The organism is Longispora fulva (assembly GCF_015751905.1).
GTDB classification, from domain to species: domain Bacteria; phylum Actinomycetota; class Actinomycetes; order Mycobacteriales; family Micromonosporaceae; genus Longispora; species Longispora fulva.
On record NZ_JADOUF010000001.1, the window covers coordinates 7,456,342 to 7,684,813 of the forward strand.

The window sequence follows — 228,472 nt, forward strand, 5'->3', positions numbered from 1 at the left end:
ACCTGTACGGCTCGGACGCCATGCGGTGGTTCCTGATGTCCTCCCCGGTGCTGCGCGGCGGCGACATGGCCGTCACGGAGTCGGGGATCCGGGACTCCGTGCGGCACGTGCTCCTTCCCCTGTGGAGCGTGTGGTACTTCTTCTCGCTCTACGCCAACGCGTCCACGGTGGAGGCGGTGCCCCGCACCGACTCCGACAACCTTCTCGACCGGTACGTGCTGGCCAAGACCCGCGAGCTCGTGGCGGACACGGGCGCGCAGCTCGACGTCAACGACATCTCCGGCGCGTGCGGCACGGTGCGCACATTCCTCGACGCGCTGACCAACTGGTACGTGCGCCGGTCGCGCAGCCGGTTCTGGGCGGGGGAGCAGGCGGCGTTCGACACGCTGTACACGGTGCTGGAGACCCTGACCCGGGTGATGGCCCCGCTCGCGCCGTACCTGGCGGAGGAGGTCTGGAAGGGCCTGACCGGGGGCCGTTCGGTGCACCTGGCCGACTTCCCGGTCGTGGCCGACTACCCGGCCGACCACGACCTGGTCGCGGCGATGGACGCGGTCCGCGACGTGTGCTCCGCCACGCTGTCGGTGCGCAAGTCCACCGGCCTGCGGGTCCGGCTGCCGCTGGCCCGGCTCACGGTCGCCACGCCGGACGCCGAGGCGCTGCGGCCGTTCGGGGACCTGATCGCCGACGAGGTCAACGTCAAGGATGTCGTCTTCACCACCGACCTCGGCGGCTACTGCGAGCAGGTGCTCACCGTGGTCCCGAAGGCCCTCGGCCCCCGGCTGGGCAAGGACGTCCAGCGGGTGATCAAGGCCGTCAAGGCGGGGGAGTGGTCGGCCTCCGGCGAGACCGTCACGGCCGGTGGCGTCGAACTCCTCTCCGGGGAGTACGAGCTCAAGCTGGTCGCCGCCGACGCCGAGCACTCGGCCCCGGTGGGCGGCGGCGTGGTCCTGCTCGACGTGGCCGTCTCCCCGGAGCTGGCCGCCGAGGGCGTGGCCCGCGACGTGATCCGCGCGGTCCAGCAGGCCCGCCGTGAGGCGGACCTGGCCGTGTCCGACCGGATCACCCTCGTGGTGGACGGCTCCCCGGCCGTGCAGGCCGCCGTGGCCACCCACCGGGACTTCGTCGCGGCCGAGACCCTGGCCCTGGGCGTGACCTTCGGGCCGGCCCCGGACGGCTTCCTCGGCGAGGTTGGCGACGAGCAGGTCCGGGTATCAGTGACCCGCGCGTGACGGGCCCGCGTCGGGGGCGCAATGCCCCCGACGCAGCCCGGAAACACCCGCTCCCTAGAGTGGGGCGGGCACGTGGGTGACCTGGGAGGTTTGTGTGACGGCGCTGTACAGGGTTGCCAAGTGGGTCGTAGGTGCCCCGCTCCGGGGTGTGCTGCGCCCGAAGGCCGAGGGGCTGGAGAACATCCCGCACTCCGGGCCGGCGATCCTCGCGTGCAACCACCTCTCGGTGTCCGACCACCTGTATCTGCCGCTCGTGGTGTCCCGGCCGATCGCATTCATGGCGAAGGCCGAGTACTTCCTGCAACCCGGCCTCAAGGGCTGGGCGCGCGGCGCGATGGTGCGCGGGCTGGGCCAGATCGCCGTGGACCGCTCCGGCGGTCGGGCCGGGGTCGACGCCCTCAAGCGCACCCTGCCCATCCTGCAGAACGGCGGGCTGCACGGCATCTTCCCGGAGGGCACCCGTTCGCCCGACGGCCGGCTGTACAAGGGCCGCACCGGGGTCGCCCGGCTCGCCCTGGAGGCCAAGGTCCCCGTGATCCCGATCGGCCTGATCGGCACCGACCTGGCCCAGCCGATCGGCAGGGCCATGCCGGACCCGCGCGCCGAGGTGCTGATCAGGATCGGCAAGCCGCTGTACTTCGGCCGCTACGAGGGCATGGAGCGTGACAAGCACGTGGTCCGGGCCGTCACGGACGAGGTGATGGACGAGATCCGCCGGCTGACCGGCCAGGAGTACGTCGACCGGTACGCGCCGCGCGCCTCGGCCGCCCAGCCCCCCGCCGCCTGACCATGCAAGAAGGGCCCACCCCGACCGGGGTGGGCCCTTTCCGCGCGTTCTAGGCCTTCAGCGAGGCCATCGTGGCCTTCGTCAGGTCCTTGAGCTTCTGGGTGAGCTGCGCCTCGTCGTACGTGTTGAACGTCCCGTGCATCCGCATCTCGATCACGAGGTTGCTGTCCTGCACGTTCACCTCGTAGGTGACGCTCTTGAACGACGAGTAGTCCTTCTTCGTGACGACCTGGTACGCCTGCTCGCCGAGGTCGGTGACCGCGCTCTGCACCCGGCCGCTCTCGGTCTGCCCGTCGTCGTACTTCTTCGACGAGTCGTAGCTGGACTTCGCCTTGGACGTGTCCTTGGTGACCTTCACCTCGATGCCCAGGCTGGAGCTGTTCGTCCCGCTCTTGAACATCAACTGGCACGACAGCGTCGTGTAGCCGATCGACGAGTAGTCCGACGTCCGGAACGTCGGCGCGCCGTCCGGGGTGCCCAGCACGCTCTGGGCGTCGGTGGTGGAGACCTTGTCGCACAGGTTCGCCACGGCCTTGTACTTGCCGCCGCTGCCCGTCAGGCCGCCCGTGCCGCCGGCGTCGGACTTGTTGACCACCACGTAGGCCCCGATGCCGCACATCAGGAGGACCACGGCGCCGATCACGATGCCGCCGATGATCCAGCCGGTCTTGCTCGACTTGGCCGCGGGCGGGGTCATGGGAGGGCCGTACGCCGAGTACGCCGGGCCGCCCGTCACCGGGGGGCCGGACATCGGCGGGGCCGACATCTGGGGGGCGTAGCCGTAGTTCGGGTCGTACCCGGGCTGGGGCTGCTGCTCGTAGCCGGTCTGGGGCTGGTCGTAGCCCGGCTGCGCGTACTGGTCGTACCCGGGCTGCTGCTGGCCGTAGTTCGGGTCGTACCCGGGTGCGGAATACGGCTGGTCGTACTGCACCGGTGGCTGTCCGTAGTTGGGGTCGTAGCCCGGCTGGGGCGCGCCATCCTGTGGCGGTTGCCACCCGCCAGGGCCGTACTGGGGTGTGGTCACGCTGGGTCCTTCCGGGTCCGATCGTGTCGTGCGGGCCCGATTGTGCCGTATGCTCCCCGACCCCGCATCGACCCGTCGGCTCATTCTGCCGAACCGGCGCAAGTCGTGATCCGCGACGCCCCATACACTGGATCGTTATGAGCACGATCGGGCAGAGCGAGCGAGTAGAGGGTGCGATGAATGAGCAAGGCGCCACGCAGCGTGACCACGTGAGCGTCGAGTCAGTCTTCCCCCGGCTCGAGGCGCTGCTGCCGAAGGTGCAGAAGCCGATCCAGTACGTGGGTGGCGAGCTCAACGCCGTCGTGAAGAACTGGGAAGACACCGTGGTCCGCTGGGCCCTGATGTACCCGGACGCGTACGAGGTGGGCCAGCCCAACCAGGGCGTCCAGATCCTCTACGAGGTGCTCAACGAGCTGCCCGACGTCCTCGCCGAGCGCACGTACTCGGTGTGGCCGGACCTCGAGAAGCTGATGCGCGAGCACAAGGTGCCGCAGTTCACCGTCGACGCGCACCGCCCGCTGGGCGCGTTCGACCTGTTCGGGGTGTCCTTCTCCACCGAACTGGGCTACACGAACCTGCTGACCGCGCTGGACCTGGCCGGCATCCCGATCGAGGCCCGCGACCGCGACGAGACCCACCCGGTGCTGGTCGCCGGCGGGCACGCCGCGTTCAACCCGGAGCCGATCGCCGACTTCATCGACGCCGCCGTGCTCGGCGACGGCGAGGAGGCCGTGCTGGAGATCACGGAGATCGTGCGGGCCTGGAAGCTGGAGGGCTGCCCGGGGGGCCGCGACGAGCTGCTGCTGCGTCTCGCGCGCACCGAGAGCGTCTACGTGCCCAAGTTCTACGACGTCGACTACCTGCCCGACGGCCGGATCCAGCGCGTCGTGCCGAACCGGGCGGACGTGCCGTTCCGGGTGCACAAGCGCACGACGATGGACCTGGACGCGTGGCCGTACCCGAAAAAGCCGTTGGTTCCGCTCGCGGAGACGGTGCACGAGCGCTACGCGGTCGAGATCTTCCGCGGGTGTACCCGTGGCTGCCGGTTCTGCCAGGCCGGCATGATCACCCGCCCGGTGCGCGAGCGCAGCATCACCACGATCGGCGAGATGGTCGACAACGGCCTCAAGGAGTCCGGCTTCTCCGAGGTCGGGATGCTGTCCCTGTCTTCGGCGGACCACTCCGAGATCGCCGAGATCGCCCGGGGCCTCGCTGACCGGTACGAGGGCCAGAACGTCGGGCTGTCGCTGCCGTCGACCCGGGTGGACGCCTTCAACGTCGAGCTGGCCAACGAGCTGACCCGGGGCGGCAAGCGCTCCGGCCTGACGTTCGCGCCCGAGGGCGGCTCGGAGCGGATCCGCAAGCTGATCAACAAGATGGTCACCGAAGAGGACCTGATTCGCACCGTCGTCACCGCGTACAAGGGCGGCTGGCGCAACGTGAAGCTGTACTTCATGGCCGGGCTCCCCACGGAGACCGACGAGGACGTCATGCAGATCGCCCGGCTCGCCAAGGACGTGATCATGGCCGGCCGGGAGGCCACCGGCTCGCGTGACCTGAAGTGCACCATTTCGATCGGCGCGTTCGTGCCGAAGCCGCACACCCCCTTCCAGTGGGCCCCGCAGGCCGATGTCGAGACCGTGAACCGCCGGCTCAAGGCGCTCAAGGCCGCCATCGTCACCGACAAGTCGATCGGTCGCGCCGTGGGTGTCCGCTACCACGACGGGGAGCCGTCGATGGTCGAGGGCCTGCTGTCGCGCGGCGACCGCCGGGTCGGCGCGGTGATCCGCAAGGTGTGGGAGCGGGGTGGCCGGTTCGACGGCTGGTCGGAGCACTTCTCCTACCAGCTGTGGATGGAATGCGCGGCCGAGGTGCTGCCGGAGTTCGGGCTGGACCTTGACTGGTACACGACGCGGGAGCGCGGCGAGACCGAGGTGCTGCCGTGGGACCACCTCGACTCCGGGCTCGACAAGGAATGGCTCTGGCAGGACTGGCAGGACGCCGTCAACGAGGTCGAGGTCGAGGACTGCCGGTGGACGCCGTGCTTCGACTGCGGCGTCTGCCCGACGATGGACACCCAGATCCAGATCGGCCCCACCGGCAAGAAGATGTTGCCGTTGGTCGTCAAGCAAGTAGTCGGATAAGGGTGCATAAATGAGCAAGCGTCGTCAACCGGACAACCCGCAGGCCCCTGTCGTCCAGCGGGTCCGGCTCCGGTACGCCAAGCGCGGGCCGCTGCGCTTCATCTCGCACCGCGACTTCGCCCGCGCCTTCGAGCGGGCGCTCCGCCGGGCCGAGGTGCCCATGGCGTTCTCCCAGGGCTTCAGCCCGCACCCGAAGATCTCCTACGCCTCCGCGGCCCCGACCGGGGTGGCCAGCGAGGCGGAGTACCTGGAGCTCGGGTTGCAGCGCGAGGTCGACCCGGCGGAGCTCGTCCGGGCGTTGGACTCCGTGCTGTCCCCGGGCATCGACGTCCTGGACGGGGTCGTCGCGGCCCCCGGCACCACCCTGGCCGACCGGATCGACGCCTCTCTTTGGCGGATCGAACTACCTGGAGTGACCCACGTCGATGCGACCTCCGCCGTGGCCGCCTTCCTGGCTGCCGAGACCATCGAGGTCGAACGGCTGATGAAGCAGGGAATGCGCAAGCTGGACGCCAGGGAACCGGTGATTTCGATGATCATCTCGCAGGTCAGCGAGGTTGATCCGGCACCGTGTGTGATAATCGAACTCGTCGTACGGCATGTGACACCGTCCGTGCGACCCGACGATGTGTTGAGTGGCCTGCGCGTGCTCGCCGGCCTGGAGCCATCGGAACCGCCCCGCGCGTTCCGGTTGGCACAGGGGGCGCTCACCGAAACGGGCGACATTGTTGATCCGCTCGAGGCGGATCGCACGACCATCGGCGGAGAGCGCGGCGTGGAGACCGTCTCCGCGTAGCGCCGGCCGTCAATCGTGACGGGCCGGGTCAATCGACCCGGTTGGCCAGACTTCGGCGACTCGCCCCTCGAGCCGCCGCGAACAGCGTCCGACCCTGAGTGGCAGCGTTCTCGCGCCCGGGGTACGGCAGAACTGGAGAACACCCGGATGCTCGACAACGAGCCGACGGGCGGTACGGAGACGGGCCACGAGCCCACCACCGAAACCGCCGCAGATACAGAGACCACCACCCGTCGCACCCGTGCGCCCCGCAAGAGGGCGGTGAAGGCCGCCGCTCCCGAGGTGGTGGCCGACGCCGACGGCCAACCAGCTGAGGTGGCGGAGAAGCCAGCCCGGCGTACCCGGAAGAAGGCCGCACCGGCCGCTGTCGCCGCCACGGAGTCCGCGACGGCCGAAAGCACGCAGCCGGCCGTGGCTTCCGCGTCCGGGTCGGATTCCGCCGGGTCGGGGCGGGCGGCGTCGGATGTCGCGGTCGCCGCACCAGTCGTGACGGGAGCGGCCCCGGCTGCCTCCGAGCAGGCCCCGGTCGCCGCTGATCGGGCCGCGTCCGCCGCCGTCGCCCAGCCTGCCGCGTCCGCGAGTCCGGTCCAGCCGGTCGCCGCCGACGAGGAGACCTTCCTGCCCGAACCCGCCCGGGCCGAGTCGACCCAGGTCCGTGAGCGCCGCCGGGCCACCCGCCCGGCCGGCGCGCCCGCGCCCGTCTTCCGCGGCACAGAGCCGGCCCCGGTCGTCGCGGCGTTCCCGCAGCCGGTGGTTCCCGCACCCGTGGCGCAGGAGCCGGCCGCCGAGGCGGCTCCCACGACCCGCGTCCGTCGGGCGACCCGCCCGGCCGGTGCGCCGACCCCGGTCCGGCGCGACCCGGAGCCCACCGGCACCGGTTCCGAGACCCCCGGGGCGACCGTTTCCGGATCCACCGCCACCGGTTCGGCTGCGGGCACCCGGACCGCGCCGGCCGATTCCACCAGCGCCCGGACCGCGCCGGCCGCAGCCGAGGCCACCGACGCCCAGGCCGAGGCCCCGACGCGTACCCGTCGCACCCGGACCCGGGCCGTCAAGCCCGAGCCCGTAGCCGTCGTCGAACCGGACATCGAGGACCTCGACGCCGAAGAGGACGAGGTGCTCGAAGAGGTCGCCGAGGTCATCGAGGCCGTCGTCGAGCCCGAGCCCGAGCCGGAGAAGCCGACCGGCCGTCGCCGCCGGGGTGCCGCGGCCGCCGCCACCGTGCTGTTCATGCCGCCGGAGCCCGTCGTCTCGCCGGCCCCCGTGGCGGCGCCGGCGTCGTTCTCGCCGTTCGAGGTCCCGGCTGTCGCGCCGTTCGCCGTGCCGGAGCCGGTGGCCCGCCCCGTGCGGTCCGCCGACGACGAGGACGAGGACGAGGCCCCCGTGGGCCGTCGCCGCCGGACCCGTCGGGGTGCCGCGGCGGCCGAGGAGGCCCCGCTCGACGAGGCCGACGAGGTCACCGACGCCGAGGAGGCGGAGGAGACCGACGAGGACGACGAGGACCACGAGTCCCCGGAGAGCCGGCGCAACCGCCGCCGCCGTGGCCGGCGTGGCCGGGGCCGGGGCAAGGGTGGCGCCGACGACTACGACGACGAGTCCGAGGACGAGCCGACCGCCGAGTCCGAGACCGAGGCCGAGGAGGCCGACGAGGACGAGGAAGCCGCCGACACCGAGGTCGCCGCCGACGGTTCGCTGCGCCGTCGCCGCCGGTCGCGCCGCCGCCGGGGTTCCGGCGACGCCGAGACCAGCGACGACCCGAACGTCGTAGTCAAGATCCGTGAGCCGCGCAGTGCCGTCGACGAGGTACAGGGCGTCTCCGGCTCCACCCGCCTGGAGGCCAAGCGCCAGCGCCGCCGGGACGGCCGCGAGCAGCGCCGGACCCGCCCGCCGATCCTCACGGAGGCCGAGTTCCTGGCCCGCCGCGAGGCCGTCGACCGGGTGATGGTGGTCCGCCAGCTCGGCGACCGTACCCAGACCGCCGTTCTCGAGGACGGCATCCTGGTCGAGCACTACGTGGCCCGCGCCTCGCAGTCGACCATGGTCGGCAACGTCTACCTCGGCCGGGTGCAGAACGTGCTGCCCAGCATGGAGGCCGCGTTCGTCGACATCGGCCGGGGCCGCAACGCGGTGCTGTACGCGGGCGAGGTCAACTGGGAGGGTGCCGGCCTGTCGGGCCGCGGTCGCTCCATCGAGCAGGCCCTCAAGCCGGGCGACTCGGTGCTCGTCCAGGTCACCAAGGACCCGGTCGGCCACAAGGGCGCCCGCCTGACCAGCCACATCGCGCTTTCGGGCCGCCACCTGGTGTACGTGCCGCACGGCAACGCCAGTGGCATCAGCCGCAAGCTGTCGGACACCGAGCGCAAGCGGCTCCGCGACATCCTCAAGCACCTGGTGCCCGAGGAGGCCGGCGTCATCGTGCGCACCGCCGCCGAGGGTGCCAGCTCCGAGGAGCTGGAGCGCGACGTGACCCGGCTGCAGGCGCAGTGGGAGACGATCGAGAAGAAGTCGAAGTCCGGCAGCGCCCCCGTGGCCCTGTACGAGGAGCCCGACCTGGTCATCCGGGTCGTCCGGGACCTGTTCAACGAGGACTTCCGCGAGCTGGTCATCGAGGGCGAGGACGCCTGGGAGCAGGTGGAGCCGTACCTGGCCCACGTGTCCCCGGACCTGGTCGACCGGCTCCGTCGGCACACCGGCACCGTGGACGTGTTCCAGGCGCTGCGGATCGACGAGCAGATCATGAAGGCGCTCGACCGGAAGGTGTTCCTGCCGTCCGGTGGCTCGCTGGTCATCGACCGCACCGAGGCCATGACGGTCGTGGACGTCAACACCGGGAAGTTCATCGGGCACGGCGGGAACCTCGAGGAGACCGTCACCAAGAACAACCTGGAGGCGGCCGAGGAGATCGTCCGTCAGCTCCGGCTGCGCGATATCGGCGGCATCATCGTCATCGACTTCATCGACATGGTGCTCGAGTCGAACCGCGAGCTGGTGCTGCGCCGCCTGACCGAGTGCCTGGGCCGGGACCGGACCAAGCACCAGGTCACCGAGATCACCTCGCTCGGCCTGGTCCAGATGACCCGCAAGCGGATGGGCCAGGGCCTGCTGGAGGCCTTCAGCGAACAGTGCGACTGCTGCAAGGGCCGGGGCCTGATCATCCACACCGAGCCGATCGTCGACGGCGCGCAGGGCGGCGGCCAGTCGGGCCGGGGCGGCCACAACACGGCCCCCGCAGCGCCGGCCAGCTCGGGCGGTTCCGACGAGCCCCGCGAGGGCAAGAAGAGCCGGCGTCGCCGGGGCAAGGGCGAGTCGACGGAGGCCGAGTCGGCCGCCGACGACGCTCCCGAGTCCGCCGAGGTGCCGGAGCCGGTGCTGGTCGGAGCGGTCTCGGCCGCCGGGTCCACCTCGACGATCACTGTCCGGGCCAGCGACGACGACCCGGACGCCGCTGTCGACGCCGACGAGGCGGGCGAGGGCGAGCACGAGGGTGGTCGTCGTCGCCGGCGCAGCTCGTCGCGGCGGCGCGGAAAGTAACGGAAAGTAACGATGCGTTAACGGTGGCCCTGGCGGAGACGCCGGGGCCACCGGCGTTTCCGGGCCCCGCCGCCCGCCCGGCTGGCTGCGGCGCGCCGGGCTTGCCGCGCTCCGCCAACCACGCTGAGCCTTGCGAGGTGCGCCGAGCCCCGCACCGTGCGTCGTGCGGCGCAAGCCGCGCCCCACCAGGCGCTACCGGTCCGCTCCGGCCCACCTGCTTCGGCCCGCTGCCGCCCGCCAGGCTCCTGCCCCGCCTGCCCCAGCCCGGGGCGGCGCTGTCACCGCCCGTGCCGCGCTACGGTGCGGTAACGAAGCCTTCCGCCGCCTCCGACCCGACCCGTTCGGGTGGGTATGGTCGGCGTCACACCCCCGAACGATGGAGCACGAATCATGCGTCTCATCCGTGTCGCCGCCGTCCTGGCCGTCGCCGCCGCCCTCAGCGCCGGTTGCGGTGCGGCCAAGAAGACCGACTCGGCGGCCAGCCCAGGCGCCACGCCGGGCAGCAGCGTCTCGGGGGCGGCCCCGGGCGGCAGTGCGAGCCCCGGGGGGACCGGGGACGCGACCGCGGGCGCGTCGGACAACACGAAGGCGGCGTGCGCGGCCACCAAGACGGCCGTACAGGGCGCGATGGCGGAGATGAGGACGCCGCTCACCCAGATGATCGAGGCGGGCGTCAAGGGCGACGAGGCGGGTCGGAAGGCCGCAGGGGACAAGCTGAAGAAGCTGTTCCTCGACGCCGCCACGAAGGTGGAGGCCCAGGCCAAGGTCGCCACGGACGCGAAGCTGAAGACGGCGCTGACGGACATGGCCGGGTCCTACCGCACGGCGGGTGAGGCGTTCGCCAGCGGCAAGGAGGACGCCCTGGCCGACCCCAAGTTCGACGCGGCGGCCGATGTCTACGTCGGTGTGTGCGGCGCGTAGACTCATAGCTCGGCTGCGCGGGGGACCGGAGACGGTGCTCGTGGCCTCACCGGGATCGATTGCCTGGTGAGCTGGCGCACAGGGGCCCGATTTGAGGCCCGGCACCCCGGTGAAGTACCCTTGCCTACGGCGCATCTCGGTGCGCCACGTTCTCGCGTGTCCCCGGTGCGGTAGGCAGCCATCGCCCGCGAGAAGCCGCGAGACCTAGCAAGAACGATGTCCGAAACGCCGCAAGCCTATTGAGTAGACAGCGGCTGCCACAGCGAGGAGACCTGCGTCATGTACGCGATCGTCAAGACCGGCGGCAAGCAGTACAAGGTCGCTGAGGGCGACGTGATCGAGGTTGAGAAGCTCGTTGGCGCGCCCGGCGACACCCTTACTCTGCCTGCGGTCCTCCTGGTCGACGGCGCCGAGGTCATGACCGACGCCGCGAAGCTGTCCGGCGTTGCCGTGACCGCCGAGCTCGTCGCTCACACCAAGGGCCCGAAGATCCGGATCCACAAGTTCAAGAACAAGACCGGCTACCACAAGCGGCAGGGTCACCGTCAGCCGCTGACCCAGGTCAAGGTCACCGGCATCCAGAGCGGGAAGTAGGCGCCGACATGGCACATAAAAAGGGTGCGTCAAGCTCGCGGAACGGGCGTGACTCCAACGCCCAGCGGCTCGGCGTCAAGCGGTTCGGTGGCCAGCTGGTCTCCGCCGGCGAGATCCTGATCCGCCAGCGGGGCACCAAGTTCCACCCGGGTGACCTGGTCGGTCGCGGTGGCGACGACACGCTGTTCGCGCTGTCGAGCGGCCACGTGCTGTTCGGCACGAAGCGCGGTCGCAAGACCGTGAACATCGTGCCGCTGGAGACCGCAGCCGCTGCGTAGCTCCGTAAGCGTCGAAGGACGGGCCAGAGTTCTTTCTGGCCCGTCCTTTCATTTTTAGCGTTATTTTCAAGACATAAGGAGGCGCTGTGGCCACGTTCGTAGACCGGGTGGTGCTGCACGTGCAGGCCGGTAACGGCGGCCATGGCTGCGCGTCCATCAAGCGTGAGAAGTTCAAGCCGCTCGGCGGGCCCGACGGGGGCAACGGCGGGCACGGCGGCAACGTGATCCTGAAGGTCGACCCGCAGGTGCACACCCTGCTGGACTTCCACTTCAAGCAGCACGCCAAGGGCGGAAACGGGCAGCCGGGCCAGGGTTCGTACAGGGACGGGGCCAACGGCACAGACCTCGTCCTTCTGGTACCGGACGGCACAGTCGTGCACTCCGCGACCGGCGAGGTCCTGGTCGACCTGGTCGGCAACGGCACGGAGTTCGTGATCGCCGAGGGTGGCCGCGGCGGCCGGGGCAACGAGTCCCTGGCCAACAGCAAGCGCAAGGCCCCGGGCTTCGCGGAGTTGGGCGAGCCGGGCGAGGCGCACGAGGTCGTCCTGGAGCTCAAGAGCGTCGCGGACGTCGGCCTGGTCGGTTACCCGAGCGCCGGCAAGTCCTCGCTGATCGCCGCGTTGTCGGCGGCCCGGCCGAAGATCGCCGACTACCCGTTCACGACCCTGGTGCCGAACCTGGGCGTGATCCGGATCGACGACAAGACGTTCACGATGGCCGACGTGCCGGGGCTGATCCCGGGCGCGGCGCAGGGCAAGGGCCTCGGGCTGGAGTTCCTCCGGCACATCGAGCGCACCGCCGTCCTGGCGCACGTCATCGACTGCGCGACCCTGGAGCCGGGCCGCGACCCGATCTCCGACATCGACGCGCTGGAGCACGAGCTGGCGGAGTACGGCGGGCTGGCCGACAAGCCGCGCCTCGTCGTCCTGAACAAGATCGACGTGCCGGAGGCCCGCGAGCTGGCCGACCTGGTCCGCCCGGAGATCGAGGCCCGTGGCCTGCGGGTCTTCGAGGTCAGCGCCGCGACCCGCGAGGGCACCAAGGAGCTGACGTACGCGCTGGGTTCCATCGTCGCCGAGCACTGGGCCAGCCAGGTCACGCCCGAGCCGACCCGGATCATCCTGCGCCCGAAGGCCGTGGACGACACCGGCTTCAAGGTCGAGGTCGAGGAGGACGGCACCTTCGTGGTCATCGGCCAGCGGGTCCAGCGCTGGGTGCTGCAGACGAACTTCAACAACGACGAGGCGATCGGCTTCCTCGCGGACCGGCTGGCCCGGATCGGCGTCGAGGACGCGCTGGTCAAGGCCGGCGCGAAGCCGGGAGCCCCGGTGCGGATCGGCACCCGCGAGTTCGACTGGGAGCCGACCGTCTACGCGGGCATGGACGTGTCGCCGGTCGGCCACCGGGGCACGGACGCCCGGATGGAGACGACGGACCGCAAGCGCGCCTCGGAGCGCAAGGAAGAGCGCAACCAGCGCCGGGTCCGGTCCGAGGACGACACGGACGGCGACTACATCGTCGAGGAGTACGAGGTCTGACCGCCGTCACCGGGTCGGGCCCGCCGTACCGAATAGTGATCTTAAAATCACTATTCGTTATGGAGGTCCCCGACCCGGTGGGGCCGGTTCAGGCGTGCTCTTCAGTCGAGCAGGCCGATCGCGGCGCGGGCCCGGCTGACCGTCGGGTAGGCGGTGTCGCGGGCCCGCTTCGCGCCGCCCAGCAGCGCCTGGCGCACGTCGGACGGGTCCAGCGCCGCGTAGCGCTCCTGGATCGGGGCCACGGTGGCCACCACCGCGTCGGCCACCGCCGCCTTGAGTTCGCCGTAGCCGGTGAAGGTGCCGGCCAGTTCGCGCGGGTCGCCGGAGGTGCACGCCGCGAGAATCGTGAGCAGGTTGGCCACGCCCGGCTGCTCCTCGGGGGCGAACCGGACGACGCCGAGGGTGTCGGTCACGGCCCGCATGACCTTGCGGCGGATCACGTCCGGCGGGTCGAGGAGCTGGATGCTGCCGTGGTCGGTGGCGCCGGTCTTGCCCATCTTGCGGTTCGGGTCGCCGAGGTCCATGATCCGCGCGCCGACCAGTGGGGCGACGCCGACGGGGACGGTGAAGGTCGTGCCGTACAGGGAGTTGAACCGCTGGGCGACCGTGCGGGTCAGCTCCAGGTGCTGGAGCTGGTCCTCGCCGACCGGCACCTGGTCGGTGTCGTGCAGCAGGATGTCGGCCGCCATCAGCACCGGATAGGTGAGCAGCGAGATCCGGGAACCGGTGCCGCCCTTCTCCTTGAACTGGATCATGCGGTGCGCCTCGCCGTAGTGGGTGACGCATTCCAGCAGGTAGTGCAGTTCGGTGTGTTCGGGCAGGTGGGACTGGGCGTAGAAACACGACGGGTCGACGCCGCTGGCCAGCAGCAGGCCGGCGCACTCCATGGTCAGGGCGCGCAGCGTGGTGGGGTCGTGCTGGACCGTCATGGCGTGCAGGTCCGCGATGAACACCGTGGTGTCGCTGTCCTGCCGGCGGGCGGCGATCGGCCGGACCGCGCCGATCAGGTTGCCGAGGTGCAGGTGTCCGGTGGGCTTGAAGGCGGTGAGCAGGCGGGGCATGGGTTTCTCCTGGTTTAGAAAAGCCCCGAACCCAGGTGCAACGACAACGGCCGCCCCGGATCGGGGCGGCCGCGTCAGAATCTGTGCGCGTAGGTCGAGGACCGCCCGGTCAGGGCAGCCACCAGCTCAGGGTCGTCGACATCCGCATCCGTCGACCGTAGCAGGACCGCCCGGTGGGCCGGAAGTAGAATCCTCCGAATGGCCGCATCTCCGAGGGACAGATTCATCACCGTGTACGGGCGGATGCCCGTCCTGGAGGCGCTACGGGACCCGGCGCTGGAGATCGAGAAGATCGTGATCGCCGAGAACGCCTCGGGCCGGTCCCTCGACGAGATCCGTGACCTGGCCAAGCGCTACCGGGTGCCGGTGGAGTTCTCCACCCCGTCGCGGGTGAAGTTCCTCGCCGGCAACGGCAAGCACGACCAGGGCGTGATCGCCGACATCGTCGCGCCCCGGATGGGCCGGCTGGAGGAGTTCCTGGAGTGGCGGGGCTCCCGGCCGACGAAGCTGTTCGTTCTCGACGGGGTGACCAATCCGAGCAACGTGGGCATGATCCTGCGCTCGGCCACCGGGGCCGGGTTGGACGGGGTGGTCCTGCCCCGGGCCGGTACCCCGCATGTCGGGCCGCTGGTCATCAAGGCGTCGGCCGGGGTGGCGTTCGCCGCGCCGATCCTGAACGCCGACACGGCGCTGCAGGCGGCGGATCTGCTGCGCGCCGCCGGGTACACGCTGTACGGCCTGTCGGCGGACGCGCCGGCCTCGCTGTTCGACGCCCGGTTCGCCGAGTGCGCGGCCTTCGTCCTGGGCGGGGAGACCGACGGGCTGACGGTGCCGACCGACGAGGACGTGGCGATCCCGATGTGGGGCGGGGTGGAGTCGCTGAACGTCGCGGCGGCCGCCTCCGTCGTGGCGTTCGAGATCGCGCGCAGGGAGATAGGGTCGACCGGTGCCTAGTCTGACGCGTACCGAGGCCGCCGAGCGCGCCGCCCTCCTCACCGTTCGTGCCACCGATGTCGCGCTCGATCTGACGACCGGTGACACGGAGTTCCACTCTGTGACCACGATCCGGTTCTCCTCGACCGGCCCGAGCACGTTCGTGGACATCAAGCCAGCGACGCTGCACTCCGCGACCCTCAACGGCGTCGCCCTGGACGTGGCGGCCTTCGAGGACGAGCGGCTGCCGTTGACCGGCCTGGCCGCCGAGAACGAGCTGGTCGTCGTCGCCGACATGCTCTACTCGCACGAGGGCGAGGGCCTGCACCGGTTCGTCGACCCGGCCGACGGGCGGGTGTATCTGTACGCGCACAGTTTCATGGACGCCGCGCCCCGCTGGTTCGCGTGCTTCGACCAGCCGGACCTGAAGTCGCCGTACACGTTCACGGTGAAGGCGCCCGAGGGCTGGACGGTGCTGGGCAACGAGGCCGCGACGCTGGTCGACGGGCTGTGGCGGCTGGAGGAGACGAAGCCGCTGTCGACGTACTTCGTCACGTTGATCGCCGGGCCGTACCACGCGGTGCGCTCCGAGCACGACGGCATCCCCCTGGGGTTGTACTGCCGCCAGTCCCTCGCGGAGTTCCTCGACGCCGACGCGGAGGAGCTGTTCACGGTCACCGGGGAGTGCTTCGACGAGTTCCACCGGCTGTTCGAGGTGCGCTACCCGTTCGGGAAGTACGACCAGGTGTTCTGCCCCGAGTTCAACGCGGGCGCGATGGAGAACCCGGGCTGCGTGACGTTCCGCGACCAGGTGATCTTCCGTGGCGCCGTGACCGACAGCGAGCGCGGGATGCGGGCCATGACCGTGGCGCACGAGATGGCGCACATGTGGTTCGGCGACCTGGTGACGATGCGTTGGTGGGACGACCTGTGGCTCAACGAGTCGTTCGCCGACTACCTCGGGCACCGGGTGACCGCCGACGCGACCCGGTTCACGGAGTCGTGGACGGCGTTCGCGGTCCGGGACAAGACTTTCGGGTACGCGGCCGACCAGCGCCCCTCCACCCACCCCATCTCAGGCAAGGTGCCTGACGCGGCGTCCGGCCTGCTCAACTTCGACGCGATCTCCTACGCCAAGGGCGCGTCGGTGCTCCGCCAGCTCGTGGCCCGGATCGGCGACGACGCCCTGCTCGCGGGGCTGCGGGAACACTTCGCCCGGCACGCGTACGGCAACGCCGAGCTGAAGGACTTCCTGGCCGCGTTGTCGGAGTCCAGCGGCCGGGACCTGTCCGACTGGGCGAAGGTGTGGCTGACTGAGGCCAATGTGAACACCCTGCACCCGGAGATCACGGTCACCGACGGGGTGATCACGGCGGCGGCGATCCGGCAGACGGCCGCCGACACCCACCCGGTGCTGCGCCCGCACACCCTGGGCGTCGGCCTCTATGACGAGGACACGTTCGACGTCGTCCGGGTCGAGGTCGACGGCGCGCTGACCGAGCTGCCGCAGCTCGTCGGCCGGCCCGCCCCGAAGGTGGTGCTGCTCAACGACGGTGACCTGACGTACGCCAAGGTGCGGTTCGACGACCGCTCGCTGGCCGCGCTGCCCGAGGTGCTGCCGAAGCTGTCCAGCCTCAACCGGGCGATGGTGTGGGGGGCGCTGTTCCAGGCGGTGCGCGACGGCGGGCTGTCCGCTGTCGGGTACGCGGATGTGGTCGCCGGTGCCGTAGCCGCCGAGTCCGAGGTCACGACCCTCACGGTGCTGATCCGGGTCGCCCGCACGCACGTCGTGGACGTGTTCTGCACTCCGGACGAGCGGCCCGGCGTGCTGGCCCAACTGGCCGGCGCGTACCGCTCGATGCTCGCCGACGCCGAGCCCGCCAGCGGCCGGGCGCTCGCGGTGTTCCGGGGCCTGATCGACGTGAGCGTCGACGTGCCCCAGCTGCGCGGCTGGCTGGACGGCGACGGCGTGCCGGCCGGGCTGACCGTGGACGTCGAGCGCGCCTGGCAGATCCGGCTCCGGCTCGCCGTGCTCGGCTCGCTGACCGGTGCCGAGCTGGACGTGGCCGCCGCGGCGGACCCGAGCGCGCACGGCCAGGCCAGCGCCGACATGTGCCGGTCGGCCCGGCCCACGCCGGAGGCCAAGGCCGGCGCCTGGGAGGCGCTGATGACCGACGGCGGCTTGTCCAACTACACCGTCTGGTCGCTGGCGGAGGGCTTCTGGCAGCCGGAGCAGCAGGAGCTGACCGCGCCCTATGTGGAGCGGTTCTTCACCGAGCTGCCGGTGGCCGGGAAGCTGCGGTCGTTCCAGGTGCTCGAGCGGCTGGCGAACCTGTTGTACCCGCGCTACGCGGTGGCGGCGGAGACCCTGCGGCTGACGGCGGACCTGCTGGCCGGGGACGACCTGGCGCCGCCGGTCCGCCGTGCTGTGGTGGACCGGTCGGACGACCTGCGGCGGGCGTTGGAGGCGCGCGGCTAGCTGGCCGGGTGCGTGCGGCCCGGCGGCCCGGTGCTCGAGGGCGGGCGGTGCGCTAGGCGGTCATCCGGAAGTCGAACTCCGGCGGGAGCGGCACCTGCGGGTGCGTCTCCCGCCAGAGTTCGTCCAGGGACGTCTCGCCCTCGCGCAGGTTCGGCACGACCAGCCCCCGGGCGAACACCCCCGCTGCGCGGGTCCGGTCGCCGAGCGCGAGGGCCGCGCGGAGTTCGAGCAGGTCGAGACGGCCGTGGAGTCCCGGCACCGCCAGCGCGAGGGCCTCCGCCGCGCGGTCGGCGGACAGCAGCGCGTCCCCGGCCTCGGCGCGCAGTTGCCAGCAGTCGGGGGCCAGTTCGACGGCCGCGAGGTAATCGTCGGGCGAGCTGGTGAGATGGGCCAGCGCGCGCAGGGCCCACGCGGTCGGAGTGGCGGCGACCGACTGCCGCAGCGCCGCCGTCGCGCCGTCCGGGTCGGTCCGCGCCGTGATCAGGCCGATCTGGTACCAGGTGTGCCAGTCCCGGTCACCTGACCGTTCGAGCAGGTCCAGCCAGTACGCGGAATGTTGTGGGACCGCGGGGGACGCGGTGGCTGGCAGGTGGCCGGTGGCGCGCAGGGTCTGCCAGGGGAGCTGGTCGGGGCCGAGGTCGCCGGGGAACGCGCCCTCCAGCACGCCCCAGCCGGAGCCCTCGTGGAGCCGGGCGCCCGGCGCGTCCCACCAGCGGGGCCAGTCGGCGAGCCGGTCGCGGAGTACCCGGAAGTCGAGGGTGTCGGCGACGGCGGCCCGGGCGGCGTCCCAGCCGTGACCCACGTCGGCGCCGACCGGGCCGTAGGCCTCCACCCACGCGAAGGTCTCCCCCGGCGGCAGCGGCACGTGGTCGAGCTGGGTCCTGGCCAGCCCGGCCTGGATCTCCGCGTAGCCGCCGCCGAGCCAGTCCTGCCAGTGCCGGCCGCCGGGGGAGTCGCCCCAGACGAACAGCTTGCGGCCGGTCAGGCGCGCGGTGGACTGCTGCACCAGGCCGTGCCCGTCCGGCCCGACCGCCGCGATCCACGGCTCGTCGGTGTCGAGCTTGAAGAAGTAGTCGGCGGCGTGCGTCGCCTCGGCCGGGTGGCTGTAGTCGTGGCCGTCGTGCACCGGCGCTTCGATCAGGGTCAGCTCGCGGGTGTAGTCGTAGCGGTAGCTGTGGTCGGCGGGGGCCACGACGCGGCAGTCGACGGGGACGGCGATGTTGGACCACCAGTACACGGGAACGGTCCCGTCGGTGGGATTGGTGATCCGGACGTGCACGAACAGCCTGTGCGACCCGGGCGGCAGGCAGAAGTCGATCTGGTACGGCGTGCCGTTCACCCGCTCGAACTCCCACACCCGCAGCACCGGCCCGTCGGTGGTGTCCACCCGGGCGGCGTGCATCGGCGCGCAGGTCAGCGGGGTGTGACCGGTGGTGCCGATGTTCCACTCCACCCCGCCGGCGAACCACGCGTCGCGCAGCGCCAGGTTGCCGGGCTGGAACACCGGGTTGCGGTGCAGCAGCTCGCGGCCCTCGTGCTCCAGCGACCACAGCCGGGCGCCCAGGTCGAGGGCGATCGTCGCCCGCACGTGCTCGTTCTCCAGCACGGCGACCCGCAGCTTCCCCGGGAGCAGCTCCCTGCCGTAGCCGTCCTGGGTCGGGTACGGGAAATGACCGGGCAGGCCGGGCAGCGCCGGCAACGGGGAGTCCGGGCCGAGTCCGGCTGTGGGCAGCGTCATGTCCGCGATAGTGAGCTCGGTCATGCTCCCGGACTCTACGCTGGCGATCATGGAGCCTGTGAAGAGACGGATCGGGATCATGGGTGGCACGTTCGACCCGATCCACCACGGTCACCTCGTGGCCGCCAGCGAGGTCGCCGACCGGTTCGCGCTCGACGAGGTCGTGTTCGTGCCGACCGGGAAACCGTGGCAGAAGTCGGGCGCGCCGGTCAGCGCCGCCGAGGACCGCTATCTGATGACGGTCATCGCCACGGCGTCCAATCCGCGGTTCCAGGTCAGCCGGGTGGACGTGGATCGACAGGGTCCGACGTACACGGTTGACACTCTTCGCGACCTTCGTGCGCATTTCGGGGCCGAAGTTGATCTCTTCTTCATCACCGGGGCCGACGCGTTGGACAAGATCCTGTCGTGGAAGGACACGGCGGAGATGTTCGCGCTGGCCCACTTCATCGGCGTCACCCGCCCCGGCTACGAACTCAGCGACGCCCACCTGCCCGACGACGCGGTGAGCCTCGTGGAGGTGCCGGCGATGGCGATCTCGTCGACGGACTGCCGGGCCAGGGTCGCCGTCGGCAAGCCGGTCTGGTATCTCGTCCCCGACGGTGTGGTGCAGTACATCGCCAAACGCCGTCTTTACGAGTGGGAGTAAGGCGGGGTCGCGTGCGAGACTGGGTTGTTGAGTCGGGCACACGTGCCGGACATGGTGGGATAAAAGGAGCATTGTGACTGCATCTGAGCGCGCCGTGGAGATCGCCCTCGCCGGCGCTCAGGCCGCGGCGGACAAGAAGGCCGAGAACATCTCGATCATCGACGTCAGCGACCACCTGGTGATCACCGATGCCTTCCTGATCGCGTCCGCCCCCAACGAACGCCAGGTCCTCTCCATCGTCGACGCGATCGAGGAGGCCCTGCTCCAGCTGCCGGAGAAGGCCAAGCCGGTCCGGCGCGAGGGCGGCAACCCCTCCGGGCGCTGGGTCCTGCTCGACTTCATCGACGTCGTCGTGCACGTCCAGCACAACGAGGAGCGCGAGTTCTACGGCCTCGACAAGCTGTGGAAGGACTGCCCGATCATCGAGTTCCAGGACCGCGACCTGACCGAGCAGCTGGTCGAGTCCGAGTAGTGAGCCGGCTGATCCTCTGGCGGCACGGCCAGACCGCGTGGAACTCGATCGGCCGCATGCAGGGCCAGACCGACATCGACATGGACGCCACCGGCCACGCCCAGGCGGCGGCCGGCGCCGAACTCCTGGCCGCCATGGGACCAGCCAAGATCGTGTCCAGCGATCTGCGCCGCTGCTATGACACCGCTGTGCACCTCGCCGAGCTGACCGGGCTGCCCGTGACCACCGACAAGCGGCTCCGCGAGCGCTCGTTCGGTGACTGGGAGGGGATGACGGGGACCGAGGTCGCTGAGCGGTACCCCTCCGACTGGGAGCTGTGGAGCACCGGCCAGCCGCTGCACGGCCACGGGATCGAGGACTACGACGCCGTCGCCGTCCGGATGCACGCCGCGATCACCGACGCCGTCGCCGACTGCGACGGTCTCGTCGTCGTCGTCACCCACGGCGGCTCGTCCCGCCGGGCGTTGGCCGCGCTGATCGGCGTGCCCGGGTTCAGCGAGGCGATCGGCGGGCTGTACAACTGCCGGTGGACGGAGCTGCGGCAGCGTAACGGCGTGTGGAAGCTGCACGCGCACAACGTCGGCGAGCCCGTGGGGGCGACGCCGCCGGGGCAGGGCGTCCAGGAAGCCGGGAACCGGGCGCGGGGCGCGCACGTCTGAGGCGTATGAGACGCGTCGGTGTGGTGCTCGGAGTGCTCGTCGTGGTCGCGGGATGCGGGTCACCGGCCCCTTCCGGTCCTGCCGCATCACCACCCGCGGCTCCCACCGCACGGTCCGCGTCGCCCGCCTCGACCCCCGGGGGTTCCACGATGATGCCGTCCAACCCGCCCACCAAGGGCGAGCTGACCCTGACCGGTACCGTCGAGGACGGGGTCGAGAAGGGCTGCACGATCCTGCGCACCCCGGTCGGGGTGTATCTCCTGCTCGGCGGCGACCGGACGCTGATCGGCGAGGGCAACCGGATCACGGTGCGGGGACGGGCGGAACCGGGCCTGCTGACGACGTGCCAGCAGGGGATCCCGCTGCACGTGCTGGAGGTCCGGGCGGCCTGACGGGCCCCGGGCACGTGACGGTGGACTCCCTCCTGCCGCACCGGGCCTCGCCGGCCCCGCTGGGCACTAGCCTGAGGTGATGTCCCGTCGACGCGTCGCGGTGGTCACCGACTCCACCGGCTGCCTGCCCCCGGCCCTGGTGACCCGCCACAAGGTCACGGTCGTTCCTCTGTACGTGCTGCTGTCCGGCACCGAGGGGCGCGAGGGCATCGACGTGACCTCCGCGGACGTGGCGGCGGCGCTGCGGGCCCGGCGGTACACGGCCAGCACCTCGCGGCCGACGCCTGAGGAGTTCGCCGTCGAGTACCGCCGACTGCTCGACGCCGGCGCGCCCGGCGTGGTCTCCGTGCACCTGTCCGCCAAGCTCTCCGGCACCCACGAGTCCGCGCTGCTGGCCGCCCGCGAGTTCGGGGACAAGGTCGTCGTGGTCGACGCGGGCAGCACCGGCATGGGCCTCGGATTCGCCACCCTGGCCGCCGCGCGGGCTGCGGCGTCCGGCGCGGCACTCGACCGGGTCGCAGCCGTCGCCGCGGACACCGCCGCCGCCGCCAGCACATACTTCTACGTGGACACCCTCGAGTTCCTCCGCCGGGGCGGCCGGATCGGGGCGGCGTCCGCGCTGCTCGGCACCGCGCTGGCCGTGAAGCCCATCCTGCACGTCGAGGGCGGCGAGGTCGTCGTCCAGGAACGGGTCCGGACCGCCTCACGCGCCCTCGCCCGGCTCATCGACCTCGCGGTCGCCGTCACCGACGGGCCGGTGGACCTCGCCGTGCACCACCTGGCGGCCCCCGACCGGGCGGCCGACGTCGCCGAGCAGCTCCGGGAGCGGCTGGGGGAGCGGTTGGGGGATCTGTACACGACGGAGGTCGGGGCGGTGGTGGCCGCCCATGTGGGGCCGGGGCTGATCGGCGTCGTGGTCAGCCCCCGCACCTCCTGAAGACCGTTCATTCCGGTACCGCGGCACCCGCCCCGGGTCCGCCGGCGGCCGTGGTGGGCTTCCTCGGACCCTGGCGGCGTTGACGAGGCGCAATCCGGGCCGTGGCGGCGTTGACCAGCGTCGTCTACGGGCCGAGGCGGGACTGACCAGGCGTGGTCCTCGGTCCTTGACGGGGCTGACCGGGGCCGGGTTGTCCACAGGGTCGGTGGTTATCCACAGGGGAGCTGTCGGGGCTCCTGGCGGGATCTAGCTTTCGTCCGTGCCTACCGAAACTCCCGTCTGGGCCGACACGGTCCGTGCCCGTCTGATCCGCCTCACCGGCTCCGAGCCGTCGCTGTCCACGTCCGGCCCCGACGACGAGGACTGGCCTCCACTGCCGGACATTCCCAACGGTCCCTTTCCGGTGCGCGGAGGATCCGACGACGGTGCCGCCGTCCCTCTACGTGGGAGGTCTGGCGACGGCGCCGTCGTGGCAGGGCGTGCCGGCCCGGAGCAGCAGCCGCTCCTCGTGGTCCGGGCCCGTCGTTCGCCCGGAGATCTGGGCGGGCCGGTGGTGACCGTCCATGCCGCCTCGGCCCGGTGGGCTCCGCCGGATCCGGTGGCGGCCCAGGGCGGCTGGGATCAGCTGGCCGGCAGGTCTCTGCCAGTTCCGGTCGGCGGATCTCCGCCGGACGACGCCGTGGACTCCAGCCCCGGGCGGCGACAGGCCCGGGACGACGCCTCGGACTCCAACCTCGGGCGGCGCCAGGTCCGGGACGACGCCGTGGACTCCGGTTTCGACCCGCTCGCCGGCGGCTCCCTCCTGGAGCGGCTGCGGATCGACCCCGGCCGCCGAGGGGTCCGAGCCCTGGCCGCCGTCGTGCTGCTCGTCGCCCTCGGAGCGGCCGGCGTCGCGTACTGGAACCGGCCCGAGCCAACTCCCGTCGCCCCGGTCCGCGCCGCGCATCCGTCCCCGACCACGGCGGCGAGCCTCGTGGTGGCCGTGACGGGGAAGGTGCGCCGGCCCGGTCTCGTCCGGGTGGCCGCGGGCTCCCGGGTCGCCGATGTCGTGGAGGCCGCTGGCGGCGCACTGCCCGACGTGGAGCTCGACGGCCTGAACCTGGCCCGCAAGGTCACCGACGGCGAGCTGATCGTCGTCGGCGGTCCGGCCCCGGGTGCCCCGGGTGTGCCGGGGGTCCCGCCCGGCAAGGTCAACCTCAACACCGCCTCCCCGGCCGAGCTCGACGTGCTGCCCGGGGTCGGGCCGGTCACGGCGCAACGCATCATCGAGTACCGGACGGCACACGGCCCCTTCGCCGACATCTCGGGACTCCGGCACGTCGAGGGCATCGGCGACGCCCGGTTCGAGCAGCTCAAGGACCTGGTGACGGTGTGACGGCCCCCGTGGACGGCTTCCCGGTCGACCGAGGCCGGCGGCACGACCTGCGGCTCGCCGGGGCGGCGCTCGGAACGTGGCTGATGTCCTGGGCGGCGCTGAGCCTGCCATGGTCGACCAGCGCACTCGTCGGGGCCGGCGCGCTCGCCGCGAGCGCCGTCGTGTGCCGCAGCCGCGCGCGGTTCGCCACCGTCCTGGTCGCGGTGCTGCTCGGGGTGGCGTGCGGGGGCCTGGCCACCGCGGGCCGGACGGTGACCCGGGACAGTCCCGCCGTCGAGCGGGTGGTCCACGACCGGGTGAGCGTGCCGGTGACGCTCGTGGTGTCCGACGATCCCCGGCTGATGCGCGGTGGCCGCGGCTACGTGATCGCCGCTGACCTGGTCCGGATCGGCGCGCCCGGGGGCGGGCCCCACCCAGTGGGCCTCGCCGCCCACGAGGGGGAGTCGGTCCTCGCCGAGGGCTCCGAGGTGTCCCTCGACGTGCGGGTGACGGTTCTCGCGACAGGTGACGGCTGGGTCGGGCTGCTCCCGGGCCAACGGGTGCGGACCATCGCCCGGTTCGCGCCGCCCCGGGGTGGTGACCTGCGCGCCGCGACCCTCAGTACCTCGGGTGCGCCGGAGTTGCTGGGCGCGGCCCCGTGGTACCAGCGGGGGGCAGGGAATCTGCGCGCCGGTCTCCAGCGGGCCAGCCGGTCCGTCACCGGTCCCGCCGGAGGCCTGCTTCCCGGGCTGGTCATCGGGGACACCAGCCGACTCGACCCGGCGCTCGCCGAGGATTTCAAAGCCACCGGTTTGACCCACTTGGTCGCTGTTTCCGGTGCCAACTGCGCCATCATGATCGGCTGTGTGCTGTTCGCCGCGGCCTGGTGCCGGGCCGGCCCCCGGACCACCGCCGTCCTCGGCGCGCTCGCACTGGTCGGGTTCGTGCTGCTCGCCCGGCCGTCGCCCAGTGTGCTGCGGGCGGCGGCGATGGGCACCCTCGGGCTGGTCGGCCTGGCGTCCGGCCGGGCCCGGGCCGCGGTGCCGGCCCTCGCCGCCGGGGTGCTGGCCCTCGTCGTCCTCGACCCGGAACTGGCCGGGGACATGGGCTTCGCGCTGTCCGTCGCCGCGACGGGCGGGTTGCTGCTCCTCGCGCCGGGCTGGAGGGACGCGCTCCGTCGCCGCGGCGTGCCGGCCGGGCTCGCCGAGGCGCTCGCCGTGCCCGCCGCGGCCCAGGTCGCCTGTGGCCCGCTGATCGCGGTGCTGTCGTCCTCGGTGAGCCTCGTCGCCGTGCCCGCGAACCTTTTCGCCGAGCAGGCGGTCGCCCCGGCCACGGTTCTCGGCGTCGCCGCCGCGCTGCTGTCCCCGGTCTGGCCGGACGGGGCGTCGTTCGTCGCCTGGCTCGCCGGTTGGGCCGCCCGGTGGCTGGTGCTCGTCGCCCGCACCGGGGCGGGGGTGCCGGCCGGATCGGTGCCCTGGCCGGGCGGTGCGACCGGTGGTCTGCTGCTCGGCGCGCTCACCCTCGCGCTGCTGTGCGCCGGCCGGTACCGCACGGTCCGCCGTCTCGTCGTCGTCACGACGCTCGGTGTGGCGCTCGGGGCTGTACCGGTCCGGTTGATCGCCCCGGGCTGGCCGCCGCCCGGCTGGGTGTTCGTCGCCTGCGACGTGGGGCAGGGTGACGCGCTCGTCCTGCGCGCCGGGGACGGCGAGGCGGTCCTCGTGGACGCCGGACCCGACCCGGACAAGGTCGACGGGTGCCTGCGCCGGCTCGGCGTGCACACCGTGGCACTCCTCGTCGTCAGCCACTTCCACGCCGACCACGTCGACGGGCTCCCCGGGGTCCTGCCCGGCCGCCGGCTCGGGGCTGTCCTGGCGCCCGAGTTCGCCGAGCCCGGGGCGGGGGTCCAGGTGGTGCGGGCCGTCGCGGGGCGGGCCGGCGCGGCGGTCAGTACCCCGCAGACCGGAGCGGACCTCCAGATCGGAGACGTGCGGCTGCACGTGCTCGGGCCGACCCGACGCCTGACCGGCACCCGCAGCGACCCCAACGAGAACTCCCTGGTGGTCCTGGCCACGGTGCGCGGCGTGCGGATCCTGCTCGCCGGGGACGCGGAGACGGAGGAACAGCACGAGCTGGCGGGGCTCGACATGCGCGCGGACGTGCTCAAGGTGGCCCACCACGGCAGCGCGTACCAGGATCCGGCGTTCCTGGCCGCCGTCGGCCCCGCCGTGGCCGTGGTCTCCGTGGGCGTCGGCAACGGGTACGGGCACCCCAACCAGGGCGTTCTCGACACTCTGGGCGGCGGGGGAGCCCAGGTGGCGCGCACCGACCGCGACGGCGACATCGCGGTGTCCGCCGACCGCGACGGCGCCCTCAGCGTGACCCGCCGCACCGGCCACCCGCCGTAGCCATCGCGACGCCCGGGACGGGCGGGAGCACCCGGGTGAGGGGCGGGGCAGTCGGGTATCGGCACGACCCGGGTACTCGGCGGACCCGCCCCGGGCATGGGACGATGGCCGGGTGAGCACTGCGGCTAGCGGCACCCTCAGGCTGATCCTCGGCGACGAAGAGTTCCTGGCGTCCCGGGCGGTCGCCGCCACCGTGCGCGCGGCCCGGGACGCGGAGCCGGACGCGGACATCCGGGAGTACGACGCCGGAGACCTCGCCTCGGGCGCGCTCGCCGAGGCGGTCAGCCCGTCCCTGTTCGGCGGACGGCGGGTGCTCGTCCTCCGCAACGGCCAGGACGCCAAGAAGGACCTGATCGCCACCGTGCTCGCGTACGCCAAGAGCCCGGACCCCGACGTGTGCCTCGTCGTCACCCACCTGGGCGGGGCGAAGGGCAAGGCCCTCGCCGACGGCCTGAAGTCGGCCGGGGCCGAGATCGTGCCCGCCGCGAAGGTCACCAAGCCCCGGGAGCGGCTCGCCTTCGTCCGCGACGAGATCCGCCGGGCCGGCGGTTCCTGCCCGGAGGACGCCGCCGAGGCCCTGCTGTCCGCCGTCGGGAACGACCTGCGCGAACTCGCCTCGGCCTGTTCGCAGCTGGTCGCCGACACCGGCGGCAAGATCACGCTCGACGTCGTGCACCGGTACTACCGCGGCCGGGCCGAGGTCAGCGGCTTCACGGTCGCCGACGCCGCGGTGATCGGCGACGCGCCCGGCGCGCTGGAGGCGTTGCGCTGGGCGCTGGCCGTCGGGGTCGACCCGGTGCCGATCGCCGACGCGCTCGCCGACGGGGTGCGTTCCGTGGCCAGGGTCGCCGGAGCGACCGGTAGCGGCTACCAGCTGGCGAGTTCGCTCGGCATGCCACCCTGGAAGGTCGAGCGCGCCCAGCGCCAGGCGCGGGGCTGGACCCCGGAGGGCCTGGTCACGGCGATGCGGGCCGCCGCGCGGGTCAACGCTGACGTGAAGGGCGGCGCGGACGACCGGGCGTACGCACTGGAGAGAGCCGTCCTCGCCGTCGCCCAGGCCCGCCGTGGAGCCGGCCGATGACCCGCCCCCGTCGTGCCCGCCGCGCCCAGCCCGCCCCCGGAGGCGCCCGGTGATCCGAACGCACCCCGCGCACCGCCCGCTGTACGCCCGCGTCCTGCGCCTGCGTCACCTGCGCCCCGGTGGCCTGATGTGCTTCCTGCTCCTGGAAGGCTCGGTCCTGCTCGCGGTCCTGCTGTCCATGGCCGAGCTGGTCACCTGGTGGTCCCTCGTCGTGCTGCCCGTCGTCGTCGCCGTCATGGTCAAGGTCAACGACGTCATCGCCGGGGCCACCCGGAGCCAGCAACCCCCGCCGGCCGTCGGTCTGGCCCGGGTCGACGGCGACCCGCAGCTCCAGGAAGCGCAGACGGTCCCGGGGCTGTCCGGTTCCGGCGAGGTCCCGGCCCAGTGGTCGAGCGACCGCTCAGTGCCCCGCAGGGGTGGCCCGGCGCGGCAGCGGCCCCACGAGCCGGAGAACGTCCGCGCGGCACGCAAGTCGGACGCCCGCCGCTTCGACTAGCGCCCCTGGCACGATGCTCAGCCGGGCGCCCGAGGGCTGCGGCCGATCTCGCCCGGGGCCATCGGGGCGTCCAGCTGCACCCGCGCGCCCAGGAGTTCGAGATCCGCTCTGACCTGGACACCCGGGGCTCCAGCCGATGCGCGCCGGAGCAGGAACCACCGTAAGCGTCATAGGGGTTACAGGGGTTTTGCGCCCAAGGTGGTGAGAATCTCCCGGAGAGTCACGATCTCCTTCTGCTGGCCGGCCTTCATCGCCGTCGCCAGCCGGGTGACCTCCGGGTCGTCGGTGGCCTTCAGGATCCCGTCGACCATGTGGATGCCGCCGAGATGGTGCCGCAGCATCAGCTGGCAGACCAGGATGTCGAACGCGGGCCCGGTGGCCGCGCGCAGTTCGGTGAGTTCCGCCGGGGTGGCCATGCCGGGCATCAGGCCGTTGACCAGCAGGCCCGAGCCGTCGGGCATCCAGGCCATCCGGGGGCGGCTGCCGGTGGGGAGCAGGTCCCAGTCGATCAGCCAGGCGCTCATGGTGCCGATCTGGGCTTCCTGGGTGAGCGCGATGTCGTAGCCGAGGTTCTTCAGGTCGGGGGTCGTCGCCCGGTCGTAGGCGAGCATGGCGATCTCGACGGCCTGGGCGTGGTGGCTGGACATGTCCCGCGCGAAACCGGCCTCCGGGGAGTCGTCGCCGGGGTGGCTGGGCCAGAACTGGGCGAGCGCGAAGCCGGTGGCCAGGGCGAGGACGGCCGCCAGCAGGACGAGGGGCCAGCGGCGGGCCCGCGGGGGCGTGGTCACGTCACTCATGGTCTCCACCTTAGGTTCCCGTCCCGGGACCGTCGCGTCCGCCGAAGGTGCGTCCTCCGGGGGTCTGTCGCGCGGCGGCCGATGGCCGCGCCGCGCATCGAGCCGGCCCCACCCATCCGGGCGACGGCCACCTCACGCGTGGAACCGGCCGCCACCCCACCAGGGGCGACGGCCGGTCATCTCACACCTACGGGGTCGCGCTCGGAGCCGGAGTGCCCGACGGGGCCGCGCTCGGCACCGGCGTCTGCGGGTCGGCGCCGCCCTGCGGGGTGGTGCCGGTCGCCGTGGTCCCGCCGGAGCACACCGCGCCGGGCTCGACGCTGGCGTTCTTCCGCAGCGCCTTGATGAAGTCGTCGATCCGGCTGTCGGAGGCCGAGTTCACCTTGAGCTGCCAGCCCCAGGCCTGCAGCGAGATGGGGCTGCCCTGGTTCGGGAAGGGGCTGAGCAGGGTGTACTCGTTGCCCTGGACCTTCGACGTCAGCTTCTTGATGTCGTCGGGGGAGACGGAGGCCGGGTCGTAGGTGACCCAGACGGCACCGTGCTCCATGCTGTGGGTGGCGTGCTCGCTGGCGATCTGCTGGGGGTAGACGTCGCCCATGCAGTTCTGCCAGATGCCGTTGTGGTTGCCGCCGACGGACGGGGTGGCGAAGTACTTGACGAGGCCCTGGACGTGGTTGCCGTTGCCGGCAGCCAACTCCTTCTCGTTGGTCTTATGCCAGTCGACGATGCCGTCGATGCCCCGGGCCTTCTCCTCCCAGGTCTTGGAGCCCTGGATGGCCTGCACCGTGCCGTACCCGATGATGCCGACGACGATGAGGCCCACGATGGTGAACATCGCGATGCTGCCCCAGTTCTTCTGCTGGTTGACCTTCACCGGGGCGAACGACTTGCCCTTCGCGCCTTTTGCCCCCTTACCAGCGGGTTTGGCCGGTGGGCGCTGGGCGCCCTTCTTGGGAGCGCCGGCCGACCGCTTGGGTGCCGCCGAGGCCTTGGGGGCGTCGGCGGCGGAGGACGTGCCCGGCTCGCCCGTGGAGGCCTTGGACGGCAGCTTGTCGCCGGGCTTGCGCGGCTCGCCGGACGGGGTGGTGATGCTCATCGAGTTCCTCGTCAGGGTGTCGAAGGGGTGGTCGTCGGCATTCCCAGCAGGTGGTACCGCCGGATAGGTCGCCGTCGAGGGTCGAAGCTTACCCCCCGTATCATGTTCGGGTGACTCCCGCAAAGCTAGCCGAAGCTGTCCTGACCGCCGCCCACGCCGTTTTCGTCGCGCGTGGGCTGGATGCCGCCTTGCTGCCGGCGACGGCGACGGTGGAGCGACCGAGGAGTCCTGAGCACGGCGATTACGCGTCGAATCTGGCCATGCAGGTGGCGAAGAAGGCCGGCGTGAACCCGCGCGATCTGGCGACCGACCTTGTTAACGAATTGGTAAAGGCCGACGGGGTCGCCAGCGCGGAGATCGCCGGTCCCGGCTTCATCAACATCAGGGTGGACGCGGCGGCCGTCGGGGAGCTCGCCCGGACGATCGTGACGGCGGGGGCCGACTACGGCACCGGCGACGTGCTCGCCGGCCAGAACATCAACCTGGAGTTCGTCTCGGCGAACCCGACCGGCCCGGTGCACATCGGCGCGGTCCGGTGGGCGGCCGTCGGCGACGCGCTGTCCCGGCTGCTGCGCGCGTCCGGCGCGAGCGTGACGAACGAGTACTACTTCAACGACGCCGGCTCCCAGATCGACCGGTTCGCCCGGTCCCTGCTGGCCGCGGCGAACGGCGAGGAGATCCCCGAGGACGGGTACGTCGGGGAGTACATCACCGACATCGCCACCACGATCCGCGCGCAGCATCCGGACGCCAACGACGTGGAGACGTTCCGCACCCACGGCGTCGAGCTGATGTTCGCGGAGATCAAGCAGTCCCTGGCCGACTTCGGCGTGCACTTCGACGTGTACTTCAACGAGAAGGACCTGCACAACAAGGGCGAGCTCGACGCGGCGCTGAAGCGGCTGACGGACCAGGGCAACACGTTCGAGCGCGACGGCGCGGTCTGGGTGCGCACGAGCGACTTCGGCGACGACAAGGACCGGGTGATCCGCAAGTCCGACGGCGACTGGACGTACTTCGCCGCCGACTGCGCCTACTACCTCGACAAGCGCGAGCGGGGCTTCACCAAGGTCGTCATCATGCTGGGCGCCGACCACCACGGCTACGTGGGCCGGCTGCGGGCCATGGTGTCCTGCTTCGGCGACAACCCGGACGAGACGCTCGAGGTGCCGATCGGCCAGATGGTGAACCTGGTGCGCGACGGCCAGCCGGTGCGGATGTCGAAGCGGGCTGGCACGATCGTGCTGCTCGCGGACCTGGTGGAGGCGCTGGGCGTGGACGCGTCGCGGTACGCGCTGGCCCGGTACTCCAGCGACTCGAACATCGACCTGGACATCGACCTGTGGACGAGCGCGAGCCGGGAGAACCCGGTGTACCGGGTGCAGTACGTGGCCGCCCGGACCGCCAGCGTCGCCCGCAACGCCGCCGAGCTGGGCCTGGACCGGGGCGAGTTCGACCCGGCCCTGCTCGGGCACGAGAAGGAGCACGAGCTGCTCAAGGCGCTCGGCGACTACCCGGCGACCGTGGCCGCCGCCGCCGACCTGCGCGCCCCGCACCGGCTCGCGCACTACCTGGAGGAGCTGGCCGGCACCTACCACCGGTGGTATGACGTGTGCCGGGTGCTGCCGATGGGCGACGAGCCGGCCACGGACACGAACCGGGCCCGGCTGTGGCTCAACGACGCGACCCGCACCGTCATCGCCAACGGCCTCGGCCTGCTCGGCGTGACCGCCCCTGAGCGGATGTAGTCGTGTCGTCCCACGAGGCGGGTGCCCTGCACGCCGAGGCCGGCCACCACGGCCCCGAATGGCTGCGCCCCCCGACCGACGTCAACGCCCTGATGCCCAAGCTCTGGTCGTCGACGGTCTTCCGCACGGACGAGGGCTCCCTGAGCTTCGGCGGCGTGGACGTCCGCAAGCTGGCCGCCGAGCACGGCACGCCGGCGTACCTCTTCGACGAGGACGACTTCCGGTCCCGCTGCCGGGCCTTCAAAACCGCGTTCGAAGGCGCGGAGGTCTACTACGCCGGCAAGGCGTTCTGCGCGAAGGCCGTGATCCGGATCGTCGCCGAGGAGGGACTGTCCCTGGACACCTGCTCGGGCGGCGAACTGGCCGTGGCGCTGGCGGCCGGCATGCCGCCGGAGCGGATCGCCCTGCACGGCAACAACAAGTCGGTCGCCGAGCTGACCAGGGCCGTCGAGGCCGGGGTCGGCCGGATCGTCGTCGACTCGTTCACGGAGATCGAGCGGCTGACGGCCATCGCCCGGCAGCGCGGCGTCCGGCCGAAGGTCATGATCCGGGTGACCGTGGGTGTCGAGGCGCACACGCATGAGTACATCTCGACGGCGCACGAGGACCAGAAGTTCGGCTTCTCCCTGTCAGGTGGCGCCGCCCGGCAGGCCGTCGACCAGATTCTGGCCGACGACGTCCTCGAACTGCGCGGCCTGCACTCGCACATCGGCTCGCAGATCTTCGACACGTCCGGCTTCGAGGTCTCGGCCCGGCGACTGCTCGGTTTCCAGAGCGAGATCTTCGAGGGGTACGGCCGCCAGCTCCCCGAACTCGACCTCGGCGGCGGCTACGGCATCGCGTACACCTCCCAGGACGACCCGCTGCCCCCGGCCGACCTGGCGCGCAACCTCCGCAAGATCGTGGAGCACGAGTGCGCCGGGTACGGCCTGGCCGTCCCGCACCTGTCCGTCGAGCCCGGCCGCGCCCTGATCGGCTCGGCGATGTGCACCCTCTACGAGGTCGGCACGACGAAGGACGTCGACGGCATCCGCACGTACGTCTCGGTCGACGGCGGGATGAGCGACAACATCCGCCCGGCCCTGTACGACGCCGCCTACAGCGCCACCCTGGCGTCACGTTCGTCACAGTCCCCGGCGATGCTCGCCCGCGTGGTGGGAAAGCACTGCGAGTCGGGGGACATCGTGGTGAAGGATGAATTCCTGCCCAGTGACATCGGCCCCGGAGATCTTCTCGCCGTGCCCGGCACCGGGGCATACTGCCGGAGCATGGCGAGTAACTACAACCACGCGGTCCGCCCGCCCGTGGTCGCCGTACGTGACGGGGCCTCCCGCGTGATCGTGCGCCGGGAGACCGAGGAAGACCTACTGCGGTTGGACGTGGGATGAGCAACGGGAAAAGCAGCGTGGGGTCGGACACCACCACCAGGGCGGGCGCTCCGGCGCACCGGCCACTGCGGGTGGCACTGCTGGGGTGCGGCGTGGTCGGCGGCGAGGTCGTGCGCCTGCTGCACGAGCAGGCCGAGGACCTGACGGCCCGGATCGGCGCGCCGATCGAGATCGCCGGCATCGCGGTCCGCCGGCCGCAGCGGGACCGGGGCGGCCTGCCGGTGCCGGCCGCGATCTTCACGACCGACCCGCTGGGCCTGGTCAAGCGCGACGACGTGGACATCGTCATCGAGGTCGTCGGCGGCATCGAGCCGGCCAGGACCTGGCTGGTCGAGGCGCTGCGCTCCGGCAAGAGCGTCGTCACGGCGAACAAGGCCCTGCTGGCCGAGGACGGCGCGACCCTGCACGCCGCGGCGGCCGAGGGCGGCGCCGACCTGTACTACGAGGCCGCCGTCGCCGGGGCCATCCCCCTGCTCCGGCCGCTCCGCGAGTCCCTGCACGGGGACAGGATCACCCGGGTCACCGGCATCGTGAACGGCACGACCAACTTCATCCTGTCCAAGATGTGTACCACCGGGGCCGGGTTCAGCGAGGCGCTCGACGAGGCGACGGCGCTGGGCTACGCGGAGGCCGACCCGACCGCCGACGTCGAGGGCTTCGACGCCGCAGCGAAGGCCGCGATCCTGGCCAGCCTGGCGTTCCACACCCGGGTGACCGCCGCGGACGTGTACCGCGAGGGCATCACCGAGGTGACGGCCGCCGACGTGGCCAGCGCCGCGGCGATGGGCTGTGTCGTGAAGCTGCTCTGCATCGCCGACCGCACGGCCGACGGCGGCGTGACCGCCCGGGTGCACCCCGCGATGATCCCGACGAGCCACCCCCTCGCGAGCGTCGGCGACGCCTTCAACGCCGTGTTCGTCGAGGCGGAGGCCGCCGGCCAGCTGATGTTCTACGGCCGGGGAGCCGGTGGCGCGCCGACGGCGTCCGCGGTGCTCGGCGACGTCGTGGCCGTCGCGCGCAACCGGATTTCGGGCACTGTTTCCCGGGGCGAATCCAGCTACGCTGACCTGCGGGTACAGCCGATGGGCGAGGTCGTCACCCGGTACCACATCAGTCTCGACGTGGCCGACAAGGCCGGCGTCCTGGCCGCCGTCGCCGGGGTGTTCGCCCAGCACGCGGTGAGCATCTCGACGGTGAAGCAGTCCGGACGCGGCAACGACGCCGTGCTCGTGATCGTGACGCACGCGGCGACCGACGCGGCCCTGGCCGCGACCGTGGCGGAGCTGCGGAGCATGGACATGGTCCGCGAGGTCGCCAGCGTCATGCGGGTCGAGAGTTAGTCCAGGGAACACAGCCGGCCCGCCGGTGACCGCGACGGAGCGGTCACGGCGGCCAGGGCGAGAACGGCAACGACAGAGGAGCACAGCATGGCTGCGTGGCGTGGTCTGATCGAAGAATTCCGGGACCGGCTGCCGGTCACGGCGACGACGCCGGTGATCACGCTGCACGAGGGCGGCACGCCCCTCGTGGCCGCGCCCGGCCTGTCCGAGCGGACGGGCTGCGAGGTGTTCCTGAAGGTCGAGGGCGCGAACCCGACCGGCTCCTTCAAGGACCGCGGCATGACGATGGCCGTGTCCAAGGCCGTGGAGTCCGGGGCGAAGGCGATCATCTGCGCCTCGACCGGCAACACCAGCGCCTCGGCCGCGGCGTACGCGGCCCGGGCCGGCATCACCTGCGCCGTCCTCGTGCCCCAGGGCAAGATCGCGCTCGGCAAGCTGGCCCAGGCCCTGGTGCACGGCGCGCGCCTCCTCCAGGTCGACGGGAACTTCGACGACTGTCTGGCCCTGGCGTCCAAGCTGTCCCAGGACTACCCGGTCGCCCTGGTCAACTCGGTGAACCCGGACCGGCTGCAGGGCCAGAAGACGGCGGCGTTCGAGATCGTCGACGCGCTCGGCGACGCCCCGGACTACCACTGTCTCCCGGTCGGCAACGCCGGCAACATCAGTGCGTACTGGATGGGCTACTGCGAGGACTTCGAGGCCGGCAACAGCACCCGCAAGCCGAAGATGATCGGCATCCAGGCGGCCGGCGCCGACCCGATCGTGCGCGGCGAGGTCGTGCAGCACCCGTCGACCATCGCGACGGCCATCCGGATCGGCAACCCGGCCTCGTGGACGAAGGCCCTCGACGCCCGGGACGCCTCCGGCGGTGCGATCCGCTCGGTGACGGACCGCGACATCCTGGCCGCGTACAAGCTGCTGGCCCGCACCGAGGGCGTGTTCGTCGAGCTGGGCAGCGCGGCGAGCGTCGCCGGCCTGCTGGCGAGCAGCGCCGACGGCCTGATCCCGCGCGGGGTGCGGATCGTGTGCACCGTGACCGGTCACGGGCTCAAGGACCCGGACTGGGCGGTCGCCTCGGCCCCGGCCCCGATCACGATCCCGGTCGACGCACACCGCGCCGCCCACGAATTGGGCCTCGCCTGAGGTTTGGTTCCGCAGCTAGCGCACAAGCCGCGTTCTTGATCTAACGTCTTGGCCCGCTGAGGGCGGGGAGGCGAAGGCGGGAAGGCCCCTGCATACCGGTGTTGTATGCAGGGGCCTTCCCAACGCGCGCATCGTCGCCCTCAGCGGGCCCCCACCACGTTGCGTTAGGGTCGTAATGTGTCTGGCCCCCTCATGCTCCTTACCCGAAACGCCGACTTCCGCAGAATGCTCGGCGCCGAGCTCATCATGTTCGGCGGCGACTGGTTCGTCATGGTCCCGCTGCTGGTCCTGTTGCAGCAGCTCACCGGCAGCGGGGTCTGGGGCGGCCTGATGCTCGCCGTGGACACCGGCTGCATGGCGCTCCTGCTGCCGTACACCGGGACCCTCGCCGACCGGCTCGACCGGAAGAAGATCGTGCTGTGGGCCAACGCCGTCAGCATCCTGGCCGTGCTCCTGCTGCTCCTCGTGCGCAGCCCCGGCATGGCCTGGCTGGCGCTGGTCGCGATGGGCTCGATCGCCGTGGCGAAGGCGTTCTACTCCCCGGCCGCCCAGGCCGCGCTGCCCAACCTGCTCGCTCCGGAGGACCTGCCGGCGGCCAGCGTGCTCACCGGCAGCTCCTGGGGCACGATGGCCGTGCTCGGCGCGTCCCTGGGCGGGATGTCCAGCGCGGCGTTCGGCCCGTACTGGTCCTTCGTCGGCGGCGCTCTGTGCCTGGCCATGGCGATCACGCTCCAGTTGCGGGTCCGCCAGCCGTTCCAGGCGGCCCGATCGACCGTCGCGGTGTCGGCGTGGTCGGCGCTGCGCGAGTCCATGGGGTACCTGAGGGTCAAGCCCAGGGTCCGCGCCCTGATCACGGTCAAGTGCGCCGTGGGCGTCGGCAACGGGGTGCTCGCGGTGTTCCCGGTCCTCGCGGCCACGGTGTTCCATGTCGGACCGCTCGGCGTCGGCGCGCTGTTCGCCGCCCGGGGCCTGGGCGCCCTGTTCGGGCCGCTGCTCCTGCGGGGCGTGGTGCTGCGCCGGCAGAGCTGGCTCCTGCCCGGCCTGGCGGTCTCGATGGCGACCTACGGCGTCGCGTACCTGATGGTGGGTCTGACGCCCTGGTTCTGGCTCGCCCTGGTCCTGGTGGCCGTCGCGCACATGGCCGGCGGCGGGAACTGGGCGATGTCCAGCCTGGCCCTGCAGCTCGAGGTGCCCGACAAGCTGCGTGGCCGGGTGTTCAGCGCGGACGTGATGATCGCGTTCCTCGCGGTGTCGTTGAGCCAGGGCACCGCCGGCGTGCTGTCCGACCACGTGCCGGCGCGGGTGATCGTTGCCGTGGGCGGCGCGCTGACCCTGGCCTACTCGATCTGCTGGTACCTCGCGACGGCCCGCCTCCGCCGCGCCCAACCGGCCACGGCCTGACCGGGAGCGCCCCGGACCGTCCGATCCCTACTGCTGCGGCGGATACGGCTGCTGGTGGGGCGGCCCCGACGGCTGGCCCCCGGGCTGGAACGGCGGCCCCGACTGCGGGGCCACTCCCGGCTGGCCGTAGGGCCCCGGCTGCTGCGGCACGTCCTGCCCGTAGCCGGGCGTCCACCCGGCCTGCCCCTGCGGGTTCCACCCCTGCTCGCCCTGCTGCGCGTACCCCTGCTGCGCATGCCCCGTCTGGGTCGGCGCCTGCTGCCCCCACCCGCCCTGCTCCGGCTGGGGGGTGTTCCACGGCTGCTCCGGCTGGGCGCTCCACCCACCGGGCTGCCCGGCCGGCTGCGCCGCAGCCTTGCGCGGCAGCAACGCGCCGGAGAGCAGCAGCACGATCCCGGCGACGTGCAGCACCGCGGCGAGGATGCTGAGGGTGACGATCGAGCCCTCGGAGTACGAGATCACCCGGTAGCCGATCGTGAAGACCAGCTCGCCGACGAGGAGCACCCCGCACCCGGCCATCGCGAGCCCGGACGCCCGCCCGTTGCGCCGGATGGTCACGGCGGCGACGATCAGCCCGGCGATCAGCACGAGGGCGGTGAGGCTGGCGGACAGGATGCTGGCGAGCTGTATGCCGACCATGTTCATGGGCACCTTTCTGGGTCCGGGGGTCCGGATGGCGGACATACTGCCACACCCGTGCGACATCCCCGTGTCCCCTTTGTAGGCTGCCGGGATGGTCACCATCTCAGCGCCCGCCACCAGCGCGAACCTCGGCCCGGGCTTCGACGCGCTGGGCCTGGCCCTGGACCTGTGCGACGACGTGACCGTCGCGCTGAGAACGGACGGCCTCACGGTCGAGGTCATCGGCGAGGGCGCCGACCAGGTCCCCACCGACGAGACGCACCTGATCGTCCGCGCGATGTACGCGACCTTCGACGACCTCGGCCACCCCCGCCCGTCCGGCCTGGCCCTGACCTGCGTGAACCGGATCCCGCACGCCCGCGGCCTGGGCTCCAGCTCGGCGGCCATCGTCGCCGGGGTGCTCGCGGCCCGCGCGCTGGCCGGCGCGCCCGACGACCGTGCCGAGGCCCTGCGGGTCGCCAATGACCTCGAAGGGCACCCGGACAACGTCGCGCCGTGCCTGCTCGGCGGGTTCACGATCGCCTGGACTCCCGCTGGAGGGGCACGTGCGGTGACCATCGGGCCACATCCGGCCGTACACCCGATGATTTTCGTGCCGCAGGACCGCGGACTGACGAAGGAGGCGCGGGCGGCGCTGCCGGCGAGCGTGCCGCACGGGGACGCCTCGTTCAACGCCGGGCGCTCGGCGCTGCTCGTGCACGCGCTCACCAGCGCGCCGGAGTTGCTGTTCGACGCGACCGAGGACCGCCTCCACCAGGGGTACCGGGCCGCGGGAGCCCCCGCGACGGCGGCACTCGTCGCGGACCTGCGGTCCAGGGGAGTGCCGGCGGTGGTGAGCGGGGCCGGACCGAGCGTGCTAGCGTTTGTCCCCGACAAAGATGTTATACCGGATATAACCGGGCATAACTTCGCTTCCTGGCCTCTCCGAGTTGACACGACCGGGGCTCGGATATCTCATTAGCGACACGCGGGGGGTGACCCTGTTGCCGCAGCTAGGCAACGTTGACTACGCTTAAGCGAGAACAGTCGCCCGAAGCGCGCGATCTAGGCGGGGCTTGTGCCCCGTTCCTCCGTGGATAAAGTCATCTCGATGCTTCATCGCTATGACACCCCCACACACCCCGAACGGATCGCGGGTCCGACGGCAAGCGCCGCCAGTCACCATTCGGCCGCGTCTACTGGCTGTTCTAGACCCGCGAGCATCTTGACGCGGGGTTTCACGGGCCGTTCGGTGTCACCGTCAGATCTTCGTGGCGAACACCCGGGCCAATCGATGGAAGGAAACCATTGAGCGACATCACCGACCAGAAGTCGGATGTCACCGACACCGCAGCGCCGGCCGACAAGCCGGAGACCGCTGGCACCTCTCGGCGTCGGCGTACGGGCACCGGCCTGCAGGCCATGCTCCTGCCGGAGCTGCAGACCATGGCCTCGTCGCTCGGCATTTCGGGGACGGCGCGCATGCGTAAGGGCGAGTTGATCGCAGCCATTCAGACCAACCAGGGTGTGCCGGTCACGGCCGCCGCTGGAACGACCAGCGAAGCGCCTGCGACGACGCGGCGCAGCGCCCCGGAGAAGCCGGCCGCTGCCGCTGCCGAGCAGCCCAGCCTGCCCGGCACCGAACAGGGGGACGACTCCCGCTCCGAGCCGCGCGCCCGTCGGGCCACCCGCCCGGCAGGACCGCCGCAGCCCCGCGTCGGCCGTGCCGCCGCCGAGGCCCCGGCCGACGAGCCGGCCCGTGCCGCCGAGGCACCCGCCCGGGTCAACGCCGAGCCGGTCGCCGCGGAGCGGACGAACGAGCGGACCAACGCCGAGCCCGCCGCCCGGAGCACCCGTGCCGACGAGGCCCGCAACGAGCGCCGTCCGGCCCGCGGTGAGCGCACCCAGGACCAGCAGGGTCGCAACGAGCGCCCCGAGCGCGGCGAGCGTTCCGAGGAGCAGGGTGGCCGCGACCGCGGCGAGCGCCGCGAGCGCGGTGCCGGTCGCGCCGACGAGGCCGACCGTGGCCAGCGGAACAACCAGCGCTCCGAGCGTCCGGCCCGCGACGCGGACCAGGCCGCCAACCGCGGCCAGGCCCGCAACGAGGACCGGGGCCCGGACCGCGACGACGACGGGGACGACGACGGCGACCGTCGGGGTCGGCGCAGCCGGTTCCGCGACCGTCGGGGCCGTCGCAACGACCGCGGCGAGGCCGGCGGCAACGAGCGCGAGCCTCAGCAGCAGTTCAACGACGACGACGTCCTGGTCCCCGTGGCCGGCATCGTCGACGTGCTCGACAGCTACGCGTTCATCCGCACCACCGGCTACCTGTCCGGCCCGAACGACGTCTACGTCTCGATGTCGCAGGTCCGCAAGTACGGCCTGCGGCGCGGCGACGCGGTCACCGGTGCCGTCCGGCAGGCCAAGGACGGCGAGCAGCGGCGGGACAAGTACAACCCGCTGGCCCGGCTCGACACGGTCAACGGCATGGAGCCGGACGCGGCGCGCAACCGCCCCGAGTTCTACAAGCTGACCCCGCTGTACCCGCAGGAGCGTCTGCGGCTCGAGACGGACCAGAACGTCCTCACCACCCGGGTCATCGACCTGGTCATGCCGATCGGCAAGGGTCAGCGCGCGCTGATCGTCTCGCCGCCGAAGGCCGGTAAGACGATGGTCATGCAGGCGATCTCCAACGCCATCACGGCGAACAACCCGGAGTGCCACCTGATGGTCGTCCTCGTGGACGAGCGTCCGGAGGAGGTCACCGACATGCAGCGGTCGGTGAAGGGTGAGGTCATCGCCTCCACCTTCGACCGGCCGCCGTCGGACCACACCACGGTCGCGGAGCTGGCGATCGAGCGGGCCAAGCGCCTGGTCGAGCTGGGCCACGACGTCGTCGTCCTGCTGGACTCGATCACCCGCCTCGGCCGCGCGTACAACAACGCGTCGCCGGCCAGCGGTCGGATCCTGTCCGGTGGTATCGACTCGACGGCGCTGTACCCGCCGAAGCGGTTCCTCGGCGCGGCCCGCAACATCGAGAACGGTGGCTCCCTGACCATCATCGCCACGGCGATGGTCGAGACGGGCTCCACGGGCGACACGGTCATCTTCGAGGAGTTCAAGGGCACGGGTAACGCCGAGCTCAAGCTCGACCGCAAGCTCGCGGAGAAGCGGATCTTCCCGGCCGTGGACGTCATCACCTCGGGCACCCGGCGTGAGGAGATCCTCATGGCGGGCGAGGAGATGGCGATCGTCCACAAGCTGCGCAAGGTGCTGCACGGGCTCGACCCGCAGCAGGCCCTGGAGCTGCTGCTGGACCGGCTCAAGAAGACGAGCACGAACGTCGAGTTCCTGATGCAGATCGCGAAGTCGACGCCCGGGGAGTAGTCCCCGACATGACTGTGGCCCGCCGGGGAACCGGCGGGCCACAGTCGCTTGAAGATCAAAACCATTATTTGTTACGCCGCGTCCCTCACCCGACGCGCGGCGGCCGTTCGGCTAGAAGTTCCCCTCCGCCACCTGCATCACGGTGAGCCCGAGCGACCTCCACATCCGGACAACTTGCATGCGATCGTCAAAAACGCAGGCGACCTGGTACTTGTCCCGGATCTCGCGGTTGAAGATCTCCTTCTTCACGATGGAGTCCTTCCGCTGGTCCCCGGCCGGCCGCATGAACAGCCCCAGGGACGGCAGCCCCACGTACTTGTCCAGCCACGCCTCGGTCTCCGCCCGGCACGCCTCGTCGCGCCCGGAGCAGTAGACGATGCCGTGCCCGGCGGCGTGCATGGCCCGGACGGCGGCGATCACGGGCCGGTTGGGCAGGTCGATGCCGACCCGGGCCCAGTCGTACGGGCTGCGGTCACCCATCAGCGCCACCGTCCCGTCGATGTCGACGAGGATGATGTCGGCCCCGCCGGCCGGCGCGAGGTAGGGCCGCTCGGCGTCCACGGACACCTCCGGCACGGCCAGCGGCAGCTTCTTGCCGGCGAGGTAGCGCTCGTACATGCTCCGGATCACGTACTCGCCGACCTGTTCGGACGTGTCCCGCCCCGCGTCGCGGCGCACGCACTCGGCCACGTCCACGTCGGTGAAGTCGCGCACCACGAACCCGGCCCCGCACGCGGCGGCCAGCTCGGCGAACTCGCGGACCACCCGGGACCGCAGGTTCGTGTCGTCGCAGATCACGCTGGTACCGGCCCGCAGCAGCCCCTCGACGGCAGCCTTCTGCGCGACGGTGACCTGCTTCTCGGCCCAGCCCGTACCGAGGTGCGAGCCGTGCAGCATCCGCCGCAGGTCGTCGCGGTTGACCCGCACCCCGTCCGCGGTGCGGGCCCACGTGGACTTCCCGGAGGCGGGCAGTCCACGCGTCACAGTGAGCGTCACACGCTCGGTCATGCGTTCTCCTCATCGAATACTCGACCCGTGGGGGTCCAGTCTGCCGCCGGCTTGGCCTGCTGCCACAGGAACTGTCGGTAGTCCCGCCCGTCGAGTCGGCTGAACAGGCAGCCCCGGTCGGGGTGGCGCCCCGCGACCAGCGCGAAGTCCTTCCGGGTCCAGCCGTCGGGCAGGCCGGCGACGATGCCGGCGTAGACGGCCTCGACCCGCTCCGCCTCCGCCTCGACCCGCGCCGTCAGTTCCGTCGACACGGCCCGCGCCCAGGCGTGGAACTCGTCGGGCAGCCGCTCGACCAGGGCGCCGAACGCGTCGTCGACCAGCGCCTCCCACACCACCCGGGCGTTGAGGCCGGTGACGACGCGGTGCAGGGCGACGTACTCGTCATATTTGATCTTGATCCGGCGCTCCGACCCCGTGAATCGGACAACTAGGCCCTCGCGGCCCGCCCGGGGCTCGGCGGCCAGCGCCTCGCCCAGCGTCGGGTAGCCGAACGACTCGACCCGGGGCCCCGGCCAGGCCAGGTCGTCGGGGGACAGCGACATGCCCGTCGCGACCGAGACCGCGCCCAGCAGGATCAGGTCGTCGAGGTCGGCGTAGTCGACGACGATCCGGTTCGCCGGGTACACGATCTCGAACAGCAGGGTCAGGCCGGCCGGCGGCGTGTAGGCCGCATAACGCTTCCGCCACAGCGCGGTGGCGTGCAGAGCCTGGTCGCTGGCGAACGAGCCGCGGGTGGCGATCTCGTGGCCGTTTCCGGCCGGGTACAGCACGCCGAGGGACCCGTCGGCCTTGTCGGTGACGGACACCGGCGCGCCCAGGTCGAGCGGGCCGACCTCGACCTGGCCGTAGGTGAAGAACTTCGGGAACGGCCGGGCGAGCACCTCGCCGGTGCCGGTGTGGCTGATCAGGCCCCGGCAGGCGAGGGTCGCGGCGTTCCAGACGCCCTCGTACTGGGCCTTCTCGCTGTAGTTGTGGATGGCCAGGGGGAGGGTCGGGTGCGGCCGGACCCGGACGTAGCCCTCGGCGACCATGGTCGCGAGCAGCGTCGGGTCCACCACCTCGTCGAGGCGGATCATGGGGTTGTCCTTAGGGAGGGGTGATCCTGGTCACCGGAACGCGGTGCCAGGGAAAGTGCCGGAAGGGGGTGAAACGCCTAATGACGTTTCGAACGCCGCCTTGTTTGTCGCGGGGCGACCCCGCACTGCCGGCTACTCATGGTCGCCGAGTCTGCCGGATCACAGCCTCCGGGGCCAGTGCATTAGGCCACCCCTGACGGCCTGGAATAGGTGCCCCATGGCAGACTGTTACATCGGCCAGGTACCGGTTCCCGCCCCGCGAACCCGCGAAGGCGACCCGGCGACCACATCGAGAGGACCCGCGCTATGCGTAAGGACATTCACCCGGAGTACGTCGCGACCGAGGTCGTGTGCTCCTGCGGCAGCACCTTCTCCACCCGCAGCACCGTCAAGGGCGGTTCGCTGCACGTCGAGACGTGCTCGGCCTGCCACCCGTTCTACACCGGCAAGCAGCGGATCCTCGACACCGGTGGTCGGATCGCGAAGTTCCAGAAGAAGTACGCGAAGACCGCCGCCAAGTAGCTTCGCCGACGCCGCCCACCCCTGCTCAGGGGCGGGCGGCGTTCGCTTTTCCCATCGGTGTCCGAAAAGTCACAGGAGTCACGCATGAGCACGGACAGGCTTTCCTCGCTGCTCGCTGAGCACGCCGACCTGGAAAAGCAGCTCTCCGACCCGGCCATCCACGCCGACCAGGGCCTGGCGCGCCGCGTCGGCCGCCGGTACGCGGAACTCAACGGCATCGCCGCCGCCGCCAAGGAGCTCGAGCAGGTCCGTTCCGACCTGGAGGCCGCGAACGAGCTGGCCGGCGAGGACGAGGCTTTCGCGGCGGAGGCCGTCGAGCTGGCGGCGCGGATTCCGGTGATCGAGGAGAAGCTGTCCGAGCTGCTCCTGCCGCGCGACCCGAACGACGCCAAGGACGTGATCATCGAGATCAAGGGCGGCGAGGGTGGCGAGGAGGCCGCCCTGTTCGCCGGGGACCTGCTGCGGATGTACCTGAGGTACGCGGAGAAGCACGGCTGGGTCGCGGAGGTCATCGACTCCGAGAACACCGACCTGGGCGGCTTCAAGGACGTCTCCGTGGCCGTGAAGACCAAGGGCGTGCCCGAGGACGGCCGGGGCGTGTGGTCGCGGCTGAAGTACGAGGGCGGCGTGCACCGGGTCCAGCGGGTGCCGGCGACCGAGTCGCAGGGCCGGATCCACACCAGCGCGGCCGGCGTGTTGGTCCTCCCCGAGGCCGAGGAGGTGGACATCGAGATCAACCAGGGCGACCTGCGGATCGACGTCTACCGGTCCGGCGGCCCGGGCGGTCAGTCCGTCAACACGACCGACTCGGCGGTGCGGATCACGCACATCCCGACCGGCGTCGTGGTGAGCTGCCAGAACGAGAAGTCCCAGCTGCAGAACAAGGAGTCGGCGATGCGGGTGCTGCGCGCCCGGCTGCTGCTGCACGCCCAGGAGCAGGCCAACGCCGAGGCGTCCGACGTGCGCAAGTCGCAGGTCCGGACGATGGACCGTTCCGAGCGGATCCGGACGTACAACTACCCGCAGAACCGGATCTCCGACCACCGGATCGGCTTCACGGCCTACAACCTCGACCTGGTGCTCAACGGGGAGCTCGACGGCGTGCTGGACGCGTTGTCGACGGCCGACCGCGAGGCCCGGATCGCCGGCGAGGAACTGGGCCGCAAGTAGCCCTTGACCTGACGTCTTGGCCCGCTGAGCGCGGGGAGGCGAAGGCGGAGGCGCTCCCGCATACCGGTGTTGTATGCGGGAGCGCCGACAACGCACGCATCGTCGCGCTCAGCGGGCCCCCACCCACTAAGCCGTGTGCTTGAGCCATTCTCGGGCTTGCGTGCCCTCGGCAGGCTTCTCCTTGGCCCGCAGCATCGCCACGTCCGCGCTGGTGAACGCCGAGGCCACCGTGTCCACCCCGTTGGTCTCCGACCAGCCGATGGTCACCCCGACCGGGGTGCCGGGCACCAGCGCGTCCCAGTCCTCGACCGTGATCGCCGTGGCGACCCGGTTGGCGATCTCGTGCGCCTCGGCGATCTGGGTCTCGGGCAGGACGAGGACGAACTCGTCGCCGCCGTACCGGGCCACGAAGTCGCCCCGGCGGATCACCTTCGCGAGGATCCCGGCGATCCGCTGCAGCACGGCGTCCCCGGCGAGGTGCCCGTGGTTGGTGTTGATGGCCTTGAACTTGTCCAGGTCGACCACGCCGAGGATCGCCGGCTGGCCGCGCTGGGCCATGGTCGTGACGTAGTGCTCGAGGTGCCGGCGGTTCGGCAGGCCGGTGAGCGGGTCGGTGAGCGCCTGCCCGTGGTACTGCGCGACGGTCCGGCGCAGGTCGGCGTGGTCGAGCCAGGCGGCGACCCCGTCGACGAACAGGTCGCGGATCTTGTCGTGGTGCGAGGACGCGAGCCGGAACGCGTGCCGGTCCTCCCGGTACGCCGCCGCCGGGTCGTTCGCCCGCAGGTGGGCCAGGGCGCGCAGCCGGCGGGGCTCGGCGGGGCCGAGGGTGTCGGGGGAGACCTCCAGCGTGCCGAGCCGGACCAGGGCCTCGATGGGCCGGCCGGCGGCGATGGTCAGGCACACGTCGCCGAGGTGCCGCAGCTCGCGGGAGCGCACGCTGTCGCCGACGTGCCGCAGCAGCCGGGCGGCGTCGACCTCGATCGGCTCGCCGAGGGCGGCGAGCCGCGCCGCCGCGTACCCGAAGTTGCCCTGGATCGTGGGGCGCAGCCGGGGGACGGCGCCGGACTCGACGTAGCGCCACAGTTCCGCGTACACGTCGCGGAGGACGCGCAGGCAGCCGTCGGTGTCGCCGGTGTGGTCGAGCGCCACGGCGAGCCGCAGCCGGACCCTCGGGGTGGCCAGCTCCTCCTCGGGCACGCCGACCTCGGCCCCGACCTCGCGGGACCGCTCGATCGCGCCGAGCGCGTGGCCGTGGAACCCGATGTACGAGTACGCCATCGCGAGGTTGTGCCAGCCCAGCGCCGTGTCGACGTTGGCGGGGGACACCGACGACAGCGCGCGGGCGCTGCGCACGAGGTGGGTGACGCAGTTGTCGAGGGAGCCCTGCACGTGGGCGACTATCGCGGCGATGGCGTGCGCCCGGCCGTAGAGCGTGGGGTCGTACCAGTCCTTGAGGGCGGTGAACACGGCGTCGACCGCCGAGGCGCACTCGACGGTGCGGCCGAGATTCACCAGAGCTGACAGGCGGAGCACTAGGGCGCTGGCCCGCTCCTCGGGATCGAGGGTGCTGGCGGCGAGGCGTTCTGCGAGGGTCGAGGCCTCGGCGGACCGGTTCGCGCGCAGCAGTCTGCGGATGCGCTCGATGGTGGAGGCCACGCGATACCCCCCTTCCGGTCCGGCTCTTGGGGCTGCAGTGATGATTATGGGGTGTACGGAGCGGGTAAGGACATGCCCAGACGGCTGATCGCGGAAGCGACTTCTCGTCTGAATGCTGCCGGGGTGCCGTCAGCCAGGGTGGATGCGGAACTACTTGCGGCTTTTGTGCTGGATGTCCCACGGGGCAGGCTGGTGCTGGTCGACGAGTTCCCTCCCGAGTTGGTCACGAGATTCGAGGAGTTGGTCGCAAGGCGGGCCGAGCGGATACCGCTCCAGCATCTCACCGGCCGGGCGCACTTCGCCGGGCTGGAGCTCGCGGTCGGGCCCGGCGTGTTCGTGCCGCGCCCCGAGACCGAGCTGCTGGTCGAGTGGGGACTGTCCCAGGTACGGGCGGGGATCGCCGTGGACCTGTGTTCGGGGTCCGGGGCCATCGCGTGCGCCGTTGCACGGACGATCCCTGTCGTCTACGCGGTGGAACGTGACCCCGACGCGTTGCCGTGGCTCCGCCGCAACACCCAAAATACATCGGTCACGGTCGTACCGGGTGACGCGACCGATCCGTCCACCCTGGCCGACCTCGACGGCACAGTGGACCTTCTGCTGACGAATCCGCCGTATGTGCCCACCACAGAGGCGTTGCCGCCCGAGGTGATCGACCACGATCCGGCCGTCGCGCTGTTCGGCGGCGAGGACGGACTGTCGGTCATCCGTCCCCTGCTGGTCCGTGCGGCGGGCCTGTTGCGTACCGGAGGATCGTTCGGCATGGAACACGACGACCAGCACGGCGAGTCCGTGCCGGCCCTGATGGCGGCCTCGGGGGACTGGGAAGCGGTCACGGCGCACCGGGACCTGGCCGGCCGGCCGCGCTTCGTGACGGCGGTGCGGCGATGACCGGCGTGCAGGCCGCCCTCGTCGAGGCCCTCGCGGCCGTCCGCCGGGGCGAGCTGGTGGTCATGCCGACCGACACTGTCTACGGCCTGGCCGCCGACCCCTTCGACAAGGTGTCCGTCGACCGGCTGCTGACCGCGAAGGGCCGGGGCCGGGAGCGGCCCTCCGGGGTGCTGATCGGCACCTGGGACCAGCTCGACCTGGTCACGGCCCCGCTCGCCCCGGTCGCCCGGGCGCTGGCGGAGCGGTTCTGGCCGGGCGCGTTGTCCCTGGTCGTCCCGCAGGCCGAGGATCTCGGCTGGGATCTGGGCGAGACCGGCGGCACGGTCATGGTCCGGATGCCGGCGGACCCCGTGGCCCGGGAACTGCTGACCATGGCTGGCCCGCTGGCCGTGTCCAGCGCCAACCTGCACGGCGAGCCCCCGGCGACCACGGCGGAGGAGGCCGCACGCCAGCTCGGGACCAGGGCTGCGGTCTACGTCGACAGCGGGCCGGCGGCCCTGGGCACGCCCTCGACGATCGTCCGGTGCGTCGGCGCCGGCTGGGAGGTGCTGAGACTCGGGGCCGTGAGCGTGGAGGAGATCGAGGCGGTCGTGCGAGACTTGCGCACGTGATGCTCTACGACTGCGCCAAGCTGGCCGAGCGGGACCGCGGACTGACGGCTGCCGTCGAGGCGGTGAAGCGCGGCGACCTGGTCGTCTTCCCCACCGACACGGTCTACGGGATCGGCTGCGACGCCTTCAAGTCCTGGTCCGTCGGAACCCTGCTGCGCGCCAAGTCCCGGGGCCGCGACGTGCCTCCCCCGGTGATGGTCGGCTCCCGGCAGATGCTCGACGGCCTGGTCTACGGCCTGCCGTCGGCCGCCAGGGACCTGGTCGAGGCGTTCTGGCCGGGCCCGCTGACGATCCTCGTCGAGCACGCGCCCAGCCTGGACTGGGACCTCGGCGACACCGACGGCGTGATCCAGGTCCGGATGCCGCTGCACCCGGTGGCCCTGGAGCTGATCCGCGAGACCGGCCCGATGGCCGTGTCCAGCGCGAACAAGCCGTCGGACCCGGCGGCGCTGACCGCCGACGAGGCACGGACCCAGTTCGGCTACGAGGTCAGCGTGTACCTGGAGGCCGGCGCGGCCCCCGAGCAGCTCACCTCCACGATCGTGGACTGCACGAACGCGACGCCGAAGATCCTCCGGGTAGGGGCGCTGTCCCTCGCCCAACTCCGCGAGGTGGCCCCGGACGTGGCGGAAGAAGACGAATGAGCTGGCCCGTCGAGCGGGGCGGGGCGGCCGCGTGACGCCTTTTTCGGTCCTGCACGTGTGCGTCGGCAACATCTGCCGGTCCCCGATGGCCGAGCGGCTGTTCCTGCTGGCCCTCGGCGGGCACGCCGGCCTGGTGTACAGCCACAGCGCCGGCACCGGCAACTGGCACCGGGGCGAGCCGATGAACCCGCCGGCCGCCCGCCAGGTGCTGGCCAGGGGCGGGGACGTCGACGGCTTCGGCGCCCGTCAGCTCACGGTCGGGCACATCGAGGGCTCTGACCTCATCCTGACGGCGACCCACGAGCAGTACGACCACGTGCTGAACCTGAGCCCGACCGCGCGGGGCAGGACGTTCGTGCTCGGCGAGTTCGGCCGGCTGCTCGCGGCGTACGCCGGGGAGCTGCCGGACTTCACCGGGGACGCGGAGTCGCTGTACGGCCGGGGGGTGGCGCTCGTCACGGCGCTGGACGCGGCCAGGGCCGGCTCCCGTCCGGTACCCGGAGATGATCTCGCCGACCCCTACGGTCTGGACGAGCGCACCTACGCCCGCACCGCCGATGAGATCGAGTCCACCCTGCGCCCGCTGGCCGGGGTGCTCGTCGGGGGCTCCGCGTAGAATCGCCGGCATGATTACCCGTGCCGCGCTGACCAGGCGCCTCCGGCATCTGCCGACCGCCCTCGCAGCCAGCGGCGTGGGGCTCGTCGTCGCGGCCCTCGCCGGTCTGGTCTTCCAAGGTCCCGTCGGCGCGGCCGGCGCGGCCGCCGGTGTCGGGCTGGTCAGCGTCGGCTACGTGCTGTCGCACCTGATCGTGGCCTGGGCCGACGCGGTGAACCGCAAGATGGTCCTGCCGGTCGGGCTCACGGTCTACTCAGTGAAGTTCATCCTGCTGGGCATCTGGCTCGCCGCGCTGAAGGAGACCGGCTGGGCCGGGCTGAACCCCATGGCCTTCAGCATGGTCGGCGCGGTCATCGTGTGGACGACGGCTCAGGCCGTGTGGACGTGGAAGGCCCGGATCCCCTACGTCGAAATCGAACCGAATTAGTCGTCTGTTCGCTCTTACGCAACCCGAATGGGCCGCGATTGTGAGCGGGGTTACGGTGGGAATCTGCGTACCGGCAGTTCGCCGGGGGTCGATGTCACTCATCCGACCCTCGGCTGATATCGTCTGCGCGTCATGACCGACAACAAAGAGTCGCCGAAGCGCCCCAGCTCAGCTGATGGTGCGAACGTGGGCTGGGCCGCCGTCGGGTACCTGATCTCCGGGATCGGAGTCTGGGGCTTCCTCGGCTGGATCGTCGATCGCTGGCTGGATGTGCCCAAGCACTTCGGCATGATGATCGGCATGTTGGTCGGCATGGCCGGGGCGATCTACCTGGTCGTCAAGAAGCTTGGCGCGTAAGCGCTTCCGTCTCCGAGAGCGAAGGATGGTGCGGTGAGCGTCTCGATGGTCGTCCTCGCCAAGGCAGAGATCCCGTGGCCGCCCACGGTCGACGAGGGGTTCTTCTTCGACCCGGTGGTGGGCACCGGCCCGTGGGTCACGAAGTTCACCATCATGCTGTGGATCGCGATCGCGGCGCTGATCGTGCTGTTCGCCGTGGCGCTCCGGAAGCCGAAGATCGTTCCCACCAAGGGCCAGTGGATCGCCGAGTCGGTCATGGACTTCGTGCGCAACGGCATCGGCCGCGAGATCATCGGCCCCAAGGGTGACAAGTTCGTGCCGTATCTGACGGTGCTGTTCTGCTTCATCGCGTTCATGAACGTGTTCGGCATCATCCCGCTGGCGCAGATCTCGCCGATGACGCACATCGCGTTCCCCGTGGTCCTCGCGATCATCTCGTACGTGATGTACATCTTCGTCGGCATCCAGAACTCCGGCCCGGGCAAGTTCTTCAAGAACCACCTGATCCTGCCGGCCCCGTGGTACCTGCAGCCGCTGCTGATCCCGATCGAGTTCTTCCAGAACTTCATCGTCCGGCCGGTCACCCTCTCGGTGCGTCTGTTCGCGAACATGTTCGCCGGCCACCTGATCCTGCTGGTGTTCACCCTCGGCGGGTTCGTCCTGATCAACGCCGGCACCGCCTTCACCTACGGTGTCTCCGTCTTCTCCTTCGCGATGGCCATCGCGATGACGCTGTTCGAGTTCTTCGTCGCGATGCTGCAGGCGTACATCTTCGTCCTGCTGACCGGCACCTGGCTGCAGGGCGCTCTCGCCGACGAGCACTAGGGCTCAGATATACCCCCGTTAGCTGTTTCGCGTGAGAGTCACGCGAGATACTCCAGGAGGAATACCGAAATGACGCTTGCCGAACTCACCGGTGACATCAGCTCGATCGGCTACGGCCTCGCGGCCATCGGCCCCGGTATCGGTGTAGGCATCGTGTTCGCCGCCTACATCCAGGCGACGGCCCGTCAGCCCGAGTCCGCCGGCCTGACCCGCGCCTACCTGTTCATGGGCTTCGCGCTCTCCGAGGCGCTGGCGCTGTTCGGCCTCGCGCTCGCCTTCGTCTTCTCGCACCCCGCCGCCTAACAACCGGTCCGCAAGGGAACGGGAGTTTCTCATGTTTCTCGCGAGTGAGCACAACCCGCTCATCCCGATCTGGCAGGAAGTTGTCGTCGGGACGATCGGTTTCGCCCTGCTGTGCTTCGTGCTGATGAAGTTCGTCTTCCCCAAGATGAACGAGGCGTACGAGGCTCGGGTCGACGCGATCGAGGGCGGCATCAAGCGCGCCGAGGTCGCCCAGGCCGAGGCGAACGCGCTGCTGGAGCAGTACCGCCAGCAGCTCGCGGAGGCCCGGACCGAGGCCGCGAGCATTCGCGACGAGGCCCGCGCCGACGCTGGTTCGATCAAGGACGACATCCTCGCCGCGGCGCAGGAAGAGCGTGACCGGATCATCTCGGTCGGGCGCGAGCAGCTCGCCGCCGACCGTCAGTCGCTCCTGCACGAGCTGCGGGGCGAGCTGGGTTCGCTGTCCGTGGAGCTGGCCAGCCGCATCGTCGGTGAGTCGCTCGCGGACGAGGCTCGGAAGAAGGGCACCGTCGACCGGTTCCTGACCGAGCTGGAGAACAGCGACGCTTCTCCGGCCGGGCGGCGCTGATGCAGGCCGCCAGCCGCGAGTCGTACGCGGCCGCCCGCGCGCAGCTCGACAGCTACGCGTCCTCCGCCCCGGCGGGGGACGTGGCGGCGACCGCCGGCGACGTGCTCGGGGCAGCCGTGCTGCTCGGCCGTGAGCCGAGCCTGCGCCGGGCCCTGGCCGACGCCAACCGGACCGGTGCCGACCGTTCCGCGCTGCTGAACCAGATCCTCGCCGGCAAGATCAGCGAGGGCGCGGCGCAGCTGCTCGGCGCTCTGGTCTCCGGCCACTGGTCGCGGCCGACCGACCTGGTCAACGCCACCGAGCGGCTCGGGGCCGAGGCGCTGCTAGCCAGCGCCGAGTCCTCCGGCCAGCTGGCCGATGTCGAGGACGAGCTGTTCCGGCTCGGCCAGGTCGTCGCTGGTGACTCCCGGCTCGCCTCGGCGGTCGGTGACACCACGGCCGAGCTGACCCGTCGGGTCCAGCTGGTCGGCGACCTGCTCGCCGGCAAGGCGACGCCGGTGACGGCGCGACTCGCCGAGCTGGCCGTGTCCGGGTTCGAGGGGCGCAACTTCGACGGTTCGGTGAGCCGGCTCGTCGAGTTGGCCGCCGAGCGGCGGAACCGGTCCGTGGCTTATGTCACGGTTGCCGTACCGATGACCGACGAGCAGGAACGGCGACTCGTCGCCGAGCTGGCCCGGCGGTACGGTCGGGAGATCACCGCCAAGGTGACCGTCGATCCGGAGATCCTGGGTGGGATCAGCGTGCGGGTCGGCCACGACCTGTACGACGGCACCATCCTCCGGCGGCTCGCCGAGACCCGCAACGCCCTCGCCGGGCGCAACTAAGCGACTTCCGCATAGCGCCTGGGCCGTCACGCCGAGTCGCTAACGACCCGATGAATAGAGGAACCTGAAGATGGCCGAGCTGACCATCTCGTCGGAGGAGATCCGGGGCGCTCTGGAGCGCTACGTCTCCTCCTACAAGCCGGAGATCTCCCGCGAGGAGGTCGGCACCGTCGCCGAGGCTGGTGACGGTATCGCCCGTGTCGCCGGTCTTCCGTCGACCATGGCCAACGAGCTCCTGGAGTTCGCGAACGGGTCCCTGGGCCTGGCGCTGAACCTCGACGTCCGCGAGATCGGTACCGTTATCCTCGGTAACGCCGAGGGCATCGAGGAGGGCCAGCCCGTCAAGCGGACCGGCCGTGTCCTCTCGGTCCCCGTCGGTGACGCGTTCCTCGGCCGGGTCGTCGACCCGCTGGGCAACCCGATCGACGGCCTCGGCGACATCGAGGCCGAGGGCTACCGCGAGCTGGAGCTCCAGGCGCCGACCGTTATGCAGCGGCAGTCCGTCAAGGAGCCGATGCAGACCGGTATCAAGGCCATCGACGCCATGATCCCGATCGGCCGTGGCCAGCGTCAGCTGATCATCGGTGACCGCAAGACCGGTAAGACCACGGTCGCGCTCGACACGATCATGAACCAGCGCGCCAACTGGCTGACCGGGGACCCGAAGCAGCAGGTCCGCTGCGTCTACGTCGCCACCGGCCAGAAGGCCTCCACGATCGCCTCCATCAAGGGCGCGCTCGAGGCGGCCGGGGCCATGGAGTACACGACGATCGTGGCCTCCCCGGCGTCGGACTCCGCTGGCTTCAAGTACCTGTCGCCGTACACCGGCTCGGCCATCGGCCAGCACTGGATGTACGCGGGCAAGCACGTCCTCATCGTGTTCGACGACCTGTCGAAGCAGGCTGAGGCGTACCGCTCGGTGTCCCTGCTGCTGCGTCGTCCGCCGGGCCGTGAGGCGTACCCGGGTGACGTCTTCTACTTGCACTCGCGTCTGCTCGAGCGGTGCGCGAAGCTGTCCGACGAGCTCGGCGGCGGTTCGATGACCGGTCTGCCGATCATCGAGACCAAGGGCAACGACATCTCGGCGTACATCCCGACCAACGTGATCTCGATCACCGACGGTCAGATCTTCCTCGAGCAGGACCTGTTCAACCAGGGTGTCCGCCCCGCCATCAACGTCGGCACCTCGGTGTCCCGCGTCGGTGGTTCGGCCCAGGTGAAGGCCATCCGTGGCGTCTCCGGCCGTCTGCGGGTCGACCTGGCCCAGTTCCGTGAGCTGGAGGCCTTCTCGGCCTTCGCCTCGGACCTGGACCGCGCGTCCCGGATGCTGCTGGACAAGGGCGTCCGCCTGGTCGAGCTGCTCAAGCAGGGCGTCGGCCAGCCGGTCGCCGTCGAGGAGCAGGTCGTCTCGATCTGGGCCGGTACGACGAACAAGCTCGACGACATCTCGGTCTCCGAGGTCCGTCGCTTCGAGACCGAGTTCGTCCAGTACCTGCGGCACTCGCACAAGGGCCTGCTCTCGGGCATCGCGACCACGAAGCTGCTGTCCGACGACGCGGTCGCCGAGCTGGAGACCGCCATCACGCGGTTCAAGCAGATGTTCCTCGCCGCCGACGACTCGATCGTGCCGAACGCGGCCGCCGAGGCGCAGGAGGCGATCGACCACGAGCTCAGCGAGTCCGTCACGCGCTACACGGCCCCGCCGGCCGAGAAGAAGTAGGGCTGCGCGATGGCTGCCAATGTCGGTGCTCTGAATCGCCGGATCCGTTCGGTCAAGGCGACGAAGAAGATCACCAAGGCGCAGGAGCTTGTCGCCACCAGCCGGATCGCCAAGGCTCAGGCGCGGGTGGCGGCTTCGCTGCCGTACGCCCGCTCCATCACCGGGGTGCTCACAGCGCTGGCGACCAACACCAGCAACATCGACAACCCCCTGCTGACCGCGCGTCCGCGCGTCCGGCGGGCCGGGGTGCTCGTCGTCACCAGTGACCGTGGTCTGTGCGGTGGCTACAACGCCAACGCGATCCGGACCGCCGAGCAGCTGATGACGAAGCTCCGGTCGGAGGGCAAGGAGCCGGTGCTGTACGTGTCGGGCCGCAAGGGGCTGGCGTACTACAAGTTCCGCAACCGCACGGTGACCGCCAGCTGGTCGGGCTTCTCCGAGCAGCCGGACTTCGACAACGCCCGCGAGATCGGGGTGACGCTGATCCAGGCGTTCATCAACGGCGCGGACGACGGCGACGACCACGCTGGCGAGGACGGCGTGCTGGGTGTCGACGAGTTGCACATCGTCTACACGCAGTTCAAGTCGCTGATGACCCAGGTTCCGGAGGCCAAGATCATTGGCCCGATGGAGGTCGAGGTCAAGCCGCGCGAGGAGGGGCTGGCCGCTGGGCTGCTCCCGTCGTACGAGTTCGAGCCGGAGGCCGAGGTGCTTCTGGACGCGTTGCTGCCGAAGTACATCAACACCCGGATCTACGCGGCGCTGCTCGACGCGGCGGCGAGCGAGTCGGCGGCACGTCGCAAGGCGTGCAAGGCGGCGACGGACAACGCCGATGACATGGTCCAGAACCTGACGCGGATCCGTAACTCCGCGCGACAGGCTGCGATCACCCAGGAGATCAGTGAGATCGTCGGCGGCGCCAACGCGCTAGCGGCGGCAGGGAGTGAAGTGTGATGACCACTGCTGTAGAGAGCAAGACCGGCCTCGGCCGCGTTGTCCGGGTCATCGGCCCGGTCGTCGACGCCGAGTTCCCGCGCAACGAGATGCCCGACATCTTCAACGCGCTGCACATCGACGTCGAGCTGGCCGGCGGCAAGAAGACCCTGACCCTCGAGGTCGCGCTGCACCTGGGCGACGGCATGGTCCGCGCGATCTCGATGCAGCCGACCGATGGTCTGGTCCGGGGTGCCGAGGTGCGCGACACGGGCTCGATGATCTCGGTGCCCGTCGGTGACGTCACCAAGGGCAAGGTCTTCAACGCCATCGGCGACTGCATGAACCAGCCCGACGCCGAGTTCGGCGAGCGCTGGGGCATCCACCGCAAGGCACCGGCCTTCAAGGACCTCGAGCCGAAGACCGAGATGCTGGAGACCGGCATCAAGGTGCTCGACCTGCTCGCCCCGTACGTCAAGGGTGGCAAGATCGGCCTGTTCGGTGGTGCCGGTGTCGGCAAGACCGTTCTGATCCAGGAGATGATCGTCCGGGTCGCGAACAACTTCGGTGGCACCTCGGTGTTCGCCGGTGTCGGTGAGCGCACCCGTGAGGGCAACGACCTGATCGCCGAGATGACCGAGTCCGAGGTCATCGACAAGACCGCACTGGTCTTCGGCCAGATGGACGAGCCGCCGGGCACCCGTCTGCGGGTCGCGCTGTCGGCTCTGACGATGGCCGAGTACTTCCGGGACGTCGCGAACCAGGAGGTGCTGCTCTTCATCGACAACATCTTCCGGTTCACCCAGGCGGGTTCCGAGGTCTCGACCCTGCTGGGCCGGATGCCGTCGGCCGTGGGTTACCAGCCCACCCTGGCGGACGAGATGGGCGAGCTCCAGGAGCGGATCACCTCCGTCCGGGGCAAGGCCATCACGTCGATGCAGGCCATCTACGTGCCCGCTGACGACTACACCGACCCCGCGCCGGCGACAGCGTTCACCCACCTGGACGCGACCACCAACCTCGAGCGGTCGATCTCCGACAAGGGCATCTACCCGGCCGTGGACCCGCTGGCGTCCTCGTCCCGGATCCTCGCCCCGGAGATCGTCGGCGAGGAGCACTACCGGGTGGCGGCCGAGGTCAAGCAGATCCTCCAGCGTTACAAGGACCTGCAGGACATCATCGCCATCCTCGGTATGGACGAGCTGTCCGAAGAGGACAAGATCGTGGTCGGTCGGGCTCGTCGCATCGAGCGCTTCCTGTCGCAGAACACCTTCGTCGCCAAGCAGTTCACCGGCGTCGAGGGCTCCTACGTCCCGATCAAGGAGACGGTCGACGCGTTCAAGCGGATCTCCGCTGGCGAGTTCGACCACTTCCCGGAGCAGGCGTTCTTCATGTGCGGTGGCCTCGAGGACCTCGAGCGCAACGCCGCGGAGCTGATGAAGTAACTGTTTCACCCGAGAAGGGCCCGGCCGCCGTTGGTGGTCGGGCCCTTTTTCGACGGGTACGAGTGGGGCCTCCCCGCCGCGCGCCGGCCACCCCCCGCTGATCGCGACCCGTGACGCCCACCCGGCGCCGGCGTCCGGCGGCTCCCCGACAGCGCCGGAGGGTGGCTGTGCTCACATCCGGCCTGTGTGCGGGCCGACCCGATTCCGCATTCGGGTCGACCGCCCAGTAGGATCGACCTCGTTCCCCGTCTTCGCGCGTAGGAGTGTCGTTGTGGCGAAGAAGCTGCACGTTGAGCTAGTGGCCGTTGAAGAGAAGGTCTGGTCCGGCGAGGCCGAGATGGTCAGCGCCCGGACGACCGAGGGCGAGCTCGGCGTTCTCCCGGGGCACGCCCCGCTCCTCGGTCAGCTGGCCGAGCCGGGTGAGGTCGTGATCAAGGGCACGGAGACCGGCGACCTGTATTTCACGGTCGAGGGTGGTTTCCTCTCCGTCACCTCCGAGGGGGTCACGGTCCTCGCTGAGGAGTGTGCGCCCTCAACCGCCAAGTCGGCGACGCACTAACCCCGGGCCGGACGCCGATGCACGCAGTCATAGCGATCGGGATCGGCGTCCTTGCCCTGCTCTGCCTGCTCGCCATGCTCTTCGTCCGCCGCCTCATGATCGCCCGGGGCGGCGGAACTGTCGACATGTCCATCCGGCTGACCTCCAGCGTCGCCGGCCGGGGATGGGCGGTCGGCATGGGCCGCTTCGCCGGCCGTGAGCTGCGGTGGTACAGGCTGTTCAGCCTCGCCCCCAACCCGCGTCGGATCCTGCTCCGCCCCGAGCTGTCGGTGGTGTCCAAGCGGTCACCGGACGGCGCTGAGCAGCTCGCGATGCCGGCGGACAGCGTGATCCTGCAGTTGAACAGCGGCCGGGGGCCGGTGGAGATCGCGATCGCCGACGCCGCCCTGACGGGCTTCCTGAGCTGGCTGGAAGCCGCGGGCCCCGGCCGGCACTGATCCGAGGTCCAGGGCGCTACCCGGCACTCATCCGAGGCCCAGGGCGTTACCGCGACGCCGACTGGCGGTATTTGCGGATCGACAGCGGCACGAACACCACCAGGATCAGCAGGATCCAGCCCACGGCGAGCAGCACCGGGTGCTCCCCGGGATAGCCTGGCGGCCGTTTCAGGCCCGTGTTGCCCCACAGCGCCCGCAGCGCGAGCACGATCGAGCTGATCGGGTTCCAGTCGGCGACGTACTGCAACACCTTCGGCAGCGAACCGGTCGGGATGAACGCGTTGGACAGGAACGTCAGCGGGAACATCCAGATGAACCCGGCGCTCTGGGCCACCTCGACGCTCTTCACCGACAGGCCGATCAGCGCGGACACCCAGCTCATGGCGTAGCCGAAGCCGAACAGGATCGCGAAGCCGGCGATAGCGCGCAGGAAACCGTCGTGGATCCGCCAGCCGACGATCAGGCCGCAGAGGCTCATCACCAGTACCACGAACACGTTGTTGAGCAGGTCGGACGTGGTTCGGCCGATCAGCACGGCAGCCCGGGACATCGGCAGGGACCGGAACCGGTCGATGGTGCCCTTCTGCAGGTCCTCCGCCAGCCCGATCGCGGTGATGGCGGCCCCGAAGGCGACGGTCTGGGTGAAGATGCCGGCCATCAGGTACTCCTTGTAGTTCACCCCCTCGATCTTGATCGCGCCGCCGAACACGTACGCGAACAGCAGCACGAACATGATCGGCTGGATCGTGGAGAAGATCACCAGGTCCGGGATCCGGCGGAACTTGATCAGGTTGCGTTTCGCGACGACCCAGCCGTCGGTGAGCGCCATGGCCACGGGGTTCACGCCGTCACCTCCTCTGTCGAGACCCGCTCGCCGGTCAGCTGCATGAACACGTCGTCGAGGGTCGGCCGGTGCACGGCCAGGTCCACGGGCTCGACCCCGGTGGCGTCCAGTTCGCGGACGGCGGCCACCAGGGCCGGGGCGCCCCGGGTGACCGGGATCGTGATCTGGTGGGTCTCGTGGTCGACCTGCGGCTCGCCCGTGCCGACCCCGCGCATGATCGGCAGGGCCAGGTTCAGGTCCTGGGCGTTGCGCAGGGTCAGGGCCAGCCGTTCGCCGCCGACGGTGCGTTTGAGCTCCTCGGGGGTGCCGTGCGCGATGGCCCGGCCGTGGTCGATCACCACGATGTCGTCGCAGAGCTGGTCGGCCTCCTCCAGGTACTGCGTCGTCAGCAGCACCGTCGCCCCCTGCCGGACCCGCTCGCCGATCACGTCCCACATCCCGAGCCGGCTGCGCGGGTCGAGCCCGGTGGTCGGCTCGTCCATGAAGATCACCGGGGGTTTGGCGACGAGCGCGCCGGCCAGGTCGAGCCGGCGGCGCATGCCCCCGGAGTAGGTCTTCACCGGGCGGTTGGCGGCATCCGTGAGCGTGAACCGTTCGAGCAGCTCGTTGGCCCTGGCCCGGGCGGTCTTCTTGCCCAGGTGGTACAGCCGGCCGATCATCTCGAGGTTCTCGTACCCGGTCAGGTACTCGTCCACGGCCGCGTACTGTCCGGACAGTCCCATCACGCGCCGGACCTCCTGCGGGTGGTGGAGCACGTCGATCCCCGCGACGAACGCGCGCCCGGCGTCGGGTCGCAGCAGGGTGGTCAGGATGCGCACGGCCGTCGTCTTGCCCGCGCCGTTGGGGCCGAGCAGTCCGAGCACTGTGCCCTCCGGGACCGCCAGGTCCAGGCCATCGAGTGCCGTGAGCTGCCCGTACCTCTTGACCAGCCCCTCGGCCATGATCGTCGGGGTCATGACGTCCAGCCTAGGCCGGCTAAGGTGACCCGATGACCGAATTTCATATTCTCGCCGATGACTCTGTCTGGCGTGCTGGTTGGGAACAGCGGGTCGAAGCCCGGCACCTCGAGGTGGGCCTGTCGGAGGAGTCCTGGGACTCCCGGCTCCCCCGGTTGCGGGCGTACCGGGACCGGGGCGAGGAGCACGCGGTGGCGGCCGTGCAGGACGGCGGGACGCGCGTCGGCTACGTGGCCGTGGCCCTGGACAACGCGCAGACCCGGATCGACGACATCTGGATCGAGCCGGACCACCGGGAGCACGGCCACGGCCGGGCCGCCCGGGACTGGGCCGAGGCGTGGGGCCGCGAGCGCGGGGCGCACCGGGTGTTCCTCCAGGCACTGGAGCCCACCCCGGTGTTCGACGACTACCCGCTGCGCGCGCAGACCATGGTGAAGGTGCTGGGGGCGGCCCCGGACCTGCCGGCGGGGGTGCTGGGGCGGCCGATGTCGGCGGCGGAGTACCCGACGTGGTTGGAGAACGACATCATCGGCTACATGGCCGACATCGTGGACTCCGGCAGCATGGAGCCCGAGGCGGCCCGGCGCAAGGCCGACGAGGACTTCGCGAACCTGCTCCCGCAGGGTCTGGACTCCCCGGACAACACCCTGTGGACGGTCGAGGCCGGCGGCGAGGGCGTGGCCTTCCTCTGGCTGAAGCACCACACGTCCCCGGGCCAGAGCTTCGTGTACTCGGTGTCCACCTCCCCGGCCCACCGGGGCAAGGGCTACGGCCGGGCGGCGATGATCCTCGGCGAGCGGGCGACCCTCGACGCCGGCGACCAGGCGTTGCTGCTCAACGTGTTCGGCCACAACCGGGTGGCGATCAACCTGTACGACAGCCTCGGCTACGCGGTGCTCGACCAGTCCCGGTCGACGGACGGCACGAGCTCCACCTCGTAGCCCTGGGTGTCGACGAGATAGGCCGCGCCGTTGCCCGGGTACGGGTAGTCGAACAGCTTCCGCCAGCCGTGGCCCGGTGCGGCCTCGACCAGCCGGTCGAGGGATTCCGGGCTGCCGGCATGCAGGGCGAGGTGGTTGAGCCCGGGCGTGGTGCGGTCGTGGGTGGTCCCGGTCAGCGCCGGGGACTGCTCGAACACGATGTACGTGTCGCCGAACTTCCAGGACCGGCCGGCGGGCCAGTCCTGGAAGAGCTCGTAGCCGAGCTGTCCGAGCAGCCAGCCCCAGCTCCGGTTGGCCTCGGCGAGGGAGGGCACCCAGAGCTCGACGTGGTGGATCACGCGGCCCCGCCGCCCGGCACCCACTTCACGTCGCCGTCGGGGTTGGCCACCCGACCGAGGATGAAGAGCAGGTCCGACAGCCGGTTCAGGTACTTCGCCGCCAGCACGTTCGTCCGGTCCGGGTCGGCCTCGATCAGGGCCCACACCCGGCGTTCGGCCCGTCGGGACACGGTGCGCGCCTGGTGCAGCAGCGCGGCGGCCGGCGTGCCCCCGGGCAGGATGAAGGAGTCGAGCTTCGCCAGCCGCCCGTTGAACTCGTCGCACCAGCCCTCGAGCCGGGTCACGTACTCCTCGGTCACCCGCAGCGGGGGATACGCCGGAAGGTCGGTGATCGGGTTGCACAGGTCGGCGCCCACGTCGAACAGGTCGTTGTTGACCTGGGCCAGGACGGCCCGCACGTCGTCGGCGGGGTTGCCGAGGGACAGGACCAGGCCGATCACGGCGTTGGTCTCGTCCGTGTCGGCGTACGCCTCGATCCGGGGGTCGGTCTTGGGCACCCGGGAGAAGTCACCGAGGCCGGTGGTGCCGGCGTCGCCGGTCTTCGTATAGATGCGGGTGAGGTGGACTCCAGACATGCGGCCAGCATACGTAGTCTGGGCGGGTGGATCTGATCAGAGTGCACGGCGGGGTCCGGCTGGCAGGCGACGTGGCGGTGGTCGGCGCGAAGAACTCGGCCCTGAAACTGATGGCCGCGGCCCTGCTCGCCGAGGGTCGTACCGTGTTGCGCAACGTCCCCCGGATCACCGACGTCGCGATCATGGCCGAGGTGCTCCGCCGGCTCGGCTGTGCCGTGGACCTGACGACCGTCGACGACAAGTCCTGCCTCGTCACGATCGACGCTCCGGCCGAGCTGGGCGTCGAGGCCGACTACGACCTGGTCCGCCGGCTACGGGCCTCCATCTGCGTCCTGGGCCCCCTGCTGGCCCGCCGGGGGCACGTCAGGGTGGCGCACCCGGGCGGTGACGAGATCGGCTCGCGCGGGCTCGACATGCACGTGTCCGGGCTGGCCCGGATGGGCGCGACGATCTCCAACGAGCACGGTTACGTGATCGCCCGGGCGGACCGGCTGCGGGGCGCGATGATCTGGCTGGACTTCCCGAGCGTCGGGGCCACGGAGAACCTGCTGACGGCCGCCGTGCTCGCCCGGGGTTCCACCCAGATCGACAACGCCGCGCGCGAGCCGGAGATCGTGGACCTGTGCGCGATGCTCACCGCGATGGGCGCCAAGATCGACGGCGCCGGTACCGCGACGCTGGTCATCGAGGGCGTGGAGGCCCTGTCCCCGGTCACCCACCACACGATCGGGGACCGGATCGTGGCCGGCACCTGGGCGTTCGGGGCGGCGATGACCCAGGGCGACGTCACGGTGCGCGGGATCGACCCGGCGTTCCTGGAGCTGGCACTCGACAAGCTCGGCCAGGCCGGCGCGGAGGTCACCGGGGTCGCCGACGGCTTCCGGGTCGCGATGTCCGGCCGGCCGCGGGCGGTGGACATCCGTACCCTGCCGTTCCCGGGTTTCGCCACCGACCTGCTGCCGATGGCGATGGGTCTGGCGGCGGTCAGCGAAGGGGCGTCCCTGATCACGGAGAACATCTTCGACGGCCGGTTCATGTTCGTGAACGAGATGTCCCGGCTCGGCGCGGACATCCGCACCGACGGCCACCACGCGGTCGTCCGGGGCCGGGAACGGTTGTCGGGCGCGCCGGTGCGGGCCACGGACATCCGGGCCGGTGCCGGTCTGGTCCTGGCCGGGCTGTGCGCCGAGGGGGTCACGGAGGTCGGCCAGTCCCACCACATCGACCGGGGCTACCCGGGCTTCCTCCGCGACCTGCGCGGCCTGGGCGTGACCGTGGAACGCGGTGTCGCCCCGGAGGAGCCGGAGTTCGACATCTGACGGTTACGCCGCATCACCGACCCGGCGGCGTCCTGGTCAGCCCAGGACGCGGCGGGCCTGGTCGAGTTCGTCGTTGAAGACCAGGACGCGCACCCTGCCGTCGGATTCGATGACGACAGTGGTGCGTATGTTGACCAGGGCCAGGGCGTCACGGACCGTGTCCGCCGCGGCCGGCCCGTCGACGATGGCGACGTCGCGCAGCAGCCCGTAGTCCCGCGTTCCGGGCGGCCAGGGCGCGTCGTCCCAGGCGATCCAGTCGACGTCCTCGGCGGCGGTGCGCGCCTCCGCCCGGAACGCCCAGCGCAGTATCAGCGCGAGTCCGCCGAGTACCGAGAAGGCGATCAGCGGGCCCGCGACCAGGGATAGACTCTCCGACCCAGGCACACACTCAGTGTGACATTTCGCGTACTCCGCGCGCAGCTACTCGGCCCACCTGAGTGACCGTTCAGTAGGCACAATAGGCTGCGGGACAAGCTGACGAGAGGGGTACGGACATGGCGGGGCGACTCGCGGTGATCGGTGCGGGCCTGATGGGTTCCGGCATCGCGCAGGTGGCGGCTCAGGCCGGCTGGCAGGTGACCCTCCGCGACCTCACCGACCAGGCGACGGCGCGCGGGCTGGCCGGGATCGAGGCCTCGCTGACGAAGTTCGCGGCCAAGGGCAAGATCTCCGAGTCCGACGCGCACGCCGCGATCGGCCGGATCTCCACGACGACGGAGCTCGGCGACGCCGCCGACGCCGACATCGTGATCGAGGCGGTGTTCGAGCAGCTCGAGGTCAAGCAGGAGATCTTCCGGGCACTGGACAAGATCTGCAAGCCGGGTGCGGTGCTGGCCACCAACACCTCGGCGATCCCGATCACCCAGATCGCCGCGGTCACCGAGCGCCCGGAGTGGGTGGTGGGGACGCACTTCTTCTCCCCGGTACCCATGATGAAGCTCTGCGAGTTGGTCAGGGGTTACAAGACCTCCGACGAGGCGCTGGCCACCGCGCGCGCCTTCGCCGAGGAGATCGGCAAGACCTGCATCGTGGTGAACCGCGACATCGCCGGCTTCGTCACCACCCGGCTGATCACCGCCCTGGTGATGGAGGCCGTGAAGCTGGTGGAGACCGGGGTCGTGTCCGCCGAGGACCTCGACACCGCCTGCAAGCTGGGCTTCGGGCACGCGATGGGCCCGCTGGCCACGACCGACCTGACCGGCGTGGACATCCTGACGAACGCCACGAAGAACATCTACGCCGAGACGAACGACCCGAAGTTCTTCCCGCCGGAGCTGCTGCTGCGCATGATCGCGGCGGGCGACCTGGGTCGCAAGACCGGCAAGGGCTTCTACGAGTACGAGTGAGCCACCGGGCCGCCCCTCACGGGAGGGGCGGCCCGGTCTCACCCCTCCTCGCCGGACATGTGCGGACGTAGACTGGCGCACCAGTTCACGAGCTGTCGATGACGCGGGGAGAACGGCGTGCCGAACGAACAGGACGACTGGTCCCGGCGGGTGGAGGGCTGGGAGCGGGCCGACGACGCCGCGGAGTCCCGGACCGGGGTGGTCAAGGTGGTCGCCTGGACCCTCGGGGTGGCGCTCGTGCTGGTCTGCGGCGTGGTGATGCTGCTCGGCCGGAAGCCTGGCCCGCTGTTCGACCCGGCGGACTATCCGGGTCCGGGGACGGGGGAGGCGGTCGTCAGGGTGCATGACCGGCAGCCCCTCAACGAGATCGCGCAGATCCTCAAGGACGCCGACGTGGTGAAGAGCGCGCGGGCGTTCCTGGAGGTGGCCGGCACCGACATCGCCCCGGGCACGTACACGCTCCGGCGGCAGATGCGGGCCCGGGACGCCTACAACCTGATGCGGGGGCAGACGCCGGCCCGCGACACGCCGAACCCGTCGAGGTCGACGACGGCGTAGCGCCGGCTGGCCCCTCGCCGCCGCGACCCGACGGGTCGGTGCGCCGGCATGTCGGGTCGCCCCGGACCCCGACCGGGCGGGCAGGTCGCCCCGGCCACGCGATCGATCCTGCGGGGAGGGCGGCCTGTGGTCGATCAGGCGGCTTCCGCCGGTTCCCCGACCGGGGCCGGGGACTCGGCGTCGGGCCGCTCCGCCGGTTGCCGCACGTGCCCCCAGAGGATGACGGCGACGAGCACCCCGGCGAGGAACCAGCTGAACGCCTGCACCGTCAGGATGTTCACCACGCCGAGCCGGTCGGTGAACGCCCCGGCCAGGCCGGCCCCGACGAGCGACCCCGCGGCCATCAGCACCCCGATCACCGCGAACACCCGGCCCATGAACGCGTCGGGCGTCTCCTGCTGGATGATCGTCATCAGGGCCGCCATCGCCACGGCCGCCGGCACGCCGACCAGTACCCACAGGCCGATCTGCGGCGCCATCGACGGGGTGAACCGGGGCAGGGTGAAGATCGCCAGGTCGACCAGGCCGAAGACCATCAGGCCGACGATCAGGAGCCGCAGCGGTGTCCAGCGCGCGGCGAACCAGCCGCCGGCCAACCCGCCGAGGATGCCGCCGACCGCCTGAGAGGACATCAGCCAGCCGAACTCCTGGGCCCCGCCGTGCAGGCCCACGTCGACGAAGATGGCGAACGTCGACATCATGATGCCCTCGCCGATCGCGCCGATGGTGAGCACGAGGAGCAGGACGCTGAGTACCCGGCTGCGGCGGATCAGGGCGAGTCCGCCGGTGAACTCCCGGCCGAAGTGCCGTTCCTCGGGCGCGCCGGTCGCGCTGTCGACGACGGCGTCCGCGCGGTGCCGGCCAGGGATGGCGGCGACCAGGGCGGCGGCGACCAGGAACGAGGCTCCGTTGATCAGGGCCGAGCCGCCCAGGCCCAGGTAGGCCGCCGACAGGCCGCCGAGCGCCGGACCGACCAGGCGGGCGAGGTTGTTGTTGAGCGCGTTCATCGCGTTGGCCGCCGTCAGGTCGCCGGAGTCCACGAGGCGGGGGAGCATCGCCCCCTCGGCGGGCTGGGTGAACTGGCCGATGACGCCCTGGAGGAAGACGACGCAGTACACGATCGGCACCGCCCTGGCGTTGTGCACCAGGGTCAGCGGGACCATGGCCGCCGCCTGGAGCAGGTTGCCCACGATCATGACGGTCTTGCGGTCCCAGCGGTCCACGAACACCCCGGCGACCGTGCCGAACAGGAGCCGGGCCGTCACGCTCGCCACCACCGAGCCGGCCATCGCGGCCGGGGAACCGGTCAGCTTGAGCACGTAGATCGGCAGCGCGACCATGAGCAGCCAGTCGCCGGTGAACGAGATCAGCCCGGAGGTCCAGAGCAGGGCGAAGCCGCGCCGCCGGAACAGGGAGAGGGAACCCTTTTGCATGGCGTCATCGTGACACCATCATCTGATGTCATGCAAGCCCCTCTTTGGCGTCAGTCCTTGTCGCTATGACGTCAGGTGTGTCACCCGTCCCGTCGGCTGGTCCAGCGGAAGGTCAACATGCACAGGGCGAGGCCGATCACGACCCACGCGGCCAGGACCAGCGCCACCCGGCCCAGTTCCCAGCTGCCGGCCGGTTCGAACGCCGCCTGGGACTCGGGCAGGAACACCGACCGCATGCCCTGACACATCCACTTCAGCGGGAACAGCGCCGCGACCTGCTGCATCCAGCCGGGCAGGGAGGTGAAGACGAAGTACACCCCGGAGATGAACTGGAACACCAGCGCGATCGGGGTCACCACCGCCGATGCCCCGCGACCCGTGCTGACCAGCGACGACGCGGCGATCCCCAGCAGGGTGCACCCGGTGATGCCGAGGACGAAGACCCAGGCGAAGGTCAGCCACCTCGCGGGGTCGGTCGGCAGGGTGACGCCGATGAACAGCACCGCGTAGGCCAGCAGCAGCGCGGTGCAGATCGCGCCGATCGCGAGGACCATCAGGATCTTGCCTATGAAGTACGAGGCCTTGGGCATCGGCGTGCCGGCCAGCCGCTTCAGGACGCCCCGGTCGCGTTCCATCGGGATCTGCATGCCGAGCCCCTGGAACCCGGTCGCCAGCAGCCCCGCGGCGATCATGCCGGTCACGATGTACTGGCTGTAGCGGACGCCGGAGGCGAGGCTCCCCGGGTAGATCAGGCTGAAGATCGTCACCATGACGATCGGGAACGCGAGGGTGAACACCACGGACTCGCGACTGCGGAGGAACTGCTTGATCTCCAGCCGGCCCCGGCGCACCCCGAGGACTATGACCCTCATGCTTGACCTTCCTGGTCGCTCAGTCTCTCGGCAAAGGGCGCCTCGAGCCTTCGCTCGAAGATCATCTCCAGGTACACGTCTTCCAGCGTCGGCCGGGTCACGGTCAGCCGCGGGATCTCCCCGCCCAGCTCGGCGGCCAGCGCTGTCACGAACGCCGTCGGCTCGGCCGTCTCCGCGCTGCGCGGCCCGTCCGGGGTGCTCCACCGCACGGTCGCCGGCCGGTTGGCGCGGTCGCCGAGGGCCGCCGGGGTGTCCACGGCCACGAGCCGGCCGGCGCTGATCACGCCCACCCGGTCGGCGAGGGCCTCGGCCTCCTCCAGGTAGTGCGTGGTCAGCACGATGGTCGTACCGGTCTCGGCCAGGCCGCGGATCAGGCCCCAGAACTCCTGCCGGGCCTGCGGGTCGAAGCCCGTGGTCGGCTCGTCCAGGAAAAGCAGCTCCGGCCGGCCGATGACGCCGAGGGCCACGTCGAGCCGGCGGCGCTGGCCGCCCGACAGGGTGCGGGCCCGGGCCCGGCGTTTGTCCGCCAGCCCGACGAGTTCGATGAGTTTGTTTGGATCATCCGGGTTCGGGTAGTAACCGGAGAAGTGTCGGACGACCTCCTCGACGGTCAGTTCCTCGAACTCGCCGGTGCTCTGCAACACCACCCCGATCCGGGCCCGCCACGCGGCGGTCGGCCGGGCCGGGTCGACCCCGAGCACGCTGACCTGGCCGGCGTCGCGTTGCCGGAACCCTTCGAGGATTTCGACCGTGGTGGTCTTCCCCGCGCCGTTCGGCCCCAGAAGGGCGAAGATCTCGCCGGTGAGGACCGTCAGGTCGAGGCCGTCGACGGCGGCGAGTCGGGGGCCGAGACCGCGCCGGTTCGACTCACCGGCGGTCGCCGTCGATTTATATGTTTTTCGCAGATCTTGCACATGTATTGCGGCATCAACGAGCACGTCAGACACTATGCCTGAACGTCTTCGTGCTACTTCGGGTGGAGGCGGGAATCGGTTTCCGGGATGACGTGCCTCGGGGATCGCCCTGAGAGAGTTCAAGGGGCAAAGCCGGAGGCGCAACCTTCGGCGGGCGGTTAGCGTCACCTAGGGGAGCAGCGAAGCGACGGAGATCGGGGGGCGATCATGCTGAGACTGGTAGACGGGGGCGAGCGGGTCACGCTCGTCGGGCGGTTGGACGGACAGACTGTCGCGGGCATCCGCGAGCAGCTGCACGCCGCGCTCGCCGAGGGACATGGTCCGCTCGTCGTGGAACTCTCGGCGGTGGACATCATCGACGCGGCGGGGCTGGGCATGCTCGTCGCCGCTCAGCAGAAGGCTGTCCGGGCCGGGCGTCGGATCGTGCTGCGGGGCACCCCGGCCCGGTTCGCCCGGCTGTTGCGGGCCACGCGTCTCGACCGCGTTCTGCCGGATGAGCGCGCGCTGTTGGCTGCGTGACCAGCATCACGGGCGCAGACTTAATTACCGTTCAGTAGAGTTGTGCCATGGCAGACCGTCCCTGGCTGATGCGGACCTACGCGGGGCACTCCTCGCCGGCCCGGAGTAACGAGCTGTTCCGTCGCAACCTGTCGAAGGGGCAGACCGGGCTCTCGGTCGCCTTCGACCTGCCGACCCAGACGGGGTACGACCCCGACCACGAGCTCGCCCGCGGCGAGGTCGGCCGGGTCGGCGTCCCCGTCGCGCACCTCGGCGACATGCGGACCCTGTTCGACGGCATCGACCTGTCGGCGGCGAACACGTCGATGACGATCAACGCGCCGGCCATGTGGCTGTTCGCGCTCTACGTCTCGGCGGCCGGCGGCGACGCCTCGCGCCTGTCGGGCACCACCCAGAACGACATCATCAAGGAATACCTCTCCCGGGGCACGCACATCTTCCCGCCCGGCCCGTCGCTGCGGCTCACCGCCGACCTGGTCGCGTGGTCCGTGCGGCACGCGCCCAAGTGGAACCCGATGAACGTCTGCTCGTACCACCTGCAGGAGGCCGGGGCGACCCCGGTGCAGGAGGTCGCGTTCGCGCTGGCCACCGCGATCGCCATCCTGGACGAGGTGCGGGCCCGCGCCGAGGTGACCGACTTCGCGGCCGTCGTGCAGCGGATCTCCTTCTTCGTCAACGCCGGGGTGCGGTTCGTCGAGGAGATGTGCAAGATGCGGGCTTTCACCCAGCTCTGGGATGAGATCACCCGCGACCGGTACGGCATCGAGGACCCCAAGGCCCGCCGCCTGCGCTACGGCGTCCAGGTCAACTCCCTCGGCCTCACCGAGGCCCAGCCGGAGAACAACGTCGCCCGGATCGTGCTCGAGCTGCTGGGCGTGACCCTGTCCAAGGACGCCCGGGCCCGCGCCGTGCAGCTGCCGGCGTGGAACGAGGCGCTCGGCCTGCCCCGGCCGTGGGACCAGCAGTGGAGCCTGCGCATCCAGCAGATCCTGGCCTTCGAGTCCGACCTGCTGCACTATGGCGACCTGTTCGCCGGCTCGCATGTCGTCGAGGCCAAGACGGCGGAGATCGCCGACGGGGCGCGCGCCGAGCTGGACCGGGTGCTGGAGATGGGCGGCGTGGTCGCCGCCGTGGAGTCCGGGTACCTGAAGAGCGCCCTGGTCTCCTCGCACGCGGAACGCCGCAGGCGGGTCGAGAGCGGCGAGGAGGTCGTCGTCGGCGTCAACAAGTACGCCGAGACCGAGCCCAGTCCGCTGACCGCCGCCGGGGCCGCCCCGATCGAGCAGGTCGACCCGGCGGTGGAGGCCGCGGCGATCGCCTCGCTGAAGGAGTGGCGGCAGGACCGCTCGCAGAGCGCCGTGGACGACGCGCTGGCCGAGCTGCGCCGCGCGTGCCGTACCGACGAGAACCTGGTCGACGTGAGCATCGCCTGCGCGCTGGCCGGGGTGACCACCGGCGAGTGGGCCCAGGCGCTGCGCGAGGAGTTCGGGGAGTACCGGGCGCCGACCGGCATCGCCGGGGTCTCCGCCGACGGCGGCGGTCTCGCCGACGTCCGGGCCAGGGTGGCCGCGACGTCCGCGGAGCTGGGCGGGCGCAAGCTGCGGCTGCTGCTCGGCAAGCCGGGGCTCGACGGGCACTCCAACGGCGTCGAGCAGATCGCCGTCCGGGCCCGCGACTGCGGCTTCGAGGTCATCTACCAGGGCATCCGCCTCACCCCGGGCCAGGTGGCGGCCGCGGCGATCGAGGAGGACGTCGACCTCGTGGGCCTGTCCATCCTGTCCGGTGCGCACCTCCAGGCCGTCGCCGACGTGATGGCGGGGCTCGGCGACGCGGACATCCCGGTCATCGTCGGCGGCATCATCCCGCCCGAGGACGAGAGGACCCTGCTGGCCACCGGGGTCGCGCGGGTGTTCACCCCGAAGGACTACGCGCTGACCGAGATCATCAACGAGCTGGTCACCGTGGTTCGCCAGGCGAACAATTTACAGGATTAATTCACTCATGCCTGTGGATGGAGACAAGGGCGGGGTGGATGCCGGAAACTGCGGAAGTATGGTCCTGCGCTAGCTGCCGTCCTGTTCGACCTCGACGGAACACTCGTCGACAGCGAGTCGGTCTGGGACGAGGTCTTCTGTGAACTCGCCGGTCGGGCACTGCCCGCCGAGCTGCTGAGCCGTACCGACGGGCTCGGGGTGCTGGCCGCCATGCGGCTGATGCACGCCGAGCTGGGTTGGCCGCTGCGCACCGCCCCCGCCAGTGCCGTCTGGGTCGAGCGCCGCGTCGCCGAGCTGTTGTCCACCGGGACCCGCTGGCGGCCCGGCGCCGTGGAACTGTTGGCGGAACTGCGGGCCGCCGGGGTGCCGACCGCGCTGGTCACCGCCACCCGGCGGTGCGTCGTGTCCCGGATCCCGGGGCTGGTCGGCTTCACCGTGGTGGTGTGCGGCGACGACGTCGCGCAGTCCAAGCCGCACCCGGAGCCGTACCGGGCGGCGATCCGGTCGCTCGGGGTGCCCGCCGGCGGCTGCGTGGCCGTGGAGGACACCGTGATCGGGGCGACGAGCGCCGCCGGGGCGGGGTGCGCGGTGCTGTTGGCGGCCGAGGAGCCGGTTCCGGGGTACTCGTGGACGGAGAGTCTGCACGGCGTGGACGCTGAGTACCTGAGGCGACTGCTCCCTCGTCCCGCCTGATGGGATGCCCGTGAGTCCGACATGACCGAAGGGCGGGCAGCATAGGATCATCTCGCCCGACCGGGTGCGGCCGGGCGTTCCCATGCTAGAAGCAGGATGGACCCTGCCCGGTGACGATCGTCCAGGACCCGTGCTCCACGATGGCCTCGTTGGGGGTCGCCCAGATGGGAGACCCACAACTGAGCAGGTTCGCCCGGCGACTCACGTTACCGGCGGAGCGATCCGTGGCGGAACGGGTCGAGGAGGCACTCCTGCTGGCCGCCGAGCGGGTCCAGCACCACCACCCGTTCGCCAACGGGCTCGGGGTCGCGGCCAACCAGCTCGGGTACGCCGAGTCCGTCGCCGTCGTCCGCCCGCGCGATGGAGGCTACCTGACCTTCTTCAACCCCCGGATCATCGAGCGCTCGGTGGAGCACGACGAGCAGTACGAGGGGTGCCTGAGCTTCTTCGACGTCCGGGGTCTCGTGCCGCGCCCGCTGCGGATCGTCGTCGCGCACACCGGCATCGACGGGGTGGAGCGCAAGTCGGAGTTCACGGCCGGCCTGGCCCGGCTCGTCGGGCACGAGCTCGACCACCTGGAGGGCCGGCTGTACACGGCCCACATGCGCACGCCCCTGATGCCCGTGGAGGAGTACCTCCGGATCCGCAAGGACTGGGACTACGGGCAGAGCTAGCGGTGCCGGGGGCGGCCCGGCCCCCGGCACCGCGTCCTCCTCGAGGACGTGAGTTCCGCGGCCGGGGTGGCCGGCCGCGGAACCTCCGTGGTCAGAGCTGCAGTTCCAGGTGGTAGCAGCTGTTCGTCGCGCGCTCGTCGAGCACCCGGGTCACCTGGGCGGTGACGGAGGCCACGAACAGCGGCCCGTTGCTGGCGTTGAACACGCCGGCCCCGACGTCCACGACGTTGAGGACGGCCGGGTCGGCGCAGTGCCGCGACACATTGGACGGTCCCTGCGCCACGATCTCCGCCTGCATCGCGCCCCGGACCGTGGCGGCGTTGGCGTTGATCTGCGCGAGGGTCATGCCGGCGGTGGCGGCCGTGAACCGGTTCACGACAGCCCGGCCGGGCGCCTGGTACAGCGCCAACTGGTTGGCCGTGTTCTGCGCGACGGTGCGCGCCGGGTTCACCAGGTTGTTGAACATCGCCCGCGCCTGGTCGGCCGGGGTCCGCGCCGTGCTGGTGATCGTGGCCGTCGACTGGCCGGCCGACCGGAGTGCGTTCTTGATCGCGGTGATCATCCCGGGGGCGACCGACGCCTGGTTGGCCTGCGCGCCGAACCCGACCGTCACGTCGGCGATCGCGCCCACCTGGTTCGGGCTGCTCGCCGCGATCAGGTGGGTCGCGCCGGCCGGCGGGTTCTGCAGCAGGCTGCCGGCGATCCGGACCGGGCCGTGCGCGCCCTGGGCGTCACCGGCCGGGACCGGGTGGCTGAACAGGGCCGTGCCGATCCGGCTCTCGTAGCCGGCGCCGCTGGCCCAGTACACGTCGATGGTGCCGGCCTGCTCCAGGTCGTGGTCCTTGACCTCGTAGCGCAGGTCGAGGCCGCCCTGGGTGTTGTTCCAGGCGAGCTTCGGTTCGACCTGGTCCTTGATCTCCTCGACGAAGTCCACGACGACCTGGGAGTCCAGCAGGCCGTCCGCGACGTTGGCCACCCCGAGGTCGACCTGGATGGTGTCGCCCTTCTTGTCCACCTTCAGCTTCAGTTCGCGCCACGCGGTCGCGCCGCTGCCGTAGTCGAACGCGCCGAGGCCGAGGCCGTTCATGCTGTTGGTCTCGACAGTGGAGTCGCCGCCCTGCTGGCTGCGGATGGAGACCCGGTAGTAGTCGTTGTACTGGCTGCCGAAGTACCCACCGGGCACCTCGCTCGTGACGAACCGGAACCGGATCTTCACGGCCACCACGTCCGGGTCGGTCTGGAAGGCCCGCGAGATGGACTGCTCGCCCTGGCCGGCCGTGCCGAGTGTCAGGTCCTTGTCGGTGACCGGGGCGTTCAGGCCGGCGGGCGGCTGTCCCGTGCCGCCCTGACTGGCCGGGGTCATGAGCGGGGCCTCGGCGTGCTCGCCGACCGGCGGGGCCGGCGCCACGCCCGCGACGTGCGGGATGCCCTCGACGTGGTCCTTCACCTGCACCGGAGCGCCGCCGGTGTTCCAACCGGCCGTGCCCTGGCTGAAGTCGTTGTTCTTGACCGGGCTCGGGTCCTTGAAGCCGTGCAGCTCGACCATGAAGAACGGCCTGGACGAGAAGTCGCCCAGCACGCCGAGCCGGTTGCCGCTCGCCGTGGCCTTCACCAGGATGGTGCGCGCGGGCACACTCGGGATGGTCAGGGTGCCGGTCGTCGTGGTGGCCTCGGCGTACACCGCCAGGTTGTCCGACAGGCTGACCCGGACGGTCACCAGGTCGGTGATCAGCACGTGGTTCACGTCGTCGACCACCCGGACCGGGACCGAGGTGTTGCCGGCCCAGATGGTGTCGGTGCGGTAGAGGGGGCGTCCGGTGGTGTCGTACCCCTTGAAGGAGATCACGTTCTTGCCGGACACCAGCCGGTTCGTGCCCGCGGAGATCTTGCCGGCCGTGACGGTGGTCGGCACCGGGTTGCCGTTGATCGTGAAGGAGCCGCCGCCCTGGTCGGCGTCGAACGCCGCCCCGGTCAGCGTGTACGCCACCTCGGCGGACGTCGCGTTGAACCCGGTGGCCGACAGTCCGGCGAGCTGGAGCGCGCCGTCGGGCAGCACCTGGTCGAGCGGGTTGTCGCTCGCGAGCCGCAGGCTGGTGGCCGCGCCGAGGTTGCGGTTCGCCCGTGCGGTGTCGTCGGCGTCGATGACGCCGTCGCGGTCGGTGTCCGCCCAGGCCGAGTAGCCCGGGTCGCCGGTGTGCTTGCCCTGCAGGCCGCCGATCACGGCCAGGTCAGCGGCGTCGACCACGAAGTCGGCGTTGGCGTCGCCGACGAGCACCTTGACCAGCTCGTACCCGCCGGTGGTGGCGAAGTTGCCCTTGATCTGGATCTCGTAGGTGGTGCCGGTGCACAGCGTCGCCAGGCCGTAGTCGGAGGCCTCGCCGGGGGAGTTGATGGTGTGCGCGCCGAGGATGTCGGCGGTCTCCGTGGTCTTGCGGACCCGGATGATGCCCGGGTTGAGGCCGCTGCCCGGTGCGGCCTCGACCGAGAATCCGACGAGGACGTCGCCGTGCGCGTTCGCGGTGTAGTCGGTGCCGGGCAGGCTGAAGACCAGGCGGTCCTGGGCCTCAGCCGTGCGCAGCTCGCCAGGGTTGACGGCGAACGCCGGGGTGCCGGTGCGGTCCACGGCGGCGACGGGCGCCGCGGACGCGGCCGTCGGGCCGAGCGGCACGGCGAGAGCTAGGGGGACGAGAACGGCCAGATAACGCTTCTTCACGTTTCCTCCTGACACAACGGGAAGGTGTGTCAGGCGGGAGCTTATCTATGCCTTAACAAACGACGGGTGTCAGATATCCATCTGGGCTGATGACTTGACGAGCGTCTACTCTCGACTGTCCACCTGCCGCGAGGCGTGCCCGGGCTCGGCGAAGGACCACTCCAGCCGGTACCTGGCGTGCAGCGGCGGGGCGTTCGTCTCCCAGCTGTACTCCACCATCCCGTCCTCCGCGACCTGGTGGATCGGGCTCAGCTCGCCCCGGTCCGAGCTGGTCATCAGGATCTCCACACCCCACACCTCGGGGATCAGCTCCGCCGGGAACCGCATCCGCACCGACAACCGGTCCGTGGGGTGCCGGATCGCGCGCTGGAACCAGGATCCCCAGGTCTCCCGCTCGACGCTGTAGGAGTACTCGATCCAGGTCCGCTCGCCCGGATACAGCGGGAACCGGCCGAGGGCGTTCTCGAACAGCAGCCACACCTCCTTCAGGGTCGGCAGGTCCAGGTTCGGCACGCACTCCATCGTCAGGCCGCGACACGTGGCGCGCAGGTCCAGCTCCGGCCAGGTCAGGGGGGTCGTCGCCTCCTGGTCGGCCGCGATCTTGATGAAGTAGCGCGCGACCGGGTCGGCCTGGCCGTTGAAGAGCTGGCGGCGGATCGTCACCCAGTACCGCTCGCCGTCGTAGCGCATCAGGGCTTCCTCGTGCTCCACCGTGAGGTCGGTGGCGGTGCCCCGCTCGACCGGCGGCGGGGCCGGGGTCGCGCGGCGGGGACGGGAGTCGTCGTAGAGCCGCCAGAGGCCGAGGAGCTCGCCCTCGGCGCGTAACACGTCGTCGGCGCGGCGGGCGAAGTCCTCCGTGGGTCGGTGCCGGCCACTCTCGATGTGGCTCACATAGGACGGGTCGAACAACATCAGGGCGCCGAGCTGCTTTTTGGACAGACCTCTGCGCTCCCGCCAGGCTGTTAACTCCCGACGGAAGGTACCCATAGCCTCCTGGGCCGACAACTCCACATACTCCAGCTTGTCTGGCGGGCCGAGATCTGGCTACCCCGCTTCAGCGGATGAGAAAAGTCAGCGAACAACTCACCACCAGACCGCCGAGGACCGTGAGGGCCACGGTGCCGACCCCCGTCCGCTGACCGCGGAACCGTGCCATTCCCCAGACCACCAGCGGAATCCCGGCGAAGGGTGACAGGAACACCGCGAGCTGGGCGAGCAGGTTCGACAGCAGGGTCTCCTCGTCCCCGAACCCCAGCACCAGTCGGGCGAGTCCGAAAATTGACGCAGCAACAATTGCTCCAATAAGGACCGCTACAATCCCGCTGTACTTGATGGGATCGGGCGACCACTCACCCCGCCGGGCGCGGGCCATCAGGTCCTTGGCCGTCGACAGCAGCTCCTCCGGGTCGGTGCCGGCCGGCGCCACGAGCACGTCTGGCATGTCGCCCATCCGCTTCGCCATCCGCCGGCCCACGTACGACCGGACGTCGCGCCACACCCGCTCCGCCGTGTTGTCCGCCCGCTCGACGTCCTCCCGCGCGCGGGCCAGGTCCTCCTGCCGGGCGAGGACGGCCGCACGGGCCGCCTCCAGCCGCTCCTCGATCCGCCGGGCCGCAGCGTCGTGCGCCTGGGCCGCCTGGCGCGCCTCGGCGTTCGCCTGCTCCAGGGCACCGGCGACCTGGCCCACCAGCGCGCGGTACTCCGCCACCGAAGACATCAGTGCACCTCGTACGGGATCATGATCTCGGGCACCCGGTGGTGCGCCCGGTCGAAGAACAGCGCCCGGTTCTCGCGCGGATACCAGGCTGGGCCGCCCTGGCCCGGGTACAGCGACGCCAACTCGTTGCCGTGCACGTCGAGCGCCACCCAGGCCCCGACGACGTCCAGCTTCGCGGCCGTCCCGCCCAGGTCGTCCTTCAGCCGGGACACCGAACGCCACCAGCCGAGCACATGGGTACGCCGCTCCGGGCCGGACTGCATCACCCGGCGGAGGTTGACGTGGCCCTGGCCGGCGAGGCGGGAGGCGGCGGCGTCCACCGCGTACACGATGAGGTAGTGCGGGTCGCCGGAGTCGTCGGCCGCCAGCTCCCGCAGCACCTCGACCACGTCGTCGCGCAGGGCCGCGCCGGTGTGCCCGGCGCTCCACAGGTGCCCGATGACGGTGGACGCGGCGTCCACGGCGTCCGGCTCCAGACAGACCACGGTGAACCGGGCCGTGCCCGGGGCGTGCTGGCGGGCCAGGGACAACACGGCCGCGCCCAGCACGGAGCACGCCTCACCGACCCGGGTGCCCAGCACGGCCAGGTTGCGACCAGGGGTCCGCCCCAGGCGCACGTGCGCCGGCCTGGCCTGCACGTCGATCGTCTGGCCCACCCAGGCGACCGGATCGCGGCCGCCGTCCGGGGTGTGCCGTGGCAGCGGCGGCACGTGGCTGCCGTCGAACAGGATCGGCTCCGGCGCGTCCGGCGATCGCATGCCCCACAGCCGCCGCTGCAGGTCCTCCCAGACCTGCCGGCTGCCCGCGTCGGGCACCCGGACCACCTTGTTGGCCGGCAGCACGCCCGAATCCGGGTTCACCACGGCGTGGTAGCGCGGGATCACGTCGGAGACCACGTTGTTCTCCGCCATCATCCGCCGCGCCTTCGGCAGCGCGATCCGCAGCGTGAACTGCGAGACCAGGGCCGAGCGGCCCCACAGCGCCTCGATGCCACCGATGTCCTGGCTGGCGAGCACCAGGTGGATGCCCTGCGACCTGCCGCGCCGGGCCAGGTCCTCCATCAGGTCCGTCGCCTCGGCCGACACCGGGTCGCGCATCGTCGTCAGCAGCACCTGGAACTCGTCGATCACGGCCACGATCCGGGGCCACCGGCCGCCCGGATCCTCGGTGCGCAGCTCCTCCAGCTTCGTCGCCTCGTGCAGCTTGGCCGCCTCGGCCCGCCGGCGCAGCTCCCCGGCGAGGAACCGCAGCAGGGCCAGCCCGAACTCCCGGTCGGAGTTGACGTTCACCCCGACCAGGCGGACGTGCGGCAGCCAGCTCTCGTCCCGCCGGCCCCGGGCGAAGCGCGCGAAGGACACGCCCTCCTTGAAGTCGAGCAGGTACAGCTCCAGCTCGTCCGGGGAGTAGCGGCTGCACAGGGCGCCCAGCCACGCGTACAGCAGGTTCGTCTTGCCCGAGCCCGACGGGCCGCCGATCAGCGCGTGCGGCGGGGCGTCGCCCAGCGCCAGGTCCACCAGCCGGCCGTCGGCAGCCTCGCCGATCGGGGCGACCAGGCCGGCGGCCGAGGACTCCGTCCACAGCTTCTCCGGCAACAGATCCGCGAACACGCCCGGAGCCGGGCCGGCCGCGACGATCTCGGCGATCCCGCGACAGGTCCGGGTGATCAGCTCGGCCGGCGGCGCGGGGTCCAGCGAGATCCGCATCGGGCCGGTGACGCTCGTGGTCCGGTTGTCCAGGTCCACCGTCTCGGCCGGCGTCGTGGGCACCCCCACAGTGATCAGGTGCACGCCGCACGCCGCGCCGGTACGGGCGATCCGGTCCAGCTGGGCCCGCTGCCGGTCGGACAGGTCGTCGACCGAGTCCCCGATCGACCCGTCGCCGAGCAGCACCGCCACCCGCCACGGCTCCGGCCGCCGGCCGGTGGTCGCGGCCAGCTCCCGCAGCGACGTGTACTCGCCGGCCAGCACCGTCTCGTGGATCCGGCGGATCTCCTCGACCAGCTCGTCCAGCAGGCCGGTCAGCGCGCCCGGGCCGTAGAAGCTGGCCAGGCCCGCCGGGCTGAGCGCGGCGAAACCGGCCAGCGAGCCGCCGAGCTGCTCCGGGTCGTACACGCTCAGGCGCAGGCCGCCCGGGGCCGTGCCGCCCAGCGCCCGCAGCAGCAGCGTCGCCACCACGCCCACAGCTTTCGTGGGGTCGCCCTCGATGGCCAGGTGCGCGTGGTCGAGCAGGGGGAGGAGGGCGGGGATGTCGGGGGAGACCGCGCCGATCCGGTACAGCGCCGGGGCCGTGCCCCGCTCCGGCCGGCTCGGCGTCCACCCGTCCCAGGCGGCGCTCGCCGCGCCCGGGGCCGCCGTGGTCACCAGGGCGCGGATCGTGGCCGTGCGCGCGGCCAGGGTGGTCCCGGCCGCGTCCGTGCTCACCGCGCGGGCCGCCGCCAACCCCACGGCCAACTCGTCGCGCAGCCGCAGCACGTCGTCCTCGGTGTTGCGCAGCCGCAGCTCGCTGTCCGCCAGCGCCTCGGCGGCCCCGGCGGCCGCGGCCCGCGCGGCACCCCTGGCCTGACCGAGCGCGGATGCGACCTCGGTGGCCACCGCCGTCCGTGGACTGCGCATCGTCTACTTTTCCTCGGTCTCGGGCAGGGACAACGACTCCGGCGGCCGGCGCAGCGTGGCCAGCAGCGCGCCCACCAGCACGGCGCTGCCCGTCGCCGAGTCCACCGGATGCTCGGGCACCCCGTGGTTGCCGTGCGTCGGCTCGGCGTGGCAGGCCCGGCCCAGCAGGATGTCGGGCAGCTGCGGCGGCAGGCCGGGCAGCGCCTTCACGGTCAGCTTGTCCAGCCGCTCGCGCAGCTCCGGCACGTCGGCCGGGCCCGGCTTGCGGCCCAGCAGCTCGCCGGACAGCTCCTGGATCAGCGGCGCGCACAAGGCGGTCAGCCGCAGCCCGATCGCCGGCCCGGCCTTCCACAGCTGCACCCGCAGCGGCTTCGGCTCCTCACGGCGGACCAGGGTGGCGACCCGACGGAGCAGCTCGGCGGCCGGCGGCGGCTTCTCGTCCTGCTTCTTGTCCACCGGGTCGTCGAGGCCGGTGACCACGTCGACCCGGGTCTCCCACCAGTCGTCCAGCGCCGGGGCCTGCTTCGGCTCGACCTTCGGCTTCGGCCGGTCCTGCTCCTCGGGCCGGGCGGGCAGTGGTGCGGCGGGAGTCGCGCCGGCGACCCCGAGACCGATCGCCAACTGGTACTCCGCGAGAGTCTCCTGCGCGCGCGCCAGCGTCGCGAACGCCTGCTCCAGATGGGTGGTGGCCGCAGCGAGCTGGCTCAGCCCGATCGAGCGCCCCGACGTGTGCAGGACGTAGCCGAGCAGGCCGGTGGCGGCCTGCACCCGGTCGGCGGCGAGCCGCAGCTCGGACAGGGGGAGCCCGGCGGACACGCCGTTGAGGGTGGCGCCGAGTTCCTGGATGACGGACATCGCGGGCTACAGCGTCGCGACGTACTGCTCGGCCTGCTCGACCGCCGCCGCCGTCGCGGCGAGGCACTCGTCGAGCTCCAGCGCGGCCTGGGCGAGCGCGGCGTGGCAGGCCAGCACCGCGTCGTGGCCGCTGCCGTCGAGGGCCACGGCCAGGGCGCCCTGCGCCTCGGTGAGCTTCTCACCGGCCGCGGCCACGACCTCCTGCCCCTCGAGGACATGCTCCATCGCGGTGTTGATCGCGGCCTTGACCTCGGCAACGCTTGCCAAGCGGCACCTCCTGAGGTGTGAAAGTCAACTGTCCCAAAATGAACGGACCACCGCTAGTAACCGCGCCGGTCAGAAGGCTGAATGAACTGCTAGAACAGGTCGGACAGCACCACGGGCTCCAGCCCCTTCGCGCGCAGTCCCGCGATGATGGCCGGCAGGGCCTTGTCCGTGACCGGTGCGTTCACGTCCGTGCAGTGCATGATCACAATAGAGCCGGCCCGCACCTTGCCGAGGACGGCGTCGGACACCGCCTTCGGGTTGGTGGCGAACGGATCGCCGCTGACCACGTCACCGTCCACGACGGTCACCCCCTGGGCCCCGACGGCGGCGAGCGCCGCAGGGTCGTGGCACAGGCCGGGGAAGCGGAAGAAGCGGGTCTGGCGGCCGCCGTACCCGTCGAGGAGTTGGAAGGTCCTCGCCACCTCGCCGGTCATCTCCCCCGCCGGCACCTGGCCGAGGGTGTAACAGTTCGGGGTGAACCCCCGGTGGCTGAACGAGTGGTTGGCCAGCTCGAACGTCGGGTTCGCGGCGAGCCGGCGGGTGAACTCCGGATACTCCTCCACGAACATGCCCGACATGAAGAACGTGCCCGGCACCTTCTCCCGCTCGAGCACGTCGAGCACCCGGGTGTTCGCGTAGGACTTCACGGAACCGGCCCGCAGCTTGGCCCGCATGTCGGCGGTCAGGTCGGCGTCGAAGGTGAGCGCGACCCGGTTGCCGGTCCGCTTCCCGAAGTTGACCACCGGAGCCGGCCGCCCGGCCGGGGCGGCCCCCGGGCTCGGCGACGGGCTGGGTGACGGGGAGGGCGTGGGCGACGGGGTGGGCGAAGCCGTCGTCAGCGGCACCCTGCTCGGCCCGGCGGCCGGCGCGGCGGCGACACCGCACCCGGCCAGCAAAGCGCAGGACAGCAGGGCCACGACGGTGAGGGGTGCTCGCACCCGTTTACTCTAGCCAGATGTCCGGCGGAGCCTGCGCCGGTTCAGCAGCCACCACGCCGCGACGAACAACCCGGCCAGGCACAGCAGCACCAGGATCGGCACGATGATCGCGACCAGGGACATCACGACGCTGGTGAAGTCCTCAGCCGTGGACACCACGGGCGCGGCCACCCCGATCGACATCGCGTTCAGCAGCGGCCGGGCCAGCGACTTGATGCCGTGCACGACCAGCGCCACGAAGATGCCCAGCACGATCGACACCCACTGGTGGCCGCTGAAGAACGAGCCGGGGTCCTGCACGCTCACGGTCTCCGACGTGGACGCCGCCCCGAACGCCAGCCCGCCGGCCGTCGGCCGGACCACGGTCTGCACCACGTCGTTGACGCTGTCGACCACCGGCACCTTGTCGGCCACGACCTCGATCAGCAGCAGCACCCCGAGGATGACCAGCACCCAGCCGTTGGACAGCCAGCTCCAGCTCTGCGGCAGCGTGATCAGGTCGGTGTACCGCCCGAGCAGGCCCACGAGGAGCAGCGGGATGTACGCGTTCAGCCCGGCCGACGCCGCCAGGCCCGTGCCGGTGAGGGCTTCGAGCATGGCTCGACGGTACCCCCTGCCCCTGGTCCCCGGCGCGAAATCGGCACCGGCGGCCGCCGGCTAGAACAGGGTCAGCTCGTCCTTCTCGATGCCGCGGAGCCGGTCGTAGTCCACGGTCACGCACCGGATGCCCCGGTCGTTGGCGAGCACCCGGGCCTGCGGCTTGATCTCCTGGGCGACGAACAGGCCGGACACTGGCGCGAGTAGCGGGTCGCGGTTGAGGAGCTCGAGGTAGCGGGTCAGCTGCTCGACGCCGTCGATCTCGCCGCGCCGCTTGACCTCGACGGCGACGTGCGCGCCGTTGGCGTCCCGGCACATCAGGTCCACGGGGCCGATCGCCGTCGGGTACTCCCGGCGGACCAGCGTGAAGTCCTTGCCCATCGCGGTCGGGTTGTCGGCGAGCAGGATCTGCAGGTGCGCCTCGACGCCGTCCTTGCGCAGCCCGGGGTCGACGCCGAGCTCGTGGGAGGTGTCGTGCAGGACCTCCTCGATGGTGATCCGCAGCTCCTCGCCGGCCTTGTTGATCACCTTCCACGCGCCGGGGGCCTCCTCGACCCTGCACGGCGGTGACATCCAGTTGAGTGGCTTGTAGGCCCGGTCGTCGGCGTGAATGGACACGGAGCCGTCCGCCTTGATCAGCAGCAGCCGCGTGGCCATCGGGAGATGTGCGGTGAGGCGGCCGACGTAGTCGACCGAGCACCGAGCGATGACAAGACGCACCCGATGAGGGTAACGGAGGCCGGGCGAAACGGGCCGTTCACATCCTTGACATCGATGGGCGTCGAGGAGTGTGATGTGGGGACTGCTGTTTGATCCTGGGGATTCATGTTCGACCATGATGGGATTGATGCTCCATGCTTCGAAAACTGTCGGTACTGGCGCTCCTCGCCGGGCTGATCGCGGTGCCCCTCGCGCCCGCCGGTCCGGCCGCCGCCGTGGGCAACGGGCTGGCCCTCACTCCGCAGATGGGGTTCAACAACTGGAACTCGACCCACTGCCGCGCCGAGTTCAACGAGGCCATGGTCAAGGGGACCGCCGACCTGTTCGTGTCCTCCGGCCTCAAGGCCGCTGGCTACCAGTACGTGAACCTGGACGACTGCTGGGCGCTGCCGAACCGCGACTCCGCCGGCAACCTGGTGCCCGACCCGGTCCGGTTCCCCCACGGCATCAAGGCCGTCGCCGACTACGTGCACTCCAAGGGCCTCAAGTTCGGCGTCTACTCCAGCGCCGGCACGAAGACCTGCGACTCGCTGGGATTCCCCGGCGGGCTCGACCACGAGACGGCCGACGCCAACCTGTGGGCGTCGTGGGGGGTGGACTACCTCAAGTACGACAACTGCAACAACGCCGGGGTCGACGCGCAGGTCCGGTACAAGAAGATGCGCGACGCCCTCGCCGCCACCGGCCGGCCGATCCTGTACAGCATCTGCGAGTGGGGCTCCAACCAGCCGTGGAACTGGGCGGCCGACGTCGGCAACTCGTGGCGCACCACCGGCGACATCTCCGACAACTGGTCGAGCATGGTGTCGATCCTGCACCAGAACGAGGCGCTGGCCCCGTACGCGAAGGTCGGCGCGTGGAACGACCCCGACATGCTCGAGGTGGGCAACGGCGGGATGACCGACACCGAGTACCGCAGCCACTTCAGCCTCTGGTCGATGATGGCCGCCCCGCTGCTGATCGGCTCGGACCTGCGCACCGCGAGCGCCTCGACGATGACCATCCTGACCAACACGGACATCATCGCCCTCGACCAGGACTCCCTCGGCAAGCAGGCGACCGTCGTGGCCACCGGCGTCTACGCCAAGCCGCTCGCCAACGGGGACCGGGGCGTGGCCCTGTTCAACGAGAGCGCCACGGCGAAGACGATGAGCACGACGGCCGCGGCGGTGGGGATCGGCGGGGCGACGTCGTACACGGTGAAGGACCTGTGGTCGAAGGCGACCAGCACCGGCACCGGCACGTTCACCGCCACGGTCCCGGCGCACGGCACGGTCGTCTACCGGGTCACCCCCGGCAGTCCCGTCCCGCCGCCCACCGGGATCTCGCAGCTGTCCGACCTGTCCTGGCGCAGCGCCACCAACGGCTGGGGCCCGGTCGAACGCGACCGCAGCAACGGCGAACAGGCCCCCGGCGACGGGCGCACCCTGACCATCGGCGGCACGACCTACGCCAAGGGCCTCGGCACCCACGCCGCCAGCGAGATCGTCTACCACCTCGGCGGCACGTGCACCACGTTCACCGCCGACGTGGGCGTCGACGACGAGGTCGGCGTCACCGGCTCGGTCACCTTCCAGGTGTACCGCGACACCACCCTGGTCGCCGACAGCGGCCCGGTCACCTACGCCGACGCCGCCAAACGCCTGACCGCCGGCCTCGCCGGTGGCCAGCAACTCCGGCTCGTCGTCACCGACGCCGGCAACGGCATCGGCTACGACCACGCCGACTGGGCCAACCCGAAGATCGCCTGCGGCCCCGGCCCCGGCGCGGGCGCCCACCCGCTGTCCGACCTCACCTGGAGCAGCGCCAGCAACGGCTGGGGCCCGGTGGAGAAGGATCTCAGCAACGGCGAGCGGGCCGCCGGCGACGGGCGCGCCCTGACCGTGGGTGGCGTCGGCTACGCCAAGGGCCTCGGGGTCCACGCCACCAGTGACATCGTGTACTACCTCGCCGGCGGCTGCTCCACCCTCACCGTCGACGTCGGCGTGGACGACGAGTCGGGCAACAACGGCTCGGTCGCCTTCCAGGTGTACCGGGACGGAACGCTCGTCGCCGACAGCGGCGTCGTGCGGGGGACCGGTGACCCGGTGCACCTCACCGCAGACGTCACCGGAGGCCAGGAACTGCGCCTCACGGTCACCAACGGCGGGGACACCGTCGACTACGACCACGCGGACTGGGGCGGCCCGGTTCTTACCTGTTGAGATGTGATTCCTGCTAGTTGGGAATGGGGTTAGCGTGGTGCCCATGTACACCCATGGGCACCACGACTCCGTGCTGCGTTCGCACCGCTGGCGCACCGCCGAGAACTCCGCCGGCTACCTGCTGCGGCACCTCGCCCCCGGACAGTCCCTCCTGGACGTCGGCTGCGGGCCGGGCACCATCACCGTCGACCTGGCCGAGCGGGTCGCGCCGGGGCGGGTGGTCGGGGTGGACGCCTCGGCGGAGGTGCTGGAGGAGGCCCGGGCGCTGTCCGAGCCGGCGGTGGGCCGGGTCGGGGGCGGCGGGGGCGCGCCGGCGTTCGTGGTCGGCGACGTCATGGCCCTGGAGTTCGCCGACGCCTCCTTCGACGTCGTGCACGCCCACCAGGTCCTCCAGCACCTCGCCGACCCGGTCGGCGCGCTCCGTGAACTCCGACGGGTCAGCCGGGGCGTGGTCGCGGCCCGGGACGCGGACTACGCGGCGATGACGTGGTACCCCCGCGTCCCGGCCCTCGACGACTGGCTGGCCCTCTACCAGCGGGTCGCCCGCGACAACGGCGGCGAGCCCGACGCCGGTCGCCGGCTGCTGTCGTGGGCCCGGGCCGCCGGGTTCGCCGAGGTGACCCCCGGGGCGTCGGTGTGGTGCTACGCGACGCCGGAGGACCGGGCCTGGTGGGGCGACCTGTGGGCGGACCGGATGGTGGACTCCGCGTTGGCCCGGCAGGCCGTGGCGCGGGGCTTCGCTGGCGAGGCGGACCTGCGGGCGATCGCTTCCGGCTGGAGGGAGTGGGCCGGATCCCCGGACGGGTGGTTCCTCGTGCCGCACGGGGAGGTGCTGGCCTGGGGCTGAGGGTGCCGCCGGCCGACGGACGCCGCCCCGCCCGGGCCCGAGCCGCCCCACCCCGCGCCACGTCGCCCGGGGCCGTGGCACCCTCGAAGGGTGAGTTCCGAACTGTTCGGCCCGCGCAGCGTCACCTGGCAGCTGCACGCCGACCCCGCCATGTGGGTCGCCGGCGTCAGCGCCCTCTTCCTCCAGGCCCTGCACCCCCTGGCCGTCCGAGGCGTCGTCCGGCTGTCCGACTTCCGGGACGACCCCCTCGGCCGGCTGAAGCGGACCGCCAGCTTCGTCAGCGTCTCCACCTACGGCACCGCTTCCCAGGCCGAGGAGGCCGGCGCCAGGGTCCGCCGGATCCACGCCGCGCTCAAGGTCCCGCTGCCCGATGGCGGGAAGCACCCGGTGGACGACCCGGAGCTGCTGCGCTGGGTGCACTGCGCGGAGGTGGCCTCCTATGTGGACATCGTTCGCCGGGCGGGGTTTCCGGTCACCGACCGGCACGTCGACCTCTACCTCACCGAACAGCGCCGGTCGGCGGCCCTCGTCGGCCTCGACCCCGAGACCGTGCCCGGCACCTGGGCCGACATGACCGCCTACTTCGCGCGGATGCGCCCCGCGCTGGCCCGGACGACGGAGTCCGACGAGATCTACGACTTCCTCACCACCCCACCGGTGAACCCGCCGATGCGGGCGGGCTGGTGGCCGGTGGCCCGGGTGGCGTACGCGCTGCTGCCGCCCTGGGCCATCGCGATCTACGGCCGCCCGGCCTGGAGTCCGGCCCAGGCCGAACGCCGGCTGCGCGCGCTGCGCCGGACGGCGAAGCTGATCCCCGACCGGCTGCGCTGGCGGATCCCGACCGGCAACATCCTGCGCGCCGTCGAGCGCCTGGGCCCGGAAGCGACCCCGTCGCCGAGGAACCTGCCCTAGGATTTGATCTTGCGCGGGCGCCGCGCGGAACGGGAGAGCCATGTCCACGCTGTACCACCGGATCGCCGCCGGCAGTCTGGACAGACTCGCGGCGCTGAGCGACGGGGTGTTCGCGGTGGCGATCACCCTGCTCGTCCTGGACATCAAGGTGCCGGTCTCCGAGGCGGTGCACGAGCAGCGGCCCCTGTGGGAGACCGGTGCGGTGCGTTCGGAGCACGAGCTGTGGGTGGCGCTGGCGCACCTGGCGCCGAGGCTGCTGCCGTACCTGATGAGCTTTGTGACCCTGGGCATGTTCTGGGTCGGCCAGCAGACCCAGCTCAACCACTTCGCCCGCAGCGACCGGCGGCTGACGTGGATCCACCTCGCGTTCCTCAGCGGGGTGACCCTGATGCCGTTCTCCACCGCGCTGCTGGCCGAGTTCATCACGTTCCGGCTGGCCCTGTTCGTGTACTGGCTCAACCTGCTCCTGCTGGGCGCGGTGCTGTTCGCCAGCCTGCGCTACGCCCGGCGCGCCGGCCTCGCGAAGCCGGACGCCGAGCCGCGGGCGTTCGCGGCCCAGGAGCGCAGGATCGTGACGTACCAGGCGCTCTACGCGGCCAGTCTGCTGCTGTGCGTGGTGAACACCTACCTCAGCATCGCGATGATCATGCTGCTCCAGCTCAACTCCGCGATCGCGCCCCGGATCTGGCCACTGAACCGGATCTAGCCGCGGGACTGGCGCCGACCGGTTCCCGGCACCGCCCCCGAGCCGGATCCGGCCCCCCGGTCCAGACCTGGCGAACCGCGCCGCAGCCTCGCGCCTCCGCGCCTACCTGCGCCCGTGCAGGATCCGCAGCGCCAGCCGGGTCAGCTTCGTGTCCCGCGGCCCCTTCTCGAACGTCAACACCTTCACCAGCGACGGCATCCACCGCTTCGCGATCGCCTTCGGCCGGGCGAACTCCCGCAGCCCGTCCGCCCCGTGGATCCGGCCGAACCCGGAGTCCCCGACCCCGCCGAACGGCAGCGACGGAATCCCGGCGAACGACAGCGTCGAGTTGATCGAGGTCATCCCGGACCGCAACCGCCGGGCCGTCGCCATCGCCCGCGCCTTGCCGAACACGGCGCCGGCGAGCCCGTAGTGCGCGGCGTTGGACCGCTCGACGGCCTCGTCCACGTCCCGGACCCGCGCGATGGTCAGGGTCGGGCCGAAGGTCTCCTCGCGGACGGCCTCGGAGGTCTCCGGCACGTTCACCAGGATCGTCGGGTGCACGAACGGCGGCCGGACCGCCTCGGGGCCGCCGAGCACGGCCTCGCCGCCGTCGGCGAGCGCCGCGGCGATGTGGCGGCGGACGACGTCGATCTGGCTGGGCATGGTCATCGGGCCGATGTCGGCGCCCGGCTCGGCCCCGACCGTGAGCTTGCCGGCCTTGGCGACGACCTTGGCGAGGAACGCGTCGTAGACGGCGTCGACGGCGTAGACCCGCTCGATGCCGATGCAGGTCTGGCCGGCGTTGAACAGGCCGCCCCACACGGCGGCCTCCGCGGCGGCGTCCAGGTCGGCGTCGGAGTCCACGATCATGGCGTCCTTGCCGCCGCACTCCAGGAGCACGGGCGTCAGGGTCTCCGCTGCCGCGGCCATGACCTTCTTCCCGGTACGCGTCGAGCCCGTGAACGCGATCTTGTCCACCCCGGACGTGACCAGGGCGGCCCCGGTGTCCCCGAGCCCGTGCACGATCTGGAACACGGGATGCTCGGGCACCACCTCGGCGAAGGTGTCGACGAGGAACTGCCCGACCGCCGGGGTGTACTCACTCGGCTTGAACACCACGGTGTTGCCGGCCGCCAGCGCGTACCCGATGGAGCCGACCGGGGTGAAAACGGGGTAGTTCCACGGCCCGATCACGCCGATCACGCCATAGGGCTGGTACTCGACGTGCGCCGTGTACTCCGACTGCATCAGCGTGCCGCCCACCCGGCGGCTCCTCAGCACCCGCTTGGCGTGTTTCGCCGCCCAGTGGATGTGGTCGATGGCCCCGGCGGACTCGGCCGTGGCGTCCACGATCGGCTTGCCGCCCTCGCGGTGCATGATCCCGGTCAGCTCGTCCAGCCGGGAGGTGATCAGGGCCCGCCAGGCGTACAGCCGCTTGCGGCGGCCATCGAAGCCCAGGTCGCGCCACCAGTCGGCGGCGTCGCGCGCTCTGGCCACGGCGGCGGCGACCGCCGCGGCGTCGGCCACGGGGAATCTGCCGACCTCCTCCCCGGTCGCGGGGCTGGTCGAGACGAGGTGGCCGCCGTCCACGACGGGGCTGCCGGAAACGCTGACGCCAGGGGTCATGATCTATCTCCTCGCCGGTGGTGTCCCCGAGTCTAGCCCTGTTCCTACTCGCAAGTAACCCTGTGACGGACTGCATTCCACCCGCATGTTGCGCACTGCTAAGTTGGCCTGAACGATGGGTCAGCACGAGGGTGCGCGGCGGTCCGCCGGGCGATCTGAGGTCGGCAGCACAGGAGGCACGGCGTGACGGGCATCAACAAGGTCGGCGTGGTCGGGCTCGGCACCATGGGGGCCGGCATCGTCGAGGTCTTCGCCCGCAACGGCGTCGAGGTCCTCGGCGTCGAGATCACGGAGGCGGCGCTCGAACGCGGCCGGCAGACGCTGCGGTCGTCCACCGACCGGGCCGTCGCCAAGGGCAAGCTGTCCGAGGCCGACCGGGACGCGCTGCACGACCGGGTCAGCTTCAAGGTCGGCCTGCCGGCGCTGGACGACGTCGACCTCGTGATCGAGGCCGTGCCGGAGCGCCTCGAGCTCAAGCGGGCGATCTTCGCCGAGCTGGACAAGGTGTGCAAGCCCACCGCGATCCTCGCGACCAACACCTCCTCCCTGTCGGTCACCGAGATCTCCGTGGCCACCCACCGCCCCAACCGGGTGATCGGGATGCACTTCTTCAACCCGGCCCCGATCATGAAGCTCGTCGAGATCGTCCGGACCGTCGTCACCGAGCAGTCGGTGGTCGACGACATCGAGGCGCTGTGCACCCGGCTGGGCAAGGTCGACGTCACGATCTCCGACCGGGCCGGCTTCATCGCCAACGCCCTGCTGTTCGGCTACCTGAACCACGCCGTCTCGCTGTACGAGTCGAAGTACGCCAGCCGCGAGGACATCGACGCCGCGATGCGCCAGGGCTGCGGCCTGCCGATGGGTCCGCTGGCCCTGATGGACCTGATCGGCATCGACACCGCGTACGAGATCCTGGACACCATGTACAAGCGCGGTGGCCGCGACCGCCGGCACGCGCCCGTCCCGCTGATCAAGCAGATGGTCACCGCCGGCCTGCTGGGCCGCAAGTCCGGCCGCGGCTTCTACACCTACGAGAAGCCCAGCTCCCCGGTCGTGGTCAGCGACCCGGAGCCGGCCCCGATCCCGGAGGAGAGCGCCCGCCCGGTGTCCCGGATCGGCGTGGTCGGCTCGGGCACGATGGCCGCCGGCATCGTCGAGGTGCTGGCCAAGTCCGGCTACGAGACCGTGTTCGTGGCCCGGGGCGCCGAGCAGGCCGCCCGGGCGATGGACCGGATCGAACAGTCCCTGAACAAGGCCGTGGTGCGCGGCAAGCTGACCCAGGAGGACCGCGACGCGGCCCGGGCCCGGATCACCAGCGCGCACAAGCTCGACGATCTGGCCGATGTGGACCTCGTGGTCGAGGCGGTGGTCGAGGAGGTCAGCGTCAAGAAGGCCCTCTTCGAGGCGGTGGCCGAGATCTGCAAGCCCGGCACGGTGCTCGCGACCACCACGTCCTCGCTCCCGGTGATCGAGTGCGCGATGGCCTCCGGCCGGCCGGAAGACGTTGTGGGACTGCACTTCTTCAACCCCGCCCCGGTCATGAAGCTGGTCGAGGTGGTCCGCACGATCCGTACCTCACCTGCGGCGCTGGCGACTGCGGTCGCGGTGTGCGAGGCTGTGGGGAAGCGTCCGGTGGTGTGCGCCGACCGGGCCGGTTTCGTGGTGAACGCGCTCCTGTTCCCGTACCTGAACGACGCGGTCAAGATGCTCGAAGCCAGCTACGCGACGGCGGACGACATCGACTACGCGATGAAGCTCGGCTGCGGGTACCCGATGGGCCCGTTCGAGCTTCTCGACGTGGTCGGTCTGGACGTGTCGCTGGCCATCCAGCGGCAGCTGTACCTGGAGTTCCGTGAGCCGGGCTTCGCCCCAGCGCCCCTGCTGGAGCACCTGGTGACCGCCGGTTACCTGGGCCGCAAGGCTGGCCGGGGCTTCCGGGACTACAGCACCCCCTAGCAGCCTCCACCCCCTCGGAGCGCGTTGTGGTCAAGCGGGTCCTGGTCATCGCCGGCGCGGCTCTCGGCGTCGTCCTGGTCGCCGTGCTGCTGTTCGGCAACAGCGGCAAGAGCGATCCGGTGACGTTCACCGAGGGCGGGGTGGACGTCAAGGTCGAGTTCCTCGACACCGGCCTCGTGGGCGACCGGGTGAAGGTGACCCTGAAGCCCGAGGCCATCGACGGGTACATGGCGGCGGCGGTCACCCTGGAGGTCTCCGGCGACCTGGCGCCGATCGCCCCGGTGGACCTGCCGCACGCTCTGACCAAGAAGGACGTGCCGGTGCCGGTGTTCGCCGCCGGTGCCGCCCGGGTCGAGGTCAAGGTGAAGCGTGCCTCGGACAAACCCGGCAAAGCCACTGTCAAGGTTGGATACCAGGCGTGTGACAAGACGGGCTGCAAGCCCGCTGTGGTCGGCAAAACGGTCACTCTCACCCTGAAGTGATCCGTGCCGCAGCACCGGTCCCGCGCCGGGACCGGCCCGTATTCTTGACCCCGTGAGCCCTCGTCATAACCGTCGCCAACACACCGGCCCGAGTGGGCCCGGCGACGAGGACGACGAGGGCGTCATGCGGCGCGCCTCCCAGGCCGTCGAGGGCGACTGGATGGTCCGCACCCTGCCCGGCAACCCCGGCACCGGCAAGACCTACCGCTGCCCGGGCTGCGACCACGAGGTCCCGGCCAGCCAGGGGCACATCGTGGCCTGGCGGCTGGACAGCGACGGCGAGGACCGGCGGCACTGGCACACGGCGTGCTGGCGGTCCCGGGGCCACCGCCTCCCGAACATCCAACGCGGCCGTTCGGCACCGAAGTACTAGCAAGGAGATCCGTCATGCAGCCGATCCGGGCGAACTCGATCCTGCCGGCCCGCCGGGAGGACATCGAGCTGCACACCGCCGACGGGCACACGCTCGTCGGCGAGCTGGCGCTCCCCGCCGACCGGCCGCCGGTCGCCACCCTGATCTGCCTGCACCCGCTGCCCACCCACGGCGGCATGATGGACAGCCACGTGTACCGCAAGGCCGCCTGGCGGCTGCCGGCGCTCGCCGACGTCGCGGTGCTGCGGTACAACTCGCGGGGCACGTCCAGTGTCCGGGGCCGCAGCGGGGGAGAGTTCGACGGCGGCAACGCCGAGCGCTTCGACGTGGCCGCCGCGCTGGAGTTCGCGGAGTTCGCCGAGCTGCCGGACATCTGGCTGATCGGCTGGTCGTTCGGCACGGACCTGGCGCTGAAGTACGGCCTGGATCCCGGGGTGCGCGGCGCGATCCTGTTGTCCCCGCCGCTGCGGTTCTCCGAGCCGGCGGATCTGGCGGCGTGGGCCGCCGACGGCAAGCCGCTGACCGCGCTGGTGCCCGAGTTCGACGACTACCTGCGGCCGGCCGAGGCCGCTGAGCGGTTCGGGGTGATCCCGCAGGCCGAGGTCGTGGGGGTGCCCGGGGCCAAGCACCTGTGGGTGGGCGACGCGGAGACGGTGCTGGACGAGATCGTCCGCCGGGTGGCGCCGGACCGGTATCCGCTGCCCCGGGAGTGGGCCGGCGAGATGGGCCAGGGCGACGCGAGCGCCTACGCGGACCGCACGGTCGCCGCTTTCAAGGACGTCCCCCGCTAGGGACGCTTCTTGGCCGCCCGCTGTTCGGCTTCGGTCACGGGGTCGACCACCTCCGGCCGGCCCGGCTCGTTCCAGTAGTTGCCGCGCCACTCGTTGGACTCCCGGGTCCACGACGTGGCCGGCCCGTAGTGTCCGCACTTCGCGTACGGGGTCCGGGCGAACGCGTTCCCCACGATCCGGACATTGTTCGCCACCGGGAACGGCTTGGTCACGAGGCTGCCCGCGTACAGGCAGTAGCTGCCGCCGGAGAACAGGTTGCCCTCGACGAGCACGTCGTGGATGGGCCCGAAGTTCCCGTACAGGGCCAGGGCCGCCGAGCAGTTCCCGGTCGCCCCGCAGTCGAGCGTGTTGCCACGGATCACGTTCCCGCCGCCCCCGTGGCTGGCCATGGCGCTGTTGTGGCTGGCCCCGGCCTCGTACGGGTCGTGCAGCCACGACTCCGTCACCGTCACGTTGTCGGTGAAGTGCAGCTGCGAGCCGCCGCCGTGCAGGTCACACCGGTGGCAGGTGTAGTTGGAACCGACGACGAGCGGCCAGGTGGGCGCGCGGCGCTGGCCGTCGACCTCCACGTGGTCGAGGACCGTGTCGCGGGTCAGTCCGTCGATGTCGGTGCGGACGGTACCCACGGCGCACGCTCCCCGGATCCGGCTGTTGCGGATCGTCACGTGGTCCGCCTTGATCATCACGCAGCCGGCGATGTCGACCCCGTCGAGCACCGTGCCGGCGACCGTGATCGTGGTGCCGGCCATCGGGCGCAGCACGGTACCCGGCGGCACCCCGGTGGTGTCCGGCCCCGGCCAGCCGGTGATGTCCGTCCGCGGCCCGGTGGTCTGCCGCGAGTCGTCCGGCGCGACCCGCCCGGACCTGGTCGGCACGGGACCGGTCGGCCCGTCCGGGTCGTCGTCCCCGTCGACGGCGGTCGGTCCGGCCGCGCGCCGGGTGGGGTGTTCGCCGGGGGCCAGCGCGAGGAGCCCTATCGCGACCAGGAACGCCACGGTCAGGCCGACGACGAACAGGACCAGGCCGAGCGGCTGGCGGGTTCGCCGGGGCGGGTGGGTCGGCGCGTTGAGCAGATCGGGCGCGTACTCGTCGATCGGCGCGGCCATCGCTGTGACCCTAGGCCGATTCCGGCGCCGGGACCGGGCCGGAAGCCGGAACCGGTCCGGAATCCGGACCAGGCACCGAGGCCGGAGCCATGGCCGGAGTCGAGGCCGGGATCGGAGCCGGAGCCGTGGGTTCCGGCCAGCCGGCCCGCCACTCGGCACGCCGTCCCCACACCTCGGCCCACCCCTTCCCGACCAGCGACCGCACCCACACCCCGAGCCCGATCAGCGCGAGCCCGACCCGGCCCCGGAGCGGCGACCACCGCAGCCGGACGAACGTCACCTTGCCGCGCAGCACCATCACCCGCTTGACGGTCTGGCTCGACGACGCCCCGTTCTCGTGCACGACGGTCGCACCGGCGACCAGCACCGGACCCCGGCCGAGCAGGCCGGCGCGGTAGCTGAGGTCGACGTCCTCGGAGTACATGAAGAACCGGGGGTCGAAGCCGCCGAGCCGCTCGAACAGCGCCCGCTCGAGCAGCATGACGCAGCCGGAGGCAGCCGGGGCCGGCCCGCCGACCGCGCGGTCGGGCCCGGCGCACTCCTCGGGGTTGAACAGCCGGGAGCGCCGGAACACCGAGGACAGGCCGGTGGCGAAGCACAGGTAGCCCCACAGCGTCGGCAGGCCGAAGACGGAGCGGCCGTCGTCGGAGCCGTCCCGGCGCAGCGTGCGGCCGGCGTAGATGCCCGGCTCCGGGTGGGCGATGGCGTGGTGCAGGAGCGCGCCGACCGGGTCGCCGACCGGTTCGGTGTCCGGGTTGAGCAGCATCAGGTAGGGCGTCCGGACCCGTGCGGCCGCGAGGTTCACGGCCCGGGCGAAGCCGAGGTTCTCCTCCGACCGAACAAGATCAATTTTCGGGTACGCCGCCTCGATCGCCTCAGCCGTCCCGTCCCCCGAGGCGTTGTCCACCACGATCACGGGGCACTCGGGCGGCAGCCCGGCGAGGCACGTCAGGATGAGCTCCCGCGTCCGGTACGCCACGAGAACCACGGTCACCGCGTCCACACCCGGCGTGCCGTCCCCGCCCCGGGCCGCCACAGCCTGCGGGCCCTCGGTGGCCGTCACCGGGCCACCTCCCACGTCGTCGGGGTCGTCCGGCGGCGGCGCTCGGCGGCCACGGTGATCGCCACGTAGCACAGCGCGGCAGGCCACAGCCACGGTCGGGGCGCGGCGAGCCTCAGCCACGCCGTCCGGCTGCCGGTCGCGCCCTGCTGGGCGGTGCCGGCCCGGACGCGGGACAGCCGGCCGACCAGCTCGGCCGTGCCGCGCGCGGTGTCCACGACGCTGTCGCCGTCCGCGACGGCCTTCTCGGCGTCGGTGAACAGCCGGTCGAGGAACAGGTCGTCGGCGATGATTTCCTGCGCGCTCGCGTCCGCGGCAAGGCCGGCCTGTGGCGCTCGCGCGGCAAGGCCACCGAACGTGTCGAACCGGGCCCGACCGGCTTCGCTGACCGCGACCACGCCCCGGCCGAACAGCGCCCGCCGGTAGAGGGGGAGCCGGGCCTGGATGGCGAAGTAGCCGCGCAGGGCCAGGGGGCGGCCGGCGACGGCGAGTTTCCGGCGCAGGGTCGCGGCGTACACCCGAGGGTCGTCGAAGGCTCTGATCAGGGCGGCGATGCCCTCGGCGGTGACCTGCACGTCGGCGTCGAGGTAGATCCGGGGGAAACCGGTCGCGGCGGCGTCGCCGGCGTTGAGGGCCGCGGCCTTGGACGCCTCGGCGAGTTCGATCACCCGGACCCCGGCGGCGCGGGCCACCTCGGCGGTGTCGTCGGCGCAGCCGTTGGCGATCACGGTGACGTCCAGGCCGGCGAGCCGCGGCAACAGTCGGGCCAGGCCGGCGGCGTCGTTGTGCGCGGGGATCAGAATCGAGCAGCCGCCCGCGCCGGAACCCGCCACGGTGTTCGACCCGTCCGGCTCCGTCGCCGGGCACCCGTCCTCGGTCGCTACCACGGCGCCTTCCCCGTCAGGGTCCTCCGGATCCTCCGGAACACCGACCTGCGGGTCTTCCGCCAGCCGAAGTAGTCACGCAGGTCCAGCGAGGCGGTCTGGGCGACCACCGCCGAGCGCTTCATCTGCGCCGTCCAGTCCGCGAGGGTGTTCACCCCGGTCGTCTTGGCCGACAGCGGGAGCCGGGCGCGCAGCTCCTCGTCGTTCGTGTACACGGTGTGCGGGCTGCGCGGGTCGTCCATGTGGTCCTCGGGGATGAACGGGAAATACCACCCGTTGACCCAGCCGGCCCGCGCGGCATCCAGACACCAGCTCGTGAACGAGTGCCCGTCGGTCAGCGGCCCCACGCCCTCCAGTACCGCGCGCTTGGCCAGGTAACCGGAGCCCTGCACCCAGTGGTTGCGCAGCAGCTGGTGGCCGCCCGCGTACTCGACGGTCTTTTTCGAGGCCAGCTCGGGGCGGTAGTCCTCCTCGAGGAACCGCCAGCTGCAGATCACGCCGAACTCCGGCACGTCCTCGTGCGCGGTGCGCAATTTCTCGATCCATCCGGGCGATACGAGGCAATCGTCATCCACTTTGGACAGATAAGAGCCGTCGGACTCGGCCCACAGCCAGTTCGTGGGGATCCGCAGTCCGACGTTGTCCGGGCTGTGGTGGAACCGGGCCACTTTCGGGTGCTCGGCGTACTCCCGGGTCACCGCGAGCGTCTCCTCGTGCCCGCCGTTGTGCCAGAGCCACACCCGGTCGTCCGGTCCGCACGTCTCCAGCAGCCTGGGCAGCGAGAGCCGGACGTACTCCGGCCGCTCGTAGGTGATCATCAGGATGTCAGTACCGGTCATGAGCTCTCCCCGACCCGCTGATCCGCCAGAGCGCCCCGACGGCGCCCAGCAGCAGCCCGAGCGTCACCACGAAGGTGGTGAAGAACAGGGCATCGAACGTGAACGCCGAAAACGTGAAGGCGGCCAGACCGCCGACCAGGCAGGCGGACAGGTGCCGGTCGGACTCCCGGGCGGCGCGCCGCCAGACCGCGATCCCCTGGCCCATGCCGGTGAAGAACAGCGCCACCAGGCCGAGCACGCCGATGACGCCCGAGCTGACCAGGGTCAACAGCCACTGGTTGTCCAGCAGGAAGTACTGCTCCGGGATGAACGTGCCCGTGCCCCGGCCCAGCCACGGCCGCTCGAAGATCAGCGGGAACACCCGGGCGTAGTCGTCGGTGCGGCCCGACAGGCTCGGGTCGTTCTCCGAGTGGAAGAACAGGGCGCGCAGGGTGCCCAGCAGGCCCGGTCTGATCACGCTGAACGCGGCGGTGGTGGCCAGGGTCGCCAGCCCGATCGTGATCCGGCGCTTCCACGGCCACGCGATCCCGACGACGAGCATCGAGATGAACAGGGCCAGGATGCCCGTCCGCGACAGGGCCAGCGGGATCGCGCAGGCGCTGATCACCGTGGCGACCGCGATCAGTTGGCGCTCCAGCGACCGGACCGCGTACCGGCTGAAGTGCAGGCCGAGCGGCACCACCACGGCGGCGACGAGCGTACTGAACTCGATGTAGTGGCCAACGGTGCCGGCCACCCGGACCAGCCCGCCGGAACCCCGGTTGGAGAAGCCGACCGGCGGAGCCTGGAACACCAGGCCGGGCGGCTGAATGTAGATCGTGATGTCCTTGCGCAGCGCGAACTGCAGGATGCCGACGATGGACATGAACACCCCGGACCAGAACAGCACCCGCAGCATCAGCCCGAGCTGGCGCCGGCTGCGCAGCCCGTCCGCCGCCATCAGCGCGACCCCGATCAGGGCCCCGGCGGCGAGCATGGTCCGGTCGGCGTTGTTGGACTCCAGCACGCTGAGTCCACGCAGCTCGCCGGAGATGTAGGAGGCCGCCAGGGTGAGGAAGTACGCCAGCAGGCCCCAGCGCATCGGCTGCCGGCCCGCCACCACGTGGTCGGGATGCAGGTGCGCCAGCAGCCACAGCAGCATCAGGCCGAGGGCCAGCAGGGTGCCCGGCCGGCCGATGCTGGTCAGGCCCGGCACGATGACGCGTGCGGGCAGCCAGTAGATGAGGAAGACGACGGCGGACAGCAGACCGACCGGGTTGGCGGCGATCCGGACGAGGGCCTGCCCGGACGACCGCGGAGTCACGCTGAGTGGCTCCGACGATCGCGGGGCCGCACTGAGGGGTACGGACGTCATGTCAGTGCTGCGGCGGGCCATCTGGCGCACTCGGGCCGGCGTTCTGCCCGGCCTGCCGCACGGTCGGCTCGTCCTCCGCTGAGATCACGCTCAGCACCATGGTGTCGGCGCTGGTGATCGACTTGGCCTTGGCGTCCCGCGCGCTGAACAGGCTGGAGTGCACGGTGGTCTGCCCGGCGGGCACCACGGCCCGGACCGCGCCGCGCACCATCTTCTCCCTGCGGCGGCGGATCATCGTGATCAGCGCGTCGACGATGATGGTGAAGACGATGGTGATCAGGAAGCCGACGCCGGCGATGCCGATCTGGGCGCGGCGGACCCCGGTGGTCACGGGCGTGACGGTGCCGGCGCCGTCCAGGGTCTCCGTGTTGATCTTCAACGTGGGCTGTTCGGCGAACGCCTTCTGCTTGTCGTTGATCTCGTTGGTGATCTTCTTGAGCACCCACTGCACGGTGGCCTGCGCCTTGCCGGTGCTCTTCGAGGTCACCGAGGCCTCGATGATCGCGCTCCGGGTGACGATCTTCAGCGTGTACCCGGGCTCCACGCCCTGGGTCGCCGCCTCCTGGCGGACCTTCTGGCTCTCCAGGATGATCGTGACCGCCTGGGCCATCTGCACCGGGCCGAGCTCCGCCCACGGGTTACCGGGCGGGGCCTGCTTGCCGGCGGGCACGGGCGCGGCCTTGCCGTTCGGCGGCACGAGGAGCAGCGAGCCGGTCGCGGTGAACTCCGGCTTCACGTAGTTCGACGTCTGCAGCGTCGCCACGGCCGTGATCAGCAGAAGTGGGATGAACACGAACCAGCGGCGCAGAAGGAGCCGACCGATGTCCCAAAGATCCATAATGGGGCCTCACGAAGTTTCTGCGCGTGCACGCCCAGTGGTGACCTGGTCGTGTGGAGCTGGGCGGGGAGCGGGCACCTTATCGGCACCGTACCGTGCCAGTAACCTATCCCACAGGGCGATGTAGCGGGACGCCTGATGTTCCCAGGCGAGCTCCTCGACAAAGCGGGACCTACCTAAACCGGACATCGTGGCACGCCGTTCCGGGTCGGACAACAGTTCGTCGAGCGCGGCCGCCAGTTCCTTCGGCGCGCCCGTCGGCACGTACACGGCAGCTTCCGCCGCGCTGCGCCGGGTCTCGATCAGGTCCACGGCGACGACCGGCACCCCGCGACCGAGATATTCCACGGTCTTCGCCATCGTGGACCGCTCGGCGTGCGGGGTCGGCGGGTCGGGCTGCAGCGCCACGGTCGCCCGGGAGAGCAGCTCGTCCACCTCCTCCGGGCCCAGCCAGCCGGTGAACTCGACGACGTCGTCGAGGCCCTGGGCGGTGCTGAGCGCCTTCAGGTCGGCCAGGCACTCGCCGTCCCCGGCGATGACCATCCGCCAGTCGGAGCGGACGTGCCGGAGTTCGGCGGCGGCGAGCACCGCGGCGTCGACGCCGTCCTGGGCGCCGAGGACGCCGAGGTACACAATGGTGTGTTTATCTGATTTATGGACAGGTCGGACAGTGATCTCGCCGGCGGCCGGCCCGTTGCGGACCACCGTGATCCGGTCGGGCCGCACGCGCCCCCGGTCGATCGCCATCTGCTTGTACGACTCGTTCGTCGACACCACGGCCGACGCGCACCGCAGCGACAGCCACTCCAGCAGCCGGAGCACCCGGTGCACCGCGCCGGTCGGGTTGCCGCCCCGGCTCTCGTACACCTCGGGGGACAGGTCGTGGTGGTCGAAGACGAAGGGTTTGCCCAGGGCGCGCATCGCCAGGGCCAGCGGCCAGAACACGTCCGGCGGGTTGCACGCCTGCGCCGCCCGGGCCCGCTGGAACAGCACGGCCTGGGCGAGGCGGAGCGCGATCCAGAAGAAGGACCAGGCGAACTCGACTGCGAAGGACAGCAGCCCACCACCGGCGAACGGCTGCGGGTAGGCCAGGATCCGGGTGTCGGCGGTGCCCGGGACGACCCGGAGACCCCTGGTTCCCCGGGGGCAGATCACCGAGACCCGGTAGCCGGCGCCCTCCAGCGCGCGGCACTCCCGGATCACCCGGCGGTCACGCTCGACCGGCAGGTTGGCCACGGCGATCACCACGTGCGGCCTGGACATCAGCGGGCCACCGAGCGGTCGAAGATGACCTGGACGGTCTTGAGCAGGATCTTCAGGTCGAACCACAGCGACTTGTTGCGGACGTAGATGACGTCGAGCTCCAGGGCGGCCTTGTAGTCCACCGTGGACCGCCCGCTCACCTGCCACAAACCGGTCATTCCGGGCCGGGCGGCGAACCGCTGCTCCGCCCCGGGCGGGAACAACGCCGCCTCCCACTCCAGCACCGGCCGCGGGCCCACCAGGGACATCTCGCCCTTGAGGACGTTCCACAGCTGGGGCAGCTCATCCAGGCTGGTCCGCCGCAGGAACGCCCCGATCGGGGTGATCCGGGCGTCCTTGGTGAGCTTGAAGACCCCCTCCTCGCCGCCATGCGCGGCCTTCTCGGAGGTGAGCATGCTCGACACGTACTCCCGGTGCTGCCGGTCGTCGTTGTTGTGGCTCATCGTGCGGAACTTGATGACCGGGAACTCCTCCCGGTGCAGCCCGAGCCGGCTCTGTCGGAACAGCACCGGACCCGGACTCGTCGCCTTCACCGCGATGGCCACGGCGATCAGCAACGGGGACAGCAGAAACAGCAGCACGATCGCCGCCGCGGCCTCGACGAGCTGACGCGCGCTCATCCCCCGCGGTGCGATGCGTAGTACCGCCTGCTCGACGCTCATCCTCGCAGCGCCCCCGTAAGGGCGGCGGACACGTACTCCACCTGGGCCTCCGTCATGGTCGGGAACAACGGCAGGGACAACAGCTCACGAGCGGCCGACTCGGCGACGGGCGCGTGCGCGGCCACGTTGTACGCGGGCTGCTGGTGACACGGGATCGGGTAGTGCACGCCGGTCTGGATCTCCTTGCGGTCCAGTTCGGCGCGGACGGCGTCCCGGTCGGCGACCCGCACGACCAGGAGGTGCCAGGCGGAGGTGACCCCGTCGGGCGGCTCAACGATCATCCCACCGAGCTTGTTGCGGTAGAGGTCGACGATGTCATCCTTCTGGGCGTTCCATCCGTCCAGAAGGGGGAGTTTGAGGGACAGGATCCCGGCCTGCATCGCGTCCAGCCGGCTGTTGATGCCGATCTCCGCGTGCCGGTAGTGGTCCCCGCCGGCCCTGCCGTGGTTGGCCAGGGTGCGGATCCGCTCGGCGAGCGCCGGGTCGTCGGTCACGACCGCGCCGCCGTCGCCCCACGCGCCGAGGTTCTTGCCCGGGTAGAAGCTGAAGCAGGCCGCGACGCCGAACGAGCCGGCCCGCCGGCCCTCCCAGGTCGCGCCATGCGCCTGCGCCGCGTCCTCGACGACGACGAGGCCGTGCGCGTTGGCGAAGGCCAGAATCGGCTCAGGAAGGACAATGTGCCCATAGAGGTGTACGAGCAGGACCGCCTTCGTCCGCTCCGTCCGCCCGGCGTCGAGTGTGTCCGGTGTGACCTGCAGGTGCACCGGGTCGACGTCCACGAACACCGGGGTGGCCCCGGCGGCGGACACGGCGGCGGCGCTGGCGATGAACGTGTTCGCCGGGACCAGCACCTCGTCGCCCGGGCCTACGCCCAGCGCCCGCAGGGTCAGGACGATCGCGTCGGTGCCGTTGGCGACGCCGACGGCGTGCTCGACCCCGCAGTACGCCGCCCAGGCGCTCTCGAACTCCGCGACGTGCCGGCCGCCGATGAACGCCGACGTGCCGGCGAGCTCCCGGACCAGCTCGAGGACCCGGTCCTCGATCGGGGCGTGCATCGCCCGCAGGTCCATGAAGGGAACCTTCATGCCTTCGTAACCTCCAGCAGTTCGACCGTGCGACCGGTCTGGATGGATTCGTTCGCGGCTTCCAGGACCCGGACGACCGCCAGGCCGGCGTAACCGTCCGTCTTCGGGCGGGCCCCGGTCCGGATGCACTCGACGAAGTGCTTGTCCTCGCTCATCAGCGGCTCGGTGAACGCGATGTGCGGGGAGACGATGCCGCCGTACCGGTAGGTCATCGGCACCGCGCCGTCGTTGGTGGGCTGGGCCTGGACGCCCTTGTCGTAGATGCGCAGCCGGCCCTCGTCGAGCATGTCGTCGTACACGGCCATCCGCTGGCTGCCGACCACGGTGGTCTGACGCACCTTGGAGGGGTGCAACCAGCTGACGTGCAGGTTGGCCGTTGCGCCGATGGTGCCGTAGTCCAGCCGCAGATACGCTACGTCCTCAAAAGGTGACCCAGCGTGCTTGGAGCCGAAGGCTGTAACGGAAGTGGGCTCCGCGTCGAGAACAGTGTTGATGATGGAGATGTCGTGCGGGGCCAGATCCCAGACGACGTTGACGTCGGGCTGGTAGAGGCCGAGGTTCAGTCGAGCGGAGTCGAGGTAGTAGATGGAGCCCAGTTCGCCGGAGGCCACCAGGTCCCGCAGCGCGATCACCGCGGCGTTGTAGGCGAAGGTGTGCCCGGTCATGAGCGTCAGGCCGCCGGCCTCGGCGAGCGCGATGAGCTCCAGCGCCTCGGCGGTCGACGCCGTCATCGGCTTCTCGACGAGCACGTGCTTGCCGGCCGCGAGCAGCCGCTTCGCGATCGGGCCGTGGGTGCGGGGCGGGGTCGCGACGATGGCCGCGTCCACCAGGTCCAGCGCCTCGTCGAGTTCCGAGACGCACAGCACGCCGGGGAACTGCTGCTGGAGCTGCTTGAGCTGGTCCTCGCGGCGGTCGATCGCCACGACCAGATCGACGTCCGGAATCTGCGTGAGGACGCGGAGGTGCTTCGCTCCCCAGTACCCGCAACCGATGACACCAACGCGCATTACCAGATCTCCCCAGGCTCGCTACTAAACGTATATGACCGGTCACATAGGTTGTCGGGAAAGCTTCCCGGTTGGGCTGGCACCCGCGCAAGTGGAGTACCGGTCAGAGCTGGTGTCGCCTTCCTTACTTCCGCGTAGCGGAAGAAAATAGTGCTGGGACTAATCCGATAAGCGCGTTTTATTACTTACTCCCTCATCGGATTGAGTCGTCATATGATCCGATGTGGACGGCTTGCGCGGCTTATATGACACTTGCCGGATTCAGCCAATAGTCATGAGTTGATGACACCTGTTCGACATGACCCGAAACTGACCCTCACGCAGCGCAGTGGTGAACTCTGCTGCCGATAGGCTGGCCGGGTGCTGTTCACGCCACTCGCCCCCGCCGGGGCATACCTCATCACGCCCGAGCCCGTCGGTGACCACCGGGGCCTGTTCGCCAGGGTGTTCTGCGCCGACGAGTTCGCCGAACACGGCCTGGCCACGGTGTACGTGCAGGGCAGCGTCGCCACCAATCCCCGCGCCGGCACCCTGCGCGGCATGCACTGGCAGGTCGCGCCGCACGCCGAGGTGAAGCTCGTCCGGGTCACGGCCGGCGCGATCTGGGACGTGGTCGTCGACGTCCGCCCCGACTCGGCGACGTACCTGGAGCACGCGGCCGTCGAGCTGTCCGCCGCCAACCGCGCGACACTCTACGTGCCCGCTGGCTTTGCGCATGGTTACATCACGCTCACCGACGACGTCGAGATCACCTACCAGATGTCCGAGAGGTACGCCCCGGACGCCTACCGGGGCGCGCGGTGGGACGACCCGGCGTTCGGGATCGAGTGGCCGCGCGAGCCGACCGTGATCGCCGACCGGGACGCGACCTACCCGGACTTCGTCCGCTAGCCGGCCCGGCCTGCCGGGAGGCCCGGCCCGGGCAGGTCAGACCCTGGCCGGGGTCAGCCGCAGCTTCCGGCCGAGCCGGCCCAGGATGTCCCGCGCCTTGGAGTCCAGCACGATCAGCAGCCCCCCGGCGACCAGCACGGCCACCGTCCCCTGCAACAGCACCGCCACCGCGGGCGGCAGGTGCCGGTCCACGGCGTCGATGAGCGCGGCCACCCCGAACCCGACCACCCCGGCCAGCGCGGCCGGCAGCGTCGGTCCCAGGGCCGGCCACAGCGGCACCTGGAGCACCCGGTGCAGCGTCCACCACAGCGCGGCGGCCACTACGACCACCTCGGAGACCAGCGTGGTCAGGGCGATCCCGAACACCTGCTCGGCCACCGTCATGCTGTCGGCGAAGTGCCCCACGACCGCGTAGCCGACCAGGGAGAGGCCGGCCTGGCTCCAGACCACCACGGACAGCGTTCCGGGCCTCCCGGCCGCCTGGAGGGCCGGGCCGAGCAGGACGCCGTAGACGTTGACCGCGCCGACCAGGCAGAGCAGTTGCAGTGCGTTGGCCGCGGGCGACCAGGCCGGGCCGAGGAACACCATGAACGGGTGCGCGATCCCGGCCAGGATGCCGAGCGCCGGCAGGCCGAGCAGCGCCCCGAGGTGCTGGAGCGCGCCGAGCCGGGCCGCGAACGCCGGTTTGTCGTCCTGCAACCGCGACAACTCGGGCAGGGACACCTGTTGCAGGGACCGGGCGGCCACGTCCACCAGGGTCTCCGACAGTCGGGAGGCCAGCCGGAGCAGACCGACGGCGACGGCGCCGAAGTAGTACCCGGTGATCAGGACGTAGCCCCGGGTACCGATCAGCAGGCCCACGCTGGCCAGCGCCGACCGGGACGAGAAGCTCCACAGCTCGCGGGCCGGGCCGACCCGGGGCCGGCTCGGCCGCCAGTCGGTCCGCGCCCACAGCACGGCCACCCCGACCGCGGCCGTGATCAGCTGCTGGGCGACGAGGGCCCAGACCCCGTACCCCGCGAACGCCATCCCGACGCCCACGACGCCGCCGAGCATGACCGAGGACAGCGACCGCATCGTCAGGGTCTTGAACTGCAGCTCCCGGCGGAGCAGCGCCTCCGGGATCAGGGACAGCGCGAGCAGCGGTAGCAGCGGAGTGAGCGCCAGGCAGACCCCGGTCAGGGACTTGGAGTGCGCCGCGCTGGCGTAGAGCGGGGTGACCGCCGCCAGGCCGAGGGCGAGCACGACGCTGAGGACCAGGAGCAGCCAGAACGCGGCGTTCAGGTGCTCGTCGCGCAGCTCGGACCGCTGGATGATCGCGGCCATCAGGCCCTGTTGGAGCACGGCCTGCACGAGGTTGACGAGCACCAGGGCCAGGGTGAGCACGCCGAGCGCCGCCGGGCCCAGGAGCCGGGCCAGCAGCAGCATCACGATCATGGTCACGGCGAGGCGTCCGCCGGTGAGGATGTAGGACCAGCCGACGGCGCTCTTCACCGGACGAATCTCCTTTTGAGTCTGCTGAGCCGGTCCTTGGTCTTGCGCGCGTTCCAGTTCAGCGTCCAGGCCACCGCCGAGGCGGGGTCGATCGCGAGCAGCGCCCGCGCCGTCTCCGCCTGCATCCGCAGCCTCGGCGCGCGGGCCCTGGCCGGGCCGTCCGGGTTCCACCACCGGGCCAGGTCCGCCAGTTTGCGCTCTGGGGCCAGGGCCGTGGAGTCCTCGTGCACCCGGCGGAAGAACAGTTCTTCGGGCACCTCGTGGAACTCGCCCAGCGCGGCCAGCTCCGCGAGCATCGTGTAGTCGCTGGAGACGTAGGTGCGGAGGATCCCGGTGCGCCGGAGGGCTGCCGTGCGGATCACGCCGTACATCGGGTTCACCAGGCTGATCTTGCGGGCGTAGCGGGCCACCCGCCGCCACGGCGACGGTGCGCGCAGGTCGAGGAAGTCGCGGTGCGAACGGGTCCGTTCGCCGGCCCCGTCGATCAGGACCGTGCGCGGGTAGGCGAGCACGGCCCCCGGCGCGGCGTCCAGGGCGTCGACGCAGCGGCTGAGCATCGTCGGGGCGCACATGTCGTCGTACCCGGTCCACTTGAACAGCTCGCCCTCGGCGAGCGCCACGACCCGGTTGAAGTTGTGCACGCCGCCGATGTTGCGGTCGGTCCTGGTGTAGCGGATCCGGTCGTCCCCGAACGACCTGACGATCTCCGGTGTGCTGTCGGTGGAGCAGTTGTCGCTGATCAGGAGCTCGAAGTCGTCGTAGTCCTGGGCGAGCAGCGCCGCGATGGTCTCCGCGACGTACTTCTCGCCGTTGTACACGGGCATCCCGACGGTCAACCTCATGCGCCCGCCTCGCTGCGCTCGCCGGCCGCATGAGGCACGTCGCCGCTGTGTCCCTGATTCACTCGCTGGCGCTCGCTCATGCGACCAGCACCTCGCAGGTGACGCCCAGCTCCGCGACGGACCTTTCGATCTCCTTCTGGTACGCCGGGTTCGTGATGATCACGACATCGGTGTCCGGGGGGAGGCTCGACGGCGGGTCGACCCGGTGCCCGGTTGCCAGGAAACGACCGTGTTTGCCCGGGTTCAGGTCGACGACGGTCATGGCGTGCCCGGGGTCCACGGTGGCCAGGAAGGTCAGGCCCCGGGCCCCGGCACCCCACAGCGCCGGCCTGTGGTGGGCCTTGACCACGCCCTGCCACCGGTCGATCAGCGCGCCGAACCGGTCGCCGAAGTTCTGCGCGACCGCACGCTGGTGGTCGTTGTCCAACGGCCCGCAGTCGACGCAGGCCTCGGCCCTCTCCGCCCCGGGATGGGTGCTGACCTCGACATACAGGTACTGGTCGTGGAACGTCAGCCCGTAGTTCGTCACCGTGAACCCGGCCCGCTCGCACATCGCGACCAGGGACCCGGCGTGGAAGTACTGCGCGTGCGGGTAGATCACGTCCCAACCGGCCGCGCCCAGGTCGTAGCCGGCGTCGGGGACCTCGAAGTAGCCCCGGCCGTCGGTGACGCTCCGGAGCTGGCGCAGCAGGCCGAGCGGGTCGGCGACGTGTTCGAGGACGTGCCGGGCGACGACGAGGTCGTAGGCCCCGGCCCCGGGGGTCCAGGAGCCGGCGTTGAGCGTGTAGCCGCCCAGGGTGGTGGGCTCCGGCACGTGCCGGCTCCAACCGGTCCGCTCGCCGGGCAGCAGCTCGAGCAGCTCGCCCTCGCCGCAGCCCAGTTCCAGGGTGCGGGTCGGCAGCGCCCGGCCGAGCACCCGTTCGGCCACCCCCGCCACGTGCGCGCGGTACGACGCGGAGGACAGCATGCCGTTGTCGAACAGCCCGTCGGTGGCCCGGAGGTCCTCGGTGAAGGCCCGGTTGACGACGTGCGCGCAGCTCGGGCAGTACCACAGGTCCATCCGGCCCAGGACGGGGTCGGTCGGGGGCTCGGGCCAGGTCATCCCGCAGGTGGCCGGGAACAGCCCCAGGTCGGCGCACGGTGTGAGGCCGAGGGCCCCACAGGCCTCGCAGGTCAGCTCGGAGGTGTGCTGCCGGGTCACGACGCGGGGCGCAGGTCGGGTCCCAGCAGGCCGCTGTCGAGCAGCTCCCGGATCCGGGCGATCCGCTGGTACTTCACGCCCGCGAACTCCTCGGCCGTCAGCCCGTGCTCCCGGTACGCCGCGACGAGCTGCGCGATGCCGGTCGGCACGGTCCACCGCGGCTGGAACCCGGGAATCTCGTTCTTGATCCGCTCACAGTCGACCCGGTAGTCGCGCTTGTCGGAGGACGCGCCCTCGGCGAAGCTGACCACGCTGCCCTCCACGGCCGCGCCGACCAGCTCGGCGACCTCGCGGATCCGGTAGTTCTCGCTGGTCAGGCCCACGTTGTACGCGCGGTCCCTGATCAGGTCCTCGTCGGCCTCGAGCAGGGCCACGAACGCGCGGGCGATGTCCTCGCAGTGCACCAGGGGTCGCCACGGGGTGCCGTCGGACTGGAGCAGCACCTTGCCGGTGGTCACGGCGTGCGCGACGAGGTTGTTCACCACGATGTCGCCGCGCAGCCGGGGGGAGACCCCGTAGGCGGTGGCGTTGCGCAGGTAGGTGGGCACGAAGTCGGCGTCGGCGAGCTTGGAGATCTCCTGCTCGGCCAGCACCTTGGACTCGCCGTACGGGGTCACCGGGTAGAACCCGGCGTCCTCGGTGACCGGGGCGTCGCCGCCGGCGCCGTACAGGCTGCAGGAGGACGAGAACAGGAAACGGCGGACACCGGCGGCCTTGGCGGCGGCGGCGAGCCGGACCGAGGCGTGCTGGTTGATGTCATATGTGATCTGAGGGGACAGGTTGCCCAGCGGGTCGTTGGACAGCGCCGCCAGGTGCAGGACGGCGTCGAAGCCCTCGCAGTGCGCCGGCGTGACGTCGCGGATGTCCACCTCGACGGAGGGCACCTCGTCGACCTCCGAGCCCAGCAGGCAGGATGCGAAGAAGTCGGTGTCCAGGCCAACCACGTCGTGCCCGGCTTCTTTGAGCAGGGGTGTGAGGACACTTCCGATGTATCCGTGGTGACCGGTGACGAGCACGCGCATGTTCTTTGACCCCCAGGCCCCAGGCAGAGTGATACGCCGCGACTGTAAGCGATAAGTATTGTGTCCCATACCCTCTGACGGGTTTTTTACTGACCCCTGGACCGCACGTGTGGAGAGATCATTGACTAGCCCGGTGATCGTGCCTGAGTGCCGTCTGTGCGGCGCCGATTTGACCGAAACCTTCGTCAATCTGGGGATGTCCCCCCTGTGCGAGTCTTTTCTCGCTGCGGACAAACTTGATGAAAGAGAATCATTCTACCCGCTGCATGTCCGGGTCTGCCCGAGTTGCCTGCTCGTCCAGCTGCCGGCGTATGTGGCCGGCGAGGACATCTTCTCCGACTACGCCTACTTCTCCTCCTACTCGGATTCGTGGGTCGCGCACGCCAAGAACTACGCCGACTCGATGGCCGAGACCCTCGGGCTGGACGAGAACAGCCTGGTCACCGAGGTGGCCAGCAACGACGGCTACCTGCTGCAGCACTTCGTCGCGCGCGGGATCCCGGTCGTCGGGGTCGAGCCGGCGGCCAACGTCGCCGAGGTCGCCCGCGCCAAGGGCATCCGCACCGAGGTCGAGTTCCTCGGCCCGGAGACCGGCGCCGCCGTGGCGGCGAAGCACGGCCGGGCCGACCTGGTCTGCGGCAACAACGTCTATGCGCACATCCCGGACATCACGGGCTTCACGAAGGGGCTCGCCGCCCTGGTGAAGGAGACCGGGCTGGTCACGCTGGAGTTCCCGCACCTGCTGCGGCTGATCGAACGCCGGCAGTACGACACGATCTACCACGAGCACTACCAGTACTACACGCTCCTCACCGCCCAGCGCGCGCTCGCCAGCGGCGGCCTGCACCTGGTCGACGTCGAGGAGCTCGACACGCACGGCGGGTCGCTGAGAGTTCACGCCCGGCTCACCGAACAGCCGCTCTCGCAGCGCGCCCAGGACCTCCTCGCGCGCGAGGCTGAGGCCGGCCTGCACGACGTCGCCGGCCACAAGGGCTTCGCGGCGGAGGTCGACAAGGTGAAGTTCGACCTGCTGGACTTCCTGATCACCGCGCGGCGCGAGGGCAAGACGGTCGTCGGCTACGGGGCTCCGGGCAAGGGCAACACCCTGCTCAACCAGTGCGGCATCCGCGAGGACCTGCTGGCCTACACCGTGGACCGCAGCCCGCACAAACACGGGAAGTTCCTCCCCGGTACCCATATCCCGATCTTCGCTCCGGATCGCATCGAAAAGGACCGACCGGACTATGTCCTCGTCCTGCCCTGGAACCTGAAGATCGAGCTGGACGCCCAGTTGGCATACGTGCGCGACTGGGGCGGCAAGCTCGTTTACCCGATCCCGACCCTGGAAGTGTCGTGAAGGTAGTCCTGTTCTGCGGTGGTTACGGGATGCGGATGCGCGACGGCACGTCCGACGCCCCGAAGCCCATGGTGATGGTGGGCGACCGCCCGCTGCTCTGGCATGTGATGCGCTACTACGCGCATTTCGGGCACACCGACTTCGTCCTCTGCCTCGGCTACGGCGCGTCGGCGGTCAAGGACTTCTTCCTCAACTACGACGAGACCCGGTCGAACGACTTCACCCTGTCCGAGGGCGGCCGGAAGATCGAGTTGGCCTCCAGCGACATCGAGGACTGGACGATCACGTTCGTCGACACCGGGCTGAAGGCCACGATCGGTGAGCGACTGCTCGCGGTGCGCAAGCATGTCGAGGGCGAGGAGATGTTCCTGGCCAACTACGCCGACACCCTCACCGACGCGCCGCTGCCGGAGATCATCGAGCGGGTCCGGGCCACCGGGGCCCAGGCCTCGCTGCTGGCCGTGCCGCCGCAGTCCTCGCACCACATGGTCGAGTTCACCGCCGAGGGGCACGTCGAGCGGCTGCGCCCGATGCGCGAGATGCTCGCCTACGAGAATGGCGGCTACTTCGTCCTGCGGCCCAGCGTCTTCGACGTGCTGCACGAGGGCGAAGAGCTGGTCGTGGAGGCGTTCGCGCGGCTGGCGGAGCGCAAGGAGCTGCTGGCGTACCCGTATCACGGGTTCTGGTGTCCGGCCGACACGCTCAAGGAGCGGGCCGAGCTCGAAGCCCTCTACAACCACGGCACCGCGCCGTGGATGCTGTGGGACGAGCTGCACGGCGCCGACCGGGGGTCTGATGGCTCGGCTTGAGGCCGTCGAGCGGCTGACGCTGCTCGGCGCGCACCCGGACGACATCGAGATCGCGGCCGGCGGACTGCTGCTGTCGCTGAACCCCAAGACCGTCCATTATGTACTACTGACCGGGTCCCCGGCCCGGCTCGCCGAGGCCAGGGCCGCCGCCGCGGCGTTCCTGCCCGGCGCGGAGATCACGTTCGCGTTCTCGGCGCTGCCCGACGGCCGGCTGCCGGCGCACTGGGCGGAGGCCAAGGCCGCCGTGCAGGCCGCGGCCACGGTGCCGGCCGACCTGGTGCTCGCCCCGTCGCTCTACGACGCGCACCAGGACCACCGGCTGCTCGCCGAGCTGGCCCCGACCGCGTTCCGCGACGCCCAGATCCTGCACTACGAGATCCCGAAGTGGGACGGGGACCTGGGCCGGCCCAACGTGTACGTGCCGCTGACCGACGACGTCGCGCGCCGCAAGGTCGAGCTGCTGCACAAGTGCTACCCGTCCCAGCACGCCCGGGACTGGTGGGACGACGAGTTCTTCCTGGCCCTGGCCCGACTGCGCGGGGCGGAGTGCCGCCGCCGGTACGCCGAGGCCTTCACCGTCTCGAAGATGACTCTGGTAGTTGAGTGACACAACGTGGTCGAGTGACCACCGAACGAAGTGAGGCGCGTCTCGTGATTCAGGAATCCGCCGACATCGACGAGGGCGTGACGATCGGTGCCGGCACCCGGGTCTGGCACCTCGCCCAGATCCGGACCGGGGCGGTGGTCGGCGCGGACTGCAACATCGGCCGGGGCGCGTACATCGGGCCGGGCGTGACGATCGGCGACCGGTGCAAGGTGCACAACTACGCCATGGTGTTCGAGCCGGCCTTGGTCGAGGACGGCGTGTTCCTCGGTCCGGGCGTGATCCTGACCAACGACAGGTATCCCCGGTCGATCGACCTCGACGGCGAGCTGAAGAACGCCGACGACTGGCACGCCGACCCTGTGACGGTACGGACCGGGGCCTCGGTCGGGGCCCGCAGCGTGGTGGTCGCCGGTGTGGAGATCGGGAGTTACGCCCTGGTCGGGGCGGGGTCCGTGGTGACGAAGGACGTGCCGGCGTTCGCTCTCGTGGTCGGTAACCCGGCCCGGTGGATCGGGTGGGTCGGCCGGTCCGGAGAGCGGCTCGTCGCCGACGGCGCGCGGTGGAAGTGCCCGGCCACCGGCGAGGTGTTCGTGGCGGTCGACGGCGTGCTCGCGCCAGCGACGCCCGACACCGTCGTCCGGCCGTCCCTCGGCTTCGACGGTGCGACCTCGGCCGCCGGTTCTCCGGTCGGCGACGGTTCGGGCGGTGTCGCGTGAAGGTCGCCCTGTTCGGCTCCAACGGCGAGGCCCGCAACCGCGGCGTCGCCGCCCTGGCCACCGCCACGGCCACCGGCATCCTCAGCAGGGTGCCCGACGCCGAGGTGACCTGGTACGACGACGGCTGGGGCGTGCGCCCCGACCCCAAGCTGCCCGGCGTCACCCGGGTCGGCGCGCGCCTGACCCGGCGCTACCACCGCCCAGAGTCCTACCACCATATGGCCGTGTCCGCCGCGCTCGGCGGCATCGCCAACCCGGGGGCCGCCCGGCTGAACGCCGCAGACGCCGTCCTGGACACCTCGGGTGGGGACAGCTTCACCGACCTGTACAGCCCGGTGCGCTGGCGGCTCGTCAACTGGCCCAAGAAGCTCGCCGTGGCCCGCAGCCGCCCGCTGATCTTCCTGCCCCAGACGTACGGCCCGTTCCACGGCGACGCCACCCGGCGCGAGGCCCGCGATCTGGTCCTCGCCGCCGCCGGGGCCTGGGCCCGCGATCCGGACAGCTTCGCCCGACTCAAGGAACTCGTCGGGGGCGGCTTCGACCCGGCCAAGCACCGCCAGGGCGTGGACGTCGCGTTCGCGCTGCCCACCCGGCCGTTCGAGTCCGAGGAACTGGAGGCCTGGCTGGCGCTCGGCGGCGGCGACGTCGCCGTCCTCAACGTGTCCGGTCTGCTCCTCGACCCGGCCGAGACGCGCTTCGGGCTGTCGGCCGACCTCGTGAAGGTCGTCGAGGTGCTCACCCGCAAACTCCTCGACGACGGCGCGCGGCTGCTGTTCGTGCCGCACGTGTCCACCCCCGGGGCGCGGGACGACGACGACGCGATCACCCAGACCCTGGTGTCGCGGCTGTCGAAGGAGTACGGCCCCGAGCGGGTCACCGCCGCGCCCGCCGGCCTGGACTGTCAGGAGTCCAAGTGGCTGATCGCGCGGGGCGACTGGTTGTGCGGAATGCGGATGCACGCCACGATCGCGGCGCTCTCCTCCGGGGTACCGGCGGCCTGCGTCGCCTATTCGGACAAGGCCCGGGGCGTGTTCGCCACCGCCGGCCAGGGCCACCGGGTGGCCGACGCCCGCACCCTGGACACCGACACCCTGCTGTCGGAGCTGTGGGACTCGTGGACGGCCCGCGCGGCCACCCGCGAGGAACTCGTCACCGGCTCGGCGCGGGCCCGGACCGCCGCCGGGCAGCAGCTCGACGACCTGGTGGAGCTGATCCGTGCGCAGCATTGAGGATGTGGCGGCGCGGAAGATGTGCACGGGGTGCGGGGTGTGCGCGTACATGGCGCCGGAGTCCTACCGGATGGTGGACGTCCTCGCGGAGGGCCGCCGGCCGCTGCCGATCCGGCCGGTCGACCGGGGCCCGGGGCCGGAGGCTCCGGGCCGCGCGCCCCGCGAGGCCGACGCGCTGCGGGCCTGCCCCGGGGTCGGGCTCACCGCCGTCGCCGACGACCGCCCGCAGCTCGACGGCTGGGGACCGGTCCTCGGCATGTGGGAGGGCTACGCGGCTCCCGAGTCGCTGCGGTACGCCGCCTCCTCCGGCGGGGCCGCCACTGCCCTCGCCGGGTTCTGCCTCGAACACCGGGGCTTCGGCGGGGTGCTGCACACCGGCGCCCGCGCCGACATCCCCTACCTCAACGAGGTCAAGTTCAGCCGCACCCAGGCTGAGCTGCTCGAACACGTCGGCTCCCGGTACGCGCCCGCCAGCCCCGCCGAGGGCCTCGGCCTCGTCGAGGACGCCGACGCGCCGAGCGTGTTCATCGGCAAGCCCTGCGACGTGGCCGCCTCGCACAAGGCCCGCGCGCTGCGCCCTGGCCTGGACGCCAAGCTCGGTCTCACCATCGCCATCTTCTGCGCCGGCACGCCCTCAACGCGCGGGACACTGGAGCTGATCAAGGCCCTGGGCTCCGATCCCGAGCAGCTCAAGTCCCTGCACTACCGGGGAGAGGGCTGGCCCGGCGAAGCCCGCGCCGAACCCGGCGAACGCCAGCTCAGCTACGACGCCTCCTGGGGCGGCATCCTGGAGAAGCACCGGCAGTGGCGCTGCTACCTGTGCGCCGACCACACCGGCGAGTTCGCCGACGTGTCCGTGGGCGACCCGTGGCACCGCCCGACGGCCGGGGACCCGGGCCGGTCGCTGATCGTGGCCAGGACCGCGCGGGGCGTGGAGATCGTGCTCGCGGCCATCGCGGCCGGGGTGCTCGTCGCCGAAGCGGTGCCGTATGACCGGTTGCCGGCTTCGCAGGCCGGTTTGTTGAAGGTGCGCGGGGCGGTGTGGGGGCGGACCGTGGCGCTGCGGTTGTCGGGGCTGCCCGCGCCCCGGTATCGCGGTCTGCCGATGTTCGGGATCTGGCTGCGGAAGCTGACCGTCAAGGACAAGCTCAGGTCCACTGTGGGGACTGTGCGGCGGATCGGGCGGCGGGGGCTGCGTCAGCGGTCCGTTGTCGAGGAGTATCGGCCTTAATAGTGGCTGTGCCGTGGCCTTGGCTGTGGCCCGGCAGGGCGTGCGGAGCGCGCCCTGCCGGCGAGCGGACGCCGGGCTGGACCCGGACCCACCCCGTTGCCGGTGCGCGCGGGGAGCCCCGCGAGGCCCCCGCCGATGGACACCGGGTCGGGGACCTCTCGTAACCGTATGAAGCTTTCAGGGTTTCGGGGCCGCGAGCAGGTTGAGCAGGAACGCCACGGTGTGCGGGTCGCCCGGGCGGCGGCCGTCCAGCAGCTCCGCCACGTACGAGGGGCGCACCAGGTCCGGCAGGCCGTCGAGCAGGCCGCGGTTCGCGCGCCAGTGGTCGACGACCAGCCGGGACAGCAGGGGAGCGCCGAGCGGGGACCGGCGGCTGCCGGCGACCCGCTGGGCCACCTTGCCGACGGCCTTGCGGGCCGTGGCCCGCCAGTTGCCCCGGCCCTTGGCGAGCTGATTGGGGCTGCGGCCGCTGTCGAGGCGGATCACGGCCAGTTCGAGGTCGAGCTCGCGCATGATGGCGGCGAGCAGCCGGGAGTCGCGCTTGTCCGCCGGGTCGGCGGCGCGGGCCAGTTCGATGAAGCGGCGGTCGAACATCGGGTTCAGGAACACCCGGTCGACGGCGGCGACCGTGCCGTGCACCCCGCCCCAGCGCTGCATCCGCTGCCACAGGTAGAACTCGTCCAGCGAGCGCAGCCACTGGTCGCCGTAGCTCGTCAGCTGAGCCGTGACCAGGCCGATCGTGTACTTCTCCGCGGCCTCAGTGAATTCCGGCACCAGCGCGTCGCGGTCCACGGCCTCGTTGGTGAACAGCCGCCACCGGGCGAAACGCTCCGCCAGGTGCGCCGTGGTCGCGCCCGAGGGCTGCGCGCCGTAGTAGAAGCCGCGGGCCACCTCGCCGCCGAGGCCGGACAGCCGGCGGCCCTGCGGGAGCTGGCTCTCCGCCGCCGACAGCGGGGCGAGCGCGAGCGGGTTGGCCGAGCAGTCCAGGCGCAGGGCGGCGGCCGTGGCCAGCGCGTGGCCTTCGGCGGCGGACAGGCCGGTCAGCGAGCTGGTGTCGAAAACCTGGTGCACCATCTTGTACCGGGCCGACAGCGCCCCGGCGATCGGCGCGTCCCGCCCACCCTGCGAGTCCAGGGTCAGGGTGTGCAGCCCGCGCCGCCGGTTGCTTGGGATCGCGCCGAGCAGGATCCGCGAGTCGTGCCCACCGGTCAGCTGCAGCACCGGATCCTCGTGCTCGTCCAGGTACCGCACCAGCCACTCCCGCAGCAGCCCCGCGGCCTCCACGGCGGTCGCCTGCCGGCCCCGGGGCTCCTCGGTACGGTCGATGTCGTAGCGGACCAGCTCCACCGTGCCCCGGTGCAGCCGCGCGTAGTGCCCGGCGGGCACCTTCGACACCCCGGCGAACGGGGTCGCGTCGCCGAGCTGCCAGCCGAGGAGGCTCTGCACGCCCAGCGCGTCGTGGTCGAGGCCGGCGCCGGCCACCCCGGCCAGGGCGGGGGCGCTCGTGCTGATGCCGGCGACGCCGGAGCCCTGCCACCAATACACCTGGCGGAAGCCCAGGTAGTCGGTCACCGCGACGACCGGCTCGGTCTCCGCCGCACGGTGCGCCGCGGCGAACGGGGGCGTGACCAGGCCGAACGCCTCCGGGCCCGTCACGAGCCAGCCGGCAACGTCGGCCGGGGTGACGTCGCCGTGCGCGGCGCGGGGCTCGCGGTTCAGCAGGACGGTGAAGCCGCCCTGGGCGAGGCTGCCGTCGGGCAGCTCGACGCGGTCGGGGACGGACGGATCGGCATGACTGACCGCGAGAAGGTGCACGCGCTCATCCTGCCCGGTGCGTTCCCCGCCTGTCAGTCGGGTAACGGTCAGGCTTTCCCGGGCCGTTCGGGTCACACCTTCGCGAGCTGCTCTGCGACTTTCGGGGCGAGCTGGGCGACGGTGGCCTTGGCGATCGCCTCGTTCTCGACGGAGTAGTGGAACGACGCGACCATGTCCATGCCGGCCGCCTTCCGACCCACGAAGACGGCGCATTCGCTCTTCTGGTGGCCGGACGGGATGAAGGAGACGGTCAGGCAGTAGCCGTAGCTCGCGGTGGTGCCGGGCAGCTCAGGGAGCACCACGTCCGACGAGTAGTCGACACTGCGGTCCACGATCGGTGTGGTGGCTTTCCAGCCGTGACACTTCTCCGGAATGGTCTTTCGGATCTCGTCGATGACCTGCACGGCGGTCGTGTCCTGGAACCCGGCGGTCGCGCTGAGAGCCCACGGGCCCTCCCCGGAGGTCCAGACCCGCACGTTTCGGCCGGTGATCGACGAATCAGTGCTCAGCCCCGGGTGACACTCGACGAGTAGTCCCTGGTAGACCCGCTCGGTTTCCGGCTCGCTCTTTCCTGGGAACGAGATCGCGGTGAGGGCGTCCTCCGGGAGCAGGGCCTTCTTCGTCATCGCGTACATCTCGGGGTCGGTCAGCTTCGTGGCGCTCGGGCTGGGAGCACTGGTGCTCGGCGCGGCGGCCGGCTTCTTCTCCGGGGCGGACCCGCACGCTGTCGCGGCGGTGGCGAGGAGCAGGGCGGTCAGGGTGAGGGCTACCCGACGGGGCATGCGGAATTCCGTTTCACAGGGGAGCGTGTGCCGGAGCAACCTAACCCATGCGCTGCGAGGATGGGAACGTGATTCCCACTGTGCTGCTGCACGCGTTCCCGCTGTCCTCGGCCATGTTCGCCGCCGTCGACCTGCCCGGCCTGATCGCCCCCGACCTGGCCGGCTTCGGCACCTCGGCCGTCCCCGACGCGCCCCCGGGCATGTCGGCCCTGGCCGCCGACGTCGTCGCCGAACTCGACCGGCGCGGGCTCGACCGGGTGGTCCTCGGTGGCGTGTCCATGGGAGGTTACGTCGCGATGGCGGTGGTTCGGGAGTACCCGGAAAGGGTCGGCGCTCTGATTCTCGCCGACACCAAGGCCGGCGCCGACGCTCCCGACGCCGCGGCGAACCGGCTGCGGATGGCCGAGTCGGTGCTGGCCGGGGGCGACGACACCGACGTGCTCGCTGCCCGGATGCTGGCCCCCGGGTCCCCGGTCCTCGCCGAGGTCCAGGCGGGGGTACGCGCCGCGCGCCCCGAAGCCGTCGCCTGGGCCCAGCGCGCGATGGCGGCCCGACCCGACTCCTTCGACACGTTGCGGCAGGTCACCGTGCCGACCCTGGTGATCGTGGGGGAGTTGGACTCCACGACCCCGCCGGCGGAGGCGCGCCTGATCGCCGAAGCGGTACCGGGCGCCCGGCTCGTCACCATCCCTGGCTCCGGGCACCTGCCGCCCTGGGAACGTCCCGCCGAGTTCACCGCCGCCGTCCGGGAGTTCATGGGGGGCTTGCCGGCGGGCGCTAGGCTCGGCGCATGACGGGCGAGGAACCGACGCACCCCACCGCACCGGGCGAGCCTGCCGAGGCTCTCGAAGAGCTGGCCGAGGCCGCCGAGCACGCCGCCGAGGAGGTCTCCCGGTTCGGTACGCCGGGCAAGCCCTTCTCCCGCTCGCCCTTCCTCACCGGGCTGGTCGGCGGCGCCGGCCTGATCACGGCGTACGTGGCCTACCAGGCCGTCGTCAACGTCTGGTCCATGCTCCTGTTGATCTTCGTGGCGGCGTTCCTGGCCGTCGGGCTCAACCCGGCCGTCGTCAAGCTCCGCGCCTGGGGCCTCAACCGGGGCCTGGCTGTCGCGATCGTCGGGCTGGCCATGGTGCTCGTCTTCTGCGGCGGCATCGCGGCCCTGATCCCGCCCCTCGTGCAGCAGGGCGACCAGGTGATCGGCAAGTTCCCCGACTACCTGCAACAGCTCACCCACAACCAGTGGCTGCACGACCTCGACAAGAAGTACGACATCATCACCAAGGTCAAGGAAGCCGCGACCGCCACGAATATCAGCAACCTGTTCGGCGGGGTGCTCGGCGGGGTCAGCACCCTGTTCGGCACCATGTTCAACGCCCTGATGACCGTGGTGCTGACGTTCTACTTCCTCGCGGCGTTCGACCGGCTCAAGTCCGGCGCGTACAAGCTGGTGCCCGCCTCGCGCCGGGTGCGCGCCGAGCGGCTGGGCGACGAGATCCTCGCCAAGGTCGGCGGGTACATGATCGGGGCGATCGGGATCGCGGCCGTCGCCGGGGTCGCGTCCTACATCTTCATGCTGATCGTCGGCATCCCCTACGCGTACGCCCTCGCGCTCCTCGTCGCCATCCTCGACCTCATCCCGCAGGTCGGCGCCACCCTCGGCGCGGTCATCGTGTGCATCGTCGGCTTCGCGGCCGGCTCCGTGGGCGTCGGCATCGCCTGTGTGGTGTTCTTCGTGGTCTATCAGCAACTGGAGAACTGGATCATCTACCCCAAGGTGATGAACCGGGCCGTGGCGGTGACCGACCTCGCCGCGATCATCGGGGTACTGGTCGGCGTCGCCCTGTTGGGGGTTGTCGGCGCGCTGATCGCGGTACCGGCGGTGGCGGCGATGCAGCTGATCATCCGTGAGGTGGCCATGCCCCGCCAGGACCAGTGCTGACCCCCTGAGCCCCCGCGCCCCGGGCTGACGCCTCCGGCTGCGGTCATGGTCGTGGCGATGGCATGCGGGCGGCGGTCGTGGAGATGGCCGGGATATTTTGACGGCGGAGGCGTCCGCCCGCCTTGGCCTGGGACGCAGCGTCTGCGGGCCGGTCAGAGGACGACCGTTGTCCGTGCCCGCACTGGCACCGTGTCCTCACCGGAACGGTGCTTGACCAGGACGGGAACAGCGTCGCCCCGGTCGTGTGCCGACCGGGGCGACGCTGACTGATCTGGTGGCTACTTCGCCGCGGCGGTCGACTTCGGGCTGGCCGGCTGGTCGGACTTCGCCGGCCCCACCGTCGCCTTGGGGCCCTCGGCCTTGTCCGCTCCGGCTGACGACGCCTTCGTGCCCGTGGCCTGCGCGGACTCGCGATCCGTGGACTTCGCGGACGCATCGGTCGACTTCTGGGACGTGTCGGTTCCCTCCGGGGCGGCGCTCTCGGCCTTCGCGGCGGGGTCGGTAGCCGAGGCATCCGCCTTGGCCGTCGATCCGTTCCCGCTTCCGGACTTCGCGGCGGCGATCCGCACGGTCTCGGTGCCCGGGGTCCCGCCGGCCGCCTTCTGCGCGGCCCCGCCCGACGATCCGGCAGAGGTGCCAGCCTCAGACTTCGCTGCCGACTCGGCCGGAGCGGGAGCCCCGGCACTGGCCTTGGCCGCGGACGGTGCCGGAACCCCGGCCCCCGACGAGGCACCCGACCCGGCTGGACGAGCAGCCGCACCGACGTCAGTCCCCGCTGTGACAGGGGCCCCGGCAGCGGCGGGCACAGCCGACGCACCGAGCTCGGCGGCTGCGGAAGGCTCGGAAGCGGTGCCAGTCGCGACAGCGGCAGCAGCGGGAGACGCGGCAGGGGCCGGAGTGGAAGCGGCGGAAGCGGCAGCTGCCGGAGTGGCAGCGGCAGGAGCGGCAGCGGCGGCAGGCATGACCGGGGCGGCGATCGCGGCCGGCCGGCGGAGCGGCTCGTCGTCCTCCACGGTCGCGAACAACGCCGCCGAGTTCCCCGTCAGCTTCGCCAGGGTCTCCCGGAGCCGGGCCACGTCCTCGCGGATCTCCTGTCGGCGGTCCGCCAGATCCGCGATCTTGCGGTGGGCGTCGCCGACGACCGACTGCGCCTCGGCGTGTGCCGCGGACAGGGTGGCGGCGGCCGTCTGCTGGGCGGCACCCACCGCCTTGCTGGTGTGCTCGTCCGCGGTCGCCCGGGCGGCGGTTAAGGCCTGCTCCGCGTGGGCCTTGGCCTCGGCGATGATCCGCTGGGCCTCGGTGCGGGCCTGCTCGGCGGCGGTCTGGGCCGCCTTCTGCAGGGACTCGGCCTTCGAGTTCGCCTCATTGACCGTGCGCTCGGCCTTCGAATTCGCTTCACTGATCGTGCGCTCGGCCTTCGAGTGCGCCTCGCCGACCGTGCGCTCGGTCTCGGACTTCGCCTCGGCGCGCAGGGCCGTGGTCTCGCGCTGGGCCACGGAGCGCAGGGTGTCGGCGTCGGACCGCGCCTTGGTGAGGGTGGCCTCGGCCTCGGCCCGGTGTTCGGCGGCCTTGCGCTGGGCTTCGGCCCGCAGCTCCTCGATCTCGCGTTGCGCCGTCGCGCGCCGCTCGGCGACCTCGCGCTGCAGCTGCTGGTGCAGGTCGGTGATCTGCTGCTTCGTGGTGGCCCGCAACTGCTGGGTCTCGGCGTGGGTCTGTTCGGCCTGGGTGCGGGCCGCGGTGAGCATCTGCTCGGACTGGACCTGGCTCTCCGTCTTGAGCGCCTCGACGGACCGCTGGGTCTCCGCGGTCAGCTGGTCGGCCTGGCTGCGGGCGGCGGACACGAGGCGCTCGGCCTCGGCGCGGGCCTCGGCGAGGGTGCGCTGGGCGTTGGCGGTGGCCTCGTTGACCTGTTTCTCCAGCGCGGCCCGGCGGGCGGCCTCCTCCTGCTCGGCGGTGACCCGGCGGGCGTTGAGGGCGGTCTGGAAGTCCTTGGTCGCCTGCTCGGCCTGCGCGCGGGCCTGCCCGACGGTCTGCTCGGCCTGGTTGCGGGCCTCGACGAGGGTGCGCTCCGCGGCGGCGCGGTGCTCGGTGATCGCCTGGTTGGCCCGGGTGGTGATCAGACGGGCCTCCTCCTCGGCGAGGGCGAGGATCTGCTCCACCCGGGGACCGAGGTGCTTGTACTGCGCCTTGTCGCCGACCACGGACCGGCGGCGCAACTCCGCGATCTCCGCCTGCAGCTGGGCGACCTGGCCCGCGTACGCCTGGGCCTGGGCGAATGCCTCTTCCCGCTCGGCGGCCAGCCCGGCCACGAAACCCTCGATCTGCGTCACATAGCGGTCGACCTGCTTGCGGTCGTACCCCCGCAGTGTGGTTTCGAAGGTTGTCTCGGTGGAGGTATTGCCCAATGTGAACACATCACCCTGCTGACCCATGCACCTAATACTAGCCAGAAGGTGTGTGAGCACGGTGTGAGGAGCACGTGCCACGAGAAAATACGGCGGTGCCCGGCGCAAGGAACGCGCCGGGCACCGTGGGTGAGGCTGGGGTTACTTGTCGTCCTTCTTGTCTTCGGCCTTCTCCTCGGCCTTGGCCGGGGTGCCGCCGAGCACCGCGCCCAGCGCGCCGCCGCCGATGTTGGCGAGGCCACCGAGCATTTCGCGGAGCTGGCCGAGTTGGGCGGTGACGGAGTCCCGCTGGCGGGTGAGCTCCTCCACCTCCCGGCGGGCGGCCGTGGTGGTCAGCTCGGCCTCGCTGCGGGCGTCGGCCGTGGCCCGCGCCGCCTCGCTCCGGGCCTCGCTCGTGGTCTTCTCCGCGAGCGCCTTGGCCTTCTCGATCGTGTCGTTCGCCGTGCGGTCGGCCTCGATCCGCCGGGACTCGGCGCGCTGCTCGGTCTCCTTGGCCCGCTCGTCGGCGGTGCGGGCACGCTGCTCCGCCTCGGTGACGAGCTTCTGGGTCGCGGCGACCGCGGAGTTGTGCCGCTCGGACTCCTCGCGCTCGGAGGTCTCGCGACGTTCCGCGAGCTCGAGGGCCAGGGACTGCAGGTCCTTGTCCCGCTTCTCCTTGGCCTCCGCGTAGAGCTTGGTGGCCTCGGCGCGCTTCTCCTCCGCCTCGCGGGCGGCCTTGGCGCGCAGCTGGGTGATCTCCCGCTCGGCCGTGGCCCGCAGGGTGGCGACCTCGCGCTCGACCGTCGCGCGCAGCTCGGCCACCTCGTGGGCGGCGGAGGTACGCAGCTGCTTGGTCTCGCGGTCGGCGTCCGCCCGCAGCGTGTCGGCTTCCCGACGCGCCTGCACCCGCAGCTCGGCTGCCTCGCGCTCGGCGGCCGTCTTCAGGCCGCTCGCCTCGCGCTCGGTGGTCGCCTTCATGGCGGCCGCCTCCGCGCGGGACTTGTCCGTGATCTCGCGTGCCTCCAGCCGGGCGGTGGACAAGATGCCCTCCGCCTCCCGCTTCGCCTCGGCGCGGTGCTCGTTGGCCTGCTCCTCGGCGAGGCGGAGGATCTGCTCCACCCGGGTGCCGAGCCCCGAGAGCGTGGGCCGTGAGTTCTCCTCGATGGCCTTGGTCTGCTCGGTGACCTTCTGTTCCAGCGAGCCCATCCGCTGTTCGGACTGGCGGAGGCGACGCTGGGCGTCGGTCATCCGCTGCTCGGCCTCGGAACGGGCACCTTCGGACTGGGCCAGCGCAGCATTGAGCCGCTGGACGAAGTCGTCGACCTGCGCGCGGTCATAACCACGCAGAACGACCGTGAAATCGGGTTGACTGTTCGCTTGCTCGAAGAATGTCATGGAGGGCTGCTGGGGCATTGGCACATACTCGCAGACCGGCAGGGGTCTCGCCAAGGGTGGAAGCCCTTTACGTAGACCGATAAATACGTATACGAACGGTTTCTAACCGTAGGCTCGAGAACACGCTCTGTCAAAAACTACTGTCCTCGGAACCGGTTGATTTCCGTCAGGTGCTTGGCCCGCATCTCCGGGTTCCGCACGCCCTGACCTTCCTCAGTGGCGAGACAGAGCACGCCGACCTTGCCCTGGTGCTGGTTGCGGTGCACCTCGTAGGCGGCCTGACCTGCCTGCTCAAGGGGGTAAACGCTGGACAGCGTCGGGTGGATACGGCCCAGTGCCACGAGCCGGTTGGCCTCCCACGCCTCGCGGTAGTTCGCGAAGTGGCTGCCGACGATCCGCTTGAGACTCATCCAGAGGTACCGGTTGTCGTAGGTGTGCCAATATCCGGAGGTCGACGCGCAGGTGACGATCGTGCCGCCCCGCTTGGCGACGTAGACGGAGGCGCCGAAGGTCTCGCGGCCCGGGTGCTCGAAGACGATGTCGGGGTCCTCGCCGCCGGTCAGCTCGCGGATCTTCGCCCCGAAACGGCGCCACTCGCGCTCGTCCTGGGTGTTCTCGTCCTTCCAGAACTGGAAGTCGCGGCGGTCGATGATGTGCTCGGCGCCCATCTTCCGGCAGATGTCCGCCTTGTCCTCGCTGGAGACGACGCAGATCGGGATCGCGCCGCCGTTGAGCGCCATCTGGGTGGCGTAGGAGCCGAGGCCGCCGGACGCGCCCCAGATCAGGACGACGTCGCCCTGCTTCATGTCGGCGCCGTTCTTGGAGACCAGCTGCCGGTACGCGGTGGAGTTGACCAGCCCGGGGCTGGCCGCCTCCTCCCAGGTCAGGTGGTCGGGCTTCGGCATCAGCTGGTTGGCCTTGACGAGGGCCAGCTCGGCGAGCCCGCCGAAGTTGGTCTCGAAGCCCCAGATCCGCTGCTGCGGGTCGAGCATCGTGTCGTCGTGGCCCTGGGGCTCCTCCAACTCGACGTTGAGGCAGTGCGCGACGACCTCGTCGCCGACCTTCCACTTGGTGACGCCCGCGCCGACGGCGAGGACGACACCGGCGGCGTCGGAGCCGATCACGTGGTACGGCAGGTCGTGCCGCTTGGTCAGCTCCGACAGCTTCCCGTACTTCTCCAGGAACCGGAACGTGGACACCGGCTCGAAGATCGAGGTCCACACGGTGTTGTAGTTGACCGCGCTGGCCATGACGGCGATCAGCGCCTCGCCGGGGCCGACCTCGGGGGTGGGCACCTCCTGGACGTGCATGGACTGCCGGGGGTCCTTGTCGCGGTGCGCGACGCCGTCGAACATCCCCTCGTCCTCACGGCGGACGACGACCCCTCGGTAGCTCGCCGGGATCTTGATCGCGGCGAGTGCCTCGCGGTCGCCCGCGTTGATGGCGGTGCGGATGTCGTCCATGGGTGCCTCCTGTGACCGGCGTCTCTGCCCGCATGTTACTCATGGGTAGCAGGGTGCGCGCAGCATTCTGTGAGATACCGCACTCAGGTCAAAGGGTGTCACGTGAACGATCGTTAAGGAAGACCTTCCGGCGAGAAATCCCGCCGGATCAGTGCCCGGCGGCGGGCTCGACGAGCTCGACCAGCACGCCCCCGGCGTCCTTGGGGTGGACAAAGTTGATTCTGGAGTCGGAAGTACCCCGCCGCGGGGCGTCGTAGAGGAGCCGGACGCCGCGTTCGCGGAGTGTGGCGCAGGCCACGTCGATGTCGGCCACGGTGTACGCGACCTGCTGGACCCCCGGACCCGACCGGTCGAGGAACTTGGCGATCGTGGAGGAGGGGGACAATGGGGACAAGAGCTGGATACAACCGCCCTCGGAGGTGGGGCCGACCGCGAGCATGGCCTCGCGTACCCCCTGCTCCTCGTTGGTCTCGGTGTGGACACAGCGCATGCCGAAGGTGTTCTCATAGAACGCGATGGCGGCGTCGAGGTCGGCTACGGCCACCCCGACGTGGTCGATGCGGAGCAGGCCGATACCGTCGGAACGGGGTGCTGCCCCCGGGGCTGCGGATGTGGTCATGCCCCTAGTCTGGACGAACTTCAATCGTGGAGGCGACATGGGCTCGGTGATCGTCAACGGCGCGCGTACCCCGATGGGGCGGCTGCTCGGCAACCTCAAGGACTTCTCGGCCACCCAGCTGGGATCTGTCGCGATCAAGGCCGCTCTCGAGCGGTCAGGGGTCGCGCCGGAGCAGGTCCAGTACGTGATCATGGGTCAGGTGCTGCAGGCCGGCGCGGGGCAGATCCCCGCCCGTCAGGCGGCCATCGGCGCGGGCGTTCCGATGAACGTCCCCGCGCTCACCATCAACAAGGTCTGCCTCTCCGGGCTCGACGCGATCGCGCTGGCCGACCAGCTGATCCGCGCCGGTGAGGTCGACATCGTCGTCGCCGGCGGCATGGAGTCGATGACCAACGCGCCGCACCTGCTCGTCGGGCAGCGCGCCGGTTACAAGTACGGCGACGTGGTCATCAAGGACCACATGGCCCTCGACGGCCTGACGGACGCGTACGACAACATCCCGATGGGCCAGTCGACGGAGAACTTCGTCAGCAAGCTGGGCATCTCCCGCGAGGACCAGGACGCGTTCTCCGCCCGCAGCCACCAGCGCGCGGCCAAGGCGCAGAGCAACGGCGTGTTCGCCGACGAGATCGCCCCGGTCAGCGTGCCGCAGCGCAAGGGCGACCCGGTGCTGCTGACCGAGGACGAGGGCATCCGCCCGGACACCACGGTCGAGACCCTGGGCAAGCTGCGCCCGGCGTTCGACAAGGCCGGCACCATCACCGCCGGCAGCTCGTCCCCGATCTCCGACGGCGCGGCCGCCGTGATCGTGATGAGCAAGGCCAAGGCCGAGGAGCTCGGCCTGGAGTGGATCGCCGAGATCGGCGCGCACGGCAACGTCGCGGGTCCGGACAACTCGCTGCACTCCCAGCCGTCCAACGCGATCAAGCACGCCCTCGCCAAGGAGGGCCTGACGGTCGCCGACCTCGACCTGATCGAGATCAACGAGGCGTTCGCGGCCGTGGGCATCCAGTCGATGCGCGACCTGGGCGTCAGTGACGAGATCGTCAACGTCAACGGCGGGGCGATCGCGCTCGGCCACCCGATCGGCATGTCCGGCGCCCGGCTGGCCCTGACCCTCGCGCTGGAGCTCAAGCGCCGGGGTGGCGGGGTCGGCGCCGCCGCGCTGTGCGGTGGCGGTGGCCAGGGGGACGCGCTGCTGCTCCGCGTGCCGCGTAGCTGATGCGCGGAGGGGTACCGCTGGCGTTCTTCGCCCGGCTCCTCGGTGGCCAGCCGGCCACCGAGGCGTCGGACGGCTACGACGGTTACGAGTTCTGGCTGGGGGCCGACGAGCGCGGCACCGGCGGGGCGCTGATCGTCATGCGCGAGGACGAGCCGATGGTGCCCGACGAGCCGTACTGCCTGGTCTGGGGCGTGCAGGAGGGGACGACGTACGGCGGCGTCCGCTCGGTGACCGTGAGCGAGGGTCAGGTCGAGTTCGACCTGGCCCCCGGGAACGCCGCCGAGTTGGACGTGCCGCGCACGTTCCGGATCACGTTCGCACCGGACCAGACCGAAACCGTACGAAGAGGCCTACAGCGGACGCTGGGTGAGGAAGTCGTGGCATGATGCAGGACGAGGCCCCGGCCCGGTTCCGACTCCGTGACGCCGACGTCCCGACCCTGGTCGCGCTGGCCCGGCAGGGTGACCCCCGGGCCGTGGCCCGGCTGATCACCCTGGTGGAGAACGCCAGCCCGCTGTCCCGGGAGATCGCGGCCGAACTCGCACCACACACCGGGCGCGCGCCGGTGATCGGGATGACCGGCTCGCCCGGCGTCGGCAAGTCCACAACCACGTCCGCGCTGGTCACGGCCTACCGTGAGGCGGGCAAGCGGGTCGGCGTGCTGGCCGTGGACCCGTCGAGCCCGTTCTCGGGCGGCGCGATCCTCGGCGACCGGGTCCGGATGCAGGACCACGCGACCGACCCCGGGGTGTACATCCGCTCGATGTCCAGCCGGGGCCACCTCGGCGGGCTGTCGGCGACCACCCCGCAGGCCGTCCGGGTGCTCGAGGGCGCCGGCTGCGACGTGATCATCATCGAGACGGTCGGCGTCGGCCAGGCCGAGGTGGAGATCGCCTCCCTCGCCGACACCACGCTCGTGCTGCTCGCCCCGGGCATGGGCGACGGGATCCAGGCCGTCAAGGCCGGCATCCTGGAGATCGCCGACATCTTCGTGGTCAACAAAGCCGACCGGGACGGCGCGGACAGCACCGCCCGCGACATCCGGGGCATGGTCGCGCTCAGCGCCCCCGGCCCGGGCGCCTGGCGGCCGGAGCTGGTCAAGACCGTGGCGTCGAAGAACGAGGGCATCGATCTGGTGCGCGCGGCGATCGACAACCACCGCGAATGGCTGATCACGCACGGTGAACTCGACCGGCGTCGGACGGCCCGGGCGGCTGCGGAGATCGAGGCGCTCGCACTATCCACTCTCAGGGCAAAACTGGGCAACCTGCGTGGTGAGGCCGCATTGCCCGATCTGGCGGCAAAGGTGGCCACCGGAGGTCTCGATCCGTTCACAGCGGCAGACGCGCTTCTCGCTGGCCTTTCCCAGTAGCTAAGCTCCCTGCGCGATCCCCTGCGATGTGGCTCGGGCGCTGAACCAGGGGAGGCTACGTTGACGGCTTGGACCGTCACGCTGCGTGGGATTCGGTACCGCTGGGGCCGCTCCCTCGCCGTGCTGCTGCTAGCCACCGTGGCCGTGACCGCCGCGGTGCTCGCCCCCGCGTACTCCCGGGCAGCCCAGCAGTCCGTGCTGCTCGACGGCCTGACCCACGCGTCCCTGACGAGTACCGGGCTGCTGGTCGGCGCGGCCACCCCCGCCGACGCCGCCGCCGCCCCGACCTCGGGCACCAGGCTCGCGATCAGCAACGCCCTGGGGCGCTACCCCACCCTGAAGGCCGCGTTCGGCACGCCGGTCGCCTCGGTGGAGGCCGAGTCACAGTTCGGTGACCCGTCGGACGCGCTGGCCGCCCGGCTCGCGTACCGGGACGGGGCCTGCGAGCACCTGGTCGTCACCGGCGCCTGCCCGACCGCCGAAGGACAGGTCCTGGTCAGCGACCGCTCGGCCAAGGACAACAAGCTCGCGACCGGCCAGCAGGTCACGCTGCGTGGCAAGCCCGGCCGGACCCGCACCCTGATCATCACCGGCACCTACACCCCGGTCGACGCCTCCGCCGGCTACTGGGGCCGCACCGCGTACTTCAACGCCGGCTCGCCCGGCCCCGACGGCGCGAGCACCCGGACCGACGCCCTGTTCGTCGGCATCGAGGAGGACGTCCGGTCGCTGGGCACCGACGCGCGGGTCCGGTTCGAGTACCCGTTGAAGCCCCAGGCCCTGGACCTGGACAACGTGGCCTCGGCCCGCGAGGACCTCAAACTCCTCGGCCGCGCGCTGCCCTCGGCCGGCGGCCTGCAGGTCACCTCCGCGCTGCCCGGGGTCCTCGACGACATCGTCGTGGAGCAGGAGGCCGTGGCGCGCAACGTACCCGTCGTCGCCATTCCGCTCGTCCTGCTCAGCCTGTTCGTGCTGTTCCTGCTGGTCGCGGCCGTGACCGAGGAGCGCTCGCCCGAGCTGGCCCTCGCCAAACTGCGCGGCTACCCGCTGGCCCGCGCCGGACGGTTCGGGTTCGCGGAGTCCCTGGTCCTGATCGTGCTGGCCGCCCCGCTCGGGCTCGTGGCCGGGCTGCTGCTGGTCAGGGCAGCCGCCGCCATGGTGCTTGCGCCAGGCACCGCCGTCGAGCTGTCCGGGCCGGTGCTGCTCACCACGGTGGCAGCCGTCGCCGGGGCCGTGCTCGCCGCGCTCGGGGCCGGCTGGCGCACCCTGGGCCGGCCGGTGCTGGCGCTGCTCCGCCGGGTACCCAACCGGGCGAAATGGCGGGCCACGGTGCTGGAGGTGGCTGCGGCGACCCTGGCGGCGGTCGCCCTGTTCCAGGCCTTCCGGGACCGGTCCTCCGCGCTGGCGCTCGTCGCCGCGCCCCTGTTGGCGCTGGTCGCCGGCATGGCCGTCGCCCGGCTGCTCACCGGCTACGCCCGGGGCTCGCTGCGCCGCGCCGGCCGCCGGGGCCGGCTCGCCGCCCTGCTCTCCGCCGCACAGCTCGCCCGCCGGCCCGCCGGGCACCGGATCGTCGTCGTGCTCACCGTCGCCGTCGCGCTGCTCACCTTCGCCGCCACCTCCTGGGACGTGGCCGCCGGGGCCCGGACCGAGCGGGCCCGGCAGACCATGGGCGCCGACCGGGTTTTCACGGTCGACGTCGCGCACCCCGACGCGCTCGTCGCCGCCGTCGCGCAGGCCGACCCGTCGGGCCAGTCGATGGCCGTCGTGCGCGGCCAGCAGCACTACGGCGACGGATCCGTGGAACTCCTCGCCGTCGAGTCCGCCAAGCTGCCGGCCGTCGCCGACTGGGCCGGGCACGACCTCAAAGCACTGGCCGGCAAGCTCCGGCCCGGCGCGGTCGCCCCGGTCGTGGTCAAGGACCGGATCGAGGTCGACGCGTCGGCCGCCAACCTGAAGACGGAGAAGGACCGGCCGCTGCGGCTCGTCGCCGTGGTCAGCGCCCCCGGCGAACCGCCGCGCACCGTCGGCCTCGGCGTCATCGTCGCCGGCGGGCACACGTACGGCGCACCGCTGCCCGGGTGCGCCACCGGCTGCCGGCTCCTCGGACTGGGCGTGTCGCGCACCCCGGGCAGCACCGACGTGTACACCGTCGACGTCACCCTCTCCGCCGTGCGCGGGGCCGATGGGCCGGTCGACGCTGGCTTCGAGGCCGACGGCCGCTGGCGCCGGCTCGCCGCCCGCGCCCCGCAGGCCGAACTCACGGTCCGCTCCGGGCCCGGCCTCGGCCTCGGCATCCGCAGCGGCGACGCCGGCGACGTGATCGCCGAACACGTGTCGGCCCCGGACACGATCCCGGTCGTGGCCGTCGGAGCCGTCCCGAAGGGCGACGCGTTCGCGTTCCCGGCGCTCACCGACCGGCCCCAGCAGTTCGGCGTCGCCGCCCGGGCCGACCGGCTGCCGAGGGCCGGCGACCGGGGACTGCTGTTCGACCTGGACTACGCGGTGCGCTCCGCCGAGCGGACCACGAGCCTCGCGGACACCGACACCCTGCGCTACGAGGTCTGGGCCTCCCCGAAGGCCCCCGCCGACCTGGGCAAACGACTGACGGCCGCCGGCGCGCGGGTCCTGGAGTCCGACTCCGTCGACGGCACCGTCACCCGGCTCGAACGCCTCGCCCCGGCGCTGTCCCTGCGGCTGTACCTGCTCGCCGGCGCGGCCGCCGTGCTGCTGGCCGTCGGGGCGGTGCTGCTGACGGCGTACGTCGGCGCGACGGCCCGGCTCAACGAACTCGCCGCGCTCCGGCTGGCCGGGGTGCCGGCGTCGACGCTGCGCCGGGGGGTGCTCCGGGAGTACCGGGCGCTGCTCGGGGTTCCACTCCTGGTCGGCGCGGTCACCGGGATCGGCGGGGCGGCCCTGATGCTGCCCGGCCTGCAACTCGTCTCCGTCCGCGACGCCGCCGGACTGGGAGATCTGGCCGACGCGTTCGGCCCCGGCTGGCTGCCGGCGGCGCTGCTGGCCGTGGTGTGCGGGCTCGGACTGGCCGTCGCCGTGGTGCTCCGGATGTTCGCGGGCGCGTCCCCGCACCGACTGCGGGAGGGTGAGCGATGACCGAGCCCCGACACGACCAGACCGGCGGGGCCCACGAGTTCCGGGGCTGGCTCGCCAACCCGGAACCCGAGGCGGAACCGGCCCCGGAGCCGTGGCCGAGGGAGGCCGCGCCGGAGTCGTGGTCCCGCGAGGCGGAGCCCTGGCCGCCGGCCCGCGAGGCGGACCCGTGGACCCGCGACTCCGATCCGGGCCGTGACTCCGGCCGTGAATCGGGCCTGGGCCGTGACCCGCGGCCGGTCCGTGAACCCGGACTGGCTCCGGCCGCGCCGCCGGGCACCGACCAGTGGACCCCGGTCCGCCGCCCCGAGGCCGGCGCCACGGTCGAGCCCACCTGGCTGCGCGACCACACGGCCCAGCCCCCGGCCCTCACCGACCTGGACCGCCCCCTGACCCGACGGGACGTCACCGGCTACACCACCTCCGGCCTGCCCCTGGTCCGCAGGGTCTCCGGAGCGGCGGTCACCTGCCGCGGCCTGGTGTACATCTACCGCCTGGAGGGCTATGACGTCGTCGCCCTGTCCGGCGTGGACCTCGACATCGCCCCCGGCGAGTCCGTGGCGCTGGTCGGCCCGTCCGGTGCCGGCAAGTCCACCCTGTTGTCCCTGCTCGCCGGCCTGATCTCCCCGGCGGCCGGCCGGCTGGAGGTCGGAGCGCACGACCTGGCCAAGGCCACGGAGGTCGAGCTGCAGCGGATGCGGGCCACCGACATCGGCGTGATCCTGCAGGGCGCGGCCCGCAACCTGCTGCCGTACCTGACCGCCGAGCAGAACATCCACTTCGCCCAGGGCGGCGCGGCCCGGCAGAACCGGGGCCAGCTGCCCAAGCCGAAGGAACTGCTCAGCCTCGTCGGGATGAGCGGCCGGCGGGCCCGGCTCAAGCCCTCGGAGATGACCCCGGGGGAGCGCCAGCGGCTGGCCCTGGCCGTCGGGATCGCCAACGGCGCCGGCCTGCTGCTCGCCGACGAGCCGACCAGCCAGCTCGACGCGCGGTCCCGGGACGAGATGCTCCGGGCCCTGGACGCGGTCAACCGGGCCGGTACCACGGTCGTCGTGGTGACGCACGACCCCGAGGTCGGCGCGCAGATGGGCCGCACGGTGACCATCCGCGACGGCCGGGTCGGGGCCGAGGGGCTGCGCGGGGAGGACTTCGCGGTGATCGGCCGCGACGGTTCGCTCCATTTGCCCCCAGAGGTGCTGGAGGTTTATGCACCTGGAACCTTGATGCGGGTTGAGTTGCAACCGGACGGAACGGTACGACTGAACGCGATGACACCGCCCCAGGAGGACCAGTGAAAACCCTTGTAGTCGACGGACTGACCGTCAGGTACGACGACCACGCCGTGCTGACCGATGTCTCCGTCGTCGCGGCCCCCGGTCAGCTCCTCGCCGTGACCGGCACCTCGGGCGCGGGCAAGACCACCCTGCTGTGGGCGATGGCCGGCCTGTTGAAGCCGGCGGCCGGCGCGGTCACCGTGGACGGCGCGGCGCTGCGGGACCGCGACCACGCGGTGTCCGAGGGCGTCGTGCTGATGCCGCAGGACAACGGGCTCGCCGCGATCCTGACCGCCAACGAGAACGTCCAGGTCGCCCTGCTCGCCGGCGGGGTCACCCCGAACGACGCCGCGCAGCGCACCGCCGACAGCCTGGAGAAGCTGGGCCTGACCGGCCAGGCCGAGCAGCTGGTCGAGGAGATGTCCGGCGGCCAGCAGCAGCGCGCCTCCATCGCCCGGGGCCTGGCCATGCACGGCACGATCGTGCTGGCCGACGAGATCACCAGCGAGCTCGACGCCCAGAACCGGCAGCGGGTGATCGAACTGCTCCAGGCCGAGGCGCGCCGGGGTGCCGCAGTCGTGTTCGCCACCCACGACCCGGAGGCCGCCGCGGCGTGCGACGCCGAGCTGCACCTGGTCGACGGCCGCGCGGAGCTGGTCAGAGGCTAGAAACGTCAGACGGTTACGGCGGGGCCCGACCCGGCACGCGCCGGTCAGTCCGGAGCCCCGCCCGGGCACGGCCCGCTCCGCGGGCCGCCCGGCTCACCTCTGGGGCAGCTCCGGCGTGTGGATGTCGTCCACGAGGATGTTCACCTCGGACACCCCCACACCCAGCATCCGCTCGACCGCCTCGATGACATTGGCCCGCACGGCGTCGCACACGGTCAGCACCACGTGCCCGTACTCCACGACCAGGGTCAGCCGCACCTCCGCCTGCCCGCCGGTCAGCTCGACGGACACCCCACGGGTCGCCGAGGCGTCCGCGGCGCCCAGCCCGATCCGCTCGCGGACCGACTGGAACATCCGCGACACGTCCCCGCCGAGGTCGTGCACGCCCTCGACCTCACGGGCCGCGATCGCCGCGACCTTCTCCACGACCTCGTCGGCCACCCGGGTCACGCCTCTGCTCGCGGGGATCTCCGCGGTCGCCCGCCGGTCCGGCGCCCCGCCGGCCCGACGCTCCGGGGTGTCGGCGACGGCCCGCCGTTCGGCGCGGGCCGGCTCGGCGCGGGTCGGCTCCATCCGCTGTTCCGGGATCTGTTCGACCTGCTCGGCGCGGCGAAAGGCGCTGAGGGAGTGCTGTCCTGTCGGCGGTTCCACGACCACCGGCGGCACGTATCCGACCGGGTAGTTGTTGGTGTGCGCCGGGGTGTACTCCTCCGGCATCGCGACGTAACCACTCAGGCGGGGGGCCGGCGCGTCGGGCTGCTCCGTCATAGTTCGCAGCCTATCCGCGCGGTCAACCCCTCCCTAGCGATCGTTAAGGTGGCCGGCCTACTATCGGGGCGGGGCGCCACCGCGCCTGGATGGCAACAGACCCAAACCCAGGGGGATGTCGTGGACGCCGAGCAGATCGCCGCAGGCCGGGCCCGGTGGCAGGAGCGGTACGAGAAGTCGAGGGTCCGCGACGCGGACTTCACCACGTTGTCGGGGGAGACCGTCGAGCCCGTCTACGGGCCGCCGGAGGGGATCGACTACCCCGGGTTCGAGCGGATCGGCTGGCCGGGCGAGTTCCCCTACACCCGCGGTCTCTACCCGACCGGTTACCGGGGCCGGACGTGGACGATCCGGCAGTTCGCCGGCTTCGGCAACGCCCAGCAGACCAACGAGCGCTACCACCTGCTGCTCAACTCGGGCACCGGCGGCCTGTCCGTCGCGTTCGACATGCCGACCCTGATGGGCCGCGACTCCGACGACCCGAAGTCGCTCGGCGAGGTCGGGCACTGCGGGGTGGCGATCGACTCCGCCGCCGACATGGAGACCCTGTTCAAGGGCATCCCGCTGGGCGACATCACGACGTCGATGACGATCTCCGGCCCGGCCGTCCCGGTGTTCTGTATGTACCTGGTCGCGGCCGAGCGGCAGGGTGTGGACATCCACGGGCTGGACGGCACGCTGCAGACGGACATCTTCAAGGAGTACATCGCGCAGAAGGAGTGGCTGTTCCCGCCCCAGCCGCACCTGCGCCTGATCGGCGACCTGATGGAGTACTGCGCGGCGGAGATCCCCAAGTACAAGCCGCTGTCGGTGTCCGGGTACCACATCCGCGAGGCCGGGGCGACCGCCGCGCAGGAGCTGGCGTACACCCTGGCGGACGGCTTCGGCTACGTCGAGCTGGGCTTGTCGCGCGGCATGGACATCAACCGGTTCGCCCCGGGCCTGTCCTTCTTCTTCGACGCGCACCTCGACTTCTTCGAGGAGATCGCCAAGTTCCGCGCCGCCCGGCGGATCTGGGCACGTTGGCTGCGGGACACCTACGGCGCGACCAGCGAGAAGGCGCTCTGGCTGAAGTTCCACACCCAGACGGCCGGCGTGTCGCTGACGGCGCAGCAGCCGTACAACAACGTGGTCCGCACGGCCGTGGAGGCCCTCGCCGCCGTCCTCGGCGGGACCAACTCGCTGCACACGAACGCCCTGGACGAGACCCTGGCGCTGCCGACGGACTCCTCGGCGGAGATCGCGATGCGCACCCAGGCGGTCCTCATGGAGGAGATGGGCCTGACGAACGTGGCCGACCCGCTGGGCGGCTCGTGGTACGTCGAGGCGCTCACCGACCAGGTCGAGGCCGAGGCCGAGCGGATCTTCGCCAAGATCAAGGAGATCGGCGGCGACGGCACGATCACCACGGGCCTGCTCAAGGGCATCGAGGACGGCTACTTCATGGCGGAGATCGCCGAGAGCGCCTTCGTGTTCCAGAAGGCTCTGGAGTCCGGGGACAAGAAGATCGTCGGCGTCAACTGCCATACCGAGACGATCAGCCACGAGCTGGAGATCCTCCGGGTGTCCCACGAGGTCGAGGTCGAGCAGAAGCGCCTGCTGGCCGAGCGTAAGGCCGGCCGGGACCACGCCCGGGTCGATGCGGCGCTGGCCGACCTGGTGGCGGTCGCGCGGACCGACGGGAACATGGTTCCGCCGATGCTGGAGGCCTGCCGAGCGGAGGCCACCCTGGGCGAGATCTGTGACGTGCTGAGGGCGGAGTGGGGAGAGTACCGGGAGCCGGCCCGCTTCTGACAGACTTTCTCTCATGAAGCAGCTCGATCCGCGCAACGCACCATCGATGTTCACCCGTGGCGCCGTCGACCTCGGCGCGATCCGGGACCGGGCGGCGGCCCAGGCCAAGGCCGAAGCCGCCGCCGCTGCCGGTGCTCCGCCGGCCCCGGCCCCCGCTCCGGCGGGCGGCGCGATCGTCGACGTGACCGAGGCGTCGTTCCAGGAGGTGATGGAGCGGTCACTGACCGTTCCGGTGCTCCTGCTGTTCAGCACCGAGTGGGCGACCGAGGCCGCCGACCTGCGTGCCGAGCTGGAACGGCTGGCGACCGAGTCGGAGGGCGCGTTCGTGCTCGGCCGGGTCGACGCAGAGAAGGAGCCCCGGGTCTCCCAGGCCTTCCGGGTGCAGAGCGTCCCCACGGTGTACGCCGTGATCGGCGGTCAGCCCACCCCCGGTTTCGAGGGCGTGATCGACAACGCGCAGCTCAAGCAGTTCGTGGACGCCGTGATCAAGGCCGGGGGCGGGGAGCCGGCCGAGGCCCCGGAGGACCCGCGCCTGCTGGCGGCGGAGGACGCGCTGATGGACGGCGAGCTGGACGCCGCGGCGACGGCGTACGGCGAGATCCTGAAGGAGAACCCGGGGGACGCGGTGGCCCAGGCCGGGCTCGCCCAGGTGGAACTCCTCCGTCGGATCGCCGGCGTCGACCCGAACGCCGCCCTGGCAGCGGCCGAGGCGAACCCCGACGACGTGGCCGCCCAGACCCTGGCCGCCGACATCGAGGTGCTCTCCGGAAACGCCGAGCAGGGCTACAACCGGCTCGTCGGGCTCGTCCGGCGCACCGCCGGGGCCGAGCGCGACCAGGCCCGGCTGCACCTGATCTCCCTCCTCGCCCTCGCGGCCCCCGAGGACCCGGTCGTCGCGAAGGCGCGCCGGGCCCTGGCCAGCGCGTTGTTCTAGACGGGACCCCGATGCCCCCCGGCCCTTCGGACGACCCGAGCACCGCGCGCAGGATCGCGGTGCTCGACGCGCCGTCGAACCTCGGCCTCCGCCCGCCGACCATCGGGTCGGTCCCGGGCTGCGGCAAGGCTCCCGGCGCGCTGCGGGACGCCCGGATCGTGGACCGGCTGAAGGCGTACGACGCCGGCTGCGTCACCCCGCCCCGGTACGACCCGGGGGAGTGGCGGCCGGGGGACGGGGTGGCCCAGGCGGGCTCGGTGGCGGTGTACTCGAAGATGCTCGCCGCCCGGATCGGCGACCTCCTGGACCGGGAGTACTTCCCGGTCGTCCTCGGCGGGGACTGCTCGATCACCCTCGGGGTGGCGCTGGCGCTGCGCCGCCGGTCGCTGTCCCTGGCCGCCGAACAGGCGGCGCACGCGGCCAGGGAGGCCGCGCGGGTGGCGGAGGCGGAGACCGACCCGGAGCGGTACGCGGCGGAGGTCGCGGCGGCCGTGCGGGCCACCGTCCTCCCGCCCCAGCTGCCCGAGGGCCCCCGCTACGGCCTGGTGTACCTCGACGGGCACTCCGACTTCCGGCACGAGGGCAACGCGCCCTTCGTCGGGGCTGCGGCGGGGGAGAACCTGGCGCTGGCCACCGGGCGGGGCCAGTTGGCGTTGACGGACATCGACGACCTGAAGCCGTACCTGCACGACCAGGACGTGGTGGTGCTCGGCATCCGACAGCACGACGAGCACCGGATGGATCTCCGCGCGGCCGGGATCGAGCACCGCACGGTGCCGGCGCTTCGCGCCGAAGGAGCGTCCCGGAGCGCGGCGTGGGCCCGGGAGGTGCTCGCCGACTGCGCCGGCTACTGGGTGCACGTGGACGTCGACATCCTCGACCCCTCGGTGATGCCCGCCGTGGACGCCCCGGACCCGGGCGGCATCGCCTACGGGGAGCTGGAGCTGCTGATCGCGGGCCTGACGGACGCGCCGGAGTGCCTGGGCCTGCACATCTCCGTCTTCGACCCGGACTACGACCCGACCGGCACCTACGCCGAGGAGCTGGTCCAGCTGCTGGTGAACGGGCTCGGGGTCTGACTTGGCTACCCAGGGTGACCACACATGGAGTGCGATCGAATCACGCTCCGTGCTCGTTGCACTGGGGTGGGACAGCGCGATTGTCCGGTACGCCATGATGTGTCATCGGCCATATGGCCAGCACGCGGCGGCCGGGTGGAGCAAACCCGACTGGCCGTTCAGTTGGGACCGGGCAGCGCATAGGCTGGGACCCAGCACACAGCGCGGTGGGCGAAGGGGAGTGGACCCATATGGAACGGCGTCCGGCGACCGTGACAGACATTACAGAGAGTCTGTCTGGGATCGGTGTCGATGACGAGGCCGAGCTCGCAGAGCCGGTACCGAACCGCGATCGTTTGATCGCCGATGCGTGCGCGTTGGCGGGTGAGAAAGATCAAGAGCTGGCGGAGCTGTACTGGCGCCTCGTCCCCGACGAGGAGCTGGTGGACGAGAGCCCCCAGGACATGCTGCGCGCCACGCTCGAGCACAAGACCCTGGCGGCCCAGCGGCTGCCGGGCGAGCTGAAGCTCGACGTCGACAGCACCTCCAGCGACGGGCACACCACGGTCACCGTCGTGACCGACGACATGCCGTTCCTGGTCGACAGCGTGACCGCCGCCCTCGCCGGCGAGGGGCTGGGCATCCACCTGCTGGTCCACCCGCAGGTCGTGGTGAGCCGCGAACCGCTCGGCCGGCTGACGGCGCTGTTCCCGTCCGTGGACCCCGACGACGCCGGTGACGGCCAGCTCGTCGAGAGCTGGATGCGGATCGAGGTCGACCGGGTGCGCGACGAGGCCCAGGAGACCTCGCTGCGCAACGCCATCCAGCGGGTCCTCACGGACGTGCGCGAGGTCAACGAGGACTGGCCGAAGCTGCGGCACCGGGCGCTGAGCCTGGCCGACGAGCTGTCCGGCGCGAAGCTGCCCGTCCCCGACAAGGACATCAACGACACCGTGGAGCTGCTGCGCTGGCTGGCGCAGGACAACTTCACCCTCCTGGGCTACCGGGAGTACGACCTGGTCGACGGGGAGTACCTGCAGGCCAAGCTCGGTACCGGTCTCGGCATCCTGCGCCAGGACTCCACCCAGCCGCGCGCGCTGTCGTCGATGACGCCGGAGGCGTACGCCAAGGCCCTCGACCAGCGGCTGCTGATCATCACGAAGGCCAACTCCCGGGCGACAGTGCACCGCACCGCGTACCTGGACTACATCGGCATCAAGACGTTCGACGCGAACGGCGTCGTCAACGGCGAGCGCCGCTTCCTGGGCCTGTTCGGCTCGGGCGCGTACCTGCACTCGGTGCGGGAGCTGCCGGTGATCCGGCGCAAGGTCGACGAGGTGCTGGACCGCTCGGGCCTGTCCCCGCGCAGCCACTCCGGCAAGGACCTGATGGAGGTCCTGGAGACCTACCCGCGCGACGAGTTGTTCCAGATCTCCACCGACGAGCTGTTCCACACCGCGATGGGCGTCCTGCGCCTGGCCGGTCGTCGGCAGCTCAAGCTGTTCGTCCGCAAGGACGCCTACGGCCGGTTCATCTCGTGCATGGTCTACCTGCCGCGCGACCGGTTCACCACCGGCAACCGGCTCAAGATGCAGGAGATCCTCCTGCACGAGCTCAACGGCATCGGGGTGGACTACACGACGCGGGTGTCGGAGTCGACGCTGGCCCGGGTGCACTTCATCGTGCGCACCGACCCGAACGCCCCGCCCGGGGAGATCGACACCGACGCGATCAGCGAGAAGCTGTCCGACGCCACCCGGCTGTGGGACGACGACTTCCGGCTCGTCCTCGACCGGCACCTCGGCGAGGACCAGGAGAAGCGGCTGTTCGCGCGGTACATCGACGCGTACCCGCAGACCTACAAGGACGAGCACACCCCGACCGAGGCCGCGAAGGACATCGCGAAGCTGGAGCTGGTGGACGAGCCGGGCGAGCTCGCCCTGCACCTGTTCCGCCGGCGCAAGAACGACGCGGACCTGCGGTTCAAGGTGTTCCGGTACGGCGAGCCGATGGTGCTGTCCGCCGTGCTGCCCGTGCTGCACTCCCTCGGCTTCAAGGTCACCGACGAGCGGCCGTACGAGATCCGCCGCTCCGACGGCACGGTCTACCTGTACGACTTCGGCCTGGTCGCGCCCGAGGACTCCTCGCCGGCCCCGGAGATCCGGGCGACGGTGGAGAACGCCTTCTCGGCCACCTGGCACGGCGAGGCCGAGGTGGACGGGCTCAACCAGCTCGTGCTGCGCGCCGGGCTGAGCTGGCGGCAGGTCGTGGTGCTGCGTGCGTACGCGAAGTACCTGCGGCAGGCCGGGACGGTCTTCTCCCAGGAGTACATGGAGGAGACGTTCATCGCCTACCCGGGCGTCGCGACGCTGCTGGTGGCGTTGTTCGAGACCCGGTTCGACCCGCGCCTCGGGCTGACCGAGGAGGCCCGCGCCGCGCACGCCGACGAGCTGGTCGTCGCGCTCAAGGCGGAGCTGGACCAGGTCGGCAGCCTCGACCAGGACCGGATCCTGCGCAGTTTCCTCACCCTGATCCAGGCGACGCTGCGCACCTCGTTCTTCCAGCGTTCCCCGGGCGGCCGGCCGAAGTCCTACATGGCCTTCAAGCTCAACCCCGAGGCGATCCCGGACCTGCCCCAGCCCCGGCCGAAGTTCGAGATCTGGGTGTACTCGCCGCGCTTCGAGGGCGTGCACCTGCGGTTCGGCGCCGTGGCCCGGGGTGGTCTGCGCTGGTCGGACCGCCGCGAGGACTTCCGCACCGAGATCCTGGGCCTGGTCAAGGCGCAGATGGTGAAGAACGCCGTCATCGTGCCGGTCGGCTCGAAGGGCGGCTTCGTCCTGAAGCAGGCCCCGCCGGCCACGGACCGCGACGCGTTCTTCGCCGAGGGCGTGGACTGCTACAAGTTGTTCATCTCCGCGCTGCTGGACGTCACGGACAACCTGGTCGCCGGCAAGATTGTGCCGCCGGCCGAGGTGGTGCGGCACGACGGGGACGACCCGTACCTGGTGGTGGCGGCCGACAAGGGCACAGCGACGTTCTCGGACACCGCGAACGGCATCTCCGAGGCGTACGGCTTCTGGCTCGGCGACGCGTTCGCCTCCGGCGGCTCGGCCGGCTACGACCACAAGAAGATGGGCATCACGGCCAAGGGCGCGTGGGAGTCGGTCAAGCGGCACTTCAGAGAAATGGGCGTTGACACCCAGACCGAGGAGTTCACGGTCGTCGGCGTCGGCGACATGTCCGGCGACGTGTTCGGCAACGGCATGCTGCTGTCCGAGCACATCCGGCTCGTGGCCGCATTCGACCACCGGCACATCTTCCTCGACCCGAACCCGGTCGCGGCGGCGTCCTTCGCCGAGCGGCAGCGGATGTTCGACATCCCGCGCAGCAGCTGGGACGACTACGACAAGTCGCTGATCTCGGCCGGCGGCGGGGTCTACCCCCGCACGCTCAAGTCGATCCCGTTGTCGCCTGAGGTCCGGGCGTCCCTGGGCATCGACGACAGCGTCACGGAGCTGTCCCCGCCGGAGCTGATGAAGGCCATCCTCAAGGCCCCGGTCGACCTGTTCTGGAACGGCGGCATCGGCACCTACGTCAAGTCCTCGCTGGAGAGCCACGCGGACGTCGGCGACAAGGCCAACGACGCGATCCGGGTCAACGGCAGGGACCTGCGGGTCAAGGTCGTCGGCGAGGGCGGCAACCTGGGCTGCACCCAGCGCGGCCGGATCGAGTACAGCCGCGCGGGCGGGCACATCAACACCGACGCCATCGACAACTCGGCCGGCGTCGACTGCTCCGACCACGAGGTCAACATCAAGATCCTGCTCAACGGGGTCATGCAGCGCGCCGAGCTGGACCTGGCCGAGCGCAACGTCCTGCTCGCCGAGATGACCGACGAGGTCGCCGAGCTGGTGCTCGCCGACAACTACGGCCAGGCCACGGCGCTCGGCAACGCCCGGGCCCAGTCGCACTCGCTGCTGCCGGTGCACCGCCGGCTGATCAGCGAGCTGGAGCGCACCGGCCGACTCAACCGGGACCTGGAGGCGCTGCCCAGCGAGGAGGAGCTCGACGCCCGCGACGCCGCCGGCCTCGGGCTGACCTCGCCGGAGTTCGCCGTCATGATGGCCTACGTCAAGATCGTGCTGGAGGACGAGATCCTGGCGTCCGCCGTGCCCGACGAGGACTGGACCACCGACGTGCTGTCGGGGTACTTCCCAACCCCGCTGCGCGAGCGGTACGCCGCGGACATGCACAACCACGCCCTCCGTCGCGAGATCGTCACCACGGTCCTCGTCAACGACGTCGTGAACCGGGGCGGCATCTCCTTCGTGTTCCGGGCGGCGACCGAGACCGGGGCCGACCCGGCCGACGTCCTGCGCGCGTACGTCGTGGTCCGCGAGGTGTTCGGGCTGCGCGAACTGTGGCGCTCGGTGGAGGCCCTCGACAACGAGGTCCCGACCGACACCCAGACCCTCGTGCTCCTCGAGGCCCGCCGGCTGATGGACCGGGCGGTGCGCTGGCTGGTCCAGAACCGCCGGGTCCCGCTCGACGTGCCCGCGGAGATCGCCCGGCTCCAACCCGGGGTCGCCAAGCTCCTGCCGGAACTCACCACCCTGTTCCGGGGCGCCGAGCGGGAGGCGCTGAAGGCGCACGCCACGATGTTGCACGGCAAGGGCATCCCCGAGGACCTGGCGGACTGGGCCACCCGGCTCATCTACGGCTTCGGGGTCATCGACATCGTCGAGGTGGCCGCGAACAAGAACGCGGCGCTCGACGAGGTCGCGGGCGTGTACTACGTGCTGTCCGAGCGGTTCCGGGTCGATGCGCTGCTGACCCAGATCTCGCAGCTGCCCCGGGCGGACACCTGGCAGACCCTGGCCCGGATGGCCCTGCGCTACGACCTGTACGCGGCTCTGGCGGCGCTCACCGCCGAGGTCCTCTCGGCGTCGACGTCCGACCTCAGCCCCGAGGAGCGGGTCGACGTGTGGGAGCAGGTCAACGCGGCGTCCATCGCGCGGGCCCGCAACGCGATCGGGGAGTTCGACGACTCCCGGGCCGACCTGGCGGCGCTGTCCGTCCTGCTCCGCCAGATCCGCACGCTGGTCCGGACCTCGGCGGCATAAAACCACCATACGGTTACGGAGGGGACCGATCCTGCTGGGTCGGTCCCACCCACCGGGGTGAGGCGCCGATCGGGAGGCACGGATCGAGAGCCGACCAGCCCCGCCCAGCGGGGTGCGGCGCGTTGACGGGATTCGGTCGGTCCCGTCCACCGGGGTGACACGGTGACCGGAAATGGCACCTGACCACGGAGTGTCCCTTTCCGCGTCTACTGTCGGGGAAAGGCCATCCGCGCGCCACGTACCCGGCGATCAAAACGCCGGATAATGCGGGACGGCGGCACAGGCTCGGCGGAGGATGGGGCGATGGGGCACTGGTTCAACCATCGGATCATCGAGACCGGGCGCCTGCCCCTGTTCTGCTTCTTCGCGTGCCTGGTGCTCGCGTTCTCGTTCATCCGGCTGTCCGTCCGGATGATCCGGGCCCAGGTGAAGTGGTGGCCGGGCAACGTCACTCCCGGCGGGCTGCACATCCACCACGTCGTCTTCGGCGTCGTGTTCATGATCGTCGGCGGGGTCGCCGGCATCTCGATCTCCGACGAGAAGACCATCTGGCTGGCCGGGTCGGCGTCGCTGTTCGGGATCGGCACGGCCCTGGTCCTCGACGAGTTCGCCCTGATCCTGCACCTCAAGGACGTGTACTGGGGCGAACAGGGCCGCACCTCCGTCGACGCGGTGTTCGTCGCCGTCGCGCTCACCGGCCTCCTGCTGCTCGGCGTGAAGCCGTTCGGCCTGGAGGACGTGACGGTCTACAACGACGACGGCGCGGTCAGCCGGAACGGCACCCGGGCCGTGGTGGTGTTCACCCTGCTGGTCAACGGGCTGCTCGCCGTGCTGACCCTGCTCAAGGGCAAGATCTGGACCGGGCTGGTCGGGATCTTCATGCCGGTGCTGCTCATCTTCGGCGCGATCCGGCTCGCCCGGCCGTCGTCGCCGTGGGCGCACTGGCGGTACCCGGCGGACTCGCGGAAGATGGCCAGGGCCATCCGCAGGGAACGCCGCTACCGACATCCGGTGATCAAGGCGAAGATCTACGTCCAGGAACTGATCTCCGGCCGCCACGGCTAGTGCGTCTTCCGGCGGCCCCGCCGCCACCAGTCCCGCCATCGCGGCCGATCCCCGGTCATCACGCCGGGCACGTGTCCCCGCTCCCGCGCCGCCAGGATCTCGCTGTCCGGCCACACCTGGGTCAGCACCCGGGCGAGCCGCCTCTCGTCGCTGCGCCTGATCTGGGCGACCAGACCCGGCCCCGGTGCGACGGCGGTCGCCCTGGCCCCGAACACCTCCGGCCACGGTGCCACGGCGGTCGCCAGCCGACCGCTGAACGTGTAACCCGACCACGTCTCGCCGCCGGCCCGCGCCGCGCCGATCACCGCCTGCCACTCGGGCCTGCTGGTCACGCACAGCCAGACGCCGAAGGTCGCCGTGTGTCCGGTGTCCAACGGCACCGGCAGGATCACCCGGATGAAGTTGCCGACGCCGCTCGCGGTGACGACCTGCTCCGTCCTGACCCCGATCAGCCGGTCCTGCTCCTCGTCGGACAGCAGCGCGACGGGGTCGGGCAGGAGGTAGTCCCAGGCCCGCGCGTGACCGGGCAGGTCGTCGCCGCAGCGGTAGCAACTGTGTTCGTTCTCGCTCATGGTCGCCCCTGTCTGCCGGGTGCTCGACCGATCACGATAGTGCGGCTGTGCGGGTCCCGCTGTCCCGTGCCGTCAGGTCCAGGCACGTGTTCGGACCGCCGCCCGTCGCGGGGCGCGGCGACCAGCGCGCCCGGCCCGCTCACCGGGCGCGAGAACGCGGCGCCCGACAGGTCCGCGCGGTCCTGACGCGGAGTCCGTTCGACCCGGAGCCTGATGCGAAGCGTCATCCGGGTCAGAGCCGCGGCCCGGAGCCTCGTCCGGGCCGCGCGTGGAGCCTCAGCCGGTCAGAGCAACAGGTCCGGCAGCTCGCGGACCGAGTTGAGGATGTGGGTCGCCCCGGCGGTCCGGAGGGTCTCCGCGTCGTGGGCCCCCGTCAGTACCCCGCCTACGAAGGACGCCCCGGCCCTCAGCCCGGTCAGCACGTCCGAGGACGTGTCGCCGACGACGGCCACCGCCCGCACGTCGTCCACCTGCAGCCGGAGCAGCGCGGTCAGCACGAGATCCGGGTACGGCCGCCCCCGCCCCGCCTCGGCCGGCGTCAGGGTCAGGTCCGCGATGTCCTGCCAGCCGAGGGCCGCGAGCAGGGCGTCCGCGGTGGTCCTGGCGAAGCCGGTGGTCAGCGCGACCCTGATCCCCGCCTCGCGGAGTTCGGCGATCGTGTTGGCGGCCCCGGCGATGGGGGCGGCGCGCCCGGCCCGCACGAGGGTGCCGTAGGCCTCCTCGAACGCGAGGTTGGCCCGCTGGGCCGCGGCCTCCTCGCCGAGCATCGCCCGGAACACCGAGATCTTGGACTCGCCCATCGTGCGCTGGACGTAGTCGAGCTGGTCCTCGGTGTGTCCGGGGAGGGCGGCCTGGAACGCCTCGATCACGAGCCCGTCGTCCGCGATCGTCGTTCCGGCCATGTCCAGCACCACAAGGTCGATCATGGTCACCACCCCGCCTCTTCCGCTGTCTGCTCCGCCATCGCGGGGGATCCGGTCATGCCCCGGCCTCCGGGGCCGGTCACCAGCCACACGCCCGGCAGGGGCTGCGACCGGTGCAGGACGGCCTTCGGGTCCAGGCACTGGGCGTACACGCCGGCCCACCGGCGGACGATCCGCGGCAGGGGGCGGCCCAGGATGGCCGAGGCCACCTCGGTGAGGTGGTCGTACGGCGGCTCCACCACGTCGAACCCGAACGGGTGCTCGTACTCGTGGGTGTCCCCGATCGTCAGCCCCCCGTCGAGCCGCTGCACCATCAGGAGCTGCATCTTGTGCTCCGCCGCGATGGGCGCCTGGGGCTCGGTGAGGCCCTCGGAGCGGAAGAAGGGGTAGTACCGGAAGCTGTCGCCGTCCGCGACGGCCGTGGTCAGCGGCTGGTCCAGCGGGGCGGTCTGCGCCATCTGGAGCCGGACCTTGCGAATGGGCAGCGAAGGGGCCAGCTCGCGGACCAGGCCGCCGAGCCACGCGCCGGTCGCGAGGACCACCTGGTCGGCCTCGTGGGTGTCCCCGTGGTCGTCGCGGACGCTGCCGGTGGCCACGTCGCGCACCTCCCGACCGGGCAGCCACGTGTACCGGCCGGACCGCGCCATGTGCGCGCGCAGCGCCGGCAGGGCGACCCGGGACTCCACGGCCGCGTCGCGCTCGCAGTGCAGGGCCGCGAGGAACTCGCCGCCGAGCGCCGGGTTGAGCGCCCGGGCGTCGGCGCGGCTGAGGAGCCGCAGGCCCCGTACCCCCGCCGAGGCCTCGCGTAGGGCACCCTCGGCGACCTCGACCTCGGCCTCGGTCCGGCAGATCGTCAGCGATCCCGCCGGCCGGAAGCCGACGCCGGGCACGGCCGCGCCGATCCCCTCCCACAGTTCCCGGGCCCGCAACGCCGTCTCGACGTCGGGGCCGTCCAGCCGGCCGCTGACCCAGACCAGGCCGAAGTTCCGGACGGAGGCGCCGCGCGCCTCCGCCTCCCTTTCCAGGTGTACGACCTGATGGCCGCGCTCGATGGCCCACCACGCGTGCATGGTGCCCAGGACGCCGCCGCCGACGATGACGATCCGCACTCGCAACTCCTCACGATCTTGTCGACCGTCAGGCTGTCCGGGCCGGGTGGCCGCTGGCCGGCGCGGAGGTGTCCGCCGGGTGAAGTTCGCCCGAGAATTGGTCTAGACCAATCCGGATCCTAGCCCGTTCCCGGTGATCAAGTACACCCTCGGTGCGGTTTTCCGGGGCCTGAAACCGCAGGAGCGCGTAGTTGATCACCGACGGGGCGCGGCAGGCCCGGGATCCGGGTCAGCGCTCAGCGGGTGGTCGAGGACAGGATCTCGGCCGCGGCCTCGCCGTTCGCGCGGCTCGCGCCGTGCGTGGTCACGAAGGCGGAGACGCCGGCGGGGCGCCAGGCGGACGGCCAGCCCATCTCGACCACCACGACCGCCGGGTGCCGGGCCGCGAGGGCCTCGATCAGCGCACGGGCCTGGGGGAACCGGTGGGTGTCCCGCCCGACGACCACGATGTCGCGGTCGCCGGCCACGGCGGACAGGTCCGCGGCGGACGGCCCGAGGTACGGGGAGCCGTTCTGGGAGATCGCGACCGTGACCAGTTCGCCGTCGAGCGGCAGCCCCCACGGGACCGTGCCGACCGCGATGTTGGACTCCGAACCCAGCTGCACGAGCAGCGGCTCCTTCAGGGGTGGCAGCAGGCCCTCGACCCGCACCGCGCGCCGGGCGGCGACCCGGATCGCGTCCCGGACGGCCTCGGCGCTCTCGGCGGCCACCGGCTTGAGGTCGGCGACCGAGGCGGCGCCGCGCGCGACGGCCTCCTCGAGCCGGGCGACCGGCAGCCGGCCGCCCCGGGCGGCGAAGACGATCCCGTCGACGATGGACTCGCAGAGCGCCTCGTTGATGTCGGAGCCCAGGCACAGCAGGTCCGCGCCGGCGAGCAGCGCGCGGACGGCGGCCTCCGGCTGGCCGATCGCGCCGCTCGCGCCCCGCATCTCCAGGGCGTCGGTGACGACCGCGCCGGTGAAGCCCAGCTCGCCGCGCAGCAGGTCGGTGAGGACCCGGCCGCTGGCGGTGGCGGGGGCGTCGCCGGTCAGCTCCGGCACCCGGATGTGCGCGGTCATGATCATGCGGACGCCGGCGTCGATCGCCGCCTGGAACGGCGGCAGGTCCCGGCCGCGCATCACGGCGAGCGAGTCGGTGATGGTCGGGAGTTCGAGGTGCGAGTCGCTGACCGTGGCCCCGTGGCCCGGGAAGTGCTTGGCGCAGCCGGCCACCCCGGCGGACTGCAGCCCGTCGATCGCCGCGGCGGTGTGCCGGGACACCAGCTCCGGGTCCGCGCCGAACGAGCGGGTCCCGATCACCGGGTTCTCGTCGGCGGTATTGACGTCCACAGTGGGCGCGAAGTCGACGTTGATGCCGACCGTGGCGAGTTCGAGACCGATGCCCCGGTACGTCGCCCGGGTCAGCTCCGGGTCGTCGGCCGCGCCGAGGGCGGCGTTGCCCGGGTAGGGGCTGCCCTCGTGGTACGACAGCCGGGTGACGTCGCCGCCCTCCTCGTCCAGGGCCAGGATCACGTCGGGGTTGGCGTCCCGGAGCTGGGTGACCAGTGTGGCGAGTTGGGCACGGTCCACGATGTTATAGCCGAAGAGGGTATACCCAGCCAAGCCCTCTTTGAGCAGTCTGATTGCCCAGGGGGGAGCGGTCGTTCCCGGGAAGGCGGGCAGCATGGTGCTGAGGGCGAGCCGGCGGAGCGTCGGGTCGGTCATGCCCTGGGGTGTCCTTTCGCTGGCTCACCGTAAGCTGTCCATATTCTCACGGTGCGGAAATCTAATAGGAAACTTTCCTAAAGACTAGAGGACAATATCAGTATGAGTCCAGGCCGCCGCCCCGGCACGCCCCGGCTGCTGCGCGCGCTCAACGATCGAGCCGCACTCGAACTGCTCCTTGCGCACGGCCCGCTGACCCGGGCTCAGTTAGGAGAGTTTACAGGTCTATCCAAGGTCACGGCGTCCCAGCTCGTCGAGCGCCTCGAGCAGCGGGGACTGGTGACCCACGTCGGCTCCCAGGCCGGCGGCAGGGGCCCGAACGCGCTGCTCTACGCCCTGGTCGCCGACTCGGCGTACGTCGTCGGCGTCGACGTCGGCCCCACCCGGGTGCAGGCCGCCGCCGCCGACATCACCGGCAAGATCGTCGGTCAGGTCGCGATGTCGACCCACGACTCCGACGACCCGGTGGGCGTCGTGCACACCGCCGTGACCCGGGCCCTCGGCTCAGCCCCGCTGTCGAGGCTGAAGCGGGTCGTGCTGGGCACCCCGGGCCTCGTCGACCCCGCCACCGGCGACCTGTCGTTCGCGTGGGACCTGCCGCACTGGCACCAGGGCCTGCTCGGCGCGCTCCGCGAGGACCTCGGTGTGCCCGTCGTGTTCGAGAACGACGTGAACCTCGCGGCCGTCGCCGAGTCCCGGCAGGGCGCGGCGGTCGGCGTGGATGACTTCGTCCTGATCTGGGTGGACCGGGGCGTCGGCATGGCCTCGATGATCAACGGTCGGCTGCACCGCGGCGTCACCGGCGCGGCCGGCGAGATCGGCTACCTCCCGGTCCCCGGCGGGGAGCTGCCGACCGGAGCGTCGCCCCGCGAGCAGGGCTCGTTCCAGAAGGTGATGGGGGCCGAGGCCGTCGCGCTGGTCACCGACTCCGACGAGATGGCCCGCCGGCTCGCGCTCGGCGTCGCGGGCGCGTGCGTGGTCCTCGACCCCAGTCTCGTGGTACTCGCCGGCTCCGTCGCCCGCGAGGGCGGCCAGGACCTGGCGGAGCGGGTCGAGCGCGAGGTGCACGCGCTCGCGCCGATCATCCGGCCGAAGGTGGTGCTGGCCGAGGTCGACACCGACCCGGTGCTCAACGGGGCGCTGCTGACGGCTGTGGACGCCGCGCGCGAGGAACTGTTCGAGTCCTGACCGGTGGCGGGGCGCGCCTGAGTGTGCGCCCCGCCAGGCCCGGCGCCAGCCGCGGAGCGGCCCGGGCCCGGGGTCCCCGTCAGGTCACGCCCGGCGGGGTCAGGTCACGTCGCGGCGGGTGAACGTCCAGAACGCCGCGCCCAGCGTCACCACCAGCACCACCGCGAACACGACCGCCGAGTCGTTCATGGTCAACGTCCACTCCACCGGCACGCAGGACCCGCCGCCCCGGCACCCGGCGACATCCATGAACCGCATCTCTTTGCCCACCCACGCGCCCGCGTAGCTGGACGGCACGAACCGCTCGTACCGCGACACGGTGAACAGGCCCTCGAACAGGATCCGGACCCCGACCTCGCCGACCAGGATCACGCCGATCGCCGCGCCCAGGGCCGCCGCCGTCCGCCGCCCGATCGACGCCACGGCGAACGCGACCGTCCCGATCAGCAGGGTCAGGACGAGCATCCGCAGCCCGGTGAGCGCGATCGAGGCGACGAACCCCGGGGTGACCCCGTCGAAGGTGCCCCCGAACTGGGCCAACAGCACCATGATCCCGGCCCACGCCGCGCCCAGCACCACGAAGACGCCGGTCAACCCGGTGATCAGCGCGACGTACTTGCCGAGCAGGGTGGGCGCGCGCCGGGGCCGCCACAGCAGCAGGTTCGCCACTCCGCCGCTGGACCACTCCGCGCCGATGAAGGAGGAGCCGACCAGGAAGGCGTACAGGCACAGCAGGCCGCCGAACACCATGACCAGCGGTTCGGCGTACCCCTTGAAGTCGAACGTCGCCGGCAGGAACCACCGCGGGTCCGCCGCCTCGATCTTGGTGTCGCAGGCGTCGTTCTGGACGCCGCCCTGCGTGCACTGCGCCCGCATCTCGGCGGTGCTCGCGGCGGCCCGCTCGCGCGCCTGCGCCCAGTCGGCATCGGTCAGCCTGTGGTGGCTGAAGAACAAGCCGGCGGCGATGAGCAGCAGGCCAGCGACCAGGAGCAGCAGGGTCAGCCTGGTGAACCGGCGGCTGGCCAGTCGGTTCCACTCGGCCTTGAGAAGGTTCATCGGACGCCCACCTGCTGGTCCACGCTGTCGGTCAGGGTCAGGAACACGCTCTCCAGGTCGGGGCGCAGCGGCACGAGCTCCGCGACGAACAGCTCCCGGGCCGCGAGCGTCCGGGTGATCCACGACGGATCGACCAGATCACGAACAACGAACCCGTCTTCGTGTACGTCCACCTGCGCGCCCGCCTCGGTCAGGATCTCGGCGGCGAGCAACGGCTGGTCGACCCGCACCCTGTACTCCCCCCGGTCCTGGGACGCCAGCACGTGCTCGACCGGCCCGGACACGATCGCCCGGCCCTTGGCGACGATGGTCACCGAGTCGCAGATCTGCTGCACCTCGCCGAGGATGTGGCTGGACAGCACGACCGTCACGCCGTCAGCGGCCAGGTCGCGCATCAGATCCCGCATTTCCCGGATCCCGGCCGGGTCCAGCCCGTTCGCCGGCTCGTCCAGGATCAGCAGCTTCGGCTCCTTGAGCAGCGCCGAGGCGACCGCGAGCCGCTGGCGCATGCCGAGGGAGTAGCCCTTGACCCGGTCGCGGGCCCGGTCGGTCAGCCCGACGAGCTCCAGCACCGCGTCCACCCGGGACAGCGGCACCCCGCCCGCCTGGGCCAGCAGGGTCAGCGTCTTGCGCCCGGAGAAGTTGCCGAAGAACTGCGGGCTCTCCACGATCGCGCCGATCGAGTCCATCACCTGCGGCAGCGCGGCCGGCACCTCCCGGCCCAGCAGCACCATCCGGCCGGCGTCGGCCCGGATCAGCCCCAGCAGGGTCCGCAGCGTGGTGGTCTTGCCCGAGCCGTTCGGGCCGAGGAAGCCGTGCACCTGCCCGGCGGTGACGCTCAGGTCCAGCCCGTCGAGCGCGCGGTGCTCACCCCCGAACAGGCCCTTGTACGTCTTTCTCAGTCCCTCGATCTCGATGACCGCGGCCATGGCTTCCCTCCTGCACCGTCGCGCCCTCTCCGGCCCGGACCCACATCCGTGGCGCTACGCGCGACAACCGTGGCCGGCGCGCGGCGGAACGTGTGCCGCACCACAGTACGTCGGGACAACGCGTGCGGGCACTCGTGGTTGGATGGTGACGTGCCACATGCCGACACCGTTGTTGACCTCGCCGCCGTCACGGTCACCCGGGGCGACACCCGCCTCGTCGCCGACATCGACTGGCAGGTGGAGCTGGACGAACGCTGGGTGGTGCTCGGCCCCAACGGTGCCGGCAAGACCACTCTCCTCCGGCTGGCCGGCGGCCGGCTGCACCCGAGCTCCGGATCGGCCCATGTGCTCGGCGAGAAGCTGGGCGCCGTCGACCTCGCCGAGCTGCGGACCAGGGTCGGCCTGACCAGCGCCGCGCTCGCCGACCGGATCCCGGTGCACGAGACCGTGCACAACGTCGTCGTCACCGCCGCGTGGGACGTCGTCGGCCGGTTCCGCGAGGACTACGAGACCATGGACGACATCCGGGCCCGGGTCCTCCTCGAACAGCTGGGCGTCGCGCACCTCGCCGACCGGCAGTACGGCACCCTGTCGGAGGGCGAGCGCAAGCGGGTCCAGATCGCCCGGGCGCTCATGGTCGACCCGGAGCTGCTGCTGCTCGACGAGCCGGCGGCCGGGCTGGACCTGGGCGGGCGCGAGGACCTGGTCCGCCGCCTCGCCGAGCTGGCCTTCGACCCGGAGGCCCCGGCGATGGTCCTCGTCACCCACCACGTCGAGGAGATCCCGCCGGGGTTCACGCACGCGCTGCTGCTGCGGGACGGCGGGGTCGTCGCGCAGGGGCTGATCGGCGACGTGATCAACAGCGTGACCCTGAGCGCGACGTTCGGGCTGCCGTTGACCGTGGAACTGCGCCAGGGCCGGTACACGGCACGGGCGCTGTAGGCCGCTTCACCCCGCTGGGCGGGGCTGTGCACGGCGGGTCCGGCCGGGTCGTCCCTCGCAGGGTGCCGGCGCTGTCGGCGAGGCTCCACCGTAGCCGTCGAATGGGTGTGATCTGTCCGCGTTAGCGGACGAGGCGGATGCTGAACCGGTCGGCGGTCAGCTCCACCGGCTCCCAGCTCCGCCGCAGCCGGGCGCGCACATGGCTGTCCGCGGTGAGCGACGCGCACAGCGTGAAGACCCGGTGCCCGGGCGCTCCCGGCAGCGCTCCCGGCTCGACCCGGTCGGAGACCAGCTTCACCCCGGCGGGCAGGGGCTCGAGTTCCCAGCGGTAGCCGGTGCCGCCCCGTTCGGGGAGCACCACCTCCACGGTCTGCTCCGGTGACACCGCCACCGAACCACCGTTGTGTTCCACGCTGATCCGCACCACGACGACCGCCTTCCGGTGACCCCGTTCCCAGTATGGGGGCCGGGTCAGGGTGATCCCTGATGTCGGGCGTGCCAGGAGCCCGGCACGCTTGGGAGGTGCGATTCATACTGAACGTGTTGTGGCTGGTCTTCGGCGGATTCTTCATCGCGCTCGGCTACGCGGTGGCGGGCCTCATCTGCTACCTCCTCGTCGTCACCATCCCCTTCGGGATCGCGTCGTTCCGGATGGCGAACTACGCGCTGTGGCCCTTCGGCCGGACCCTCGTCCGCGACCCCGGGCACGGGGCGATGTCCTCGCTCGGGAACATCCTGTGGTTCGTGGTCGCAGGGTGGTGGCTGGCGCTCGGGCACCTGGTCACGGCGGTCGGGCTGTGCGTCACGATCATCGGGATCCCGTTCGGGATCGCGCACCTCAAGCTGATCCCGGTGTCGCTGACCCCGCTGGGTCGACAGATCGTCGACATCCCCTAGACGGACGTCGGGCCGGCGGTTGACGCCGGCGACCGTGTCACGCAGCCGAACTCCGGGGCCGGAATTCGACGGAGAGATCGACTCCGAGCGCCCGCGCCAGCCGTTCCAGCACCGCCAGCGTGGGCGTGGTGCCGCCGGCCTCGAATCGCGCTACGGCGGACTGCGTCATCCCGGATGCCTCGGCCAACCGCGTCTGGGTCCACCCGAGCCGCTCACGGAGTTCGCGCACCGCGCGCCCGAGTTCGAAGGCGAGCCGGGTGGCCTCGTAGGCGTCGGAGGCCCCGGGCTCGGCGAGCCGCTGGTCTCGCAGGGTCGCCCAGTCGGACCGTTCGGTCATGTCCGCTCCTCCTCGTCCACCGTGTGCTCCTCGTTGAGACACCTGCTCAACGCCCGCCTGGCCCGTTCGACTTCCCGGTCCTCCCGGGGCTGGGTCTTGCGGAAGACCGTCAGCAGGATGATTCTGCGGTCCGATGCGATCCAGTAGGTCACCCGGACCGCGTCGCGCTCCAGGTGGAATCGTAGTTCCCGAAGCTTTCCATCCAGCTGTTTCGTGTAGGGCTCACTGAGTAGAGGGCCGTTCTCCGCCAGCAGATCGACGTAGAACGCGGCCCGGGCGAACAGTGCGGTGGGCAGTCCTTCCAGCCATTGCCGGACTTCGGGCTCAAGCTCCACGGTACCCCAGCTCATAGCATCGATGCTATATCAATCCCGCACGCGGCCCGGTGACCCGCACCTCGATAGGCTGGGTGCGTGGCTGAACAGCGGATGCTCGACCGGGTGCGGGCCCTGCTCCGCAAGGCCGAGTCCACCACCTTCCCCGAGGAGGCCGACGCCCTCACAGCCAAGGCCCAGGAGCTGATGGCCCGGCACGGCATCGACGACCTCGGCCCGGGCGCGGACACCGGCCCGACCCACCGCCGGGTCGCTGTCCCCCCGCCGCACGACGGGGCCAAGGCCATGCTCCTCGACGCCGTGGCCGGCGCGAACCGGTGCCGGGCCGTGTGGTCGCGCGAGGGGGCGTACGCGACGGTGTTCGGCTTCCCGGCCGACCTCGACGCGGTCGAGGTGCTGTACCAGTCGGTGCTGATCCAGGCCACCAAGGCGATGATCCGCGAAGCCCGCACCCGGGCCCGGTACGGCCGCGCCGACACCCCCGCGTTCCGGGAGTCGTTCCTGATCGCGTACGCCGACCGGATCGGCGCCCGCCTCGACGCCGTCTCCGGGGAGGTGACCCCGGAGGACCTGCTGCCGGTGCTGGCCTCCCGGGAGGTCGAGGTCAAGGCGGCGGCGGACAAGCTGTTCCCCGAGGTGGAGAGCGTGCCGGTGTCGGTGCCGAGCCGCGAGGGGTGGAACTCCGGGTCTCTCGCGGCCGAGCAGGCTTCGCTGCGGGGCCGGCGCGGGGTCGACGGCCGCTGACCGCCCCGGGCCGAGCCCTGGCCCCGGGCCACGCGAGCCCGGCCCGCCGGGACGTCCCACCCGTTGACCCTGGTCACTGACAGCTCCCGGCCCCCGGACCGGGGCCGTAGGGTAGGACCGTGTCCACCCTCAGAGATCTCGTCGAGGAGCACGCCGACCTCGAACAGCCCGACATCGACCACCTGCACCGCCTCGCCGGTGACTGGCAGCTCCTGTCGGACCTGTCGTTCGCCGACCTGCTGATGTGGGTGCCGGTGGAGAACGGCGAGTTCCGGTGTGTCGCCCAGGTGCGTCCGACAACGGCCCCGACCGCGTACCTCGACGACCAGGTCGGGCACGTCCTCGGCGGCCCGGACGTCGCGCACCTCGCCGTCGCGCTGGAGGAGGGCCGGATCTGGCGGGAGGGCGACCCGGTCTGGTACGGGGACACGCCGGCCCGCCGCGAGGCCATCCCGGTGCGAACCCCGGACAGCCAGAGGGTCATCGCCCTGCTCGGCCGGGACACGAACCTGTCGACGGCCAGGACCCCGAGCCAGCTGGAGCTCAACTACCTGACCACGGCCGACGACCTGACCCAGATGGTCGCGGACGGCACGTTCCCGCCGGAGCACCGCCCGGGCGAGACGACGAGCGCGCCCCGGGTGGGCGACGGTCTGATCCGCCTGGACGCGGACGGCAAGGTGGTCTACGCGAGCCCGAACGCGCAGTCGGCGTACCGCAGACTGGGTTTTCCCTCCCATCTCACCGGCGAGGATCTCGCGGCCCTGACCGGCAGGCTCGCCGACGACCCTCTCGAGGGCGGCGAGGCCGTGGAACGGATCTTCGCGGCGCTGCGCGGCGAGTCCCCGGCCCGCAAGGAGCTCGACGGCCGGGGCGCGACCCTGCTGCTCCGGGCGCTGCCGCTGCTGCCGGGCGGCCACCCGATCGGCGCGGTCGTCCTGTGCCGGGACATCACCGAGGTCCGCCGAAGGGACCGCGCCCTGGTCACCAAGGACGCCACGATCCGCGAGATCCACCACCGGGTGAAAAACAACCTGCAGACCGTGGCCGCGCTGCTGCGCCTCCAGGCCCGCCGGGTGGACTCCCCGCAGGCCAAGCTGGCGCTGGAGGAGTCGGTGCGCCGCGTCGCGTCGATCGCGCTCGTGCACGAGACCCTGTCGATGGCCTCCGACGAGACCGTCGAGTTCGACACGATCGTGGACCGGGTCGCGTCGATGGCCGCCGAGGTGTCGGTCGCCGAGAGCCGGGTGACGCTGCGCCGGGAGGGCACGTTCGGCGTGCTGTCCGCCGAGATCGCCACCCCGCTGGTCATGGTCCTCAACGAACTCCTCCAGAACGCCGTCGAGCACGCCTACGGCCCCGCCGAACAGGGCGAGGTCGTCATCTCCGCGCACCGCTGGCGCCGCCAACTCCACGTCACGGTGTCCGATTCGGGCCAGGGCCTGCCGGCCGACTTCAACCTGGACGCCAGCAAGCGCCTGGGCCTGCAGATCGTCCGCACCCTGGCCACGGGCGAGCTGCGCGGCACGATCGAGCTCCGTAACCGGGTCGACTCGGGCATGGAAGCCGTCGTCGTAGTCCCCCTGAGCCGCCGCTAAAAACCTTTCATATGTTACGAGTCGGGGCCTCCCCGGCACTATCGGCACTTCTGCGAGGGGCCTGCCCCAGGAACCGCTCCGCCGTAGTCACCCACTCGCACGGCCACGGCTTCCGGCACTCCACACACAGGTACACCAGCCATTTGGCGTGTTCGTCCAGCCAGATCTCCGCCTGGACGTCGCGGCGTTCCCGTGCCTCGGCCAGGTACTCCTCGCGGCTCAGTTCACTGTCTGCCATGGACCCAACTCCTCACTCGCAGTTACGCCCAGATTGCACCGCGCTCCGCGAAAACGCAAGATGCGTTTGGTGACTTGCGATCGTGGCGTGTCGCGCGCACACTATGCGCAATGGGTGACGAAGGGATGACCATGCGGAAGAGTCCTGCGGTCCGGCGGCGACGCCTCGGCATCATGCTCCGGCGGATCCGCGAGGAGGCCGGCCTCACCGCCGACAAGGTCGCCAAGGAGCTGGCCGTCGCGGGCTCGACCATCACCCGGATCGAGAAGGGCGAGTCGGCGGGCCGCCCGGGGATGCTGCGTGACCTCCTGGACCACTACGACGTGGGCAGCCCGCAGCGGGAGGTGCTGGTCCAGCTCGGCAGAGAGGGCCGCCAGAAGGGCCTGTATGACGCCTACGGCACGGTCATGATCGCGGCATATGCGGACCTCGAAGCCGAAGCTGAAACGATCACCCAATTCGAGAACGTCCTCGTTCCGGGTCTGTTGCAGACTGCGGACTACACACGGGCAATCATTCGGGCCGTGCGCCCTGATATCGGGGTGGATGAGCTGGCTCGCAGCGTCGAGTTGCGTCTGGCGCGCCAGGCGATGCTCGACCGCGACGACCCGCCCGAGCTGCGACTGATCCTCGATGAGGCGGCCCTCCGTCGCATCGTCGGCGGCCGAGATGTGATGTGTGCGCAGCTCGCGTGGCTCATTCAACGAGCAAGGCTGTCGCACGTGACCCTTCAAATTGTGCCCTTGGCTGTAGGGGCGCATGCGGGCATGAGCGGAGCCTTCACGATCCTCGGCTATTCAGAGCCGGAGCTCGATCTTGTGTATCTCGGCAACGCGAGCGGCGGGCTGTATCTTGAGAAGGCCGCTGACATCCGGTGGTATCTGATCACGCATGAGCGGCTGCGGGCTGCCGCCCTGTCGCCAGTTGACAGTTTGGCTCTCCTCGCGGCCGTCGCCGAGGAGTTCGCATGCCCAGCAGAGTCACCTCCGTCGACCTGAGCAACGCGATCTGGCGTAAGTCGAGCAAGTCGGGCGGCAATGACGGAAACTGCGTCGAGTTGGCCGCGCTGGGTGCCGCCCGGTGGTGCAAGTCAAGCCGTTCGGGGGCGGGAAACAGTAACTGTGTCGAGTTGGCTTTTCTGCCGGCGACGGTCGCCGTCCGCGACAGCAAGGACGTCACCGGCCCCGTGCTGACCTTCACTCCGGAGGACTGGCGGGCCTTCGTCGCCGCCCAGTCCGGCACATAGTCCGTTCGCGCCCACCCGGCGTCCCCTGGCGGGACAATAAGGTGTGCGCGCCCACCTGCCCGCCCGCCTCGAACTGCCCTACGTCGAGCAGGGCGACCCGGCCGCTGTCCCCGTCGTCCTCCTGCCCGGGGTCGGTGACTCGCACCGGATCTTCGGGTCGATCCTGGCGCACCTGCCGGCCGACATCCACGCCGTCGCGCTGACCCCGCGCGGCCACGGTGACGCGACCCGCCCCCGGGCCGGCTACGGCACCGCCGACCTGGCCGGGGACCTCGCCGAGTTCCTCGACGCGCTCGGCCACGACGACGCCGTGCTCGTCGGCGCGTCGAGCGGCGGGCTCATCGCCCAGCGGTTCGCGGTCGACCGGCCGGGTCGGGTCCGAGGCCTGGTGTTCCTCGGCGCTCCGGTCACCCTGCGGGACAACCCGGAGGTGGAGGGGATTACCGCCGAGCTGACCGATCCGATCGAGCCGGACCACTTCCGTCGACTGTGGACATACCTTCTCCCGGAGCCGCCGCCCGCGCCGCTGCTGGACATGCTCGTCGAGGACAACCTCAAGGTGCCGTCCCGGATCTGGCACGCGCTGTTCGAAGGCCTGGTCGCCGACGACTCCGACCGGGGCCTGGCGGCGGTCACGGCCCCCTCGCTGACGATCTGGGGCGACCGGGACCCGATCGTGCCGCTCGACGAGCAGCGGGCCCGCGCCGAGGCCCTGCCCGGCGGCCGACTCATTGTGTACCCGGACGCCGGCCACTGCTTCTACCTGGAACACCCGGCCCGGGTGGCCGCCGACATCGCGACCTTCGTCCGGTCCCTCTGACGGCGGGGCGGCCCCCGGCACTCGACAGTCCGCACCTGCCGGGCGTCCCGGCGGAGCACGCGACAGCCCCTGCCGGGTGGAGGTCCGGCAGGGGCTGTCACCCCCTTTCCCCAGGTGCGGGTGCTCTCGGTTCACCCCCACCCGGGGAGGTGAGGCGTCAGGCGGTCAGCACGCGCCCCCGTCCGACCAGACGGCCCAGGACTGCGGCGCGCCCGGCTCGGCCCCGGTCGAGTACCAGGTGGAGTTCCACTTGTGGCCGTTGTAGCTGACCACGTCACCGGGCACGTACGCCTGGCTCGCGCTCCAGGCGGGGAGGCCGCCGCAGCCGCCGGGGTCGGTACCTGTCACCGTCAGGGTGTAGGTGGCCGAGTGCGTCGCGCTCGTCCCCGACCCGGTGACCGTGATCGTGTAGACGCCGGCCGGGGTCCCCGCGCCGGTCGTGATGGTCAGCGAGGACGAGGAGCCGGACTGCACCGACGACGGGCTGAAGCTCGCCGTCGCCCCGCCCGGCAGGCCCGTGGCGGAGAACGTCACGGTCTGCGGGCTGCCCGCAGTGGTCGTGGTGCCCACGGTGGACGTGACCGACGACCCGGCCTGCGCGGTACCCGATGACGGGTTGAGCGAGACGGAGAAGTCGTTGGCCACGGTGCCGACCGTCATGGTGTAGCTCGCGGTCCGGGTCACGGATCCGCTGCCGGTGACGGTCACGGTGTACGAGCCGGCCGGGGTCCCCGCGCCGGTCGCGATGGTCAGCGACGACGACGCGCCGGACTGCACCGACGACGGGCTGAAGGCCGCCGTCGCCCCGCTCGGCAGCCCCGACGCGCTCAGGGTGACCGTCTGGGCGCTGCCGGCCGTGGTGGCCGTCGCGACCGTGGCGGTGACCGAACCGCCCGGCTGGGTGCTGCCGGAGTTCGGGTTCACCGAGACCGAGAAGTCGTTGGTCTGGGTGCCGCCGACGGCGAGCTTCCAGATCGTGTACGCCACGCCGTCGGCGCTGCGGTTGAGTGCCGTCGCGTTGATGTTGGCGGTGGTGTCGCACGACTGGTGGTAGCAGGAGTCATAGGGTGCGCCGGCGGTCCCGCCCCACTTGGTGGCCTCGGCCGAGGTCTTCGTGGCGCTGGCCCCGGTGGCGTACCCGGAGGTGGGGATGCCGCCGTTCTGGAACGAGTAGTCGTCCGAGCGGCCCTGGCCTTCGACGTTCTCCTGCGGCGCGAGGCCGAGGGAGGTCCAGTACTCCTTCATCGGAGCCGAGGTCGTCGAGTTGACGTTGTTGATGAAGTAGCCGCCGTTCTTGGAGGCCACCATGTCGAAGTTGTAGTACCCCTTGATCGCCGCGCGGGCGCTCGAGGACAGCGAGTTGACGTAGAACTTGGAGCCGTTGAGGCCCTGCTCCTCGTCCGTCCACCAGCCGAACCGGACGTGCTTGGTCATGGTCGGGTTCTGCGCGGCCAGGGCCAGCGCGTTCTCCAGGATCGTCGCCGAGCCGGAGCCGTTGTCGTTGATGCCCGGACCCGCCGAGACGCTGTCGAGGTGCGCGCCGAACATGACCGTGTTGTTGGTGTCGCCACCCGGCCAGTCCGCGATCAGGTTGTTGGACACGTAGGTGCAGCTGGTGCACTGCTGCTCGGTGACCGTGTAGCCGGCCGCCTGGAGCTTGCCCTTGATGTAGGCCACGGACGCGGTGTGGCCGGCCGAACCCGCTCGACGGGTACCGCCGTTCTGCGACGCGATCGTGTTCAGCTGCGTCAGGTGGGCCTGCACCTTGGCGACGTCGATGTCCGGGGCGTTGCCGCCCGGATTCGTGCTGCCCACGGTCAGGCTGTAGGTGGCGGTGTGCGTGACGCTGCCGGTGCCGGTGACCGTGACGGTGTAGCTGCCGGCGGTCGCGGAGGCGGACACGTTCAGCGTCAGGGTCGACGACGACCCGGAGGTGACCGACGACGGGCTGAAGCTGGCGGTGACGCCCGCCGGCAGGCCCGACGCGGTCAGGGCGACGGTCTGCGCGCTGCCCGAGGTGGTGGTCGTGCCGACCGTGCTGGTGACCGACGAGCCCGGCTGCGCGGAACCCGAGGACGGGCTCAGCGAGATCGAGAAGTCGTTCGTCGGGTTGACGGTGCAGGTGGCCTCACCGGACTGCGCCGGGACGGACACCGCAGCCCAGGCCGCCTTGGTCGCGGCGCACTCGGGGCCGCCCGGGAACAGGTTCGCCGCCGCCTGCACGGTCGCCTTGCGGACCGTGGCGTGCGTCCAGGTCGAGCCCTTGGTCTGCAGCCCGGCGTGGAAGATCTTGCCGGCCTTCTGGATGCCGATGCCCGTCAGCGATGTGCTGTTGCAGGTGGGGCTGTTCGGCTTGCCCCCGCCGGGCGCGGTGCCCTCGGCGAGCAGGTAGAACCAGTGGTTCTGCGGGCCGGCCGCCGCGTGCACCTCGGTGTTGGGGATCGAGGAGGTGTAGCAGTTCGGGTCGCCGTTGACGAGCGACGGATTGTACATCTTGCGGATCGGGCCCTGGCCGACGAGGTCGACCTCCTCGCCGACGTCGTAGTCGGCCGGGTCGTTCGGGTTGTTCGCGTACGCCTCGGTCAGCGCCCCGAAGATGTCACCGGTCGACTCGTTCAGCCCGCCGGTCTCGTTGCCCGAGCCGCCCTGCCCCGTGCCGGAGTACTGGAAGATCGCGTGGCCCATCTCGTGGCCCACCACGTCCATGTTCGTGGCCTGCTTGGTGTTGGCCTGGTTGTGCCCGAACGTGCCCGTCGACCCGTCCCAGTACGCGTTGACGTCGGCCAGCCCGACGTACAGCGGGAACGCCCGGCCGGAGCCGTCGATCCCGTTGCGCCCCAGCCAGTCGCGGAGCATGTTCCACTCCTGCTCGACCGAGTAGTACGCGTCGCCACAGGCCGTCTTCAGGTCGGTGCCCGACCCGTTGCCCCAGGTGGTGGACGTGTTCGTGTAAGTCTGCTTCGTGGAGTTCGGCCCACAGGTCAGGCCGGGGCGACCCGGGTCGGACAGGGTCCGCGCCGTGGGGGAGGAGCCGGACGTGTCGATCGTGACCGTGCCGTTGTGGTGGCCGTTGAGGGTGTCGGCCTTCACGTCGTCGTAGGAGTCGGCGACCGCGCCGGTCCGCGCGTCGACGTAGACGTGCTGCTTGCTGGGCGCCGTGGCGGTCCGGCCGCTGACGACGGTCGCCCACACGAGGCGGGGACTGTCGCCGGCCAGGACCGACAGCACCGGCGGGGTGGCGTCGGTGACGGTGGCCAGCCGGGCCTTCGCCGTGGCCGAGGCGGTGGCGGCGGTGACCGACGGCGTGGTGTCGACGCTGATCCGGGCGGTGGGCGAGGCGTTGATGCCCCGGATCCGGCCGGTCGTGTCGGTGGTGACGACCGCGTCCCCGCCGATGACCGGTAGGCCGCGGTAGGTGCGCTCGTAGGCGTTGTAGTACAGGCCGCGCTCGCCGATGAAGGACCCGGTGCGGCGAAGACTCTCGCCGGGGCCCTTGGCGAGCGCGTCGAGCCCCGAGTCCGCGGCGACGTCGGCCGCGGACAGGGCACGATTCGCCAGATCGGGGGTGGGGATGGCGGCAGCGCTCGAGGGGATGATCTGCGCGGTCGCGGCGACGATGCCGATGCCGAGCAAGATCGTTGCTGTCCGTTTCACTGAGGTGCTCCTAGGCGACTGTTATCTGTGTAACTGTCAGCACCAAATAAATAAGACTGTTAACAGATCGGTCAATGCCGATTCACCCTTGCCGGACCCTTGCCACCGGGTCGCCCCCGCCGGTAACCCCCTTGGCGACGCGGGGCGGGCACTACGGGGTGGCACCCGGCCGTGAGCCCCGCGCCGCCGGCCGGCACCCGCCCCCGGGCGCCGCCGCCCGCAGTTTTCCGATCAGGAAACCAGGAAAACCAGGCCACCGGGGGTCCAGTGACCGGGACCATACTGGTGCGCGGCGACCAGCCGTGCGACGATGACCCCCATGTACGCCGCCCTGCGCCGCCGCCTCGTGGTCCGCCGCCACGTGGACTACGGCCGCGTGCGCAGCGCCATCTGTCCGGCCCTGTAGACGCCGCCCGCAATTTCCTCGCCGGGCGCGCGGTCGCGCCGGGCATCGTCGCTCTGTCGCCAGACCGTGCGCCTCTCCGTATCCAGGAGACGCAGCATGACGACCAGAGCCAAGGGACAGGGCCAATGGGCCCTCGGATACCGCGAACCACTCAACCCCAATGAGCGGATGAAGAAGGACGACGACGGGCTCAACGTGCGGGCCCGGGTCGAGAATGTCTACCAGTACACGGGTTTCGCCGGTATCGACCCTTCCGACCTGCGGGGCCGGTTGCGCTGGTGGGGCCTGTACACCCAGCGCAAGCCCGGGATCGACGGTGGCCGGACGGCCGTGCTGGAGCCGCACGAGCTCGAGGACGAGTACTTCATGCTCCGGGTCCGCATCGACGGCGGCCAGCTCTCCCTGGAGCAGTTGCGCGTCATCGCCGACATCTCGGTGAAGTACGCGCGCAGCTCCGCCGACCTCACCGACCGGCAGAACATCCAGCTGCACTGGATCCGGATCGAGGACGTGCCCGCGATCTGGAAGGCCCTGGAGGCGGTGGGCCTGAGCACCCAGGAGGCGTGCGGCGACGTCCCCCGGGTCATCGTCGGCAGCCCGGTGGCCGGGATCTCCGCCGAGGAGCTGATCGACCCGACGGACGTGATCCGGGAGATCGAGCGGCGCTTCGTCGGCAACCCCGAGTTCTCCAACCTGCCCCGCAAGTTCAAGTCGTCGATCTCCTGGCTCCCGGACGTGCCCTACGAGGTCAACGACGTCGCCTTCGTCGGCAGCGTGCACCCGGACCACGGCCCGGGCTTCGACCTGTGGGTCGGCGGCGGCCTGGCGGTCAACCCGATGCTGGCCAAGCGGCTCGGCGTCTGGGTGCCGCTGAACGAGATCCCCGAGGTCTGGGCCGGCGTGATCGGCATCTTCCGCGACTACGGCTACCGCCGGCTGCGCACCAAGGCCCGGCTGAAGTTCCTGGTCAACGACTGGGGCGTGGAGAAGTTCCGCGACGTCCTGGAGAACGAGTACCTCAAGCGCAAGCTGTCCGACGGCCCCCCGCCGGTGCTTCCGGAGCGCCCGATCGACCACATCGGGGCCGCCCCGCAGCTCGACGGGAACTTCTACCTCGGCGTCGCGCCGGTCGTCGGCCGGATCTCGGGCGAGAAGCTGCACGCCCTGGCCGACATCCTGGAAAAGCACGACCTTCATCGGGTACGCACGACGGCGTACCAGAAACTGTTGGTTCTCGATATTCCGCCCGCGATTGTGGACACCGTCGCTGCGGAGCTCGACCAGTTGGGCCTGAGCAGTAAGCCCTCCACCTGGCGGCGCGCGACGATGGCCTGCACCGGCATCGAGTACTGCAAGCTCGCCATCGTCGAGACCAAGGCCACGGCCGCGACCCTGATCACCGAACTCGAGTCCCGGCTCGGCGACGTGGACGCGGACATATCCATCAATATCAATGGTTGCCCGAACGCGTGCGCCAGGACCCAGGTGGCCGACATCGGCCTCAAGGGCATCCTGCTGGGCGGCAGGCCGGGCTTCCAACTGCACCTCGGCGGGGGTCTGGCCGTGTCGGCCGGCGCCTGGGCCGAGGACACCGACGACCCCGAGGCCGTCCCGGTGGGCAGCCTCGGCCGCAAGCTGCGCGGCCTGAAGTCCACGGCCGAGGACCTGCCCGACTACGTCGAACGCCTGACCCGCCGCTACCTGGCCGCCCGCGCCGAGGGCGAGACCTTCGCCGCCTGGGTGGCCCGCGCCGAAGAGGAGGCACTGGCATGACCGTCGCCTTAGAGAAGCTGGCCTACAAGGCCGGCAACGACCTGGAGGAGGCCACCGCCGAGGAGATCGTCTCCTGGGCCGTGGAACAGTTCGGCCCGAAGTTCTGCGTGACCAGCTCGTTCGCCGACGCGCTGCTCGCGCACGTGGTGTCGCGGGTCGCGCCCGGCGTGGACGTGATCTTCCTGGACACCGGCCTGCACTTCGCCGAGACCCTGGCCGTCCGCGACCAGGCCGTGCGCACCCTGCCGATCACGGTGAAGTCCATCCCGCCACAGCGCACCGTCGGCCAGCAGGACGGCGACGTCGGCCCCCGGCTGTTCCACCGGGACCCGAACGAGTGCTGCAAGCTGCGCAAGGTCGAGCCACTCGTCCGCGCCCTCGACCCGTACGTGGCGTGGGCCACAGGGCTCCGGCGCGACGAGGGCCCGACCCGCGCCGACACCGCCGTGGTCGCCTACGACTACGAGCGCGAGAAGGTCAAGATCGCGCCGCTGGCCCGGTGGACGGCCGCCGACGCCGACGCGTACATCGCGCTGCACGACGTACCCGTGAACGCGCTCATCGACCAGGGCTTCCCCTCGATCGGCTGCTGGCCGTGCACCCGGGCCGTGGCCCCGGGCGAGGATCCCCGGGCCGGCCGGTGGGCGATGTTCGAGGAGAAGACAGAGTGCGGCATCCACCAGTAGGGCCGTCGCCCGCCGGCCCGGCCGAGCCGGGTTCCCCGGGGCCCGGCCCCGGCGGGGCCGGGCGGCCGGCCCTGGTCCTGCTGGCGCACGGCAGCCGCGACCCCCGGGCGGCGATGACGACGGAGGACCTGGCCCTGGCCGTGTCCGCCGCCCGCCCGGGCCTCGACGTCCGGGTCGCCTACCTCGACCACGCCTGGCCCCGGCCGGGCGAGGTGCTCGCCGACCTGGCGGCGTCCGGTACGCCCTCGGCGGTCGTGGTGCCGCTGTTGCTCACCTCCGCCTACCACGGCACGGTCGACGTGCCGGCGGTCCTGGCCGACCCGCCGCTGCCGGTGCACCGCGCCCCGGTGGTGGGCGCGGACCAGGCGTTGTATCCGGCGTTGCTGCGCGGGCTGCGCTCGGCGCTGCGGGCCCGGTTCCCGGTCGTCGGCTACGCCGGCGCGCCCCCGTTCCCGGATCACGCGTCGGTGTCCGGCCGGGTCGAGGACGCGCCAGGGGGCGAGGATCCGCTGGCGTTGTCCGCTCCCCGCCTGGTCGAGAATGTGCCCGCCGCGTCGGCGCACGGGGCGGATGAAGTCGCGTCGACCTCATCAGTGTCCTCGGCGGCTGGGGTGGCCCGGTGGTCGCAGACCCAGGCCGAGCCTGTCGGGCGGACCGTGCCGGCCCTGGCGGAGTTGGGTGGGGCAGCCGTGCCGGCCCGGGCGGGGCGAGGTGCAGAGGTCGTCGCGACCATGGCCGGCCCTGCCGGCTCGCCCGCCGATGTCCGGGCCCAGGTCCGTTCCGCCTGGCGGATGCCCCACGGCGGTACCCCGTGCGACGGGCTGGTGGTGATCGCCGCCGGTACCTCCGACGAAGCGGCCCGCGCCGGGCTCGCCGTCGTCGCCACCGAACTGGGGGAGTGGCTGGGCGTGCCCACCCGGATCGGGTTCGCCTCCGGCCCCGGCCAGGGGGCCCGCGAGGCGGTCGTGGCGCTGCACGCCGCCGGCGCGGACCGGGTCGGGGTCGTCTCGTGTTTCCTCGCCCCGGGCCGGCTCTACGACCGGGCCCGCGACCGTGCCCTGCTGGCCGGGGCGCTGACCGTGGCCGAGCCGCTCGGAGCTGCTCCGGAGCTGGTGGACGTGGTGCTCTCCCGGTACGCGGCGGCCGCCCCTCCCGGGGTGTCGGCACCCCTGTCCGCGGTCGCATGAGGACACTTGCACGCCGTTCGAATGTGTGTTCGAATAACGGGGTCAGGTTCGGCTCGGGGGGTTCCCACGGCCGTGGCCGCCCGGGTCTGACGGCTCCTCGGGTCAGGGGAGCCTGCGCACGTGAAACGACCGAGGCCCGGGTTGGTCACCCGGGCCTCGGTCGAAAACGAAATGTGTGCCGCGCCGGAGACCACAGCGGTCGAGACCAGTGGTTGCGGCGGAGCGGTGGAGACACAGCTGTGCGGCGCCGCAGTAGTGAAACGGCGGTGGGAACACAGCGGCAGTTGTGGAGCGGTCGAGCTGCAGCGGTGGAGATTTCGGCGCTGGAGAAACGACACCGGGGATGCTGCGGTATTTCGTACAACTACAAAGCAGGTGTGCTCGCGCGTCGAGATTGCGCGGTGTGGATCAGGCGGTGCGAGCCTGGACCCGGAAGCTGCCGCGCCGCTTGAGGGCGCGCCGCTCTTCCTCACTCATTCCGCCCCACACGCCGGCGTCCTGACCACTTTCGAGGGCCCACTGCAGGCACTCGCTGGTCGCGGGACACCGCCGACACACGGCCTTGGCCTGCTCGATCTGGAGGAGGGCGGGGCCGGACGTCCCGATCGGGAAGAACAGCTCCGGGTCCTCGTCGCGGCAGGAGGCAACGTGACGCCAGTCCATGAGGGCAACTCTCCTTGGATTGTGGATCTTCAATGACTTCCGATGTCTTACGCGTCCCACGCTCAGCGAAGCTGGGGGCCACCGCAAGCGCGGGAGCAGGCTGTGGTACACGTCTTGCTTCAGTTCGCTTGTGAATACTTTCACGAACTCACGCGATGTCAAGAGGTGAGTCCCAAGAAACTTCGACACGGTGAGCAACGTCACCGACTGTTTGTCCGAATTTTATCGGGATTCTCGATCCTGCGCTCGCGACTGTATGTAGTTATGGTAGAGCCTGTGGTCACCACGTGCCCGCGATTTCCGTGAGCCGAGGGTCACCATCTCCGCGATGGCCCACGAGACGCCCAGCAGAGGCGGCATCCAGAGGGCTCAGACGATGTCCCGGATCTCGAAAACCCGTTTGGTGGAACAACGAGACGGACGAACAGACGATACGACCGCTGATCAGCAAACTACGCGCAGCGCGTCGGGAACGGCACGGAAGACGACACTCCGCCGTTCGCCCACGTAGTCGCCGTCGACCTGGAAAGCCATCGCCTTCGGTGTACTCAGCGTGAAACCGTCCGCGTCGTGCAGCCGCAGGACCCGCTTCCCGTGGGGTTCCTTCCCGCTTGACAACATCTGGGTGATTGTGCGAATGGTGCTCGGCAGCCACATGCCCCGCAGAGCGAGCACGTCGAGCCCGAGATCGAAGGACGCGTCGGGGTTCGGGTGCACCGGTTTCGCGCCGATATAGGTCCACGGGGCGGTGTTCTGCACGATCGCCATCGACAGCCCGTCCTCGTCCGGCGCGCCCTCGCGGCTCAGAGTCAGGCTCGGGTGCCGCTCCTGCCGGCTGGCGTACTGGGCCATGGCGGCCTGGAAGTACAGCAGCGGGGTCGACGCGCGGCCCTTGCGGCGGGAGCGCTCCACCCTGCGGGTCACGGCGGCGTCCATCCCGAAGCCGGCGCAGAAGGTGAAGTACCGGTCATCGGCCATGCCGAGGCCCACGGACCGGCTGCGGCCCTCGCGGACGGCCTCCAGGATCACGCCGGCCGCGTCGACCCAGGAGTTCGGCAGGCCCAGGGCGCGGGCGAACACGTTGGTCGAGCCGCCGGGCACCACGGCGAGCGCGGTGTGCGGGGCCGGGCCGTCGGCGAGCAGCCCGTTGACGGCCTCGTTGATCGTGCCGTCGCCGCCGAGGGTGACGACGAGGTCGATGCCCGATTCCACGGCTTTACGCGCCAGTTCGGCCGCATGTCCTCTGTGTCCGGTGTGCTCGACCGAGAGGTCCAGTTCCGAGGCCAGGGCCCGGGCCAGCACGTCCCGGCTCCGGTCGTTGGTGGTGGTGGCTTTGGGATTGACCACGAGGAGCGCCCGCATGGCCGGCACTGTACCGCCCGGTAGGCTGTCCGGCGTGGCAGAACCGGTGGACCCAGTGCGACCCGTCACTCTCAAGGCCCTCGTCGGCCTCCTGTGGGGGAAGGCCGCCGTGCTCGTCGGGCTCACCGGCTGGCTGCTCTACGCCGACCTGTCCGGTCGCGCCGGTAGCAGCAGACTCGCGAACTTCGTCACGATCTATTCCGCCGTGTACGCGGTGTTCCTGATCCTGGCCGGCTGGGCGGTGTACAGCCGGAAGAGCTGGTCGCGCGGTCCGGCCGTGATGCTGGAGCTGTTCCTGCTGCCGATCGGGTACTACATGGTCACCGGCGGGCAGCCGCTGCTGGGCGTGCCGGTGATCGTCCTCGGTCTGCTCGGGGTGTTCCTCGCGCTGCACCGCAGGACCCTCGAGGCCATCGGGATCGACCTGCCGCGCCGGGGCGCATGACCTTGTGACGACGGCCCGGCCCGGGTGGTGGGTCCGTGGTGTGTTCGGTGGAAGAGAGAAGAGCCTTTGACTCTCTTCCACCGAACACACCACGGACCACGTTCGACCACGCCTCTGCGGGCGTCAGCGGGTGTCGGTGAGGGCCACTCGGAGGCCGGCGAGGGTTCTGGTCAGTAGGCGCGACACCTGGACCTGGGAGATGCCCAGCTCCGCGGCGATCTCCGCCTGGGTTCGGTACTCGAAGAAGCGCAGGGCGACCATCCGCTTCTCCCGCTCGGGGAGCTGGCTGAGCAGCGGGCGGAGCGCCGCGCGGAACTCCACCGAGTCCAGCGCCTGGTCGGGGGCCGCCCGGTCGGCGTTGTCCAGGGGGACGACGCAGAGGCGTTCGCTCTCCAGGGCCTCGGAGACCGCCGCCGCCGACGAGCCCAGGGTGCCGGCCAGCTCGACCAGGGTCGGGGCCCGGCCGAGGCGCTGGTGCAGCTCGGCGGACGCCCGGCTGGCGGCCGAGCGCAGCTCCTGGAGCCGGCGGGGCAGCCGCAGCGTGTTGCTCTTGTCCCGCAGGTGCCGCTGGAGCTCGCCGGTCATGGTCGGCGTCGCGAAGGTGGTGAACTCCGCGCCCCGGTCCGGGTCGTAGCGGTCCATGGCCTTGAGCAGCCCGACCATCGCGACCTGGATCAGGTCGTCGAAGTCCTCGCCCCGGCCCTTGAACCGGCGGGCGAGCCCCTTGACCAGCGGCATGTGCCGCCCGACCAACTGGGTGCGCAGCGCGCGCCACGGCCGGGAGTACTGCTCCGCCGCGGCGAGCCGGGCGAGGAGTTCGCGGGTCTCAGGTTCGGGTGCTTTATCAAGATAAATCGACGGAAAGTAGCTGAGTGGCTCGACCGAGCGACTGGGTCGCGGGATCATGGTCGTCAGCGTGGCTGTCGTCATCCGGCGCTCGCCCGACGCTTGGTCATCCGGATCGTCGCCACGCCGGCTTGCAGCTCGGCGGCGACGTCGGCGACCAGTGCGGCGAGAACCCGCCAGGCGAAGGTCTGGGTGTCCGGCAGAGCGCCGGTGGCCGGCGCGCTGATCGCGACGGCCAGGCTGTCGGGCCCGACATCGAACCGACACGTCAGCTCGGTGTCCTGCGGGTTGCCGATCGCCGGGAGCAGCAGAGCGCACGCCTCGTCGACGGCGATCCGGAGGTCCTCGATCTCGTCGAGGGTGAAGTGCAACCGGGCCGCGAGGCCCGCCGTGGCGGTGCGAAGAACGGAGAGGTAGGCGCCGTCCGCCGGAACGGTCAGCTCCACGATGTCGTCGGTCATCGTCTGGGCGGTCATGGTCTATCGACCCCCTGCTGAAGTCGTGGTCACGTGTAGCCAAACGGGCGGCGCGGCCATCGGTAATGGCCAGGTCCGGGTTACCCCGGTTTGCTCTTTCGAGGAGTCATCCTTCCGGCAAGGAGCCTTGATCGCAAGAGCCCAGGTGAAAGCACGGATGGCCGCCGAATGGCGAAAAGTCCACAGTATGCGGAGCGCGTCACGATCGGTGCCCGTTCGGAAACAGATGATCACAGTGATTCTCGCAAATTGCTGTCTTTCGTTTTATGGCCAATCGCTCACGCGGGATGCTTGGAACTCGGGCCGGAAGGCGTAAGGTGATGAGGTGTTCACAGTCCTCGTCGAGGGGCCGTCAATGACGCCGACCCTGCACGACGGAGACAGGCTCATCGCGCGACGCGGTGGCCGGGCCATCCGCCCCGGCGACCTGGTCGCAGCCCGGTTCCGATCCCGTCCCGACACGATCGTGGTGCGGCGGGCCGACCGGCAGGTTCCCGACGGTTGGTTGCTGACCAGCGACAACCCGTTCGGCGAGGACGCTTCCGAATCCCCTGGCGTGGCGGAGATCTGCGGTCGGATCCTCTTCCGGGTCGCCCCACGTCCGGGCCCCCTGCACGGCCCCCCAGTCATTCTGAGCTAGGAGATCTGTGGACCCCGTCTTTGAACTGCACCGCGGCGGCAAGATCGCCGTCACTCCCACCGTGGGGCTGGACAGCAGGGAGGACCTCTCCCTGGCGTACACCCCGGGAGTAGCCAGGGTCTGCGAGGCCATCGCAGCCGATCCGACGCTGACCCGCGAGTACACGTGGGTGGGCAACACCGTCGCCGTGGTCACCGACGGCACGGCCGTCCTCGGGCTGGGCGACATCGGCCCACGCGCCGCCATGCCCGTCATGGAGGGCAAGGCAGCCCTGTTCAAGAAGTTCGGCGGCGTCGACGCCGTGCCGATCTGCCTCGACACCAAGGACCCCGACGCGATCGTCGAGATCGTCCGGGCCCTCGCGCCGTCGTTCGGCGGCATCAACCTGGAGGACATCTCCGCCCCGCGCTGCTTCGACATCGAGCGCCGGCTGGACGACCTCCTCGACATCCCGGTCTTCCACGACGACCAGCACGGCACGGCCATCGTGGTCACGGCGGCCCTGCGCAGCGCGGCGACCCTGCTCGGGCGGGCGCTCGCCGACACCAGGGTCGTCGTGTCCGGGGCCGGGGCCGCCGGGGTGGCGGTCACGAACATGCTGCTGGCCGCCGGGGTCGGCGACGTCATCGTGGTCGACTCGCGCGGCGTCATCGACGCGGACCGGGGCGGCGTCAAGGCCGAGCTGGCGTCCCGGACCAACGTCTCGGGCATCCGGGGCGGGATCGGCGACGCCCTGCACGGGGCCGACGTGCTCGTCGGGGTGTCCGGCGGGCAGATCCCGGCGGAGGCGCTGGAGCGGATGGCCCCGGGCGGCGCGATCTTCGCCCTGGCCAACCCGAATCCCGAGGTGCACCCGGAGCTGGCGGCGCGGTACGCGAAGGTCGTCGCCACCGGGCGCAGCGACTTCCCGAACCAGATCAACAACGTGCTGGCGTTCCCGGGCGTGTTCCGGGGCGCGTTGGACGCCCGCGCGACCCGGGTGACCGAGGCGATGAAGCTGGCCGCGGCGGAGGCGATCGCCGGGCTCGTCGCCGACGACCTGCGCCCCGACCAGATCATCCCGAGCGCGCTGGACCCGAGGGTGGGGCCCGCGGTGGCGGCGGCGGTGGCGGCGGCATCGAAGGTGTGAGGTGTGGGTTGGTCACCCGCCGGGGCGCGGAGCGCCCCGGCGGGTGACCGTGCACGGATCGGGGACCGCCGCTGGCCCCGCTGGGCGGTGCCGCCGCGCGCCGTGTGAGGAACGCGGCGTAACCGAAAATGGGTTTGATCTGGCCTTTGATCTGACGCCGGTGGCCCGCTGAGGGCGGGGATGCGAAGGCGGAGGCGTTTCTGCATACCGGTGTTGTATGCAGGAATGCCGACAACGCACGCATCGTCGTCCTCAGCGGGTCCTCACATGTAAAGGCCGCGGTGGTAGATCAGGGGGTTGGTCGACGCCGCGTCGAGGGCCTGGACGCGGCCGAGGACGAAGTCGTGGTCGCCGGTCGGGGTGACCGCCTCGATCACGCAGTCCAGCCACGCCGTCACGCCTTCCAGGATCGGCGCGCCCGAGTGCGGGGCCGGCAGCCAGGCCACGTCGGCGAACCGGTCCGCCCCCGGCGTCGCGAACAGCCGGGCCACGTCCTCCTGACCGGCGGCGAGGATGTTGACGCAGAACGCGCCGTGCCGGCGGATCGTCGGCCACGAGCCGGACGTGTGCGCGGGGAAGAAGCCGATCAGCGGCGGGTCGAGCGACACCGACGTGAACGAGTTGATGCTCAACCCCGCCGGACCCTGCGGACCGAGCGTCGTGATCACGACGACGCCGGTGGGGAAGTGGCCGAGGACGCGGCGGTACTCGGCGGCGGGGATCACGGGCATCGGGTCATTGTGCCGGCTCCAGGCCCCCGAGGTGACACCCGTGCGTGGGCGTGATGTCGCTCACGGTCCCGCCGGACCGGCGCTGATAGGTTCGCGGCATGTTCGCCGCCTATGCCGCCCGGATCAGCCCGGAGGACCCCCTGTCGGCCCTGGAGGTCGGCGAGCTCGCCGCACCGGAGACCCCGGCCGACTGGGTCACCGTCGAAGTGCGGGCCAGCGCGCTCAACCACCACGACCTGTGGTCCCTGCGCGGGGTCGGCCTCGGCGAGGACGCCCTGCCGATGGTGCTCGGCTGCGACGCCGCCGGGGTGTACGACGGCCGCCGGGTCCTCGTCCACTCCGTGATCGGCGAGGGCGAGGACGAGACCCTCGACCCGCGCCGCACCCTGCTGAGCGAGAAGTGGCCCGGCACCCTGGCCGACACCGTCCGGGTCCCGGCGCGCAACGTGATCGACCTGCCCGACTCGATCAGCTTCACGGACGCGGCGTGCCTGCCGACGGCGTGGCTGACGGCGTACCGGATGCTGACCACCCGCGGGCGGTTGCCCAAGGGCGGCAGCGTGCTCGTGCAGGGCGCCGGCGGCGGGGTCGCCACGGCCGCGGTGGTCCTCGCGCACGCCCTCGGGGCCCGGGTGTACGCCACGAGCCGCTCCGCGGAGAAGCGCGCCCAGATCGAGGCACTGGGGGCCGTCGCGCTCGAGTCCGGCGCGCGGCTGCCCGAGCGGGTCGACGTCGTCGTCGAGACCGTCGGCAAGGCCACCCTCGACCACTCGATCAAGTGCACCGCCCCGGGCGGCCGGATCGTGGTGTCCGGCGCGACCAGCGGGCACCTGGCGACCGTGGACCTGCGCCGGGTCTTCTTCCTCCAGCAGGAGATCCTCGGCTCGACGATGGGCACCCGCGACGAGCTCGCCGCGCTGCTCGACCTCGTCGCCACGGCGGGGATCCGTCCGGTGATCGACTCGGTCCGGCCGTTCGTCGAGGTCAGGGGTGCCTTCGAGGCGCTGGCCTCCGGTGAGGTGTTCGGGAAGCTCGTGCTGGAGCACTGACCAGGTCGTCAGGCCGTGAGCACCGACCGGGTCTGGGCGGCGATCTCCAGCTCCTCGTCGGTCGGCACCACGCACACCGCGATCCGCGCCCCCGCCGGGGAGATGATCCGGGCCTGGCGGGACGGGACCTCGTTGAGCGCCGCGTCGATCTCGATGCCGAGCGGTTCGAGGCCGGCGAGGACCGCGGCCCGGACGACGGCGGAGTTCTCGCCCACCCCGGCCGTGAACGCGATCGCGTCGAGGCGGCCGAGGACGGCGTGGTAGGCGCCGACGTACTTGCGGATCCGGTGGCAGTACACGTCGAAGGCCAGTGCCGCCTCCGGGGCCGGGCTGGCCAGCAGGTCGCGCATGTCGGAGATACCGGCCAGGCCGAACAGGCCGGACCGGCGGTTGAGCAGCTCCTCCACCTCGTCCGGGGTGAGGCCGGCGCGGTGCAGGTGGCCGGGGATCGCCGGGTCCAGGTCGCCCGGCCGGGTGCCCATCACGAGACCCTCCAGCGGGGACAGTCCCATCGACGTGTCCACGCTCACCCCGCCGCGGACCGCCGTCGCGCTCGCCCCGTTGCCCAGGTGCAGCACGATCGTGTTCAGCTCGGCGAACGGCCAGCCGAGCAGGGCGGCGGTGCGGCGGGAGACGTAGCGGTGCGAGGTGCCGTGGAAGCCGTAGCGGCGGATGCCGTGTTCCGCGGCGACCGCGGCGTCGATCGCGTAGGTGGCCGCGGCCTCGGGGATCGTCCGGTGGAACGCGGTGTCGAACACGGCGACCTGGGGCAGGTCGGGGCGCAGGGCGCGGGCGACCTCGATGCCGGCGAGGTTGGCCGGGTTGTGCAGCGGGGCGAGGGGGATCAGGTCCCGGATCGCCGCCTCGACCGTGCCGTCGATCAGGGTGGGGGCGGAGAAGCGGGTGCCGCCGTGCACGACGCGGTGGCCGATCGCGGTCAGCGCCGGGTCCTCGAAGTGCGCGGCGAGGGCGCGGATCGCGGCGGCGTGGTCGGTGACGCGTTCGGTGAGGCCGGTGTCGAGGCGGTCGTCGCCGTCGAAGACGCTGTACTTGACGCTGGAGGAGCCGACGTTGAGGACGAGGACCCGGCTCATGACTGGGCCTGGATCGCCGTGATCGCCACCGTGTTGATGATGTCCTGCACGGTCGCCCCTCTCGACAGGTCGTTCACCGGCGCCCGCAGCCCCTGGATCACCGGCCCCACGGCGACGGCCCCCGCCGACCGCTGCACGGCTTTGTACGTGTTGTTGCCGGTGTTGAGGTCCGGGAAGATCAGCACCGTGGCGTGCCCGGCGACCGTGCTGCCGGGGAGTTTCGCCGCGGCCACCCCGGGGTCGATCGCCGCGTCGTACTGAATGGGTCCCTCCACCGCGAGATCAGGCCGGCGCGACCGGACCAGCGCCGTCGCCCGGGCGACCTTCTCCACGTCGGCACCGGCGCCGGAGGCCCCGGTCGAGTACGACAGCAGGGCCACCCGGGGCGCGACCCCGAACCGGGCCGCCGTGTCCGCCGAGGACACCGCGATGTCGGCGAGCTGCTCGGCGGTCGGGTCGGGGTTGACGGCGCAGTCGCCGTAGACGAGGACCCGGTCGGCGAGGCACATGAAGAACACGCTGGAGGCGACGGACACCCCGGGCACGGTCCGGATGATCTCGAAGGCGGGCCGGATCGTGTCGGCGGTGGTGTGCGCGGCCCCGGACACCATGGCGTCGACCCGGCCGCTGTGCACGAGCAGGGTACCGAAGTAGTTGACGTCCGTGACCCGGTCGTACGCGGCGTCGAGGGTGGAGCCCTTGTGTTTGCGCAGCTCGTTGTACGTGTGCGCGAACTCGTCGCGCAGCGGGGACGTCACCGGGTCCATCAGGGTCGCGCCTGACACGTCCAGGCCCAGGTCGCGGGCCCTGCGTTCGATCTCGGCGGTGGGCCCGAGGAGCACCAGGTCGGCGACGCCCCGGCGGATCAGCGCGTCGGTGGCGCGCAGGATCCGTTCCTCGGTGCCCTCGGGGAGCACCACGCGGCGTCGGGCGGCCCGGGCGCGCTCGATCAGCCGGTACTCGAACATCAGCGGGGTGACCCGGGTCGTGTGCGGGGCGGCGATCCGCTCGGCCAGCCCGGTGGTGTCCACCCCGGTCGCGAACGCGCCCAGCGCCGCCTGCACCTTGCGCGGGTTGTCGGCGGTCGGCCGGCCCTCCAGCCCGGCGCACGCTGCGACGGTGTCGAAGCTGTCGGACTTCACGCCGACGATGGCCAGGTCGCCGAGCCGGGACAGCAGCTCGGAGATCCGCCGGTCCGGCTTCTCGCCGAGGGTGAGCACCAGGCCGGCGGGGGTGGCCAGCCCGGCGGCGTGCGCGGCGTGCGCGGCCACGATCAGGTCGGCCCGGTCGGCGGGCGTGATCAGCAGCGCGCCGTCGTGCAGGTGCGACAGCGCCGTGGGCACGTGCGCGGCCCCGAGCAGAAAATCCAGGACATTTCTCTGGTACGCCGCGTCACTCCCCGCCAACCGCCGCCCCCCGAGCGCGCGCACCACCTCGGCGACGGTGGGCGCCGCGACCGTCGGCTCGTCGGGGATCGCGTAGACCGGCACGGGCAGGGTCACGTCCGTGGGCTCGACGGCCCGGTTGACCACGACCGCGAGCACCTGGGCCCCGAGCTGCTCCATGGTGTGGAACGCCGCCCGGGTCGCGTGCGCGGTGGCCTCCGCCGAACGACCCCGGCCGTCCACGACGGGCAGCAGCAGGGCGTCGAACTCCGCGGCCAGCCGGACGTTGAACGCCACCTCGGCGGGCAGCTCCGCGTGGTCGGCCTGGTAGCCGAAGTCGCTGCCGATCACCACCACGGCGTCGACGGTGCGGGCCAGTTCGTTGAACCGGCCGACGATCCGGGTGACCAGCTCCTCCGTGCGGCCCTCGCCGACCAGGGCGCTGGCCTCGGCATAGGTCGCGCCGTGGCCGACGGGCAGCCCGTAGTGCCCGGCCAGCAGGTCGAGGATGCCGTCGCCGGTCGCGGAGTGGCCGCTGCCCGGGCCCGCGCCGTCGGGCGACCCGACGAGCCCGCCCTGACCCGGCTCCGGGCCGGAGACGAGCGGGCGGAACGCCGCCACCCGGCCCAGCCGGGCGGCGAGCAGCTCGGTCACGCCGAGGGCGATCGTCGACTTGCCGCCGCCGGAACTCATGCCGGCGATGTACACGCAGGTGGTCACGGGCACTACGCTAGCGCCCCCACCGGCTCGTGATCATGTTCTTGGCCCAGCTCCGCGCGCACCGCGTGCTCGGCGGCCCTGGCCAGTCGGCGGCGGGAACGGTCGGGCTCGATCGCCGGCAGGGCGGCCACCTCGACCGTGAGTTCGCGCAGCGCGATCACCCGGCTCAGCGACGCCCACAGGGTGTCCTCGCCGATGAACGACGCGGACCGGGTGCTGTACCGCAGGCTGACCGGCCGGATCCGGGCCCCGGAGTCGATCGCCGCCTGGAACGCCGCCCGCCGGAACGGCCCGACGCCGGCCCCGCACCACGTCGTGCCCTCGGGGAAGACCAGCACGCTCCGGCCGGCCCGCAGCACCCAGGTCAGGGTCGCCACGGTGTCCGGCAGCGCGCGCGGCCTGGTCCGGTCCACGAACACCGTGCCGAACGAGCGCGCGACCCGGCCCAGCACCGGCCAGCCCGCCACCTCGTGCTTGGACAGCGGGGCCGCGCCGGTGTGGCTGAGCAGGACGAGGACGTCCAGCCAGGAGATGTGGTTGGGGACGATCAGCTCCCCGGACCCCAGTACGCCCCGGGAGACCACCCGGACGCCGAGGACCGCGGGGACCCGGCGCAGCGCGGGTGGGTGGAAGGCGGCCGCCAGGACCAGGGCGAACACCCCGAGCCAACGGCCCAGCTGTCGTAGCCGTCCGGCCCGGGGCTCGGTGTGCGCGGCGGGCAGGCACGCGACCTCGCACGGCGAGAGGGGCAGCCAGCCCCGGGGCGGCGGGTGCTCATGATCTACCGGGCTCATGTCTCGCCCAGGAAGTGGCGCATGTACCGCTGGTCGACCCGGTCGAGCGGCAGCAGGGTGAACAGGTCGGCGCAGCCGAAGTCCGGGTCGTCGGCGGGCGCGCCGCCCACCCAGGCGCCGAGCCGCAGGTAGCCGCGCAGCAGCGGCGGGATCGCGACCCGGCCGGCGGTCGGGGTCGACACGTCGAACGGCCGGTGCGGGGTGACCCGCAGCGCCGGCGGCGCGAGGTGCTTGTCCTTGACCTTCGCCCACACGCCCGCCGCGTCGGCGGCCGGCACGGAGGCGCAGCCGGCGAGCCACCGGTGCCCGGTCAGGTGCATGTACCGCGCGAGGCCGGCCCACAGCAGGTTCACCACCGCGCCGCCCCGGTGGTCGGGGTGCACGCAGGACCGGCCGGCCTCGACGAGGCTGGGGCGCAGGTCGCGCAGGTTGCCGAGCGCGAACTCCGTGTCGGAGTAGAGCCGGTCCATCCGGCCGGGCGGCAGCAGCCGGTACGTGCCCACGGGCATGCCCGTGCCGTCCTGGTACACGATGAGGTGGTCGCAGTGCGCGTCGAACTCGTCCTCGTCGTGCGAGTCGTCGCCCGCCAGCTTCGCGCCGAGCTCGCCGGCGAACACCTCGTGCCGCAGCCGCTGTGCGGCCCGCACCTCGACGGAGTCATCCGTCAACACCACGGAATAGCGTGCGGCCTCGTCGATCGCGGGGGCCGCCGGTACGAGCACTCGGGATGCCATGGATCTGAGGGTGGGGGCCGCAGGCCTACGGCCCGCGACAACGGAATTTCGCGCAGGTGAATTATCCTCGACCTGTGCTTATTGACGGACGTTTCTGTGGTCCGCCCGACTCGGGCAACGGCGGTTACACCTCCGGCCTGCTGGCCGGGCTCGTGCCGGGGGTCGGGCCCGGCGACGCGGTCGAGGTGACGCTGCGCAAGCCGCCGCCGCTCGACGTCGAGTTGCGGTCGGAGGTCGCCGGGCGTCGGGCGGTCCTCCACCTGCCGGGCGCGGACGGGGACGCGCCCGGGGAGACGGTGGCCGACGCCGAGTGGCTCGAGCCCGGGCGGTTCGACGTCGAGCCGGTGCCGTGGACCGCCGAGCGCGGCGTCTACCCCGGACACACCCGCCACCCGTTCCCGTCCTGCTACGTGTGCGGCCCGGACAACAAGGACGGCCTGCACATCTACCCGGGCCGGATCGCGCCGGGCCGGACGGCCGCCGACTGGCTCGTACCCGATGATGTGAGTTCTGCCACAGTGTGGGCCGCTCTGGACTGTCCGGGCGGCTGGACCATCCAGTTGGAGGAGCGGCCGTCAGTGCTGGGCCGGTTCGCGGTCCGGATCGACGCGTTGCCCGCGCCGGGTAGCGAATGCGTCATCGTCGGTGAGCTGAGGGGTGCGCAAGGGCGCAAATCGCACCCGGTGACGAGCCTGTACGACCCCTCCGGCCAGCTGTTGGCTGTGGCCCGCGCCACGTGGATCGCCCTGGCCTGACCCGGGTACCCAGATCGGCTTTCGGGCGCGTAGCCTGGATCGTCGGACGTGCTTAGAGCTCCACAAACCGCGCTGAAAGAGGCGATCGCGGCCGTGTCGACCCAGCAGAATGCTCAGGACAACCCCCTCGCGGGCTTCGGCCCCAATGAGTGGATCGTCGAGGACATGTACCAGAAGTACCTGTCCGATCCAGCGAGTGTGGACCCCGCCTGGCATAACTTCTTCGCTGACTACAAGCCGGAGGGCGCCGCGGCGACCCCGGCCCCAGCTCCCGCGGCCGTGCCGCCGGTGACGGCCCCACCGCCTGTGGAGACCGCGGCGGCGGCCCCGGCGACGCCGGTCAAGCCGGCACCAGCGCCGGCTCCCGTGGCGAAGGCCGCGCCCGCCGCGCCCGCCGCGGCGAAGAAGGCCGTGCCGCCCGGCACCACCGTGATCAAGGGCGTCGGCGCCAAGCTCGTGCAGAACATGGACGCGTCACTGACCGTCCCCGTCGCCACCAGCGTCCGGGCCGTGCCCGCCAAGCTGCTGGCCGACAACCGGGTGGTCATCAACAACCACCTGAGCCGCGCGCGGGGTGGAAAGGTCAGCTTCACCCACCTGATCGGGTACGCGATCGTGCGCGCCCTGGCCGACTTCCCCGAGATGAACAACTCGTTCACCGAGGTCGACGGCAAGCCGGCGGTCGTCACGCCCGAGCACGTGAACTTCGGGCTCGCGATCGACCTGAAGAAGCCGGACGGCTCGCGCACCCTCGTGGTGGCCAGCATCAAGGGCTCCGAGCAGTACGACTTCCGGGGCTTCTGGCAGGCGTACGAGGACATCGTGCGGCGCGCCCGGCGCAACGAGCTGACGATGGACGACTTCACCGGCACCACGATCTCGCTGACCAACCCGGGCGGGATCGGCACCGTGCACTCGATGCCGAGGCTCATGCAGGGCCAGGGCACGATCATCGGGGTCGGCGCGATGGAGTACCCGTCGCCGTTCCAGGGCATGAGCGACGAGCAGCTCGCCGACATGGCCGTCAGCAAGATCATCACGCTGACCAGCACCTATGACCACCGGATCATCCAGGGCGCGCAGTCCGGCGAGTTCCTCAAGCGCATCCACGAGCTGCTGCTCGGCGAGTCCGGCTTCTACGACGAGATCTTCACGTCGCTGCGGATCCCGTACGAGCCGGTCCGCTGGGTCAAGGACGTCTCGCGCACCGCCGAGGGCCAGATCGACAAGGCGTCCCGGGTGATCGAGCTGATCCGGGAGTACCGGGTCCGCGGTCACCTCATGGCGGACACCGACCCCTTGGAATACGAGATCCGCCGCCACCCCGACCTCGACATCCTCGAGCACGGGCTGACCCTGTGGGACCTGGACCGGGTGTTCCCGGTCGGCGGCTTCAACGGCCAGCAGAAGATGAAGCTGCGCGACGTCCTGGGCGTGCTGCGCGACTCCTACTGCCGCCGGATCGGCATCGAGTACTTCCACATCCAGGCTCCCGAGGAGCGCAACTGGATCGCGGAGCGGGTCGAGAAGAAGTACGAGAAGCCCCCGGTCGAGGCGCAGAAGCACATCCTCAACCGGCTGAACGCTGCCGAGTCGTTCGAGACGTTCCTCGCGACGAAGTACGTCGGGCAGAAGCGGTTCTCCCTCGAGGGCGGCGAGAGCCTGATCCCGCTGCTCGACGAGGTGCTCGCCGACTCCGCGACGGCCGGCATGGACGAGGTCGTCATCGGCATGGCGCACCGCGGCCGGCTCAACGTGCTGGCGAACATCGTCGGCAAGCCCTACGAGAAGATCTTCTCGGAGTTCGAGGGCTTCATCGACCCGAAGACCGTGCAGGGCTCCGGCGACGTCAAGTACCACCTGGGCATGACCGGCAAGTTCACCACCCCGGACGGGCAGCACGCGACCACGGTCTCCGTGGTGGCCAACCCGTCGCACCTGGAGACGGTGAACCCGGTCCTGGAAGGCATCGTCCGGGCCAAGCAGGACAAGATCGACCTCAAGCTCGAGGGTTACACAGTCCTGCCGGTCCTGATCCACGGTGACGCGGCGTTCGCCGGCCAGGGCGTGGTCGCCGAGACCCTGAACCTGTCCCAGCTGCGCGGCTACCGCACCGGCGGCACGGTGCACATCGTCGTCAACAACCAGGTGGGCTTCACGACCGCGCCGGAGTACAGCCGCTCGTCGCTGTACTGCACGGACGTCGCCCGCATGATCCAGGCGCCGATCTTCCACGTGAACGGCGACGACCCCGAGGCCGTGGTCCGGGTCGCCAAGCTGGCGTTCGACTACCGCCAGGCGTTCAACAAGGACGTCGTGATCGACCTGATCTGCTACCGCCGGCGCGGTCACAACGAGGGCGACGACCCCTCGATGACCAACCCGCAGATGTACCAGATCATCGACACGAAGCGTTCCGTCCGCAAGCTGTACACCGAGGCGCTGATCGGCCGGGGCGACATCACGGTCGAGGACGCCGAGGAGGCGCTCCGCGACTTCGGCGGCATGCTGGAGACGGTGTTCCGGGCCACCAAGGAGGCCACGGCCAGCGCCAAGCCGGCCACCCTGCGCGCCCACGTCACCGAGGCCGAGCCGGTCGTGGAGACCCGGGTCGACGCGTCGGTGCTCCGCCGGGTCGGCGAGGTGCACGCGGCGGTGCCCGAGGGCTTCACCCCGCACAAGCGCATCTCCCAGCTGCTGGAGAAGCGGGCCAAGATGTCCGTCGAGGGCGACATCGACTGGGGCATGGGCGAGATCGTGGCCTTCGGTTCGCTGCTGATGCAGGGTGTGCCGGTCCGGCTCGCCGGCCAGGACTCGCGGCGGGGCACGTTCGTCCACCGGCACGCGGCGATCGTGGACGCGGTCAACGGCTCCGACTACCTGCCGTTGCAGCACCTGGCCGAGAGCCAGGCGTCGTTCTTCGCGTACGACTCGCTGCTCAGCGAGTACGCGGCGATGGGCTTCGAGTACGGCTACTCGGTCGAGCGTCCCGAGGCCCTGGTGCTGTGGGAGGCGCAGTTCGGCGACTTCGTCAACGGCGCCCAGTCGATCGTGGACGAGTACCTGTCCTCGGGCGAGGCGAAGTGGGGCCAGCGCGCGAGCGTGACCCTGCTCCTGCCGCACGGCCACGAGGGTGCGGGCCCCGACCACACCTCGGGCCGCCCGGAGCGGTACCTGCAGCTGTGCGCCGAGGACAACATGCGGATCGCCAACTGCACCACCCCGGCGAACTACTTCCATCTGCTGCGCCGCCAGGCGTTGTCGCCGAAGAAGAAGCCGCTGGTCGTGTTCACCCCGAAGTCCCTGCTCCGGCACAAGCTCGCCGTCTCGCAGATCGAGGACTTCACCACCGGCACGTTCCAGCCGGTGATCGGTGACCCGACGGTGACCGGGGCGTCGAAGGTCCTGCTCTGCTCGGGGAAGGTCTACTACGACCTGCTCCAGGCGCGTACCGACCGGGGCATCACGGACACGGCGATCATCCGGGTCGAGGAGATCTACCCGCTGCCGGTCGCCGAGCTGAAGGCCGCGCTGGCCCCGCACCCGGGTGCCACGATCTCCTGGGTCCAGGAGGAGCCGGCCAACCAGGGGGCGTACTCGTTCGTGGCGCTGAACCTGTTCGGCGAGGTGGGCATCAACCCGCGCCGGGTCTCCCGGCCGGCCGCCGCCGCCCCGTCCACCGGTAGCGGCAAGGTGCACGAGGTCGAGCAAGCAGCCCTGATCAACGAGGCTTTTGCGGGATAGGGCCCGCTGAGGACGACGATGCGTGCGTTGGCGAGGCCCCTGCATACAACACCGGTATGCAGGGGCCTCGCCGCCTTCGCCTCCACGCCCTCAGCGGGCCACTGGCGTTAGATCAAGATCAAGGGCAAGACCAAGGGCAAGGGCAGCGATCATGTACTTCACCGACAGAGGTATCGAGGAGCTGGCCGAGCGGCGCGGTGAGGAGACCGTCACGCTCGACTGGCTCGCGGAGCGGATGAAGGAGTTCGTGGACATCAACCCGGACTTCGAGATTCCGGTCGAGCGGCTGGCGACCTGGCTCGCGCGGTTGGACGACGACTTCGAGGAATAGTAGTTTTCACGAGCTTTGTGCGGTTTGATCTGCTTAATGCGCCGCACACTGCTCGTCCTGATCGTGCTCGCCGGGGTGTTGACCGTGGCCCGGGCGGAACCCGTCGTGCGTCGCGATCCGGGGCCGGAGCATCTGGCGGTCGGCGAGCCGGCGCGGGCCGGGGCGCTCACCGGGTACCGGATCAGGTCCTCGGCCCTGGAGACCGCCGGTGGCCCGGAGGTGTCCCGGCCCGGCTTCGACACGACCGGCTGGGCCGCGGTGCCCGCCCGGTCGACGGTGTTCGGCGGGCTGCTGGGCACCGGGGCGTACCCCGACCCGTTCTACTCGACCAACATGGCGGCCGTGGACCCGGCGGCGTTCGCCGTGCCCTGGTGGTTCCGGTCGGACTTCACGGTCGACCCCGCCACCGGCGAGCACACCTTCGTCGAGGTCACCGGGGTGGTGTCCCGCGCGGACGTGTGGGTGAACGGGACCCGGGTGGGCACGGTCGTCGGGATGTACCCGATCTGTGAATTCGACCTGACGGCCCTGGTGCTGCCCGGCACCAACACGATCGCGTTCCAGGTCCGGCCCAACGACCCGGGCCGGGACCTGACCACCGGCTGGATCGACTGGAACCCGGCCCCGCCCGACAACAACATGGGCCTGGTCGGCGACGTCACGATCCGCCGGTCCGGGCCGGTGGCCCTGCGCGGCGCGCGGGTGCTCACCCGGCTGGCGGAGCCCGAGCCGGACACCGCGGACCTCACCGCCCGGGTCGAGGCCCGCAACGACTCAGGGTCGCCGGTGGTGGCGACGTTGACCGGGTACGCCGGCCCCGCCGCCCTGCACGCCACGGTCGCCCTCGCCCCGCACGAGACCCGGACGGTGACGTTCCGCCGGTCGGTCGTGCACCGGCCCCGGGTGTGGTGGCCGGTGGGGATGGGTCGGCAGCCCCGGTACGAGCTGATGGTCGAGGCGGGCGTCGCCGGCCGGTACTCCGACCGGGCCCTCGACCGGTTCGGCGTCCGCCGGGTCACCTCCCGGGTCGACGCCGACGACATCCGGCACTACGCCGTCAACGGCCGGCCGGTCGTGATCCGGGGCGCCGGCTGGTCGCCTGACCTGTTCCTCCGCGAGGACCCGGCCCGGCTGGCCGAGCAGCTGGCGTCGGCGGTCGACCTGGGCCTCAACACGCTCCGGCTGGAGGGCCGGCTCGGCAACGACGACCTGTACGAGCGGGCCGACCGGCTCGGTCTCCTCGTGCTGCCCGGCTGGGAGTGCTGCGGCCGGTGGGAGGACCCCGACAGCTGGGGCGAGGAGGACCATGCCGTGGCCAGGGCCTCGATGGCCGGCGTCGCCGCCCGGCTTCGCAACCACCCGAGCGTGCTGTCGTTCCTGATAGGCAGCGACGAGGCCCCGCCGGAGCGGGTGGAGGAGGAGTACCTGTCCGCGCTGCGGGCCCTGGACTGGCCCACGCCGGTGCTGTCCTCGGCGTCCGGTCTGGCCGGCCCGAGGACGGGTTCGCCGGGGCTGAAGATGACCGGGCCGTACGACTGGGTGCCGCCCGGCTACTGGTACGACAAGCGCGACGGCGGCGCGTTCGGGCTCAACGCCGAGACCAGTGCCGGCGCGGCACTGCCCAGCATGGACAGTCTGCGCCGGATGCTGTCGCCGGAGGAGCTGGAGCGGCTGTGGCGGGAACCGGACGCGCCGGTGTACCGCAGCGGCACCCTCGACTTCGCCGACCTGCGGATCTTCAACGCCGCGCTCGCCGGGCGGTACGGGCCGCCGACCGGGCTCGCCGACTACGTGGCCAAGGCGCACCTGGCCCAGTTCGAGGCGACGCGGGCGCAGTTCGAGGCGTACGCCCGCAACTCCGCCGACGCCAGCCGGCCGGCCACCGGCCAGATCTACTGGAACCTGACCAGCGGCTGGCCCTCTGTGCACTGGCAGCTCTTCGACAACTCCCTGGACCCGACGGCCGGCTACTACGCGGTGAAGCGGTCGAACGAGCCGCTGCACGTGCAGTACTCCTATGACGACCGCTCGGTGGTCCTCATCCGGCGGGGCAACCGGGAGGTCGAGGGCCTCACGGTCCGGGCGGAGCTGTTCGCGCCCGACGGCCGGCCGCTCGGCGACCGGACGTTCGACGACGTCACGGCCGGCGCCGGCAACCGGGGCGGGGTCGTGGGCGTCACCCGGGTCGGGACGGTCCCGGTCCCGGAGGGCGGCGGGGCCTACCTGCTGCGGCTGATCGCCACGGACGCCAAGGGCAGAGAACGCAGCCGCAACGTGTACTGGCTGTCCACCGGCGCCGACGTGCTCGACCGCGCGGCGACCAGCTACGTGAACACCCCGACGACGGCGTACGCGGACCTGACCGGGCTGGCCGCGATGCCCCCAGCCGAACTGGCGGCCACGTTCTCGGAGCGCCCGGTGGACGGCGGCACGGTCACGACGGTGACGGTCCGCAACACGTCGTCGGTGCCGGCGTTGCAGGTGGAGGCCCGGCTGGTCGGGGCGGACGGGCAGCCGGTGCTGCCGGCCCGCTGGGACGACAACCTGGTCAGCCTGTGGCCGGGGGAGTCGGTGACCCTGACGGCCACCCACCACGCGAGGTCGCTGACCGCTGTCCGGGTCGAGGGGTGGAACGTCGCCCCCCGACCCGTCGGCTGACCGTTACCGCTCGCTGTCCAGGTGCGCCATCATCGGCGCGGCGTAGCGGGCCCCGGCGGCGGCGCCCACCGGCACGGCCGCCTCGATCGCCGCCAGGTCGGCGGCGTCGAGCGTCACGTCCAGCGCGCCGAGCGCCTCGGCCAGCCGGACCCGGGTCCGGGCCCCGACCAGCGGCACGATGTCCGGGCCCTGTGCGAGCACCCACGCGATGGCGAGCTGCGCGACGGACACGCCCTTGGCGGCGGCCACCTGGCGCAGCGTCTCCACGAGCCGCAGGTTGATCTCCAGGTTCTGGCCGCTGAACCGGGGGCTGAACCCGCGGAAGTCACCGGCGGCCAGCGAACGGTCGGCGGTCCAGTGCCCGCTGATCAGGCCCCGGGACAGCACCCCGTAGGCGGTGACGGCGATGCCCAGCTCCCGGGTCACCGGCAGGATCCGGTCCTCGATCCCCCGGGAGATCAGCGAGTACTCGATCTGCAGGTCCGTCACCGGGTGCACCGCGTGCGCGCGGCGGATCGTGTCGGGGCCGGCCTCGGACAGGCCGACGTGCCGGACGTACCCGGCGTCGATCAGGTCCTTGATCGCGCCCACCGTGTCCTCGATCGGCACGTCGGGGTCGACCCGGGCCAGCCGGTACACGTCGATGTGGTCCACGCCGAGCCGGCGCAGGCTGTAGGTGAGGAAGTTCTTCACCGCCGCCGGCCGGCCGTCGTAGCCGAGGAAGGCGCCGTCGGGTCCCCGCAGCGCGCCGAACTTCACGCTGAGCAGCGGCCGGTCGGTGCGGGTGCTCAGCGCCTCGTTGACCAGCAGCTCGTTGTGGCCCATGCCGTAGAAGTCGCCGGTGTCCAGGAGGGTGATCCCGGCGTCGAGCGCCGCGTGCACCGTCGCGACGCTCTCGGCGCGGTCGGACGGCCCGTACAGGTCGGACATGCCCATCGTGCCGAGGCCGAGGGCGGAGACGACGGGGCCGGTGTTTCCCAGGGTGCGCTTGTTCATGTCACCCAGCGTGCGGCGGCCGGAGCCCTGCCGGGAGAGCCCCGCTGAGCCTGGGATCGACGATCCCAGGCTGGGCCCGGCGGCCTGGGGCATGCTGGGAGCCATGGACCGCACCGAGTTCGCCCACTTCCTGCGCGCCTGCCGGGCCCGGATCACCCCGGCCGACGTCGGCCTCGCCCCCGGCGCGCGCCGCCGGATCCCCGGGCTGCGCCGCGAGGAGGTCGCGCAGCTCACCGGCATGTCCGCCGACTACTACATCCGGCTCGAACAGGGCAGGGGCCCGCACCCGTCGACCCAGCTGCTGGCGGCCCTGGCCCGGGCGCTGCGGCTCAGCTCCGACGAGCGCGACCACCTCTACCACCTGGCGGACCAGCCGCCGCCGGCCCCGAGCCACCCGACGGGGCACGTGAAGCCCGCGCTGCTCAAGCTGCTGGACCGGCTGACCGACACCCCGGCCCAGGTGCTGTCGGACCTGGGCGAGATCCTCGCCCAGAACCCGCTGGCGGCGGCCCTGTTCCGGGGCGGGCTGGGCCGCAACATCATCTGGGACTGGTTCGCCGACCCGGCCAGCCGGCAGCTGTTCCCGGCGGAGGAGCGCGCCCACCACGCCCGGGCGCACGTGGCGCATCTGCGGGCGACCACCGGCCGGCGGCGGTCCCCGGAGGTGACGGACCTGGTCGACCGGCTGCTGGCGGTCAGCGACGAGTTCCGCACCCTGTGGGACGCGCACGAGGTCGCGGTCCGCCGGGCCGACACGAAGACGGTGCTGCATCCGTCGGTGGGCCGGATCGAGCTGGACTGCGAGGAGCTGCTCACCCCGGAGCACGACCAGACCCTGCTGCTCTACAGCCCCCGGCCCGGCACCGACGCCGCGCAGAAGCTGGAACTGCTCCGGGTGGTCGGCGTCCAGGACCTGGGTACTTCCCAGGAAACTCTCAGCCTGTTCTCAGCCGGGGCCGAGCCCGGCCCGGAATGATGGTGGTATGACCACGCCGGAGGCCCGCCTGCTCGTCGTCGAGGACGACCCGAACATCGTCGAGCTGCTGTCCGCCAGCCTGCGGTACGCGGGCTTCGACGTCGCCACCGCCATGAGCGGGGCCGACGCGATCACCACAGCCGGCGAGCACCGCCCGGACCTGGTGGTCCTCGACGTGATGCTGCCCGACTACGACGGTTTCGAGGTCATCCGGCGGATGCGCGCCGACGGCCGCCGGGTGCCGGTGGTGTTCCTCACCGCGCGGGACAACACCGACGACAAGATCCGGGGCCTGACCCTGGGCGGCGACGACTACGTGACGAAGCCGTTCAGCCTGGAGGAGCTCACGGCCCGGATCCGGGCGGTGCTGCGGCGTACCCAGGGGGCCGGGCCGACCGGCCGGCTCAGCTTCGGGGACCTGGAGCTCGACGAGGAGACCCACGAGGTGCACCGGGCGGGCCAGCGGGTCTCGCTGTCCCCGACGGAGTTCAAGCTGCTGAGGTACCTCATGATCAATTCTGGTCGGGTGCTGTCCAAGCGGCAGATCCTCGAACACGTGTGGAACTACGACTTCCGCGGCGAGGACAACATCGTCGAGTCCTACATGTCCTACCTGCGCCGCAAGATCGACACCTCCGAGCCCCGGATCCTGCACACGATCCGCGGCGTCGGATACGTGCTCCGGGTCTCCGATGTTTGAGCGGATCCCGCTGCGCGTCAAGCTCGTCGCCGCCGTCCTCGGCCTGGTGGCCACGGCCCTGCTCGCGATGGGCATCGCCACGGTGACCGCGCTGCACGGCTACCTGCTCGACCGGGTCGACGCCCAGCTCAAGACCGTCGCCGGCCAGATCAACTACCAGGTCGACCACGGGGTGCAGCGGCTGATCTTCGCGCCGCCGAGCGGGGCGCCGCCGTCGTTCACCGTGCCCAACCCGTTCGTCGTGGAGCTGCGCGGCGCGGACGGCGCGATCCTCGGCGTGTACCCGGTCGACCTGAAGACCGACCAGGGCCCGAAGATCACCACCGCCGACATGGCCCGCACCGACTACTTCGTCACAGACGGGTACGGCAGCCGCTGGCGGGTCGTCGTCGTCGACGGCCCCAACCAGGGCGAGCGCGTCGTGATCGCGTCCGCACTGTCCGACCTGGACAACGCGGTGCTCCGGCTGATCTGGCTGGACCTGTTCGTCGGGATGGCGATCCTGGTGCTCGTCGCCCTCGTCGGGGTGGCGGTGGTCCGGCGCAGCCTGCGCCCGCTCGTCGAGATCGAGCGCACCGCCGGGGCGATCGCCGGCGGCGACCTGTCCCAACGGGTGCCCGAACGCGACCCGAGGACCGAGATCGGCCGGCTCGGCCGTGCGCTGAACGGGATGCTCGCCCAGATCGAGACGGCCTTCGCGGCCCGCGCGACGTCCGAGCACCGGGCGCTGCGCTCGGAGGAGCGGATGCGCCGGTTCGTGGCGGACGCCTCGCACGAGCTGCGCACGCCGCTGACCACGATCCGGGGCTTCGCCGAGCTGTACCGGCAGGGGGCCGGCGAGCCCGGCCAGGTCGTCAAACGGATCGAGGACGAGGCGGCCCGGATGGGTCTGCTCGTCGAGGACCTGCTGCTCCTGGCGCGGCTGGACCAGCAGCGGCCCCTGGCCATGGAACCCGTGCACCTGGACGTGCTGGCCGCCGACGCCGCCGAGGGGGCCCGAGCCCAGGCCCCCGACCGCGAGGTCACCCTGGAGGTGGCGCCGGCCGTGGTGACCGGGGACGAGTCGCGGCTGCGCCAGGTGATCGGCAACCTGGTCACGAACGCGCTGACCCACACCCCGGCGGGTACCCCGATCGCGGTCCGGCTGGTCACGTCCGGCGACTCCGCCGTGATCGAGATCGCCGACCAGGGGCCGGGGCTCACCCCCGAGCAGGGCGAACGGGTCTTCGAGCGCTTCTACCGCGCGGACCCGGCCCGCAGCCGGCGTAGCGGGAGCACGGGTACCGGCCTCGGGCTGGCGATCGTCGCCGCTCTGGTGGCCGCGCACAACGGCACGGTGGAGGTGGCGTCGGCGGCGGGGGAGGGCGCGACGTTCCGGGTCCGCCTGCCATTGGCGGTCAATGCTGACAAAGCGGACGTTGAGCGTTCCCAGGAAACTTTCAGCTAGAGCCCAGGGGGGCTCAAGCTTCGGACGGCAGAGTGGTTCTCATGAGCAGCGACGAGACCAACCGCGACCAGCAGTCGACGACGGTGAACCAGGACCCGTCGACGCCCACAGACATCCCCGCCACCACGCCGGCCGAGTCCGCGACGGTGGCCACCCCGGCCGAGTTCGCTCCGGCCGCGTCCGTGACGACGCCCGCCCCGGCCGAGTCCCCGACGGTGCCCGCCCCGGCCGCCACCGCCGAGCGGATCGACGCACCGGCGGCCCAGGCCGCGCCCGGTGAGGCCGCGGCGGTCCCGGCCGCGCCCACCGAGGCGCTGGCCGTCACCCCCGAGCAGCTCGCCGACGCCGTCCGGGCGCAGGCCGAGCGCTCCGAAGCGCTCCGGGGCGACCTCGAGCAGGGCGCCTACACGGCCCCTACCGAGGTCGCCCGGGAGACCAACCTCGGCCCCGCCGCCGCGAGCCACGGCGCTCCCGCCGCCGCCCCGACGCCGGGCCACACCCCCGGCTGGTCACCGGCGACCCAGACCACCGGCCAGTACCCGACGAGCGGCCACCCGCAGCCGGTGTTCGTGCCGGCCCCCGGCCAGCCCGGCGCCCCGCAGCCGCTGTCGGGCCCCGGCGGCCCCGCCGGCCCGCCGTACTACCCGGGCGGCCACCCCATGCCGGCCTTCGCCCAGCAGCCCACGCCCCGCAAGAAGATGGGCACCCTGCCGAAGGTCCTGATCGGCACTGCGGCGGCCCTGGTCCTGGCGGTCACCGCCGGCACGGTCGGCGGCGTGGTGGGCTTCGCGCTCGGCGACAGCAACTCCGGCAGCAGCGTCGTGCAGACGTCCACCGGCCGCGCGGTCACGAACGGCGGCACGCTCGCCGACGTCGCCAACCAGGCGCTGAAGAGCGTCGTGGGCGTCAAGACGGCCACCGGCGAGGGCTCGGGCGTGGTGTTCAACAAGGACGGCTACATCGTCACGAACAACCACGTGATCGCCGGCGCCCGGGGCCAGATCCAGGTCACGCTGCCGGACGGCAAGACCGTCCCGGCGACCCTGGTCGGGACGGACCCGACCAACGACCTCGCGGTGCTGAAGATCGACGGGGTGGACGGCCTGGAGCCGATCCTGTTCGCCGACAGCAGCGCGGTCAAGGTCGGCGACGACGTCCTGGCGATCGGCAACCCGCTCGGCCTCGACGGCACGGTCACCAAGGGCATCCTGAGCGCCCGCGACCGGACGATCGACGAGGGCAGCGACACCCAGTCGCAGTCCCAGGGCAACCGGCTGTCCGGTCTGCTGCAGACCGACGCCGCCATCAACCCCGGCAACTCCGGCGGCGCGCTGACCGACGCCGCGGGCCGGCTGATCGGCATCAACACGGCCATCGCGACCGGCGGCTCGGGCTCCAAGGGCAACATCGGTGTCGGATTCGCGATTCCGAGTAACAAGGTGAAGAGCGTTGTCGAACAGTTGATGAAGGGCGGCAAGGTCGGGCACCCGTACATCGGGGTCCGGGTCCTCAACAGCACCACCCAGGCCGGCGCCGTCGTCGACAGCACCGACCCCAACAGCCCGGCCGCCCAGGCCGGTCTGGCCAAGGGCGACCTGATCACGGGGGTGAACGGCAAGCCGGTGAAGAACCAGGACGAGCTGATCTCCGCGATCCAGTCGGGCAATCCTGGCGACAAGCTCACGCTGACGGTGGTCCGGGACGGCAAGACCGTCACGGTTCCGGTCACCGTGGGATCGTCGCCCACAGGCTGAACACGGTGAGGGGGTGTGTGGCCCGGGGTTGAGGGGCTCTGGACCACACACGGGAAGCTGGGGCCTGTCCCCTGGTCGTTGAGGGGCGACTAGGAGACAGGCTTCAGCGCTTTTCCAGATTAACCCCACTTTTTGAGTACGAGAGGCATCTGCCCAGGGCGCGGCGGCGCGGCCTAGTCGACCCAGTTCAGGGTTTTCGAGACGGCTTTGCGCCACTGGGCGTAGCGGGTCTCGCGCGCGTCGGCAGCCAGTGCCGGGGTCCACCGGGCGTCGGCCTTCCAGTTGGCCCGCAGCTCGTCCAGCGAGGACCAGAACCCGACCGCCAGCCCGGCGGCGTACGCCGCGCCCAGGGCTGTGGTCTCCGGAACCGTGGGCCGGACGACCGGTACCCCGAGAATGTCGGACTGGATCTGCATCATCAGCGAGTTGGCCGTCATGCCGCCGTCGACCCGCAGCTCGGTGAACGCGACCCCGGCGTCGCTGACCATCGCGTCGGCCACCTCCCTGGTCTGCCAGGCCGTGGCCTCCAGCGCCGCCCGGGCCAGGTGCGCCTTCGTCACGAACCGGGTCAGGCCGGCGATCACGCCGCGCGCGTCGAGCCGCCAGTGCGGGGCGTACAGCCCGGAGAACGCCGGCACGATGTACGCGCCGCCGGTGTCGGGCACGCTCGCCGCCAGGGGCTCGATCTCGTCGGCGGAGGAGATCAGCTCCAGGTTGTCGCGCAGCCACTGCACGAGCGCGCCCGTGATCGCGATCGAACCTTCGAGGGCGTACGTCGCCGGCTGGCCGTCGAGCTGGCAGGCCACGGTGGTGAGCAGCCCCTGCCAGGAGTGCACTGGTGTGGTGCCGGTGTTGAGCAGCAGGAAACTGCCGGTGCCGTAGGTGTTCTTGCCCTCGCCGGGCTCGAAGCACGTCTGGCCGAACAGCGCGGCCTGCTGGTCGCCGAGCGCCGCCGCGACGGGCACCCCCGCGAGGCCGGGCAGGCCGGTGACGGGGCCGTACACGGCCGAGGACGGCACGATCTCCGGCAGCGCGGCCCGGGGCACGCCCAGCGCGTCGAGCAGGAGCGGGTCCCAGTCCAGGGTGGTCAGGTTCATCAGCATGGTGCGGCTGGCGTTGGTCACGTCGGTGATGTGCCGGCCGGTGAGCTTCCACAGCAGCCAGGAGTCGACGGTGCCGAACCGGACCTCACCGGCGGCGGCCCGCTCGCGCAGGTCGAGGTGGTCGAGCAGCCAGCGCATCTTCGGGCCGGCGAAGTACGTCGCCAGCGGCAGGCCGCACCGGTCCCGGAACCGGTCGAGACCTCCGTCGGCGGCGAGTTCCCTGATCAGGCCCTCCGTGCGGGTGTCCTGCCAGACGAGCGCGTTGTGCAGCGGCTCGCCGGTCGCGGCGTCCCACACCACCGTGGTCTCCCGCTGGTTGGTGATGCCGAGGGCGACCACCTCGCCGTCCACCCGGGAGAGCGCCCCGGCCACCACGGCCTCGACGGACTCCCAGATCTCGGTCGGCGAGTGCTCCACCCAGCCCGCCCGGGGGTAGTGCTGGGTGATCTCCCGCTGGTCGACGGCGGCGACCCTGCCGGACTGGTCGAAGAGGATGCACCGGGAACTGGTCGTGCCCTGGTCGATCGCGGCGACGAAACGCATGGGCGAAATCTAACCCAACGGGTACAGGGCCGGTGAGAATGGGACCCGTGGCGACTGACGGGGGTCCGGGACGGGTCGCCGGCTGGGCGCTGGTGGTCGCCGGGTTCACGTACGCGACCTGGGTCCTCGGGCTCTGGCTGAACCCGGGGGTGGACGCGCGCTCGGGCTACGTCAGCTCGTACGCCGCGACGGACCAGCCGCACCGGGCGGTGTTCGTGTTCGGCGACTGCGCCACCGGGGTGCTCGTCGTCCTCGCCGTCCTCCTCGTCGCGCTGGCCAGGTCCGGGGTGTGGAACGCGCTCGCGACGGTCGGCTGGCTCGGCCTGGGCCTGTTCGGCGCGGGGACGGTGGCCGACTCGGTGCTGACCCTGCAGTGCACGCCGTACACGGACGCGACGTGCGCCCTGCTCGAACGGTCCGGCCACGTCTCCCTCGGCCACCAGCTGCACGCCGTCACCAGCAGCCTCGCGGTCACCGGCGCGTGCGTGAGCCTGCTCGCCATGGCGCTGGCCTGGCGGCGGCGGTGGATCTGGGCCCTCGCCGTCCTCGAGCTCCTCGCCGTCGCGGCGTCCCTGGCCGCGATGCTGGCCGGCGACTGGATGGGCGCGGCCCAGCGGGTCCAGGTCGGCGTGCTGTCGGCGTGGCTCGTGGCGCTGGGCGCCGTGGTGCTCGCCGCGCGACCCCTGCCGGCCGCGACGGTCCCGGGGGAACACCCGCTCCGCGACGGGCTGCACGTCGTCGACGAGGGGTCCGGCGACCCGACGGTCATGCTCGTCGGCGGGCTGGGCGAGGCCTGGTTCGACTGGGACGCCGTCGCCGGGCTGCTCGGCACCCGGGTGGTCCGGTTCGACCGGCCTGGCCTCGGGCTCAGCCAGCCGGCTCCGGGGCCGGTCGCGCTGCTCGACGAGGCGGACCGGATCGCCGAGGTGTGCCCCGGGCGGGTCGTGGTCGTCGCGCACTCGCTGGGCGGGTTCTTCGCGGAGGCGTTCGCCCGCCGGTACCCGGAAAGGGTGGTGGGTCTTGTTCTGGTCGACCCGAGCTGTGAGCCGTCGGTGACCCGCCGGGCCCGCTGGTGGTCACTGCTCCTGCGGCCGGCGCCGCCCGTGACCAGCCTGCTCGCCGCCGGGCTGGCCCCGGCGCTCGGCCCCTGGGCGCGCGGCCGGGCCGTGCGGTCCCAGACGGCCGCCGGGGTCGCGACCGGCAGCCCGGAACAGGTCAGGGCGGTGTTCGGTTCGGCCCGGGTGCTCGGCACGGCCGTGAAGGAGCTGCTGTCCTACCGGGACGTCGCGGCCGACCTGCTCGCGCTGCGGGCGACGACGGCGTTCCCGCCGGTGCCGGTGGTCGTGCTGACCGCGCTCGGCGACGTGGCGGATCCGGCGGAGGCCGCCGCGTGGCGGGACGGGCACGCCGCCCTCGCCGCGCTGCTCGGCGGACGCCAGGAGGTGCTGGCCGACGCACGGCACATGCTCCAGGTGGACCAGCCGGAGCTGGTCGTCGCGGCCGTGCGGGAGGTGTCGTGACGGGGCAGGGCAGGGGAGCCCGTCGCGGTCCGGTCGGGGCGGCGGCCGGTGTCGTACTGCTCCTGCTCGCCGGCTGCTCCGATCCCGCGACCACCATCGCCGAGGGCTCCTACCGCAACGCCGTCGCACTCGGCGCCGGCCGTGTTCTCGCCGCCCAGGGGGTGCCGCTCAGCCACCGCCTGGCCTGCGCCACCTCCGGCCCCGACGACTGGAGCACCGTGCGGACCGTGTGCACCGGGCGCACCACGGACGGCCGGCCGGTCCGGGTCGACGGGCTGGCCGAGCGCGCGGACACCGCCACCCCGGCGGAGCGCTACACGATCTCGGTCGCGGGCACGGTCCTGGTGGTCACGAACGGCCTCTGATCTTGACCTTGATCTAACGCCGGTGGCCCTCAGCGGGTCCTCACAAGTGGGAACGGCAGGGTCTCCCGGATCGATCTCCCGGTCAGCAGCATCACCAACCGGTCCACGCCCAGCCCGAGCCCCCCGGTCGGCGGCATCGCGTACTCCAGGGCCGTCAGGAAGTCCTCGTCGAGCTCCATCGCCTCCGGGTCGCCCCCTGCCGCCAGCAACGACTGCTCCGTCAACCGCCGGCGCTGCTCCACCGGATCGATCAGCTCCGAGTACGCGGTCCCCAGCTCCGCGCCGAACGCCACCAGATCCCACCGCTCCGCCAGCCGCGGGTCGTCCCGGTGCGGCCGGGTCAGCGGGGACACGTCGGTGGGGAAGTCGGTGTAGAAGGTCGGGGTGGTGGTCCGCTCCTCGACGAGGCGCTCGTACATCTCCAGGATCAGCTGGCCCCGGGTCCACTGCGGGTTGAGGGGCACCCGCGCGGCCTGGCACAGCTTGCGCAGTACCGGGATGTCGGTGTCGGCCGTGACATTCTCGCCCAGCGCCGCGGAGATCGCGGAGTTCACCGGGACCACCGGCCAGTCGCCGGCCAGGTCGTGCCCGCCGACGACGAGGGAGCCGTTCGCGGCCAGGCACGCGTTCTGGATCAGGTCCTGGGCCAGCACCCGCATGGTCGAGTAGTCGGCGTACGCCTGGTACGCCTCCAGGATCGTGAACTCCGGGTTGTGCTTGAACGACACGCCCTCGTTGCGGAACGTCCGCCCCAGCTCGAACACCTTCTCCACCCCGCCGACCGCGAGCCGCTTGAGGTACAGCTCCGGGGCGATCCGCAGGTAGAGGTCCATGTCGTAGGCGTTCATGTGCGTCCTGAACGGCCGGGCGTTGGCCCCGCCGTGTACCGCCTGCAACATCGGCGTCTCGACCTCCAGGTAGCCCTGGTCGATCAGAGTGGTCCGCAGGCTGTGCACGGCGGCGCTGCGGGCGGTGAGGATCCGCCGGGTGTCGGGGTTGACGGCCAGGTCCAGGTACCGCTGCCGGACCGCGGCCTCGCCGGCCAGCCCGTGCCGCTTGTCGGGCAACGGGCGCAGGCACTTGGCGGTCAGGGTCCAGTCCTCGACCAGCACGGACAGCTCGCCCCTGCGCGTCGTGACCACCTCGCCGGTGACCCCGACGTGGTCGCCCAGGTCGATGTCCGCGGTCCACGTGCCGACCGACGGGTCGGTGAGCATCAGCTGCACGTCGCCGGTCCAGTCCCGCAGCCGGGCGAAGCACACCCCGCCGTGGTCGCGCATCAGCAGCACCCGGCCGGCGAGCGACACCCGCTCCCCGGTCGCGGCGTCCGGGGCCAGCCCCGCGAATCGGCGCACGACGTCGGCGCAGGTCGCCGTCCGGTCGAAGCCCAGCGGGTACGGGTCGCGCCCCTCCCCGCGCAGCCGGTCGACCTTGGCGATCCGCACGAGGGTCTGCTCGCCGTACACCGGGCCGGTCACGGTCGGGCCGGCGGCGACCGGCAGCACGTCGTGCACGTCGCGTTCGGCGACGACGTCGCGGCGCCCCCGGTTGAACAGCTGCGGCAGGCTGGGCACGGTCACGAAGCCCTCGGCGATCCCGAACGCGATCGAGATCCGGATCAGCTCCCGGCGCTCGGCGAAGCACACGAACCGCGGCACCCACTCCGGGTGGTACTTGGCGTTGGACCGGTACAGCGACTCCAGCTGGTACCAGCGGGAGAAGAACAGCAGCGTCTTGCGCCACAGCAGCAGGATCGGGCCGGCGCCGATCCGGCCGCCCTCGTCGAACACGGACCGGAACATCGCGAAGTTCAGCGACACCCGGTCCACGCCCAGCCCCGGGCAGGCGGCCATCAGCGAGGCCACCATGAACTCCATCAGCCCGTTGTCGGCCTCGCGGTCCCGGCGCATCAGGTCCAGGGACAGGCCGCGCGCGCCCCACGGGCTCAGCGACAGCAGGGCCGTCTCGTTGCCCTCGGCGTCCAGGCACTCGACGAGCACGCACCGGTTGTCGGCCGGGTCGCCGAGCCGGCCCAGGGCCATCGAGAAGCCGCGCTCGGTCTCGGTGTCCCGCCACCGCGCCGCCAGGGTGAGGATCCGGGCCATCTCGGCCTGGCCGATGTCGGCGTGCCGGCGGATCCTGGCGGTGTAGCCGGCCCGCTCGACCCGGTTCACGGCCTGGCGGACGACCCGCATGTCCCGGCCGTCCAGGCTGAACTGGCCGGCGTGCAGGATCGCCTCGTCGCCGAGTTCCAAAACCCGCAGACCCGCTCTCTTGTACGCCGTCGCGCCCTCCTCGCTGGCCCCCATCACGGCGGTGGTCCAGGCGTGCGCCTCGGCCTCGGCCAGCCACTCCTCGATCGCGTGCCCCCACGCCTCGGGGTCGCCGATCGGGTCGGCGCTGGCCAGGGACACCCCGGCGACCACCCGGTACGTGACGGCGGCCTTGCCGCTGGGGGAGAAGACGGCCACCTTGTCGCGGCGGGTGGCGAAATAACCCAGGGAGTCGCGTTCGCCGTGTTCGGCGAGCAGTTGACGCAGCCGGCGCTCGTCCTCCGCCGGCAGCACCGCCGCCGCCCGCTGCGAGCGGAACAGGGTGAAGAACGCGGCGAACAGGGCGACGGCCCCGAGCAGGCCGACCGTGAAGTTGACCCAGGGCGGCGCGCCGCCGCTGCGGCCGAAGTCCAGCTTGACCGCCCCGCCGAACACCTTCTCCATGGTCCAGCTGAACCGGTCCCGACCGCCTTCCAGCGTGCCGGGGAAGGTGGTGACCAGCAGGTACCCGGCGCTGGTGAACAGGACCGCCAGCGCGCCGAACACGACGATCGCCTTGCGCAGGCTGGCGGTCTGCACGCTGGCGTAGAACTGGTGTTTGGCCCGGATCAGCACTCCGACGGCGACCGTGGCGAGCACGGCGTTGACGGCCGTCGCGTACGGCAGGTAGGCCGGGACCTTTCCGAACCTGGCGAGGTCCTGGTAGAAGAACACCATCCACGCGCCCAGGAGCGCGTCGAGGCTGATCTGGACGGCGAAGTAGCCGAGGAGCAGCCAGTACGCGACCCGCTTACGCCGGGACACCGCGGCGGCGAGCACCCCGATGAACAGCGCGTAGGCCAGGTTCGGCGGGGCGGGGACGAAGACGCGCTCGATCGTCTGCCGGACCCCGTAGATCCGTTCGCGGAACACCAGGCTGATCGCCATCAGGGCGCAGAGCACCGCGAGCACGGTCAGCACGGTCGCGAACACGCTTGGCACACTGCGGGTCCAGCCGGAGCGATCCTCTTCGGCCTGGGTTGCCACAATCCCCCCGAAAAGTAAGGGTCACGTGAAGTCTGGTCATCGTCCAACGTACTGGTCGGCCCGTGCCCGAGCGTGCTCCGGGTGGCCGGCTACCGTGGGTCCATGCAGCTGTTACGCCGTCCGGCGGCCCGATTTGTCCTCCTTCTGGTAGGGCTGGCCGTGCTGGGCGGACTCGTCGCGCTGTACGGCCCACCGGACGCGGCGGCGATCGACGCGTACGTCTCCGGCAGCGGCCGGGCCGCCCCGCTCGTCGCCGTGGCCGGCAGCGCCGTGCTCACGTGCGCGATGGTGCCCCGCACCGTGCTGGCCTTCGTCGGCGGCCTGCTGTTCGGCACCCTGGCGGGCGGGCTGTACGTGCTGGTCGGAGCTCTGCTGGGCGCGGCGGTCGCCTTCGGCGCCGGCCGGGTGCTCGGCCGCGACTTCGTGCTCGCCCGGTCGGCGTCGCGCGCCGAGGGTCGGATTGCCCGCCTCGACGCCTGGCTCGGCCGGCGGGGCGTGTTCGGCGTCCTCGCCGTCCGCCTGGTGCCCCTGGCCCCCTACGGCCTGATGAGCTACGCCTTCGGCACCACCGGCACCCGGTTCCGCGACTTCCTCGCCGGCAGCGCGCTGGGCGCGACCCCGACCAGCCTCGGGTACGCGGCGGTGGGCGCAGCCGCCCTCACCGCCAGCCCGACGGCACTGGCGGTCGGGGCCGGCGCGCTCGGCCTCCTGATGCTCGCCGGCACCTGGGCGGCCGGCTGGGCCCGGACCCGGCTGGGCGTCCCCGGCACTCCACCGGCCCCTGCCGGGGCCGGGGTCACCCCGGTCACCCCCGCCGGAACTCCACCCCGCCCGTGATCGACAGCTCGTCGAGCAGATCGGCGAGGTCCAGCACGGTCAGATCCGCGACATTGACGGAAACCACCCTGTGCGTCGGGTATTCGCTGGTCGGCGAGCCGTCCCCGAGAAGAATGACCGGGTTTGTCGCGACAAAGGTGGGATGGAGCTGAGGCCGGTCCACGAACCGAATTTTGACCATGACCTCTACAGTAATTCCATGGCACTGACCATCGAGGTCGACGACATACGTAAGTACTACAAAGACGTCCATGCTGTCGACGGCGTGTCCTTCGCCGTCGAGGAGGGCGAGTTCTTCGGCATCCTCGGGCCGAACGGGGCCGGCAAGACCACCACCCTGGAGATCATCGAGGGCCTGCGGGCCGCCGACTCCGGGAGCGTGCGGGTCTTCGGCGAGTCCCCGTGGCCCCGCAATCCGAAGCTGCTGCCCCGGATCGGCGTCCAACTACAGGCCACGGCCTTCTTCGACCGGCAGACCACCCGCGAGCAGATCCGCACCTTCGCCTCGCTGTACGGGGTGGGGCCGAAGCGGGCCGACGAGATGCTCGAGATCGTCGGGCTCGCGGAGAAGGCCGAGGTGCGCACCGAGAAGCTGTCCGGCGGCCAGATGCAGCGGCTGTCGATCGCGTGCGCGCTCGTCCACGGCCCCGACCTGGTCTTCCTCGACGAGCCCACGGCGGCGCTCGACCCGCAGGCCCGCCGCAACCTGTGGGACCTGCTCCGCGAGATCAACGCCCAGGGCCGCACCGTCGTGCTGACCACGCACTACATGGACGAGGCGGAGATCCTCTGCGACCGGGTGGCGGTCATGGACCACGGCCGGATCCTGGAGCTGGGCCCGCCGGCCACCCTGATCCGCGACCTGGACAGCCCGACCCGGATCACGATCGAGTCCGGGCTGCTCACCGAGGCCGTGGCCGGCCAGTTGGCCGCCGTGGACCGGGCCACCGACGACGGCGTGCTCCTCACGCTGGAGACCCGCGAGCCGGCGGCCGTGCTCGTGGCGCTCGCCGAGCGCGACGCCCTGCGCGGCCTCCAGGCCCAGGGCGCGACCCTGGAGGACGTGTTCCTCAACCTCACCGGACGGGAGTACCGCGCGTGATGGGTCCCTTCGTGGCACTCTCCGGCGCGATGGTCCGCGGCTTCGTGCGCGACCGGACCGCGATGTTCTTCACCCTGCTCTTCCCGCTGATGTTCCTCGTCGTGTTCGGCGGGATCTTCAAGGACGCCGGGGTGTCCAAGTCCAAGGTGATCGAGGTCGGCCAGGTGGCGGTCCTCGACAGCGCGCCGCCCGGGGCGTTCGACCAGGTCCTGGAGATCTCGAAGCAGTCGGACCTGGCCAAGGCGCTGGAGTCGGTCCGCAAGGGCGACTACGCCGCGGCCATCGAGGCCGACGGCGACAAGCTCGTCGTGCACTACTCGGCGGCCGACCAGGTCCGGGCCGGGGTCGTGCGCGGCGTGCTGCAGTCCGTGGTGGACGGCGCGAACCGGGCCGGCACCCCGCAGCGGTTCACCCTGGACACCCAGCAGGTGGAGGACAAGTCCCTCAAGTCGATCCAGTACTTCACGCCGGGTCTGCTGTCCTGGGCCATCTCGATCGGCGCGACCTTCGGGGCCGGGCTGACCCTGGTGGAGTGGCGCCAGAAGAAGATCCTCCGCAGGCTGCGGCTGTCGCCGGTGCGCACGGCCACGATCGTCGGGGCGCGGGTCTCGGTGAGCGCGCTGGTCGCCCTGGCCCAGTTGGCCATCTTCATCGGCGTCGCCTCGGTGCCCTACTTCGGGTTGAAGCTCTCGCACAACTGGTGGCTGGCGATCCCGATGGTGCTGTGCGGCACGCTGGCGTTCATGTCGATCGGCCTGGTCGCGGGCGCGGTGGCCAAGACGGCCGAGTCGGCGAACGCGATCGTGCAGCTGATCGTCATGCCGATGGCGTTCCTGTCCGGGGCGTTCTTCCCGCTGGACAACGCGCCCGGCTGGCTGAAGAGCTTCGCGAACCTGCTGCCGATGCGGCACCTGGTCACCGGGCTGCAGGACGCTCTGGTGCGCGACGGGTCGGTGGTCAGCGTCCTGACTCCGATGGGGATCCTGCTCGGCTTCGCCGCCGTGCTCACCGTGCTGGCGACCAGACTCTTCAAGTGGGACGACGTCTGACCGCACCCGACGGCCGCTGGCCGAGCCCGCGCGGGGTCACGCGGGGCGGCGGCCGATCCGCTCCTCCACCGCCAGGAGGCCGGCACGCAACGTGTCGGCCGCCTCGGTGAACCTGCCCTGGGCGACCAGATCGTCCGCCAACTGTCGATAGTGGCGGGCCAGCTCCACGGGCACGCCGCCACCGTCGACGCTGTTGGTGCCCCCGACGGCTGACATGGATTTGAGTGTACGGAAGTTGACGCCTCAGTAAAGAGGTCAGTTTTCGATGGCTAGACGGCTGAATCTTCTGCCCGGTCGGTCAGTGTGGACCGCGAACGGGGGACCAGCTGCTGCGCCGGGGCCGCCGGCGGGCACAGGAGATCGCGGACCCCGACGGCGGTGAGCACCCGGTCGACGAGCGCGTTCTGGTTGTACACCGAGAAATCGATGCCCATCTGGCGACTGATCCGGTACGCCACGACGAGGATGCCGATGCCCGTGGAGTCCAGCAGCGTGACCCGGGCGAGGTCGACCCGGATCCGGGTGGGGTTCAGGGTGTCGATCGCCTCGGAGATGGCGGCGCGCAGGTCAGGTGCCGTGGCGTAGTCGATCTCACCGGAGACGGTGACCAGAATCTGTCGACCCCCGAGGTCAGCAACGTCGACCGCAAACGTCATCCCGTGCTCCCCGGGCGTTGAGGGTGAGTCTTTGTTCAGCCACACCAGCGTAGCCTCGGTATGGGCGAACGTGCCCGTTACCGCTCCGACAGCCACGATCATGCCAGTCAGCGCCCGGATATACCAGTCGTGAATCGTATATTACGTACTTTCCACAAAAACTGGTCCCACCCGGACGGTGTGAACATACCATCGCCCGGGTGGGAGCCTTCGTTACTGGTTCCGCCGCAGGCGGGGGGCGAACACGACCAGCCCGAGCGCGGCCAGTGCGACCAGCCACGGCCACGTCGGGGAACCGTCCCCGGCAGACTCGCCGTAACCGCCGGCCTTGCCCGCCTTGTCGTAGGCCGAGCCGGGCAACTTGTCGGCGTACCGCTTGTGCACGAGCTTCTGGTACGCCGCGACGCTGACCCCGTCGCCGACGGAGCCGCGGGCGTCGGCGTTGAGCGGGGTGACCCTGTCTCCGCGCAGGACGTACCACGCGTTGATCTGGGGCTCCTTGAACACCGTGCCGCCGGCGCCGGCCACGGCGTAGTCGACCTCCTCCGCGCCCTCGGCGATGTTCACCACCGTCCACGCGCCACTCTGCTTCGCCGTCCACACCGAGGCGGTGCGGCCGTCGCTGGCGACCGTCTTCGTCGCGATCAGGTCGGCGACCGCCACGGCGGCGTCGGCGGACCGGACGAAGGCCGGGTTCAGCGAGTACACGGCCACGGAGTCGCCGACGACCTGGGGCGCCGCCGCCGAGGCCTTCGCTGCCAGGTCGGCGGGGGCGACCCCGACGGGGCTGCGGCCGGCCGAGGCGAAGAACCGGCCGACCTCCGTCAGGCTCGCCGAGGTGGCCTGCCGTGCCGCCGCGAGATCCGCCGACGAGGGGGCCTGCACGCCGGGCGCGGCCGACGCGGGGCTCGCGATCAGGAGGGCCAGGGCGGCGCCTGCTCCCACCAGTACCAGTCTGGGCATGTTCATGGTGTTCACCTCACAGGCCGATCTGGTAGAGGGAGTGGGTCCAGAAGAACGAGTTGTTGTTGACGTAGTAGCTGTGCGTGCCCCAGTTGTAGCGGGTGCTCGAGCCCCACGGGTTGCCCCAGTAGACCCAGCTGTTGGCCGTGTCGTACCCGTAGATGTCCATCATGTGGCCACCGCCGGACTGCCACTCGATCCTGGTCATGACCGGGCGGTTGGCGTTGATCTCGGTCTGCACCGTGCTGTAGTACAGGTAGCCCGAGACGTAGCGGCCGGTGCTGATCCCGATCGCGTAGAACGCCGTCTGGTCGTTGGCGAGGCTGGCCTGGTTGTTCGGGCAGCTCGAGTTCATCGAGCGGTTGAAGGCCAGGTTGCAGAACTGGTTCTGGCTGTAGGTGTAGCCGTAGTACGCCGCCACGGTGTTGCCGGACGCCGCCCAGCACCAGTTCGAGTTCTGCTGCGCCTGCATCGTGATGTTCAGCCGCTTCGAGGCCAGGAGGCCGGCCGGGGCCGAGACGGACTGGCCGCTGGCGGCCGAGGGGCTGCTGCCGGACGTGGCAGCGGAGGCCGCTGAGGGAACAGCCACCGCCGCCAGGAGTGCGACCGAGAGTGCCGCCGCACGTGCCCACTGTGTGGGACCGCGGGTCAGGGAATTCATATCCGCTCCTTGAGGGGTAGGAGACGTGCTGTCCGCACACGATCTCCCCGCCCGGTCCCGGAGACAACAGCACTGTGTCGAGCAGCGGGAACTCAGTGAATTGGGCACGCTCAGGGGTGGCTTTCAGGTGACAGTGCTGTGAACATTCACAGATAGCGACACGTGGCCGGTCACCCCCTCGGCCGGCCGCGCGGAGCTGACTGTCGATGGACTCACCCCTGACGCTGGGGAGGCGCACATGGGGCGTGATGATCTGACGGCCGTGCTGCGCAGTGGACCCTTCCACCTCGCGCTGCGGGCCGCCATCGAGGCCAGGGGCCTCGCGTTGCAACGGATCCAGTTCCGGCTGGCCGAGCAGGGCCTGCACGTCGGCGTCGCGACCCTGTCCTACTGGCAGCAGGGCCGCAGACGACCCGAGCGGCAGGACTCGCTGCGGGCGGTCACCGCGCTGGAGGAGATCCTCGGCCTGCCGCCGGCGGCCCTGACCGTGCTCCTCGGTCCACCGCGTCCCCGGGGGCGCGGGGTGGGCCTGCCGCCCGGCGCCCGGCGGTACGCGGAGCTGATCTCGCCGGTGTCGGCCCTGGACCGGATGCTCGCCGAGCTGGACAGCCCGGCCGACGGCAGGCTGCACACTGTCAGCCTGTTCGAGGACCTCGACGTCGGCGTCGACCGGTCCGGGGTGCGCCGACGTTGCCTGCACGTCGTGAAGGCGCACCAGGAGGTCGACCGGTACGTCACGATCTTCCAGGGGGACGAGGGCTGCGACCCGTATCTGATCGAGGTCGTGCCGATCGCCAACTGCCGGCTGGGCCGGACCCGCAGGGACGCCGCCTCGGGCATGGTCGTCGCCGAGCTGCTCTTCGACCGGACCCTGCGGATCGACGAGACCCACATCCTGGAGTACGAGTACCGCGACGCCAGCGGGGTCGAGTGCCGCGACTACCACCGTGGGGTCAGGTTCCCCACCGGCCAGCTCGTCGTCCAGGTCCGGTTCGTGCCCGACGCGATGCCGGTGCGGTGTTACCGCTACACCCAGCGTTACCTCAACGGGCCCGACATCGAACGCACCGAACTGACCGTGACCGGGCACCGGACGATCCACATGATCGCCACGGAGGTGTCACCCGGCATCGTGGGGGTGCGGTGGGACTGGGAGTGACCGGGCGGCAGCCGCTGTACACTCGCCCCCGAGGTGCGGCCTGACCAGCACCGGCCGACCTGAACGGAACGGGACCCCGGATCACATGAGCAACCTGGACCGACTGCGCGCCGCCTTCCGCCAGTCGCTGGACCTCACCGCCGAGTACGACGTCGACGTGCTGGAGTACCGCGGGATCGACAAATGGGACTCGCTTGCCCATATGTCGCTGGTCGCGGAGATCGAGGACGTGTTCGACGTCATGATCGACACGGAGGACGTGATCGACATGAGCTCGTTCACCAAAGCGCGCGAGATCCTCGAGAAGAACGGCGTCGTCTTTGGCTGACCCCCGGGTCGCCCTCGTGACCGGCTCCTCGCGCGGGATCGGCCGGGCGGTCGCCCACCGGCTCGCGGCCCAGGGGTACGCGCTCGTGCTGCACGGCCGGACCGTCGACTCCGCCCGGGCCACGGCCGACGAACTCGTGGCCGGATACGGCACGGACGTGCTCGCCACGCACGGCGACGTCGCCGACCCGGTGGCCGTCAAGGCCCTGGTCCGTCAGGTGTTCGAGCGGCACCGCCGCCTCGACGCGCTGGTCGTCAACGCCGGCACCCACGAGGCCGGCCTCCTCGGCATGATGACCGACGCCTCCGTCGAACGACTGTTCGCCGTGAACGCCGTCGGCGCGACCCACACCCTGCAGGCGGCGCTCAAGCTCCTCCGCCGGGGCACGTCGCCGGCCGTCGTGCTGGTGTCCTCGGTGATGGGCACGCACGGCGCGGCCGGCCAGGTCGTCTACGGCGCGGCCAAGGCCGCCGTCGCGGGGCTGACCAGGGCGGCGGCCAAGGAGCTCGGGCCGGCCGGCATCCGGGTCAACGCCGTGGCCCCCGGGTTCGTGGCCACGGACATGCTCGACACCCTGGACGAGGCGGGCCGTGCGGGGCGGATCGCCGCGACGGCGTTGCGCCGGCTCGGCGAGCCGGACGACGTCGCCGAGGTCGTCGCGTTCCTGTTGTCCGACTCGGCCAGGTTCGTCACCGGCCAGGTGCTCGCCGTCGACGGTGGATTGGTCCTCTGATGTCCCTGCTGCATCCCGACGCCCGGCTCGTCGACGCCGTCACCGGCGACGTCCTGGGCGGCGCGGCCCTGACCGCCGAGGTGGCCGCCGTGACGGCCGCGCTGGCGGGGCTCACCCCCGGTGTCGTCTTCGCCCGGATGTCGACGGACGCGGCGGCTGTCACCCGCTACCTCGGGACGTGGGACGCCGCCCGGCCGGTCGCGCTGCTCGACCCGGCGCTGCCCGGGCGCACGCTCGCTGACCTCGTCGACCGGTTCGCGCCCGCCGTGGTGCTGGGCCTCGACGCCCGGCCGGCGGTGGGGGAGGCCGAGAAGGCCGTGGCGGAGGCCCCGGAGGGATACCGGGAGATCGGGCACCCTGTGCTCGGCCGGCTCTGGGAGCGGGAGACCCCGCCGGAGTTCCCCCCGCACCCGGACCTCGGCGTGCTGCTGGCCACCTCCGGCTCGACCGGGGACCCGAAGCTCGTCCGGCTGTCGCGGTCGGCCGTCCTGGCGAACACCGCCGCGATCGTCGACGCGCTGGGGATCACCGGCGCCGAGGTGGCCGCCTCGACCCTGCCGTTCTTCTACAGCTTCGGCATGTCCGTGCTCAACAGCCACCTGTCGGCCGGGGCGACCGTGCTGCTCGAGTCGGGCGGGCTGACCGCGCGGCCGTTCTGGACGGCGGTGAACGCGTACGGGGTGACGTCGCTGGCCTGCGTGCCCTACCAGTACGAGATGCTGCGCCGGCTGCGGTTCGACCCGGCGAAGTACCCGACGCTGCGGACGCTGACCCAGGCGGGCGGCCGGCTGCGTCCCGAGCTGGTCGCCGACTTCCACCAGCGGATGGCGGCGGTCGGCGGTCGGCTGTTCGTGATGTACGGCCAGACCGAGGCCGCCCCGCGCCTGACCACCCTGCCCGCCGGCCGGCTCGCGGACAAGATCGGCTCGGTGGGGCCGGCTGTGCCCGGCGGGGCGCTGTCCGTCCGGCTGGAGGACGGCTCGGAGACCACGGAGCCCGGCGTGACCGGCGAGATCTGGTACCGGGGCCCGAACGTGATGCTCGGGTACGCCGAGACCGCGGCGGATCTGGCGCTCGGCGACGAGCAGGGCGGCGTGCTGCGGACGGGTGACCTCGGCCGGCTCGACGAGGACGGCTACCTGTACATCAGCGGCCGGCTGAAGCGGTTCGGCAAGGTGTTCGGCGTCCGGCTCAACCTCGACGACATCGAGGCGATGCTCCGCGACCGGGGCCCGGCGGCCGTGGTCAGCGGCGACGACAAGGTCGTCGTGTGGCTGGAGGGCGCGGACGAGGAGACGGCGCGCGGGACGGCCACCGACCTCGCCGAGCGGCTGAACCTGCACTGGTCCGGCTTCGACATCCGAGCCACGGACGCGCTGCCGCTGCTGCCCAACGGGAAGATCGACTACCGGACCCTGGAGGCGGCGTCATGACCGACGGCGTGTTCACCCTGACCCAGGCCGAGAAGGAGGCCCGGCTGCTGCCCCAGTTGGCCGAGCTGACGGAGCGGCACCGGGCGGGCGGCGCGGAGTACGCGCGGATCCTGGCGGCGACCGGCCACGGCCCGGGGCGCGGCTACGACCGGATCGGTGATCTGCCGTGGCTGCCGGTCCGGCTGTTCAAGACCCACCAGCTCAAGAGCATCCCGGACGACGAGGTGTTCAAGGTCCTGACCTCCAGCGGCACCACAGGCGACGTCAGCCGGATCTACCTGGACAAGGCGGCGGCCGCGGCCCAGACCCGGACCCTGGCCCGGACCATGCAGAGCGTGCTCGGCCCGAAGCGGCTGCCCATGCTCGTGGTGGACAGCAAGGCGATCACCCGCAAGGGCAGCGCCCGCTCCGCCGGCGTGTTGGGGATGGCCACCTTCGGGCGGGACCACGTGTGGGTCCTCGACGAGGACGAGAAGCCGGACGTGGACGCGGTGCGCGCGTTCCTCGCCGCGCACGGCGACCGGCCGTTCCTGATCTTCGGTTTCACCTTCATGGTCTGGCTCTTCCTGTACGAGCTGGCCCGCGACCACGGCCTCGACCTGTCCAACGGCGTCCTGGTCCACTCCGGCGGCTGGAAGAAGCTGGTGGACCGGTCGGTGGACAACGCGGAGTTCCGCCGGGCGTTCGCCGCCGACACCGGCCTGGTCCGCATCCACAACTTCTACGGCATGGTCGAGCAGATCGGCGTCGTCTACCTGGAGGGCGCCGACGGCAACTCGCTGTACTGCCCCGACTTCGCCGACGTCGTGATCCGCGACCCGGAGACCTGGGCGGAGCTGCCGCCCGGACAGCCCGGCCTCGTCGAGGTGGTCAGCACCCTGCCCGAGTCCTATCCCGGGCACGTGCTGCTGACCGAGGACCTCGGCGTGGTGCACGGGGTCGACGACGGCGCCTGGCCCGGCAAGCGGTTCTCCATCCTGGGCCGGCTGCCCCGGGCCGAGGCGCGCGGGTGCAGCGACACGTTCCAGGGAGGGGCGGCATGATCTCGGTGCGCTTTCCGGCGGGCCCGCCGACCACAGTGGACGCCCTCGTCGCCGACACCACCGCCGAGCCCGTCGACGGCCGGCTGACCGTCGGGGACGACCGGGTCCGGGACTTCCTGGTCGCCTTCTCCCGGCGGCTGCTGCGGCCGGATCTGGCCCGCCGGTACCCGGAGCTGGGTTCTCTGGGTTTCTTCCTCCGCAAGGGCGAGCTGGCCAGGGCCGTCGAGCGGCTCGGGGACGGCGCGGCCGGGACGCGGCACAACCCGCGCGGGCTGGTCCTGCACTTCCCGCCGGCCAACGTCGACACCATCTTCGTGTACTCGTGGGCCCTGTCCGCCCTGGCCGGCAACGCCAACATCGTCCGGGTGTCCGACCGGTCGGCCGGCGCGGCGGAGAGCATCCTGGGCGCGCTCAACGAGGTGCTCGCCGACGCGCACCCGGCCGTGGCCCAGACCCAGGGCATGGTCAGCTACGGCCGCGACGACGCCACGACGGCGGCCCTTTCGGCAGCCTGCGACCTGCGGGTGATCTGGGGCGGCGACCGGTCGGTGACCGAGATCCGCGGCTACCCGCTCGCGCCGCTGGCCCGGGACCTGGCGTTCCCCGACCGGTCCTCGTTCGCCGCGCTGTCGACGGCGGCCTGGCTGGCGGCGACCCCCGAGGTCCGGCGCGCCGCCGTGGACGGGTTCGCCAACGACACCTACTGGTTCGACCAGGCGGCGTGCTCCTCGCCCCGGGCCCTGTTCTGGGTCGGCGGCGAGGCGGAGACCGCCGCGGCCCGCGAGGAGTTCTCGGCGCTGCTCGACGAGGTGGTCGCCGCCCGGGGCTGGGCGGTGGACGCGGCGATGGCCGTCGAGAAGCGGGTCGCCACCTACGGCCTGGCCGCCGACGGGGCGGCCACCAGGGTCGCGTTCGCCGGCAACGCCGTGGCCCACGTCGACCTCGCCGGCGTCGGTGACGTGCCCCGCCGCTGGCTCGGGGCCGGCACCCTCTGCCACGTGCGGGTCGACTCCCTTGTGGACCTGGTGCCGACGGTGCGGCGCAAGGACCAGACCCTCGCGCAGTTCGGGTTCACGATGGCCGAGCTGGACGCGTTCGTGACCGCGCTCGCCGGCCGGGGGATCGACCGGATCGTGCCGTTCGGCTCGGCGCTCACGTTCGCCGGGGTGTGGGACGGCTACGACCTGCTCCGCGAGTTCACCCGGATCACCACGATCTCCGCCTGACCCCGGACGGCTTTTCCGGGCCGATGTCCGGCGTCGGGTGTCAACAGATCGCCGCGGGTGCGGCGTTCTCCTCTCTGACAACCTGACGGAGAGGACCTGCGGGTGACGTTCGAGGAGTACGTGACGGCCAGGGGACCGGGGCTCGTGCGGCTGGCCCGGCTGCTGTGCGGGGACCCGCACCGCGCCGAGGACCTGGTGCAGGAGGTGCTCGCCAAGGCGTACGCGCGGTGGCGCAGGATCGCCGGCACCGAGCGGCCGGACCTGTACGTCCGCCAGATGCTGGTCAACCAGAACCGGTCCTGGTGGCGCCTGGGCCGCAACCGGGAGCTGACCGTGGCCGAACCGGCCCCGGCGGCGTCGGTGGCCGGGGCCGAATGCGGAGTGGTCGAGCGGGACGCGCTGTGGCGCATGGTGCTCGCCCTGCCCGAGCGGCAGCGCGCCGTGCTCGTGCTGCGCTTCTACGAGGACCTCGACGACGCGGCCATCGCGGAGATCCTCGACTGTTCGCCCGCCACGGTCCGTACCCACGCGATGCGGGCGCTGGCCCGACTCCGTGCACTCCACGCGCCGGAGCCGGCGCCCAGTACTGGAGGACAGCTGTGAACTTCGAGGACCAGATCACCGACACCCTGACCGCGCACGCGGAGGGGGAGGTCGACACGGGGGCGTTGCTGACCCGGTCGACGGCACGGGGCAGGACGCTGCGCCGGCGCCGGCACGGGGGGATCGCGCTGGCGGCCGTGGCCGTCCTCGGGGTCGGGGTGGCCGTGCCGGTCGCGCTGTGGCCCGACGGCCGGCCGGCCGCGCCGCACGGGACGTTCGCCGCCCCGTCCGCGGCACCTTCGACGTGGACGCTGGTCGGTGTCCAGCCGCCGGGACTGCCCGAGGCGACGGGCGTGCCGAACGCCGCGACCGATCCGGGGGTACTGGGCTCCGACGCCGGCCTGCTGCACCTGTCGTTCGACCCGGTGCCGCTGGCGGCCGGGCGGGCCGCCCAGGTCTCGGAGGCGTCCTGGGCCAGCCGGGCCGGCTACGAGGCCGTCACCGTCGGCCCGCTGGACGTCAGCTTCTCCGCCGGGGCGACGGCCGCCCAGCAGGAACTCGGCGAGCGGTTCACCCCGGTCGGCGAGATCACGGTGCACGGCCGGCCGGCGACCCTGCTGAAGGGCACCGGCGACGCGGCGGCCCGGTACGCGGTGCGCTGGGAGCCGGCCCCCGGGGTGCCCGTGGTCGGGGTGTCGAACAACCAGGCGACGAAGGAGGACCTGCTGGCCGCCGCCGAGGCGCTGCGGGTGGACCGGGTGCTGCGGTGCGCGCCGAGGTTCGGCAGCACGGGCCTGCCGGCGGGTGCCAGGCTCACCGGTTGCTACATCAACTCCGACGCGCGGGGGGCGACGCCCGGCGGCCAGTTGACCTACACCGGCGCGGGGGGTTCGATCCTGCAGATCCGGGACAACGAGACGATCCCTCTGGCGCAGAACGGCGACCTGAACGGCGCGTCGCCGAACACGACGGTCGCCGGCCACCCGGCCTACTGGCGCGACGGTGGGCAGCAGGGCCTGTCCGGCCAGATCCTGACCGTGACCGACTGGAACGGTCGGCAGGTCAGCGTCCTGGTCACCGGCTCCTACGGCCGGGCGGACGCCGAGCGGGCGATGGCGGCGATGACCTGGTCCTGACGTCCTGAGGGCGGCCGGGTCGGACGCACGGCCCGGTCCCGAGGTCGGGCGTCCCCGGGGACGCCCGGGCGGGGCACGGGGATACCCGGGGCGGGGCACGGGGGATATATCCGGGGCGGGGCGCGGCGGGAGCCGTCGGCCCCGCCCCGGGCATAGGCTGGGGGCATGACAGCGCTGGTCACGGCAGGGATCACCATCAGAGCGACCCCGGAGCAGGTGTACGCGGCCCTGGTCGACTGGGAGTCCCAGGGCGCCTGGATCCCGTTGACCACCGTCCGGGTCACGGAGGGCGACGGCGGGGTGGGCAGCGTGGTCGAGGCGGTCACCGGGGTGGGGCCGGCCAGCTTCGTGGACGTGATGCGGGTGGAGGCGCTGGAGCCGCCGTACACGATCAGGGTCATGCATGTCGGGAAGCTCGTGCGCGGGCCGGGGGTGTTCCGGTGCGTGCGGCGCGGGGACGGCGCGACGGACCTGGAGTGGCGTGAACGGCTCGAGCTGCCCGGAGGGAAGGCCGGGCAGCTCGGATGGCCGTTGGTCAGGCCGGGCGCGGAGGCCTCCCTGAAGTGGGGGCTGCGGCGCCTGGCGCGGCGGCTGGAATCCACCGCCTGGTAGTGCCGGGACCGCCGCCTGGTGCGGCGGCGGCCTCAGGCCGAGATGAGCGCCTGGTACGCCTCCTCGGTCAGCAGCTCGCCCGACTCGGTCACCGCGACCGTGAACAGCCAGCCCGCGCCCTGCGGGTCGGAGTTGATCAGGGACGGGTCGTCGACGACGGCCTCGTTGCGGGCCACGACGGTGCCGGTGACCGGTGCGTACAGCTCGCTGACCGACTTGGTGGACTCCAGCTCGCCACAGGTCTCGCCGGCCTTCAGCTCGGTGCCCGGCTCGGGGAGTTCGACGTAGACGATGTCGCCGAGGGCCTCCGCCGCGTACGCGGTGATGCCGACCGTGGCCGGCTCCTCGCCGGTGATCCACTCGTGCTCGGCGGTGTAGGACAGGCTCACGACGTGCTCCTTCGGTAGAACGGTAGGGGTGAGAGCTCGACAGGTTCGAGGCTGCCGCGCACGTCCACGGCCAGGGGCGCGTTGACGGTCGATACGTAGGCCATCGCGATCGGACGGCCCAGGACGGGCGAGACCGCCCCTGAGGTGACGACGCCGAGGTGCGCGCCGGTGCGCAGGTCGACGACGGGCTGGCCGGCGCGGAGTACCCGGCGGCCGGCGGAGACCAGGCCCACCAGCCGGCGGGACCGGGGCGCCTCGGCGGCGGCGGTCAGCGCGGCCCGGCCCACGAAGTCGGCGGGCTTGTCCAGTCGGACGACCCGGCCGAGCCCGGCGTCGTACGGGGTGGTGTCGCAGGTCAGCTCGTGGCCGTACAGCGGCATGCCGGCCTCCAGGCGCAGCGTGTCCCGGCAGGCCAGCCCGGCCGACCGCAGCCCGTGCGGCTCCCCGGTCGTGGTCAGCGCCCACCACACGGCGGAGGCGTGCTCGGCGGGCACGTACAGCTCGAAGCCGTCCTCGCCCGTGTACCCGGTCCGGGCCACCCACAGCGGGATCCCGTTGATCGAGCCGGGGATGACCGCGTAGTACGGCAGGCCGCCGAGGTGCGCGTCGCAGATCAGCGCGAGGATGCCGGCGGCGCTCGGGCCCTGGATCGCGATCAGCGACCGGTCGAGCCGGTCGAGGTCGGCCCGGAAGCCCGCGAGCCGCACCGACAGCGCGTCGGACACCACGCTCGTGTTCGCGGCGTTGGCGACGACCAGATAGCGGTCCTCGGCGAGCCGGTAGCAGATCAGGTCGTCGAGGATCCCGCCGTCGGACTGGCACAGCAGCGTGTACCGGGCCTGCCCCACCACCAGCTCCGACAGCCGGCCGACGAGGGCGAAGTCGAGCGCTCCGGCAGCTTCGGGCCCGTGGATCTCGAACTGGCCCATGTGCCCGAGGTCGAACAGGCCGGCGGCCTTGCGGACGGCCAGGTGCTCGGCGCTCTCGCTGCCGTACCGCAGCGGCATCCGCCAACCGGCGTAGTCGGTCAGCGTCGCGCCCAGGGCGAGGTGGTGCTCGTACAGTGCTGTGCGCACAGGAGGCTCCCAGGGTGGAGTGGGTGGGCCTCCCCCTCTGTCATCGGAACCTGAGAGCTTCACCGCCGTGGGGCGGCTTGCACCGTGGGTGAGCCTCGCGGCTGCTTTCCAGAGTTGCCTAACCCGGGCGGTAAGTGGGCCTGAGAGTGTGCGGGGAGTCTTGCTCCTTCGGCGTGACCTCGAAGGTCAGCTCTCCCGCTCGGGGTCGTCGGCGTGTGCAGTTGTGCCGTGAGACTAGGTGGCCGTGCCGACGCCGGTCAAGGCGGGTCCCAGCCAGCGGGCGAACGGCCCATTGACCGGTACCGATCGATGGGGTGAAAGTGTAGCCACCGCAACGAGAGGAGTGGTTGATGAGAAGATTCCTGGTACCGACCTTGGTGATCGCCGCGACCCTGCTGGGTGGGGTGACGCCGGCCTTCGCGGCCGGGCCGCCGACGCCGCCGCCGAGCGACCCGGGTTCGTGGAGCTACGTGCACAGCTACCCGACCGGGGGCGCGTGCGGGGACGCGGGCCGCCGCTACGTGGACTTCGGCGAGGGCACCGACTACCTGTGCGTCGGTTACGCCGGCGGCTGGGCGCTCTGGCTGAACGGGGGCTGACGGCACTTCGGGGCCTCCGCGGTCGCGGGGGCCCCGAACTCGTGCGGGTCAGGCGGACTCGGCCTCGGCGCGCAGCTTGGCCATGTCGAGGTCCTTGGCCTTCTGGAGCAGGTCGTCGAAGTCGGCCGGGCGCAGGGCGCCGGGCTCGCTGTAGACGATCGTCTTGTCGCGCACGATCATCAGCGTCGGGATCGACTGGATGTTGAACGTGGCGGCCAGCTCCTGCTGGGCCTCCGTGTCGATCTTGCCGAACACGATGCCATCGTTCTTCTCCGACGCGGCCTCGAACGTCGGGGCGAACTGGCGGCACGGGCCGCACCACTCGGCCCAGAAGTCCAGCACGACGAAGTCGTGCTCCGAGAGCAGTTCGTTGAAATTGTCCTTGGTGACTGTGATCGTCGCCACTATCGCTCCTTGGGTATGTGTGGGCGTCACTGGGAAAACGCTGGCGGGGCCGCCGCTGTTCCCCATCCGACATGTCCGTTGATCAAGAGACAAATTCGTTGAGAGCACACAGCTTGTGCGACCCTGATTCACCTCGGGATGGCTCAATGATCCCTGTCGTTATCGGACGACGGTTGGATCCCCTGGAGGGCGACATGGCTGAGTTGCATCAGTTCGCATATGGCTGGGTGAATCCGGTGATCTCATACGTGATCGCGGCGTTCGGCTGCGCGATCGGTCTGGTGTGCACGGCCAGGGCGAGGGCGGCGCGCAACGGGGCGCACCGGGAGAAGTGGCTGGTCCTGGGGGCGGTGTCCATCGGCGGCACCGGAATCTGGCCGATGCACTTCATCGCGATGCTCGGCTTCGACGTGCCGGGCACCATCGTCCGGTACGACGTGGCGCTCACCGTCGCCAGCGCCCTGATCGCCATCCTCGCCGTCGGGATCGGCCTGTTCATCGTCGGCCACGGCGGGGTGTCCCTGCTCCGGATCATCCTCGGCGGGGTCTTCACCGGCCTCGGGGTGGCCGCGATGCACTACACCGGGATGGCCGCGATGCGGATGGGCGGCTCCGTCGGCTACGACCGGGCGTACTTCGTCGCCTCCGTGCTGATCGCGATCGTCGCGTCGTCGGTGGCGCTGTGGTTCACGGTCAACGTCCAGGGCTGGGGCCCGGCCGTCATCGCCGCCCTGATCATGGGCGTGGCCGTGGTGGGCATGCACTACACGGCCATGTTCGGGGTCCAGGTGCACCTGCACCCGATGGACGGGCCGATCGACGGCGTGAGCCCGTTCCTGTTCGTCGCGCCGATCACCCTGCTGATCAGCTGCGCCCTGGTCATGCTGATCTTCAGCGTGCTGTCCCCGCCGGCGGAGGACGAGGCCGACATCGTCGCCGGGCTGTCGCCGATGATGGACACCGCCCCCGAGCGCGGCGCGGCGCTGCTGCCCCGCCGGGTGGCCCGGTCCTTCAACCGGGTGGGTGGGGCCCGCTGAGGGCGACGATGCGTGCGTTGTCAGGAACCCGGCATACAACACCGGTATGCCGGAACCCTTCCGCCTTCGCCTCCCCGCCCTCAGCGGGCCAAGACGTTAGATCAAGAGCCAGATCAAGGGCATCATCTGTTACGCCGCGTTCCTTTTTCGGCATGCGACGGCTGATCAGCCGGGTGGGCGGCCGCCGATCCGCGTCGTGAGCTGGGCGGCGGCGTGGCACACCTCGGTCGCCAGGTCCGGCCACCGTTGCCCGCACTCCGGGTCGCATTCGTGCCTGAACGTCACGCTGATCGCCGCCACCGGCCGGCCACCGTGGTCGAAACTGGCGGCGGCCACCGAGGCGAACCCGGGCGTGACGTGCCCGTCCTCCACACTCCACGCGTGCTCGGCCGCCAGTAGCCGGCGCAGCCCGGCCAGCGAGCGCGGCCCCCGCCCGGTCCGGTCCACGAACGCCGACGCCCGGGGGAACAGCGCCCGGACCTGGGGCGCCGGCAGGTGCCCGAGCAGCGCCCGGCCGGCGGCGGTCAGGGCGGCCGGCAGTCGGACCCCGATGTCGGTGACCAGGGTCTGCGGGCGTCTCGGCTGCTCCTTGAGCAGGTAGAGCGTCTCCGAGCCGTGCAGGACGCCGAGGTGCGCCGTCCGGCCGGTGGAGTCGACCAGGGCCTGGAGCAGCGGGCGGGCCAGGCGTTCGAGGGGCTCGTGCCGCAGGTAGGCGGAGCCGAGTTCGAAGGAGGCCACGCCCAGGCCGTACCGGCGCTCCTCCGGCAGGTGGGTGACGAAGCCGGCGGCGGCCAGCTCGGCCAGCAGGTGGTAGGTGGTCGACCGGGGGAGGCCCAGCTCCCTGGCCAGGGTGGCCGCCGACTGCGGGCCGGGCCGGCCGGCGAGGTGCCGCAGGAGCGCGAGGCCGTTGCGCAGGGCCGGGACATCCGTCATATGTCTGGGATACCAGACGGCATTCACTCCGAAGCCCACCGGGGTCGACGAAAAGACGATGGGATGAGGGGCATGAAGGTACTCGTCGGCCCAGCCCCCCTCACCCCCCGCGAGGTCGTCGCGGTCGCCCGGCACGGCGCGGCCGTCGAGTTGACCTCCGACGCCCTGGAAGCCCTGGCCCGCGCCCGGGTCGCCATCGAGGCGCTCGCCGAGGCCGAGACCCCCTCCTACGGGGTCTCCACCGGCTTCGGCGCGCTCGCCACCCGGCACATCGCCCCCGAACTGCGGGCCCAGCTGCAGAAGTCCCTGGTCCGGTCGCACGCGGCCGGCGCCGGACCCGAGGTCGAGGAGGAGGTGGTCCGCGCGCTGATGCTGTTGCGGCTGCACACCCTCGCCACCGGGCACACCGGCGTCCGCCCGGAGACCGCGGCGACCATGGCCGCGATGCTCAACGCGCGGATCACCCCGGTCGTGCACGAGTACGGCTCCCTCGGCTGCTCCGGCGACCTCGCCCCGCTGTCCGCCTGCGCCCTGGCGCTGATGGGCGAGGGCCAGGTCCGGGTCGACGGCGTGCTCCAGCCGGCAGCCGACGCGCTCGCCAAGGCCGGCATCACTCCGGTCGAGCTGCGGGAGAAGGAGGGCCTGGCCCTCATCAACGGCACCGACGGCATGCTCGGCATGCTGCTCCTGGCCCTGGAGGACCTGCGTGACCTCCTCGACGTCGCCGACATCACCGCCGCGATGACCATCGAGGCGCTGCTGGCCACCGACCGGGTGTTCGCCCCCGACCTGCACGCGCTGCGTCCGCACCCCGGCCAGCAGGTGTCCGCCGCCCGGCTGACCCGGATCCTCCGCGACTCGCCGATCGTCGCCAGCCACCGGGGGCCGGACTGCAACCGGGTCCAGGACGCGTACTCGCTGCGGTGCACCCCGCAGGTGCACGGCGCGGCCCGCGACACCGCCGACTACTGCGGGATCGTGGCCGGCCGCGAGCTGGCCAGCGCCGTCGACAACCCGGTGGTCCTCGACGACGGCCGGGTCGAGTCCAACGGCAACTTCCACGGCGCGCCCGTCGCCTACGCCCTGGACTTCCTCGCCATCCCGATCGCCGACGTCGCCTCGATCAGCGAACGGCGCACCGACCGGATGCTCGACGTGCACCGCTCGCACGGGCTGCCGGCGTTCCTCGCCGACGACCCGGGGGTGGACTCGGGGCACATGATCGCGCAGTACACCCAGGCGGCGATCGTCAGCGAGCTCAAGCGGCTGGCCAACCCCGCCAGCGTCGACTCGATCCCGTCGAGCGCGATGCAGGAGGACCACGTGTCCATGGGCTGGAGCGCCGCCCGCAAGCTGCGCCGGTCCGTCGACGGGCTGCGCAAGGTGCTCGCCGTCGAGTTGCTCACCGCCGCCCGGGCGCTGGACCTGCGCCAGCCGCTGCTGCCCGCCCCGGCGACCGCGGCGGCCGTGGCCGCGCTGCGCGTACACGTCGAGGGTCCCGGTCCTGACCGGCACCTGGCTCCGGAGATCGCGGCAGCCGAAGAACTCATCCTCAGCGGCACCCTGCTCGCCGTCGTCCAGAAGGAGATCGCATGACCACGCCCGGCCCCCGCACCGTGCGCGCCCCGCACGGCACCACGCTGCACGCCAAGAACTGGCAGACCGAGGCCGCGCTGCGGATGCTGCTGAACAACCTCGACCCGGACGTGGCCGAGCGCCCCGACGACCTCGTGGTCTACGGCGGCACCGGCAAGGCCGCCCGGGACTGGGCCAGCTTCGAGGCCATCGCCCGGGCACTGTCCACCCTGGAGGCCGACGAGACCCTGCTGGTCCAGTCGGGCCGGCCGGTCGGCGTGTTCCGCACCCACGAGTGGGCGCCGCGGGTCCTGATCGCCAACTCCAACCTGGTCGGCGACTGGGCCAACTGGCCGGAGTTCCGCCGGCTGGAGCAGCTCGGCCTGACCATGTACGGCCAGATGACCGCCGGCTCGTGGATCTACATCGGCACCCAGGGCATCCTCCAGGGCACCTACGAGACGTTCGCGGCCGTGGCGCACAAGCGGTTCGGCGGCACCCTCGCCGGCACGCTGACCCTGACCGGCGGCTGCGGCGGCATGGGCGGCGCGCAGCCCCTGGCGGTCACCATGAACAACGGCGTGTGCCTGGTCGTGGACGTCGACGCCGCGCGCCTGCGCCGCCGGGTCGAGACCCGCTACCTGGACACCGTCGCCGACGACCTCGACGACGCCATCGCGCAGGCCCTCGCGGCCAAGGAAACGCGGACGCCGTTGTCGATCGGCATTGTCGGCAACTGCGCGACCGTCTTCCCCGAGCTCCTCCGTCGGGGGGTACCGATCGACATCGTCACCGACCAGACCAGCGCCCACGACCCGCTGTCGTACCTCCCCGAGGGCGTCTCCGTCGAGGACGGCCCGGACTACGCGGCGAAGAAGCCCGCCGAGTTCACCGACCGGGCGCGCCAGTCGATGGCCAAGCACGTCGAGGCCATGGTCGGCTTCCAGGACGCCGGCGCCGAGGTGTTCGACTACGGCAACGCGCTGCGCGGCGAGGCCAAGCTCGGCGGGTACGAGCGCGCGTTCGACTTCCCGGGCTTCGTGCCCGCGTACATCCGGCCGCTGTTCTGCGAGGGCAAGGGTCCCTTCCGCTGGGCGGCGCTGTCCGGCGACCCGGCCGACATCGCGGCCACCGACAAGGCGATCCTCGAACTCTTCCCCGAGAACGAGTCCCTCGCCCGGTGGATCAAGCTGGCCGGCGAGAAGGTCGCCTTCCAGGGCCTGCCCGCCCGGATCTGCTGGCTCGGCTACGGCGAGCGGCACCTGGCCGGCCTCAAGTTCAACGAGATGGTCGCGTCCGGCGAGCTCAAGGCCCCGATCGTGATCGGCCGCGACCACCTGGACTGCGGCTCGGTGGCCTCCCCGCAGCGGGAGACCGAGTCGATGGCCGACGGCTCCGACGCGATCGCCGACTGGCCGATCCTCAACGCGCTGCTCAACACCGCCTCCGGCGCGACGTGGGTGTCGTTGCACCACGGCGGCGGGGTCGGCATCGGCCGGTCCATCCACGCCGGTCAGGTGGTCGTCGCCGACGGCACGGAGCTGGCCGCCCAGAAGATCGAGCGGGTGCTCACCAACGACCCGGGGATGGGCGTGATCCGGCACGTGGACGCCGGCTACTCCATCGCCGAGATCGTGGCCGAGGACAAGGGTGTGCGGATCCCGATGCGCGAGTCGGGCGACGTGCCCGCGCCGGCGCTGGGACTGTAGGGACTACCTTCCGGGGAGTCGTCGCGCGGCGATGGCTCCCCGGAGGTCCGTCCGGACGCGGCACGGGACCGGGACCCGGGCGGCCGCGCGGCGCGACGGCTGGACATCGTGAGCTGAGGAGTGGCATGCAGGTCTACTGGTGTGAGCACGCCTGGTTGCCCGACGGGCCCGCCGACGGGGTGCTGATCGTGGTCGACGACGGCCGGATCGCCTCCGTGATGGTCGACCAGCCCCCGCAGGGGGAGCGCCTGGCCGGCCTCACCCTCCCGGGTTTCGCCAACGCCCACTCGCACGCCTTCCACCGCGCCCTGCGGGGCCGGACGAAGGGCGACTCCTTCTGGAGCTGGCGGGAGGGCATGTACGCCCTCGCCGACCGGCTCACCCCCGACAGCTACCTCCGGCTCGCCAGAGCCACGTACGCCGAGATGGCCCTCGCGGGCGTCACCTCCGTCGGCGAGTTCCACTACCTGCACCACGGCCCGGGCGGTAAGCCCTACGCCGACCCGAACGCCATGGGCGAGGCCCTGATCCAGGCCGCCCGGGACGCCGGCGTCCGGCTCACCCTGCTCGACACCTGCTACCTGGCCGGCGGCATCGGTGTGGCCCCGAACGAGACCCAGCGGCGGTTCTCCGACGGGAACGCCGCCGCCTGGCAGGACCGGGTCCGGCTGCTGAAGGCCGACGGGAACACCGTGATCGGCGCGGCGATCCACTCCGTCCGCGCCGTCCCCCGCGACCAGCTGTCCGCGGTGGACACCGGCGGCCCGCTGCACGTGCACCTCTCCGAGCAGCCGGCGGAGAACGAACAGTGCCTCGCCGCCTACGGCGTGACCCCCACCGCACTGCTGCACGCGGCCGGGGTGCTCGGCCCCCGGACCAGCGCCGTGCACGCCACCCACCTGACAGCCGCGGACGTCGGGCTGCTGGGCGCGACGCGTACCACGGCGTGTTTCTGTCCGACGACCGAAGCGGACCTGGCCGACGGCATCGGCCCGGCCCGCGAACTCGCCGACGCCGGCAGCCCCCTGTCGCTCGGCAGCGACCAGCACGCCCTGATCGACCCGCTCGAAGAGGCCCGCCGGCTCGAGCACCACGACCGGCTGCGGACCGGGCAGCGCGGCCGGTTCACCGGGGCCGAGCTGGTCACGGCCCTGACGAACCACGCCAGCCTCGGCTGGGAGCACGTCGGCGTGCTCGCGCCCGGCGCGGCGGCGGACCTGGTCACGATCCGGACCGACACGGTACGCACCGCCGGCGCCGCCCCCGCCCAGCTCCTCCTCGCCGCCTCCGCCGCGGACATCTCCCGGGTCGTCGTCGGCGGGTCGACGGTCGTCCGCGACGGGGAACACGTCTCGCTCGGTAACGTAGGGCACCTGTTGCGGGACGCGATCGCGGAGGCCTTTGGTGAGTGAGCTGTGGACCGAATCCCGCGAGGTGTCGCGGTGAGTCTGCTCATCAAGAACATCGGTGAACTGTTCGACGCCGAGGGCGACGCCCTGGTCATCGAGGGCGACCGGATCGCCTGGATCGGCACCGGCGCGCCCGCCGCCGACGAGGTGTTCGACGCCGAGGGCCGCGCCGTGCTGCCCGGCTGGGTCGACAGCCACAGCCACCTCGTGTTCGCCGGGGACCGCACGGCGGAGTTCACGGCCCGGATGGCCGGCCAGCCGTACGCGGCGGGTGGCATCTCCGTCACGACGAACGCGACCCGCGCGGCCACCGACGAGGAGCTGGCGGCGAACCTGGCCCGGCACGTGGCGGAGGCCCTGGCCGGCGGCACCACGTGCCTGGAGACCAAGACCGGCTACGGGCTCAACGTCCCGGACGAGCTGCGCTCCGCCCAGGTCATCGCCGCCTCCGGGGTCGACGAGGGCACCTTCCTCGGCGCGCACCTCGTGCCGGCCGGCAGCACCGCCGACGACTACGTGAAGCTCGTCGCGGGGGAGATGCTCGACGCGGTCGCCCCCTACGTGCGCTGGGCCGACGTGTTCTGCGAGCGCGGCGCGTTCGACTACGACCAGTCCCGGTTCGTGCTGGAGGCCGCAGCTTCCCGCGGTCTGGGGCTCCGGGTGCACGGTAACCAGCTCGGCCCCGGTCCGGGCGTGCGGCTCGCCTGCGAGATGACGGCCGCGAGCGTGGACCACTGCACGTACCTGACCAGGGACGACATCGACATGCTCGCCGGGTGTGACACGGTCGCGACCCTGTTGCCGGCGTGCGACCTGTCCACCCGGCAGCCGCTGCCCGACGCGCGCGGGCTGTTGGACGCCGGGGCGACCGTGGCGCTGGCGAGCAACTGCAACCCGGGTTCGTCGTACACGTCGTCGATGGCCTTCTGCGTGACCACGGCCGTGCTCCAGATGCGGATGACCGTGCACGAGGCGGTGCGGGCCGCGACCCTCGGCGGGGCCCTCGCGCTGCGCCGGGACGACGTCGGGGTGCTGAGGGTCGGCGCCCGGGCGGACGTGCACGTGCTGGCGGCGCCGAGCGCGACGTGGCTGGCGTACCGGCCGGGGATGCCGCTCACGCACGCGGTGTGGCGCGCCGGCGTCCGCGTCGTCTGACATGCGCGCGACGCTTCTCGGGCTGACCGCCCTCGGGACGGTCCTCGCCCTGACCGGGGCAGCGGCCCCGGCCCCGGCCCTCGCCCCGGCCCCCGACTCGGCCTCGGCCTCGGTGCCCGCCGAGGTCCCGGCCTCCGTCTCCGGCCGTACCGTCGTCGGCCGGGGTCGCACCCTGACCGTCGCCGGCAGCGCCGAGCGCGTCCGGCTCGGCGCGGACGGCACCTACCAGGTCAGCCGTGACCACGGCCGCACATGGAGCCGGACCCGGCCCCAGGCCCGGCTGATCCGGCTGCGCAACCGCGCGTTCGACCCGAAGGCCGGGGGCGCGTCCCTCGGCCGGCTCGCCGACGGCGGGGCCTACCTCGTGCAGCTCGCCGGTGCGCCGCTGGACAGCCAGCGCGCGGAGCTGACCCGGCTCGGCGTGCGGCTCGGCGCGTTCGTGCCCGACTTCGCGTACGTGGCCCGGATGGACCCGGCGACCCGGGCGAGGGTCGAGGCGCTGCCGTACGTGCGCTGGGTCGGCGGCTACGAGGCGGCCGACAAGTACGACCAGGACCCGCCGGCCGGCCGGTACGCGGTCACCACCGTCGAGCGGAGCACCGCGGACCAGGCCGATGTCGCCCGCCGGATCCGTGCCCTCGGGGGGACCGTGGCCGTGGTGTCCGCCAGTGGCCGGCTGGTCGAGGCGGACCTGACCCCGGCCCAGGTCGTGGAGCTGGCCCACCTCGGGGCGGTGCTCGCGCTCGACCCGGCCGGCGAGCCCGGTACCGACATGGACAAGGCCCGCGAGGACGGCGGCGCGAACGCCGTCGAGCGGGCCGGCGGGTACGCCGGGCAGGGCGTGCGCGGCGAGGTGATGGACGGCGGGCTGCGGGCCACCCACCAGGAGTTCGCGGCGCGGCCCCCGCTCGTGCACGGCGCGGGCGGTGGCGACCCCAGCCACGGCACGTCCACCTACGGCCAGATCTTCGCCTCCGGGGTCACCCCGCAGGCCCGGGGGATGCTGCCGCAGGGCCAGGGCGTGATCGCCCTCTACAACTCCGTCGACGACCGGTACGCGCACACCGCCGAGCTCGTCGACCCGGCCGGCCCCTACCGCGCCGTGTTCCAGAGCAACAGCTGGGGCGCCACCCAGACCACCCGCTACACCGCCCTCTCCGCGGCGCTGGACGGCGCGGTGTTCGACCACGACCTGCTCGTCTGCCAGTCGCAGAGCAACGCTGGCAACCGCAGCTCCCGGCCGGAGGCCTGGGCGAAGAACGTGGTGAGCGTCGGCGGCCAGTACCACTTCGACACCCTCGACCGGTCCGACGACCGGTGGGACGGCGGCGCGAGCGTCGGTCCCGCCTCCGACGGCCGGATCAAGCCGGACCTGTCCCACTACTTCGACGCGGTCTACACGACCTCGTCGGCGTCGGACACCTCCTACACGCCGCACTTCGGCGGTACGTCGGCCGCGACCCCGATCACCTGCGGCTACTTCGGCCTGCTCTTCCAGATGTGGGCCGACGGGGTGTTCGCCGGAGCCCCGGGCCGCAACCGGGACGTGTTCGACGCCCGCCCGCACGCAGCCACGGCCAAGGCGCTCATGATCAACCAGGCCAACTCCTACGCCTTCACCGGCGAGAACGCCGACCTGACCCGGGTGCACCAGGGCTGGGGCTCGGCGAGCGTCGGCAACCTCTACGAGCAGGCCCGCGCCGGCGGCTGGCGGCTGCCGGTCCTGGTCGACGAGACGGACCTGTTGACGGTCGGGCAGCGCCGGGCCTATCCGGTCACGGTGGACGGCAGTCAGCCGTTGCGGGCCACGATGGCGTACACCGATCCGGAGGGCTCGCCGTCGGCGTACCTGGCCCGGGTCAACGACCTGTCGCTACGGGTCACCGCCCCCGACGGCACGGTGTACTGGGGCAACAACGGGCTGCGGGCCGGCAACTGGTCCACGCCCGGCGGGGTGTCCGACTCCGTGGACACCGTCGAGAACGTCCTGGTCCAGAGCCCGGCACCGGGCACCTGGCTGGTGGAGGTGGTGGCGGACGAGGTCAACGTCGACGGCCACCGGGAGACGCCGGAGACCGACGCGGACTACGCGTTGGTGGTGACGACGCACCTGAGCCCGTCTCCGACCCCGACCCCGTCCGCGCCGCCCACGATGAGCCCGAGCCCGGATCCGACCACGCCCCCGAGCCCGCCGGAGACCCCGGCGGACCGGAGGTCCTAGTCCCCGGCGGAGAAGACCCGCCCGAACACGTCCGCCGCCGCCGGCGACAACCCCGACCGGGCCCCGGTGTCCCCGGAGATCCCCAGATCCCGGGCCGCCTCCAGGTGCATCTCCGCACGCTCCAGATCCACCGGCAGCCCCGCGCCCCGCAGGTAGTCGACCCCCAGCGCGAAGTGCTCGCCGCCCACCACGTCCTCGTGGTCGCGCAGCGGCCCTTCCAGCAGGTCGTCGATCAGCCCGTCGGCGGCCACGTGCCCGAAGTCGCGCGCGACCTGCAGCCAGCGGTAGGCGAGCGGGTCCGAGAGCTTGGCCAGCTCCCCGAGATCGCCCCGGCGGGCCAGCTCCACAAAGTCGGTCATGATCGCGACGCTAGCGGGCGGATTGTTGTTCGGACAAGGGTTTCACAGCACGAGACTCAGCACACCGGCCATGGTGAACCCGACCAGCGAAAGGATCGTCTCGAGCACCGTCCACGTGCGCAGGGTGTCCTTGACGGACATGTTGAAGTACCGCGACACGATCCAGAAGCCGCCGTCGTTGACGTGCGAGGCGATGATCGAACCGGCGGCGATCGCGCAGGCCACCAGGGCGATCCGGGGCTGGCTGAGCCCGTCGGCGGCCACCAGCGGGGCGACGATGCCGCCGGTGGTCACGATCGCGACGGTCGCCGAGCCCTGGGCGACCCGCAGGCCGCAGCTGATCAGGTAGGCCAGCACCAGGGTCGGCAGGCCGGCCGACTTGAGGGTGCCGGCGAGCGCGGCGCCCACCCCGGTCGCGGAGATCACCTTGCCGAAGAACGCGCCGGCCCCGACCACGAGCAGGATCATGCCGATGGGCTTGAGGGAGGCGCCGGTGAGGGCGGCGAGCTGCGTACCCGTCATGCCGCGCCGCAGCCCGAGCAGCCAGAACGCGAGCAGCACGGCGATGGTCAGCGCGATCGACGGGTTGCCGAGGAACGTCAGGTACGGCGTGACGGCGGCGCGAGGGGCCCACACGGTGCTGAAGGTCGCCCCGAGGATGAGCAGCAGAGGGGTGCCGATGATGGCCCCCACCAGCCCCAGTGACACCGGCCGGTGGTCGCTCTCCTCGACGACGAAGTCGGCCGGCACCTCGATCCGCACCCGCTTGCCGATCCACATCGGCCACAGGATCCCGGCGACCGCGAACGCCGGCAGCCCGCACGCCAGCCCCATCACGATGATCCAGCCCATGTCGACCCCGAGCAGCCCGGCGATCGCGACCGGCCCCGGGTGCGGCGGCAGGAACGCGTGCGTCATGGACAGGCCGGCGAGCAGCGGGAGGGCGTAGAGGACCAGGGAACGGCCGCCCCGGCGGGCGGCCACGTAGACCAGCGGCGCGAGGACGAAGATCCCGATGTCGAAGAACACCGGGATGCCGAAGATCAGGCCTGCGAGGCCCATGGCGACGGGCGCGCCCCGTTCCCCGAACGTCGACAGCAGCCGCCGGGTGAGCGCCTCCGCCCCGCCGGACGCCTCCAGGATCGCGCCGAGCACGGTGCCCAGCCCGATGATGACGGCGATGTGGCCGAGGATGCCGCCGAACCCGGTCTCCAGGATCGAGTCGCCGGACTTCAGGGCCGTGCCGACCAGTCTGCCCACCGGCAGTCCGGCGGCGAGCCCGAGGACCAGGCCGGAGATGAGCAGCGCGATGAACGGTTCGAGCTTCACCCGGATGATGAGGACGAGCAGGACGGCGATGGCCAGCCCGCAGAGCACGAGAAGACCGCCGGTCTCCTTCTGCAGCCAGTGGATCAAGGGGTACCTCCGAGGGGTGGGGGTCTGTCAGGCGGTGGAACTCTCCGTGCCCCGGTCGCCCCGGCGCAGGGCCCGGCCCGGCAGCGCCCCGGTCGGCCGGCCGTCGGCGAGCACGGCGACGCCGTTGACGTACACGTGCGCGATGCCCTTCGCCGCTCTTCTCGGCTCCTCGAAGGTGGCGGTGTCACTGATTCGCGCGGGGTCGAAGACGACGAGGTCCGCGTGGTACCCGACGTGGACCTGCCCCCGGTGCACCAGCCGCAGCCGGCGCGCCGGCCGACCGGTCATGTGCGCCACGCACTCCTCCAGGGACAGCACGCCCAGCTCGCGCACGTAGTGCCCGAGGTAGCGGGGGAACGTGCCCCAGGCGCGCGGGTGCGGCCGGTCCCCGACGAGCAGCCCGTCGGAGCCGACGGTGTGCGCCGGGTGCCGCATGATCGCCCGGACGTTCTCCTCGTGCCCGACGTGCTGCAGGATCGTGGTGCCCAGCCCGTCGCGGACCAGCAGGTCGAGGAAGGCGTCGGTGTCCGGCACCCGGGTGCCGACCAGGTGGGCGAGGTCCGGGTCGCGGACCCCGGCGATCTGGATCGTTTCCCAGTCGGTGACGACGCCGTGGCAGCCGTCGGAGCCCTCGACCTCCATCGCGTACCGGATCCGCTCGCGCACCCCCGGGTCGGTCAGCCGCTCCAGCGTCGCCGCCGGCCCGCCCTCCGCCGCCCAGCTCGGCAGCAGTGCCGCGAGGGTGGTCGAGCCGGGCAGATAGGGGTAGGAGTCGAGGCTGATGTCGACGCCGGCCCGGTCGATCAGGTCCAGCAGCTCGGCGGCCCGGCCTCGGTTCACGCCGAAGTTCATCGTGGCGTGCGCGAGGTGCAGGGCGCAGCCCGACTGCCGGGAGATCTCGATCATCTCGGCGTAGCCCTCCAGGGCGCCCTTGCCGTACGAGCGTTGGTGGGGCGCGTGGAACCCGTGGTAGGAGGCGACCACCTGGCAGAGGGCGACGAGTTCGGCGGTGTCGGCGTACATGCCCGGCACGTACGTCAGGCCGCTGGACATGCCGACCGCGCCCTCCTCCAGGCCCCGGGAGAGGATGGCGCGCATCCGGTCCAGCTCGGCCGTCGTCGGTGGCCGGTTCTCCCAGCCGGTGACCATGGCCCGCACCGAGCCGTGCGGCACCAGGTAGCAGGCGTTGACCGCGATGCCCTCGTCGAGCCGGTCCAGGTACTCCCCGACGCTCCGCCACGACCAGTCGAAGCCCTCGGGGTCGCCGTTCCAGCCGGCGATCTGCTGGCGGAGCAGCGGGAGGGTGGTGTCGTCGACCGGGGCGTAGGACAGCCCGTCCTGGCCCAGCACCTCGCAGGTCACGCCCTGGCTGATCTTCGCGACGTGGCTGGGTTCGAGGAGCAGACGCAGGTCGGAGTGTGCGTGCATGTCGATGAACCCGGGCGCCAGCACCAGGCCGGACGCGTCGATCCCGTCGCCGCCGATGTCGCCGATCTGGGTGATCAGGCCGCTGGTGACCCGCACGTCGGCCCGGTACCCGGGCGCACCTGTGCCGTCGATGACCGTGGCGTCGCGGAAGACGACCATCAGAAGAACGTCCGGACCAGGTCGACGACCGTGCCGTCGGCGTCGAGCACCGGGATCAGGGTCCACTTGTCGAACATCGTGCACGGGTGCGACAGGCCGAGCCGGACCACGTCGCCCACCATGAGGTCCGTGCCGGCCGGCAGTCGGAGGAACGCGTGCTGGTCGTTGAGCGCCGACACGTGCGCGCCGGGCAGGTCCAGAGGGACCGGCAGCCCCTCGTCGTACGGCAGGTCCCGCTTGCCGCCGTCCAGCAGCGCCAGGCCCGGCTCGGGCCGCGACACCACCCGGGCCCAGCCCCGCACCGCCGGTCGGAACCCGTCGCCGCCCCACCGGGTGAGCGGCGAGACCCCCTTGAGGAACACGTCGTCGTGCCCGATGTACGCCCCGGCGCGCAGGATCACCGTCACGCCCAGCGAGGTCATCGGCCCGAGCAGGTCGCCGACCTGGTCGAAGTACGCGCTGCCGCCGGCCGTCACCACCTGCGCGTCGACCGCGAGCGCGAACCGGCCGATCCGCTTGAGGTAGGCGTCGACGGCGGCCAGGCCCTCGGCGGAGGCGTCGTGGGCGAGCGCGCCCTCGTAGCCGGCGACCCCGACGAGGCGCAGGGCGGGGCTGCGCCGGACGGCCTGGGCGACGGCGACGGCCTCCTCGTCGTCCCGGCACCCGGTCCGGCCGCCGGGCGCGCCGAGTTCGACGCAGACGTCCACCTTGCGACTGGCGCCCGTCAGGCCCTCGGTCATCAGGGCCACGGTGCGCACCGAGTCCACCCACGACACGAACTCGAATTCCGGGTCCGCGTCGAGCTCCGCGCCCAGCCAGCGCAGCGCCACCGGGTCCACCAGGGCGTTGGCCAGCATGATCCGCCGGACCCCGAACGCCCGGCCGACCCGCAACTGGGCCGCGTTGGCGAGGGTGATGCCCCACGCGCCGGCGTCGAGCTGCCGCTTCCACAGCGCCGGGGCCATCGTGGTCTTGCCGTGCGGGGCGTGCGCCAGGCCGGCCCGGGCGCACCAGCCGGCCATGGTGGACACGTTGTGGTCGAGCGCGTCGGCGTCGATGGTCAGCAGCGGGGTGCCGAGGGCTGTGCGGTGCGGCTTCGTCGCCGCGTACTCCCCGACGGTGCTGCCCCACGCGTCGGCGGGGACGGCCTTGAACCGCCAGTCGAGCCGCTCGTCGCGCAGCCTGTCCACCGCTGACCCGTCGATCACGGCCACCACCTCCGTCAGTCCGGCATTCACACCTGCACTCCACAGCGCCGTACGCTTCTGACCTGCTACGTTGCGTATAATGCAACGTTCGTTGCGGATAACGCTAGAGTCGTTGTAGCATCACCCTGACCAGGTGGGCAAGACAAAGGGGTCCGATGAACAAGCTGGCCGTCTGTCTGGGCGAGTCGATGGCGGTTCTGGTTCCGGAGAGTCCCGGCCCCCTGGACGAGGTCGAGACGTTCCGGCGTGGCATCGGCGGCGCCGAGTCCAACGTCGCCCGGGGCCTGGCGGCGCTCGGCACCCGGACGGCCTGGCTCAGCCGGGTCGGCGACGACGGATTCGGCCGGCACCTGGTCGGGGCGCTGCGCGCCGACGGCGTGGACGTCTCCGGCGTCGAGACCGACCCCGACCGCCCCACCGGGCTCTACGTCAAGGAGATCGGCGCGGGCCCACCGCACGACCTGCCCGTCGGCCGCAGCCGCCTGCACTACTACCGGGCCGGCTCGGCGGCGTCGGCCATGGGCCCGGAGTTCGTCGACCGGCCGGCCGTGGCCGCCCTGCTCGCCGAGGCCGACATGCTGCACCTGTCGGGCATCACGGCGGCGCTCTCCGACAGTTGCCTGGCGTTGGTGCACCATCTCATGATCGGCCGTCGGGCCGGTCAGGTGGTGAGTTTTGACCTGAACTGGCGGCCGGCCCTCTGGCGGGACTACGACCCGGCCGTCCTCCGCCCGCTGCTCGACGCCGCGGACGTCGTGCTCCTCGGCGCGGACGAGGCCCTGGCGGCGTTCGGTGTGAACACCCCGGACAAGCTGCGCGAGCTGCTGCCCTCGCCGCGGTCCCTCGTGATCAAGGACGGGGCGCTGCGGGCCACGACGGTCGACCGGCAGGGCGGCTGCGTGACCGAGCCGGCCCTTGCGGTGGACGTGGTCGACGCGGTGGGCGCCGGCGACGCGTTCGCCGCCGGCTACCTGACCGGCGTGCTTCGCGATCTGGACGAGCCGCGCCGGCTGCGCCTCGGCCACCTGACGGCCGCCGCGACCCTGGTCGTGACGGGCGACCACGGCCAGCCGCTGGGCCTCGACGCCCTCCTCGACGCGACCCCCGAGGAGTGGGCGGCCACCCGGATCAGCCCGACGAAGGCCCCGACGCGGGCCGCGGCCCCCGGCCGGCTTCCGGGCCCTGCCGGCCCCGCGCCCGACGGCCCCACGCCCGATCCGGCCGCGCCCGCCGCGGCACGCCCCGACCATCGCCAGGACGAGGCATGAGCCAGAGCCTCTCCCGGGCGCTCAAACTCCTCGTCGAGCTGGGCCGCCAACCCTGCTCCCTCGACGACGCCGCCCGGGTCCTCGACGTGCACAAGACCACGGCCCTGCGCCTCCTGCGCACCCTGGAGGAGGAACGCTTCGTCCACCGCGACCCGTCCTTCCGCTACCACCTGGGCTCCCAGTTCTTCGCCCTGGCCACCACGGCCCTCGACCAGCGCCAGGTCCGCGGCGCGGCGGGCCGGCACCTCACGGCCCTGAGCGCGGCCACCGGCCAGACGGTGCACCTCGCCGGCTACGAGGACGGCCACGTCATCTACTGGGACAAGCGCGACTCCGCCCACACGGTCCGGATGTACTCGCGGATCGGCCTCCCCGCCAGCCCGCACACGGCCGCGGTCGCGAAGGTGCTGCTCGCGGGCCTGGACGAGCCGGAGCGCCGCCGGGTCGTGGAGGGCATCACCTTCACGCGGCACAC

Annotated in this window: 209 protein-coding genes, 1 pseudogene and 1 riboswitch (2 of these 211 running past the window's edge); of the genes and pseudogenes, 126 read left to right on the forward strand and 84 right to left on the reverse strand. The window is 71.6% G+C overall.

Going from position 1 to position 228,472, the window contains the following annotated elements; genetic code table 11:
* Positions 1-1,232, forward strand: the final stretch of a protein-coding gene (gene ileS, locus IW245_RS34510; protein ID WP_197007288.1) for an isoleucine--tRNA ligase. The gene continues 1,873 nt to the left of window position 1, outside the view; only the last 1,232 of its 3,105 coding nucleotides appear in the window; the start codon falls outside the window, past its left edge; it ends in the stop codon at positions 1,230-1,232.
* Between the two features lie 94 nt (positions 1,233-1,326).
* Complete coding sequence (locus tag IW245_RS34515) at positions 1,327-2,019, forward strand: lysophospholipid acyltransferase family protein (RefSeq protein WP_197007289.1); 693 nt, start codon at positions 1,327-1,329, stop codon at positions 2,017-2,019.
* A gap of 49 nt (positions 2,020-2,068) precedes the next feature.
* Here the strand turns inward: IW245_RS34515 and IW245_RS34520 are convergent, their stop codons facing one another.
* Positions 2,069-3,043 carry a hypothetical protein gene (locus tag IW245_RS34520; protein WP_197007290.1) on the reverse strand — a complete coding sequence of 325 codons (975 nt, stop codon included), beginning with the start codon at positions 3,041-3,043 and terminating at the stop codon, positions 2,069-2,071.
* 209 nt (positions 3,044-3,252) lie between these two features.
* On the opposite strand from IW245_RS34520, the gene IW245_RS34525 reads away from it, so the two are divergent.
* The 7 genes from IW245_RS34525 to obgE all read left to right on the forward strand — a co-directional run bounded on the left by IW245_RS34525 (position 3,253) and on the right by obgE (position 12,845).
* A complete protein-coding gene (locus IW245_RS34525) occupies positions 3,253-5,187 on the forward strand; it encodes a TIGR03960 family B12-binding radical SAM protein (RefSeq protein ID WP_233473076.1) in 1,935 nt (644 codons plus the stop codon).
* 10 nt (positions 5,188-5,197) lie between these two features.
* Positions 5,198-5,983 carry a TIGR03936 family radical SAM-associated protein gene (locus IW245_RS34530; protein WP_197007292.1) on the forward strand — a complete coding sequence of 262 codons (786 nt, stop codon included), beginning with the start codon at positions 5,198-5,200 and terminating at the stop codon, positions 5,981-5,983.
* Positions 5,984-6,130: 147 nt separating this feature from the next.
* Entirely contained in the window at positions 6,131-9,514 is a 3,384-nt protein-coding gene (locus tag IW245_RS34535; RefSeq protein WP_197007293.1) for a ribonuclease E/G, read from the forward strand.
* Between the two features lie 390 nt (positions 9,515-9,904).
* Positions 9,905-10,435, forward strand: coding sequence for a hypothetical protein (locus IW245_RS34540; protein ID WP_197007294.1), 531 nt, complete (start codon positions 9,905-9,907; stop codon positions 10,433-10,435).
* A gap of 279 nt (positions 10,436-10,714) precedes the next feature.
* Positions 10,715-11,029 carry a 50S ribosomal protein L21 gene (gene rplU / locus IW245_RS34545; protein WP_197007295.1) on the forward strand — a complete coding sequence of 105 codons (315 nt, stop codon included), beginning with the start codon at positions 10,715-10,717 and terminating at the stop codon, positions 11,027-11,029.
* Positions 11,030-11,037: 8 nt separating this feature from the next.
* A complete protein-coding gene (gene rpmA / locus IW245_RS34550; RefSeq protein WP_197007296.1) occupies positions 11,038-11,307 on the forward strand; it encodes a 50S ribosomal protein L27 in 270 nt (89 codons plus the stop codon).
* Between the two features lie 86 nt (positions 11,308-11,393).
* Positions 11,394-12,845, forward strand: a complete 1,452-nt coding sequence (gene obgE, locus IW245_RS34555; protein ID WP_197007297.1) for a GTPase ObgE — start codon at positions 11,394-11,396, stop codon at positions 12,843-12,845.
* Between the two features lie 101 nt (positions 12,846-12,946).
* Here obgE and trpS read toward each other — a convergent pair whose 3' ends face one another.
* Positions 12,947-13,906: a tryptophan--tRNA ligase gene (gene trpS, locus IW245_RS34560; RefSeq protein ID WP_197007298.1), complete on the reverse strand. Its 960-nt coding sequence runs from the start codon at positions 13,904-13,906 to the stop codon at positions 12,947-12,949.
* A 198-nt stretch (positions 13,907-14,104) separates the two neighbouring features.
* Here trpS and IW245_RS34565 point away from each other — a divergent pair, with 198 nt between their 5' ends.
* Positions 14,105-14,860, forward strand: coding sequence for a TrmH family RNA methyltransferase (locus IW245_RS34565; RefSeq protein ID WP_197007299.1), 756 nt, complete (start codon positions 14,105-14,107; stop codon positions 14,858-14,860).
* Complete coding sequence (pepN, locus tag IW245_RS34570; protein ID WP_197007300.1) at positions 14,853-17,318, forward strand: aminopeptidase N; 2,466 nt, start codon at positions 14,853-14,855, stop codon at positions 17,316-17,318. The genes IW245_RS34565 and pepN overlap by 8 nt, the downstream gene beginning before the upstream one ends.
* Before the next feature lie 52 nt (positions 17,319-17,370).
* Here pepN and IW245_RS34575 read toward each other — a convergent pair whose 3' ends face one another.
* Positions 17,371-19,080, reverse strand: coding sequence for a DUF5107 domain-containing protein (locus tag IW245_RS34575; protein ID WP_197007301.1), 1,710 nt, complete (start codon positions 19,078-19,080; stop codon positions 17,371-17,373).
* Between the two features lie 25 nt (positions 19,081-19,105).
* Here IW245_RS34575 and nadD point away from each other — a divergent pair, with 25 nt between their 5' ends.
* From nadD to IW245_RS34620, 9 genes are all read left to right on the forward strand, one after another.
* Positions 19,106-19,705, forward strand: a complete 600-nt coding sequence (gene nadD / locus IW245_RS34580; protein WP_197007302.1) for a nicotinate-nucleotide adenylyltransferase — start codon at positions 19,106-19,108, stop codon at positions 19,703-19,705.
* A 73-nt stretch (positions 19,706-19,778) separates the two neighbouring features.
* Positions 19,779-20,177 (forward strand): ribosome silencing factor, encoded by a 399-nt coding sequence (gene rsfS, locus IW245_RS34585; protein WP_197007303.1) that lies wholly within the window; start codon positions 19,779-19,781, stop codon positions 20,175-20,177.
* Positions 20,177-20,836 carry a histidine phosphatase family protein gene (locus IW245_RS34590; RefSeq protein WP_197007304.1) on the forward strand — a complete coding sequence of 220 codons (660 nt, stop codon included), beginning with the start codon at positions 20,177-20,179 and terminating at the stop codon, positions 20,834-20,836. Before rsfS ends, IW245_RS34590 begins: the two co-directional genes overlap by 1 nt.
* Positions 20,837-20,985: 149 nt before the next feature.
* Positions 20,986-21,228 (forward strand): hypothetical protein, encoded by a 243-nt coding sequence (locus tag IW245_RS34595; RefSeq protein WP_197007305.1) that lies wholly within the window; start codon positions 20,986-20,988, stop codon positions 21,226-21,228.
* A 79-nt stretch (positions 21,229-21,307) separates the two neighbouring features.
* Positions 21,308-22,165, forward strand: coding sequence for a DegV family protein (locus IW245_RS34600; protein WP_197007306.1), 858 nt, complete (start codon positions 21,308-21,310; stop codon positions 22,163-22,165).
* A gap of 763 nt (positions 22,166-22,928) precedes the next feature.
* The gene (locus IW245_RS34605) at positions 22,929-23,540 is read left to right on the forward strand and encodes a ComEA family DNA-binding protein (RefSeq protein ID WP_307788963.1); all 612 of its coding nucleotides are present in this window, start codon (positions 22,929-22,931) and stop codon (positions 23,538-23,540) included.
* 83 nt (positions 23,541-23,623) lie between these two features.
* Positions 23,624-25,924, forward strand: a complete 2,301-nt coding sequence (locus IW245_RS34610; protein ID WP_197008833.1) for a ComEC/Rec2 family competence protein — start codon at positions 23,624-23,626, stop codon at positions 25,922-25,924.
* Between the two features lie 112 nt (positions 25,925-26,036).
* Positions 26,037-27,005: a DNA polymerase III subunit delta gene (gene holA / locus IW245_RS34615; RefSeq protein ID WP_197007307.1), complete on the forward strand. Its 969-nt coding sequence runs from the start codon at positions 26,037-26,039 to the stop codon at positions 27,003-27,005.
* Positions 27,006-27,054: 49 nt separating this feature from the next.
* Positions 27,055-27,501, forward strand: coding sequence for a hypothetical protein (locus IW245_RS34620; RefSeq protein ID WP_197007308.1), 447 nt, complete (start codon positions 27,055-27,057; stop codon positions 27,499-27,501).
* 176 nt (positions 27,502-27,677) lie between these two features.
* Here IW245_RS34620 and IW245_RS34625 read toward each other — a convergent pair whose 3' ends face one another.
* A complete protein-coding gene (locus IW245_RS34625; RefSeq protein ID WP_197007309.1) occupies positions 27,678-28,298 on the reverse strand; it encodes a DUF305 domain-containing protein in 621 nt (206 codons plus the stop codon).
* A gap of 187 nt (positions 28,299-28,485) precedes the next feature.
* Positions 28,486-29,394 carry a thioredoxin-like domain-containing protein gene (locus tag IW245_RS34630; RefSeq protein ID WP_197007310.1) on the reverse strand — a complete coding sequence of 303 codons (909 nt, stop codon included), beginning with the start codon at positions 29,392-29,394 and terminating at the stop codon, positions 28,486-28,488.
* A 110-nt stretch (positions 29,395-29,504) separates the two neighbouring features.
* Here IW245_RS34630 and argS point away from each other — a divergent pair, with 110 nt between their 5' ends.
* The 5 genes from argS (at position 29,505) to IW245_RS34655 (ending at position 36,414) form a co-directional block, all read left to right on the forward strand.
* Positions 29,505-31,142: an arginine--tRNA ligase gene (gene argS, locus IW245_RS34635; protein ID WP_197007311.1), complete on the forward strand. Its 1,638-nt coding sequence runs from the start codon at positions 29,505-29,507 to the stop codon at positions 31,140-31,142.
* Between the two features lie 2 nt (positions 31,143-31,144).
* Entirely contained in the window at positions 31,145-32,530 is a 1,386-nt protein-coding gene (gene lysA, locus IW245_RS34640) for a diaminopimelate decarboxylase (RefSeq protein ID WP_197007312.1), read from the forward strand.
* On the forward strand, positions 32,527-33,870 hold the full coding sequence (locus IW245_RS34645; protein ID WP_231399037.1) for a homoserine dehydrogenase: 1,344 nt from the start codon (positions 32,527-32,529) through the stop codon (positions 33,868-33,870). The genes lysA and IW245_RS34645 overlap by 4 nt, the downstream gene beginning before the upstream one ends.
* An 87-nt stretch (positions 33,871-33,957) precedes the next feature.
* Entirely contained in the window at positions 33,958-35,013 is a 1,056-nt protein-coding gene (gene thrC / locus IW245_RS34650; RefSeq protein WP_197007313.1) for a threonine synthase, read from the forward strand.
* Between the two features lie 177 nt (positions 35,014-35,190).
* Positions 35,191-36,414: an MFS transporter gene (locus IW245_RS34655; protein WP_197007314.1), complete on the forward strand. Its 1,224-nt coding sequence runs from the start codon at positions 35,191-35,193 to the stop codon at positions 36,412-36,414.
* A gap of 27 nt (positions 36,415-36,441) precedes the next feature.
* On the opposite strand, the gene IW245_RS34660 is transcribed toward IW245_RS34655, so the two are convergent.
* The gene (locus IW245_RS34660) at positions 36,442-37,053 is read right to left on the reverse strand and encodes an MFS transporter (RefSeq protein ID WP_197007315.1); all 612 of its coding nucleotides are present in this window, start codon (positions 37,051-37,053) and stop codon (positions 36,442-36,444) included.
* 94 nt (positions 37,054-37,147) lie between these two features.
* Between IW245_RS34660 and thrB the strand changes: the two genes are divergently transcribed.
* Together thrB and rho are read left to right on the forward strand one after the other, a co-directional pair.
* Positions 37,148-38,017 (forward strand): homoserine kinase, encoded by an 870-nt coding sequence (gene thrB, locus IW245_RS34665; protein ID WP_197007316.1) that lies wholly within the window; start codon positions 37,148-37,150, stop codon positions 38,015-38,017.
* 326 nt (positions 38,018-38,343) lie between these two features.
* Positions 38,344-40,422: a transcription termination factor Rho gene (rho, locus tag IW245_RS34670; RefSeq protein WP_197007317.1), complete on the forward strand. Its 2,079-nt coding sequence runs from the start codon at positions 38,344-38,346 to the stop codon at positions 40,420-40,422.
* 111 nt (positions 40,423-40,533) lie between these two features.
* Here rho and IW245_RS34675 read toward each other — a convergent pair whose 3' ends face one another.
* Both IW245_RS34675 and IW245_RS34680 read right to left on the reverse strand, forming a co-directional pair.
* Positions 40,534-41,430 (reverse strand): phosphatase domain-containing protein, encoded by an 897-nt coding sequence (locus tag IW245_RS34675; RefSeq protein ID WP_197007318.1) that lies wholly within the window; start codon positions 41,428-41,430, stop codon positions 40,534-40,536.
* Positions 41,427-42,506, reverse strand: coding sequence for an RNA ligase (locus tag IW245_RS34680; RefSeq protein ID WP_197007319.1), 1,080 nt, complete (start codon positions 42,504-42,506; stop codon positions 41,427-41,429). The genes IW245_RS34675 and IW245_RS34680 overlap by 4 nt, the downstream gene beginning before the upstream one ends.
* 306 nt (positions 42,507-42,812) lie before the next feature.
* Between IW245_RS34680 and rpmE the strand changes: the two genes are divergently transcribed.
* Positions 42,813-43,028, forward strand: coding sequence for a 50S ribosomal protein L31 (gene rpmE / locus IW245_RS34685; protein ID WP_197007320.1), 216 nt, complete (start codon positions 42,813-42,815; stop codon positions 43,026-43,028).
* A gap of 84 nt (positions 43,029-43,112) precedes the next feature.
* Positions 43,113-44,198, forward strand: a complete 1,086-nt coding sequence (gene prfA / locus IW245_RS34690; RefSeq protein ID WP_197007321.1) for a peptide chain release factor 1 — start codon at positions 43,113-43,115, stop codon at positions 44,196-44,198.
* A gap of 126 nt (positions 44,199-44,324) precedes the next feature.
* On the opposite strand, the gene IW245_RS34695 is transcribed toward prfA, so the two are convergent.
* The gene (locus tag IW245_RS34695) at positions 44,325-45,854 is read right to left on the reverse strand and encodes a GGDEF domain-containing protein (protein ID WP_197007322.1); all 1,530 of its coding nucleotides are present in this window, start codon (positions 45,852-45,854) and stop codon (positions 44,325-44,327) included.
* Between the two features lie 72 nt (positions 45,855-45,926).
* On the opposite strand from IW245_RS34695, the gene prmC reads away from it, so the two are divergent.
* The 15 genes from prmC (at position 45,927) to IW245_RS34770 (ending at position 57,014) form a co-directional block, all read left to right on the forward strand.
* Positions 45,927-46,745 carry a peptide chain release factor N(5)-glutamine methyltransferase gene (prmC, locus tag IW245_RS34700; RefSeq protein ID WP_197007323.1) on the forward strand — a complete coding sequence of 273 codons (819 nt, stop codon included), beginning with the start codon at positions 45,927-45,929 and terminating at the stop codon, positions 46,743-46,745.
* Entirely contained in the window at positions 46,742-47,356 is a 615-nt protein-coding gene (locus IW245_RS34705) for an L-threonylcarbamoyladenylate synthase (RefSeq protein WP_197007324.1), read from the forward strand. The genes prmC and IW245_RS34705 overlap by 4 nt, the downstream gene beginning before the upstream one ends.
* Positions 47,356-48,000: an L-threonylcarbamoyladenylate synthase gene (locus IW245_RS34710; protein WP_197008835.1), complete on the forward strand. Its 645-nt coding sequence runs from the start codon at positions 47,356-47,358 to the stop codon at positions 47,998-48,000. Before IW245_RS34705 ends, IW245_RS34710 begins: the two co-directional genes overlap by 1 nt.
* A gap of 31 nt (positions 48,001-48,031) precedes the next feature.
* Complete coding sequence (locus IW245_RS34715; protein ID WP_197007325.1) at positions 48,032-48,616, forward strand: arsenate reductase/protein-tyrosine-phosphatase family protein; 585 nt, start codon at positions 48,032-48,034, stop codon at positions 48,614-48,616.
* 10 nt (positions 48,617-48,626) lie between these two features.
* A complete protein-coding gene (locus IW245_RS34720; protein ID WP_197007326.1) occupies positions 48,627-49,043 on the forward strand; it encodes a hypothetical protein in 417 nt (138 codons plus the stop codon).
* A gap of 132 nt (positions 49,044-49,175) precedes the next feature.
* On the forward strand, positions 49,176-49,400 hold the full coding sequence (locus IW245_RS34725; RefSeq protein WP_197007327.1) for an AtpZ/AtpI family protein: 225 nt from the start codon (positions 49,176-49,178) through the stop codon (positions 49,398-49,400).
* Between the two features lie 45 nt (positions 49,401-49,445).
* Entirely contained in the window at positions 49,446-50,225 is a 780-nt protein-coding gene (gene atpB, locus IW245_RS34730; RefSeq protein WP_197008836.1) for a F0F1 ATP synthase subunit A, read from the forward strand.
* Between the two features lie 69 nt (positions 50,226-50,294).
* Positions 50,295-50,528, forward strand: a complete 234-nt coding sequence (gene atpE, locus IW245_RS34735) for an ATP synthase F0 subunit C (RefSeq protein ID WP_197007328.1) — start codon at positions 50,295-50,297, stop codon at positions 50,526-50,528.
* 31 nt (positions 50,529-50,559) lie between these two features.
* Positions 50,560-51,096, forward strand: coding sequence for a F0F1 ATP synthase subunit B (locus tag IW245_RS34740; RefSeq protein ID WP_197007329.1), 537 nt, complete (start codon positions 50,560-50,562; stop codon positions 51,094-51,096).
* Entirely contained in the window at positions 51,096-51,920 is an 825-nt protein-coding gene (locus tag IW245_RS34745) for a F0F1 ATP synthase subunit delta (RefSeq protein WP_197007330.1), read from the forward strand. The genes IW245_RS34740 and IW245_RS34745 overlap by 1 nt, the downstream gene beginning before the upstream one ends.
* Before the next feature lie 70 nt (positions 51,921-51,990).
* Positions 51,991-53,640 (forward strand): F0F1 ATP synthase subunit alpha, encoded by a 1,650-nt coding sequence (gene atpA / locus IW245_RS34750; protein ID WP_197007331.1) that lies wholly within the window; start codon positions 51,991-51,993, stop codon positions 53,638-53,640.
* 9 nt (positions 53,641-53,649) lie between these two features.
* Complete coding sequence (locus IW245_RS34755) at positions 53,650-54,594, forward strand: F0F1 ATP synthase subunit gamma (protein WP_197007332.1); 945 nt, start codon at positions 53,650-53,652, stop codon at positions 54,592-54,594.
* Positions 54,594-56,018, forward strand: coding sequence for a F0F1 ATP synthase subunit beta (gene atpD / locus IW245_RS34760; RefSeq protein WP_197007333.1), 1,425 nt, complete (start codon positions 54,594-54,596; stop codon positions 56,016-56,018). Before IW245_RS34755 ends, atpD begins: the two co-directional genes overlap by 1 nt.
* Positions 56,019-56,289: 271 nt before the next feature.
* A complete protein-coding gene (locus IW245_RS34765; RefSeq protein WP_197007334.1) occupies positions 56,290-56,577 on the forward strand; it encodes a F0F1 ATP synthase subunit epsilon in 288 nt (95 codons plus the stop codon).
* 17 nt (positions 56,578-56,594) lie between these two features.
* Positions 56,595-57,014: a DUF2550 domain-containing protein gene (locus IW245_RS34770; RefSeq protein WP_197007335.1), complete on the forward strand. Its 420-nt coding sequence runs from the start codon at positions 56,595-56,597 to the stop codon at positions 57,012-57,014.
* A 46-nt stretch (positions 57,015-57,060) separates the two neighbouring features.
* On the opposite strand, the gene IW245_RS34775 is transcribed toward IW245_RS34770, so the two are convergent.
* Together IW245_RS34775 and IW245_RS34780 are read right to left on the reverse strand one after the other, a co-directional pair.
* The gene (locus IW245_RS34775; protein WP_197007336.1) at positions 57,061-57,858 is read right to left on the reverse strand and encodes an ABC transporter permease; all 798 of its coding nucleotides are present in this window, start codon (positions 57,856-57,858) and stop codon (positions 57,061-57,063) included.
* Positions 57,855-58,814, reverse strand: a complete 960-nt coding sequence (locus tag IW245_RS34780) for an ATP-binding cassette domain-containing protein (RefSeq protein ID WP_197007337.1) — start codon at positions 58,812-58,814, stop codon at positions 57,855-57,857. The genes IW245_RS34775 and IW245_RS34780 overlap by 4 nt, the downstream gene beginning before the upstream one ends.
* Before the next feature lie 32 nt (positions 58,815-58,846).
* Between IW245_RS34780 and IW245_RS41885 the strand changes: the two genes are divergently transcribed.
* On the forward strand, positions 58,847-59,755 hold the full coding sequence (locus IW245_RS41885; protein ID WP_197007338.1) for a GNAT family N-acetyltransferase: 909 nt from the start codon (positions 58,847-58,849) through the stop codon (positions 59,753-59,755).
* Here the strand turns inward: IW245_RS41885 and IW245_RS34790 are convergent.
* A complete protein-coding gene (locus tag IW245_RS34790) occupies positions 59,701-60,093 on the reverse strand; it encodes a VOC family protein (protein WP_197007339.1) in 393 nt (130 codons plus the stop codon). The two genes, IW245_RS41885 and IW245_RS34790, sit on opposite strands and share 55 nt — an antisense overlap.
* Positions 60,090-60,668 carry a cob(I)yrinic acid a,c-diamide adenosyltransferase gene (locus IW245_RS34795; RefSeq protein ID WP_197007340.1) on the reverse strand — a complete coding sequence of 193 codons (579 nt, stop codon included), beginning with the start codon at positions 60,666-60,668 and terminating at the stop codon, positions 60,090-60,092. Before IW245_RS34795 ends, IW245_RS34790 begins: the two co-directional genes overlap by 4 nt.
* Before the next feature lie 26 nt (positions 60,669-60,694).
* Between IW245_RS34795 and murA the strand changes: the two genes are divergently transcribed.
* Entirely contained in the window at positions 60,695-61,987 is a 1,293-nt protein-coding gene (gene murA, locus IW245_RS34800) for a UDP-N-acetylglucosamine 1-carboxyvinyltransferase (protein WP_197007341.1), read from the forward strand.
* Between the two features lie 36 nt (positions 61,988-62,023).
* Here murA and IW245_RS34805 read toward each other — a convergent pair whose 3' ends face one another.
* A complete protein-coding gene (locus IW245_RS34805) occupies positions 62,024-62,371 on the reverse strand; it encodes a hypothetical protein (protein WP_197007342.1) in 348 nt (115 codons plus the stop codon).
* A 110-nt stretch (positions 62,372-62,481) separates the two neighbouring features.
* On the opposite strand from IW245_RS34805, the gene IW245_RS34810 reads away from it, so the two are divergent.
* Both IW245_RS34810 and IW245_RS34815 read left to right on the forward strand, forming a co-directional pair.
* Complete coding sequence (locus IW245_RS34810; RefSeq protein ID WP_197007343.1) at positions 62,482-63,333, forward strand: 3-hydroxyacyl-CoA dehydrogenase family protein; 852 nt, start codon at positions 62,482-62,484, stop codon at positions 63,331-63,333.
* Positions 63,334-63,450: 117 nt separating this feature from the next.
* Positions 63,451-63,891 carry an MltG/YceG/YrrL family protein gene (locus IW245_RS34815; RefSeq protein WP_197007344.1) on the forward strand — a complete coding sequence of 147 codons (441 nt, stop codon included), beginning with the start codon at positions 63,451-63,453 and terminating at the stop codon, positions 63,889-63,891.
* Positions 63,892-64,025: 134 nt separating this feature from the next.
* Here IW245_RS34815 and IW245_RS34820 read toward each other — a convergent pair whose 3' ends face one another.
* From IW245_RS34820 to IW245_RS34830, 3 genes are all read right to left on the reverse strand, one after another.
* Complete coding sequence (locus IW245_RS34820) at positions 64,026-65,324, reverse strand: MFS transporter (protein ID WP_197007345.1); 1,299 nt, start codon at positions 65,322-65,324, stop codon at positions 64,026-64,028.
* 80 nt (positions 65,325-65,404) lie between these two features.
* Positions 65,405-66,196 carry an ABC transporter permease gene (locus tag IW245_RS34825; protein WP_197007346.1) on the reverse strand — a complete coding sequence of 264 codons (792 nt, stop codon included), beginning with the start codon at positions 66,194-66,196 and terminating at the stop codon, positions 65,405-65,407.
* The gene (locus IW245_RS34830) at positions 66,193-67,134 is read right to left on the reverse strand and encodes an ABC transporter ATP-binding protein (RefSeq protein WP_372445286.1); all 942 of its coding nucleotides are present in this window, start codon (positions 67,132-67,134) and stop codon (positions 66,193-66,195) included. The genes IW245_RS34825 and IW245_RS34830 overlap by 4 nt, the downstream gene beginning before the upstream one ends.
* A 183-nt stretch (positions 67,135-67,317) precedes the next feature.
* Here IW245_RS34830 and IW245_RS34835 point away from each other — a divergent pair, with 183 nt between their 5' ends.
* The 4 genes from IW245_RS34835 to IW245_RS34850 all read left to right on the forward strand — a co-directional run bounded on the left by IW245_RS34835 (position 67,318) and on the right by IW245_RS34850 (position 70,990).
* Positions 67,318-67,629: an STAS domain-containing protein gene (locus tag IW245_RS34835; protein ID WP_197007347.1), complete on the forward strand. Its 312-nt coding sequence runs from the start codon at positions 67,318-67,320 to the stop codon at positions 67,627-67,629.
* 47 nt (positions 67,630-67,676) lie between these two features.
* Positions 67,677-69,623 carry a methylmalonyl-CoA mutase family protein gene (locus IW245_RS34840; protein ID WP_197007348.1) on the forward strand — a complete coding sequence of 649 codons (1,947 nt, stop codon included), beginning with the start codon at positions 67,677-67,679 and terminating at the stop codon, positions 69,621-69,623.
* A gap of 81 nt (positions 69,624-69,704) precedes the next feature.
* A complete protein-coding gene (locus IW245_RS34845; RefSeq protein WP_231400637.1) occupies positions 69,705-70,316 on the forward strand; it encodes an HAD family hydrolase in 612 nt (203 codons plus the stop codon).
* Positions 70,317-70,426: 110 nt separating this feature from the next.
* Positions 70,427-70,990 carry a peptide deformylase gene (locus tag IW245_RS34850; RefSeq protein ID WP_197007349.1) on the forward strand — a complete coding sequence of 188 codons (564 nt, stop codon included), beginning with the start codon at positions 70,427-70,429 and terminating at the stop codon, positions 70,988-70,990.
* A 91-nt stretch (positions 70,991-71,081) separates the two neighbouring features.
* On the opposite strand, the gene IW245_RS34855 is transcribed toward IW245_RS34850, so the two are convergent.
* From IW245_RS34855 to nucS, 9 genes are all read right to left on the reverse strand, one after another.
* On the reverse strand, positions 71,082-73,703 hold the full coding sequence (locus IW245_RS34855; protein WP_197007350.1) for a hypothetical protein: 2,622 nt from the start codon (positions 73,701-73,703) through the stop codon (positions 71,082-71,084).
* A 105-nt stretch (positions 73,704-73,808) separates the two neighbouring features.
* Positions 73,809-74,690 carry a helix-turn-helix domain-containing protein gene (locus IW245_RS34860; RefSeq protein ID WP_197007351.1) on the reverse strand — a complete coding sequence of 294 codons (882 nt, stop codon included), beginning with the start codon at positions 74,688-74,690 and terminating at the stop codon, positions 73,809-73,811.
* A gap of 67 nt (positions 74,691-74,757) precedes the next feature.
* Entirely contained in the window at positions 74,758-75,420 is a 663-nt protein-coding gene (locus tag IW245_RS34865; protein ID WP_197007352.1) for a hypothetical protein, read from the reverse strand.
* Positions 75,420-78,032, reverse strand: a complete 2,613-nt coding sequence (locus IW245_RS34870; RefSeq protein WP_197007353.1) for an FtsK/SpoIIIE domain-containing protein — start codon at positions 78,030-78,032, stop codon at positions 75,420-75,422. Before IW245_RS34870 ends, IW245_RS34865 begins: the two co-directional genes overlap by 1 nt.
* A 3-nt stretch (positions 78,033-78,035) precedes the next feature.
* Positions 78,036-78,887 carry a hypothetical protein gene (locus IW245_RS34875; protein ID WP_197007354.1) on the reverse strand — a complete coding sequence of 284 codons (852 nt, stop codon included), beginning with the start codon at positions 78,885-78,887 and terminating at the stop codon, positions 78,036-78,038.
* A 6-nt stretch (positions 78,888-78,893) separates the two neighbouring features.
* Entirely contained in the window at positions 78,894-79,154 is a 261-nt protein-coding gene (locus IW245_RS34880) for a hypothetical protein (RefSeq protein WP_197007355.1), read from the reverse strand.
* Positions 79,155-79,243: 89 nt separating this feature from the next.
* Entirely contained in the window at positions 79,244-80,092 is an 849-nt protein-coding gene (locus tag IW245_RS34885) for a polysaccharide deacetylase family protein (protein WP_233473075.1), read from the reverse strand.
* Between the two features lie 9 nt (positions 80,093-80,101).
* Complete coding sequence (locus tag IW245_RS34890; RefSeq protein WP_197007356.1) at positions 80,102-80,689, reverse strand: DUF4126 domain-containing protein; 588 nt, start codon at positions 80,687-80,689, stop codon at positions 80,102-80,104.
* Positions 80,690-80,749: 60 nt separating this feature from the next.
* On the reverse strand, positions 80,750-81,409 hold the full coding sequence (gene nucS, locus IW245_RS34895) for an endonuclease NucS (RefSeq protein ID WP_197007357.1): 660 nt from the start codon (positions 81,407-81,409) through the stop codon (positions 80,750-80,752).
* A 134-nt stretch (positions 81,410-81,543) separates the two neighbouring features.
* Here nucS and IW245_RS34900 point away from each other — a divergent pair, with 134 nt between their 5' ends.
* The 4 genes from IW245_RS34900 (at position 81,544) to IW245_RS34915 (ending at position 86,078) form a co-directional block, all read left to right on the forward strand.
* On the forward strand, positions 81,544-83,613 hold the full coding sequence (locus IW245_RS34900; protein ID WP_197007358.1) for an NPCBM/NEW2 domain-containing protein: 2,070 nt from the start codon (positions 81,544-81,546) through the stop codon (positions 83,611-83,613).
* Between the two features lie 43 nt (positions 83,614-83,656).
* Entirely contained in the window at positions 83,657-84,460 is an 804-nt protein-coding gene (locus tag IW245_RS34905; RefSeq protein ID WP_197007359.1) for a methyltransferase domain-containing protein, read from the forward strand.
* A 90-nt stretch (positions 84,461-84,550) separates the two neighbouring features.
* Positions 84,551-85,372 carry an oxygenase MpaB family protein gene (locus IW245_RS34910; protein ID WP_197007360.1) on the forward strand — a complete coding sequence of 274 codons (822 nt, stop codon included), beginning with the start codon at positions 84,551-84,553 and terminating at the stop codon, positions 85,370-85,372.
* Between the two features lie 40 nt (positions 85,373-85,412).
* A complete protein-coding gene (locus IW245_RS34915; RefSeq protein WP_197007361.1) occupies positions 85,413-86,078 on the forward strand; it encodes a TMEM175 family protein in 666 nt (221 codons plus the stop codon).
* A gap of 102 nt (positions 86,079-86,180) precedes the next feature.
* Here IW245_RS34915 and IW245_RS34920 read toward each other — a convergent pair whose 3' ends face one another.
* A complete protein-coding gene (locus IW245_RS34920) occupies positions 86,181-87,686 on the reverse strand; it encodes an aldehyde dehydrogenase family protein (protein ID WP_197007362.1) in 1,506 nt (501 codons plus the stop codon).
* A 183-nt stretch (positions 87,687-87,869) separates the two neighbouring features.
* Between IW245_RS34920 and IW245_RS34925 the strand changes: the two genes are divergently transcribed.
* From IW245_RS34925 to IW245_RS34940, 4 genes are read left to right on the forward strand one after another with little or no spacing between them, the layout of a single operon-like run.
* Positions 87,870-89,645, forward strand: coding sequence for a 3-hydroxyacyl-CoA dehydrogenase family protein (locus tag IW245_RS34925; protein ID WP_197007363.1), 1,776 nt, complete (start codon positions 87,870-87,872; stop codon positions 89,643-89,645).
* Between the two features lie 26 nt (positions 89,646-89,671).
* Positions 89,672-90,127, forward strand: coding sequence for a hypothetical protein (locus tag IW245_RS34930; protein ID WP_197007364.1), 456 nt, complete (start codon positions 89,672-89,674; stop codon positions 90,125-90,127).
* A 52-nt stretch (positions 90,128-90,179) separates the two neighbouring features.
* Positions 90,180-90,500 (forward strand): Rv1322 family protein, encoded by a 321-nt coding sequence (locus tag IW245_RS34935; RefSeq protein WP_233473074.1) that lies wholly within the window; start codon positions 90,180-90,182, stop codon positions 90,498-90,500.
* Between the two features lie 14 nt (positions 90,501-90,514).
* Entirely contained in the window at positions 90,515-91,291 is a 777-nt protein-coding gene (locus IW245_RS34940; protein WP_197007365.1) for an alpha/beta hydrolase, read from the forward strand.
* On the opposite strand, the gene IW245_RS34945 is transcribed toward IW245_RS34940, so the two are convergent.
* From IW245_RS34945 to IW245_RS34990, 10 genes are read right to left on the reverse strand one after another with little or no spacing between them, the layout of a single operon-like run.
* Positions 91,288-92,397, reverse strand: coding sequence for a right-handed parallel beta-helix repeat-containing protein (locus IW245_RS34945; protein WP_197007366.1), 1,110 nt, complete (start codon positions 92,395-92,397; stop codon positions 91,288-91,290). The two genes, IW245_RS34940 and IW245_RS34945, sit on opposite strands and share 4 nt — an antisense overlap.
* Positions 92,398-92,407: 10 nt before the next feature.
* Positions 92,408-93,460, reverse strand: coding sequence for a glycosyltransferase (locus IW245_RS34950; protein WP_197007367.1), 1,053 nt, complete (start codon positions 93,458-93,460; stop codon positions 92,408-92,410).
* The gene (locus IW245_RS34955) at positions 93,457-94,344 is read right to left on the reverse strand and encodes a glycosyltransferase family 2 protein (protein WP_233473073.1); all 888 of its coding nucleotides are present in this window, start codon (positions 94,342-94,344) and stop codon (positions 93,457-93,459) included. The genes IW245_RS34950 and IW245_RS34955 overlap by 4 nt, the downstream gene beginning before the upstream one ends.
* Positions 94,338-95,180 (reverse strand): glycosyltransferase family 2 protein, encoded by an 843-nt coding sequence (locus IW245_RS34960; protein WP_197007368.1) that lies wholly within the window; start codon positions 95,178-95,180, stop codon positions 94,338-94,340. The genes IW245_RS34955 and IW245_RS34960 overlap by 7 nt, the downstream gene beginning before the upstream one ends.
* Positions 95,167-96,483, reverse strand: coding sequence for an O-antigen ligase family protein (locus IW245_RS34965; RefSeq protein ID WP_197007369.1), 1,317 nt, complete (start codon positions 96,481-96,483; stop codon positions 95,167-95,169). Before IW245_RS34965 ends, IW245_RS34960 begins: the two co-directional genes overlap by 14 nt.
* Before the next feature lie 52 nt (positions 96,484-96,535).
* Positions 96,536-97,372, reverse strand: a complete 837-nt coding sequence (locus tag IW245_RS34970) for a YveK family protein (protein WP_197007370.1) — start codon at positions 97,370-97,372, stop codon at positions 96,536-96,538.
* A gap of 9 nt (positions 97,373-97,381) precedes the next feature.
* Positions 97,382-98,635, reverse strand: a complete 1,254-nt coding sequence (locus IW245_RS34975; RefSeq protein WP_197007371.1) for a glycosyltransferase family 4 protein — start codon at positions 98,633-98,635, stop codon at positions 97,382-97,384.
* Positions 98,635-99,297 (reverse strand): sugar transferase, encoded by a 663-nt coding sequence (locus IW245_RS34980; RefSeq protein ID WP_197007372.1) that lies wholly within the window; start codon positions 99,295-99,297, stop codon positions 98,635-98,637. Before IW245_RS34980 ends, IW245_RS34975 begins: the two co-directional genes overlap by 1 nt.
* A complete protein-coding gene (locus IW245_RS34985) occupies positions 99,294-100,382 on the reverse strand; it encodes a DegT/DnrJ/EryC1/StrS family aminotransferase (RefSeq protein ID WP_197007373.1) in 1,089 nt (362 codons plus the stop codon). The genes IW245_RS34980 and IW245_RS34985 overlap by 4 nt, the downstream gene beginning before the upstream one ends.
* Positions 100,379-101,389 carry a Gfo/Idh/MocA family protein gene (locus IW245_RS34990; RefSeq protein ID WP_197007374.1) on the reverse strand — a complete coding sequence of 337 codons (1,011 nt, stop codon included), beginning with the start codon at positions 101,387-101,389 and terminating at the stop codon, positions 100,379-100,381. The genes IW245_RS34985 and IW245_RS34990 overlap by 4 nt, the downstream gene beginning before the upstream one ends.
* 360 nt (positions 101,390-101,749) lie before the next feature.
* Here IW245_RS34990 and IW245_RS34995 point away from each other — a divergent pair, with 360 nt between their 5' ends.
* Positions 101,750-102,280 (forward strand): dTDP-4-dehydrorhamnose 3,5-epimerase family protein, encoded by a 531-nt coding sequence (locus IW245_RS34995; protein WP_197007375.1) that lies wholly within the window; start codon positions 101,750-101,752, stop codon positions 102,278-102,280.
* Between the two features lie 36 nt (positions 102,281-102,316).
* Here the strand turns inward: IW245_RS34995 and IW245_RS35000 are convergent, their stop codons facing one another.
* From IW245_RS35000 to IW245_RS35015, 4 genes are all read right to left on the reverse strand, one after another.
* Entirely contained in the window at positions 102,317-103,774 is a 1,458-nt protein-coding gene (locus tag IW245_RS35000; RefSeq protein ID WP_197007376.1) for an oligosaccharide flippase family protein, read from the reverse strand.
* Positions 103,771-104,616, reverse strand: a complete 846-nt coding sequence (locus tag IW245_RS35005; RefSeq protein WP_197007377.1) for a glycosyltransferase family 2 protein — start codon at positions 104,614-104,616, stop codon at positions 103,771-103,773. Before IW245_RS35005 ends, IW245_RS35000 begins: the two co-directional genes overlap by 4 nt.
* 76 nt (positions 104,617-104,692) lie before the next feature.
* On the reverse strand, positions 104,693-105,817 hold the full coding sequence (locus tag IW245_RS35010; RefSeq protein ID WP_197007378.1) for a class I SAM-dependent methyltransferase: 1,125 nt from the start codon (positions 105,815-105,817) through the stop codon (positions 104,693-104,695).
* Positions 105,814-106,839: an NAD-dependent epimerase/dehydratase family protein gene (locus IW245_RS35015; RefSeq protein ID WP_197007379.1), complete on the reverse strand. Its 1,026-nt coding sequence runs from the start codon at positions 106,837-106,839 to the stop codon at positions 105,814-105,816. Before IW245_RS35015 ends, IW245_RS35010 begins: the two co-directional genes overlap by 4 nt.
* Positions 106,840-106,978: 139 nt before the next feature.
* Between IW245_RS35015 and IW245_RS35020 the strand changes: the two genes are divergently transcribed.
* From IW245_RS35020 to IW245_RS35045, 6 genes are read left to right on the forward strand one after another with little or no spacing between them, the layout of a single operon-like run.
* Positions 106,979-108,196: a class I SAM-dependent methyltransferase gene (locus IW245_RS35020; RefSeq protein ID WP_197007380.1), complete on the forward strand. Its 1,218-nt coding sequence runs from the start codon at positions 106,979-106,981 to the stop codon at positions 108,194-108,196.
* Positions 108,193-109,005: a sugar phosphate nucleotidyltransferase gene (locus IW245_RS35025; protein ID WP_197007381.1), complete on the forward strand. Its 813-nt coding sequence runs from the start codon at positions 108,193-108,195 to the stop codon at positions 109,003-109,005. The genes IW245_RS35020 and IW245_RS35025 overlap by 4 nt, the downstream gene beginning before the upstream one ends.
* On the forward strand, positions 108,992-109,612 hold the full coding sequence (locus IW245_RS35030; RefSeq protein ID WP_197007382.1) for a PIG-L deacetylase family protein: 621 nt from the start codon (positions 108,992-108,994) through the stop codon (positions 109,610-109,612). Before IW245_RS35025 ends, IW245_RS35030 begins: the two co-directional genes overlap by 14 nt.
* Before the next feature lie 14 nt (positions 109,613-109,626).
* A complete protein-coding gene (locus tag IW245_RS42490; protein ID WP_197007383.1) occupies positions 109,627-110,328 on the forward strand; it encodes an acyltransferase in 702 nt (233 codons plus the stop codon).
* Entirely contained in the window at positions 110,325-111,557 is a 1,233-nt protein-coding gene (locus IW245_RS35040) for a polysaccharide pyruvyl transferase family protein (RefSeq protein WP_197007384.1), read from the forward strand. Before IW245_RS42490 ends, IW245_RS35040 begins: the two co-directional genes overlap by 4 nt.
* Positions 111,544-112,788, forward strand: a complete 1,245-nt coding sequence (locus IW245_RS35045) for a Coenzyme F420 hydrogenase/dehydrogenase, beta subunit C-terminal domain (protein WP_197007385.1) — start codon at positions 111,544-111,546, stop codon at positions 112,786-112,788. The genes IW245_RS35040 and IW245_RS35045 overlap by 14 nt, the downstream gene beginning before the upstream one ends.
* A 177-nt stretch (positions 112,789-112,965) precedes the next feature.
* Here the strand turns inward: IW245_RS35045 and IW245_RS35050 are convergent, their stop codons facing one another.
* Positions 112,966-114,603, reverse strand: coding sequence for an asparagine synthetase B family protein (locus IW245_RS35050; protein ID WP_197007386.1), 1,638 nt, complete (start codon positions 114,601-114,603; stop codon positions 112,966-112,968).
* Positions 114,604-114,674: 71 nt separating this feature from the next.
* Complete coding sequence (locus IW245_RS35055; protein WP_197007387.1) at positions 114,675-115,385, reverse strand: hypothetical protein; 711 nt, start codon at positions 115,383-115,385, stop codon at positions 114,675-114,677.
* A gap of 68 nt (positions 115,386-115,453) precedes the next feature.
* Between IW245_RS35055 and IW245_RS35060 the strand changes: the two genes are divergently transcribed.
* The gene (locus IW245_RS35060; protein ID WP_233473072.1) at positions 115,454-116,179 is read left to right on the forward strand and encodes an alpha/beta fold hydrolase; all 726 of its coding nucleotides are present in this window, start codon (positions 115,454-115,456) and stop codon (positions 116,177-116,179) included.
* Positions 116,176-117,324 (forward strand): AI-2E family transporter, encoded by a 1,149-nt coding sequence (locus IW245_RS35065; protein ID WP_197007389.1) that lies wholly within the window; start codon positions 116,176-116,178, stop codon positions 117,322-117,324. Before IW245_RS35060 ends, IW245_RS35065 begins: the two co-directional genes overlap by 4 nt.
* Before the next feature lie 278 nt (positions 117,325-117,602).
* Here the strand turns inward: IW245_RS35065 and IW245_RS35070 are convergent, their stop codons facing one another.
* The 4 genes from IW245_RS35070 to mce form a co-directional block, all read right to left on the reverse strand.
* On the reverse strand, positions 117,603-119,756 hold the full coding sequence (locus IW245_RS35070) for a coiled-coil domain-containing protein (protein WP_197007390.1): 2,154 nt from the start codon (positions 119,754-119,756) through the stop codon (positions 117,603-117,605).
* A gap of 114 nt (positions 119,757-119,870) precedes the next feature.
* Positions 119,871-121,121, reverse strand: coding sequence for a DivIVA domain-containing protein (locus IW245_RS35075; RefSeq protein ID WP_197007391.1), 1,251 nt, complete (start codon positions 121,119-121,121; stop codon positions 119,871-119,873).
* Between the two features lie 119 nt (positions 121,122-121,240).
* A complete protein-coding gene (ccrA, locus tag IW245_RS35080) occupies positions 121,241-122,566 on the reverse strand; it encodes a crotonyl-CoA carboxylase/reductase (RefSeq protein ID WP_197007392.1) in 1,326 nt (441 codons plus the stop codon).
* 148 nt (positions 122,567-122,714) lie between these two features.
* Positions 122,715-123,185, reverse strand: a complete 471-nt coding sequence (gene mce / locus IW245_RS35085) for a methylmalonyl-CoA epimerase (RefSeq protein ID WP_197007393.1) — start codon at positions 123,183-123,185, stop codon at positions 122,715-122,717.
* A gap of 37 nt (positions 123,186-123,222) precedes the next feature.
* On the opposite strand from mce, the gene IW245_RS35090 reads away from it, so the two are divergent.
* From IW245_RS35090 to IW245_RS35115, 6 genes are read left to right on the forward strand one after another with little or no spacing between them, the layout of a single operon-like run.
* Entirely contained in the window at positions 123,223-124,407 is a 1,185-nt protein-coding gene (locus IW245_RS35090) for an acetyl-CoA C-acetyltransferase (RefSeq protein ID WP_197007394.1), read from the forward strand.
* Positions 124,407-124,793, forward strand: coding sequence for an Imm10 family immunity protein (locus IW245_RS35095; RefSeq protein ID WP_197007395.1), 387 nt, complete (start codon positions 124,407-124,409; stop codon positions 124,791-124,793). Before IW245_RS35090 ends, IW245_RS35095 begins: the two co-directional genes overlap by 1 nt.
* Positions 124,790-125,779 carry a methylmalonyl Co-A mutase-associated GTPase MeaB gene (gene meaB, locus IW245_RS35100; protein ID WP_197007396.1) on the forward strand — a complete coding sequence of 330 codons (990 nt, stop codon included), beginning with the start codon at positions 124,790-124,792 and terminating at the stop codon, positions 125,777-125,779. Before IW245_RS35095 ends, meaB begins: the two co-directional genes overlap by 4 nt.
* A gap of 60 nt (positions 125,780-125,839) precedes the next feature.
* Entirely contained in the window at positions 125,840-128,887 is a 3,048-nt protein-coding gene (locus IW245_RS41900; RefSeq protein WP_197007397.1) for a hypothetical protein, read from the forward strand.
* A complete protein-coding gene (locus IW245_RS35110) occupies positions 128,884-130,179 on the forward strand; it encodes an ABC transporter ATP-binding protein (RefSeq protein WP_197007398.1) in 1,296 nt (431 codons plus the stop codon). Before IW245_RS41900 ends, IW245_RS35110 begins: the two co-directional genes overlap by 4 nt.
* Positions 130,176-130,826: an ABC transporter ATP-binding protein gene (locus tag IW245_RS35115; RefSeq protein ID WP_197007399.1), complete on the forward strand. Its 651-nt coding sequence runs from the start codon at positions 130,176-130,178 to the stop codon at positions 130,824-130,826. The genes IW245_RS35110 and IW245_RS35115 overlap by 4 nt, the downstream gene beginning before the upstream one ends.
* A 93-nt stretch (positions 130,827-130,919) precedes the next feature.
* Here the strand turns inward: IW245_RS35115 and IW245_RS35120 are convergent, their stop codons facing one another.
* Positions 130,920-131,594 (reverse strand): Asp23/Gls24 family envelope stress response protein, encoded by a 675-nt coding sequence (locus tag IW245_RS35120; RefSeq protein ID WP_231399039.1) that lies wholly within the window; start codon positions 131,592-131,594, stop codon positions 130,920-130,922.
* A gap of 120 nt (positions 131,595-131,714) precedes the next feature.
* Between IW245_RS35120 and icmA the strand changes: the two genes are divergently transcribed.
* From icmA to IW245_RS35145, 5 genes and pseudogenes are all read left to right on the forward strand, one after another.
* Positions 131,715-133,388: a coenzyme B12-dependent isobutyryl-CoA mutase large subunit gene (icmA, locus tag IW245_RS35125; protein WP_197007400.1), complete on the forward strand. Its 1,674-nt coding sequence runs from the start codon at positions 131,715-131,717 to the stop codon at positions 133,386-133,388.
* Positions 133,389-133,401: 13 nt separating this feature from the next.
* On the forward strand, positions 133,402-134,322 hold the full coding sequence (locus tag IW245_RS35130) for a tetratricopeptide repeat protein (RefSeq protein WP_231399040.1): 921 nt from the start codon (positions 133,402-133,404) through the stop codon (positions 134,320-134,322).
* 11 nt (positions 134,323-134,333) lie between these two features.
* Positions 134,334-135,392: pseudogene (locus tag IW245_RS35135) on the forward strand (arginase family protein); the annotation flags it as partial.
* Positions 135,393-135,514: 122 nt separating this feature from the next.
* A complete protein-coding gene (locus IW245_RS35140; protein ID WP_197007402.1) occupies positions 135,515-140,503 on the forward strand; it encodes an NAD-glutamate dehydrogenase in 4,989 nt (1,662 codons plus the stop codon).
* Positions 140,504-140,806: 303 nt separating this feature from the next.
* Positions 140,807-141,568 (forward strand): hypothetical protein, encoded by a 762-nt coding sequence (locus tag IW245_RS35145; RefSeq protein ID WP_197007403.1) that lies wholly within the window; start codon positions 140,807-140,809, stop codon positions 141,566-141,568.
* On the opposite strand, the gene IW245_RS35150 is transcribed toward IW245_RS35145, so the two are convergent.
* From IW245_RS35150 to IW245_RS35165, 4 genes are all read right to left on the reverse strand, one after another.
* Positions 141,565-142,140: a DUF2199 domain-containing protein gene (locus tag IW245_RS35150; protein ID WP_197007404.1), complete on the reverse strand. Its 576-nt coding sequence runs from the start codon at positions 142,138-142,140 to the stop codon at positions 141,565-141,567. The genes IW245_RS35145 and IW245_RS35150 overlap by 4 nt on opposite strands.
* Before the next feature lie 284 nt (positions 142,141-142,424).
* On the reverse strand, positions 142,425-143,066 hold the full coding sequence (locus IW245_RS35155; protein WP_197007405.1) for a phosphonatase-like hydrolase: 642 nt from the start codon (positions 143,064-143,066) through the stop codon (positions 142,425-142,427).
* 2 nt (positions 143,067-143,068) lie between these two features.
* Entirely contained in the window at positions 143,069-144,172 is a 1,104-nt protein-coding gene (locus tag IW245_RS35160; RefSeq protein ID WP_197007406.1) for a TIGR03364 family FAD-dependent oxidoreductase, read from the reverse strand.
* Between the two features lie 236 nt (positions 144,173-144,408).
* Positions 144,409-145,875 carry a glycoside hydrolase family 3 protein gene (locus IW245_RS35165; protein ID WP_197007407.1) on the reverse strand — a complete coding sequence of 489 codons (1,467 nt, stop codon included), beginning with the start codon at positions 145,873-145,875 and terminating at the stop codon, positions 144,409-144,411.
* A 102-nt stretch (positions 145,876-145,977) separates the two neighbouring features.
* On the opposite strand from IW245_RS35165, the gene IW245_RS35170 reads away from it, so the two are divergent.
* Complete coding sequence (locus IW245_RS35170; protein ID WP_197007408.1) at positions 145,978-147,063, forward strand: ROK family transcriptional regulator; 1,086 nt, start codon at positions 145,978-145,980, stop codon at positions 147,061-147,063.
* Positions 147,064-147,162: 99 nt separating this feature from the next.
* On the opposite strand, the gene IW245_RS35175 is transcribed toward IW245_RS35170, so the two are convergent.
* Positions 147,163-148,119 (reverse strand): DUF2705 family protein, encoded by a 957-nt coding sequence (locus tag IW245_RS35175; RefSeq protein ID WP_197007409.1) that lies wholly within the window; start codon positions 148,117-148,119, stop codon positions 147,163-147,165.
* Positions 148,116-149,048: an ABC transporter ATP-binding protein gene (locus IW245_RS35180; protein ID WP_197007410.1), complete on the reverse strand. Its 933-nt coding sequence runs from the start codon at positions 149,046-149,048 to the stop codon at positions 148,116-148,118. Before IW245_RS35180 ends, IW245_RS35175 begins: the two co-directional genes overlap by 4 nt.
* Before the next feature lie 150 nt (positions 149,049-149,198).
* Here IW245_RS35180 and IW245_RS35185 point away from each other — a divergent pair, with 150 nt between their 5' ends.
* Entirely contained in the window at positions 149,199-149,990 is a 792-nt protein-coding gene (locus tag IW245_RS35185; RefSeq protein WP_197007411.1) for an ABC transporter ATP-binding protein, read from the forward strand.
* Between the two features lie 121 nt (positions 149,991-150,111).
* Here IW245_RS35185 and IW245_RS35190 read toward each other — a convergent pair whose 3' ends face one another.
* Complete coding sequence (locus IW245_RS35190; protein ID WP_197007412.1) at positions 150,112-150,381, reverse strand: protease inhibitor I42 family protein; 270 nt, start codon at positions 150,379-150,381, stop codon at positions 150,112-150,114.
* 95 nt (positions 150,382-150,476) lie between these two features.
* On the opposite strand from IW245_RS35190, the gene IW245_RS35195 reads away from it, so the two are divergent.
* A complete protein-coding gene (locus IW245_RS35195) occupies positions 150,477-150,887 on the forward strand; it encodes a YccF domain-containing protein (RefSeq protein WP_197007413.1) in 411 nt (136 codons plus the stop codon).
* A 37-nt stretch (positions 150,888-150,924) separates the two neighbouring features.
* Here the strand turns inward: IW245_RS35195 and IW245_RS35200 are convergent, their stop codons facing one another.
* Both IW245_RS35200 and IW245_RS35205 read right to left on the reverse strand, forming a co-directional pair.
* The gene (locus tag IW245_RS35200; RefSeq protein ID WP_197007414.1) at positions 150,925-151,224 is read right to left on the reverse strand and encodes a helix-turn-helix domain-containing protein; all 300 of its coding nucleotides are present in this window, start codon (positions 151,222-151,224) and stop codon (positions 150,925-150,927) included.
* The gene (locus tag IW245_RS35205; RefSeq protein ID WP_197007415.1) at positions 151,221-151,574 is read right to left on the reverse strand and encodes a type II toxin-antitoxin system RelE/ParE family toxin; all 354 of its coding nucleotides are present in this window, start codon (positions 151,572-151,574) and stop codon (positions 151,221-151,223) included. The genes IW245_RS35200 and IW245_RS35205 overlap by 4 nt, the downstream gene beginning before the upstream one ends.
* 63 nt (positions 151,575-151,637) lie before the next feature.
* Here IW245_RS35205 and IW245_RS35210 point away from each other — a divergent pair, with 63 nt between their 5' ends.
* Positions 151,638-152,303 carry a DUF2786 domain-containing protein gene (locus IW245_RS35210; protein WP_197007416.1) on the forward strand — a complete coding sequence of 222 codons (666 nt, stop codon included), beginning with the start codon at positions 151,638-151,640 and terminating at the stop codon, positions 152,301-152,303.
* A 119-nt stretch (positions 152,304-152,422) separates the two neighbouring features.
* Positions 152,423-153,901, forward strand: a complete 1,479-nt coding sequence (locus IW245_RS35215) for a sensor histidine kinase (protein WP_197007417.1) — start codon at positions 152,423-152,425, stop codon at positions 153,899-153,901.
* 7 nt (positions 153,902-153,908) lie between these two features.
* On the opposite strand, the gene IW245_RS35220 is transcribed toward IW245_RS35215, so the two are convergent.
* On the reverse strand, positions 153,909-154,139 hold the full coding sequence (locus IW245_RS35220; RefSeq protein WP_197007418.1) for a hypothetical protein: 231 nt from the start codon (positions 154,137-154,139) through the stop codon (positions 153,909-153,911).
* Positions 154,140-154,249: 110 nt separating this feature from the next.
* Here IW245_RS35220 and IW245_RS35225 point away from each other — a divergent pair, with 110 nt between their 5' ends.
* Genes IW245_RS35225 through IW245_RS35235 form a run of 3 tightly spaced genes read left to right on the forward strand, consistent with a single transcriptional unit; the run spans position 154,250 to position 156,205 of the window.
* Complete coding sequence (locus IW245_RS35225; protein WP_197007419.1) at positions 154,250-155,137, forward strand: helix-turn-helix domain-containing protein; 888 nt, start codon at positions 154,250-154,252, stop codon at positions 155,135-155,137.
* The gene (locus IW245_RS35230) at positions 155,107-155,385 is read left to right on the forward strand and encodes a DUF397 domain-containing protein (protein ID WP_197007420.1); all 279 of its coding nucleotides are present in this window, start codon (positions 155,107-155,109) and stop codon (positions 155,383-155,385) included. The genes IW245_RS35225 and IW245_RS35230 overlap by 31 nt, the downstream gene beginning before the upstream one ends.
* A gap of 43 nt (positions 155,386-155,428) precedes the next feature.
* Complete coding sequence (locus IW245_RS35235; protein ID WP_197007421.1) at positions 155,429-156,205, forward strand: alpha/beta fold hydrolase; 777 nt, start codon at positions 155,429-155,431, stop codon at positions 156,203-156,205.
* Between the two features lie 165 nt (positions 156,206-156,370).
* On the opposite strand, the gene IW245_RS35240 is transcribed toward IW245_RS35235, so the two are convergent.
* On the reverse strand, positions 156,371-159,859 hold the full coding sequence (locus tag IW245_RS35240) for a M28 family peptidase (RefSeq protein WP_233473071.1): 3,489 nt from the start codon (positions 159,857-159,859) through the stop codon (positions 156,371-156,373).
* A 502-nt stretch (positions 159,860-160,361) separates the two neighbouring features.
* Here IW245_RS35240 and IW245_RS35245 point away from each other — a divergent pair.
* Genes IW245_RS35245 through IW245_RS35255 form a run of 3 tightly spaced genes read left to right on the forward strand, consistent with a single transcriptional unit; the run spans position 160,362 to position 163,911 of the window.
* Entirely contained in the window at positions 160,362-162,038 is a 1,677-nt protein-coding gene (locus tag IW245_RS35245; RefSeq protein ID WP_197007422.1) for a nitrite/sulfite reductase, read from the forward strand.
* Positions 162,035-162,724 carry a phosphoadenylyl-sulfate reductase gene (locus IW245_RS35250; RefSeq protein ID WP_197007423.1) on the forward strand — a complete coding sequence of 230 codons (690 nt, stop codon included), beginning with the start codon at positions 162,035-162,037 and terminating at the stop codon, positions 162,722-162,724. Before IW245_RS35245 ends, IW245_RS35250 begins: the two co-directional genes overlap by 4 nt.
* Positions 162,706-163,911: a sirohydrochlorin chelatase gene (locus tag IW245_RS35255; RefSeq protein ID WP_233473070.1), complete on the forward strand. Its 1,206-nt coding sequence runs from the start codon at positions 162,706-162,708 to the stop codon at positions 163,909-163,911. Before IW245_RS35250 ends, IW245_RS35255 begins: the two co-directional genes overlap by 19 nt.
* Before the next feature lie 408 nt (positions 163,912-164,319).
* Here IW245_RS35255 and IW245_RS35260 read toward each other — a convergent pair whose 3' ends face one another.
* Both IW245_RS35260 and IW245_RS35265 read right to left on the reverse strand, forming a co-directional pair.
* Positions 164,320-164,574, reverse strand: a complete 255-nt coding sequence (locus tag IW245_RS35260; protein WP_197007424.1) for a WhiB family transcriptional regulator — start codon at positions 164,572-164,574, stop codon at positions 164,320-164,322.
* A 444-nt stretch (positions 164,575-165,018) separates the two neighbouring features.
* The gene (locus tag IW245_RS35265) at positions 165,019-165,936 is read right to left on the reverse strand and encodes a diacylglycerol/lipid kinase family protein (protein WP_197007425.1); all 918 of its coding nucleotides are present in this window, start codon (positions 165,934-165,936) and stop codon (positions 165,019-165,021) included.
* A 34-nt stretch (positions 165,937-165,970) separates the two neighbouring features.
* Here IW245_RS35265 and IW245_RS35270 point away from each other — a divergent pair, with 34 nt between their 5' ends.
* Positions 165,971-166,381, forward strand: a complete 411-nt coding sequence (locus tag IW245_RS35270) for a hypothetical protein (protein ID WP_197007426.1) — start codon at positions 165,971-165,973, stop codon at positions 166,379-166,381.
* 123 nt (positions 166,382-166,504) lie between these two features.
* Here the strand turns inward: IW245_RS35270 and IW245_RS35275 are convergent, their stop codons facing one another.
* Positions 166,505-167,287 carry a sigma-70 family RNA polymerase sigma factor gene (locus IW245_RS35275; protein WP_197007427.1) on the reverse strand — a complete coding sequence of 261 codons (783 nt, stop codon included), beginning with the start codon at positions 167,285-167,287 and terminating at the stop codon, positions 166,505-166,507.
* Positions 167,288-167,307: 20 nt separating this feature from the next.
* Positions 167,308-167,703: an ATP-binding protein gene (locus tag IW245_RS35280; RefSeq protein ID WP_197007428.1), complete on the reverse strand. Its 396-nt coding sequence runs from the start codon at positions 167,701-167,703 to the stop codon at positions 167,308-167,310.
* A gap of 325 nt (positions 167,704-168,028) precedes the next feature.
* On the opposite strand from IW245_RS35280, the gene IW245_RS35285 reads away from it, so the two are divergent.
* Positions 168,029-168,343: a S24/S26 family peptidase gene (locus IW245_RS35285; RefSeq protein WP_233473069.1), complete on the forward strand. Its 315-nt coding sequence runs from the start codon at positions 168,029-168,031 to the stop codon at positions 168,341-168,343.
* A gap of 7 nt (positions 168,344-168,350) precedes the next feature.
* Entirely contained in the window at positions 168,351-169,472 is a 1,122-nt protein-coding gene (locus IW245_RS35290) for an NAD(P)-dependent malic enzyme (protein WP_197007429.1), read from the forward strand.
* Between the two features lie 263 nt (positions 169,473-169,735).
* Here the strand turns inward: IW245_RS35290 and IW245_RS35295 are convergent, their stop codons facing one another.
* A complete protein-coding gene (locus IW245_RS35295; RefSeq protein WP_197007430.1) occupies positions 169,736-170,203 on the reverse strand; it encodes a flavin reductase family protein in 468 nt (155 codons plus the stop codon).
* Between the two features lie 98 nt (positions 170,204-170,301).
* Between IW245_RS35295 and IW245_RS35300 the strand changes: the two genes are divergently transcribed.
* Complete coding sequence (locus tag IW245_RS35300) at positions 170,302-171,252, forward strand: zinc-binding dehydrogenase (RefSeq protein WP_197007431.1); 951 nt, start codon at positions 170,302-170,304, stop codon at positions 171,250-171,252.
* A gap of 8 nt (positions 171,253-171,260) precedes the next feature.
* On the opposite strand, the gene IW245_RS35305 is transcribed toward IW245_RS35300, so the two are convergent.
* The 4 genes from IW245_RS35305 to IW245_RS35320 are packed head-to-tail and all read right to left on the reverse strand — an operon-like array spanning position 171,261 to position 175,979.
* A complete protein-coding gene (locus IW245_RS35305) occupies positions 171,261-172,346 on the reverse strand; it encodes an acetate/propionate family kinase (RefSeq protein WP_197007432.1) in 1,086 nt (361 codons plus the stop codon).
* Positions 172,343-174,451 carry a phosphate acetyltransferase gene (gene pta, locus IW245_RS35310; protein ID WP_197007433.1) on the reverse strand — a complete coding sequence of 703 codons (2,109 nt, stop codon included), beginning with the start codon at positions 174,449-174,451 and terminating at the stop codon, positions 172,343-172,345. The genes IW245_RS35305 and pta overlap by 4 nt, the downstream gene beginning before the upstream one ends.
* 5 nt (positions 174,452-174,456) lie before the next feature.
* Positions 174,457-175,245, reverse strand: a complete 789-nt coding sequence (locus tag IW245_RS35315; RefSeq protein WP_197007434.1) for a lysophospholipid acyltransferase family protein — start codon at positions 175,243-175,245, stop codon at positions 174,457-174,459.
* Positions 175,242-175,979 (reverse strand): GNAT family N-acetyltransferase, encoded by a 738-nt coding sequence (locus tag IW245_RS35320; RefSeq protein ID WP_197007435.1) that lies wholly within the window; start codon positions 175,977-175,979, stop codon positions 175,242-175,244. The genes IW245_RS35315 and IW245_RS35320 overlap by 4 nt, the downstream gene beginning before the upstream one ends.
* Positions 175,980-176,053: 74 nt before the next feature.
* Between IW245_RS35320 and IW245_RS35325 the strand changes: the two genes are divergently transcribed.
* The 4 genes from IW245_RS35325 to IW245_RS35340 all read left to right on the forward strand — a co-directional run bounded on the left by IW245_RS35325 (position 176,054) and on the right by IW245_RS35340 (position 183,467).
* Positions 176,054-176,734 carry a hypothetical protein gene (locus IW245_RS35325; RefSeq protein ID WP_197007436.1) on the forward strand — a complete coding sequence of 227 codons (681 nt, stop codon included), beginning with the start codon at positions 176,054-176,056 and terminating at the stop codon, positions 176,732-176,734.
* A gap of 93 nt (positions 176,735-176,827) precedes the next feature.
* The gene (locus tag IW245_RS35330; RefSeq protein ID WP_197008847.1) at positions 176,828-180,478 is read left to right on the forward strand and encodes a multifunctional oxoglutarate decarboxylase/oxoglutarate dehydrogenase thiamine pyrophosphate-binding subunit/dihydrolipoyllysine-residue succinyltransferase subunit; all 3,651 of its coding nucleotides are present in this window, start codon (positions 176,828-176,830) and stop codon (positions 180,476-180,478) included.
* 151 nt (positions 180,479-180,629) lie between these two features.
* Positions 180,630-180,809: a DUF6104 family protein gene (locus IW245_RS35335; RefSeq protein ID WP_197007437.1), complete on the forward strand. Its 180-nt coding sequence runs from the start codon at positions 180,630-180,632 to the stop codon at positions 180,807-180,809.
* 36 nt (positions 180,810-180,845) lie between these two features.
* Positions 180,846-183,467, forward strand: a complete 2,622-nt coding sequence (locus IW245_RS35340; RefSeq protein ID WP_197007438.1) for a glycoside hydrolase family 2 protein — start codon at positions 180,846-180,848, stop codon at positions 183,465-183,467.
* A 3-nt stretch (positions 183,468-183,470) separates the two neighbouring features.
* Here the strand turns inward: IW245_RS35340 and IW245_RS35345 are convergent, their stop codons facing one another.
* Positions 183,471-184,463 (reverse strand): aldo/keto reductase, encoded by a 993-nt coding sequence (locus tag IW245_RS35345; protein ID WP_197007439.1) that lies wholly within the window; start codon positions 184,461-184,463, stop codon positions 183,471-183,473.
* 103 nt (positions 184,464-184,566) lie between these two features.
* Here IW245_RS35345 and IW245_RS35350 point away from each other — a divergent pair, with 103 nt between their 5' ends.
* Genes IW245_RS35350 through IW245_RS35365 form a run of 4 tightly spaced genes read left to right on the forward strand, consistent with a single transcriptional unit; the run spans position 184,567 to position 189,340 of the window.
* Positions 184,567-185,439, forward strand: coding sequence for a helix-turn-helix transcriptional regulator (locus tag IW245_RS35350; RefSeq protein WP_197007440.1), 873 nt, complete (start codon positions 184,567-184,569; stop codon positions 185,437-185,439).
* A gap of 7 nt (positions 185,440-185,446) precedes the next feature.
* A complete protein-coding gene (locus tag IW245_RS35355; protein ID WP_197007441.1) occupies positions 185,447-186,139 on the forward strand; it encodes a response regulator transcription factor in 693 nt (230 codons plus the stop codon).
* Positions 186,132-187,586: a sensor histidine kinase gene (locus tag IW245_RS35360; RefSeq protein WP_197007442.1), complete on the forward strand. Its 1,455-nt coding sequence runs from the start codon at positions 186,132-186,134 to the stop codon at positions 187,584-187,586. Before IW245_RS35355 ends, IW245_RS35360 begins: the two co-directional genes overlap by 8 nt.
* 41 nt (positions 187,587-187,627) lie before the next feature.
* Positions 187,628-189,340, forward strand: coding sequence for a S1C family serine protease (locus tag IW245_RS35365; protein ID WP_197007443.1), 1,713 nt, complete (start codon positions 187,628-187,630; stop codon positions 189,338-189,340).
* A gap of 173 nt (positions 189,341-189,513) precedes the next feature.
* On the opposite strand, the gene glpK is transcribed toward IW245_RS35365, so the two are convergent.
* Positions 189,514-190,986 carry a glycerol kinase GlpK gene (gene glpK, locus IW245_RS35370; RefSeq protein ID WP_197007444.1) on the reverse strand — a complete coding sequence of 491 codons (1,473 nt, stop codon included), beginning with the start codon at positions 190,984-190,986 and terminating at the stop codon, positions 189,514-189,516.
* 47 nt (positions 190,987-191,033) lie between these two features.
* Here glpK and IW245_RS35375 point away from each other — a divergent pair, with 47 nt between their 5' ends.
* The gene (locus IW245_RS35375) at positions 191,034-192,506 is read left to right on the forward strand and encodes an alpha/beta fold hydrolase (protein WP_197007445.1); all 1,473 of its coding nucleotides are present in this window, start codon (positions 191,034-191,036) and stop codon (positions 192,504-192,506) included.
* Positions 192,503-192,871, forward strand: coding sequence for a hypothetical protein (locus tag IW245_RS35380; protein WP_197007446.1), 369 nt, complete (start codon positions 192,503-192,505; stop codon positions 192,869-192,871). Before IW245_RS35375 ends, IW245_RS35380 begins: the two co-directional genes overlap by 4 nt.
* 29 nt (positions 192,872-192,900) lie before the next feature.
* Here IW245_RS35380 and lysX read toward each other — a convergent pair whose 3' ends face one another.
* The gene (gene lysX, locus IW245_RS35385; protein ID WP_197007447.1) at positions 192,901-196,170 is read right to left on the reverse strand and encodes a bifunctional lysylphosphatidylglycerol synthetase/lysine--tRNA ligase LysX; all 3,270 of its coding nucleotides are present in this window, start codon (positions 196,168-196,170) and stop codon (positions 192,901-192,903) included.
* 102 nt (positions 196,171-196,272) lie between these two features.
* On the opposite strand from lysX, the gene IW245_RS35390 reads away from it, so the two are divergent.
* On the forward strand, positions 196,273-197,007 hold the full coding sequence (locus tag IW245_RS35390; protein ID WP_197007448.1) for a TVP38/TMEM64 family protein: 735 nt from the start codon (positions 196,273-196,275) through the stop codon (positions 197,005-197,007).
* On the opposite strand, the gene IW245_RS35395 is transcribed toward IW245_RS35390, so the two are convergent.
* On the reverse strand, positions 196,976-197,188 hold the full coding sequence (locus IW245_RS35395; RefSeq protein WP_197007449.1) for a hypothetical protein: 213 nt from the start codon (positions 197,186-197,188) through the stop codon (positions 196,976-196,978). The two genes, IW245_RS35390 and IW245_RS35395, sit on opposite strands and share 32 nt — an antisense overlap.
* A gap of 18 nt (positions 197,189-197,206) precedes the next feature.
* Between IW245_RS35395 and IW245_RS35400 the strand changes: the two genes are divergently transcribed.
* Together IW245_RS35400 and IW245_RS35405 are read left to right on the forward strand one after the other, a co-directional pair.
* Positions 197,207-198,109: an ABC transporter ATP-binding protein gene (locus tag IW245_RS35400; RefSeq protein WP_197007450.1), complete on the forward strand. Its 903-nt coding sequence runs from the start codon at positions 197,207-197,209 to the stop codon at positions 198,107-198,109.
* Positions 198,109-199,158, forward strand: coding sequence for an ABC transporter permease (locus tag IW245_RS35405; RefSeq protein ID WP_231400665.1), 1,050 nt, complete (start codon positions 198,109-198,111; stop codon positions 199,156-199,158). Before IW245_RS35400 ends, IW245_RS35405 begins: the two co-directional genes overlap by 1 nt.
* Before the next feature lie 36 nt (positions 199,159-199,194).
* Here the strand turns inward: IW245_RS35405 and IW245_RS35410 are convergent, their stop codons facing one another.
* The 4 genes from IW245_RS35410 to IW245_RS35425 all read right to left on the reverse strand — a co-directional run bounded on the left by IW245_RS35410 (position 199,195) and on the right by IW245_RS35425 (position 201,438).
* Positions 199,195-199,374 carry a type II toxin-antitoxin system ParD family antitoxin gene (locus tag IW245_RS35410; RefSeq protein WP_197007452.1) on the reverse strand — a complete coding sequence of 60 codons (180 nt, stop codon included), beginning with the start codon at positions 199,372-199,374 and terminating at the stop codon, positions 199,195-199,197.
* A 53-nt stretch (positions 199,375-199,427) separates the two neighbouring features.
* Complete coding sequence (locus IW245_RS35415) at positions 199,428-199,814, reverse strand: STAS domain-containing protein (RefSeq protein WP_197007453.1); 387 nt, start codon at positions 199,812-199,814, stop codon at positions 199,428-199,430.
* Between the two features lie 213 nt (positions 199,815-200,027).
* The gene (locus IW245_RS35420) at positions 200,028-200,783 is read right to left on the reverse strand and encodes a hypothetical protein (RefSeq protein ID WP_197007454.1); all 756 of its coding nucleotides are present in this window, start codon (positions 200,781-200,783) and stop codon (positions 200,028-200,030) included.
* Between the two features lie 10 nt (positions 200,784-200,793).
* Entirely contained in the window at positions 200,794-201,438 is a 645-nt protein-coding gene (locus tag IW245_RS35425) for a papain-like cysteine protease family protein (protein WP_231399043.1), read from the reverse strand.
* Between the two features lie 238 nt (positions 201,439-201,676).
* Between IW245_RS35425 and IW245_RS35430 the strand changes: the two genes are divergently transcribed.
* The 9 genes from IW245_RS35430 to IW245_RS35470 all read left to right on the forward strand — a co-directional run bounded on the left by IW245_RS35430 (position 201,677) and on the right by IW245_RS35470 (position 209,651).
* On the forward strand, positions 201,677-202,597 hold the full coding sequence (locus IW245_RS35430) for a helix-turn-helix domain-containing protein (RefSeq protein WP_197007455.1): 921 nt from the start codon (positions 201,677-201,679) through the stop codon (positions 202,595-202,597).
* Between the two features lie 85 nt (positions 202,598-202,682).
* Positions 202,683-202,925 (forward strand): acyl carrier protein, encoded by a 243-nt coding sequence (locus tag IW245_RS35435; RefSeq protein WP_197007456.1) that lies wholly within the window; start codon positions 202,683-202,685, stop codon positions 202,923-202,925.
* Complete coding sequence (locus IW245_RS35440) at positions 202,918-203,658, forward strand: SDR family NAD(P)-dependent oxidoreductase (protein ID WP_197007457.1); 741 nt, start codon at positions 202,918-202,920, stop codon at positions 203,656-203,658. The genes IW245_RS35435 and IW245_RS35440 overlap by 8 nt, the downstream gene beginning before the upstream one ends.
* Entirely contained in the window at positions 203,655-205,091 is a 1,437-nt protein-coding gene (locus tag IW245_RS35445) for an AMP-binding protein (protein WP_197008849.1), read from the forward strand. Before IW245_RS35440 ends, IW245_RS35445 begins: the two co-directional genes overlap by 4 nt.
* Positions 205,088-206,134: a LuxE/PaaK family acyltransferase gene (locus tag IW245_RS35450; protein WP_197007458.1), complete on the forward strand. Its 1,047-nt coding sequence runs from the start codon at positions 205,088-205,090 to the stop codon at positions 206,132-206,134. The genes IW245_RS35445 and IW245_RS35450 overlap by 4 nt, the downstream gene beginning before the upstream one ends.
* Positions 206,131-207,360: an acyl-CoA reductase gene (locus IW245_RS35455; protein WP_197007459.1), complete on the forward strand. Its 1,230-nt coding sequence runs from the start codon at positions 206,131-206,133 to the stop codon at positions 207,358-207,360. The genes IW245_RS35450 and IW245_RS35455 overlap by 4 nt, the downstream gene beginning before the upstream one ends.
* A gap of 102 nt (positions 207,361-207,462) precedes the next feature.
* Entirely contained in the window at positions 207,463-207,963 is a 501-nt protein-coding gene (locus IW245_RS35460) for a SigE family RNA polymerase sigma factor (protein WP_197007460.1), read from the forward strand.
* Positions 207,960-209,039, forward strand: a complete 1,080-nt coding sequence (locus IW245_RS35465) for a hypothetical protein (protein WP_197007461.1) — start codon at positions 207,960-207,962, stop codon at positions 209,037-209,039. Before IW245_RS35460 ends, IW245_RS35465 begins: the two co-directional genes overlap by 4 nt.
* A 165-nt stretch (positions 209,040-209,204) precedes the next feature.
* The gene (locus IW245_RS35470; RefSeq protein ID WP_197007462.1) at positions 209,205-209,651 is read left to right on the forward strand and encodes an SRPBCC family protein; all 447 of its coding nucleotides are present in this window, start codon (positions 209,205-209,207) and stop codon (positions 209,649-209,651) included.
* A 32-nt stretch (positions 209,652-209,683) separates the two neighbouring features.
* Here IW245_RS35470 and gcvH read toward each other — a convergent pair whose 3' ends face one another.
* Positions 209,684-210,040: a glycine cleavage system protein GcvH gene (gene gcvH, locus IW245_RS35475; protein WP_197007463.1), complete on the reverse strand. Its 357-nt coding sequence runs from the start codon at positions 210,038-210,040 to the stop codon at positions 209,684-209,686.
* Positions 210,037-211,116, reverse strand: coding sequence for a glycine cleavage system aminomethyltransferase GcvT (gcvT, locus tag IW245_RS35480; RefSeq protein WP_197007464.1), 1,080 nt, complete (start codon positions 211,114-211,116; stop codon positions 210,037-210,039). The genes gcvH and gcvT overlap by 4 nt, the downstream gene beginning before the upstream one ends.
* A gap of 118 nt (positions 211,117-211,234) precedes the next feature.
* Positions 211,235-211,324: riboswitch (glycine riboswitch) on the reverse strand.
* 142 nt (positions 211,325-211,466) lie between these two features.
* Here gcvT and IW245_RS35485 point away from each other — a divergent pair.
* Complete coding sequence (locus tag IW245_RS35485) at positions 211,467-211,715, forward strand: hypothetical protein (RefSeq protein ID WP_197007465.1); 249 nt, start codon at positions 211,467-211,469, stop codon at positions 211,713-211,715.
* A gap of 48 nt (positions 211,716-211,763) precedes the next feature.
* Here IW245_RS35485 and trxA read toward each other — a convergent pair whose 3' ends face one another.
* Complete coding sequence (trxA, locus tag IW245_RS35490) at positions 211,764-212,120, reverse strand: thioredoxin (protein WP_197007466.1); 357 nt, start codon at positions 212,118-212,120, stop codon at positions 211,764-211,766.
* 236 nt (positions 212,121-212,356) lie between these two features.
* On the opposite strand from trxA, the gene IW245_RS35495 reads away from it, so the two are divergent.
* Positions 212,357-213,157: an MHYT domain-containing protein gene (locus tag IW245_RS35495; RefSeq protein WP_197007467.1), complete on the forward strand. Its 801-nt coding sequence runs from the start codon at positions 212,357-212,359 to the stop codon at positions 213,155-213,157.
* A gap of 165 nt (positions 213,158-213,322) precedes the next feature.
* Here the strand turns inward: IW245_RS35495 and IW245_RS35500 are convergent, their stop codons facing one another.
* Complete coding sequence (locus IW245_RS35500) at positions 213,323-214,090, reverse strand: IclR family transcriptional regulator (RefSeq protein WP_197007468.1); 768 nt, start codon at positions 214,088-214,090, stop codon at positions 213,323-213,325.
* A 72-nt stretch (positions 214,091-214,162) separates the two neighbouring features.
* Between IW245_RS35500 and hutH the strand changes: the two genes are divergently transcribed.
* The 5 genes from hutH (at position 214,163) to IW245_RS35525 (ending at position 222,159) form a co-directional block, all read left to right on the forward strand.
* Positions 214,163-215,686 (forward strand): histidine ammonia-lyase, encoded by a 1,524-nt coding sequence (gene hutH, locus IW245_RS35505; protein ID WP_372445287.1) that lies wholly within the window; start codon positions 214,163-214,165, stop codon positions 215,684-215,686.
* Positions 215,683-217,374, forward strand: a complete 1,692-nt coding sequence (gene hutU / locus IW245_RS35510; protein WP_197007470.1) for a urocanate hydratase — start codon at positions 215,683-215,685, stop codon at positions 217,372-217,374. Before hutH ends, hutU begins: the two co-directional genes overlap by 4 nt.
* A gap of 125 nt (positions 217,375-217,499) precedes the next feature.
* The gene (locus IW245_RS35515; protein ID WP_197007471.1) at positions 217,500-218,786 is read left to right on the forward strand and encodes a formimidoylglutamate deiminase; all 1,287 of its coding nucleotides are present in this window, start codon (positions 217,500-217,502) and stop codon (positions 218,784-218,786) included.
* Positions 218,787-218,816: 30 nt separating this feature from the next.
* Entirely contained in the window at positions 218,817-219,938 is a 1,122-nt protein-coding gene (hutI, locus tag IW245_RS35520) for an imidazolonepropionase (RefSeq protein WP_197007472.1), read from the forward strand.
* A 1-nt stretch (position 219,939) separates the two neighbouring features.
* Positions 219,940-222,159 carry a DUF8729 domain-containing protein gene (locus tag IW245_RS35525; RefSeq protein ID WP_231399044.1) on the forward strand — a complete coding sequence of 740 codons (2,220 nt, stop codon included), beginning with the start codon at positions 219,940-219,942 and terminating at the stop codon, positions 222,157-222,159.
* Here the strand turns inward: IW245_RS35525 and IW245_RS35530 are convergent.
* From IW245_RS35530 to IW245_RS35545, 4 genes are read right to left on the reverse strand one after another with little or no spacing between them, the layout of a single operon-like run.
* On the reverse strand, positions 222,156-222,518 hold the full coding sequence (locus IW245_RS35530) for a hypothetical protein (protein WP_197007473.1): 363 nt from the start codon (positions 222,516-222,518) through the stop codon (positions 222,156-222,158). The two genes, IW245_RS35525 and IW245_RS35530, sit on opposite strands and share 4 nt — an antisense overlap.
* 42 nt (positions 222,519-222,560) lie before the next feature.
* Positions 222,561-223,934, reverse strand: coding sequence for a GntP family permease (locus IW245_RS35535; protein ID WP_197007474.1), 1,374 nt, complete (start codon positions 223,932-223,934; stop codon positions 222,561-222,563).
* Between the two features lie 27 nt (positions 223,935-223,961).
* Positions 223,962-225,521 (reverse strand): N-acyl-D-amino-acid deacylase family protein, encoded by a 1,560-nt coding sequence (locus tag IW245_RS35540; protein WP_197007475.1) that lies wholly within the window; start codon positions 225,519-225,521, stop codon positions 223,962-223,964.
* Positions 225,521-226,759 (reverse strand): amino acid deaminase, encoded by a 1,239-nt coding sequence (locus IW245_RS35545; RefSeq protein WP_233473067.1) that lies wholly within the window; start codon positions 226,757-226,759, stop codon positions 225,521-225,523. The genes IW245_RS35540 and IW245_RS35545 overlap by 1 nt, the downstream gene beginning before the upstream one ends.
* Before the next feature lie 125 nt (positions 226,760-226,884).
* Here IW245_RS35545 and IW245_RS35550 point away from each other — a divergent pair, with 125 nt between their 5' ends.
* Together IW245_RS35550 and IW245_RS35555 are read left to right on the forward strand one after the other, a co-directional pair.
* Positions 226,885-227,997 carry a sugar kinase gene (locus tag IW245_RS35550; RefSeq protein WP_197007476.1) on the forward strand — a complete coding sequence of 371 codons (1,113 nt, stop codon included), beginning with the start codon at positions 226,885-226,887 and terminating at the stop codon, positions 227,995-227,997.
* Positions 227,994-228,472, forward strand: partial view of an IclR family transcriptional regulator gene (locus IW245_RS35555; RefSeq protein ID WP_197007477.1) — the 5' portion only. The gene runs 268 nt beyond the window's last position; the window shows 479 of its 747 coding nt (coding positions 1-479); it begins with the start codon at positions 227,994-227,996; its stop codon lies beyond the right edge, outside the window. The genes IW245_RS35550 and IW245_RS35555 overlap by 4 nt, the downstream gene beginning before the upstream one ends.

Bases quoted from the DNA above. Each gene is read 5' to 3' on its own strand.
- IW245_RS35165 (WP_197007407.1), bottom strand. From the start codon at position 145,875: ATGACCGACCCGACGCTCCGCCGGCTCGCCCTCAGCACCATGCTGCCC.
- IW245_RS35110 (WP_197007398.1), top strand. From the start codon at position 128,884: ATGACCGAGCCCCGACACGACCAGACCGGCGGGGCCCACGAGTTCCGG.
- IW245_RS34900 (WP_197007358.1), top strand. From the start codon at position 81,544: ATGCTTCGAAAACTGTCGGTACTGGCGCTCCTCGCCGGGCTGATCGCG.
- IW245_RS35075 (WP_197007391.1), bottom strand. From the start codon at position 121,121: ATGCCCCAGCAGCCCTCCATGACATTCTTCGAGCAAGCGAACAGTCAA.
- IW245_RS35410 (WP_197007452.1), bottom strand. From the start codon at position 199,374: ATGTCAGCCGTCGGGGGCACCAACAGCGTCGACGGTGGCGGCGTGCCC.
- IW245_RS34915 (WP_197007361.1), top strand. From the start codon at position 85,413: ATGTCCACGCTGTACCACCGGATCGCCGCCGGCAGTCTGGACAGACTC.
- IW245_RS35030 (WP_197007382.1), top strand. From the start codon at position 108,992: ATGGCTCGGCTTGAGGCCGTCGAGCGGCTGACGCTGCTCGGCGCGCAC.
- IW245_RS35365 (WP_197007443.1), top strand. From the start codon at position 187,628: ATGAGCAGCGACGAGACCAACCGCGACCAGCAGTCGACGACGGTGAAC.
- IW245_RS34980 (WP_197007372.1), bottom strand. From the start codon at position 99,297: ATGAGCGTCGAGCAGGCGGTACTACGCATCGCACCGCGGGGGATGAGC.
- IW245_RS34890 (WP_197007356.1), bottom strand. From the start codon at position 80,689: ATGCTCGAAGCCCTCACCGGCACGGGCCTGGCGGCGTCGGCCGGGCTG.
- IW245_RS35540 (WP_197007475.1), bottom strand. From the start codon at position 225,521: ATGGTCGTCTTCCGCGACGCCACGGTCATCGACGGCACAGGTGCGCCC.
- IW245_RS41885 (WP_197007338.1), top strand. From the start codon at position 58,847: ATGACCGAATTTCATATTCTCGCCGATGACTCTGTCTGGCGTGCTGGT.
- IW245_RS35340 (WP_197007438.1), top strand. From the start codon at position 180,846: ATGCGCCGCACACTGCTCGTCCTGATCGTGCTCGCCGGGGTGTTGACC.
- IW245_RS35175 (WP_197007409.1), bottom strand. From the start codon at position 148,119: ATGAACCTTCTCAAGGCCGAGTGGAACCGACTGGCCAGCCGCCGGTTC.
- IW245_RS34970 (WP_197007370.1), bottom strand. From the start codon at position 97,372: ATGGATCTTTGGGACATCGGTCGGCTCCTTCTGCGCCGCTGGTTCGTG.
- IW245_RS34990 (WP_197007374.1), bottom strand. From the start codon at position 101,389: ATGCGCGTTGGTGTCATCGGTTGCGGGTACTGGGGAGCGAAGCACCTC.
- IW245_RS34710 (WP_197008835.1), top strand. From the start codon at position 47,356: ATGCTCTACGACTGCGCCAAGCTGGCCGAGCGGGACCGCGGACTGACG.
- IW245_RS35335 (WP_197007437.1), top strand. From the start codon at position 180,630: ATGTACTTCACCGACAGAGGTATCGAGGAGCTGGCCGAGCGGCGCGGT.
- IW245_RS35170 (WP_197007408.1), top strand. From the start codon at position 145,978: ATGAGTCCAGGCCGCCGCCCCGGCACGCCCCGGCTGCTGCGCGCGCTC.
- thrC (WP_197007313.1), top strand. From the start codon at position 33,958: ATGGCTGCGTGGCGTGGTCTGATCGAAGAATTCCGGGACCGGCTGCCG.
- IW245_RS35225 (WP_197007419.1), top strand. From the start codon at position 154,250: ATGGGTGACGAAGGGATGACCATGCGGAAGAGTCCTGCGGTCCGGCGG.
- IW245_RS34870 (WP_197007353.1), bottom strand. From the start codon at position 78,032: ATGCGCAGTCCACGGACGGCGGTGGCCACCGAGGTCGCATCCGCGCTC.
- IW245_RS35420 (WP_197007454.1), bottom strand. From the start codon at position 200,783: ATGAACATGCCCAGACTGGTACTGGTGGGAGCAGGCGCCGCCCTGGCC.
- IW245_RS35315 (WP_197007434.1), bottom strand. From the start codon at position 175,245: ATGAGCCCGGTAGATCATGAGCACCCGCCGCCCCGGGGCTGGCTGCCC.
- trpS (WP_197007298.1), bottom strand. From the start codon at position 13,906: ATGCCCCGCCTGCTCACCGCCTTCAAGCCCACCGGACACCTGCACCTC.
- nadD (WP_197007302.1), top strand. From the start codon at position 19,106: ATGGAGCCTGTGAAGAGACGGATCGGGATCATGGGTGGCACGTTCGAC.
- IW245_RS34820 (WP_197007345.1), bottom strand. From the start codon at position 65,324: ATGCAAAAGGGTTCCCTCTCCCTGTTCCGGCGGCGCGGCTTCGCCCTG.
- IW245_RS34865 (WP_197007352.1), bottom strand. From the start codon at position 75,420: ATGTCTTCGGTGGCGGAGTACCGCGCGCTGGTGGGCCAGGTCGCCGGT.
- IW245_RS35500 (WP_197007468.1), bottom strand. From the start codon at position 214,090: ATGACGGATGTCCCGGCCCTGCGCAACGGCCTCGCGCTCCTGCGGCAC.
- IW245_RS34835 (WP_197007347.1), top strand. From the start codon at position 67,318: ATGCTGAGACTGGTAGACGGGGGCGAGCGGGTCACGCTCGTCGGGCGG.
- IW245_RS34625 (WP_197007309.1), bottom strand. From the start codon at position 28,298: ATGAGTGACGTGACCACGCCCCCGCGGGCCCGCCGCTGGCCCCTCGTC.
- rpmE (WP_197007320.1), top strand. From the start codon at position 42,813: ATGCGTAAGGACATTCACCCGGAGTACGTCGCGACCGAGGTCGTGTGC.
- IW245_RS34960 (WP_197007368.1), bottom strand. From the start codon at position 95,180: ATGACCGGTACTGACATCCTGATGATCACCTACGAGCGGCCGGAGTAC.
- IW245_RS35425 (WP_231399043.1), bottom strand. From the start codon at position 201,438: ATGAATTCCCTGACCCGCGGTCCCACACAGTGGGCACGTGCGGCGGCA.
- IW245_RS35130 (WP_231399040.1), top strand. From the start codon at position 133,402: ATGAAGCAGCTCGATCCGCGCAACGCACCATCGATGTTCACCCGTGGC.
- IW245_RS35150 (WP_197007404.1), bottom strand. From the start codon at position 142,140: ATGAGCGAGAACGAACACAGTTGCTACCGCTGCGGCGACGACCTGCCC.
- IW245_RS35390 (WP_197007448.1), top strand. From the start codon at position 196,273: ATGCAGCTGTTACGCCGTCCGGCGGCCCGATTTGTCCTCCTTCTGGTA.
- IW245_RS34575 (WP_197007301.1), bottom strand. From the start codon at position 19,080: ATGACCGAGCTCACTATCGCGGACATGACGCTGCCCACAGCCGGACTC.
- IW245_RS35485 (WP_197007465.1), top strand. From the start codon at position 211,467: ATGAGAAGATTCCTGGTACCGACCTTGGTGATCGCCGCGACCCTGCTG.
- IW245_RS34725 (WP_197007327.1), top strand. From the start codon at position 49,176: ATGACCGACAACAAAGAGTCGCCGAAGCGCCCCAGCTCAGCTGATGGT.
- IW245_RS35140 (WP_197007402.1), top strand. From the start codon at position 135,515: ATGGCCAGCACGCGGCGGCCGGGTGGAGCAAACCCGACTGGCCGTTCA.
- atpB (WP_197008836.1), top strand. From the start codon at position 49,446: ATGGTCGTCCTCGCCAAGGCAGAGATCCCGTGGCCGCCCACGGTCGAC.
- IW245_RS34795 (WP_197007340.1), bottom strand. From the start codon at position 60,668: ATGTCTGGAGTCCACCTCACCCGCATCTATACGAAGACCGGCGACGCC.
- IW245_RS34810 (WP_197007343.1), top strand. From the start codon at position 62,482: ATGGCGGGGCGACTCGCGGTGATCGGTGCGGGCCTGATGGGTTCCGGC.
- prmC (WP_197007323.1), top strand. From the start codon at position 45,927: ATGCCCAGACGGCTGATCGCGGAAGCGACTTCTCGTCTGAATGCTGCC.
- IW245_RS35430 (WP_197007455.1), top strand. From the start codon at position 201,677: ATGGGGCGTGATGATCTGACGGCCGTGCTGCGCAGTGGACCCTTCCAC.
- IW245_RS34840 (WP_197007348.1), top strand. From the start codon at position 67,677: ATGGCAGACCGTCCCTGGCTGATGCGGACCTACGCGGGGCACTCCTCG.
- IW245_RS34985 (WP_197007373.1), bottom strand. From the start codon at position 100,382: ATGAAGGTTCCCTTCATGGACCTGCGGGCGATGCACGCCCCGATCGAG.
- IW245_RS34530 (WP_197007292.1), top strand. From the start codon at position 5,198: ATGAGCAAGCGTCGTCAACCGGACAACCCGCAGGCCCCTGTCGTCCAG.
- IW245_RS34740 (WP_197007329.1), top strand. From the start codon at position 50,560: ATGTTTCTCGCGAGTGAGCACAACCCGCTCATCCCGATCTGGCAGGAA.
- IW245_RS34755 (WP_197007332.1), top strand. From the start codon at position 53,650: ATGGCTGCCAATGTCGGTGCTCTGAATCGCCGGATCCGTTCGGTCAAG.
- IW245_RS35450 (WP_197007458.1), top strand. From the start codon at position 205,088: ATGACCGACGGCGTGTTCACCCTGACCCAGGCCGAGAAGGAGGCCCGG.
- IW245_RS35470 (WP_197007462.1), top strand. From the start codon at position 209,205: ATGACAGCGCTGGTCACGGCAGGGATCACCATCAGAGCGACCCCGGAG.
- IW245_RS34595 (WP_197007305.1), top strand. From the start codon at position 20,986: ATGATGCCGTCCAACCCGCCCACCAAGGGCGAGCTGACCCTGACCGGT.
- rpmA (WP_197007296.1), top strand. From the start codon at position 11,038: ATGGCACATAAAAAGGGTGCGTCAAGCTCGCGGAACGGGCGTGACTCC.
- meaB (WP_197007396.1), top strand. From the start codon at position 124,790: ATGATGCAGGACGAGGCCCCGGCCCGGTTCCGACTCCGTGACGCCGAC.
- IW245_RS34660 (WP_197007315.1), bottom strand. From the start codon at position 37,053: ATGGTCGGCATACAGCTCGCCAGCATCCTGTCCGCCAGCCTCACCGCC.
- IW245_RS35350 (WP_197007440.1), top strand. From the start codon at position 184,567: ATGGACCGCACCGAGTTCGCCCACTTCCTGCGCGCCTGCCGGGCCCGG.
- IW245_RS35515 (WP_197007471.1), top strand. From the start codon at position 217,500: ATGCAGGTCTACTGGTGTGAGCACGCCTGGTTGCCCGACGGGCCCGCC.
- IW245_RS34610 (WP_197008833.1), top strand. From the start codon at position 23,624: ATGTCCTGGGCGGCGCTGAGCCTGCCATGGTCGACCAGCGCACTCGTC.
- IW245_RS35055 (WP_197007387.1), bottom strand. From the start codon at position 115,385: ATGCCCCGTCGGGTAGCCCTCACCCTGACCGCCCTGCTCCTCGCCACC.
- thrB (WP_197007316.1), top strand. From the start codon at position 37,148: ATGGTCACCATCTCAGCGCCCGCCACCAGCGCGAACCTCGGCCCGGGC.
- IW245_RS34705 (WP_197007324.1), top strand. From the start codon at position 46,742: ATGACCGGCGTGCAGGCCGCCCTCGTCGAGGCCCTCGCGGCCGTCCGC.
- IW245_RS35250 (WP_197007423.1), top strand. From the start codon at position 162,035: ATGACCGTCGCCTTAGAGAAGCTGGCCTACAAGGCCGGCAACGACCTG.
- IW245_RS34745 (WP_197007330.1), top strand. From the start codon at position 51,096: ATGCAGGCCGCCAGCCGCGAGTCGTACGCGGCCGCCCGCGCGCAGCTC.
- IW245_RS35530 (WP_197007473.1), bottom strand. From the start codon at position 222,518: ATGACCGACTTTGTGGAGCTGGCCCGCCGGGGCGATCTCGGGGAGCTG.
- IW245_RS35205 (WP_197007415.1), bottom strand. From the start codon at position 151,574: ATGAGCTGGGGTACCGTGGAGCTTGAGCCCGAAGTCCGGCAATGGCTG.
- IW245_RS35300 (WP_197007431.1), top strand. From the start codon at position 170,302: ATGTTCGCCGCCTATGCCGCCCGGATCAGCCCGGAGGACCCCCTGTCG.
- IW245_RS34540 (WP_197007294.1), top strand. From the start codon at position 9,905: ATGCGTCTCATCCGTGTCGCCGCCGTCCTGGCCGTCGCCGCCGCCCTC.
- IW245_RS34780 (WP_197007337.1), bottom strand. From the start codon at position 58,814: ATGACCCCGACGATCATGGCCGAGGGGCTGGTCAAGAGGTACGGGCAG.
- IW245_RS34680 (WP_197007319.1), bottom strand. From the start codon at position 42,506: ATGATCCGCCTCGACGAGGTGGTGGACCCGACGCTGCTCGCGACCATG.
- IW245_RS35435 (WP_197007456.1), top strand. From the start codon at position 202,683: ATGAGCAACCTGGACCGACTGCGCGCCGCCTTCCGCCAGTCGCTGGAC.
- hutU (WP_197007470.1), top strand. From the start codon at position 215,683: ATGACCACGCCCGGCCCCCGCACCGTGCGCGCCCCGCACGGCACCACG.
- IW245_RS35120 (WP_231399039.1), bottom strand. From the start codon at position 131,594: ATGACGGAGCAGCCCGACGCGCCGGCCCCCCGCCTGAGTGGTTACGTC.
- IW245_RS35360 (WP_197007442.1), top strand. From the start codon at position 186,132: ATGTTTGAGCGGATCCCGCTGCGCGTCAAGCTCGTCGCCGCCGTCCTC.
- IW245_RS34940 (WP_197007365.1), top strand. From the start codon at position 90,515: ATGCAGCCGATCCGGGCGAACTCGATCCTGCCGGCCCGCCGGGAGGAC.
- hutH (WP_372445287.1), top strand. From the start codon at position 214,163: ATGAAGGTACTCGTCGGCCCAGCCCCCCTCACCCCCCGCGAGGTCGTC.
- IW245_RS34920 (WP_197007362.1), bottom strand. From the start codon at position 87,686: ATGACCCCTGGCGTCAGCGTTTCCGGCAGCCCCGTCGTGGACGGCGGC.
- IW245_RS35220 (WP_197007418.1), bottom strand. From the start codon at position 154,139: ATGGCAGACAGTGAACTGAGCCGCGAGGAGTACCTGGCCGAGGCACGG.
- IW245_RS34600 (WP_197007306.1), top strand. From the start codon at position 21,308: ATGTCCCGTCGACGCGTCGCGGTGGTCACCGACTCCACCGGCTGCCTG.
- atpE (WP_197007328.1), top strand. From the start codon at position 50,295: ATGACGCTTGCCGAACTCACCGGTGACATCAGCTCGATCGGCTACGGC.
- IW245_RS35155 (WP_197007405.1), bottom strand. From the start codon at position 143,066: ATGATCGACCTTGTGGTGCTGGACATGGCCGGAACGACGATCGCGGAC.
- IW245_RS35015 (WP_197007379.1), bottom strand. From the start codon at position 106,839: ATGCGCGTGCTCGTCACCGGTCACCACGGATACATCGGAAGTGTCCTC.
- IW245_RS35260 (WP_197007424.1), bottom strand. From the start codon at position 164,574: ATGGACTGGCGTCACGTTGCCTCCTGCCGCGACGAGGACCCGGAGCTG.
- IW245_RS35295 (WP_197007430.1), bottom strand. From the start codon at position 170,203: ATGCCCGTGATCCCCGCCGCCGAGTACCGCCGCGTCCTCGGCCACTTC.
- IW245_RS34825 (WP_197007346.1), bottom strand. From the start codon at position 66,196: ATGAGGGTCATAGTCCTCGGGGTGCGCCGGGGCCGGCTGGAGATCAAG.
- IW245_RS34675 (WP_197007318.1), bottom strand. From the start codon at position 41,430: ATGACCGAGCGTGTGACGCTCACTGTGACGCGTGGACTGCCCGCCTCC.
- rplU (WP_197007295.1), top strand. From the start codon at position 10,715: ATGTACGCGATCGTCAAGACCGGCGGCAAGCAGTACAAGGTCGCTGAG.
- IW245_RS34535 (WP_197007293.1), top strand. From the start codon at position 6,131: ATGCTCGACAACGAGCCGACGGGCGGTACGGAGACGGGCCACGAGCCC.
- IW245_RS35195 (WP_197007413.1), top strand. From the start codon at position 150,477: ATGTCGGGCGTGCCAGGAGCCCGGCACGCTTGGGAGGTGCGATTCATA.
- IW245_RS35180 (WP_197007410.1), bottom strand. From the start codon at position 149,048: ATGGCCGCGGTCATCGAGATCGAGGGACTGAGAAAGACGTACAAGGGC.
- IW245_RS35395 (WP_197007449.1), bottom strand. From the start codon at position 197,188: ATGGTCAAAATTCGGTTCGTGGACCGGCCTCAGCTCCATCCCACCTTT.
- IW245_RS35415 (WP_197007453.1), bottom strand. From the start codon at position 199,814: ATGACGTTTGCGGTCGACGTTGCTGACCTCGGGGGTCGACAGATTCTG.
- IW245_RS34905 (WP_197007359.1), top strand. From the start codon at position 83,657: ATGTACACCCATGGGCACCACGACTCCGTGCTGCGTTCGCACCGCTGG.
- IW245_RS35095 (WP_197007395.1), top strand. From the start codon at position 124,407: ATGCGCGGAGGGGTACCGCTGGCGTTCTTCGCCCGGCTCCTCGGTGGC.
- IW245_RS35550 (WP_197007476.1), top strand. From the start codon at position 226,885: ATGAACAAGCTGGCCGTCTGTCTGGGCGAGTCGATGGCGGTTCTGGTT.
- IW245_RS35245 (WP_197007422.1), top strand. From the start codon at position 160,362: ATGACGACCAGAGCCAAGGGACAGGGCCAATGGGCCCTCGGATACCGC.
- IW245_RS34645 (WP_231399037.1), top strand. From the start codon at position 32,527: ATGAGCAACGGGAAAAGCAGCGTGGGGTCGGACACCACCACCAGGGCG.
- ccrA (WP_197007392.1), bottom strand. From the start codon at position 122,566: ATGGACGACATCCGCACCGCCATCAACGCGGGCGACCGCGAGGCACTC.
- IW245_RS35305 (WP_197007432.1), bottom strand. From the start codon at position 172,346: ATGAGCCGGGTCCTCGTCCTCAACGTCGGCTCCTCCAGCGTCAAGTAC.
- IW245_RS35405 (WP_231400665.1), top strand. From the start codon at position 198,109: ATGGGTCCCTTCGTGGCACTCTCCGGCGCGATGGTCCGCGGCTTCGTG.
- IW245_RS35355 (WP_197007441.1), top strand. From the start codon at position 185,447: ATGACCACGCCGGAGGCCCGCCTGCTCGTCGTCGAGGACGACCCGAAC.
- atpD (WP_197007333.1), top strand. From the start codon at position 54,594: ATGACCACTGCTGTAGAGAGCAAGACCGGCCTCGGCCGCGTTGTCCGG.
- IW245_RS35265 (WP_197007425.1), bottom strand. From the start codon at position 165,936: ATGCGGGCGCTCCTCGTGGTCAATCCCAAAGCCACCACCACCAACGAC.
- IW245_RS34565 (WP_197007299.1), top strand. From the start codon at position 14,105: ATGGCCGCATCTCCGAGGGACAGATTCATCACCGTGTACGGGCGGATG.
- atpA (WP_197007331.1), top strand. From the start codon at position 51,991: ATGGCCGAGCTGACCATCTCGTCGGAGGAGATCCGGGGCGCTCTGGAG.
- IW245_RS35275 (WP_197007427.1), bottom strand. From the start codon at position 167,287: ATGATCCCGCGACCCAGTCGCTCGGTCGAGCCACTCAGCTACTTTCCG.
- IW245_RS35200 (WP_197007414.1), bottom strand. From the start codon at position 151,224: ATGACCGAACGGTCCGACTGGGCGACCCTGCGAGACCAGCGGCTCGCC.
- IW245_RS34860 (WP_197007351.1), bottom strand. From the start codon at position 74,690: ATGGGTACCTTCCGTCGGGAGTTAACAGCCTGGCGGGAGCGCAGAGGT.
- IW245_RS35090 (WP_197007394.1), top strand. From the start codon at position 123,223: ATGGGCTCGGTGATCGTCAACGGCGCGCGTACCCCGATGGGGCGGCTG.
- IW245_RS35065 (WP_197007389.1), top strand. From the start codon at position 116,176: ATGACGGGCGAGGAACCGACGCACCCCACCGCACCGGGCGAGCCTGCC.
- IW245_RS35005 (WP_197007377.1), bottom strand. From the start codon at position 104,616: ATGAGGTTGACCGTCGGGATGCCCGTGTACAACGGCGAGAAGTACGTC.
- IW245_RS34770 (WP_197007335.1), top strand. From the start codon at position 56,595: ATGCACGCAGTCATAGCGATCGGGATCGGCGTCCTTGCCCTGCTCTGC.
- IW245_RS34630 (WP_197007310.1), bottom strand. From the start codon at position 29,394: ATGAGCATCACCACCCCGTCCGGCGAGCCGCGCAAGCCCGGCGACAAG.
- IW245_RS35320 (WP_197007435.1), bottom strand. From the start codon at position 175,979: ATGGCATCCCGAGTGCTCGTACCGGCGGCCCCCGCGATCGACGAGGCC.
- IW245_RS34875 (WP_197007354.1), bottom strand. From the start codon at position 78,887: ATGTCCGTCATCCAGGAACTCGGCGCCACCCTCAACGGCGTGTCCGCC.
- IW245_RS34945 (WP_197007366.1), bottom strand. From the start codon at position 92,397: ATGGCCGCGCCGATCGACGAGTACGCGCCCGATCTGCTCAACGCGCCG.
- glpK (WP_197007444.1), bottom strand. From the start codon at position 190,986: ATGCGTTTCGTCGCCGCGATCGACCAGGGCACGACCAGTTCCCGGTGC.
- IW245_RS35525 (WP_231399044.1), top strand. From the start codon at position 219,940: ATGCGCGCGACGCTTCTCGGGCTGACCGCCCTCGGGACGGTCCTCGCC.
- mce (WP_197007393.1), bottom strand. From the start codon at position 123,185: ATGACCACATCCGCAGCCCCGGGGGCAGCACCCCGTTCCGACGGTATC.
- IW245_RS35145 (WP_197007403.1), top strand. From the start codon at position 140,807: ATGGGGCACTGGTTCAACCATCGGATCATCGAGACCGGGCGCCTGCCC.
- IW245_RS34975 (WP_197007371.1), bottom strand. From the start codon at position 98,635: ATGTCCAGGCCGCACGTGGTGATCGCCGTGGCCAACCTGCCGGTCGAG.
- prfA (WP_197007321.1), top strand. From the start codon at position 43,113: ATGAGCACGGACAGGCTTTCCTCGCTGCTCGCTGAGCACGCCGACCTG.
- IW245_RS34720 (WP_197007326.1), top strand. From the start codon at position 48,627: ATGATTACCCGTGCCGCGCTGACCAGGCGCCTCCGGCATCTGCCGACC.
- IW245_RS35070 (WP_197007390.1), bottom strand. From the start codon at position 119,756: ATGGGTCAGCAGGGTGATGTGTTCACATTGGGCAATACCTCCACCGAG.
- IW245_RS35345 (WP_197007439.1), bottom strand. From the start codon at position 184,463: ATGAACAAGCGCACCCTGGGAAACACCGGCCCCGTCGTCTCCGCCCTC.
- IW245_RS35400 (WP_197007450.1), top strand. From the start codon at position 197,207: ATGGCACTGACCATCGAGGTCGACGACATACGTAAGTACTACAAAGAC.
- IW245_RS35230 (WP_197007420.1), top strand. From the start codon at position 155,107: ATGCCCAGCAGAGTCACCTCCGTCGACCTGAGCAACGCGATCTGGCGT.
- IW245_RS35280 (WP_197007428.1), bottom strand. From the start codon at position 167,703: ATGACCGCCCAGACGATGACCGACGACATCGTGGAGCTGACCGTTCCG.
- IW245_RS35455 (WP_197007459.1), top strand. From the start codon at position 206,131: ATGATCTCGGTGCGCTTTCCGGCGGGCCCGCCGACCACAGTGGACGCC.